The sequence below is a fragment of the Nocardioides daeguensis genome (genome assembly GCF_019192965.1).
In the GTDB taxonomy this organism is placed as follows: domain Bacteria; phylum Actinomycetota; class Actinomycetes; order Propionibacteriales; family Nocardioidaceae; genus Nocardioides; species Nocardioides daeguensis.
Genome location: NZ_JAHTKU010000010.1, coordinates 1 through 228,043, shown reverse-complemented (window position 1 = coordinate 228,043; position 228,043 = coordinate 1). Strand labels below are relative to the sequence as shown.

209 protein-coding genes, 6 tRNA genes and 1 pseudogene (1 of these 216 cut by a window edge) are annotated in these 228,043 nt (G+C 72.3%); 75 read left to right on the top strand and 141 right to left on the bottom strand.

Going from position 1 to position 228,043, the window contains the following annotated elements; translation table 11 throughout:
* The 7 genes from KU893_RS08805 to KU893_RS08775 form a co-directional block, all read right to left on the bottom strand.
* Positions 1-305, bottom strand: partial view of an amino acid ABC transporter ATP-binding protein gene (locus tag KU893_RS08805; RefSeq protein WP_218233966.1) — the beginning only. Its footprint begins 454 nt before the window's first position; 305 of the gene's 759 nt are visible here — the first part of the coding sequence; it begins with the start codon at positions 303-305; its stop codon lies beyond the left edge, outside the window.
* 47 nt (positions 306-352) lie between these two features.
* Positions 353-1,228, bottom strand: coding sequence for an amino acid ABC transporter permease (locus tag KU893_RS08800; RefSeq protein WP_218233965.1), 876 nt, complete (start codon positions 1,226-1,228; stop codon positions 353-355).
* Positions 1,229-1,239: 11 nt separating this feature from the next.
* Positions 1,240-2,169 carry a transporter substrate-binding domain-containing protein gene (locus KU893_RS08795; protein WP_218233964.1) on the bottom strand — a complete coding sequence of 310 codons (930 nt, stop codon included), beginning with the start codon at positions 2,167-2,169 and terminating at the stop codon, positions 1,240-1,242.
* A gap of 140 nt (positions 2,170-2,309) precedes the next feature.
* Positions 2,310-2,642: a hypothetical protein gene (locus tag KU893_RS08790; protein ID WP_218233963.1), complete on the bottom strand. Its 333-nt coding sequence runs from the start codon at positions 2,640-2,642 to the stop codon at positions 2,310-2,312.
* Between the two features lie 5 nt (positions 2,643-2,647).
* Positions 2,648-3,157, bottom strand: a complete 510-nt coding sequence (locus KU893_RS08785) for a flavin reductase family protein (RefSeq protein WP_218233962.1) — start codon at positions 3,155-3,157, stop codon at positions 2,648-2,650.
* On the bottom strand, positions 3,154-4,035 hold the full coding sequence (locus tag KU893_RS08780) for a PaaX family transcriptional regulator (protein ID WP_218233961.1): 882 nt from the start codon (positions 4,033-4,035) through the stop codon (positions 3,154-3,156). The genes KU893_RS08785 and KU893_RS08780 overlap by 4 nt, the downstream gene beginning before the upstream one ends.
* A gap of 353 nt (positions 4,036-4,388) precedes the next feature.
* Positions 4,389-6,038 (bottom strand): AMP-binding protein, encoded by a 1,650-nt coding sequence (locus tag KU893_RS08775; protein ID WP_218233960.1) that lies wholly within the window; start codon positions 6,036-6,038, stop codon positions 4,389-4,391.
* A gap of 385 nt (positions 6,039-6,423) precedes the next feature.
* Here KU893_RS08775 and KU893_RS08770 point away from each other — a divergent pair, with 385 nt between their 5' ends.
* The 6 genes and pseudogenes from KU893_RS08770 to KU893_RS08745 all read left to right on the top strand — a co-directional run bounded on the left by KU893_RS08770 (position 6,424) and on the right by KU893_RS08745 (position 11,712).
* Positions 6,424-7,278, top strand: a complete 855-nt coding sequence (locus KU893_RS08770) for a tryptophan 2,3-dioxygenase (RefSeq protein ID WP_218233959.1) — start codon at positions 6,424-6,426, stop codon at positions 7,276-7,278.
* Complete coding sequence (locus KU893_RS08765) at positions 7,271-8,275, top strand: amidohydrolase family protein (protein ID WP_218233958.1); 1,005 nt, start codon at positions 7,271-7,273, stop codon at positions 8,273-8,275. Before KU893_RS08770 ends, KU893_RS08765 begins: the two co-directional genes overlap by 8 nt.
* Positions 8,256-9,503, top strand: coding sequence for a kynureninase (gene kynU / locus KU893_RS08760; protein WP_218233957.1), 1,248 nt, complete (start codon positions 8,256-8,258; stop codon positions 9,501-9,503). Before KU893_RS08765 ends, kynU begins: the two co-directional genes overlap by 20 nt.
* Positions 9,504-9,648: 145 nt before the next feature.
* Positions 9,649-10,500: a PaaX family transcriptional regulator gene (locus tag KU893_RS08755; RefSeq protein ID WP_218233956.1), complete on the top strand. Its 852-nt coding sequence runs from the start codon at positions 9,649-9,651 to the stop codon at positions 10,498-10,500.
* 194 nt (positions 10,501-10,694) lie between these two features.
* Positions 10,695-11,039 (top strand): annotated as a pseudogene (locus tag KU893_RS23770) (alcohol dehydrogenase catalytic domain-containing protein); the annotation flags it as partial.
* A 106-nt stretch (positions 11,040-11,145) separates the two neighbouring features.
* The gene (locus tag KU893_RS08745; protein ID WP_218233955.1) at positions 11,146-11,712 is read left to right on the top strand and encodes a zinc-binding dehydrogenase; all 567 of its coding nucleotides are present in this window, start codon (positions 11,146-11,148) and stop codon (positions 11,710-11,712) included.
* A 412-nt stretch (positions 11,713-12,124) separates the two neighbouring features.
* Here KU893_RS08745 and KU893_RS08740 read toward each other — a convergent pair.
* From KU893_RS08740 to KU893_RS08705, 8 genes are all read right to left on the bottom strand, one after another.
* A tRNA-Ala gene (locus tag KU893_RS08740) sits at positions 12,125-12,200 on the bottom strand.
* 52 nt (positions 12,201-12,252) lie between these two features.
* Complete coding sequence (locus KU893_RS08735; RefSeq protein ID WP_218233954.1) at positions 12,253-12,540, bottom strand: hypothetical protein; 288 nt, start codon at positions 12,538-12,540, stop codon at positions 12,253-12,255.
* Between the two features lie 41 nt (positions 12,541-12,581).
* Positions 12,582-13,508 carry a divisome protein SepX/GlpR gene (gene sepX / locus KU893_RS08730; RefSeq protein WP_218233953.1) on the bottom strand — a complete coding sequence of 309 codons (927 nt, stop codon included), beginning with the start codon at positions 13,506-13,508 and terminating at the stop codon, positions 12,582-12,584.
* Between the two features lie 122 nt (positions 13,509-13,630).
* Entirely contained in the window at positions 13,631-14,260 is a 630-nt protein-coding gene (locus KU893_RS08725) for a GNAT family N-acetyltransferase (RefSeq protein ID WP_218234087.1), read from the bottom strand.
* Positions 14,261-14,280: 20 nt separating this feature from the next.
* Positions 14,281-14,769, bottom strand: coding sequence for a MogA/MoaB family molybdenum cofactor biosynthesis protein (locus KU893_RS08720; RefSeq protein ID WP_257440662.1), 489 nt, complete (start codon positions 14,767-14,769; stop codon positions 14,281-14,283).
* Entirely contained in the window at positions 14,766-15,245 is a 480-nt protein-coding gene (gene moaC / locus KU893_RS08715; protein ID WP_218233952.1) for a cyclic pyranopterin monophosphate synthase MoaC, read from the bottom strand. Before moaC ends, KU893_RS08720 begins: the two co-directional genes overlap by 4 nt.
* Positions 15,238-16,437 carry a molybdopterin molybdotransferase MoeA gene (locus KU893_RS08710; protein WP_218233951.1) on the bottom strand — a complete coding sequence of 400 codons (1,200 nt, stop codon included), beginning with the start codon at positions 16,435-16,437 and terminating at the stop codon, positions 15,238-15,240. The genes moaC and KU893_RS08710 overlap by 8 nt, the downstream gene beginning before the upstream one ends.
* Entirely contained in the window at positions 16,430-17,827 is a 1,398-nt protein-coding gene (locus KU893_RS08705; RefSeq protein WP_218233950.1) for a UTP--glucose-1-phosphate uridylyltransferase, read from the bottom strand. The genes KU893_RS08710 and KU893_RS08705 overlap by 8 nt, the downstream gene beginning before the upstream one ends.
* Before the next feature lie 23 nt (positions 17,828-17,850).
* Here KU893_RS08705 and KU893_RS08700 point away from each other — a divergent pair, with 23 nt between their 5' ends.
* Positions 17,851-18,444 carry a 5-formyltetrahydrofolate cyclo-ligase gene (locus KU893_RS08700; protein WP_218233949.1) on the top strand — a complete coding sequence of 198 codons (594 nt, stop codon included), beginning with the start codon at positions 17,851-17,853 and terminating at the stop codon, positions 18,442-18,444.
* A gap of 160 nt (positions 18,445-18,604) precedes the next feature.
* On the opposite strand, the gene KU893_RS08695 is transcribed toward KU893_RS08700, so the two are convergent.
* The gene (locus KU893_RS08695) at positions 18,605-21,262 is read right to left on the bottom strand and encodes a penicillin acylase family protein (RefSeq protein WP_218233948.1); all 2,658 of its coding nucleotides are present in this window, start codon (positions 21,260-21,262) and stop codon (positions 18,605-18,607) included.
* Positions 21,263-21,358: 96 nt separating this feature from the next.
* Here KU893_RS08695 and KU893_RS08690 point away from each other — a divergent pair, with 96 nt between their 5' ends.
* From KU893_RS08690 to KU893_RS08680, 3 genes are read left to right on the top strand one after another with little or no spacing between them, the layout of a single operon-like run.
* On the top strand, positions 21,359-21,685 hold the full coding sequence (locus KU893_RS08690) for an FmdB family zinc ribbon protein (protein ID WP_218233947.1): 327 nt from the start codon (positions 21,359-21,361) through the stop codon (positions 21,683-21,685).
* Between the two features lie 53 nt (positions 21,686-21,738).
* Entirely contained in the window at positions 21,739-22,404 is a 666-nt protein-coding gene (locus KU893_RS08685) for an SAF domain-containing protein (protein WP_218233946.1), read from the top strand.
* A 57-nt stretch (positions 22,405-22,461) separates the two neighbouring features.
* Positions 22,462-22,815: an MscL family protein gene (locus KU893_RS08680; protein ID WP_218233945.1), complete on the top strand. Its 354-nt coding sequence runs from the start codon at positions 22,462-22,464 to the stop codon at positions 22,813-22,815.
* A gap of 105 nt (positions 22,816-22,920) precedes the next feature.
* Here KU893_RS08680 and KU893_RS08675 read toward each other — a convergent pair whose 3' ends face one another.
* Entirely contained in the window at positions 22,921-23,091 is a 171-nt protein-coding gene (locus KU893_RS08675; protein ID WP_246592386.1) for a hypothetical protein, read from the bottom strand.
* An 11-nt stretch (positions 23,092-23,102) separates the two neighbouring features.
* Complete coding sequence (locus tag KU893_RS08670) at positions 23,103-24,482, bottom strand: LCP family protein (RefSeq protein WP_218233943.1); 1,380 nt, start codon at positions 24,480-24,482, stop codon at positions 23,103-23,105.
* A gap of 209 nt (positions 24,483-24,691) precedes the next feature.
* Here KU893_RS08670 and KU893_RS08665 point away from each other — a divergent pair.
* Positions 24,692-24,764, top strand: a tRNA-Arg gene (locus KU893_RS08665).
* A 7-nt stretch (positions 24,765-24,771) separates the two neighbouring features.
* Here KU893_RS08665 and KU893_RS08660 read toward each other — a convergent pair.
* The 13 genes from KU893_RS08660 to KU893_RS08600 all read right to left on the bottom strand — a co-directional run bounded on the left by KU893_RS08660 (position 24,772) and on the right by KU893_RS08600 (position 35,409).
* Positions 24,772-25,059 (bottom strand): hypothetical protein, encoded by a 288-nt coding sequence (locus KU893_RS08660; RefSeq protein WP_218233942.1) that lies wholly within the window; start codon positions 25,057-25,059, stop codon positions 24,772-24,774.
* A gap of 69 nt (positions 25,060-25,128) precedes the next feature.
* A complete protein-coding gene (locus tag KU893_RS08655; RefSeq protein ID WP_218233941.1) occupies positions 25,129-25,818 on the bottom strand; it encodes a LuxR C-terminal-related transcriptional regulator in 690 nt (229 codons plus the stop codon).
* 196 nt (positions 25,819-26,014) lie between these two features.
* Positions 26,015-26,758, bottom strand: a complete 744-nt coding sequence (locus KU893_RS08650) for a 4'-phosphopantetheinyl transferase family protein (protein WP_218233940.1) — start codon at positions 26,756-26,758, stop codon at positions 26,015-26,017.
* A 65-nt stretch (positions 26,759-26,823) separates the two neighbouring features.
* Entirely contained in the window at positions 26,824-27,216 is a 393-nt protein-coding gene (locus KU893_RS08645; RefSeq protein ID WP_257440650.1) for a carboxymuconolactone decarboxylase family protein, read from the bottom strand.
* Entirely contained in the window at positions 27,213-28,034 is an 822-nt protein-coding gene (locus KU893_RS08640) for an NAD(P)-dependent oxidoreductase (protein WP_218233939.1), read from the bottom strand. Before KU893_RS08640 ends, KU893_RS08645 begins: the two co-directional genes overlap by 4 nt.
* A gap of 17 nt (positions 28,035-28,051) precedes the next feature.
* The gene (locus tag KU893_RS08635; protein ID WP_218233938.1) at positions 28,052-28,801 is read right to left on the bottom strand and encodes an SDR family oxidoreductase; all 750 of its coding nucleotides are present in this window, start codon (positions 28,799-28,801) and stop codon (positions 28,052-28,054) included.
* A gap of 133 nt (positions 28,802-28,934) precedes the next feature.
* The gene (locus tag KU893_RS08630) at positions 28,935-30,395 is read right to left on the bottom strand and encodes an aldehyde dehydrogenase (RefSeq protein ID WP_218233937.1); all 1,461 of its coding nucleotides are present in this window, start codon (positions 30,393-30,395) and stop codon (positions 28,935-28,937) included.
* Positions 30,392-31,036, bottom strand: a complete 645-nt coding sequence (locus KU893_RS08625; protein WP_218233936.1) for a hypothetical protein — start codon at positions 31,034-31,036, stop codon at positions 30,392-30,394. Before KU893_RS08625 ends, KU893_RS08630 begins: the two co-directional genes overlap by 4 nt.
* Positions 31,033-31,233, bottom strand: coding sequence for a ferredoxin (locus KU893_RS08620; protein WP_218233935.1), 201 nt, complete (start codon positions 31,231-31,233; stop codon positions 31,033-31,035). Before KU893_RS08620 ends, KU893_RS08625 begins: the two co-directional genes overlap by 4 nt.
* Entirely contained in the window at positions 31,233-32,666 is a 1,434-nt protein-coding gene (locus tag KU893_RS08615; protein ID WP_308167205.1) for a cytochrome P450, read from the bottom strand. Before KU893_RS08615 ends, KU893_RS08620 begins: the two co-directional genes overlap by 1 nt.
* Positions 32,663-33,457, bottom strand: coding sequence for an SDR family oxidoreductase (locus KU893_RS08610; RefSeq protein WP_218233934.1), 795 nt, complete (start codon positions 33,455-33,457; stop codon positions 32,663-32,665). The genes KU893_RS08615 and KU893_RS08610 overlap by 4 nt, the downstream gene beginning before the upstream one ends.
* Positions 33,458-33,607: 150 nt before the next feature.
* A complete protein-coding gene (locus KU893_RS08605) occupies positions 33,608-34,825 on the bottom strand; it encodes a cytochrome P450 (protein ID WP_218233933.1) in 1,218 nt (405 codons plus the stop codon).
* Positions 34,822-35,409, bottom strand: coding sequence for a TetR/AcrR family transcriptional regulator (locus KU893_RS08600; protein WP_257440647.1), 588 nt, complete (start codon positions 35,407-35,409; stop codon positions 34,822-34,824). The genes KU893_RS08605 and KU893_RS08600 overlap by 4 nt, the downstream gene beginning before the upstream one ends.
* Positions 35,410-35,477: 68 nt before the next feature.
* Between KU893_RS08600 and KU893_RS08595 the strand changes: the two genes are divergently transcribed.
* The gene (locus KU893_RS08595; protein WP_218233932.1) at positions 35,478-36,323 is read left to right on the top strand and encodes an LLM class F420-dependent oxidoreductase; all 846 of its coding nucleotides are present in this window, start codon (positions 35,478-35,480) and stop codon (positions 36,321-36,323) included.
* 53 nt (positions 36,324-36,376) lie between these two features.
* The gene (locus KU893_RS08590; RefSeq protein WP_218233931.1) at positions 36,377-37,618 is read left to right on the top strand and encodes a hypothetical protein; all 1,242 of its coding nucleotides are present in this window, start codon (positions 36,377-36,379) and stop codon (positions 37,616-37,618) included.
* A gap of 6 nt (positions 37,619-37,624) precedes the next feature.
* On the opposite strand, the gene KU893_RS08585 is transcribed toward KU893_RS08590, so the two are convergent.
* Positions 37,625-38,206, bottom strand: a complete 582-nt coding sequence (locus KU893_RS08585) for a dienelactone hydrolase family protein (RefSeq protein WP_218233930.1) — start codon at positions 38,204-38,206, stop codon at positions 37,625-37,627.
* A 129-nt stretch (positions 38,207-38,335) separates the two neighbouring features.
* Between KU893_RS08585 and KU893_RS08580 the strand changes: the two genes are divergently transcribed.
* Entirely contained in the window at positions 38,336-40,051 is a 1,716-nt protein-coding gene (locus KU893_RS08580) for a sigma-70 family RNA polymerase sigma factor (protein ID WP_218233929.1), read from the top strand.
* A gap of 15 nt (positions 40,052-40,066) precedes the next feature.
* Here the strand turns inward: KU893_RS08580 and KU893_RS08575 are convergent, their stop codons facing one another.
* Positions 40,067-41,836, bottom strand: a complete 1,770-nt coding sequence (locus tag KU893_RS08575; protein WP_218233928.1) for a Tad domain-containing protein — start codon at positions 41,834-41,836, stop codon at positions 40,067-40,069.
* Between the two features lie 175 nt (positions 41,837-42,011).
* Positions 42,012-43,202 (bottom strand): saccharopine dehydrogenase family protein, encoded by a 1,191-nt coding sequence (locus tag KU893_RS08570; RefSeq protein ID WP_218233927.1) that lies wholly within the window; start codon positions 43,200-43,202, stop codon positions 42,012-42,014.
* 122 nt (positions 43,203-43,324) lie between these two features.
* On the opposite strand from KU893_RS08570, the gene KU893_RS08565 reads away from it, so the two are divergent.
* The 5 genes from KU893_RS08565 (at position 43,325) to KU893_RS08545 (ending at position 47,572) form a co-directional block, all read left to right on the top strand.
* Positions 43,325-43,843: a SigE family RNA polymerase sigma factor gene (locus tag KU893_RS08565; protein WP_218233926.1), complete on the top strand. Its 519-nt coding sequence runs from the start codon at positions 43,325-43,327 to the stop codon at positions 43,841-43,843.
* Positions 43,840-45,873, top strand: coding sequence for a beta-propeller domain-containing protein (locus tag KU893_RS08560; RefSeq protein ID WP_218233925.1), 2,034 nt, complete (start codon positions 43,840-43,842; stop codon positions 45,871-45,873). Before KU893_RS08565 ends, KU893_RS08560 begins: the two co-directional genes overlap by 4 nt.
* Positions 45,874-45,934: 61 nt before the next feature.
* On the top strand, positions 45,935-46,201 hold the full coding sequence (locus tag KU893_RS08555) for a DUF2277 domain-containing protein (RefSeq protein WP_218233924.1): 267 nt from the start codon (positions 45,935-45,937) through the stop codon (positions 46,199-46,201).
* Complete coding sequence (locus KU893_RS08550; RefSeq protein WP_218233923.1) at positions 46,179-46,739, top strand: protein-L-isoaspartate O-methyltransferase family protein; 561 nt, start codon at positions 46,179-46,181, stop codon at positions 46,737-46,739. Before KU893_RS08555 ends, KU893_RS08550 begins: the two co-directional genes overlap by 23 nt.
* Positions 46,736-47,572, top strand: a complete 837-nt coding sequence (locus KU893_RS08545) for a Sir2 family NAD-dependent protein deacetylase (protein ID WP_218233922.1) — start codon at positions 46,736-46,738, stop codon at positions 47,570-47,572. Before KU893_RS08550 ends, KU893_RS08545 begins: the two co-directional genes overlap by 4 nt.
* 102 nt (positions 47,573-47,674) lie before the next feature.
* Here the strand turns inward: KU893_RS08545 and KU893_RS08540 are convergent, their stop codons facing one another.
* A complete protein-coding gene (locus KU893_RS08540) occupies positions 47,675-48,361 on the bottom strand; it encodes an iron-dependent transcriptional repressor DtxR (RefSeq protein WP_218233921.1) in 687 nt (228 codons plus the stop codon).
* 60 nt (positions 48,362-48,421) lie between these two features.
* Between KU893_RS08540 and KU893_RS08535 the strand changes: the two genes are divergently transcribed.
* Both KU893_RS08535 and KU893_RS08530 read left to right on the top strand, forming a co-directional pair.
* Entirely contained in the window at positions 48,422-49,141 is a 720-nt protein-coding gene (locus tag KU893_RS08535; protein ID WP_257440742.1) for a hotdog fold domain-containing protein, read from the top strand.
* Entirely contained in the window at positions 49,138-50,769 is a 1,632-nt protein-coding gene (locus tag KU893_RS08530) for a glycoside hydrolase family 13 protein (RefSeq protein WP_218233920.1), read from the top strand. The genes KU893_RS08535 and KU893_RS08530 overlap by 4 nt, the downstream gene beginning before the upstream one ends.
* Here KU893_RS08530 and KU893_RS08525 read toward each other — a convergent pair.
* A complete protein-coding gene (locus tag KU893_RS08525) occupies positions 50,736-51,194 on the bottom strand; it encodes a MarR family winged helix-turn-helix transcriptional regulator (RefSeq protein ID WP_218233919.1) in 459 nt (152 codons plus the stop codon). The two genes, KU893_RS08530 and KU893_RS08525, sit on opposite strands and share 34 nt — an antisense overlap.
* Entirely contained in the window at positions 51,191-52,810 is a 1,620-nt protein-coding gene (locus tag KU893_RS08520; RefSeq protein WP_246592250.1) for an MDR family MFS transporter, read from the bottom strand. Before KU893_RS08520 ends, KU893_RS08525 begins: the two co-directional genes overlap by 4 nt.
* Positions 52,811-53,266: 456 nt before the next feature.
* Here KU893_RS08520 and KU893_RS08515 point away from each other — a divergent pair, with 456 nt between their 5' ends.
* Positions 53,267-53,893 (top strand): hypothetical protein, encoded by a 627-nt coding sequence (locus KU893_RS08515; protein WP_218233917.1) that lies wholly within the window; start codon positions 53,267-53,269, stop codon positions 53,891-53,893.
* Between the two features lie 69 nt (positions 53,894-53,962).
* Here KU893_RS08515 and KU893_RS08510 read toward each other — a convergent pair whose 3' ends face one another.
* The 3 genes from KU893_RS08510 to KU893_RS08500 are packed head-to-tail and all read right to left on the bottom strand — an operon-like array spanning position 53,963 to position 58,271.
* On the bottom strand, positions 53,963-55,951 hold the full coding sequence (locus KU893_RS08510; RefSeq protein ID WP_218233916.1) for an ABC transporter ATP-binding protein: 1,989 nt from the start codon (positions 55,949-55,951) through the stop codon (positions 53,963-53,965).
* Positions 55,948-57,687 (bottom strand): ABC transporter ATP-binding protein, encoded by a 1,740-nt coding sequence (locus tag KU893_RS08505; protein ID WP_218233915.1) that lies wholly within the window; start codon positions 57,685-57,687, stop codon positions 55,948-55,950. Before KU893_RS08505 ends, KU893_RS08510 begins: the two co-directional genes overlap by 4 nt.
* Positions 57,687-58,271 (bottom strand): TetR/AcrR family transcriptional regulator, encoded by a 585-nt coding sequence (locus KU893_RS08500; RefSeq protein ID WP_218233914.1) that lies wholly within the window; start codon positions 58,269-58,271, stop codon positions 57,687-57,689. The genes KU893_RS08505 and KU893_RS08500 overlap by 1 nt, the downstream gene beginning before the upstream one ends.
* A 304-nt stretch (positions 58,272-58,575) precedes the next feature.
* Between KU893_RS08500 and KU893_RS08495 the strand changes: the two genes are divergently transcribed.
* From KU893_RS08495 to KU893_RS08455, 9 genes are all read left to right on the top strand, one after another.
* Positions 58,576-59,490 (top strand): patatin-like phospholipase family protein, encoded by a 915-nt coding sequence (locus KU893_RS08495; RefSeq protein WP_218233913.1) that lies wholly within the window; start codon positions 58,576-58,578, stop codon positions 59,488-59,490.
* A gap of 72 nt (positions 59,491-59,562) precedes the next feature.
* The gene (locus KU893_RS22670) at positions 59,563-60,561 is read left to right on the top strand and encodes a 3-oxoacyl-[acyl-carrier-protein] synthase III C-terminal domain-containing protein (RefSeq protein WP_218233912.1); all 999 of its coding nucleotides are present in this window, start codon (positions 59,563-59,565) and stop codon (positions 60,559-60,561) included.
* Positions 60,552-61,391 carry an MBL fold metallo-hydrolase gene (locus KU893_RS08485; RefSeq protein WP_218233911.1) on the top strand — a complete coding sequence of 280 codons (840 nt, stop codon included), beginning with the start codon at positions 60,552-60,554 and terminating at the stop codon, positions 61,389-61,391. Before KU893_RS22670 ends, KU893_RS08485 begins: the two co-directional genes overlap by 10 nt.
* A gap of 1 nt (position 61,392) precedes the next feature.
* Positions 61,393-62,646: a F390 synthetase-related protein gene (locus KU893_RS08480; protein WP_218233910.1), complete on the top strand. Its 1,254-nt coding sequence runs from the start codon at positions 61,393-61,395 to the stop codon at positions 62,644-62,646.
* Positions 62,643-63,617, top strand: coding sequence for an NAD-dependent epimerase/dehydratase family protein (locus KU893_RS08475; protein ID WP_218233909.1), 975 nt, complete (start codon positions 62,643-62,645; stop codon positions 63,615-63,617). Before KU893_RS08480 ends, KU893_RS08475 begins: the two co-directional genes overlap by 4 nt.
* Positions 63,614-64,813 (top strand): glycosyltransferase, encoded by a 1,200-nt coding sequence (locus KU893_RS08470; protein ID WP_218233908.1) that lies wholly within the window; start codon positions 63,614-63,616, stop codon positions 64,811-64,813. Before KU893_RS08475 ends, KU893_RS08470 begins: the two co-directional genes overlap by 4 nt.
* Positions 64,810-65,373: a hypothetical protein gene (locus tag KU893_RS08465; protein ID WP_218233907.1), complete on the top strand. Its 564-nt coding sequence runs from the start codon at positions 64,810-64,812 to the stop codon at positions 65,371-65,373. The genes KU893_RS08470 and KU893_RS08465 overlap by 4 nt, the downstream gene beginning before the upstream one ends.
* Positions 65,373-66,665, top strand: coding sequence for a glycosyltransferase (locus tag KU893_RS08460; RefSeq protein ID WP_218233906.1), 1,293 nt, complete (start codon positions 65,373-65,375; stop codon positions 66,663-66,665). The genes KU893_RS08465 and KU893_RS08460 overlap by 1 nt, the downstream gene beginning before the upstream one ends.
* 61 nt (positions 66,666-66,726) lie before the next feature.
* On the top strand, positions 66,727-67,413 hold the full coding sequence (locus tag KU893_RS08455; RefSeq protein WP_218233905.1) for a hypothetical protein: 687 nt from the start codon (positions 66,727-66,729) through the stop codon (positions 67,411-67,413).
* Here KU893_RS08455 and pdxH read toward each other — a convergent pair.
* Positions 67,365-68,036 (bottom strand): pyridoxamine 5'-phosphate oxidase, encoded by a 672-nt coding sequence (pdxH, locus tag KU893_RS08450; protein WP_218233904.1) that lies wholly within the window; start codon positions 68,034-68,036, stop codon positions 67,365-67,367. The genes KU893_RS08455 and pdxH overlap by 49 nt on opposite strands.
* A gap of 106 nt (positions 68,037-68,142) precedes the next feature.
* Here pdxH and KU893_RS08445 point away from each other — a divergent pair, with 106 nt between their 5' ends.
* Complete coding sequence (locus tag KU893_RS08445) at positions 68,143-69,246, top strand: citrate synthase 2 (RefSeq protein ID WP_218233903.1); 1,104 nt, start codon at positions 68,143-68,145, stop codon at positions 69,244-69,246.
* An 81-nt stretch (positions 69,247-69,327) separates the two neighbouring features.
* On the opposite strand, the gene KU893_RS08440 is transcribed toward KU893_RS08445, so the two are convergent.
* Positions 69,328-69,903 (bottom strand): VldE C-terminal domain-containing protein, encoded by a 576-nt coding sequence (locus KU893_RS08440; protein WP_218233902.1) that lies wholly within the window; start codon positions 69,901-69,903, stop codon positions 69,328-69,330.
* Positions 69,904-69,939: 36 nt separating this feature from the next.
* Positions 69,940-70,812, bottom strand: a complete 873-nt coding sequence (locus KU893_RS08435; protein ID WP_257440751.1) for a LysR family transcriptional regulator — start codon at positions 70,810-70,812, stop codon at positions 69,940-69,942.
* A 78-nt stretch (positions 70,813-70,890) separates the two neighbouring features.
* On the opposite strand from KU893_RS08435, the gene KU893_RS08430 reads away from it, so the two are divergent.
* On the top strand, positions 70,891-71,796 hold the full coding sequence (locus KU893_RS08430) for an EamA family transporter (protein WP_218233900.1): 906 nt from the start codon (positions 70,891-70,893) through the stop codon (positions 71,794-71,796).
* A gap of 10 nt (positions 71,797-71,806) precedes the next feature.
* On the opposite strand, the gene KU893_RS08425 is transcribed toward KU893_RS08430, so the two are convergent.
* Positions 71,807-72,463, bottom strand: a complete 657-nt coding sequence (locus tag KU893_RS08425; RefSeq protein WP_218233899.1) for a FadR/GntR family transcriptional regulator — start codon at positions 72,461-72,463, stop codon at positions 71,807-71,809.
* Between the two features lie 56 nt (positions 72,464-72,519).
* Between KU893_RS08425 and KU893_RS08420 the strand changes: the two genes are divergently transcribed.
* Positions 72,520-73,767, top strand: a complete 1,248-nt coding sequence (locus KU893_RS08420) for a CynX/NimT family MFS transporter (protein ID WP_218233898.1) — start codon at positions 72,520-72,522, stop codon at positions 73,765-73,767.
* 69 nt (positions 73,768-73,836) lie between these two features.
* Here KU893_RS08420 and pdxR read toward each other — a convergent pair whose 3' ends face one another.
* Complete coding sequence (pdxR, locus tag KU893_RS08415; protein WP_218233897.1) at positions 73,837-75,168, bottom strand: MocR-like pyridoxine biosynthesis transcription factor PdxR; 1,332 nt, start codon at positions 75,166-75,168, stop codon at positions 73,837-73,839.
* A 73-nt stretch (positions 75,169-75,241) separates the two neighbouring features.
* Here pdxR and KU893_RS08410 point away from each other — a divergent pair, with 73 nt between their 5' ends.
* Positions 75,242-75,910: a pyridoxamine 5'-phosphate oxidase family protein gene (locus tag KU893_RS08410; RefSeq protein ID WP_218233896.1), complete on the top strand. Its 669-nt coding sequence runs from the start codon at positions 75,242-75,244 to the stop codon at positions 75,908-75,910.
* Between the two features lie 27 nt (positions 75,911-75,937).
* Here KU893_RS08410 and KU893_RS08405 read toward each other — a convergent pair whose 3' ends face one another.
* Complete coding sequence (locus tag KU893_RS08405) at positions 75,938-76,420, bottom strand: GNAT family N-acetyltransferase (protein ID WP_218233895.1); 483 nt, start codon at positions 76,418-76,420, stop codon at positions 75,938-75,940.
* Positions 76,421-76,528: 108 nt separating this feature from the next.
* On the opposite strand from KU893_RS08405, the gene serC reads away from it, so the two are divergent.
* Entirely contained in the window at positions 76,529-77,644 is a 1,116-nt protein-coding gene (serC, locus tag KU893_RS08400) for a phosphoserine transaminase (RefSeq protein WP_218233894.1), read from the top strand.
* Between the two features lie 13 nt (positions 77,645-77,657).
* Here the strand turns inward: serC and KU893_RS08395 are convergent, their stop codons facing one another.
* From KU893_RS08395 to KU893_RS08360, 8 genes are all read right to left on the bottom strand, one after another.
* Entirely contained in the window at positions 77,658-77,933 is a 276-nt protein-coding gene (locus tag KU893_RS08395; RefSeq protein WP_218233893.1) for a hypothetical protein, read from the bottom strand.
* 405 nt (positions 77,934-78,338) lie between these two features.
* Positions 78,339-78,692 (bottom strand): hypothetical protein, encoded by a 354-nt coding sequence (locus tag KU893_RS08390; protein ID WP_218233892.1) that lies wholly within the window; start codon positions 78,690-78,692, stop codon positions 78,339-78,341.
* A gap of 256 nt (positions 78,693-78,948) precedes the next feature.
* Positions 78,949-79,443 (bottom strand): O-acetyl-ADP-ribose deacetylase, encoded by a 495-nt coding sequence (locus tag KU893_RS08385; RefSeq protein WP_218234081.1) that lies wholly within the window; start codon positions 79,441-79,443, stop codon positions 78,949-78,951.
* Positions 79,440-79,745, bottom strand: a complete 306-nt coding sequence (locus KU893_RS08380; protein WP_218233891.1) for a DUF1905 domain-containing protein — start codon at positions 79,743-79,745, stop codon at positions 79,440-79,442. Before KU893_RS08380 ends, KU893_RS08385 begins: the two co-directional genes overlap by 4 nt.
* A gap of 12 nt (positions 79,746-79,757) precedes the next feature.
* Positions 79,758-80,714, bottom strand: a complete 957-nt coding sequence (locus tag KU893_RS08375; RefSeq protein WP_218233890.1) for a DNA topoisomerase IB — start codon at positions 80,712-80,714, stop codon at positions 79,758-79,760.
* Positions 80,715-80,742: 28 nt separating this feature from the next.
* Positions 80,743-81,714 carry a hypothetical protein gene (locus KU893_RS08370; RefSeq protein ID WP_218233889.1) on the bottom strand — a complete coding sequence of 324 codons (972 nt, stop codon included), beginning with the start codon at positions 81,712-81,714 and terminating at the stop codon, positions 80,743-80,745.
* The gene (locus KU893_RS08365; protein WP_218233888.1) at positions 81,711-82,904 is read right to left on the bottom strand and encodes a class I SAM-dependent methyltransferase; all 1,194 of its coding nucleotides are present in this window, start codon (positions 82,902-82,904) and stop codon (positions 81,711-81,713) included. The genes KU893_RS08370 and KU893_RS08365 overlap by 4 nt, the downstream gene beginning before the upstream one ends.
* A 104-nt stretch (positions 82,905-83,008) precedes the next feature.
* A complete protein-coding gene (locus tag KU893_RS08360) occupies positions 83,009-84,274 on the bottom strand; it encodes a hypothetical protein (protein WP_218233887.1) in 1,266 nt (421 codons plus the stop codon).
* Between the two features lie 187 nt (positions 84,275-84,461).
* Here KU893_RS08360 and KU893_RS08355 point away from each other — a divergent pair, with 187 nt between their 5' ends.
* Entirely contained in the window at positions 84,462-85,985 is a 1,524-nt protein-coding gene (locus tag KU893_RS08355; protein WP_218233886.1) for a hypothetical protein, read from the top strand.
* Positions 85,986-86,052: 67 nt separating this feature from the next.
* Here KU893_RS08355 and KU893_RS08350 read toward each other — a convergent pair whose 3' ends face one another.
* From KU893_RS08350 to KU893_RS08330, 5 genes are all read right to left on the bottom strand, one after another.
* Positions 86,053-86,712: a response regulator gene (locus KU893_RS08350; RefSeq protein WP_257440756.1), complete on the bottom strand. Its 660-nt coding sequence runs from the start codon at positions 86,710-86,712 to the stop codon at positions 86,053-86,055.
* Positions 86,709-88,730 carry an ATP-binding protein gene (locus tag KU893_RS08345; protein WP_218233885.1) on the bottom strand — a complete coding sequence of 674 codons (2,022 nt, stop codon included), beginning with the start codon at positions 88,728-88,730 and terminating at the stop codon, positions 86,709-86,711. Before KU893_RS08345 ends, KU893_RS08350 begins: the two co-directional genes overlap by 4 nt.
* Positions 88,731-88,814: 84 nt before the next feature.
* The gene (locus tag KU893_RS08340) at positions 88,815-90,107 is read right to left on the bottom strand and encodes a hydroxyacid-oxoacid transhydrogenase (protein ID WP_257440760.1); all 1,293 of its coding nucleotides are present in this window, start codon (positions 90,105-90,107) and stop codon (positions 88,815-88,817) included.
* Entirely contained in the window at positions 90,104-90,988 is an 885-nt protein-coding gene (locus KU893_RS08335; RefSeq protein WP_218233884.1) for an NUDIX domain-containing protein, read from the bottom strand. The genes KU893_RS08340 and KU893_RS08335 overlap by 4 nt, the downstream gene beginning before the upstream one ends.
* A gap of 23 nt (positions 90,989-91,011) precedes the next feature.
* On the bottom strand, positions 91,012-92,283 hold the full coding sequence (locus KU893_RS08330; RefSeq protein WP_218233883.1) for a geranylgeranyl reductase family protein: 1,272 nt from the start codon (positions 92,281-92,283) through the stop codon (positions 91,012-91,014).
* A 136-nt stretch (positions 92,284-92,419) separates the two neighbouring features.
* On the opposite strand from KU893_RS08330, the gene KU893_RS23555 reads away from it, so the two are divergent.
* The 3 genes from KU893_RS23555 to KU893_RS08315 all read left to right on the top strand — a co-directional run bounded on the left by KU893_RS23555 (position 92,420) and on the right by KU893_RS08315 (position 95,848).
* Positions 92,420-94,390 (top strand): sensor histidine kinase, encoded by a 1,971-nt coding sequence (locus tag KU893_RS23555; protein WP_218233882.1) that lies wholly within the window; start codon positions 92,420-92,422, stop codon positions 94,388-94,390.
* Entirely contained in the window at positions 94,387-95,076 is a 690-nt protein-coding gene (locus KU893_RS08320; RefSeq protein WP_218233881.1) for a response regulator transcription factor, read from the top strand. Before KU893_RS23555 ends, KU893_RS08320 begins: the two co-directional genes overlap by 4 nt.
* 61 nt (positions 95,077-95,137) lie before the next feature.
* Complete coding sequence (locus KU893_RS08315; protein WP_218233880.1) at positions 95,138-95,848, top strand: hypothetical protein; 711 nt, start codon at positions 95,138-95,140, stop codon at positions 95,846-95,848.
* A 107-nt stretch (positions 95,849-95,955) separates the two neighbouring features.
* On the opposite strand, the gene KU893_RS08310 is transcribed toward KU893_RS08315, so the two are convergent.
* The 15 genes from KU893_RS08310 to rplJ form a co-directional block, all read right to left on the bottom strand.
* Entirely contained in the window at positions 95,956-99,834 is a 3,879-nt protein-coding gene (locus tag KU893_RS08310; RefSeq protein ID WP_218233879.1) for a DNA-directed RNA polymerase subunit beta', read from the bottom strand.
* A 127-nt stretch (positions 99,835-99,961) separates the two neighbouring features.
* Positions 99,962-103,471: a DNA-directed RNA polymerase subunit beta gene (gene rpoB, locus KU893_RS08305; protein WP_218233878.1), complete on the bottom strand. Its 3,510-nt coding sequence runs from the start codon at positions 103,469-103,471 to the stop codon at positions 99,962-99,964.
* Positions 103,472-103,886: 415 nt separating this feature from the next.
* Positions 103,887-104,732 (bottom strand): J domain-containing protein, encoded by an 846-nt coding sequence (locus KU893_RS08300; protein ID WP_218233877.1) that lies wholly within the window; start codon positions 104,730-104,732, stop codon positions 103,887-103,889.
* Entirely contained in the window at positions 104,729-105,433 is a 705-nt protein-coding gene (locus tag KU893_RS08295; RefSeq protein ID WP_218233876.1) for a hypothetical protein, read from the bottom strand. Before KU893_RS08295 ends, KU893_RS08300 begins: the two co-directional genes overlap by 4 nt.
* Positions 105,434-105,443: 10 nt before the next feature.
* The gene (locus KU893_RS08290; protein WP_218233875.1) at positions 105,444-106,736 is read right to left on the bottom strand and encodes an MCE family protein; all 1,293 of its coding nucleotides are present in this window, start codon (positions 106,734-106,736) and stop codon (positions 105,444-105,446) included.
* Positions 106,733-108,199 (bottom strand): MCE family protein, encoded by a 1,467-nt coding sequence (locus KU893_RS08285; RefSeq protein WP_218233874.1) that lies wholly within the window; start codon positions 108,197-108,199, stop codon positions 106,733-106,735. Before KU893_RS08285 ends, KU893_RS08290 begins: the two co-directional genes overlap by 4 nt.
* On the bottom strand, positions 108,196-109,332 hold the full coding sequence (locus KU893_RS08280) for an MCE family protein (RefSeq protein ID WP_257440765.1): 1,137 nt from the start codon (positions 109,330-109,332) through the stop codon (positions 108,196-108,198). The genes KU893_RS08285 and KU893_RS08280 overlap by 4 nt, the downstream gene beginning before the upstream one ends.
* Complete coding sequence (locus tag KU893_RS08275; protein ID WP_218233873.1) at positions 109,329-110,297, bottom strand: MCE family protein; 969 nt, start codon at positions 110,295-110,297, stop codon at positions 109,329-109,331. The genes KU893_RS08280 and KU893_RS08275 overlap by 4 nt, the downstream gene beginning before the upstream one ends.
* 15 nt (positions 110,298-110,312) lie before the next feature.
* Complete coding sequence (locus KU893_RS08270) at positions 110,313-111,356, bottom strand: MCE family protein (protein WP_246592248.1); 1,044 nt, start codon at positions 111,354-111,356, stop codon at positions 110,313-110,315.
* Positions 111,353-112,606, bottom strand: a complete 1,254-nt coding sequence (locus tag KU893_RS08265; RefSeq protein WP_218233872.1) for an MCE family protein — start codon at positions 112,604-112,606, stop codon at positions 111,353-111,355. The genes KU893_RS08270 and KU893_RS08265 overlap by 4 nt, the downstream gene beginning before the upstream one ends.
* Positions 112,607-112,613: 7 nt before the next feature.
* The gene (locus tag KU893_RS08260) at positions 112,614-113,441 is read right to left on the bottom strand and encodes an MlaE family ABC transporter permease (RefSeq protein ID WP_218233871.1); all 828 of its coding nucleotides are present in this window, start codon (positions 113,439-113,441) and stop codon (positions 112,614-112,616) included.
* 10 nt (positions 113,442-113,451) lie between these two features.
* Positions 113,452-114,234: an MlaE family ABC transporter permease gene (locus KU893_RS08255; protein ID WP_257440767.1), complete on the bottom strand. Its 783-nt coding sequence runs from the start codon at positions 114,232-114,234 to the stop codon at positions 113,452-113,454.
* 53 nt (positions 114,235-114,287) lie between these two features.
* A complete protein-coding gene (locus KU893_RS08250; protein ID WP_141800434.1) occupies positions 114,288-115,250 on the bottom strand; it encodes an ABC transporter ATP-binding protein in 963 nt (320 codons plus the stop codon).
* A 258-nt stretch (positions 115,251-115,508) separates the two neighbouring features.
* Entirely contained in the window at positions 115,509-115,901 is a 393-nt protein-coding gene (gene rplL / locus KU893_RS08245; protein WP_218233870.1) for a 50S ribosomal protein L7/L12, read from the bottom strand.
* 86 nt (positions 115,902-115,987) lie between these two features.
* Positions 115,988-116,656 (bottom strand): 50S ribosomal protein L10, encoded by a 669-nt coding sequence (gene rplJ / locus KU893_RS08240; RefSeq protein ID WP_218233869.1) that lies wholly within the window; start codon positions 116,654-116,656, stop codon positions 115,988-115,990.
* A 358-nt stretch (positions 116,657-117,014) separates the two neighbouring features.
* Between rplJ and KU893_RS08235 the strand changes: the two genes are divergently transcribed.
* Entirely contained in the window at positions 117,015-118,295 is a 1,281-nt protein-coding gene (locus KU893_RS08235) for an aspartate aminotransferase type Ic (RefSeq protein ID WP_257440768.1), read from the top strand.
* A 390-nt stretch (positions 118,296-118,685) separates the two neighbouring features.
* On the opposite strand, the gene rplA is transcribed toward KU893_RS08235, so the two are convergent.
* The 5 genes from rplA to KU893_RS08210 all read right to left on the bottom strand — a co-directional run bounded on the left by rplA (position 118,686) and on the right by KU893_RS08210 (position 121,340).
* Positions 118,686-119,399 (bottom strand): 50S ribosomal protein L1, encoded by a 714-nt coding sequence (gene rplA, locus KU893_RS08230; protein ID WP_179729218.1) that lies wholly within the window; start codon positions 119,397-119,399, stop codon positions 118,686-118,688.
* Between the two features lie 63 nt (positions 119,400-119,462).
* Positions 119,463-119,891: a 50S ribosomal protein L11 gene (rplK, locus tag KU893_RS08225; protein ID WP_218233867.1), complete on the bottom strand. Its 429-nt coding sequence runs from the start codon at positions 119,889-119,891 to the stop codon at positions 119,463-119,465.
* A 119-nt stretch (positions 119,892-120,010) separates the two neighbouring features.
* On the bottom strand, positions 120,011-120,898 hold the full coding sequence (nusG, locus tag KU893_RS08220; RefSeq protein WP_218233866.1) for a transcription termination/antitermination protein NusG: 888 nt from the start codon (positions 120,896-120,898) through the stop codon (positions 120,011-120,013).
* Positions 120,899-120,944: 46 nt separating this feature from the next.
* Entirely contained in the window at positions 120,945-121,217 is a 273-nt protein-coding gene (secE, locus tag KU893_RS23550) for a preprotein translocase subunit SecE (protein WP_218233865.1), read from the bottom strand.
* A 50-nt stretch (positions 121,218-121,267) separates the two neighbouring features.
* Positions 121,268-121,340 (bottom strand) — tRNA-Trp (locus KU893_RS08210).
* 193 nt (positions 121,341-121,533) lie between these two features.
* Here KU893_RS08210 and KU893_RS08205 point away from each other — a divergent pair.
* Complete coding sequence (locus KU893_RS08205; RefSeq protein WP_218233864.1) at positions 121,534-122,547, top strand: adenosine deaminase; 1,014 nt, start codon at positions 121,534-121,536, stop codon at positions 122,545-122,547.
* 68 nt (positions 122,548-122,615) lie between these two features.
* On the opposite strand, the gene KU893_RS08200 is transcribed toward KU893_RS08205, so the two are convergent.
* The 12 genes from KU893_RS08200 to KU893_RS08145 form a co-directional block, all read right to left on the bottom strand.
* Positions 122,616-123,626, bottom strand: a complete 1,011-nt coding sequence (locus KU893_RS08200; protein WP_218233863.1) for a hypothetical protein — start codon at positions 123,624-123,626, stop codon at positions 122,616-122,618.
* Between the two features lie 179 nt (positions 123,627-123,805).
* On the bottom strand, positions 123,806-124,816 hold the full coding sequence (locus KU893_RS08195; RefSeq protein WP_218233862.1) for a hypothetical protein: 1,011 nt from the start codon (positions 124,814-124,816) through the stop codon (positions 123,806-123,808).
* Positions 124,817-124,896: 80 nt separating this feature from the next.
* Complete coding sequence (locus tag KU893_RS08190) at positions 124,897-125,937, bottom strand: UDP-N-acetylmuramate dehydrogenase (protein WP_218233861.1); 1,041 nt, start codon at positions 125,935-125,937, stop codon at positions 124,897-124,899.
* Positions 125,937-126,338 (bottom strand): MaoC/PaaZ C-terminal domain-containing protein, encoded by a 402-nt coding sequence (locus tag KU893_RS08185; protein WP_218233860.1) that lies wholly within the window; start codon positions 126,336-126,338, stop codon positions 125,937-125,939. The genes KU893_RS08190 and KU893_RS08185 overlap by 1 nt, the downstream gene beginning before the upstream one ends.
* A complete protein-coding gene (locus tag KU893_RS08180) occupies positions 126,338-126,733 on the bottom strand; it encodes an FAS1-like dehydratase domain-containing protein (RefSeq protein WP_218233859.1) in 396 nt (131 codons plus the stop codon). The genes KU893_RS08185 and KU893_RS08180 overlap by 1 nt, the downstream gene beginning before the upstream one ends.
* A gap of 126 nt (positions 126,734-126,859) precedes the next feature.
* Entirely contained in the window at positions 126,860-127,030 is a 171-nt protein-coding gene (gene rpmG, locus KU893_RS08175) for a 50S ribosomal protein L33 (RefSeq protein ID WP_028654832.1), read from the bottom strand.
* Between the two features lie 43 nt (positions 127,031-127,073).
* Positions 127,074-127,147: transfer RNA gene (locus KU893_RS08170), tRNA-Met, on the bottom strand.
* Positions 127,148-127,222: 75 nt separating this feature from the next.
* Positions 127,223-127,295 (bottom strand) — tRNA-Thr (locus KU893_RS08165).
* 62 nt (positions 127,296-127,357) lie between these two features.
* Complete coding sequence (locus KU893_RS08160; RefSeq protein ID WP_218233858.1) at positions 127,358-128,755, bottom strand: amidase; 1,398 nt, start codon at positions 128,753-128,755, stop codon at positions 127,358-127,360.
* A gap of 138 nt (positions 128,756-128,893) precedes the next feature.
* Positions 128,894-129,601 carry an LrgB family protein gene (locus KU893_RS08155; RefSeq protein ID WP_218233857.1) on the bottom strand — a complete coding sequence of 236 codons (708 nt, stop codon included), beginning with the start codon at positions 129,599-129,601 and terminating at the stop codon, positions 128,894-128,896.
* Entirely contained in the window at positions 129,598-129,993 is a 396-nt protein-coding gene (locus tag KU893_RS08150) for a CidA/LrgA family protein (protein ID WP_218233856.1), read from the bottom strand. Before KU893_RS08150 ends, KU893_RS08155 begins: the two co-directional genes overlap by 4 nt.
* Positions 129,990-130,997, bottom strand: coding sequence for a pirin family protein (locus KU893_RS08145; protein WP_218233855.1), 1,008 nt, complete (start codon positions 130,995-130,997; stop codon positions 129,990-129,992). Before KU893_RS08145 ends, KU893_RS08150 begins: the two co-directional genes overlap by 4 nt.
* Positions 130,998-131,079: 82 nt before the next feature.
* Between KU893_RS08145 and KU893_RS08140 the strand changes: the two genes are divergently transcribed.
* Positions 131,080-132,207 (top strand): glycosyltransferase, encoded by a 1,128-nt coding sequence (locus KU893_RS08140; RefSeq protein WP_218233854.1) that lies wholly within the window; start codon positions 131,080-131,082, stop codon positions 132,205-132,207.
* 80 nt (positions 132,208-132,287) lie between these two features.
* Here KU893_RS08140 and KU893_RS08135 read toward each other — a convergent pair whose 3' ends face one another.
* Positions 132,288-133,337, bottom strand: coding sequence for a hypothetical protein (locus KU893_RS08135; RefSeq protein WP_218233853.1), 1,050 nt, complete (start codon positions 133,335-133,337; stop codon positions 132,288-132,290).
* Between the two features lie 121 nt (positions 133,338-133,458).
* Entirely contained in the window at positions 133,459-134,997 is a 1,539-nt protein-coding gene (gene mptB, locus KU893_RS08130) for a polyprenol phosphomannose-dependent alpha 1,6 mannosyltransferase MptB (RefSeq protein ID WP_218233852.1), read from the bottom strand.
* A gap of 155 nt (positions 134,998-135,152) precedes the next feature.
* On the opposite strand from mptB, the gene KU893_RS08125 reads away from it, so the two are divergent.
* The 6 genes from KU893_RS08125 to KU893_RS08100 all read left to right on the top strand — a co-directional run bounded on the left by KU893_RS08125 (position 135,153) and on the right by KU893_RS08100 (position 142,554).
* Positions 135,153-135,761 (top strand): RDD family protein, encoded by a 609-nt coding sequence (locus tag KU893_RS08125; protein ID WP_218233851.1) that lies wholly within the window; start codon positions 135,153-135,155, stop codon positions 135,759-135,761.
* 112 nt (positions 135,762-135,873) lie between these two features.
* Positions 135,874-136,344 carry a nitroreductase family deazaflavin-dependent oxidoreductase gene (locus KU893_RS08120; protein ID WP_218233850.1) on the top strand — a complete coding sequence of 157 codons (471 nt, stop codon included), beginning with the start codon at positions 135,874-135,876 and terminating at the stop codon, positions 136,342-136,344.
* Positions 136,345-136,390: 46 nt separating this feature from the next.
* A complete protein-coding gene (locus tag KU893_RS08115) occupies positions 136,391-138,964 on the top strand; it encodes an AMP-binding protein (protein WP_218233849.1) in 2,574 nt (857 codons plus the stop codon).
* On the top strand, positions 138,961-139,977 hold the full coding sequence (locus tag KU893_RS08110; RefSeq protein ID WP_218233848.1) for an iron ABC transporter substrate-binding protein: 1,017 nt from the start codon (positions 138,961-138,963) through the stop codon (positions 139,975-139,977). The genes KU893_RS08115 and KU893_RS08110 overlap by 4 nt, the downstream gene beginning before the upstream one ends.
* 83 nt (positions 139,978-140,060) lie before the next feature.
* Positions 140,061-141,515 (top strand): ABC transporter permease, encoded by a 1,455-nt coding sequence (locus tag KU893_RS08105; protein WP_257440772.1) that lies wholly within the window; start codon positions 140,061-140,063, stop codon positions 141,513-141,515.
* A 1-nt stretch (position 141,516) separates the two neighbouring features.
* Positions 141,517-142,554: an ABC transporter ATP-binding protein gene (locus KU893_RS08100; protein ID WP_218233847.1), complete on the top strand. Its 1,038-nt coding sequence runs from the start codon at positions 141,517-141,519 to the stop codon at positions 142,552-142,554.
* A 4-nt stretch (positions 142,555-142,558) separates the two neighbouring features.
* Here the strand turns inward: KU893_RS08100 and KU893_RS08095 are convergent, their stop codons facing one another.
* Together KU893_RS08095 and KU893_RS08090 are read right to left on the bottom strand one after the other, a co-directional pair.
* On the bottom strand, positions 142,559-143,740 hold the full coding sequence (locus KU893_RS08095; RefSeq protein ID WP_218233846.1) for a response regulator transcription factor: 1,182 nt from the start codon (positions 143,738-143,740) through the stop codon (positions 142,559-142,561).
* Positions 143,740-144,867, bottom strand: a complete 1,128-nt coding sequence (locus KU893_RS08090) for a response regulator transcription factor (protein ID WP_218233845.1) — start codon at positions 144,865-144,867, stop codon at positions 143,740-143,742. Before KU893_RS08090 ends, KU893_RS08095 begins: the two co-directional genes overlap by 1 nt.
* A 137-nt stretch (positions 144,868-145,004) precedes the next feature.
* On the opposite strand from KU893_RS08090, the gene KU893_RS08085 reads away from it, so the two are divergent.
* Both KU893_RS08085 and KU893_RS08080 read left to right on the top strand, forming a co-directional pair.
* Positions 145,005-146,375 (top strand): FAD-binding oxidoreductase, encoded by a 1,371-nt coding sequence (locus tag KU893_RS08085; RefSeq protein WP_218233844.1) that lies wholly within the window; start codon positions 145,005-145,007, stop codon positions 146,373-146,375.
* A gap of 143 nt (positions 146,376-146,518) precedes the next feature.
* On the top strand, positions 146,519-147,970 hold the full coding sequence (locus tag KU893_RS08080; RefSeq protein ID WP_218233843.1) for a sensor histidine kinase: 1,452 nt from the start codon (positions 146,519-146,521) through the stop codon (positions 147,968-147,970).
* Positions 147,971-147,980: 10 nt separating this feature from the next.
* On the opposite strand, the gene KU893_RS23545 is transcribed toward KU893_RS08080, so the two are convergent.
* The 3 genes from KU893_RS23545 to KU893_RS08065 all read right to left on the bottom strand — a co-directional run bounded on the left by KU893_RS23545 (position 147,981) and on the right by KU893_RS08065 (position 151,395).
* The gene (locus KU893_RS23545; RefSeq protein WP_218233842.1) at positions 147,981-148,679 is read right to left on the bottom strand and encodes a LuxR C-terminal-related transcriptional regulator; all 699 of its coding nucleotides are present in this window, start codon (positions 148,677-148,679) and stop codon (positions 147,981-147,983) included.
* Entirely contained in the window at positions 148,657-149,409 is a 753-nt protein-coding gene (locus KU893_RS08070; protein WP_218233841.1) for a hypothetical protein, read from the bottom strand. The genes KU893_RS23545 and KU893_RS08070 overlap by 23 nt, the downstream gene beginning before the upstream one ends.
* Positions 149,410-149,472: 63 nt before the next feature.
* Complete coding sequence (locus KU893_RS08065) at positions 149,473-151,395, bottom strand: hypothetical protein (RefSeq protein ID WP_218233840.1); 1,923 nt, start codon at positions 151,393-151,395, stop codon at positions 149,473-149,475.
* 140 nt (positions 151,396-151,535) lie between these two features.
* Here KU893_RS08065 and KU893_RS08060 point away from each other — a divergent pair, with 140 nt between their 5' ends.
* From KU893_RS08060 to KU893_RS08050, 3 genes are read left to right on the top strand one after another with little or no spacing between them, the layout of a single operon-like run.
* Complete coding sequence (locus KU893_RS08060; RefSeq protein WP_218233839.1) at positions 151,536-153,593, top strand: hypothetical protein; 2,058 nt, start codon at positions 151,536-151,538, stop codon at positions 153,591-153,593.
* Positions 153,590-154,348 carry a CDP-alcohol phosphatidyltransferase family protein gene (locus KU893_RS08055; RefSeq protein ID WP_218233838.1) on the top strand — a complete coding sequence of 253 codons (759 nt, stop codon included), beginning with the start codon at positions 153,590-153,592 and terminating at the stop codon, positions 154,346-154,348. Before KU893_RS08060 ends, KU893_RS08055 begins: the two co-directional genes overlap by 4 nt.
* Positions 154,345-155,268, top strand: coding sequence for a glycosyltransferase family 2 protein (locus KU893_RS08050; RefSeq protein WP_218233837.1), 924 nt, complete (start codon positions 154,345-154,347; stop codon positions 155,266-155,268). Before KU893_RS08055 ends, KU893_RS08050 begins: the two co-directional genes overlap by 4 nt.
* Positions 155,269-155,271: 3 nt before the next feature.
* Here the strand turns inward: KU893_RS08050 and KU893_RS08045 are convergent, their stop codons facing one another.
* A complete protein-coding gene (locus KU893_RS08045) occupies positions 155,272-156,678 on the bottom strand; it encodes a hypothetical protein (RefSeq protein WP_218233836.1) in 1,407 nt (468 codons plus the stop codon).
* A 510-nt stretch (positions 156,679-157,188) separates the two neighbouring features.
* Here KU893_RS08045 and KU893_RS23540 point away from each other — a divergent pair.
* Positions 157,189-158,637 carry a cellulase family glycosylhydrolase gene (locus tag KU893_RS23540; RefSeq protein ID WP_218233835.1) on the top strand — a complete coding sequence of 483 codons (1,449 nt, stop codon included), beginning with the start codon at positions 157,189-157,191 and terminating at the stop codon, positions 158,635-158,637.
* A 44-nt stretch (positions 158,638-158,681) separates the two neighbouring features.
* On the opposite strand, the gene KU893_RS08035 is transcribed toward KU893_RS23540, so the two are convergent.
* From KU893_RS08035 to KU893_RS08015, 5 genes are read right to left on the bottom strand one after another with little or no spacing between them, the layout of a single operon-like run.
* Positions 158,682-159,851 (bottom strand): hypothetical protein, encoded by a 1,170-nt coding sequence (locus tag KU893_RS08035; protein ID WP_218233834.1) that lies wholly within the window; start codon positions 159,849-159,851, stop codon positions 158,682-158,684.
* A complete protein-coding gene (locus tag KU893_RS08030) occupies positions 159,848-161,095 on the bottom strand; it encodes a ParB N-terminal domain-containing protein (protein WP_218233833.1) in 1,248 nt (415 codons plus the stop codon). The genes KU893_RS08035 and KU893_RS08030 overlap by 4 nt, the downstream gene beginning before the upstream one ends.
* A complete protein-coding gene (locus KU893_RS08025) occupies positions 161,092-161,967 on the bottom strand; it encodes a sulfotransferase domain-containing protein (RefSeq protein ID WP_218233832.1) in 876 nt (291 codons plus the stop codon). Before KU893_RS08025 ends, KU893_RS08030 begins: the two co-directional genes overlap by 4 nt.
* Entirely contained in the window at positions 161,964-163,463 is a 1,500-nt protein-coding gene (locus KU893_RS08020; protein WP_218233831.1) for a lipopolysaccharide biosynthesis protein, read from the bottom strand. Before KU893_RS08020 ends, KU893_RS08025 begins: the two co-directional genes overlap by 4 nt.
* The gene (locus KU893_RS08015) at positions 163,460-164,854 is read right to left on the bottom strand and encodes a YveK family protein (RefSeq protein ID WP_218233830.1); all 1,395 of its coding nucleotides are present in this window, start codon (positions 164,852-164,854) and stop codon (positions 163,460-163,462) included. The genes KU893_RS08020 and KU893_RS08015 overlap by 4 nt, the downstream gene beginning before the upstream one ends.
* Positions 164,855-165,095: 241 nt before the next feature.
* Between KU893_RS08015 and KU893_RS23195 the strand changes: the two genes are divergently transcribed.
* From KU893_RS23195 to KU893_RS07980, 7 genes are all read left to right on the top strand, one after another.
* Entirely contained in the window at positions 165,096-170,603 is a 5,508-nt protein-coding gene (locus KU893_RS23195; RefSeq protein ID WP_218233829.1) for a PKD domain-containing protein, read from the top strand.
* 249 nt (positions 170,604-170,852) lie between these two features.
* The gene (locus KU893_RS23535; protein ID WP_218233828.1) at positions 170,853-172,322 is read left to right on the top strand and encodes a sensor histidine kinase; all 1,470 of its coding nucleotides are present in this window, start codon (positions 170,853-170,855) and stop codon (positions 172,320-172,322) included.
* 4 nt (positions 172,323-172,326) lie between these two features.
* Positions 172,327-173,013, top strand: a complete 687-nt coding sequence (locus KU893_RS08000; protein WP_246592245.1) for a response regulator — start codon at positions 172,327-172,329, stop codon at positions 173,011-173,013.
* A 118-nt stretch (positions 173,014-173,131) separates the two neighbouring features.
* On the top strand, positions 173,132-173,581 hold the full coding sequence (locus KU893_RS07995) for a UDP-N-acetylglucosamine--LPS N-acetylglucosamine transferase (protein WP_218233827.1): 450 nt from the start codon (positions 173,132-173,134) through the stop codon (positions 173,579-173,581).
* Entirely contained in the window at positions 173,578-174,072 is a 495-nt protein-coding gene (locus KU893_RS23530; RefSeq protein ID WP_218233826.1) for a glycosyltransferase, read from the top strand. The genes KU893_RS07995 and KU893_RS23530 overlap by 4 nt, the downstream gene beginning before the upstream one ends.
* The gene (locus tag KU893_RS07985) at positions 174,069-175,505 is read left to right on the top strand and encodes a sugar transferase (protein ID WP_218233825.1); all 1,437 of its coding nucleotides are present in this window, start codon (positions 174,069-174,071) and stop codon (positions 175,503-175,505) included. The genes KU893_RS23530 and KU893_RS07985 overlap by 4 nt, the downstream gene beginning before the upstream one ends.
* Before the next feature lie 93 nt (positions 175,506-175,598).
* Positions 175,599-177,572: a hypothetical protein gene (locus KU893_RS07980; protein WP_218233824.1), complete on the top strand. Its 1,974-nt coding sequence runs from the start codon at positions 175,599-175,601 to the stop codon at positions 177,570-177,572.
* A gap of 250 nt (positions 177,573-177,822) precedes the next feature.
* On the opposite strand, the gene KU893_RS07975 is transcribed toward KU893_RS07980, so the two are convergent.
* Positions 177,823-177,904 (bottom strand) — tRNA-Tyr (locus KU893_RS07975).
* Positions 177,905-177,995: 91 nt separating this feature from the next.
* On the opposite strand from KU893_RS07975, the gene KU893_RS07970 reads away from it, so the two are divergent.
* Together KU893_RS07970 and KU893_RS07965 are read left to right on the top strand one after the other, a co-directional pair.
* The gene (locus KU893_RS07970; RefSeq protein WP_218233823.1) at positions 177,996-178,487 is read left to right on the top strand and encodes a YajQ family cyclic di-GMP-binding protein; all 492 of its coding nucleotides are present in this window, start codon (positions 177,996-177,998) and stop codon (positions 178,485-178,487) included.
* Between the two features lie 10 nt (positions 178,488-178,497).
* Positions 178,498-179,265 carry a lytic transglycosylase domain-containing protein gene (locus tag KU893_RS07965; RefSeq protein WP_218233822.1) on the top strand — a complete coding sequence of 256 codons (768 nt, stop codon included), beginning with the start codon at positions 178,498-178,500 and terminating at the stop codon, positions 179,263-179,265.
* On the opposite strand, the gene lhgD is transcribed toward KU893_RS07965, so the two are convergent.
* Positions 179,244-180,452, bottom strand: a complete 1,209-nt coding sequence (lhgD, locus tag KU893_RS07960) for an L-2-hydroxyglutarate dehydrogenase (protein WP_257440778.1) — start codon at positions 180,450-180,452, stop codon at positions 179,244-179,246. The two genes, KU893_RS07965 and lhgD, sit on opposite strands and share 22 nt — an antisense overlap.
* A 43-nt stretch (positions 180,453-180,495) precedes the next feature.
* Between lhgD and KU893_RS07955 the strand changes: the two genes are divergently transcribed.
* On the top strand, positions 180,496-180,981 hold the full coding sequence (locus tag KU893_RS07955) for an SRPBCC domain-containing protein (protein WP_218233820.1): 486 nt from the start codon (positions 180,496-180,498) through the stop codon (positions 180,979-180,981).
* Here the strand turns inward: KU893_RS07955 and KU893_RS07950 are convergent.
* From KU893_RS07950 to KU893_RS07930, 5 genes are read right to left on the bottom strand one after another with little or no spacing between them, the layout of a single operon-like run.
* The gene (locus tag KU893_RS07950) at positions 180,935-181,387 is read right to left on the bottom strand and encodes a hypothetical protein (RefSeq protein WP_218233819.1); all 453 of its coding nucleotides are present in this window, start codon (positions 181,385-181,387) and stop codon (positions 180,935-180,937) included. The two genes, KU893_RS07955 and KU893_RS07950, sit on opposite strands and share 47 nt — an antisense overlap.
* A 10-nt stretch (positions 181,388-181,397) precedes the next feature.
* Positions 181,398-182,396 (bottom strand): sulfate/molybdate ABC transporter ATP-binding protein, encoded by a 999-nt coding sequence (locus KU893_RS07945; RefSeq protein WP_218233818.1) that lies wholly within the window; start codon positions 182,394-182,396, stop codon positions 181,398-181,400.
* A complete protein-coding gene (locus KU893_RS07940; RefSeq protein WP_257440781.1) occupies positions 182,393-183,241 on the bottom strand; it encodes a sulfate ABC transporter permease in 849 nt (282 codons plus the stop codon). Before KU893_RS07940 ends, KU893_RS07945 begins: the two co-directional genes overlap by 4 nt.
* Complete coding sequence (gene cysT / locus KU893_RS07935; protein ID WP_218233817.1) at positions 183,234-184,082, bottom strand: sulfate ABC transporter permease subunit CysT; 849 nt, start codon at positions 184,080-184,082, stop codon at positions 183,234-183,236. The genes KU893_RS07940 and cysT overlap by 8 nt, the downstream gene beginning before the upstream one ends.
* Complete coding sequence (locus tag KU893_RS07930; RefSeq protein ID WP_218233816.1) at positions 184,079-185,116, bottom strand: extracellular solute-binding protein; 1,038 nt, start codon at positions 185,114-185,116, stop codon at positions 184,079-184,081. Before KU893_RS07930 ends, cysT begins: the two co-directional genes overlap by 4 nt.
* Positions 185,117-185,485: 369 nt before the next feature.
* Between KU893_RS07930 and KU893_RS07925 the strand changes: the two genes are divergently transcribed.
* Both KU893_RS07925 and KU893_RS07920 read left to right on the top strand, forming a co-directional pair.
* On the top strand, positions 185,486-187,465 hold the full coding sequence (locus KU893_RS07925; RefSeq protein WP_218233815.1) for a 2-oxoacid:acceptor oxidoreductase subunit alpha: 1,980 nt from the start codon (positions 185,486-185,488) through the stop codon (positions 187,463-187,465).
* Between the two features lie 17 nt (positions 187,466-187,482).
* The gene (locus KU893_RS07920) at positions 187,483-188,565 is read left to right on the top strand and encodes a 2-oxoacid:ferredoxin oxidoreductase subunit beta (RefSeq protein WP_246592286.1); all 1,083 of its coding nucleotides are present in this window, start codon (positions 187,483-187,485) and stop codon (positions 188,563-188,565) included.
* Between the two features lie 67 nt (positions 188,566-188,632).
* On the opposite strand, the gene KU893_RS07915 is transcribed toward KU893_RS07920, so the two are convergent.
* The gene (locus KU893_RS07915) at positions 188,633-189,040 is read right to left on the bottom strand and encodes a hypothetical protein (protein ID WP_218233813.1); all 408 of its coding nucleotides are present in this window, start codon (positions 189,038-189,040) and stop codon (positions 188,633-188,635) included.
* A 117-nt stretch (positions 189,041-189,157) separates the two neighbouring features.
* On the opposite strand from KU893_RS07915, the gene rarD reads away from it, so the two are divergent.
* Positions 189,158-190,066: an EamA family transporter RarD gene (rarD, locus tag KU893_RS07910; RefSeq protein ID WP_218233812.1), complete on the top strand. Its 909-nt coding sequence runs from the start codon at positions 189,158-189,160 to the stop codon at positions 190,064-190,066.
* Positions 190,067-190,078: 12 nt separating this feature from the next.
* Here rarD and KU893_RS07905 read toward each other — a convergent pair whose 3' ends face one another.
* The 19 genes from KU893_RS07905 to KU893_RS07815 form a co-directional block, all read right to left on the bottom strand.
* On the bottom strand, positions 190,079-191,095 hold the full coding sequence (locus tag KU893_RS07905) for a polyprenyl synthetase family protein (protein ID WP_372449674.1): 1,017 nt from the start codon (positions 191,093-191,095) through the stop codon (positions 190,079-190,081).
* The gene (gene nuoN, locus KU893_RS07900; RefSeq protein ID WP_218233811.1) at positions 191,092-192,693 is read right to left on the bottom strand and encodes an NADH-quinone oxidoreductase subunit NuoN; all 1,602 of its coding nucleotides are present in this window, start codon (positions 192,691-192,693) and stop codon (positions 191,092-191,094) included. The genes KU893_RS07905 and nuoN overlap by 4 nt, the downstream gene beginning before the upstream one ends.
* Positions 192,693-194,204 carry an NADH-quinone oxidoreductase subunit M gene (locus KU893_RS07895; RefSeq protein WP_218233810.1) on the bottom strand — a complete coding sequence of 504 codons (1,512 nt, stop codon included), beginning with the start codon at positions 194,202-194,204 and terminating at the stop codon, positions 192,693-192,695. Before KU893_RS07895 ends, nuoN begins: the two co-directional genes overlap by 1 nt.
* Positions 194,204-196,162, bottom strand: coding sequence for an NADH-quinone oxidoreductase subunit L (nuoL, locus tag KU893_RS07890; protein ID WP_218233809.1), 1,959 nt, complete (start codon positions 196,160-196,162; stop codon positions 194,204-194,206). The genes KU893_RS07895 and nuoL overlap by 1 nt, the downstream gene beginning before the upstream one ends.
* Before the next feature lie 10 nt (positions 196,163-196,172).
* Positions 196,173-196,466 carry an NADH-quinone oxidoreductase subunit NuoK gene (nuoK, locus tag KU893_RS07885; RefSeq protein WP_028657221.1) on the bottom strand — a complete coding sequence of 98 codons (294 nt, stop codon included), beginning with the start codon at positions 196,464-196,466 and terminating at the stop codon, positions 196,173-196,175.
* Positions 196,463-197,308 carry an NADH-quinone oxidoreductase subunit J gene (locus tag KU893_RS07880; protein WP_218233808.1) on the bottom strand — a complete coding sequence of 282 codons (846 nt, stop codon included), beginning with the start codon at positions 197,306-197,308 and terminating at the stop codon, positions 196,463-196,465. Before KU893_RS07880 ends, nuoK begins: the two co-directional genes overlap by 4 nt.
* Positions 197,305-197,868 carry an NADH-quinone oxidoreductase subunit NuoI gene (nuoI, locus tag KU893_RS07875; RefSeq protein ID WP_218233807.1) on the bottom strand — a complete coding sequence of 188 codons (564 nt, stop codon included), beginning with the start codon at positions 197,866-197,868 and terminating at the stop codon, positions 197,305-197,307. Before nuoI ends, KU893_RS07880 begins: the two co-directional genes overlap by 4 nt.
* Positions 197,861-199,171, bottom strand: coding sequence for an NADH-quinone oxidoreductase subunit NuoH (gene nuoH, locus KU893_RS07870; RefSeq protein WP_218233806.1), 1,311 nt, complete (start codon positions 199,169-199,171; stop codon positions 197,861-197,863). Before nuoH ends, nuoI begins: the two co-directional genes overlap by 8 nt.
* Positions 199,168-201,648 (bottom strand): NADH-quinone oxidoreductase subunit G, encoded by a 2,481-nt coding sequence (locus KU893_RS07865; RefSeq protein WP_218233805.1) that lies wholly within the window; start codon positions 201,646-201,648, stop codon positions 199,168-199,170. Before KU893_RS07865 ends, nuoH begins: the two co-directional genes overlap by 4 nt.
* Complete coding sequence (gene nuoF, locus KU893_RS07860; RefSeq protein ID WP_218233804.1) at positions 201,645-202,955, bottom strand: NADH-quinone oxidoreductase subunit NuoF; 1,311 nt, start codon at positions 202,953-202,955, stop codon at positions 201,645-201,647. The genes KU893_RS07865 and nuoF overlap by 4 nt, the downstream gene beginning before the upstream one ends.
* Positions 202,948-203,658 carry an NADH-quinone oxidoreductase subunit NuoE gene (gene nuoE, locus KU893_RS07855; RefSeq protein ID WP_218233803.1) on the bottom strand — a complete coding sequence of 237 codons (711 nt, stop codon included), beginning with the start codon at positions 203,656-203,658 and terminating at the stop codon, positions 202,948-202,950. The genes nuoF and nuoE overlap by 8 nt, the downstream gene beginning before the upstream one ends.
* Positions 203,655-205,001 (bottom strand): NADH-quinone oxidoreductase subunit D, encoded by a 1,347-nt coding sequence (locus KU893_RS07850; protein WP_218233802.1) that lies wholly within the window; start codon positions 204,999-205,001, stop codon positions 203,655-203,657. The genes nuoE and KU893_RS07850 overlap by 4 nt, the downstream gene beginning before the upstream one ends.
* Positions 205,001-205,714 carry an NADH-quinone oxidoreductase subunit C gene (locus KU893_RS07845; protein WP_218233801.1) on the bottom strand — a complete coding sequence of 238 codons (714 nt, stop codon included), beginning with the start codon at positions 205,712-205,714 and terminating at the stop codon, positions 205,001-205,003. The genes KU893_RS07850 and KU893_RS07845 overlap by 1 nt, the downstream gene beginning before the upstream one ends.
* A gap of 67 nt (positions 205,715-205,781) precedes the next feature.
* The gene (locus KU893_RS07840) at positions 205,782-206,336 is read right to left on the bottom strand and encodes a NuoB/complex I 20 kDa subunit family protein (RefSeq protein WP_141800511.1); all 555 of its coding nucleotides are present in this window, start codon (positions 206,334-206,336) and stop codon (positions 205,782-205,784) included.
* A 15-nt stretch (positions 206,337-206,351) separates the two neighbouring features.
* A complete protein-coding gene (locus KU893_RS07835) occupies positions 206,352-206,708 on the bottom strand; it encodes an NADH-quinone oxidoreductase subunit A (protein ID WP_218233800.1) in 357 nt (118 codons plus the stop codon).
* A 200-nt stretch (positions 206,709-206,908) separates the two neighbouring features.
* Positions 206,909-207,598, bottom strand: a complete 690-nt coding sequence (locus KU893_RS07830) for a demethylmenaquinone methyltransferase (RefSeq protein ID WP_218233799.1) — start codon at positions 207,596-207,598, stop codon at positions 206,909-206,911.
* Between the two features lie 5 nt (positions 207,599-207,603).
* The gene (locus KU893_RS07825) at positions 207,604-208,260 is read right to left on the bottom strand and encodes a hypothetical protein (protein WP_218233798.1); all 657 of its coding nucleotides are present in this window, start codon (positions 208,258-208,260) and stop codon (positions 207,604-207,606) included.
* Positions 208,261-208,320: 60 nt separating this feature from the next.
* Entirely contained in the window at positions 208,321-208,959 is a 639-nt protein-coding gene (locus KU893_RS07820) for an MBL fold metallo-hydrolase (protein ID WP_218233797.1), read from the bottom strand.
* Between the two features lie 36 nt (positions 208,960-208,995).
* A complete protein-coding gene (locus KU893_RS07815; protein ID WP_218233796.1) occupies positions 208,996-210,861 on the bottom strand; it encodes a cation:proton antiporter domain-containing protein in 1,866 nt (621 codons plus the stop codon).
* A gap of 142 nt (positions 210,862-211,003) precedes the next feature.
* Here KU893_RS07815 and KU893_RS07810 point away from each other — a divergent pair, with 142 nt between their 5' ends.
* The 3 genes from KU893_RS07810 to KU893_RS07800 all read left to right on the top strand — a co-directional run bounded on the left by KU893_RS07810 (position 211,004) and on the right by KU893_RS07800 (position 214,582).
* Positions 211,004-211,657: a hypothetical protein gene (locus tag KU893_RS07810; protein ID WP_218233795.1), complete on the top strand. Its 654-nt coding sequence runs from the start codon at positions 211,004-211,006 to the stop codon at positions 211,655-211,657.
* 107 nt (positions 211,658-211,764) lie between these two features.
* Complete coding sequence (locus KU893_RS07805) at positions 211,765-213,435, top strand: ELWxxDGT repeat protein (protein WP_218233794.1); 1,671 nt, start codon at positions 211,765-211,767, stop codon at positions 213,433-213,435.
* Between the two features lie 22 nt (positions 213,436-213,457).
* Complete coding sequence (locus KU893_RS07800; RefSeq protein WP_218233793.1) at positions 213,458-214,582, top strand: TIGR03032 family protein; 1,125 nt, start codon at positions 213,458-213,460, stop codon at positions 214,580-214,582.
* Here KU893_RS07800 and menD read toward each other — a convergent pair whose 3' ends face one another.
* From menD to KU893_RS23525, 3 genes are read right to left on the bottom strand one after another with little or no spacing between them, the layout of a single operon-like run.
* Positions 214,583-216,181 carry a 2-succinyl-5-enolpyruvyl-6-hydroxy-3-cyclohexene-1-carboxylic-acid synthase gene (gene menD, locus KU893_RS07795; protein ID WP_218233792.1) on the bottom strand — a complete coding sequence of 533 codons (1,599 nt, stop codon included), beginning with the start codon at positions 216,179-216,181 and terminating at the stop codon, positions 214,583-214,585. It abuts the gene before it with no gap.
* Positions 216,178-217,137 carry an o-succinylbenzoate synthase gene (locus KU893_RS07790; protein ID WP_218233791.1) on the bottom strand — a complete coding sequence of 320 codons (960 nt, stop codon included), beginning with the start codon at positions 217,135-217,137 and terminating at the stop codon, positions 216,178-216,180. Before KU893_RS07790 ends, menD begins: the two co-directional genes overlap by 4 nt.
* The gene (locus KU893_RS23525) at positions 217,134-218,213 is read right to left on the bottom strand and encodes an AMP-binding protein (RefSeq protein ID WP_257440785.1); all 1,080 of its coding nucleotides are present in this window, start codon (positions 218,211-218,213) and stop codon (positions 217,134-217,136) included. The genes KU893_RS07790 and KU893_RS23525 overlap by 4 nt, the downstream gene beginning before the upstream one ends.
* 38 nt (positions 218,214-218,251) lie before the next feature.
* On the opposite strand from KU893_RS23525, the gene KU893_RS07780 reads away from it, so the two are divergent.
* On the top strand, positions 218,252-219,550 hold the full coding sequence (locus KU893_RS07780; protein WP_218233790.1) for an MFS transporter: 1,299 nt from the start codon (positions 218,252-218,254) through the stop codon (positions 219,548-219,550).
* A 45-nt stretch (positions 219,551-219,595) separates the two neighbouring features.
* Positions 219,596-220,477, top strand: coding sequence for a 1,4-dihydroxy-2-naphthoate polyprenyltransferase (locus KU893_RS07775; protein WP_218233789.1), 882 nt, complete (start codon positions 219,596-219,598; stop codon positions 220,475-220,477).
* Between the two features lie 9 nt (positions 220,478-220,486).
* Here KU893_RS07775 and KU893_RS07770 read toward each other — a convergent pair whose 3' ends face one another.
* Positions 220,487-220,747, bottom strand: coding sequence for a DUF4229 domain-containing protein (locus KU893_RS07770; protein ID WP_218233788.1), 261 nt, complete (start codon positions 220,745-220,747; stop codon positions 220,487-220,489).
* 82 nt (positions 220,748-220,829) lie between these two features.
* Between KU893_RS07770 and KU893_RS07765 the strand changes: the two genes are divergently transcribed.
* Entirely contained in the window at positions 220,830-221,069 is a 240-nt protein-coding gene (locus KU893_RS07765; RefSeq protein ID WP_218233787.1) for a hypothetical protein, read from the top strand.
* Between the two features lie 107 nt (positions 221,070-221,176).
* Here the strand turns inward: KU893_RS07765 and ccsB are convergent, their stop codons facing one another.
* From ccsB to hemL, 6 genes are read right to left on the bottom strand one after another with little or no spacing between them, the layout of a single operon-like run.
* On the bottom strand, positions 221,177-222,163 hold the full coding sequence (ccsB, locus tag KU893_RS07760) for a c-type cytochrome biogenesis protein CcsB (RefSeq protein WP_218233786.1): 987 nt from the start codon (positions 222,161-222,163) through the stop codon (positions 221,177-221,179).
* Positions 222,160-223,791 (bottom strand): cytochrome c biogenesis protein ResB, encoded by a 1,632-nt coding sequence (gene resB, locus KU893_RS07755; protein ID WP_218233785.1) that lies wholly within the window; start codon positions 223,789-223,791, stop codon positions 222,160-222,162. The genes ccsB and resB overlap by 4 nt, the downstream gene beginning before the upstream one ends.
* Positions 223,788-224,552, bottom strand: coding sequence for a cytochrome c biogenesis CcdA family protein (locus tag KU893_RS07750; protein ID WP_218233784.1), 765 nt, complete (start codon positions 224,550-224,552; stop codon positions 223,788-223,790). Before KU893_RS07750 ends, resB begins: the two co-directional genes overlap by 4 nt.
* Positions 224,545-225,126, bottom strand: coding sequence for a TlpA disulfide reductase family protein (locus KU893_RS07745; protein WP_218233783.1), 582 nt, complete (start codon positions 225,124-225,126; stop codon positions 224,545-224,547). Before KU893_RS07745 ends, KU893_RS07750 begins: the two co-directional genes overlap by 8 nt.
* Positions 225,123-225,812 (bottom strand): histidine phosphatase family protein, encoded by a 690-nt coding sequence (locus tag KU893_RS07740; protein WP_218234070.1) that lies wholly within the window; start codon positions 225,810-225,812, stop codon positions 225,123-225,125. The genes KU893_RS07745 and KU893_RS07740 overlap by 4 nt, the downstream gene beginning before the upstream one ends.
* 19 nt (positions 225,813-225,831) lie before the next feature.
* Positions 225,832-227,190 carry a glutamate-1-semialdehyde 2,1-aminomutase gene (gene hemL / locus KU893_RS07735; protein WP_257440786.1) on the bottom strand — a complete coding sequence of 453 codons (1,359 nt, stop codon included), beginning with the start codon at positions 227,188-227,190 and terminating at the stop codon, positions 225,832-225,834.
* A 209-nt stretch (positions 227,191-227,399) separates the two neighbouring features.
* Here hemL and KU893_RS07730 point away from each other — a divergent pair.
* On the top strand, positions 227,400-228,043 hold a 644-nt coding region (locus tag KU893_RS07730; RefSeq protein WP_504739204.1), incomplete at its 3' end, for a lysozyme family protein.

The window sequence follows — 228,043 nt, the reverse complement described above, 5'->3', positions numbered from 1 at the left end:
ATGTGTGGGAACAGGTTGAAGTGCTGGAAGACCATCCCCACCTGCAGCCGCTGCTGGCAGGCCGCGGACTCTCGCAGCTCGTGGAGCCGGCCGGCTCTCTCCTCGTAGCCGATCAGGTGACCGTCGACGCGGATGGTGCCGGCCGAGATGTCCTCGAGGTGGTTGAGCGTGCGGAGCAGGGTGCTCTTGCCCGAGCCGGAGGGACCGATGATGCACACGTTCTCGCCCCGGGCGACGTCGAGGTCGATCCCGTGCAGGACCTCGACGGAGCCGTAGGCCTTCCGCACGCCCCGGATGGTGATCATCGCGCCGTCATCCGTCGAGGGCGCAGTGGTGGGATCGGGTGCGCGCCTCACTTCTCGGCCGCCTTTCGCTCGAGGAAGTACTGGCCGACCGAGAGCACCGCGATGACGGCCAGGTACCAGAGGGTGCCGACGATGAGCATCTCGATGGTGCGGAAGGTGACACCGGAGATGCCGAGAACGGCGGTCATCAGGTCACCGCCCGCGATGACCGAGACGATCGCCGAGGCCTTGAGCATCCCGATCAGCTCGTTGCCGAGCGGCGGGATGATGACCCTCAGCGCCTGCGGCAGCACGATGAACCGGAGGGTCCCGACCTGGGGCAGGCCGAGCGCCATGGCGGCCTCGTGCTGCCCGCGACCGACGGAGAGCAGGCCCGCGCGGACCACCTCTGCCATGTACCCCGATCCGGCCAGCGCCAGCGCCGTCACCGATGCCCAGAAGGGCGTGACCACCTCACTGACGGGCGCCGACCAGAGCTCCACCCCGGTCAGGGGGATCGCGAGCGTGAGGTCGTCGAAGAAGAGGCCCAGGTTGCCCACGAAGATCAGCAGCACGACGAGGGGGATGCCACGGAAGACGAAGACCCAGACCGCGGCAGCCCCCGAGACGATCCGGCTGGCCGAGGTTCGCATCACGCCCACGACGATGGCCAGGACGAGCCCGGCCACCATGCCGATTCCCGTCATGGCCAGCGTCAGACGAAGTCCCCGCAACACGTTGGCGTCGAAGAGATAGTCCCCGACGACGCCCCACTCGAGGTTGTCGTTGGTGGCGACTCCCTTGATGGCCCCGGCGAGGGTCACCAGGACGATGCCCGCACCGATCGCTCGTCCCCAGTGCCGAACGGGCACGACCTTCAACGGCGGGCCGGAAGCGGCTGGCGGCGCAGCCACGATCCTGCCGGCGACGGCTGGTTTGCTCATGGCCGTTGCCGCTACTTCTGGCCGACCGGCGTCGAGGTGATCGGGTTCGCAACGACCTCGTCGGCGGTGATGGCGGCGGGCGCCGAGTCGTTCGCTGCGAAGATCTCGTCGTAGCGACCGCTCTCGATCAGGTTGCGCAGGGCCACCACGAGGGCCTTGGTCAGCTCGGGCTTGTCCTTGCCGACGGCGATCCCGTTGTAGACGGGGGCGATCTCTTCCTCCGGGACCTCGACCGAGGTGAGGTCCGCGTCGGCCTCGGCGGCGACGACCTGACTGGCCGTCGTGTCCAGCCAGGCATCGATCGAACCGGACTTGACCGCGCTGATCGCCAGCGTGGCCCCCTGGAACTCCTTGATCTTGATGGGCTCGGAGGCGCACTTCTGCGCGCTCAGCTGCTTGAGCTGGGCGACGGTCTCCGAACCGACGGGGGCGCCGACGGTCGTGCCGCACATGTCCCCCACCGCGCTCACGCCGTCGGCGTCGTCGGCTGGCAGGAGCAGGGCCATCGTCGTCTTGTAGAACGGGACCATGTCGACGATGCTCTGCTCGCGCTCCTCGGTCACGTTGACCTGACCGAAGAGGGCGTCGACGACGCCGGACTGGACGCCCGGCAGCTGGGCCGGCCACTGCATGTTCTGCCAGGTCGCCTTCACCCCCAGCTCCTCTCCGAGCGCGGCGGCAAGATCGGGAGCCAGACCGACCGGCTTGGTCGTGTCGGAGGCGGTGACACTGATGATCGGCGGCGTCTCCCAGAGCGCGCCGAAGCTGACCTCGGCGGAGTCCTGGTTCGCCTTCGGCAGGGTCTTGAACAGGGCCGTGCCGCCGGTGCCGGCCTTCTCCTCGCCGTCGTCGGAGGAGGCGCCGCAGGCGGTGAGCGAGGCAGTGGCGGCGAGGGCGGCGACGAGGCCGATCGCCCGGAAGCGGTTCGTGAGACGAGTCATGGCTGGTTCTTTCTCGTGGGGCGCAGACAATCCCGCGCAGGAAGTGGACGTCCCGAGAAGATCGAGGATTCGGGTGGACGGGTCGATGGACGGGTCGATGGACGGGTCGATGGAAGGGAGGGGCGGTCGATGCGGTCGGGTCAGACCAGGACCAGGGCGCAGCCGGCCCGTTCGGCGGCAGCCTTCAGTCCGGTCGTGTCGGCGCGGTCAGCGCCGCAGAGCACCACGGTGTACTCATGGCCGAACCGGTCGAGGAAGTAGACGATCTCGTCGTCGGTGGTGTGCTCGGCCCCGGGACGAGGCGCGATCGTGGCGAGGCGGCGTTCGCGCTCCTCGCCGTGCTCCGCCAGCACCTGGGCGGCGGCGGCAGCGACGTCGGGGGGCACCTCCGGCAGCAGACAGATGCCCCGCCGATGGCCGGTGGGCCGATGGAGCATGCGCAGCTGGAGGTCCCCGGCGTCCGTCCTCGTCATTCCCATCAGCCCGACTCCTTCAGGCGGCGGAAGGTCGAGCCGTGGAAGACGAGGGGTTCGCCCGGGAGGTCGTCCGCGGTGTCGCCGTCGACGTCGAGCACCTTGAGCAGGACCATCGTGTGATCGCCCGCCGGGAACTCGTCGTGGATGCGACACCACAGCCGCAGCGGGGTGTCGGGGACGATCAGCGCCCCGGAGTCCATCCGCTGCAGCGGGTCGTTGACGAGGCGAGCCTCCTTCTCGCGTGAGGCCAGCTGGCGACAGAGGTCGCCGTGCTCGGCGCCCAGCACGCTGACACCCAACGAACCGGCGCGCTTCAACAGGGGCCATGTTCCCGATCCGTTCTGCACGGCGAAGGCGACCAGGGGCGGCTCGAGCGAGACTCCGACCGTGAAGGAGGACACCACCAGCACGTGGGGCGCGCCCTCCACCACGGCGGCGAGGACCGCGACGCCCGAGGGGAAGCGGGCGAAGGCCTCCCGGAGGCGGGCTTGTCCGAGCGCTGTTCCGGTCACGCTGACTCCTGGCCTCGGTGGTGGGCGGTCCGTGCGACGACGGGGCTGGCCACGACGGTGTGGATGTACTCCGCGGCGGGGACGCTGAGCGCGTCACGCAGCTCGAGGAAGGCGGGGATGCTCCGCCTGCCGGGCCAGTCGTCGGGGAGGAGCGACAGTGGCAACCCGGGGTCGACGTAGGGGATCGGCCGCCAGGCGTCGAGTGCGAGGACCCACCTCCGGAAGGCGTTCTGCGGACCTGGATCGGCTCGGTAGGCAGCGAGTGACGCACCGTGTGCCGCGAGGAAGTCCTCGTGACGCGCCGCGATGGCCGGCAGGTCCCACCACCGGGCGATGGCGTCGGCGGGAGCGGTCGCTCCCCGGATCTCCTGGACGACGAAGAAGGTGACCTGTCCGGTCAGCCCCAGGTCGGCGACGATCTGCTCCGCCTCGTCGATCAGGAAGCCGGGACCGATCCACAGCGCGCCCGCGACCGATCCACAGCCGATCCAGCTCAGTCGACGCTTGAGCTGGTGGCGCAGCTGCCGGTCGTCCTCGGGCACGGTGAAGGAGATGACGAACCAGTCCTGGTCGTCGTCCATGAACCGCGGCTGGTAGATGCGACGATCACCGCGTTCGAGCATGAGCCGTGCGGCATCGGTCAGCGAGTAGCCCGCGCTACCCGCACGCGTCTCGAGCACCACGATCCCCTTGGCCTTGAGGCGCGTCAGCGCGGTGCGGGTGCGTCCGGCCGGAACGCCGAGCTCTTCGAGCAGCGTGACGAACGCCGAGGAGGACAGCCAGCCACCCTCGGTCCGGACACTCGTCCCGATCACGGTGCGCAGCAGCGAGGTGGTGCTGCCGACCCGCGCATCGAGGTCGTCCATCACGCCGCTCATGAGCCCTCCGTCGACTTGGATCGCCTACGGCACAGACATTTCATAAGTGTGCCGTACGTCACGAGAATGAATGTAATCCGGATTCGTGACGTTCGTCAACGAAATGAAACGTCAGTTTTGTTAAGTCTGGTGACAGCCGCGTTACATCGCCCGACGACCGCAGGACAGCGCGCATGGGGAGTCGACCCAGCCTCGGGCTTCCGGCCCCCCGGGGCCGGTGCCACGGGCGGTGGCGAGGCCCGAGAGACCTCCCCGCAGGGGCAACGAGTCCGCGCCCTCAGTCCCCTGGGCGGACCGCTGGCGCCGCCGCGGCGCGACGGATCACGCCGGGCGACACCCCGCGTCGGCGACGCTCACACCACCTCGTCGGCGGCAGCCTCCCGCTCGACCTGCTGGCGCAGCGCGAAGTGCTGCAGCTTGCCACTGGCGTTGCGCGGCAGCGCATCGACGAAGCGCACGCGACGCGGATACTTGTACGGCGCGAGGGTCTGCTTGACGAAGTTCTGGATGTCGACGACAAGGTCGTCGGTGCCCTCGATGCCGGGACGCAGCACGACAGCGGCGAAGACGACGGAGCCACGCTCGGCGTCGGGCTGGGCGACGACCATCGACTCCAGCACGCTGGGGTGCTCGTCGATCGCTGCCTCGACCTCGGGCCCACCGATGTTGTAGCCCGACGACACGATCATGTTGTCGGTGCGGGCGGCGTAGTAGAAGTAGCCGTCCTCGTCGCGGGAGAAGGTGTCGCCCGTGACGTTCCAGCCGTCGACGACGTAGCTCTCCTGGCGCTCGTCGGCCAGGTAGCGGCAGCCGACCGGCCCCCGCACCGCCAGTCGGCCCTCGACACCGGGGCCCACCTCGGTGCCGTCCTCGGCGAGGATCGTGGCGCGATATCCGGGCACCGGACGCCCCGTGGAGCCCGGCTTGATGTCGTCTCCCGCGGCAGAGATGAAGATGTGCAGGAGCTCGGTTCCACCGATGCCGTCGATGATCGCGAGCCCGAGCTCGTCGTGGATGCGTTGCCAGGTCTGGGTCGAGATGTGCTCGCCGGCGCTGACCGCGGCCCGTAGGCCGGCGAGCCGGTCGATCCTGCCCGAGCGCAGGATCTGGTTGTACGCCGTGGGCGCGGTCGCCAGCACCGTGACACCGTGCGCCGCGACCAGCTCGGCCAGCTGGACCGGCGGCGCGGCCTCGGTCAGGAAGGCACACGCTCCGGCGCGGAGCGGGAAGACGACGAGCATCCCGAGCCCGAACGTGAAGGCGAAGGGCGCGGTGCAGGAGACCACGTCGTCGGGCTCCAGGGCCAGGACGTGCCGGCCGAAGGTGTTGTCGATCGACAAGATGTCGCGGTGGAAGTGGGTGCAGATCTTCGGCTCGCCCGTGCTGCCCGAGGTCGGGCAGAAGAGCGCGACGTCGTCGGCCGCGGTCGCGACGTTGTCGAAGGCACCGGACTTCGCGCCCGCGCGCGCCACCAGGTCGTCGGCGACCGGGGCGCCGATCGACAGGACCCGCATGTCGGGCGCCACGGTCGCGACGAGCTCGTCGACGTCCGCGCCGAAGCGATGGTCGACCAGGGCGAGCGTCGGCTTGGCCTTGACGACGATGGGCGTCAGCTCGCGTGCGCGCAGCGCGGGGAAGGTGACTGCGGCAACGCATCCCGCCTTGAGGATGCCCAGCCAGGCCGCGACCGTCCACGGGTTGTTGGGCGCGCGGAGCAGGACCCGGTTGCCGGGCACCAGCCCGAAGTCGTCGCGCAGCACGGCTGCGACCTGGTTGGCCCGGGTCAACAGCTCGGCATAGGTCCAGGTCTCGCCCTCCGGCGTGGTCAGCGCACGGCGCTCGGGCCAGCGCGCGGCGGGGATGTCGATGATCTCGGTGGCGGCATTGAGGCGGTCGGGATAGGCCAGGTCGCCGGTGGTGAACTCCAGGACCGGCCAGAGCTCGGCCGGCGGGAGGTTGTCCCGGGCGAAGGTGTCGACATGGCTGGACGGCGAAAGGGGCATGAGCTTCCTCCAGAGACGCGGGTCGTTCCCGCCCCGGACGACGGTGGCCAGGTGCGTACGGTCAGGGATGACGACGGTCGCCAGCCCGACCCCACGACCGAGGGTCGGCCGTGATCGCCTGCTGGACGTCGAGCCGCCGGCCGCCGAGCAGCTGCGGAGCTGCGACCGGCAGATCGGCGGCGGTATTCCATTCTTGTCACGTTCGTTCTGTGAATGTCAATAGATCTCCCGCGGCGACAGGCGCCCCGAGCGTCCGGTCGCGGCCGGGTCACACCCCCCGGCGAGACCCGGCGAAGTTTTCGCCGTCGGGCATTGCGCCGCTTCGGCGATCGTGAAACCATCACGATCGTTACGATCGTAACGACAGTGAAAGCGAGTGTGGCGGATGACGGCGTGCCCGGGCGAGCGAGCCCTCGAGGACGGGATTCGGACGGACTTCACCTCGGCGCTCGACTACGGGAGCTACCTGGGACTGGACCAGCTGCTGTCGGCCCAGCAGCCACTGAGCCAGCCGGAGCATCCCGACGAGCTGCTCTTCATCGTGCAGCACCAGACCACCGAGCTCTGGTTCAAGCTGGTCCTGCACGAGCTCGAGTCGGTGCGCCGCTACCTCGCGGCCGACCAGCCCAGCCGCGCACGCAAGGCCCTGGCTCGGGTCAAGCACGTGTTCCGCACCCTCTCCGAGCAGTGGTCGGTGCTGGCGACGCTGACGCCGTCGGAGTACGGCGAGTTCCGCGGCTTCCTCGGCTCCTCGTCGGGATTCCAGTCGCACCAGTACCGCTCGGTGGAGTTCATCCTCGGCAACAAGAACGCAGCGATGTTGCCGGTCTTCGATGCCAAGCCCGAGGTCCGGGCCGGCCTGGCCGCACTCCTCGACAGCCCCACCCTGTACGACGAGTTCCTCCGCCACCTCGCCCGGCAGGGGCATGATGTCCCTGCCGGCGTGCTGGACCGGGACGTCCGCGCCGCGTGGGTCGAGGAACCGGACCTGGTCCCCGTGTTCGCCGCCATCTACCGCGACCCGGAGCTCCACTGGGCGGCGTACGCGATCTGCGAGGACCTCGTGGACCTCGAGGACGCCTTCCAGCTGTGGAGGTTCCGCCACCTGCGCACCGTGCAGCGCACCATCGGCTTCAAGGTCGGCACCGGCGGCAGCTCCGGGGTCGACTTCCTCAAGCGCGCCCTCGACCTGACCTTCTTCCCCGAGCTCATCACCGTGCGGACCGGGCTCGGTGCCTGAGCACGCCGTCGCGGACTACTGGGACGGGCGGCGGCACGGTCCGTCCCTGATCCGGGCCGACCAGGGCAGGGTGGTCCGGGTCGGGCCCGTGCCCGCGGGAGTCCTCCCCCGGCCGGTCACGGTCCTCCCGGGACTGGTCGACCACCACGTGCACCTCGGCCTGGTCGACCACACCGGACTCGCCGACTCGCCTCTGGTGGAGGTCCACGACCTCGGCTGGGATCCCCGCCAGGCTCTCGCCTGGCGCCGGAACCCGCCCCGCGGCCTCGAGGTCAACGTGGCCGGGCCGTTCCACACCGCCCCCGGTGGCTATCCGCTCGGCCGGCCCTGGGCCCCCGACGCCGCGGTGCGGGTCGTGGACTCCGCCGCAGCCGCGGCCCGTGCCGTCGCCGAGGCGGTGGCCGCCGGCTACGACCTGCTCAAGATCGCCCTGCACGCCGGGATGGGTCTGCTCAGCGACGAGGTCCTCGCCGAGCTCGTGACCTCCAGTCACGCGGCGGGGCTCCCGGTCGGGGTCCATGCCGGGGGCGAGGGCCAGGCCGCCCGCGCCATCGAGGCGGGCGCCGATCTGCTCGTCCACGCCCCCTGGACCGAGCGGCTCACGGATGACCTCCTGGTCAGCGCCCGGGCGATGACCTGGTGCTCGACGCTCGCCATCCACGACGCCGCGGGACGTGCGTGCGCCATCGACAACGTCCGCCGCTTCCGCGAGGCGGGCGGCCGGGTCGTCTACGGCACCGACGCGGGCAACGGCCCCGCGCCCCTGGGAGTCAACCCCGCCGAGATCCGCCTGCTGGGGGAGGCAGGCCTGCACGGGGACGACCTGCTCGCCGCGCTGACCGGCGCCACCGAGCCCGGGCCGGCATCGGACACCCGGTTGCTGGTCTCCCCGCACCCCCTGCCAGCCACGGCCGAGCAGGTCGTCGCCTGGCTCGCCGACTGCCGGCGCCTCGCCGGCACCCCTCTCGAGGAGAACGATGTCGATCAACGTCCGTGAGATCCCTGCCCACCTCGTCGACGAGGCCCACGCGCTCGACCGGAGCGACCCGCTCGCCGCCCACCGCGACGCCTTCCACCTGCCGGACACGGTCACGGCGTACCTCGACGGGAACTCGCTGGGCCGGCCCCTGAAGCGCACCCGCGACCGGATCGGCGACTTCGTCGGCGAGGAGTGGGGCGAACGACTCATCCGATCGTGGGACGAGCGGTGGATGGAGCGTCCGTTGGTCCTCGGCGACCAGCTCGGCCGCGTCGCGCTCGGAGCGGGCGCCGGACAGACCGTCGTCGCGGACTCGACCACCGTGATGCTCTACAAGCTCCTCCGTGCTGCCGTCGACGCCTCACCGGGCCGCACGGAGATCGTGGCGGACACCGAGAACTTCCCCACGGATCGGTTCATCGTGGACGCGGTGGCCCGCGAGCGCGGCCTGACGGTGCAGTGGATCTCTCCCGACCCGTCCGGTGGCGTCACGCTCGAGGAGGTGCGCAGGACCGTCTCGGAGCAGACCGCCGTACTTCTGCTGAGCCATGTCGCCTACAAGTCGGCGTACATCGCGGACCTGCCGGCCATCACCGCGCAGGCCCATCGGGTCGGCGCCCTCGTCCTGTGGGACCTGTGCCACTCGGCCGGGGTGCTGGAGCTCGCCCTCGACGCCGACGACGTGGACCTCGCCGTCGGCTGCTCCTACAAGTACCTCAACGGCGGTCCCGGCGCCCCGGCGTTCGGCTACGTCGCCGCGCGCCTGCAGGACCGGCTGACCCAGCCGATCGCCGGATGGATGGGGCATGCCGACCCGTTCGCGATGGGCGGGAGCTACCGCCCCGCGCAGGGAATGCGCCGGTTCATCAGCGGCACTCCGCCGATCCTGGCGATGGTGCCGCTGCAGGACATGCTCGATCTCATCGAGGTGGCGGGCCTGCCCGCCATCCGCGCCAAGTCCGTCCTGCTCGCCGACTTCACCGTCGCGGTCGCCCAGGAGCTGCTGGCGCCGCTCGGTGTCGTGGTCGCCTCGCCCGCCGACCGCGAGCGCCGCGGCAGCCACGTCATGCTCGAGCACGCGGACATGCGCGACGTGGTCGCCGGGCTCTGGCAGCGTGGTGTCATCCCCGACTTCCGCCCTCCCCGGGGACTGCGGGTCGGGCTCTCCCCCCTGAGCACCAGCTTCACCGAGGTCCTCACCGCCCTCGCCCACGTCCGGGAGCTGTTGGCGCACTCCCCCGCCTGAGCTTCCCGCACCACCTCGCCGACCGGCCGGGCGGCGGTCACGGCACTCGCTCGGGTCGGCCTAGGATCCGAAGCGGACAGCAGCGAGCAGGGCCGGACGGCAACCCTCCGTGGCACGGGCAAGGAGAGGACGGTTGGATCGAGGCGTGCATGAGTTTGTCGACGAGTTCGACGCGCGACCGGGCAGCGCGACCTCACTCCTCCGTACCGTCCTCGGCGTCTCGACCGCCATCGGGGAGACGTGGTTGACCTCGGGTTCCCTGGTCTCCTTGATGGAGGCGGTGGACGTGAGCGGCGCCCGCACCCGCACCGCGCTGACCCGCCTCAAGGCGAAGGGGGTCGTCGCGACCGACGTCCGCGACGGAGCATCGGGCTACGTGCTCACCCCGCGGGCCGAACAGCTGATCGAGCGCGACAGCCAGCGGATCGTGGCACCACGCTTCATGACCGCCGACTCGCCCTGGTGCGTCGTCTCCTTCTCCATCCCCGAGGAACAGCGGGACCTGCGCCACCAGCTGCGGCGCCGACTCACCTGGGTGGGGTGCGGCTCCGTGGCTGCCGCGCTCCTCATCGCGCCGGGCTTCATGGTCGACGAGATCGAGCAGATCGTCGCCGACCTCGACGTCGCCGATCGGGTGACCCTGTTCATGGTCGACTCGATCCGGGGCGCGACCGAGCCCGCGGTCGCCGTACAGCGTTGGTGGGACCTGGAGTCGGTATGGGCGCTCCACGACGAGTTCCGGCAGCGGGTGGCCCCCGACGTCGAGGCCTTCCGGGCCAGCGGTGAACCCCGCGCGGCGTTCCGGACCTGGGTCCGAGCACTGGATGCCTGGCGCCCGATCACCTACGTGGACCCGGCACTTCCCGCCGAGTTCCTGCCGACGGACTGGCCGGGCAACGAGACGATCCCCCTGTTCCTCGAGCTGCAGGACCTGGTGCGCGAGCCCGCGGCGGCGTACGTCGCCGCTGTCGTGGGCGACCGCGGGCCGATCCGCTAGGTCCCGCCGCCCGGAGTGCCGGCGGCCCCGTGAACCTGCCAGAGAGACCCCCGTCCCGGGACCTAAGCCCCTCCCGGCGCCTCCGTCCGGACGGTGGAGTGGGAAGCCGTACGGCCCGGCCGCGCGAGGGTGCACTTCCTCAGCCGCGTCGGCGCCTGCCACCCACCCGCCGAGCGCACCCCAGGAGAACAGCCATGAAAGCAGCAGTCGTGACCAGCTTCGACGCCCCGCTCGTCATCGAGGAGCGCCCCCTGCCCGAGCCGGGCACCGGGCAGGTCGTCGTACGGATGCAGGCGTGCGGCTTGTGCCACACCGACATCCACGCCGCCCACGGCGACTGGCCCGTCAAGCCGACTCCGCCCTTCGTCCCCGGCCACGAGGGCGTCGGCGTCGTCACCGCCATCGGTCCCGGCGTCACCGAGCGTTCCGTCGGGGACCGGGTCGCGATCGCGTGGCTGGGCCGCGCCTGCGGGCACTGCGACCACTGCATCAGCGGCTGGGAGACGCTCTGCGAGGAGCAGCAGAACAGCGGCTACTCCGTCGACGGCGCGTTCGCCGAGTACGCCGTCGCCGACGCGGCCTACGTCGTACCGGTCCCCGCCGAGGTCAGCTCCTTCGACGCCGCTCCCCCTGACCTGCGCCGGCGTGACGACCTACAAGGCGATCAAGGTCGCCGACGTCGTCCCGGGCGAGCGCGTCGCGGTCTTCGGCATCGGCGGTCTCGGCCACCTCGCGGTGCAGTACGCCCGGCTCGTCGGCGCGGAGGTGATCGCCGTCGACCTCACCGAGGAGAAGCTGGAGCTGGCCCGCGAGCTGGGCGCCGACCACACCGTCAACGCCGCCACCACCGACCCGGTCCAGGCGATCGCCGACCTCGGCGGCGCCGACGTCGCCGTCGCCCTGGCGGTCACCCCGAAGGCGTTCGAGCAGGCCTTCGCCGCCCTGCGCCGCGGCGGCCGGCTGGTGTGCGTGGCGCTGCCCCCCGAGGGTGACGGACCGATGCACCTGCCGATCTTCGAGACCGTCCTCAAGGGCATCTCGGTGATCGGGTCGATCGTCGGCACCCGCCAGGACCTCGCGGAGGTGTTCCGGCTGCACGCGCTGGGCCGCACCCGGGTCATCGCGGAGTCCCGCAGGCTGGACCAGGTCAACGAGGCCATCGACGACGTCCTGAACGCCCGTACCGCAGCGCGGCTGGTCTTCGACTTCTGAGTGTGGTCGAGCGCAGCGCGGATGATCTGCTCACGGTCGACGCCTCGCACCGTCAACGGCACCGCGGCAGCGCCCGCTGACACGGTCCGCGCGTCACAGAACGAACTCGGACCCCGGGGACGCCAGTGACCAGCTCGCCAGCAGCGCGAGGCCCCGGCTGGACGGGGAGCTCGGCTCCGTGGTTCGCTGCCCGGGTCCGCGAGCGGCTGTTTCGCGAGCTCGAGGGCAAGAACGTCGTGGGCGCGGGCGCGCACTTCCCGCAGCTGCGGTTCGGACCCGTCCTGGCAGACGAGCTTCGGCGCTGGGTGGGGTGAGCGAGACGGCCCGGCGGCGCTTCGTGGAGGTCCCAGAGCCGGACGCCCGAGAACGCGAGAACCGGCAGGTCAGAGGCGACCTGCCGGTTCTTGCTTGCTGGTGGAGGTGAGGGGATTCGAACCCCTGACCTTCTCATTGCGAACGAGACGCGCTACCAACTGCGCCACACCCCCAAGCGAGGAGAAACGGTAGCACCCGGGTCGCGCCGTCTCCGAATCGGGATGGTCAGTTGCGGTCCTCGTCGGCGTTGCCGGCCGGACGCGGCTGGTCGTCGCCGTGCGGACCGCGGTCGACGTTCGAGCTGCCCCGCGGCTTCGGCGGGTCCTCGAAGGTCGTCGACTGGCCGCGGGCCGATCCTCCCGAGAACGCGCTGTCGTCGATGACCTCCTCAGGGTCGGCGCCCTGGGTGTCGGGAGAGACCGCGGTCGCGGAGTCGGCGTACTTCTTCTCCTGCTCGCGGGTCTGCTGGGCCGCCTGGCGGTCGGCGGCGGTGCCCTCGTCGTCGTGGGTCATGGCCGGGCGTTACCCGCGGCCCAGCCCCGCATCCGGGACGGTCAGGAGCCGGTCGCGCGGCGCTGCTCGGCGTCGGCCGCGGCGGCGTCCGCCTGGGCTCGCTGGGCGTCGGCCTCACGGGCCAGCTGGGAATCGGCCTCGTTGCGGCCGGAGCTCCACACGCCCGTCGAGTCGAGGTCGATGGTGCGGACGGTGCGGCCGGCGGGCGCCTTGGCGACGTACGTCGGCAGCGGCACGGGGACCGGGGTCCAGCCGTCGACCACGGGAGTGGCAGGGGCGGCCTCGGCGGGCTCGTCGAGGACCTCGGCGGTGACGACAGCGATCTCGTCGGTGTCGTCGCGCACCTCGTCGGCGTCGTCGGTGTCCTTCGACGCGTCCTCGTCGGCGATGACCTCGTCGGCGAGGGTGGTGCGGCGCTTGCGGACCGGCGTGGCGCGGGCGGCACGCTCTCGCTTGACCATGAGCCGGCAGGCGACGAGCCAGGCGGCCATCAAGGTGACGGGGGCGGCGAGCCAGACCCAGTCGACGACCTTGCCGATCGCGAGCGCGGCGACGAGCACGATCGCCAGCAGCAGCAGGTTGAAGACCCGGCGGCGACGAGCGGCGGCGCGGCGGGCGGCCGCGGACTGCCGGAGCCGGCGCTGGGCGGTCGACTCCGCGGCAGGAACCTCGACAGGAACCTCGACGGGAGCGTCGGCAGAACGGGCAGCGCGCGGCGCAGGGGTGGGCGCCGCGGGCTCCTCGTCCCGCGTCTCGTCCCGCGACTCCTGGACCGGTCGACCGGCGGCGACCAGCTCGGCCTCGGTGGACGACACCGCCTCGCGCCGGGCGAGCACCCGCAGCCGGTCGGAGAATCCCTCGACCGAGCGGCTGGAGGCGTCCTCCTCGTGGCGGCGCAGCGCCATCGGCACGAGGTAGACCGCCCACGCCACGACCACGGCGACGAAGATCAGCGAGCTCAGGTCCACACCGAGAGGTTAGGAGGGCTACCTCACTGCGGGGTGCATGTCCATCGGTGTGTCACAGATTGATTCGTGTGACGCATGTGATTTGACCACTCCCCCGACGGTCATCCTGCGCGACAGGTCCCTCAGAAGCGCTCGGACTCGGGCCGGTCGAGCCGCACGAGGACGCCGCGAGGCGCCTCCTCCCGGGTGACCGCGAAGATCCGGTGGTCGCGCCACTCGCCGTCGATGTGCAGGAAGTACGGCGCGTAGCCGATCTCGCGGATGCCGAGCTTCTCCACGACCCGCAGGGAGTTGGAGTTCTCCGGGCGGATGCAGATCTCGATCCGGTGCAGGCCGCCGAGGAAGAAGCAGTGGTCGATCACCATCGCGACGGCGCGTGGGACGACGCCGCGGCCGGCGAACTCCTGGTCGATCCAGTACCCGACGGACGCGAACTGCGCCGAGCCGCGCACGATGTTGTTGACGCTGACCTGGCCAGCGAAGACGCCGTCCACCTCGATCACGAACGGGTACGTCGTCCCGCGGCGGGCCGCCCTGCGCAGCCGCTTCACCAGCGCGCGGAACGAGGTCGGCCGGGCGTCGGAGCCGGGCGGGGCGGTGGCGTCCCAGGGGCCGAGCCACGTGGCGTTGCGGCGACGCGCGGAGCGCCAGGCGCGGGCGTCGGACCGCGCGATGGGCCGCAGCCGGACGACCGGGTCGGTGCCGGAGATCAGCTCGTTGGGCCACGCGCGCCCGGGGACGCCGACGATCATCCGCTCACGAGGCGCGTCGCTCAATGGTCGCTCCCGACGATCTGCTCGACGGCGTGGGTCAGGACCTGCTCGAGGACGGCGAGCGCGTCCTTCACGCCGCCGCGCGATCCGGGCAGGTTGACGACGAGCGCCGAGCCGGCGACCCCGGCCAGGCCACGGGACAGGACCGCGGTGGGGACGCCCTTCGCCACGCCCGCGGCGCGGATCGCCTCGGCCAGGCCGGGGACCTCACGGTCGAGCAGCGGCCGGGTCACCTCGGGGGTGCGGTCGGTCGGGGTCAGTCCCGTGCCGCCGGTGGTGAGCACGACCCGAGCGCCGCCCGCCACGGCCGCCGCGATCGCCTCACCCACGGGCTCGCCGTCGGGCCGCACGACCGGGTCGCCGACGTCGAAGCCCCACGAACGCAGGGCCTCGACGAGGAGCGGACCGGTCGTGTCGTCGTACACCCCGGCGGCGGCGCGGTTGGACGCCACCACCACCACGGCAGGCAGGCCGGCGGGAGCGGTCACCGCGACCAGTCCCCCGACTTGCCGCCGGTCTTGGTCTCGACCCGGACGTCGGTGATGACCGCCGCCTTGTCGACGGCCTTGACCATGTCGACGACGGTGAGCGCGGCCACCGAGACGGCGGTCAGCGCCTCCATCTCGACGCCGGTGCGGTCGGTCGTTCGCACGGTCGCGGCGATCTCGACGGCGTCGTCGGCGACGGTGAGGTCGACCGTGACGCCGGAGATCGACAGCGGGTGGCACAGCGGGACCAGCGCGGGCGTCTGCTTGGCGCCCATGATCCCGGCGATCCGGGCCACGGCGAGCGCGTCGCCCTTCGGCACTCCCTCGCCGCGCAGCAGGCCGATCACCTCGGGCGAGACGAGCACCCGGCCGGACGCCGTCGCCACCCGGTGGGTGACGTCCTTGGCCGACACGTCGACCATCCGCGCCGCACCGGAGGCGTCGACGTGGGTCAGTCGTGCCTGCTCGTCAGCCATCGAGGCCCTCCTGGGATCGGGGATGCAGGGCAAGCACCTCGACGGGCGTGCCCTCGGGCACCAGCCTCCCCGAGGGCGGTACGACGAGCAACGCGTCGGCCGCGGCGAGCAGCCGTTGCGAGTGGCCGGCGTGACCGGGCAGGGGCCGGATCGCACCCGCCTCGTCGACGACTCCGGGGAGGAGGACGGTCCGGTCGCCGGCGGTCACCGGCGCGGCCAGCGGCGCGGTCACCGGCCGCCAGGGCGTGCCGGCGAGCGCGTGGAGCAACGGGACGACGTACAGCAGGAAGGAGGCGTAGGCGGCGATCGGGGTGCCCGGCAGGGTGACGACCGGGACCCGGCGGCCGTCGGAGGAGTCGACCACCCCACAGCCCTGGGGGCGACCGGGCTTCATCGCGATCGGGCCGAACCAGAAGCCGGGGTCGTCGCGCAGGGCGGCCTTCACGACGTCGTGGTCGCCGGCGGAGATGCCGCCGGTGGTGACGACCAGGTCGGTGGTGTCGACCGCTGCGGCGAGGAGGGCGCGGAAGCCGGCGAGGTCGTCGGGGGCGGGCCCGAAGGCAGCGGCGTCGGCACCGGCAGCGCGGCCCGCGGCCAGCAGGGTCGGCGAGTTGCTGTCGGGCACGTGGCCCGCGACCAGCTCCGCACCGGTGGACAGCACGGCGAGCCGGGGACGCGGCCGGACCGCGACCGCTGTGGCGCCCACGGAGGTGAGTAGCCCGAGCTGGGCGGGGCCGAGGCGCACCCCGGCGGCGAGGGCGGCCTCGCCGGCGCGGACGTCCTCGCCCTCGAACCGGATGTGCCGCCCGGCGTCGGCGCGCTGCACGATCTCGACCGGGTCGGTGCCGGTCGTCCACTCGAACGGGACGACCAGGTCGGCCCCGGGCGGGACGGGCGCGCCGGTCATGATCCGGACCGCCGTACCGGGGACCAGCGGGGTGACCGGGTCGCCGGCCGCGACCGCGCCGGACACGGGCAGCGCCACCGGCACCGACGCGACGTCGGCGGCACGGACCGCGAACCCGTCCATCGCGGCGTGGTCGAACGGCGGCACGGACAGCGTCGCCGCGACGTCGGCGGCCAGGACCCGGCCCAGTGCCTCGGCGAGCGGCACGACCTCCGGGTCCAGCGCCGTGACGCCCTCGAGCAGCCGCGCGCGGTGCTCGTCGACCGCGCAGGCGGGGTCAGTCATCCGACCCCGAGAGCACCTCGCCGGCGGGGACCCGCTGGGCGCCCTTGGCGTCGAGCTCGACCGAGCCGACGACCTGCACGCCGTGGCCGAAGGTCCAGTCGCCCTCCACCTTGAGCGCCGTGGCCTTGGCCAGGGAGGGCGCGCCCTCGGGGAACCGCTTGTCGAACTCGCCGACGACCTTGTAGTGGTCGGCGTCGAGGTCGACGTACGGGACGTCGGTGGCGACCTGCGTGAGCGCGAAGTCGGCGCCGATCTCGTAGACGTCGGAGCGCAGCACGAGCAGGTCGTTGGTGGTCTTGACCGGGATGAACCGGTCGCGGCCGACCTCGATCAGCCGGGCACCGTCGAAGACCTCGATCGCCGCGCCCATCGCGGTCTCGATCTGGACCACCTCGGGCGAGGCCGGGTCGGCCGGGTCGACGTGCTTGAGGTTGCGGATCAGCGGCAGGCCGAGGATCCCCTCACGCCCGTCGAGCACGGTCTTCATGGCGCGCAGGTCGAACCACAGGTTGTTGGTCGAGGTGAACCGGTGCCGGTCGAGGTCGGCCAGCGCCTCCCGGTCCTCGGGCAGCGTCTGCGCCGTCTCGCGCAGCACGATCCGGCCGTCGGCCTTGCGACGCGCGAAGTGGCCGCCCTTGCGGTCCGAGGCGGTACGACGGACCGCCTCGATCGCGAACGGCGCCCCCGTCGACGCGAACCAGCCCGCGACCCGCGGGTCCGGCACGGCACCGAGGTTGTCGGAGTTGGAGACGAAGACGTAGCGGTAGCCCAGCTCGATCATCCGGTCGAGCAGGCCGGTGCCGCGCAGCGCGGTGTAGAGGTCGCCGTGGCCGGGCGGACACCACTCGAGGTCGGGGTCCTTCGGCCAGCTGGCCGGCGTCAGGTCGGCGGTGAGGAGCTTCGGCTCCTTGTTCTGCAGGAACTCCAGGGGCAGCCCGTCGACCGCGAGGTCCTCGTAGCGGCCCAGGGCGTGCAGCGTGTCGGCGGAGGTGCGGAACGAGTTCATGAACAGCAGCGGCAACCGGACGTCGTACTGCTGGCGCAGGTGCAGCGCCTGACGGGCGATGATGTCGAGGAAGGACAGGCCGCGCCGCACGCACAGCAGCGACTTCGCGCGCTCCATGCCCATCGAGGTGCCGAGCCCGCCGTTGAGCTTGATCGCCACCGTCTTGCCGATCGCGTCGGCGGCCACGTCGTCGGGGACCTCGACGTCGGCGAGGCTCTCCATGTCGACCGGCTCGATGGTCGACTCGGGGATCATGCCGGTCTCGCCGTGCTCGAGCAGGCGGTAGTAGTGCGCGAACGTCTCGATCGCAACGGGGTCGACCCCGGCGTCGAGCATCTTCGCCCGCGCCTTCTCGAGACCGCCGCTGCGGCCGCTGATACCCATACCGCCGATCGTAGGCTGGTCCGGTGACAGGTCCACAACCGTGCCAAGGCGCGGCCAAGGTCGCGGTCCGCGACCAGCTCCTCACCGGCCGCCGGCGCCGTTCGCTGAGCGAGGTCGGGGCCGCCGCCCGGGCCATCGCCGACCACCTGCTGACCGCACCGGAGATACGCCGGGCGGCGACCGTGGCGGCGTACGTCTCCGTCGGCGCCGAGCCCGGCACCACCGCGCTGCTCGACGACCTGGTCGCCGCCGGGAAGCGGGTGCTGCTGCCGCTGCTGCTGCCCGACAACGACCTCGACTGGGCGACGTACCACGGCCCGACCTCGCTGGCGCCGGCCCGCCGCGGGCTGCTCGAGCCGGTCGGCGCCGGTCTGGGCCTCGACGCGGTCGCCACCGCCGACGTCGTCCTCCTTCCCGGCCTGGCGGTGTCGAGGGCCGGCCTGCGCCTGGGCCGCGGCGGCGGGTCCTACGACCGCGCGCTGGCGCGGGTGCCGGTCGGGACCTTCACCTGCGTCCTGCTCTACGACGACGAGGTGCTCCCCGACGTCCCCGTCGAGCCGCACGACCGACCGGTCACCGCGGCCGCAACTCCCGGCGGCGTGCTGCGCTTTCGTTGACCTGCCACAAACTCACCGTTGACCTGCCGCAAACTCACCGTTGACCTGCGCCGACGTCACCGTTGAGTTCCAGCGGAGGAGCGACCCGGGCAACTGAACCGCGAGTTTGTGGCAACTCAAGGGCGAGGTTGTGGCAGGTCAACGGTGAGGACGGGGAAGGTCAACCTCCGGGGGTCAGGACCAGCACGTCCTCGCCCGCCTTCTCCACCGCCTTCTCGGAGAACACCCAGGGCAGGGTCTCGCCGCGTGCCCACAGGTCGGTCTGGTCGGTGTAGTGCGGGTGGAAGGCGTGCCCGGAGATGCCGGTGAGGTTGATCCAGCGGGCCGCGTCGAGGTCGTCCATCGAGACCACCATCCGCATCGAGGGGGCGGTGGCGACCTGGTAGCCGTCGCGGGCGTCCCAGGCGGTCGCGTTGACCAGCGAGCCGCCGCCGCCGACCTCCCAGCCGCCGCGGTTGAACATCCGCTCGACCAGCCCGATGCCGGACTCCCCCAGCGTCGAGGAGCGCAGCTCCAGCTCGTGCAGCGCGCCCCACGACCACTCGTCGGGGTCCGGGGACTCGAGCGCCGTCATCTCGTCGCGGGCGGCGATCATCGCCTCGCGCAGGATGTCGGTACGCCGCTCGACCTTGTCGTCGGTGCGCACGTCGTCCCACCACGCGTTCTTCCCCCGCGGCAGCAGCGCGCTGACGACCGCGAACCACCGGTCCCCGCCGTCGGGCTGGATCACCGGCGGCAGCTCGTCGGAGAAGGTGCGGGCCAGCACCTCGCGCCACACGACGTTGAAGTACGCCGCGGCCGCGCTGTCGGCGTCCTGCTGGTAGTTCCACGACCTGAGCAGCCGCTGGCCGGCGGAGTAGTAGCCGTGGGGCAGCTCGATGTCGAGGAGGTACGGCGTCAGCGCCTCCCCGATCGCGCTGCGGTCGTCGAGCTGGATGGCCGCCATCTTGTCGACGCTGAGCTCGTCGTCGGCGGCGAGCAGCCGGTTGATCCGGTCCGAGCGGTAGCCCTGGTCCCAGTCCGAGGTGAGGTACGGCGCGTACCGGGTCGGGTCGATCACGGCCTGGTTGGCGGTCGCGATGATCCCGGACTCCGGGTCGAGGACGCGGGGCAGGGCGTCGTACGGCACGACCTCGCCGGTCCAGTCGGTGTCCTTGCGCCACCCGGCCGCGGGCAGCCGCCCGTCGTTGCCGGGGCCGCGGACGGGGACCACGCCGGTCGCCTGGTAGCCGATATGGCCCTGTGTGTCGGCGTACACGACGTTCTGGCCGGGGACCGCGAACGCGGAGAGCGCCTTGTGGAAGGAGGTCCAGTCGCTGGCACGGTCGAGCGCGAGCAGGGCGTCGGCGGTCGGACGCGGGGTGAGCGCGGTCCAGGCGAGCGCGATGGCGGGGTCGCCGCCCGGCCGGGCGTCCTCGGCGTCCTGGGCGTCGGCGACAGCCTCCACCTGGTCGAGCAGGCCGTCCTCGGTGGTCTCGATGCCGTCCTCGTCGGCGAACCGGGCGAGGTCGGACAGCAGCGGGCCGTGGCTCGTGGAGCGGACCGTGATCTCGACGTCCTCGCCGTCACGGACCTCGATCCGCTCGGTACGCCGGGTCAGCGGGAGCTGCTGGCCGTCGTACTCCCAGCGGTCGCCGGTGACCCGCTCGACGAACAGGTCGGTGACGTCGGGGCCGAGGTTGGTGAAGCCCCAGGCGATGTCGCGGTTGTGGCCGATCACCACGCCCGGCACGCCGGAGAAGCTGAACCCGGCGACGTCGTAGGGGCAGTCGGGCGACAGGCTGCGGCAGTGCAGGCCGACCTGGGTCCACACGCCCGGCAGGGAGATGCCGAGGTGCGGGTCGTTGGCGAGGATCGGCGAGCCGGTGTCGGTGTGGTCGCCGGCGACCACCCACGCGTTGCTGCCGATGCCGTCGCCCTGGCCGAGGAGGGCGGGTACGCCGGCCAGCACGCTGCGCACCTTCGCCAGCGCCTCGACGGTGCGGGGGTCGGCGAGAGGTGGGCGGGCGAGGGAGCCGGCACCGGCGCCGGGGGCGTCCTGGTCGAACCCGCCCGCGACGATGCCGCCCTGCTGCACGATCGGCGCGTGCTCGGCGTACGGATAGTCGGGGTGGAGGTCCTGCGCGCGCTCCTCGCCGAGGGTCGCGGTCGCGATGGCGCGGCCGATCTCCTCCTCGAGGTTGCCGCGCAGGTCCCAGGCCATCGCCTTGAGCCAGGCGACCGAGTCGACCGCGGTCCACTTCTCCGGCTGGTAGTCGAGGCCGGTGATGCCGAGCAGGCTGTACTCCAGCGACATCTGCGAGGTCGAACGGCCCTCGAGGTAGGCGTTGACGCCCTCCGCGTAGGCGTCGAGGGCGCTGCGCGTGGCCGGGCGCAGCAGCGCGACCTCCTGCTCGGCGACGTCGCGCCAGCCGAGGGTGCGCACCACCAGGTCGGTCTCCAGGCCGGAGTCGCCGAAGAGCTCCGAGAGACGCCCGGCGGTCGCGTGCCGTCGTACGTCCATCTCGAAGAAGCGGTCCTGGGCGTGCACGAAGCCCTGGGCCAGCATCAGGTCGTGGGTGGAGTCGGCGTAGATCTGCGGGATGCCGTGGTCGTCGCGGACCACGCGGACCTCGCCGTCGAGGCCGCTGATCGACAGCTCGCCGCCGGTCTGCGGCCAGGAGCGGCGTACGCCGACGACGGCCGTGGTCAGGCCCGCGATGAGGACGAGGACGAGCAGGACGCCGAGGGCGGCCGTCCAGCGCAGCCATCGCGGCCATCGGGGCGCTCGGGCCGCTCGGGCCGCCGGGACCGGGGAAGGAGTGTCGAGGTCCACCATGGTGGGCGCCATTGTGCCGTGCGGTTGCCTGCTGGCGTAGCATTGGCACTCGCCCGGCAAGAGTGCTAGGGCGAGAGTGCCAAGCGAGGAACGTCGATGCCCACCTACCAGTACCTGTGCACCGAGTGCGGCCATGCCTTCGAGCAGGTGCAGAAGTTCAGCGACGACGCCCTCACGACGTGCCCCGAGTGCACCGGCAAGCTGCGCAAGGTGTTCAACTCGGTCGGCGTCGTGTTCAAGGGCTCCGGCTTCTACAAGACCGACAGCAAGTCCTCGACAAGCGCGTCGAGCACGCCGGCCACGTCGACCTCGTCGTCGAGCTCGTCGAGCTCGTCCGGCTCGTCGGGCTCCGACGCGGCCTCGTCCTCGTCGGCGAGCTCGTCGGGCTCGTCGAGCTCGAGCTCGGCCGCCTCCCCCGCCTGAGCCCCTGTGGATGACGCCGGCAGCCGGCGTCGCGGCGGCCTACGGTCGCCGGCATGGAGTCCCGCGACCCCCGCCAGCCGCCCGCCCGTCCTCCGCTGCGCCGTGTCCGTGACGCGCTCGACGAGGTACGGCGGCGGGTGCTGCGCCGCCGACGCCTGATCGCCGCGCTCCTGCTCGGCCTCGGCGCGGCCCTCGCCGTCCGCTCGCTCGCGCCGCCACCACCCGCGACCAGCACGCTGCTCGTCGCCGCCCGCGACCTGCCCGCCGGCCGGGAGGTGGCGGCGGGTGACCTGATGAGCGTCGAGGTCCCGGCGGACGTCGTACCGCAGCGGGTGGCGCGGAACCCGGTCGGCCGCCGGCTGGCCGCTCCCCTGCGCACCGGCGAGCCCGTGACCGACGTCCGCCTGGTCGGCCCCGACCTCGGCGCCGCCCAGCCCGCCGGCACCCTCACCGTCCCGGTCCGGCTCTCGGACGCCGGGCAGGTGGCGCTGCTCAGGCCCGGCGACCAGATCAGCCTGCTCGGCACCGACCCGCAGGCCGGTACGACCCAGGTCCTGGCGCGCGACACGACCGTGCTCGCCGTACCCGACCCGGAATCGGCGAACGGCGGCGCGCTTCCTGGGCGTCTGGTCGTGCTGGCCCTAGATTCGGTCGATGTCGACCTCGTCACGGCCGCATCCGCCGTCGAGCTCGTGACCTTCACATGGAGTCGCAGCTAGTCTCCGGGGCCGAGAGTCCCCCACCGCACCACCATCGCTCGGGAAGAGGAGAGATAGATGTCCGGGTTCAAGAACTTCATCCTGAAGGGCAACCTCGTCGACCTCGCCGTCGCCGTCATCATCGGCACGTCGTTCGCCGCGGTCGTCAAGGCCTTCACCGACGTGCTGCTGGCCTACGTCGGCAAGGTGGGCGGGGCCAACACGGTCGGCGCGATGGTGGTCGCCGACGTCGACATCGCGCCCTTCGTCAACGCCGTGATCGCCTTCCTGATCCTCGCCGCAGTCGTGTACTTCTTCGTGGTCATGCCCTACACCAAGGCCAGGGAGCGCTTCTTCCCCGCCGACGCGGGCGGCCCCACCGAGGTGGAGCTGCTCACCGACATCCGCAACGCGCTGGTCAACCGCGACTGACCACACCGCACACGCGCATCGAGGGCCGGTGGGGGCATCCCCACCGGCCCTCGATGCGTCGTGGCTCCTGCGGGCCGACCGGGGGTGGGCTCAGCCGTGGTGGGCTCAGCTGCCGTGGTGCGGCGGGACCTGCGCCTTGAGCCAGCGGTCGCTGGCGCTCTCCCGGGCGGCGGGTGGGACGTCGTCGCGCTCGTCGGAGGTCACCGACGGCTCGACGTCGCCGAAGATCTCGGCCAGCCGGCGCCGCCGCTCCCAGTCCGTCTCCTGCTCGCCCACGACGACCGGCCTCAGGTGCACAGGCCGGCGGCCTCGCGGCCGGAGGCGCTGAGGCCCTCGGGCACGACCGGCGGGGTCACGCCGTTGCTCGGCGTGGTCCCGGGGGTGCCGGGGGTCCCGGTCTGGCTGGCGGTGTCCGACGGGCTGGCGGGCCCGGACGGCGACTGCGTGGCGGCGTCACTGACCGTCGGCGAGCCGTCGGGCTTGTCTCCGGCGCTGAGGGCGTCCTTGAGGAACTCCGGGGTCAGCGGCTTGTCCCGGCGGACCAGCTGCCACAGCTTGTCCACCTCGGGGGTCCACTCGATGCCGGAGCTGACCTTGTCGGAGTAGACCCACGGGGTGGTGATGAACTTGATGTTGTCGGCGCCGATGCCCTTCGCGGTGACGGCGAGGTCGGCCATCTGCGCGATGTTCTTGAAGTCGGTGTGCAGCGACGAGGACGCGGCGTTCATGAAGCCGATCAGCCGGTCGGGCCGGGCGATCATGCCGGCGGTGAGCGCCTTGTTGATCATCGAGCCGATGAACGCCTGCTGGCGGCGGGTGCGGTTGGGGTCCGTCCCGTCGCCGATCCGGTACCGGGCCCGCACGTAGGTCAACGCCTCGTTGCCCTTGATCTCGCGGGTGCCCGCCTTGAGGTGGATGTTGTGCGTCTCGTCGTCGATGTCCTCGGGGATGCAGACCTCGACGCCGTCGAGGGCGTTGACCATGTCCCGGAACTGGTTGAAGTCGACGAGCACGTACTTGTTGATCCGGATGTTAGTGGCCTGCTCGAACTGGCGGATCGTGCACGCGGGACCGCCGACCGCGAAGGCGGCGTTCCACTTGGCGTAGCCGGTGGCAGCGGCGATCTCGCTGCCGTCCTCGCGGTAGCAACTCGGCCGGATCACGGCGGTGTCGCGCGGCACCGAGATGCCGTAGGCGAACTTCCGGTCGGCGGAGAGGTGGAACAGGATCGTGGTGTCGGACAGGCCGCCGCCCGCCTCGCCGTCGATGCCGTTGCCCTTGCCCGAGCGGGTGTCGGTGCCCATCACCAGGATGTTCATCGGCTTCTTGGGGCCGGTGTCCTCCTCGGTCGGCCGGTCGGTGCCGAGCTGACCCGAGACATCCTGGGTGTCGATGTTGCCGTTCCAGTTGTTGTAGACCAGCACGACGCCGAGGCCGGTCGTGAGGCCGAGCGACATCAGGCTGGCGAGGATGACCTTGAAGACGACCTTGCCCGGCTGCGGCGCCTTGCGCCGGCCGCCGGCGACCCGCTTGCCGGCGCCACCCGTGCGCCCACGGCGTGCTCGGCGCTCGCTGCGCGGCCGGCGGCGGTCGGCCCGCGAGGTCGGCACCCGGCGCGCGCGGCTCCCGGGCGCGTCGGGGCGCCTGGTCTCAACGTCCTGCGTCATGGATCACCTGGTCGTGTGGCCGCTCGCGGCGGATGGTCGGGGTCTCGACGTCGCTGCCGAGTCAGCGGCCGGTCGGCACCGGTGGTACCACGCCCACCGTACGGACCGCACCAAGCGCGGCGGCGAGTCGCTCACCATTGTGACCGGACCCCCGTGCGTCGACCCAATCCGGGGCGGGCGGCCCGGACCTGACAAGATGGGCCCACCACGCCCCAGTAGCTCAGTGGATAGAGCAGCCGCCTCCTAAGCGAAAGGTCGCAAGTTCGACTCTTGCCTGGGGCACCCGAGCTCACCGGGCCGTCAGCGCGGCCGCCCGGGAGCCGTCCCGGGCACTGTTCCGGGCACGCAGCGCGCGAGTCGTGCGCCGGGCGAGCACGAGCCAGCAGCCGATCGCGACGCACGACAGGCTCGCGGGGACCCAGTGCTCGAGCAGCACGGAGGCAGCGGTCGCCGAGACGAACGCGGTCAGGTTGGCCACGACGTCGTAGACCGGCGCGACGAAGCGCCGGTTGAGGACGTGCGCGACGGCGATCACCACGCCGCAGGCGAACGTGACCGAGAGAAGGAAGCTCACCACCGCGCCAGTATCCGGCGCACCTGGTGAGGATCGGCCATCCGCGCTCGCCGACGGCCGCGCCGGGCCGGGTCAGCCCGCCGCGGCCGGCCAGGCGAGATCGGTGTCCGGCGGCCGCCAGCCGACCCGGTAGGCCGCACCGACCGCGGCGAGCTGCGAGGTCGTCTGCAGCTTGGCGAGGACTCGCTTCACCTGGGTGCGGACGGTGACCTCGGAGACGTACGCCGACCGCGCGATGTCGCGCACCTGGACGCCCTGCATCAACGCAGCGAGCACCTCCGCCTCGCGCCGGGTCAGCCGGTCGAGGCGGGCTCGGATCGTGCGGACCTCGTCGCGCTCGCGCAGGGCCGCGTCGATCAGCTCCCGGCGCTCCTCGGCGCTCATCAGCGGCTGCTCGTCGCGGACCGCCCGCGCCGCAGCGACGACGTCGGCGAGCTGGCAGGTCTTGGGCAGCACGGCCTTGGCGCCGCGGAGGAGCGCCTCGCCCCACTCGAGGCGGTCGCCGGTGCCGGTCAGCACCACGACCGACGTACCCGAGGCCGCCAACGGACGGACCAGCCGCAGGCCGTTGCCGACCCTGCCCAGGCTGGGCTCGAGCAGCACCATCCGGGCCGCGCTGCGCAGCGTCGAGGCGAGCACGGAGGCGAGGGTCGCGTGCACGTCGGACAGCGAGATCAGCCGGACGATGTAGCCCTCGTCCTCGAGGGCCGACGCCACGGCGTCGGCGAGCACCGCGTGGTCGTCGACCACCGCGATGCGCATCGGTCGAGCACCACTCATCCGCCACCCCCGCAACGACCTCGCCAGCCGATGACGGGCCCCGGGGGCACCTGGGCTGCGTGAGGAGGACCCCCTGGGCTCGTCGACGCTTTCGTTCTACCCGAAATGTGAGTCAGGTCACAACCATGGTTGAAGGTGAAATGACCCGACGCAGGAGGGGCCAGCGCGACCGTTGGGCCTAGGCCAGCACGGCGACCGCGGCGCCGTACCCCTCCGGCACGACGACGTCGTGGATGCTCCACGCACCGAGCCTGCGGCTCGGAGCACCATCGGTGCCGAGGTAGTCGAGGTGGGGGTCGCGGCCCAGGCCGATGCCGATGCCCTTGAGGTAGGCCTCGGTGCGGGACCAGGCGCGGGTGAAGCGGACCGAGGCGCGGCCGCCGTCGAGGGTGCCGTGGGCGGCGGCCTCGATCTCCTCGCACTCGCGCGGGTGCAGCAGCTTGGCCAGCGCCACCGGGTCGTCGGGGTGTCGCTCGACGTCGACGCCGACGGCGACGTCGGCCACGGCGACGAGCACCTGGCCGGGGGTGTGGCTCAGCGAGAACTCCACGCCGGAGCCCTCGGCCCGGGGGCGGCCGTGCGGCTCACCGCAGCCGGGACAGGCGTGCCGGCCCCACACCACCTTCTCGGGCGGGGTGTCGGAGACCGCGCCGACGACCAGGCGGGCGGCGGCGTGGGCGATCTCGTAGGCGCGGCGCAGCTCGGCACGCACGTACGACGACGCCTGCTGGCGCTCGCCCTCGTCGAGCCAGTCGCGGACGACCTCGAGCTCCTCGTCGGCGAACGCCTCCGTCGGGATCCGCCAGACCGCGACACCTCCCGGCCCCCGGCTCACCGGGGTGTTGAGCAGGGAGCCGAGGACCTCAGGGGTCACCGGCTCGGCCTGCTGGTCCGGTACGGCCAACGCCTTGTCGCGAGTCATCGGTCCCGAGGCTAACAAGTCGGTGTGAGCGGGCTCACGTCCGGGGCCCACGTCGGCGCCGGACCCTAGAAGCCGGCCTTCGCGCGCTGCGACTTGGCGATCGTCTCCTCGACGATCGAGTTCAGCCGGGCACCCTGCGGCCAGCCGGCGTAGTGGCTGAGGAAGACGACGATCTCGCGCAGCGCGTCGTCGTCGAGCTCGCCTGCGGCATGGGCCGCGGGGACCTGGATGCCGAGGACGTCGGCCGCGCCCTGACCGGCGAGCATGCCGATGAGCAGCAGTCGCCGATCCCGGTCGCTGAGGCCCGGACGCTCCCAGATGTCGGCGAAGAGGTGGTCGGCGGTGTAGCGGAAGAAGTCGCCGGTCCCGTCGGTCATGTCGAAGCCGTAGACCTGCTCCATCTTGCGCAGGCCCTTCGCCCGCAGCTCCGGCAGGTCGGCGAACTTGTCGCTCGTCACAGTCCCAGTCCCTTCCCCAGTCGTGGCAGCGCTTCCCGCGCCAGTGGTACGTCGACGCCGAGCTCGTCCGCGAGGGCGATCGCGAAGCCCAGGTCCTTCTCCCCCAGCGCGGCGACGTGCGAGAACACGCCGTGCCAGAAGTCGTCGGTCGCGATCGGCGCCGTCGTGGTGCGGTACATGATCGCGCCGGGTCCGCCGGTGATCGCGTCGGTGTGCCGGACGACCTCGCCGAGCGCGGCCAGGTCGAGGTCGGCGGCCTCGGCGAGGCGCTGGGCCTCGGTGACGGCCGTGAACGCGACGAAGTGGATCAGGTTGCGGGCCAGCTTCATCCGGGTGCCGGCTCCGACCGGACCGGCGTGGACGACCTTGCTGCCCATCAGCTCGAGCGCCGGGCGGGCGGCGGCGTACGCCTCGTCCGAGCCGCCGACCATGATCGCCAGGCTGCCGTCGGCGGCGCCCATCGGCCCGCCGCTGACGGGGGCGTCGAGCACCCGGCGTCCGTCCGCGGCCAGCGCGGCCGGGGTCTCGGGCGCGACCGTCGAGTGGACGACCAGCACGCAGTCCCGGGGTACGTCGGCAGCGACCGCCCGGACCTGGTCGTCGTCGCGCACCATCACGCACACGACGTCCACGTCGAGCTCGGCCACGGAACCGACGGCACCAGCCCCCGCGGCGACCAGCTCGGCGACCGGGTCCGGCGCGACGTCGTACACCTGGAGGTCGATGGCGTCCGCCTGCGCCAGCCGCAGCGCCATCGGCTTGCCGATGTTGCCGAGCCCGACGAACCCGACCCGCACCCGATCACCCGTCGGAGTCATCGGAGTCATCAAAGTCATCAGAGCCGGAAGGTCTGGCCGCCGTCGACCGCCAGGATCTGGCCGGTCACCCACGACGCGTCGTCGGACAGCAGGAACAGCAGCGCGCCGACCATGTCGTCGACGGAGCCCATCCGCTTGATCGCGAGGCTGTTGCGGACGATGTCCTTGGCGGCGTCGCCGGCCTGGGTACGGGTGGCCTCGGTGTCGGTGGGTCCGGGAGCGATGGCGTTGACCCGGATCCGCTGGCCGCCGAGCTCGTGGGCGAGCTGCTGGGTGAGGCTGTTGATGCCGGCCTTGGCGAGGCCGTAGAAGCCGGAGTAGAGGTAGGCCGCCGTCGAGCTCTGGTTGACGATCGCTCCCCCACCGCGCCTGGCGATCTCCGGGTAGACGGCGCGGGTCATCACGAGCGCGCCGTCGAGGTTCACGCCCATGAACCTCTTGTAGTAGTCCCAGTCGACGCTGATCAGCAGGTTGAACTCCATCGCCCCGTAGATCGCGGCGTTGTTGACCAGGTGGTCGATCCCGCCGAGCTCGTCGACGGTCCGCCGGACCAGGTTGTCCGCCGACTCGGCCGAGGAGACGTCGCAGGGCACGAAGATCGCGCGGCCGCCGTCCTCGTTGATGGACGCGGCGACCTTGGCCCCGGCCTCCTCGTCGATGTCCGCGACGACGACCGCGGCACCCTCCCTGGCCAGGGCTCGCGCGTAGGCCTCACCGATGCCCTGGGCCGCGCCCGTGACGACGACGACCTTGTTGTCGAACCTCATGGTCACTCCTGTCGCTCTGGTCACTCTGGTGGTGCATGAATCCCCGGATATCCGGGGATTCATGCGCTTGTCAGGGGTTGCAACACCTGACAAGCGTCGGAATCCCCGGATATCCGGGGATTCATGCAACGGCTCACGCGGGGAAGGCCAGCGTCTTCATCTCCAGGTACTCCTCGAACCCCGCGACGCCCATCTCCCGGCCGATGCCGGACTGCTTGTAGCCACCGAACGGCGCGTCCGGACTGAACCACACGCCGCCGTTGACGGCGAGGGTGCCGGTCCTGATCCGGGCGGCGACCGCCTTCGCCCGCTCCAGCGAGGCGGAGTCGACGGAGCCCGAGAGCCCGTACGCCGAGTCGTTGGCGATCCGCACCGCGTCATCGTCACCGTCGTGCGCGATGACCACGAGCACGGGGCCGAAGATCTCCTCCTGCGCGAGCCGCGAGGAGTTGTCGAGACCGGCGACGACGGTGGGCTGGACCCAGAAGCCGGGCTGATCGATGACCGCGCCGCCGGTGGCGAAGCTGCCGCCCTCCTGCTTCGCGATGTCGAAGTACGCCGCCACCCGGTCGCGCTGCACCGCGGAGATCACCGGGCCGCAGATCGCACCGGGGTCGGCCGGGTCCTTGACCCCGATCGACTCCATGGTCTGGGCGGCGACGGCGACCGCCTCGTCGTACCGGTCACGCGGGACGATCAGCCGGGTGGTGATGGCGCAGCCCTGGCCGGCATGGATGCAGGCGGCGAACGCCGTTCCTCCGGCGACGGCGGCGACGTCGGCGTCGTCGAGGGCGATCGCGGCGGACTTGCCGCCGAGCTCGAGGAACACCTTCTTCAAGGTGGGCGCGGCGGCCGCCATGATCGCCTTCCCGACCGCCGTGGAGCCGGTGAAGGACACCATGTCGATGCGGGGATCGGTCGACAGCACCGACGCCACCTCGTTGGAGCGCGGCGTGACCACGTTGAAGACGCCGGGCGGGATGTCGGTGTGCTCGGCGACCAGGCGCCCCAGCTCGGCGGCCAGCCACGGGGTGTCCGGCGCCGGCTTGAGCACGACCGTGCAGCCCGCCGCCAGCGCCGGTCCGACCTTCGCGAGGTTGATCTGCGTCGGCACGTTCCACGGCGTGATCGCCGCGACCACGCCGACCGGCTCGCGGCGCACCGTGCGGCGCGACGGGATTCCCATCGGCGCGGCGACGCCGAGGTCGGTCTCGAAGGCGTAGGTCTCCAGCAGGTCGGTGACCCACCGCAGGCCGTCGACGGGCACGTCGAACCCGGCGGCGCCCATCATGAAGCCGGGCATGCCGACCTCGGCGGTCGTCAGGGCCCGGAACGCGTCGGCGTTCTCGAGCAGCGCGGCGTGCAGCTGGCGCAGGCAGCGCACCCGCAGCTCGCGGTCCGTCGACCAGTCGCTCTCGTCGAAGGCCCGCCGGGCGGCGGCGATCGCCGCGCCGACGTCGGCCGCCGTACCGTCCGGCGCGACGCCGATCTCACAACCCGAAGCAGGGTTGAGGATCGGGTACGTCGACCCGTCGGACGCCGCGACCAGCTTGCCGTCGACCAGCTGCTGCGCGGGAGGGGGCAGGACGCTCATGCGGTGGCCTCCGGCGCAGCGGCCTGGGTGACGTACGCGCCCGCCTCGACCGGCGGCGGCCACACCGTGGAGGGCAGGTCCTTCAGGTGGTAGTGCCCCGGGACGTCGTGCCCGAACACGGACATCCGCTCCAGCAGGCGCGGAGTCGCCTTGTCGGCCTTGAGGATCTCCATGAAGGTGTGCGTCGTCGACGGCATGTCGAACCAGTCGCGCTGCCAGGCGATCTTGACCTGGCCGGCGTCGGCGCCGGCGGTCTGGCGCTCGACGCCGAACCACGAGCCGCCGATGCCGAGGATCTCGTACTCGTCGCCGGTCTCGTCGTTGACGATGCCCGAGCGCTGCTTCCAGAAGCCCAGCACCATGGACTTCTGCTCGTCGATCATGGTGCAGACGTAGTCGTAGTGCCAGCCGTCGAAGCCGTCCATCTCGATGCCGATCGCCCAGTCGCGGATCTGGTCGCGGCCAACCGCCATGAAGTGCTCGTCGTGGCTGTACATCCAGCCGTACGTCGCGTCCTCGGCGTACCACTCGGCCATCACCCGCCAGTCGCCGCTCTGCTCCGCGCGACGGTTGACGTCCAGCCAGGAGTCCCAGAACTCCTCGATCTCGGCCCGGCTCAGCTGGGCGGTCAGGTCACTCATCGGTCCTCCTCGATGGACAGGGCGAAGGCGGGGCAGTACTTCACGGCGGTGGTGACGTCGGCGCGCAGCGCCTCGTCGGGGTGCTCGTCGAGGAGTACGACGACGTCGGCGGCCTCGTCGAAGCCGAAGACGGTCGGCGCCTCGCTCTGGCAGAGCTGGTGCCCCTGGCACAGGCCGGTGTCCGCGACGACCTTCATCACGAAGACTCGGTGGTTGAGTTGCGAGCGCCAGCGAACCTCGAAACCCGCCGGCGGTAGCGCACCCGTGCGGGCTGGGCCAGCTGGATGACCATCTTCGTGAAGTCGTCGCGGTAGGAGTCGAGCGGCTGCACCGCCTCGAAGGAGAAGTCGCGCAGGATCACCGAGAAGATCGCCTTCATCTGCATCATCGCGAAGGCGTTGCCGACGCAGCGGTGCTTGCCGGCGCCGAACGGGATCCAGGTCCAGCGGTTCTGGAGGTCCTCCTGGCGCGGGTCGACGTAGCGCCCCGGGTCGAACTCGTCGGCGCGGGGGAAGTCCTCCTCGATCCGGTTGGACACCCGCGGCGACGCGGCGAGCACCGTGCCGGCGGGGATGGTGTGGCCGAGCAGCTCGAAGTCCTCCTGCACCAGGCGCATCAGGATGACCAGGGGCGGGTGCAGGCGCAGGGTCTCCTTGAGCACGGCCTCCAGGACCGGGATCGACCGCAGCGCCTGGAAGGACACCTCGGGAGCAGCGCCGTCGGCGTCGGGGGCGTAGAGCGCATCCAGCTCGGCGACGACGTCGGCCATCACCGCGGGGTTCCGGAGCAGCTCGATCATCGCCCAGGACGCCGTGCCCGACGAGGTGTGGTGGCCGGCGAACATCATCGAGATGAAGATGCCGGTGACCATGTCGGCGTCGTACCCGACGGCGATGAGGACGTCAAGCAGGTCCCGGTCCTGCTTGGGGATCTCGCCGCCCAGCGACTCGGCCAGTGCGACCCGCGCGGCGAAGATCGCCTGCACCTTCGCGACCAGCTCCTCACGGGCCTGGTCGCGGATCCGGAAGCTGTCGATGTCGGCGTACGGGTCGACGTACGCGATGGCGTCGGTGCCGTGCTCGAGGCGGTGGTAGACCTCCGCGAACGACCCGTCGAGCTGGTCGCGGAACGGCTTGCCGATCAGGCACGACGACGTCGTGTAGATGGTGAGCTCGGCGAAGAAGTCGAGCAGGTCGATCTCGCCCTCGTCGCCCCAGTCGGCCACCATCCGGCGGATCTCGGCCTCGATGGTCTGCGCGTGGCCACGCATCATGTCGCCGCGCAGCGCCTGGTTCTTCAGCATCTGCTGGCGCTCCTCGGGGGAGGCGTCGAAGACCACGCCCTTGCCGAAGATCGGGGTCATGAACGGGTACGCCGCCGCCTGGTCGAGCACGTCGTCGGGTGCCCGGAAGAACGCCTCGTTGGCCTCGGCACCGGTGACGAGCACGACCTGCTTGTCGGCCAGGCGGAACCGGCCGACGTCGCCGCACTCCTCGCGGACCCGGTGGAACAGCCGGATCGGGTCGACCCGCATCTCGGGGAGGTGGCCGGTGCCCTTGATGATCGCCGGTACGTCGGCGCCCTGGTCGTCGAGGACCGTCGAGACCTCGGGGATGTCGGCGAGCGTCACTGCTGGCCCTCCTTCGACAGGGGTGCTTCGGGGTTCACGTCGACCGGGCTGATGTGCACGCCACGGGGCGCGCTGACGACCGTCGTGATGGCGTCCGCGATCGCCGTCGCCTTGAGGAAGTGGGAGTGCCGTGCGTGGCCCCACTTGACCCACTCGGTCAGCACCTTCGCGCCAGCCTCGGCGTCCCAGTCGGAGCCCATCTCCGACCAGGTGGGCCCGGGGCGCACGATCGAGGCCCGGACGCCGGTGCCCTCGAGCTCCATCTGCAGCGCCTCGACCAGTCCCTCCAGACCGGACTTCGTGGCGCTGTAGCCGCGCATGAACGGGCGCGCCCGCAGCGCGGTGTCGGAGGAGACGAAGACGAGGTCGCCGCGCTGCCGTTCGACCATGCCCACGCCGAACGCGTGGACCAGCCGGTGCGCGCCGAGCACGTTGACGTCGAACTCGGTCGCGAGCTGCTCGGTCGTGGCGTCGAGGATCGCGCCGGGAGCGAGCAGGCCGGCGTTGCTGACCACGACCTCGATGTCGCCCAGTGCCGCCGCGGCAGCGGCCGCGAACTTCTCGACCGACTCGGTCGACGCGACGTCGAGGGGATGCACGAAGGCCTCACCCCCGGCCTCCCGGATCCCCGAGGCCAGCTCCTCGAGCCGGTCGACGCGGCGGGCGCCGAGCGCGACCGGGAACCCGGCGGCGGCCAGGGCCTTCGCCGTCTCGGCGCCGATCCCCGAGGACGCGCCGGCGACCACGGCCGGCCGGCGGTCGGGGTGGACGGGCTTGCGTGACGCAGCCATCAGACTCCCTCCTTCTCCGGTGGTTGAGGTGCGAGGAGCGCCAGCGACGAGCCTCGAAATCTCCGGCCACGGCGCTGGTACTCGCCCGGGCACAGTCGCTGCAGCGAAGCGGCGGGTTTCGAGGCTCGGTCGCTGCGCGACACTCGCACCTCAACCACCGGTCCGCGGGGTGAACGTCACCGGCAGCGAGGCGAACCCGCGCACGCTGGTGGAGTGCACCCGGACCGCACGCTCGGCGTGCACCTCGAAGTCGGCGACCCGGCGGACCAGCTCCTCGAGCACCACGCGGGCCTCGAGCCGCGCCAGGTTGGCGCCGAGGCAGAAGTGCCGGCCCGTGCCGAAGCTGAGGATCCGCGCGAGCTCGGCCTTGTCGCGGTGGATGTCGTAGGTCGCCGGGTCGGTGAACACGCGCTCGTCGCGGTTGGCGCTGCCCAGCAGCACCAGCGCCTTCGACCCGCCGGGGATCCGCGTCCCGCCGATCTCGACGTCGTCGGTGACGTAGCGCGCCAGCATCTGGCTCGACGTGTCGTGGCGCAGGGTCTCCTCGATCCACGCCGGCACCAGGGTGCCGTCCGCCAGCACCCGGGCCTTCTGCGCGGGGTCCGCGGAGAGGTGGAAGAGCGCGTTGCCGAGCAGCTTGGTCGTGGTCTCGTTGCCCGCCACCACCATGAGGAAGAGGAAGGCCATGATCTCGCCGTCGCTGAGCCGATCGCCGTCGAGCTCGGCCGCGACGAGCGCGGAGGTGAGGTCCGCGGTCGGCGTACGACGGCGCTGGGCGACCATCTCGCCGTAGTAGCCGAAGAGGGCGAAGGACGCCTCCACGCCGGCCTGCGGGACGTCGCGGACGCCGTCCTCGCGATGCACGACGAGGTCGGCGAGGCGGCGCACCTCGTCGCGGTCGGCCTCCGGCACGCCCATCATCTCGGAGATGACGTCCATCGGGAGCTTGCCGGCGAAGTCGGCGATCCAGTCGGCCTCGCCGTGCTCGGCGTTGGCGGCGAAGGTGCGGGCCAGGTAGCGCTGCGTGAGCGCCTCCACCTGCGGCGTGAGCTCGCGGACCCGGCGCGGGGTGAACGCGGCGGAGACCAGCTTGCGGATGCGCGACTGCTCGGCGCCGTCGAGCCCGAGGAAGCTCATCACCCGGTGCGCCTCGGGGTTCCACGCCGACGCGTCGAGCGAGACGCCCATCCGGTTGGAGAAGACCTCGTCGTTGCGCAGTACGTCGAAGACGTCCTGGTGGCGCGAGATCACCCAGATGTCGTCCGCGGGCGCGTGGAAGACGGGCGCCTCGTCACGCAGGCGCTGGTACGTCGGGTACGGGTCGTCCTGGAAGGCGTAGTCGTAGGGGTCGAACACGAGCGCGCTCATCGGTTGCCCCGCATGATCACCTCGACGGCGGCGACCAGCCGCTCGGCGATCTCGTCGTAGGTCATCAGGCCCATCCCGGCCTGGAGCAGCGCGCCGGAGAAGGTCAGCACCAGCACCTCCAGCACCCCGGGGTCGGCCGGACGGTCCGGCTCGGCGAGCGCGGACTCGAAGCGGGACAGGAACTCCGCGCCGATCCGCAGCCGCAGCCGCGCGACGTCGGGGTCGGCGCCGAGCAGCGCCGGCGTCACTGCCGCGGCCAGCTCGGGCTCCTCGACGATCCGCGCGGTGAGCGCCCGCATCGTCGCCTGGAGCCGCTGGACCGCCGTACCTGCGGTGGTCCGGGCGAGCTGTGCCGAGGTGAGGTGACGCCAGAAGAGCTCGGCGAAGAGGTGGTTCTTGGAGGCGAGATAGGTGTACGCCGTCGCCGGCGATACCCCCGCCCGCTGCGCGACCGTGCGGACCGTCAGCGCCTCGTGGCCGACCGCCCGCAGCTCCTCGAGCCCGGCGGCGAGCAGCCTCTCCACCGTCTCGGCCTGCCGGGGGTTCAACCCCTGGCGCGGCATCTCGAACACCTGACTGGACACCTGTCCAACATAGGAGACGCTCCCGGGGAGCGCAAGACATTTCCTAGAACTGGTTCTAGTTTGTGGGGATGCGCAACGGGATCGTCCTCTTCACCTCCGACCGCGGCATCACGCCGGCCCGCCTGGCCCAGGCGGCCGAGGAGCGCGGCTTCGACACCATCTACGTGCCCGAGCACACGCACATCCCGGTCCGCCGGGACGCCCTCCACCCGACGGGCGGCGAGGAGCTGCCCGACGACCGCTACCTGCGCACCCTCGACCCGTGGGTCTCGCTCGCGACCTGCGCGGCCGTCACCACCCGGATCGGTCTGTCGACGGCGGTCTCGCTGCCGGTCGAGTCGGACCCGATCACGCTGGCCAAGACCCTCGCCACCCTCGACCACCTCTCCGGCGGCCGGGTCACCATCGGCGCCGGCTTCGGCTGGAACACCGACGAGCTCACCGACCACCACGTGCCGGCCGCGAAGCGACGCACCGTGCTGGCCGAGTACCTCGGCGCGATGCGCGCGCTGTGGACGCAGGAGGAGGCGTCGTACGACGGCGAGTTCGTCTCGTTCGGCCCGAGCTGGGCCTACCCGAAGCCCCCGCAGGGCCGGATCCCGGTCATCATCGGCGCCGGCGCCGGGCCGAAGACCATGCGGTGGATCGCCACCCACGCCGACGGCTGGATGACCACGCCGACCTCGACCGACGTCGCCGCCAGCGCCGAGCTGCTGCGCAAGGAGTGGGCCGAGGCCGGCCGCGAGGGCGAGCCCGACGTACGGGTGCTGGTCGCCAAGCGGCCCGCCGAGGAGGACTTCGCCGACTGGATGGCCGCCGGCGCCTCCGAGCTGATCTGGGGCGTGCCCGACTCCGACGAGTCCGCGGTGCTGACCTACCTCGACAAGATGGCCACCCGGCTGGGGCTCGTGTGAACGGCACCCCATTCGATCTGGTCCCCGAACCGGGCAATTCGCAGCCGATTCGCATGGGGCGCAGCAGGTACGCCGAGCTGTCGCGCGCGGAGCTCGCGGTCCTGGTCCCCGAGCTGCTGCTGATGGGCCAGCTGATCGACCGCTCCGGCATGGCCTGGTGCATCGCCGCCTTCGGACGCGAGGAGATGCTTCAGGTCGCGATCGAGGAGTGGGCGGCCGCCTCGCCGATCTACACCCGGCGGATGCAGCAGGCGCTGGGCTACGCGCCCGACGTGCCGGGCACGGGCGACGTGGTCACGATCTTCAAGGGACTGCAGCTCGACATCGGCGCTCCCCCGCAGTTCATGGACTTCCGCTACACCGTGCACGACCCCTGGCACGGCGAGTTCCGGCTCGACCACTGCGGCGCGCTGGTCGACGTCGAGCCGATGGGCGAGGACTACGTCCGCGGCATGTGCCACGACATCGAGGACCCGACCTTCGACGCCACCGCGATCGCGACCAACCCGCACGCGCAGGTCCGGCCGATCCACCGGCCGCCGCGGGTGCCCGCCGACCGCCACCCGCACTGCGCGTGGACGGTGACCATCGACCCGTCGCACCCGGAGCCGGAGCCGGTCCCGGCACTCGCCGTCAACGCGCGCTCCCGGGCCGCCACGCTCACGCTGGCCCCGATCGATCCCGCGGACGAGGGGCTGGGCGACTACGCCGGTCCGTTGCTCTCGGACGTCGACTTCACCGCGTTCTCACACTCCGCGCTGGTCCGCATCGCCGACGAGGTCTGCCTGCAGATGCACCTGCTGGACCGGGCGTTCGCGCTCGCCGTCGCCGAGCGGGTGGAGACCGAGGCCGAGCTGGTCACGCTGCGCCGCAAGCAGCTGATCGGCATCGCCGGCATCGGCGCCGAGCGCCTCGCCCGGGCCCTCGACCTGCCCCGCGACCCGGCCGGCGCGCTGCGCGGGATCTGGCTGCACCCGCTGCTCAACCCGGCGGCCTACGTGTCGGCTGCCGCGTCGCGCGGCGAGATCACCGTCGTCCCCGGGCCGGCCGACGAGGACGCGGCCTGGATCTCGTTGTGCGGGCCCTCCTGGCCCGAGGCCCTCCGGGCGATCGCCGGGGCGGTCGACCCCCACCTCGACGTCCGGGTCGCCGAGGCGCCGCACGCCGGGTGGAGCGTCGAGGTCGTCGCGGGCGAGTCCCGGCCCGAGGCCGAGGAGGTCGCGGTCACCCGGTTCAGCACCGGTGCGTCGTTCGCCTTCGAGCCGCGCAGGTCGATCCCGATCACGCCGCTCTGAGCCGGCTCAGCCCAGCCGGGCGAGGAACTCCCTCGACCGCGCCAGGACCAGCGCAGCCGCCCCGGCGTCGTACGTCGGCAGCGAGCTGTCGGTGAACAGGTGCCCCTCGGCGGGGTACAGGAACAGCTCGGCCAGGTCCGGCCCGGCCGCCTCGATGAGCCCCTGCGCCGCGGGCAGGTCCTCGGCGAAGAACTCGTCGCCGTCGGCGCCGTGGACCTGCACCGGGACACCGTCGGGCCAGGGGCCGAAGGCCCACTCGCCGGTGACCGGGATGCAGGACTCGTAGAGCAGCGCGCCGCGGGCGCCGGGGCGGGTCTGCGCGAGGCGCTGGGCGAGGGACTCGCCGACGGAGAAGCCGGCGTACACGACGGCGTCCGGCAGGGCGTCGACGGCGCGGTCGGCGCGCGCGTCGAGCTCGTCGCCGAGCTCGCGGACCAGGGCGAGGCCGGCGTCGAGGCTGGCGGGGAGGATGCCGTCGAACAGGTCGGGGGTGTGCACGACGTGCCCGGCGGACCGGAGGGAGTCGGCGAACTGCCCGACACCTGGGGTGAGGCCGCGGGCGTGGTGGAACAGGACGACCTCGGCCATCACGTCACTCCTTGCTGGGCGGGACTGGACCCTCGGCACGCTAGCCGCGACCGGGGACAACGCCGATCGGGGAAACTGCAAGGTTGCGATTCGTCGGCGCTCCCACCCCTGTGTCCCTACGATCACGCCATGACTGTCTCGGGTCGGCCCGCGGACGACGCGACCCTCGTCGCGGGCGTCCTCGCGGGCGACCGGCACGCCTTCGCGGGTGTGTACGAGCGCTACGCCGACCGGCTCCACGACTTCGCCTACTCGATGCTCCGCAACCACGAGGAGGCCGCGGACTGCGTGGCGGACTCGTTCGTGGTGCTGGCGGAGAAGGCCGGGCAGCTGCGCGATCCCTCGCGGCTGCGGCCGTGGCTCTACTCCGTGGTCCGCAACGAGTGCCTGCGCACGCTGCGCGGCCGGGCCCGCGAGGCCCACGACGACGAGTGGCTCGAAGCCATGCCTGACCTCGGCAGCGGACCGGAGCAGCAGGTCACCGACGCCGCCGTGCACGACGAGCTGCGCGAGCTGGTGTGGGCGGCGATCGAGGGTCTCAACGACCGCGACCGCGCCCTGCTCGACCTGCACCTGCGCCAGGGCCTCGAGGGCGCCGAGCTCGCGGCCGCGATGGACGTGACCCCGCAGAACTCCTACGTCATGCTCAGCCGCGCCCGCGACCAGGTCGAGCGCGCCCTCGGCGCCCTGCTCATCGCCCGCCGCGGCAGCGAGCTGTGCGGCGAGCTGTCGGGCATCCTCGGCGACTGGGACGGCCGGTTCTCGCCGCTGATCCGCAAGCGGGTCGCGCGCCACATCGACGGCTGCGAGACCTGCGAGGCCCGCCGCCGGCTGATGGTCAGCCCGATCGCCCTGCTCGCGGGCGTCCCCGCCTTCGCCGCCCCCGCCGCGCTGCGCGACCGGGTGCTCGGCGACGAGCGGCTGGTGGCCTACTACGTCGACGACCCGGTCCTGGCTGCCGGTGGCGCCCTCCCGGGCACCGGTACGGCGAGGCGCGCGCTCCTCGTCGTCGGCCTGGTCGTGCTGCTGCTGGCCCTCGGCGGCGGCGCGGTCGTCGCCTGGTGGCCCGACGGCGACCAGGCGGCCGTCGCCACCGACCCCGCGACCAGTCCCGGAGGCCCCGCCATGCCCGCGAGCGAGCCGGCCGGGCGGTCCGGGACGGCCACCACGACGTCCGGCGTACCCGTCGAGCCGTCGTCCACCGCGACCACGCAGACCACGGCCGGATCGACCAGCACCACCGAGACCTCGACCGGGGCCACCGTGGCGACACCGGCCGACCTGCGCGTCTCGACCCGCACCCTCCGGCTGGGCGCACTGTCGAGGGGCTCGGTCCGGCTGAGCAACCCGGGTGGCACCGCGCTGACCTACACCGTGAGCCCGCGCGTGGCCTGGCTGTCGGTGTCGCGCACGAAGGGCTCCCTGGAGCCCGGCGCCGAGTCCGGACTGACCGTCACGGCCGACCGGTCCACCCTCGGCGAGGGCAGCAGCACCGGCACCGTCGCCGTCTCCTGGTCCGGCGGCACCGTCGTCGTGTCGGTCCAGGTCGGTGTCGACAAGCCGCCCGTCATCGGCGCGATCCAGGTCGGTGGCCCCACCGACTGCTCGGGCCGCACCGTCACCACGACCGCGGCCGACGCGACCCTCCAGTCGGTCCGGGTCGCCTGGAGCGGCCCGAGCGGCAACGGGCAGAAGGCGATGACCGCGTCCGGCGGTGGCTGGACCGCGAGCATCGGGCCGTTCCCGATCGGCGGCGCCGTCACCGCGACGGTCACCGCCGTCGACCGGGCCGGGCACACCACGACCCGCTCGTCGAGCTTCGACGTCGATCCCTGTCCGGGCTGAGCGTCCCGGGCGGGGTCAGCCGGACAGGCGCGGCGTCCCGCAGTCGACCTTCGGCACGGCGTTGACCGTGCCGCCGGCGACGTCGGCGCCCAAAGCAGTGAGCAGCGGTCCGAGCAGCCACTTGTCGAGCCCGTTCTTGAGCGGGTTGACGATGCCCTGGAGGACCAGGTCGACGACCCACTGCAGCAGGCTCGGGATGCCGAGGAAGGCCAGCAGGTCCGAGAGCGGGCCGAGGCCGCCCAGCAGCTTGAGGCTGTTGACCGACAAGAACAGGTCGGGCACGCCGAGGCCGCCCTGCTGGATCGGCACCGTGGCGTCGTAGTTCTCGCCGACGATGTCGAGGTGCGTGCTGCGCACCGGCCGGTTCGGGTTGGCCCCGCTGGACAGGGCGACGGTGCCGCTGACGACCTCGATGCCGTTCCAGCCCGGGATGCCGAGGCCGAGCAGGGAGACGCTGAGCTTGGGCGAGGTCGGGTCGTCGGCGCGCTGGCCGAGACGGACGTCGACGCCGAGCAGCCCGCTGTCGACGAGCATCTTGATCCGCTTGCCGGTCGGCAGGCACTCGACCGCGGTGACGGTGGCGCTGGCGTCGGCGAGGGTGAGCTTGACGGAGAGCGGGACCCGAACGGCGATCAGGCCCAGGTCGAGGGCGAGCGCGTCGCCCTGGAGGGTGATCTCGATCTGCGAGCTGGCGGCCTTCGTGCAGCTCCAGACCGGCTTCTGACCGACCTTCACGCTGGCCTTGAGGTCGACCAGGCTGGTGCCACCGGGTCCCAGCGGCAGCGGCAGCTTCACGGCGAGCGGCAGCTTGATCACGTTGGTGCCGTTGGCGATCGCCAGCGATCCCGCGACGAGATCGAACAGGTTGAGGTCGAGGTTGGCCGCGGCGTCGTCGGCGGTGGCGAGCTGGACGAGGTCGCTGAGCTTGATCCCGACCGCGGGCAGGTTGGCCTGGACGCCGTTGTAGACGTTGCGCAGCAGGTCGACCTCGGCCAGCCGGCCGCTCTGCCGCTCCAGCACCTTCACCGCCGCGAGCATCAGCTGGGACAGCCCCACGTCGACCCCGGCGACCTGGGTGAAGGAGGCCGCCGAGATGTCGGCGCTGACCAGCGGGTCCAGCTCCTCGATCAGGTCGAGCAGGTTGAGGTTGACCCCCGCCAGTCCGGCCTTGGGGTCGAGCACCTTGAGCGCGAGGTCGGACCCGAGCAGCTTGCCGAGCAGCGGGTTGAGCAGCCAGGACTGCTTCGTGTCGAGCTGGGCGGCGTACGAGCCGACCTGCAGGCACGCGCTGGGCCGGGCCGACGCGACCGCCGTGCGCGACGACTCGCCCTTCTCGACGCCGGTGATCCCGCCGAAGGCGAAGGCGACGTCGGAGTGGGCGCTCACCCGGACACCGCCGGGGATCTCGGTCGCCGCCGAGGGCCGCCACGCACCGTCGACGAGGGAGACGAGCTCCCAGGTGACGTCGGCCGCCGGCACCTCCCCGCCGACCAGGCGGCTGTTGCGGCGCAGGCTGGCAGCCTTGGCCGTGTCGATCGCGGCGCGGTCGGCGGCGGCGTAGTCCCCCGCCTTCTTGCCGGTCAGCTCGCGCGCGAGGTCGAGGGCCACCACGTCGACGACGGCCTGCAGGTCGCGGCGCAGCACCCGCTGCATGCCGAGGTCGACCGCGAACGCCGCGGAGACCAGGGCCACCGCCAAGAACACGGCCATCAGCACCGTGGTGGCCCCGCGCTCGGAGCCTCGCGCTGGACGCGACGGGGTACGACGCAGGCTGGCGCGCGCCATCGACGGGTCTCCTCCCACTGGGCCCGCGCGGTCGTCGTACCCCCTCCGCCGCCGCACGGACGTCTCCCCGGACGCCTCCACGCCCGAGGAGAGGGTACCTAAGCGGACGCTTGACCCACTGCAGAACGGCCGAGCCCGGTCCGCGGGCGGCTGGGGCAGCTCACCGCCGGCGCCGTCAGCGGCGCTCGAAGGAGATCCCCGCCCGCTCCAGGCGGGCCAGCAGCGCCTCGCCCATCGCGGTGGCGGTGGTGACCTGGCCGGTGACGTTCGGGTTGTCGTCGAGGGCCAGGCACAGCGCGGACTCGGCCAGCATCTTCGCGGTCTCGGTGTAGCCCGGGTCGCCGCCGGAGACCCGGGTGCGGACCTTCTTCCCGGCGGTCTCGGCGACGAAGTCGACGGTGAACCAGGACTTCTCGCGCCGGCTCGGCGAGGGCCCCTCACCCTGCGGGACCCGCTTGAGCAGTGCGTTGCGCAGCGGCGGGACCTGGGCCGCGAGGGCCAGGCCGGTCACGCCCACCGCGCCGCCGGCGGCGTACCGCAGGGTCTTGGTGCCGGCGAAGTGGGAGTAGCTGAACGCCGGACCGTACGACGGCAGGTGGGCGCCGCTGCGGGCGACGACGAACGGGTCGATGGTGGGCAGCGGGAGCAGCCAGTAGCCGAGGTCGGCGTCGCGGCGCGGGCGGCCGGCGCTCGCGCGGGAGCGGCGGCCTTCGGGGCGCGGCTCCATCCGGCGCCGCGCGGTCGACGCCTCCTTCATCTGCCGGGCGCGGGAGAAGGCCGTGAGGGCGGAGTGGAACGTGCCGCCGGAGAATCCGGCCCCGGCGCGGACGACGCCGCGCATCGTGACCGGGGTCGTGATCTCGCCGCCGACCTCCTTCGCCAGCTCCTTGATCGTGAAGTAGGCACCGAGGTCGTGCGGGATCGAGTCGAAGCCGCAGCAGTGGACCAGCCGGGCGCCCGATCCCTCGGCGGCGGCGTTGTGCTCGACGTAGGTGCGATCGACGAACTCCGGCTCACCGGTCAGGTCGACGTAGTCGGTGCCGGCGTTGGCGCATGCGGCGACCAGCGGACCGCCGTACTCGAGGTAGGGGCCGACCGTCGTCGCCACCACCTTCGTGGTCGCCACCACCTCGGCCAGCGCGTCGGCGTCCTCGGCGTCGGCGACCAGCAGCGGCAGGTCGGCGAGCGCGGGGTTCACGGCGGCGAGGCGCTCGCGCACCCCCTCGAGCTTGCGCTCGTTGCGGCCGGCGAGCGCCCAGCGCAGGTCGGCGGGGGCGTGCTGGGCCAGGTAGTCGGCGGTGAGTCCCCCGGTGAAGCCGGTGGCTCCGAACAGGACGACGTCGTAGGGGCGCGTGCTGTCAGCCATGCCCCCACTCTTCCATCCGCGCCGCACGGTGGTCGAGGAGATCGCCCCGCGAGCATCTCGAGACCGAGGGAACCTTCCCGCCCCCGGCGCCCGTCATAGGTTCGACACAGGCAGGAGAGCACGTGGAACCCGAGACCGAGGCGGCGTACGCCGACTCCGTCCAGCAGAGCTGGCCGTCGCTCGTGCGCGCCGCCGTCTTCCTCGGCGCCCGCCCGCACGAGGCGGAGGACCTGGCCCAGACCACGCTGGTGCGTTGCTACACCGGCTGGACGAAGGTCAGCAGCGCCGAGAACCGCGACGCCTACGTCTACCGGATGCTGCTCAACTGCCTGCGCGACGTGCGTCGTACTCGCTGGTGGAAGGACCGGCAATACGACGCCGGCCTCGACGCCGCGCACACCGCGGAGCCCGACGCGACCGACCGGGTCGCCCTCGCCGACGCGGTGCACCGAGCGCTCGGCGGCCTGACCAAGCCCAACCGGGAGGTCGTCGTGCTGCGGTACTTCGTTCAGCTGACCGAACGCCAGACCGCCGAGGTGCTCGGCATCGCCGCGGGGACGGTGAAGAGCCGGCTGTCCCGCGCGCTCGCCCACCTCGCCGCCGACGACCACCTGCTCGACTTCACGGGGGGAAGCCGATGACCGACCTGGAGAACCTCTGGGACGCCTACCCGACCGGACCCGCTCCGGTCGGCGCGATCCTCACTGCCGCCGACAGCACCGGCCGCGGTCGGCGCCGCCGGGTGCTGGTCCGGCCCCTGCTGACCGCCGCCGCCGTGACCGCCCTGGCCGGCGCCTACCTGGCCGGCGCCCTGACCGGCGGGCCGGGCGGGTCGGGTCCGGGCGGGTCGGGTCCGGGCGGGCCGTCGGCCGGAGCGGGCGGCGTGGACCGGTTGCCGCGGCACGTCGCCTTCCAGGCCGACCTGGAGCCGGCGACGTCGTGCGACGACCTGCGGGCGTCGTACGTCCGCCGGGGGCTGGAGCTCGTCGGGCCCTGGGGCTGGAGCGGCGGCGGACCGATCGCCTACGGCATGGAGGGCGACCTGCTGAGGCGGTCCATCTCGACGCCGGACTCCGACCAGGCGGTCGGCGCCGCGAGGACCCCGCGGACCGAGCGGCAGACCAACAGCGAGACCGGCACCAACGTGCAGGAGGCGGGCGTCGACGAACCCGACACGGTGAAGACCGACGGCTCGGTACTGGTCGCCGTCCGCCACGACCGCCTCGACGTGTACGACGTCACCGGCTCCTCGACCGCGAAGGTGTCCACCGTCGACCTCCCGGGAGTCGAGGGACCGGAGATCCTGCTGGCCGGCGACACCGTGGTCGCGCTCGGCCGCGACGCCGGCACCCCGGCGGAGGCGCCCGGGACCCGGGTGCTGACCGTGTCCATAGCCGACCCGGCCGCGCCGAAGGTCGTCGACGACGTCCGGTACGACGCCCGCGAGGTGTCGGCCCGCCAGCACGAGGACACCGTCCGCCTGGTCCTGGCCAACGGCCTGCCCGAGCTCGACTTCGTCGAGCCCACGGGCAAGCGCAGTGAGCAGGAGGCGCTCGCGCACAACCGCAAGGCCGTGACGGACAGCACCCTCGCGGACTGGCTGCCGACCGTGGCCGTCGGCGACGCCAAGCCCACCCAGCTCCTCGACTGCCGTGACGTCGCGCTCCCCTCCGACGCGCTCGCGCTCGGCACCACCGGCGTCGTCGGCTTCGACGCCACCGACGCCGGCCGCCTCGACGCGATCGGGCTGGCCGGGCTCGCCGACATCGCCTACGAGTCGGCCGACCACCTCTACCTCGCCAGCGCCGGCTCCGATTCCTGGGGCTGCATCGACTGGTGCGGCGACGTGGTGACCGGCACGTCGCGGGCGTTCCCGGGCGGCCTGAACGACGGGACGTCGTACGTCTTCGGCTTCGCGCTCGACGGCACCCGCGCCACCCACGTCGCCTCCGGCGAGGTCGAGGGGGCGATCCGCGACCGGTGGTCGCTCGACGAGGCCGGCGGCGTGCTGCGCGTCGCCGTCGGGCCCACCAGCGAGACCGGCAACTTCAGCTCCGTGGTCACCTTCGAGCAGCAGGGTCGGGAGCTCGTCGAGCGCGGCCGGCTCGACGGTCTGGGTCGCAACGAGGAGATCGAGTCGGTGCGCTGGTTCGACGACCTCGCGATCGTCGTGACCTTCCGGCGCCGGGACCCGCTCTACACCGTCGACCTCAGCGACACCTCCGCCCCACGCCTGCTCGGCGCGCTGAAGATCCCCGGCTTCTCCGCCTACCTCCACCCGTTGGGGCGCGCCCGCCTGATCGGCGTCGGCGCGGGCCCGGGCCCCGACGGCTGGGGCGCGCAGGTCGGCCTGTTCGACGTACGCGACACCGACCGGGTGTCCCGGCTCGACGTGCTCGGCTACGGCCGCGCCACCTCGGCCCTCGCGGGCACCGACCCCCGCGCGTTCACCTGGCTGCCCGACCGGCGCACCGTGCTGACCGTCGTCGAGAGGTGGGGCAGCCGCCGCGTCGGCTACCTGTCCGTGCTCAAGCTGGCCGGCGGCCGGCTGCAGGAGCGCCGGATCAAGGTCGAGTACGGCGCCGACGTCGACCTGGTCCGCGCCGTGCCGCTGCCCGACGGGCGGGTGGTGCTGGTGACCGGCGAGGAGGCGCAGTTCCTCGAGCTGTAGGCGTGGCGCGGGTGGTGCCGAACCCGAGCCCGCTGTCCCCGCCCCGGCGTACCGTGGAGCCATGTGCCGCAACATCCGCCCGCTCAACAACTTCGAGCCGCCGGCCACGCGGGACGAGGTGACCGCGGCGGCGCTGCAGTTCGTCCGCAAGGTGAGTGGGACGACGAAGCCCAGCCAGGCCAACCAGCCGGCCTTCGACCGGGCGGTCGCCGAGATCGCCCACATCACCCAGCACCTCCTCGACGACCTGGTGACGACCGCGCCGCCGAAGAACCGGGAGGTCGAGGCCGACAAGGCACGCGAGCGTGCGCGGCTCCGCTACGGCTGAGCGCCGGCTCGACGAGGCGTTCGCCGCGGTGGCGCGCGAGCGCTTCCTGCCGCCCGACCAGGTCCGGTTCGCCGGCGTCAACAACGCCCTGCCCCTCGGGTACGGCGTCACCAACTCCCAGCCCTCGACGGTGCGGGCGATGCTCGCGCTGTTGGACGTGGAGCCGGGCGACCGGGTGCTCGACGTGGGATGCGGGTCCGGGTGGACGACGGCCCTGCTCGCGCACCTGACCGGTCCGACCGGGCTCGTGGTCGGCGTCGAGCTGGTGCCGGAGGTGCTGGCGATGGCGCACCGCAACCTCCCCCCGCCGCACCCGACCATCCGGCTGCACCAGGCCGATCCGGCGGTGCTGGGCTGGCCCGCCGAGGCGCCGTACCACCGGGTGCTGGTGTCGGCCGAGGCGCCGGTCCTGCCGAACGCCCTGGTCCGCCAGCTCCGGCGCCGCGGGGTCCTGGTCGGGCCGGTGGCCGGGGAGATGCTGCGGGTCGAGCGACACGGGCGGTACGACTTCGTCCCGCTGCGTACGCTGGAGCGGTGAGTCTCGTCGGGGAGCGCGACGCGGCGCTCGAGCTGTGCGCGTCCGGCCCGCTCGTCGTGCTGACCGGCGCCGGCCTGTCGACCGACTCCGGCATCCCCGACTACCGCGGCCCCGGCGCGCCCGCGCGGATGCCGATGACCTACCAGGAGTTCGTGTCCGGGCCGGCCGCGCAGCAGCGGTACTGGGCGCGCAGCCACCTCGGCTGGGCGCGGATGCGCCGCGCCGAGCCCAATGCCGGCCACCGCGCCGTCGCCGCCCTCGGCGCCGACCTGGTCATCACCCAGAACGTCGACGGCCTCCACGAGGCAGCCGGCACCCCCGCGCTGGTCGCCCTGCACGGACGCATCGCCGAGGTCTGCTGCCTCGCCTGCCGTCGTACGACGCCCCGGGCCGCGCTGCAGCAGCGACTCGAGGCCGCCAACCCCGGCTGGGCGGCCCGGCACGCCGACGTCGCGGCCCGGCCCGACGGCGACGTCGCCCTCGAGGACACCGCCGACTTCGTGGTCCCCGGCTGCGCCGACTGCGGCGGCCCGCTGAAGCCGGACGTGGTGTTCTTCGGCGAGAACGTCCCCAAGCCGCGGGTCGAGCGCTGCTACGCCGCGGTCGACCGGCTCGCCGGCACCGGCGGCACCCTGCTCGTCGCGGGCTCGAGCCTGACCGTGATGAGCGGGCTGCGGTTCGTCCGCCGGGCGGCGCGCGCCGGCACGCCCGTGGTCGTCGTCAACCGCGGCACGACCCGCGGCGACGACCTCGCGTCGTACAAGGTCGACGCCGGGACCAGCGACTGGCTCCCCGCCCTGGCCGCCGCCCGGCCCGGCGAGCGGGTGTCATAACGACAGCCTGGACGAGAAAACTGGCGCTGGGACGAGGAAGTTTCCTCGTCCCAGCGCCAGTTTCACCGGCCGGCCGGTGAAACTGGCTTCGGCCCGGATCCGCTACAGCTTCCTGACGAAGATGTGGTCGGCCGCCTCCGGGAAGATCTCGGCGGTCTCGCCGCCGGCACCGACGAGCACCCCGTCGGACGTGGCCTGGATGGTGATCGTCTTGTCGGGCAGCGCGCCGACCCGGCGCATGGCGCTCATCAGGGAGTCGTCCTTCTGCATCTCCTCGGAGATGCGGCGCACCACGGCGCGGGCCGACTCGGGCCCGGCGGCCTTGGAGAGCGGCTCGACGTCGGCCATGAAGGTCTCGCCGACGGCGGCCTGGCCGAGCTCGCCGAGGCCCGGGATCGGGTTGCCGTAGGGCGACTCGGTCGGGTGGCCGAGGAGCTCGATGAGCCGGCGCTCGACGGTCTCGGACATGACGTGCTCCCAGCGGCACGCCTCCTCGTGGACCAGCTCCCAGTCGAGGCCGATCACGTCGGTGAGCAGGCGCTCGGCGAGGCGGTGCTTGCGCATGACGCGGGTCGCGAGGCGGTGGCCCTCCTCGGTGAGCTCGAGGTGGCGGTCGCCCTCGACGGTCAACAGGCCGTCGCGCTCCATCCGCGCCACCGTCTGCGACACCGTCGGCCCGCTCTGGTGCAGGCGCTCGGCGATGCGGGCCCGCAGCGGGACGATGCCCTCCTCGATCAGCTCGTAGATCGTGCGGAGGTACATCTCGGTGGTGTCGATGAGATCGCTCACCTCCCTATTCTGACCCATTAAGAGAAAGGCCGCACACCAGCGGCCTGCCATGCTGGGCGGGTGAGCACGCTGCCCCCGCTGATCGTCCCGCACCGCTTCAACGGACCGCCCCGCTCGGGCAACGGCGGCTGGACCTGCGGGGCCCTCGCGGCGACGCTCCCCGCCCAGGGCATCGGTACGGCGATCACCGTCACCCTGCGTCTGCCCCCGCCGCTCGACGTGCCGATGCCGGTCGTCGCGACCGCCGCCGGTGCGACGCTCACCCGGGACGGGCAGCCCGTCGCCGAGGCGGTGTACGCCGAGACGCGGCCGGTCCCCGTCGCCCCCGTCTCGCCCGCGACCGCCGCCGAGGCCGAGGCCCGCTACCTGGGCCACCGCTCGCACCCGTTCCCGACCTGCTTCGCGTGCGGCCCGGACCGCCGGGTCGGCGACGGGCTGCGGATCTTCGCCGGCCCGGTGGCCCCGGACGACGCCGACGACGCCCGGGTGGCGGCCACCTGGACGCCGTACGAGAGCGCGGTGCCGATCGCCTGGGCCGCCCTCGACTGCCCCGGCGGCTGGGCCAGCGACCTCGAGGGCCGTCCGTCGGTGCTCGGCCGGATGACCGCCGAGCTGCGCAGCCTGCCGCGGACCTCGGAGCGCTACGTCGTCGTGGGCGAGCAGCGCGGCATCGACGGGCGCAAGACGTTCACGGCCGCGACGATCTACGGCCCGCACGACGAGGTGGTCGCGACCGCGGAGCACACCTGGTTCACCGTCGACCCGGAGGCCTTCCGGTGACGAGGCACCCGTGGTGGTACGACGCGGTCGTCTACCAGGTCTACGTCCGCAGCTTCGCCGACGGCCTGCCCACCGGCGACGGGAACGGCGACGGGATCGGCGACCTGCCCGGCATCACCTCGCGCCTGCCCTACCTGCGCGACCTCGGCGTCGACGCCTTGTGGATCACGCCGTTCTACACCTCACCGCAGAAGGACCACGGCTACGACGTCGCCGACTACTCCGACGTCGACCCGCTGTTCGGCGCCCTGGCCGACCTCGACGAGCTGCTCGAGACCGCCCACCGGCTGGGGCTGCGGGTGATCGTCGACCTCGTCCCCAACCACACCTCCGACCAGCACGCCTGGTTCCGGGCCGCGCTCGCCGCCGGTCCGGGGTCGCCGGAGCGGGCGCGCTACCTGTTCCGCTCAGGTCGGGGGAAGGACGGCGTGCAGCCGCCGAACAACTGGGACTCGATCTTCGGCGGCCCCGCCTGGACCCGGGTGCCCGACGGCGAGTGGTACCTCCACCTGTTCGACGCCTCCCAGCCCGACCTCGACTGGCGCAACCCGGAGGTCGGTGACATGTTCGAGGGGGTGCTCCGGTTCTGGCTCGACCGCGGGGTCGACGGCTTCCGGGTCGACGTCGCGCACGGGCTGTACAAGGACGCCGCGCTGCGCGACCAGGTCCGCCCGAGGAAGCCGAAGAAGGCGGCCGAGTCGATGGTCGAGCGAGTCCTGCACGACGAGCCGATGTGGGACCAGCCCGAGGTCCACGAGGTCTACCGGCGCTGGCGCAAGGTGCTCGACTCCTACCCGGGCGAGCGGATGGCCGTCGCCGAGGCGTGGACCCAGACCGCCGCGTCGATGGCGATGTTCATCCGTCCCGACGAGCTGCACCAGGCGTTCAACTTCGGCTGGCTCGGCACGCCGTGGTCCGCCGAGGCCTTCGCCGACGTGATCACCGACTCGATCGCCGCCGTCGCCGCCGCCGCGTCGGCGCCGACCTGGGTGCTCTCCAACCACGACGTCGAGCGCCATCCCACGAGGTACGGCGGCGGCCCGGTCGGTCTCGCCCGGGGCCGCGCCGCGACCCTGACCATGCTGGCCCTGCCCGGCTCGGCGTACCTCTACCAGGGCGAGGAGCTCGGTCTCGAGCAGGTCGACGTGCCGCCCGAGGCGCGCCAGGACCCGTCGTGGTTCCGCACCGGCAAGCCGGGACGTGACGGGTGCCGGGTGCCGCTGCCGTGGTCGGGCACCGTGCCGCCGTACGGCTTCGGGGGTCCGGCGGGCAGCCAGCCCTGGATCCCCCAGCCCGACGACTGGGCGAACCTGACGGTCGAGTCCCAGCTCGCCGACCCCGACTCGACACTGGCGTTCTACCGCCGGGCCCTGGCCGCGCGACGCGCGGTGTTCGCCGGGGCCGACGACGAGACGGTCGCGAGCGCCGAGGACGACCTGCTCGTCGTACGCCGGGCGGGGGTGAGGATCGTCCTCAACGCCGGCACCTACCCGGCGCCGCTGCCGGAGGGCGAGGTGCTGATCAGCAGCGGGCCGCTGCCCGGCGGCGTGCTGCCGCCGGACACCGCCGTCTGGCTGGGCATCACAGCTAGCGGTCAGGAGCGGTCAGCGCCGAGCACGTCGTTGTAGCGGCGCAGGAACGCCGCGAAGTCCTCCAGCTCGTCGACCGGCCAGTCCCCCAGCCGCTCCGCGAGGAGCTCGCGCCGCTCCACGGCGACGGCCTCGAGGCGTCGGGCCCCCTCCTCGCTGACGCTGAGCAGGGTGGCCCGGCCGTCCTCCGGGTCGGGCTCCCGGTCGACCAGACCGAGGTCGATCAGGTGCTGGACCTGCCGGCTGATCGCGGCCTTGTCGATGTCGAAGACCGAGCATATCGCCGAGGCCCGCAGCGGGCCGTTGTCGCGGACGTAGCCGAGCATGAGGTACGACGCCGGCAGCAGCTCCGGGTGCACCGCGCGGGCGCGCTCCCCGACCACCCGGCGAGCCCGACGGATGAGGACACCGACCTCCACCTCGAGGTCCTTCAGGGCCTCGCTGCGGGTGAGCGTGCTGCTCATCGCGCGGCCTCGAGCCCGGTCTCCTCACCGGCCTCCTCACCGGACTCTGCCGGCGCGACGGGGCCGTGGGAGGTCCGCAGCGGGACCTCCTTGATGAACACGACGCAGACGAGGGCGACGACGGCGAACGGCACCGCGACGAGGAACAGGTGGCCGACGGCGTCGCCGAAGGAGGCCTCGTAGAGCGCCCGGATCGGGGCCGGGAGGTCGGCCAGGCGGGGGATGTCGCCGGTGGAGTGCTGCATCGCGGCGAGCTGCTCCTGGCTGATCTTGCCGGCCTTCACCAGGGCGGTGATGCCGTCCTTGACGCCGCTGGTGACCTGGTGGGCGAGCACCGCGCCGAGGGCCGCGACACCGGCCGAGCCGCCGATCGAGCGGAACATCGCGACGACCGAGCTGGCGGCGCCGAGGTCCTGGACGGCGACGTTGTTCTGCACCGACAGGACCAGGTTCTGCATGGTGGCGCCGAGGCCGATGCCGGTCAGCGCCATGTAGCCGCCGACCACCCACAGCGACGTGGTGGCGTCGATAGTGCCGAGCAGGGCGATGCCGACGATGACGAAGACCATGCCGCCGACCAGCCACCGCTTCCACAGGCCGGTGCGCGTGATGACCCGGCCACTGACGATGCTCGAGACGAGCAGGCCGCCGACCATCGCGACCGACATCAGGCCGGCCTCGGTCGGGCTCATGCCGCGTGCGAGCTGGAAGTACTGGCTGAGGTAGACGGTCGCGCCGAACATCGCGACGCCGACCATCACGGAGGCGGCGGTGGCGAGCGACGTGGTGCGGTCGCGGAACAGGCGCAGCGGGATCACGGGCTCGCTGGCGACCCGGGCCTCGACCCACAGCGCGCCGCCGATGAGGGCGAGGCTGCCAGCGACCAGCGCGGCCGACGTAGCGGAGATCCAGTCGAAGTTGGTGCCCGCGAGGCTGACCCAGACCAGGATCAGGCTGATGCCGGCCATGATCAGGGTGGCGCCGAGGTAGTCGATCCTCACCTCGCGCTTGATGGTCGGCAGGTGCAGGGTCTTCTGGAGGACGACGAAGGCGAGCGCGGCGATCGGGATGCCGACGACGAAGCAGCCGCGCCAGCCCATCGGGCTGTCCACGATCAGCCCACCGAGCAGCGGGCCGCTGACGGTCGCCGTCGCGAACACCGCCCCGATGTAGCCGCTGTAGCGGCCACGCTCGCGCGGGGGGACCATCGAGGCGATGACGACCTGGACCAGCGCGGTCAGGCCGCCGACGCCGAGCCCCTGGAAGGCCCGCGCCCCGATGAGCACGCCCATGGTGGGCGCGGCCGCGGCGACGACGGAGCCCACCGAGAAGATGACCAGGGCGGCCTGCACGAGGATCTTCTTGCTGAACAGGTCGGCGAGCTTGCCCCAGATCGGGGTGGTCGCCGTCATGGTCAGCAGCGTCGCGACCACGACCCACGTGTAGCCGGTCTGGCTGCCGTGGAGGTCGGTCACGATCGCGGGCAGGGCGTTGCTCACCACGGTGCTGGAGAGCATGGCCACGAACATCGCGAGCAGCAGCCCGGTCAGGGCCTCCATGATCTCGCGGTGCGTCATCTGGCCCGGCGCGGCGGTGGCCGACGCTGCGTTGGTCATCGAGTCGTCATCTCTTCTCGTCATCACCCGAATGGTTGTCAGGCATCAACCATATCCGGAGATAGTTGATCTCGTCAACCAGTGGAGCGGTGCTCGACCTCGCCGACCGGCCCGTGACAGCGAACGACCCGCAGGTGCGGTCCGTGCGGACCGGGCCGGGGGACGATCCCGGTTTCACCTGCGGGTCGGGTGGCTGCGTTGGATTCGCGCGCAGCCTGAACTGCGGGGCTGCTAGCGGGCAGCCACCTCACGCGTCCTGGAAGAACTCATTCTTCGGACCACCTCCTTTCCCGTGTGCGACCACGGTAGGTCGCGGATCGGCGGCGCACAACGGGATTTGGCCGCGGTCTCCGGCGCCGTGGACCGTGGGACGGCGCAACGACCGGATTCGTCGTCCGGCAGGCGGATTCACGACGAGCTCGGTTGGTACGACGCAACCGCGGGTAGGTGCACGCCATGGCCCGCCCGCTGATCCTCGCCGCCGCCCTGCTGCTCGCCCTCACCGGCTGCTCGTCCGACGACGGCGGGCCCGCGAGCGAGCCGGGTCCCCCTCGCTCGTCGACCACGTCCACGCCGACCCCCACGCCGACCCGCACCACGCGGGCACCCAGCACCGCCCTGCCGGCCCTGGTGATCCGGCCGGGCGCGATCGGCGATGCCCGGGTCGGGATGACCCGCGCCGAGTGGTCGGCCACCGGGCTGTTCGCCGACGGGGCGGCGATCTGCGAGGGCGAGCTGATCCACTGGAAGGACGACCCGGACGGCGTCGGGCTGCGGGTGCTGACCGACGAGGACGCGACGATCACCCAGCTGTGGGTGACCGCGCCGGGGCCGGTCACCGCGCACGGCGACCTCCAGGTCGGCTCGACGTACGGCGACCTGCTGGCCGCGTTCCCGACCCTCACCCGGCCGGTGGCCGACGGGTTCGACCAGTCGTCGGTCTACCCGCCCGGAGAGGAGGACGGGCTGCCCTACTTCGGGTTCCTCCTCGACGCGCCCCCGGGCGAGGTCTCCGCAGACACCCCGATCAGCGCGATCGCGGTCACCGGCGGCGAGCCGGCGTACTTCCAGTTCGACTGCTGACGCTCCCGCACCCCCTGCAGATCGGTCGTCGAATGGCCGGATCCGCAACCAGAACGCATGGGGTGCGGTTCACACCGCCGCCGCAGCGAACTGCGCCGCGTGCAGCCGGGCGAACGCCCCCTCGCGCCCGAGCAGCTCGGCGTGCGAGCCCTGCTCCACGATCCGGCCGTCCTCCATCACCAAGATCAGGTCGGCGTCGCGGATGGTGGAGAGCCGGTGCGCGATGACGAACGACGTCCGGTCGGTGCGCAGCGCCGCCATCGCCTGCTGCAGCAGGAGCTCGGTGCGGGTGTCGACCGACGACGTCGCCTCGTCGAGGATCAGCAGCGCCGGCTGGGCCAGGAAGGCGCGGGCGATGGTGATCAGCTGGCGCTCGCCGGCCGACAGGTTGGAGCCCTCGTCGTCCACCCTCGTGTCGTAGCCCTCCGGCAGGGAGTGCACGAACCGGTCGACGTACGTCGCCCGCGCAGCCTCGCGGATCTCCTCCTCCGTCGCGTCCGGGCGGCCGTAGGCGATGTTGTCGCGGATCGACCCCTCGAACAGCCAGGTGTCCTGGAGGACCATCCCGATCCGGCTGCGGAGCTCACCACGACCGAGCGAGGCAATGTCGGTGCCGTCGAGGGTGATCCGGCCGCCGTCGAGCTCGTAGAACCGCATGATCAGGTTGACCAGGGTGGTCTTGCCGGCGCCGGTGGGGCCGACGATCGCGACCATCTGGCCGGGGTGCGCGACCAGCGAGAGGTGCTCGATGAGCGGCTCGTCGGGGTCGTAGGAGAACGAGACGTCCTCGAAGGCGACCTCGCCGCGGGTCGTCGAGCGCTCGGGCACCGTCGACAGCGAGGAGGGCGCGACCTCCTCGTCGGCGTCGAGCAGCTCGAAGACCCGCTCGGCCGACGCCACGCCGGACTGCAGCAGGTTGGCCATCGACGCGATCTGCGTGATCGGCTGGGTGAACATGCGGGAGTACTGGATGAACGCCTGCACCTCGCCCAGCGAGAGCGAACCCGAGGCGACCCGCAGTCCGCCCACCACGGCGATCACGACGTAGTTGAGGTTGCCGACCAGCATCATCAGCGGCATCACGAGACCGCTGATGAACTGGGCCCGGTACGACGACTGGTAGAGCTCCTCGTTGGCGCTGTCGAACTCGTCCTCGACAGCGGCGCGCCGGCCGAAGACGGTGACCAGCGCGTGCCCCGAGATGGACTCCTCGACCTGAGCGTTGAGCCGGCCGGTCTGGCGCCACTGGTTGATGAACTGGCTCTGCGAGCGCTTCATCACCCGGCCGGTCACGAACATCGCGATCGGGACCGACACCAGCGCGATCACCGCCAGCAACGGCGAGACCCAGAACATCGCGCCGAGCACACCGACGACCATGAGCAGCGAGGTGAGCAGCTGGCTCATCGTCTGCTGCAGGTTCTGCGCGACGTTGTCGATGTCGTTGGTGACCCGGCTCAGCAGCTCGCCGCGGGGCTGCTTGTCGAAGTAGGCCAACGGGAGACGGTGGATCTTCTCCTCGACGTCGGAGCGCATCTGCTTCACGGTCGCCTGCACGACGTCGTTGACGAGGTAGCCCTGCAGCCAGCCGAGCACCTGGCCGCCCACGTACACGAGCAGCGTGATGAGCAGCAGGTGGCCGACCTTGTCGAAGTCGACGCCCTGCCCCGGGACGACGTCCTTGAGGCCGCGCAGGAAGTCGGCCATGCCGCTGTCACCGCGCGCCTCCGCCTGGGCGACGGCCTCGGCCTGGGTGTGTCCCTCGAGCCGGCGGCCGATCAGGCCGGTGAACACGGCGTCGGTGGCCTTGCCCAGCAGGTAGGGGCCGATCACGACGGAGGCGACGCTGCCGAGCCCGAGCAGCAGGACGGCGACCGCCTTGCCGCGCGCGGGGCGCAGCAGGGAGAGCAGCCGCCTGGCGGAGGCACCGAAGTCGTCGGCCTTCTGACCGACCATGCCGCCCATCGGGCCGCGGCCCGGACCGCCCTGCTGGACGATCCGCTCGGTCTGCTTCATGGTGCCGTTCCTGCCGGCACCGGCCTTGGGGGTCCCGCTCATGCCACGACCTCCTCTCCCTTGATGCCCTGCGAGGCGGCGATCTCCTGGTACGTCGGGTTGTCCCGCAACAGCTCGTCGTGGGTGCCCTGGCCGACGACCTCGCCGTCCTCGAGCACGAGGATCACGTCGGCGTCACGGATGGTGGCGATCCGCTGCGCGACGATCAGCACGGTCGCGTCCCGCGTCACCGGCTTCAGCGCTGCCCGTAGCCGGGCGTCGGTGGCGACGTCGAGCGCCGAGAAGGCGTCGTCGAAGAGGTAGATCTCAGGTCGTCGTACGAGCGCGCGGGCGATGGCCAGCCGCTGGCGCTGGCCGCCGGAGACGGTCGTCCCGCCCTGGGCGACGGCAGTGTCGAGCTGGTCGGGCATCGCGCGCACGAAGTCGGCGCCCTGCGCGATCTCGAGCGCCTCCCACAGCTCCTCGTCGGTCGCGTCCGGTCGGCCGTAGCGCAGGTTGGAGGCGACGGTGCCGGAGAACAGGAAGGCCCGCTGCGGCACCAGCCCGATCCGCGACCAGAGCAGCTCGGGCTCGAGGTCCCGGACGTCGACGCCGTCGACGCGCACCACGCCCTCGGTGGCGTCGAGCAGTCGCGGCACCAGGTTGACCAGGGTGGTCTTGCCGGCGCCGGTGGAACCGATCACCGCGATGGTCTGGCCAGGACGCGCGGAGAAGGTGACGTCGCGCAGCACCGGCGCCTCGGCACCGGGGTAGGTGAGGCCGACGCCCTCGAGGTCGAGGTGGCCGGCGACGGCGACCTCCGTGACCGGGTGGGCCGGCGGGACGACGGTGGTGCGGGTGTCGAGCACCTCACCGATCCGATCGGCGCTGACCGAGGCCCGCGGGATCATCATCAGCATGAAGGTGCCCATCATCACCGACATCAGGATCTGCATCAGGTAGGCCAGGAAGGCGGTGAGCGCGCCGACCTCCATCTGCCCGCTGTCGACGCGGTGGCCGCCGAACCAGATCACGCCGACGCTGGCGACGTTCGAGACACCCATCACGAGCGGGAACATGAGCGCCATCCAGCGGCCGGCACGCAGCGAGACAGCCGTGAGGTCCGCGTTGGACCGCTCGAAGCGCTGCACCTCCTGGGGCTCGCGGACGAAGGCCCGCACCACCCGGATGCCGGAGATCTGCTCGCGCAGCACCCGGTTGACGTCGTCGAGCCGCTCCTGGACCTGGCGGAACGCCGGCACCATCTGGGAGACGACGACGCCGATGCAGACGAAGAGCACCGGGACGACGGCGACGACCAGCCAGGACAGGCCGAAGTCCTCGCGCATCGCCATGATGACCCCGCCGATCATCATGATCGGGATGGTCACCGCCATCAGGCAGGTCATCATCGCCAGCATCTGCACCTGCTGGACGTCGTTGGTCGCGCGGGTGATCAGCGACGGGGCGCCGAAGGTGGAGACCTCGCGCGCGGAGAAGCTGCCGATCCGCCCGAACACGGCCTTGCGCAGGTCACGGCCGAACGCCATCGCCGCCTGGCCGCCGAACCACGCCGAGGTCATCGAGCAGGCGGCCTGGACGAGGGCCACGGCGAGCATGATCGCGCCGAGCTGAACCACCCTGCCGGTGTCGCCGCGGGCGACGCCCTGGTCGATGATGTCGGCGTTGAGGCTGGGCAGGTAGAGCATCGCGGCGGTGCCGGTGAACTGGAGCACGACGATCGCCGAGAGCCAGCCCTTGTAGGGGCGCAGGTAACTGCGCAACAGCTGTCCGAGCATCAGCAGTCTCTCCTCTCGACGCCGTGCAGCACGGTGTCGACGATCAGGGTCGGGGTGAGCAGGTCGTTGTCGGCGATCTCCCGGTGGGAGCCGGCGAAGGTGAGCAGCCGCCACACGTGGAGCACCTGCTCGGGCGGCAGGGTCAGCCGGTCGGCATCGGGCTCGATCAGCGCGAGCAGCCGGCGTCGTACCTCCTCCAGGCCCGCGACGAGCTCGGGCCGGTCGTGGAGGTGCTGGGGCGGGCCGACCGCGCCGAGGGCGCGCATCAGCTCGAAGATTGCCAGGAACCGCTGCTGCAGGATCGAGGTCATCGCGACCATCCTCTCGCGCAGCGGCAGGGCGGGGTCGATCCCGTCGAGGCGGTCCAGCACGTCGCCGGGCTCGAAGGCGCGGGCGACGGTGGCGTCGAGCAGGTCGTCCTTGGACTCGAAGACCCGGAAGATCGTGCCCTCCGCGACCCCCGCCGCCTCGGCGATCAGCCGCGTGGTGACCCGGCGCCCGTGCTCGTAGAGCAGCGGCCGGGTCGCCCGGATCAACATCTCCCGTCGGTCCTCGGCGGACAGCGGGGCGGCACGCGGGGGCATGCCCGCCAGCGTAAGTGAGTGAGTACTCACTCACAAGCGAATTCACGTTGACCTGCCGCAAACTCACCGTTGACCTGCCGGGAACTCGCCGGTGACCTGCCGGGAACTCCCCGTTGAGCTTCCCCTGACTTCAGGTCGACCTGCCCCGTCGTCCCTCGAGCTGCCCCCGTCCGCAGGACAGTCGGCGACTCGAGGGCGAGGATGGCGAAGCTCAACGGCGAGCTTGTGGCAACTCAACGGCGAGGATGGGGAAGCTCAACGGCGAGTTTCCGGCAACTCAACGCTGGGGACCCACAATGGGGCCATGGCCCGTGTCGCTCTCGTTCTCGGTTCCGGGGGTGCCCGCGGGTATGCCCACCTCGGCGCGGTCCAGGAGCTGCGCGAACGCGGTCACGAGATCGTCGCGGTCTCGGGTACGTCGATGGGTGCCGTCGTCGGCGGCTTGGTCGCCGCCGGGAAGGACGCCGATTTCACCGCCTGGGCCTCGACGCTGACCGGGCGTCGCGTGGTGCGCCTGGCCGACCCCACGTGGACCGGCGGCGGCGCCGCGACGGCGGAGAAGCTGATGGCCGCGCTCGACGAGATCGTCGGCGACGTTCTCATCGAGTCGCTGCCGATCCCGTTCACCGCGGTCGCGACCGACCTCGCCGCCCGCCGCGAGGTGTGGTTCCAGCGTGGGCCGCTCATTCCCGCGATGCGGGCCTCCTTCGCCATCCCCGGCCTGTTCACACCGGCCGTGGTCGACGGCCGGGTCCTCGTCGACGGCGGTCTGCTCAACCCGCTGCCCCTCGAGCCCACCGCGGCCGCGACCGCCGACTTCACCGTCGCCGTCTCCCTGCAGGGCCCGCGCGAGCCGCACGAGCCGACCTCCCCGGCGCGCGGCTTCTCGGTACGCCGCGCGGAGTGGGCGGCCGACTTGCGGCGCCGGTTCCGGCGCGGCGAGGAGGAGCTCACCGAGTCGCCCGAGGCGCCCGCGGAGGCGCCGCCGGCCGACGCGGTCGACGTACGCCCGGACGTGCGGACCGCCGAGGTGGTGTCGCTCGCCTTCGACGCGATGCAGAGCCTGATCACCCGCTACCGCCTGGCCACGCTGCCGCCCGACGTGCTCGTCACCGTCCCGCTCAGCGCCGCCCGGACCATCGACTTCCACCGCGCCGGGGAGCTGGTCGACCTCGGCCGGACGCTGACGAAGGCCGCCCTCGACGACGCCGGACGGTAGGCACCGGACCGTCGGTCCCGATGGCCACTGGCGCCCGACTATCCTCCGAGGCACACGACGAAGGAGGCCTCCGTGCCAGCTCTCGGGCCCCGTGCCCTGCGGATCCTCGGCACGGGCGCGGTGCTGCCCGACGAGGCCCTCACCAGCGCGGCGCTGGACGAGCGCCTCGGGCTCGCGCCCGGCACCGTCGAGGAGCGGACCGGCGTCCGGGTCCGGTACGTCGAGCGCGGCAGCGCCGCAGAGCTCGGGGCCCGCGCGGCCCGCAAGGCCCTCGCGGCGGCCGGCCTCGCCCTCGACGACATCGACGTGATCATCGGCGCGAGCGCCACCCCCGACCAGCCGCTGCCCTACAACGCCGCGCTGCTGCACGAGGAGCTCGCCCCCCAGCGGCCGATCGCGGCCTGGGACGTCAACGCGAGCTGCCTGAGCTTCCTGGTCGCGCTCGACCTCGCCGCCACCCTGGTCGACGCCGGCCGCCACGAGCGGATCCTCATCGTCTCCAGCGACCTGGCCTCCGTCGGCCTCGACTGGTCCGACCTCGGCGCGTCCGGGATCTTCGGCGACGGGGCCGCCGCGGCCGTCGTCGGGCCCGCCGGCCAGACCGGTTCGGCCGTGCTCGCCGCCGACTTCGCCACCTTCAGCGAGGGCGCCCACACCTGCGAGATCCGCGGGGGCGGCTCACGGTTCGCACCCGACCGGGTCGAGGGCGCGTACGCCGACTGGGGCCGGTTCCGGATGGAGGGCGGCGCGGTGTTCCGGCTGGCGATCAAGCACCTGCCGCCGTTCGTCGACCGGCTGCTGACCTCCGCCGGCACCACCATGGCGGACCTGCCGGTCGTCGTCCCCCACCAGGCCAGCCACCACGCGCTCGCGTGGGTGCAGCACCACTTCGGCATCGAGGAGGGACGCCTCGTGGACATCTACGCCGACCACGGCAACCAGGTCGGAGCCTCGCTGCCGTCGGCCCTGCACGCCGCGATCGAGTCCGGCCGGCTGCAGCGCGGCGACCACGCGCTCCTGCTCGGCACCGGAGCCGGGCTCAGCATGGGTGGGATCGTGCTGTGCTACTGACCGACCAGCCCGAGGTCACCTTCCACTGGCTGCGCGTCGGCCACTGCAAGGGCCCCGAGGCGATGGCCCGCCAGGGCGGGCGGCTGCGGATCATCGAGTTCCCCTCGTACGTCGGGGCGCTGCACCATCCCGAGCACGGCTGGACGCTGTTCGACACCGGCTACTCCCAGCACTTCCTGGACGCGACCAGCCGGCTCCCGGAGCTGCTCTACCGCAACACCCTGCCGGTGACGCTGCGCCCCGAGGAGCACCTGCCGCGCCAGCTCGCGGCGCTCGACATCGACCCAGGCGACGTACGCCGGATCGTGGTCTCGCACTTCCACGGCGACCACGTCGGTGGCCTGCTCGACCACCCGCGGGCCCGGATCATCGCGGGTGCCTCCGGAGCCGAGCACGCCCTGTCGCTGCGCGGCATCAACGCGGTGCGGCACGCGATCCTGCCTGCCCTGCTGCCCGGCGACCTGCGCGACCGCCTCGACCCGGTGGACGGCTTCGCACAGGTGAGTGTCGGCGGCCTGCGCACCTGGGACCTGCTCGGCGACCGCAGCCTCCTCGCCGTCGACCTGCCCGGCCACATGCCCGGCCACCTCGGCCTGCTGTTCACCTCCGGCGGCCGGCAGGTGCTCCTCGTCGGCGACGCCGCGTGGACCTCGCGCTCGTTCCGCGACCTCAGGCCGCCGTCCCGGCTGGCGAAGGGCGTCATGCACGACTGGGACTCGACGGTGCGCACCCTCGGCGTGCTGCACGCCCTCGACGCCGCCCACGACGACCTGCTGATCCTGCCGGCGCACTGCCCGGAGGGCCACGCGGCCTGGTCCACCGGGGCCTGAGGTGTCGGACGGTCAGGCGGCGGTGGCCGCCGCGTTCGCCCGCGAGCGCTGGCTCCTCCCCCGCCGGTACGACGCCGCGCGCGCCCGCGCGCTCGACCGGTTCCTCCGGGTGGAGCTGCCGAAGGCCCGGTTCTACGCGCCTTTCGCGGGTCGTCCGCTCTCCGAGCTGCCGGTCGTCGACAAGCAGACCGTGCTCGCCGACTTCGCCGCGTTCAACCGGCACGGCATCACGCTGGACCGGGCGCTCGCCGTCGCCGAGGCGGCCGAGCGGTCCCGCTCCTTCTCCGATCGGCTCCCCGGCGGGGTGACCGTCGGGCTGTCCTCGGGGACCTCCGGCACCCGCGGGGTCTTCCTGGTCTCGCAGTCGGAGAGCCGCCTGTGGGCAGGGATCCTGATGGGCCAGCTCATGTCCCCTCGCTCCCTTCGCGTGCTCGCGCGGCGGCCGCTGCGGATCGCCCTGTTCCTGCGCGCCAACAGCAACCTCTACGAGACCCTCGAGAGCCGCCGGGTCTCCTTCTCGTGGCACGACCTCACGCTGCCGGTGACGGCGCACCTGCCGTCGCTGCCCGGGACCGACGTGCTGGTCGCGCCGGCGAGCGTGCTCCGGCAGATCGCGGCGGCTCGCCCCGCGGGCCTGCGCCCGTTGCAGGTCGTCTCGGTCGCGGAGACCCTGGAGCCCGACGACGAGGCCGTCGTCCGGGAGGCGTTCGGGCGACCGGTCGAGCAGATCTACCAGGCCACCGAGGGCCTGCTCGCGGTCAGCTGCCCCGCCGGGCGGCTCCACCTCAACGAGGCGCACGTCCACATCGAGCCCGAGTGGATCGACCACCAGCGCTTCCACCCCGTCGTCACCGACTTCACCCGGACCACGCAGTACGTCGTGCGGCACCGGCTCGACGACGTCCTGCTCGCGGCTCCCGGCCCCTGCCCGTGCGGGCGGCCGGGTCGCTCCATCCACGCGGTGCTCGGCCGGGCCGACGATGTGCTCACCCTCGGCGACGTGCCCGTCTACCCCGACGTGCTGCGTCACACGGTCGCCCTGGCCGGGGACCTCGGCGACTACCGGATCGAGCAGCACGGCACCGAGTGGCGGCTGGCGACCACGACCGGTTCGTCAGGTGCGACGCAGCGGGTGGCCACGGAGATCGGGCGGCTGGCGCAGCGGTTGGGCACGACGGCACCGGCCGTCGTACCGATGGCGTGGCCGGTGCAGGCGCCCGACGCGAAGCGACGACGGATCAGGAAGGTGTCATGACCCACCCCGTGAAACTGCTGGTGACCGGTGCGTCCGGGTTCGTGGGCGGACGACTGTGGGAGCGGGCGACCGCGGCCGGGCACGAGGTGGTCGGGATCGGCCGGCGGAAGCTGGACCGGCCGGGCTACCTGAGCGTCGACCTCGGCGTCGTCGGGGCCGAGGACCTGCCCGAGCTGCCGTGGCGGCCGGACGCGGTGATCCACTGCGCAGCGCGGGCCACGCCGTACGCGCCCCGCAAGGCCTACGAGCGTGACAACGTGACCGCCACGCGGACGGTCGTCGACTGGTGCGCGCGCCTCGGCGCCCCGCGGCTGGTGCACGTCTCGTCGTCGTCGGTGCTCTACCGCGACGGCGACCAGCTCGACCTCACCGAGGACTCGCCGGTGCCGACGGAGTTCGCCAACGACTACGCCCGGACCAAGGCGGCCTCGGAGGGAATCGTCCGCACCTACGGCGGTTCGTGGGTGATCGCCCGTCCCCGCGCCGTCTTCGGCCCCGGCGACACGGTGCTCTTCCCCCGGATCATCGCGGCCGCGAAGGCAGGCCGGGTGCCGCGGTTGACCGGGCGGAGCACCCCGGCCGTGGGCGACCTGATCTACGTCGACAACCTCGCCGACTACCTGCTGCAGCTCGCCGGACGACCCGAGCTCGGCGGCGTCTACCACCTCACCAACGCCGAGCCGGTCGAGATCCAGGCGATGCTGCTCGACGTCATCGCCCGGCTCGGCTTCGCCCCGCCCACGCGGGAGGTCAGCCTCACGACCGCGATGCGCGCGGCCGGCGTGCTCGAGCGGGCCTGGCGGCTGCTGCGCCTCCCGGGCGAGCCGCCCATCACGCCGTACGGCGTCGGGGTGCTCTCGTGGTCCAAGACGTTCGTGCCCGACAAGATGCTGCGCGACCTCGGCCCGCCGGCGGTGCCGGTTGCGCAGGGGGTCGAGGAGTTCGTGGCCTGGCAGAAGGAGCGGCTGTGAGCCACTGGTTGCGCGGCGCCGCGGCGGGCTACCTCGCGCTGCAGGCCGGCAAGACCGTCGCTGCGCTGCGGGCCGCGTCGCGGGCACCCGCGGCGGTGGAGCCCGCTGACGAGGACGTCGCGCGGGTCGTCGTGGTCCAGCCGATCCTGTCCGGCGACCCGGGCCTCGAGGACGCGCTGCGCGACAACCTGCTCTCCCTGGCCGGAGCGCGGTTCGTGTGGCTGGTCGACGAGGACGACGCGGAGGGGCGGCGGGTGGTCGATCGAATCGTTCGATCGAACGGTTCGGGGGACATGTCGGCCGCAGACCTCCCCCTGACCGTTCGATCGAACGGTTCGGGGGACTCGGCACCCCGCATCGAGGTCCGGCTCTGCCCACCGGCGCCGGACGGCGTCAACCCCAAGCTCGCCAAGCTGCAGCCGGCGTTGGAGGACTGCGCCGACGACGAGGTGTTCCTCGTCCTCGACGACGACACCCGGCTGCCGCGCACCAGCCTGGGTGCACTGCTCGGCGGTCTCGACCGAGCCACGCTGGCGACCGGCCTGCCGGCGTACCTGCCCGGGAGGACGCCGTGGGCACGGCTCGTCGAGCAGTTCGTCGACAACAACGCGGCGTTGACCTACCTGCCGATGGCGCCGGTGACGATCAACGGGATGTGCTGGGCGATGCGGGTCGCGGACCTGCGGGCGGTCGGCGGGTTCACGCCGATCCTGCGCAACCTGACCGACGACCTCGCCGTGGCCGGCGCGGTGCAGCGCGGCGGCGGGACGATCTGCCAGACCGCGTCGCCGCAGTGGATCACCACGACCGTCGACTCTCCCGGCCACTACGTGCGGCTGCTGCACCGCTGGATGCTCTTCGCCGACCTGTTGCTGCGCCGCCAGCCGCTCGGCACCGTGGCCGCGATCAGCGTGCTGCACGGCACCCATCCCCCGCTGCTCTGGGCGGTGCTGGTCGGCTCGGCCCGGGCCCGCCGGCCCGGTCCGCTGGTGGCGCTGCTCGGCGGCCGGTGGCTGCTGCTGCAGGTCGTGCACCGCCGGGTCTACGGGCGTTCCCTGCACGCACCGCTGCCCTCGCTCGTGTCCGAGCTGGTCCAGCCGGCGCACCTCGGGCACGGCGCCGTGCAGCGCACCATCCGCTGGCGCACCCGCATCTACCGGGTGCGTGCCGACGACGACTTCTCCCCGGTGCGATGAGCCCGCGCCTGCAGGTGCTCCACCTGACCGGCCAGAGCGACCCGCGCTCGTGCGCGCTCTCGCCGGCCCAGCACGCCTTCCTCGACGGTCTCGCGCTGCCGGAGCAGGCGAAGGTCCGGCTCAACTTCCCGTACGACGCCCGGCTGGCGCCGTACCGCCCGGTGCCGCTGTGGCTGGGCAGCCTGCGCCACCTGGTGCTGTTCTGGCGGATCCGGCTGCTCGGCCGGCGGTGGGCGCGACGGCACCGGCCGACGGTCGAGGAGCAGCTGCGGGCCGCCGACCGGTCACTCGTGCTGGCCGGGTCGATCGGGCTGGACCTGCTGGGACGTCTCGACCTGCCCGGGGACGTGCTGGATCGGCTCACCGTCGTCGCCTACGGCGCCGTCGCCACCCGGCCGCCGGCCTGTCGCACGATCCGGGTCGGCAGCCGCGGCGACCACCTCGCGCGCTGGTGGCCGTACGACGTCGAGGTCGACGCCGGCCACCTCGACTACCTGGCCGCGCCGACGCTCGCCGAGCTGTGCGGCGACCTGGTGGCCGAGCTGGTGACGGAGCTGTGATGAGACGCGTCGACCTGGTCACACCACCGATGGCCGGCCACCTGCATCCGGTGCTGGGCGTCGCCGCCCGGCTCGCGGTCGAGCCGGGACTCGAGGTGCGGGTGATCAGCACGGCGGCCGCGCTGCCGGCGATCGCCGCGTCCGGCGTCACCGGCGTCGCCCTGCTCGAGGGCGCCGACGAGGTGATCGAGACCGTCGTGAACCCGCCGTACCGGATCGGGAGCAACCCGCGCCTGCTCTTCCGCCAGTTCCGCGCGGCACTCGCGCTGCAGGCGGACTTCCGCCGCGAGCTGCTCGCCGCCTGGTCTGCGCAGCGACCGGACCTGGTCATCGCGGACTTCACCATGGCCGCCGTCGGCACCGCCGCCGACGAGATCGGCGTGCCGTGGTGGACCACCCACCCCTCGCCGTGCGCGATCGAGGGTCGGGCCGGACCGCCGTCGTACCTCGGCGGGTGGCGGCCGGGTCGCTCGCGGGTCGGCCGGGCACGCGACGCCGTCGGGCGGTCGTGGGTGCGCGGGTTCAAGCGGCTCGCACCGCGGCTGGCCGGGGTCCGGCTGGCCGACGTCGGCGTCACCCGCCAGTACCGCCCGGACGGCTCGGAGACGATCTACTCCGCCGAGCGGGTGTTCGCCCTGACCCCGGCCTCGGTGGAGTACCCCCGGGCGCTGCCGTCGGCGGTGCGGTACGTCGGCCCGGTGCTGCACACCCCGCCCACGCCACTCGCCGCGCCGGTGCTCGACACCGGGCGGCGAGCAGTGCTGGTGACCGCAGGGACCCACCTGCCCTGGCACAAGAGCGACCTCGTGGCCGGCGCGGCTCGTGCGGCCGCAGCCCTGCCGGACGTCGAGGTGCACGTCAGCCTGGGCGGTTCGGGGCCGGTCGGTTCGGGGCCGGTCGGGGCGGTGCCGCCCGGCCTGGTGGTGCACGACTACGTCGACTACGCCCGCGACCTGCCGCGCTTCGCCGCGGTCGTCCACCACGGCGGTGCCGGCGTGCTCGGCCACACCCTCGCCGCCGGGCTGCCGTCGGTGGTGTGGCCGGTCGACTACGACCAGTTCGACCATGCGGTGCGCCTGGTGGACGCCGGGGTCGCGGTGCGGGTACGCCGGCCGGACGACCTCGCTGCTGCCCTGCGGCGGGTGCTCGACGAGCCGTCGTACCGCCTCCGGGCCGAGACGCTCGCCGCCGACATCGCCCGTGCGCCGGCCGTCGAGACCATCGCCGCCGAGGTACGCGTCCGGCTCCTCGGCCGCGCCGCGGGAGGTCGTGTGCCGGAAAGCCCGCAGTAGCGGGTTCTCAGGCACACGACCCCCGGAGCGAGGCAGGCGCCGGATCGGAGAGGATGGCCCCGTGGCAGCTGCGGACCCGACCGACCCTCGCGACCTCCTCCGTGCCGAGGAGCGGGCGCGTGAGCACGCCGAGTTCCGCTCGCTGCTCATCCCCTCGCGCGAGGTGCCGCGGTTCGAGTCGCTGACCGACACGGAGCCGGACGCGGAGGCGGATGCGGGCCCGGAGGCCGGGCCGGAGACCGAGGTGGACGAGCCCGTCGAGCCCGTCGAGGAGCTGCCCGACGACGAGCACGACGCCTTCCGCCGGGTCGTGGTGACCAAGCACGCGATCCCGCGCTTCGAGCCGCTCGAGGGCGCCGGCGAGTTCCCCGGCCTCGGCGACGAGGTCGTGCACCGCCGCCGCAGCCGGCGCCGCCGCTCCTCCGCGCCCGCACCGGCGGCCGTCACGCCCGAGCCCGCACCGGCTCCCGAGACCGAACCCGCACCGGCGGCCGAGACCGAGACCCCGCCCGCTGCTCGGCCCGCACCGGCCGCACCGGCGGTGCCGGCAGCACCGGCAGCACCGGCCACCGCACCCCGTCCGGGCGCGGACCGCCGGGAGACCTTCATCCTGGTCGCCGTGCTCGCGGTGCTGATCGTGCTCGCGGCGCTCTATGCCGCGGCCCAGCAGGCGGACCAGCCGTCCGACAGCGGCCTGCCTCAGGGCGCCAGTCGGGTCAGCTCCCAGCCGCTCGACGTCCGGGCGTAGCGCAGCCGGTCGTGCATCCGGCCGGCCCGGCCCTGCCAGAACTCGAAGGACGCCGGCTGGACGCGGTAGCCGCCCCAGCCCGGTGGCACCGGCACCTCACCGTCGGCGAAGCGCTCCTCGGCCTCGCGGTAGCGCCGGTCGAGCTCGGCCCGCCCGTCGACCACCTGCGACTGCGGCGAGGCCCAGGCGCCGACCTGCGCGCCGCGCGGGCGGGCGGCGAAGTAGGCCGCGACCTGCTCCTCGCCCAGCAGGTGGGCCGTGCCCTCGACCCGGACCTGCCGCTCCAGCGGGTGCCACGGGAACAGCAGCGAGCAGCGCGGCTCCGAGGCCAGCGCCGCGCCCTTGCGCGAGGCGGTGTTGGTGAAGAAGGTGAACCCGTCGTCCGGCCCGTCCGTCGTGACCCCCTTGAGCAGCACCATCCGCGCCGAGGGCGACCCGTCGGGGTCGACGGTCGCGACCACCATCGCGTTGGGCTCGTGCACGCCGGCGGCGGAGATCTCCTCGAACCAGTGCTGCCACAGCGGCCACGGCCCGGGCGGTGCGTCGGCCTCGACGAGCCCGATCTCGCCGTACTCCCGGCGGAGGGCGGCCAGATCGGGGTGGGCGGTCAGGTCGGAGGCCATGGGACCACCTTAGGGACCGCCGCTGCGGGCGGTGGGGCAGAATGCCGGGTGGCCCGCGGATCGTCCGGCACGGAGCGTCCGCACCGTCCAACGAAGGAGTTCGCCGATGCCTGAGGTACACCACGGACTGGAGGGCGTCGTCGCCTTCGAGACCCAGATCGCGGAGCCCGACAAGGAAGGCTCAGCGCTGCGCTACCGCGGTGTCGACATCGAGGACCTGGCCGGCCGGGTTCCGTTCGAGAACGTCTGGGGCCTGCTCATCGACGGCTCCTTCACCCCCGGGCTGCCGCCGGCCGAGGCGTTCAGCCTCCCGGTCCACACCGGCGACGTCCGCGTCGACGTCCAGGCCGCGATCGCGATGCTCGCGCCCGCCTTCGGCTTCGGCCAGACCTACGACATCACCGACGAGCAGGCCCGTGAGGACCTCGCCCGGGTGGCCGTGATGGTCCTGTCGTACGCCGGCCAGTCGGCGCGCGACATCCACCTGCCCGTCGTACCCCAGCGGGCGGTCGACGAGGGCAAGACCCTCGCCGAGAAGTTCCTCATCCGCTGGCGCGGCGAGGCCGACCCGAAGCACGCCCACGCGATCGACGCGTACTGGTCCTCGGCGGCCGAGCACGGCATGAACGCCTCCACCTTCACCGCCCGCGTCATCACCTCGACCGGCGCCGACGTCGCGGCCGCCTTCTCCGGCGCGATCGGCGCGATGAGCGGCCCGCTCCACGGCGGCGCCCCGTCCCGCGTGCTGCACATGATCGAGGAGGTCGAGAAGTCCGGCGACGCCGAGGCCTACGTCAAGAACCTGCTCGACTCCGGCGAGCGCCTGATGGGCTTCGGCCACCGCGTCTACCGCGCCGAGGACCCGCGCGCCCGGGTGCTGCGCCGTACCGCGCGCGAGCTCGACGCGCCCCGCTACGAGGTCGCCGAGGCCCTGGAGAAGGCCGCCCTCGCCGAGCTCCGGGCCCGCCGCCCCGACCGCGTCTTGGAGACCAACGTCGAGTTCTGGGCCGCGATCGTCCTCGACTTCGCCGAGGTCCCGGCCAACATGTTCACCTCGATGTTCACCTGCGCCCGCACCGGCGGCTGGTCGGCCCACATCCTCGAGCAGAAGCGGACCGGGCGCCTGATCCGCCCCTCGGCGGTCTACACCGGCCCCGCCACCCGCCCCGCCAGCGCCATCGAGGGCTGGAACCCCGTCTGGGCGGAGTGATCCTCCCCCCGATCTGAACCGCGCCCCATGCGCATTGGTCGAAGAAACGACGGATGCACGACCGATCCGCATGGGGTGCGATCAGCGACCGACCCGCCCGGCGTACCAGGACAGCTTGCCGCGCGAGGCGGCACGGGTGAGCGAGATGTGCACGTGGTCGCGGTGCCGCAGCGTCCGCGAGCACTCACGCCGCGTCGGGCAGCCCGTGCTCAGGTACGGCGCCGGGGCGAACCGGCGCCACGACGCCCACGAGGTGTCGTCCCAGATCACGTACATGACGCCCATCCGGCGGGCCAGCGCGGCGGGGTTGCCGGCGGCGTCGGGCGCGAACAGCGCGGCCAGGAGGCGCCGGACCCGGCGCCGGTCCGCCCGGCTCCGCACGTCGACCGCCCAGTCGAACGCCCGCCCCTCGGCGTGCTCCGAGGGGGTGGCACCACAGGCCCGGGAGATGCCGCCGAAGCCGCCGCCGAAGCGGCGCACCGTCCACCGCGCGACCAGGCGGGTCCCGGTCCGGTCGTGGGGCGCGCAGCGAGTGGGCGGCTCGTAGGGCGCGTAGTCCTCGATCGGGGCGTTGTCGGCGACGGCGCCGGAGGCGGGCAGCAGTGTCAGCGCCGTGGCCACCAGGGCCGCGGCGAGCAGGGCGCGCACGACGGACATGCCGGTCCATCGGCGCGCGACCGGGCGAGCTGAGGGTCAGGACGGGACGCCGATCTGCTCGAGGAAGGCCGCGGCCGCCGGCGAGGGGCCGAACGGGCTCCACACGACGTGCTCGGTGCGGACCGGCGCCCTCGTCACCGGTACGGCGACCAGGCCGGGCAGCTGCTCCACGAACGCCGACGCCAGCAGGGCCACCGCGAGCCCGGCCCGCAGCAGCCGAGCCATCAGCAGCATGTCGGTGGTCTCGAAGCTGACCTCGCGGCGCAGCCCGGCGTCGGCGAAGGCGCTGTCGGACTGCAGTCGGCCGGTCGTGCCGGCCGGGAAGTCGACGAAGGCCTCGCCGGCCAGCCGGGCGAGGGTCAAGCGCGACCTCCCGGCCAGCGGGTGACCGGGCGCCATCACGGCCCGGTGGCGGTCGCGGGCGAGCAAGCGCCCAGCGACACCGGTGAGCTCCCACCCGTCGGGCAGCCCGAGGAACGCCAGGTCCAACGCACCGTCGGCCACCTGCTGCACGTGGGTGTCGCTGTTGCCGCTGGTCAGCCGCACCTGCACGTCCGGGTAGCGCTCGCGGAAGGTCCGCAACGTCTCCGGTACGTCGAGCGCCGCCACCGTCGGGATGACACCGATCGACAGCGGCCCCCGCACCACGCCGGTCGCGGCGGCGACCTCGGCGCGGGCCCGGTCCGCGGCGTCGAGGCACTGCCGGGCGATCGGCAGGAACGCCTGTCCCGCGGGGCTGAGCCGGACCTGGCGGCTGGTGCGGTGGAACAGCCGGGTGCCGAGCTCCTGCTCCAGCCGGGCCACCTGGTGGCTCAGCGCGGACTGCACCACGAAGCAGGCCGCCGCGGCGCGGGTGAAGCTGCCGTGCTCGGCGATCGCCACGACGTACCTCATCTGCTGCAGTTCCACAGATCCATCTTGATTCAAGATCAATCTGATGAAAAGCATGTGTTGGACTCATTGATCGACCCGGCGGACCCTGGACGCATGTCCACCACGCTCGACCGCCCGGCGCCCCGGGCGACCACCGCCAGCACGAGCACCGGCACGGCCGGGCTCACCGCCCTCACCGCCCTCGCCCCGGCGGTCTGGGGCACGACGTACCTGGTCACGACCGAGCTGCTGCCGCCCGGCCATCCGCTGTTCGCCGGCCTGCTGCGCTCGCTGCCCGCCGGACTGCTCCTCCTGGCGGTCTTCCGCCGGCTCCCCCACGGCGCGTGGTGGTGGCGCTCGCTCGCTCTCGGCACGCTCAACATCGGCGCGTTCTTCCCCCTGCTCTTCATCGCCGCCGAGCGCCTGCCCGGCGGCGTGGCGGCGACGGTCGGCGCGGTCCAGCCGCTCCTGGTGATCGCCCTGGCGCTCCCGCTGCTGGGCGAGCACCCGACGGCCGCACGTGTCGGCTGGGCGGTGGCCGGCGTCGGTGGCGTCGCGCTCGTGGTGCTCGGCCCCGATGCCGCCCTCGACCCGGTCGGACTGCTGGCCGGGCTCGGCGGCGCGCTGTCGATGGCCACCGGCGTCGTCCTGACCCGCCGTTGGGGCCGCCCGGAGGGCGTCGGCTCCGGCGTCCTGGTGAGCTGGCTGCTGACGGCCGGCGGCCTGGCCCTGCTGCCGGCGACCTTCCTCGCCGAGGGTGCGCCGCCCGCGATCGACGCCCCCGCGGCCGCCGGCTACCTGTGGCTCGGTGCGATCGGCGGGCTGGCGGCCTACCTGCTGTGGTTCCGCGGCCTGGGCTCGCTGCCCGTCGTCGCGACCGCGCTCCTCGGCCTGCTCTCCCCCGTCGTGGCGGCCGCGCTCGGCTGGCTGGTCCTCGACGAGGCGCTGCGGCCGGTGCAGCTCGCCGGGTTCGCGCTCGCCCTGGCCGCGATCCTCGGCGGCCAGCTCACCCGACGCTGACCGGTCGGGCTCAGCGCACCACGTGGTCGAGCAGGTCGCCGGTGGCCGACGCGGCGAGGGCCGGGTCGCCGGCGCGGACCGCGGCGAGCACCGCGTCGTGCTCGGCGGCGAGCAGGTCGGCGTCGTCCGGCAGCTCGATGCTGGCGCGCAGGGTCCCGACGAGGCCGTCGTAGAGCTCGACGAGCAGGGGGTTGTGGGCCGCCGCGACGACGGCGCAGTGGAAGGCGACGTCAGCGTCGACGAACGCGGGCCCGTCACCCGCGCCGAGGGCCTCGCGCCGGCGGGTCATGATCGCGTCCAGCTCCGCCAGGTCGGCGGCGGTACGGCGCTCCGCGGCCAACGCCGCGGCCCGGACCTCGATCGCGTGCCGGACCTCCAGCAGGTGGGCGATGTCGACCCGGTCGAGCTGTTTGCGCATCAGCGCCTGCATGTCGGTCATGGCGGCGACGTAGGTGCCGTCGCCGCGCCGCACCTGGAGCAGCCCGAGGTGGGCGAGCGCCTTGACGGCCTCGCGCACGGTGTTGCGGCTGACGCCGAGGGCGGAGGCGAGGGCCGGCTCGGGCGGGATCCGGGTGCCGACCTCCCACTCGCCGCTCTCGAGCAGCGCACGCATCCCCGCGATGGCCTGGTCGACCAGCGAGGCGGGGGTGGTGGGGACGAGCGGCATGGAGCTCCTTCGAGCGATATTGGTCCAATGATCGGATGTCTGCGTATTCTAGCGGGATGTCCGCCTCGGTCCATGATGCCGCCGCCGAGCCGTCACCCGCAGCCACGACAGCAGCCACGACCGCAGCCACGACCGCAGCGAGCGGCGGCGGCCGCGCTGGCGCAGGCCTGGTGATCGCCGTCCTGCTGGTCGCGTTCAACCTCCGTCTCGCGATCACCTCGCTCGGCGCACTGCTCGACCACCTCGGCGACCTCGGCGTCTCCGCGGCCGCCCAGGGCGTGCTGACCTCGGTCCCGGTCCTGTGCTTCGCCGCCGTCGGTGCGACCGCGATGGCCCTCACCCGGCGCATCGGCGTCGACCGCGGACTGATCGTCGCCCTCGGCCTGATCGCGGCCGGCCTCGCGCTCCGGGTCCTCGACGGCACGCCCGCGCTGGTCGCCGGCACCGCGGTCGCCTGCTCCGGCATCGCGCTCGGCAACGTCCTCATCCCCGCGATCGTCAAGGAGCACTTCCCCCACCGGATCGGCACCATGACCGGCGCCTACTCCGCCGTGCTCTCCCTCGGCTCGGCCGTCGGCGCGGCCGCCACGGTCCCGATCGCCGACGCCGCCGGCTCCTGGCGGGCGGGGCTCGGCGTGTGGGCGCTGGCTGCCGTCGCCGCCGGGGTCGCCTGGGCGCCGTACTGCCGGCGGCGCGACCCGCAACGCGCGCAGGTCCGCGGCGCCTCGCTGTGGCGCAGCCCGATCGCGTGGGCGGTCACCCTGCTGTTCGCGACCCAGTCGCTCAACGCCTACGTGATGATGAGCTGGCTCCCGAGCGTGTACGCCGACGCCGGGTTCAGCGACGCGAAGGCCGGCCTGCTGCTGGCGACGAGCATCGTGATCGGCCTGCCCTTCTTCTTCGTCGCGCCGGTGGTCGCGGTGCGGTTGCGCCATCGGGGCCACCTGGTCCTCGCGCTGACCACGCTGACCGCGCTCGGCTGGGTGGGCCTGTGGGTCGCCCCGGCCGGCGGCGCCTGGCTGTGGGCCGCACTGCTGGGGGCGGGCGGCGCGGTCTTCCCGGTGGCACTGGCCCTGTTCGCGCTGCGCACGTCGTCGGCCACCGACACGGCCTCGCTCTCGATGATGGCGCAGAGCGTCGGCTACCTGCTCGCCGCGGGTGGTCCGTTCCTGGTCGGCGTCCTCCACGACGCGTCGGGCAGCTGGGCGGCCGCCTTCGCCCTGCTCCTCGCCACCGCGGCCGTCCAGGTCGTCGTCGGGTACGTCGCCGGTCGGCCGGGCAAGATCGCCACCGCCCGCTTGTAACTAAGTGTTACACCACGGATATCCACAACATGAGCCCCATGCGCCCCAAATCGGGTACGTAACACTTAGTTACAAGCGGGCGAGCGCCGCGACGAGCACCTCGAGCGCCCGGTCCAGCTCGTCGTCGCTCGGCCCACCGAAACCGACGACCAGGCCGCTGAGCCGCGCCGTGCGGCAGTAGTCGCGCAGCAGGTTGACCCGGAACCCCGCTTCCTCCGCGGCCGCCCGCACCCGCACGGCGCGGGCGTGGGGCAGCAGCCAGGTGGAGTACATGCCGGCGACCGGGCCCGCCAGCTCGGCGTACGGCGACAGCGCGGCGACCACGCGCGGCGCCCGCTCCGCGTAGACCCGGCGCGCGGAGCGGACCACGGCCTCGACGTACCCGTCGCGCAGGAGCGTCACCAGCGCCCGCTGCACCGGCCACGGCGGCGCGTCGTGGGTGAGCGCCCGGTGCGCGTCGTAGGCGTCGAGCAGCCGGTCGGGGACGACCGACCAGCCCAGCCGCAGCGACGGCAGGATCGCCTTCGACGCGGTGCCGAGGTAGGCGACCCGCTCGCGGTCGAGGGACGCGAGCGCGGGCACCGGCGCGACGTCGTAGCGGAACTCGGAGTCGTAGTCGTCCTCGACGACGATCGCGTCGTCGCGGCGGGCGGTGGCGAGCAGGCCGAGCCGGTCGGCGGCGGGCATCACCCGGCCGAGCGGGTGCTGGTGGGCGGGCGTCACGTACGCCGCGCTGCAGCCTGCGAGGTCGGTGACCGGCTCGAGCGCCGGCAGGTCACGGACCTCGCGCCCGGACTCGCGCACCGTCGCGACCGCGGCGCGGTAGCCGGGGTCCTCGACCGCCACCGCTTCCCGGGGCAGGACGGCGAGCAGGTGCCGCAGCCCCGCTCCCGTGCCGCCGGTGAGCCGCACCTGCTCGGCGTCGACGGCCAGCCCGCGAGTGCGGCCGAGTCGCTCGGCCAGCAGCGCGCGCAGCTCGGGCAGGCCGCGCGGGTCGTCGTACCCCTGCGGCGCGGTGGCGACCGACACCTCCCGCCAGGCCCGCCGCCACACCGCCCGGTGCTTCGGGTCGATCCACGGCGTCCCGGCGTCGAGCATGACCAGCGGCCGCTCCACCACCGGAGTACGCCGGCGGCGGGTCGCCGCAGGCGGCCCGGACGCGCCGCCGGCGACCCAGGTCCCGGAGCCCTGGCGGGCCTCCAGCCAGCCCTCGGCGAGGAGCTGGTCGAAGGCCTGCTCGACGACCGAGCGGGACACGCCCAGGTCGGCGGCGAGCCGGCGGGTGGCGGGCATCCGGTCGCCGCGGGCGAGGGCGCCGCCGAGTACCAGCCGGCGGACCTGGTCGGCGAGCTGGGTGCCGAGCGGACGCGGGTCGGTGCGGTCGAGGCGAACGGGCAGCATCAGGAAATGGCCTGTCGAACTGGCGGGAAACTGGCCCGTGCGAACAGGCCACTTGGCGCCTCACCCTAGACCCATGAGCGTTGTCATGGAGCCCACCGACCGCACCCGGATCCGCCGCGGCCGCCACCGCGCGGTCGCCGACCGGAGTGACCTGCTGGCGCTGCTGGACGACGCCCTCGTCGCCCACCTCGGCGTCGTCGTCGGCGACCACCCGGTGGTGCTCCCGACGGCGTTCGCGGTCGACGCCGACGGGCCCGACGAGGGCGGCACCCTCTACGTCCACGGCTCGGTCGCCGCCCGGTGGCTGCACGAGTCCGCCGGCGCCACGGTCTGCGTCACCGTCACCGAGCTCGACGGACTGGTGGCCGGGCGCTCGACCTTCCACCACTCGATGAACTACCGCTCGGCCGTCGTCATCGGCCGGGCCCGGGTGGTCGAGGAACCCGCCGAGCGCCAGCACGCGCTCGACCTGATCGTCGACCACATGATCCCGGGTCGGGCCGCGACGCTGCGCCCGAGCACCCGCAAGGAGCTGGCCGCCACCGCCGTGCTCGCCGTCCCCCTCACCGAGGCGTCGATGAAGGCGCGCGCCGGCGGCCCGGTCGACGAGCCTGCGGACGTGGCGGCCGGCGTCTGGGGCGGGCACGTCCCGGTCCGCCGGGTCATCGACGCGCCGGTGCCCGCGAACGACAACCCGGCCGGGCTCGACGTACCGCCCGACGTCAGGTCCCGCGCGAGCTGACCGGAGCCGAGGCTCGTCGACGGGACGTCAGAGCAGCTTGGCGAAGCACCGCGACAGCGGCGAGTCCCGGTAGAACCCGAAGCCGGGGATCTCCTCGTAGCCCGCAGCGCGGTAGAGCCCGATCGCCTCGGGCTGGCGCAGGCCGGTCTCGAGCACGGCCAGGTCGTGACCGGCCGTGCGGGCGGAGTCCTCGAGCGCGGCCAGCACCGCGCGGGCGAACCCCCGGCCGCGCTGCTCGCCCACCACGAACATCCGCTTGACCTCGACCGCACTGGTGCCGCCGAGCACCTGCACCGCCGAGCGGCGCCAGGCGCCGGTGGCGACGGGCGTCCCGGCTGCGTCGTACCCGACGAGGAACAGGCCCTCGGGGAGGTCGAAGAGCGCCGGGTCCACCGGGCTCTCGTCGGGCGAGCCGTAGCGCTCGACGTACTCCTGCTGGACGCGGGCGACGAGGCCCGCGGCATCCGGGTGGAGGTAGCCGACGGCGCGCAGTTCGAGGGAGGCTTGCATGACGAAACCGATTGAACAGGGCGGTGGGAGGCCTGTCACAATGGCGACATCTCTGACAGCGTCGTCAGCCTGTCCTCTCCGCCTGTGCCGATCGAGAAGGTTGACCCCGTGACCGACATCCAGATCCCCGCCGAGCTCAAGCCCGCCGACGGCCGCTTCGGCGCGGGGCCCTCGAAGATCCAGACCAGCCACCTCGACGCGCTGGCCGCCACGGGCGAGAAGCTGATGGGGACCTCGCACCGCCAGGCACCCGTGCGCAACGTGGTCGGCCGGGTGCTGCAGGGCCTCGGCGACCTGTTCTCGCTGCCCGAGGGCTACGAGGTCGTGCTCGGCAACGGCGGCGCGACGGCATTCTGGGACATCGCGGCCTTCGGCCTGATCGAGCAGAAGTCGCAGCACCTCACCTTCGGCGAGTTCTCGAGCAAGTTCGCCTCGTCGGTCAAGGCCGCCCCGTGGCTCGACGCCCCGTCGGTCATCGCCGCCGACCCGGGCTCGCGCCCCGAGGCCGTCGCCGAGGCCGGTGTCGACGTCTACGGCTGGGCCCACAACGAGACCTCGACCGCCGTGATGGCGCCGGTCGTCCGCCCGGCCGGCACCGACGGCGCCCTGGTGCTGATCGACGCCACCTCGGGCGCCGGCGGCCTTCCGGTCGACCTCGCCGAGACCGACGTCTACTACTTCGCGCCGCAGAAGTGCTTCGCCTCGGACGGCGGCCTGTGGTTCGCCGTCTTCAGCCCCGCCGCGATCGAGCGCGCCGAGCGGATCGCCGCCTCCGACCGCTACATCCCGCCCTTCTTCAACCTCAAGACGGCCATCGACAACAGCCGGCTCAACCAGACCTACAACACCCCGGCCGTCGCCACGCTCTTCTTGATGGCCGAGCAGCTGGACTGGATGAACGGCCAGGGCGGCCTCAAGGGCATGGTCGAGCGCACCACCGCCTCGTCGGACGCGCTCTACGGCTGGGCCGAGCGGACGTCGTACACGACGCCGTACGTCGCCGACCCTAGCCACCGCTCGCTGGTGATCGGCACCATCGACTTCGACGACGCCATCGACGCCGCCCAGATCGCGAAGGTGCTGCGCGCCAACGGGATCGTCGACACCGAGCCGTACCGCAAGCTCGGCCGCAACCAGCTGCGGATCGCGATGTACCCGGCCGTCGACCCGGCCGACGTCGAGGCGCTGACGAAGTCGATCGACTACGTGGTCGAGGCGCTCTGAGCGCTCCGGCTGGTCAGGCGTAGACGTCGACCCGGCTCGCACCGAGCGCGACGAACAGCTCGGTGCGGCCGGGACCACGCACGGCCCCCGGGGTGGCCAGCACCTCGGCGACGGCGCGCTCGAGGTCGCGGTGCTCCTGGAAGTGCCGCACCGCGGCGGACCGCCACTCCTCGATGTCCGGCCCCATGCCCGGCATCGAGGCGACCGCCCCCCGCGAGCGCACCAGCCAGCCCGCGCAGACCAGGGCGAACGCCATCAGCAGGGCTGCAGTGGTGAGCTCCATCGACATCGTCGTCTCCTCCTCGTCGCGCCGGGTGGTTCGGTGCCTGACCAACGAGGTCCGGTACGACGGGTGACGACCCCGCCCCGAAATCGGGACCGGGTCCCAAGCGGCTGCAGGTCACACCGCCGATCGTTGACCTGGCCCTTCCTCTCGGTTGAGGTGCCGCTTCCTCTCGGTTGAGGTGCCGCATGTTCCGAACAACGAGGAAGGGTCGTAGGTGCCGGGTTCCGCGATCGGGCTACTGTCCCGAGCGGCGGTCGAGGAGTTCGCGCAGCGATCCTCAGCGCCTTGGTGGACGACCTCGAAAACCCCTAGGAACAAGGGGAAAGTCGCCTGGCGATTCCAACCGGCTCGGCCTCTACCGCCTCGTCGCCGACGGCGACGCCGCCCGAGCACGGGCGGGCGTTCCGGTCAGATCAGATCGCCCGCCTCTGCCTGCGGGCTCCGGCCGACCGCACTGGTGCGCAGCGCGCTCGGCAGCTGGGACATGCCAGCCGCGACCAGGTTCTCCGCCTCCACCCGCCAGACAGCCTCGGCGAACCTCAACCCGGCACTGTGCCGGCGAAACTGCGCCACGTCGGCCTCGGCCGGCTCGATGCCCGCCAGGAACTGGTGCGTCATGCGGAGCGCTGCCTGGGCGGCTCGCTCCTGCGCCCGTTGGAGCGCCAGCGATGCCCGGCCGTACGCCGTCTCGCCCGTCGCCGGTCCCCCGACACCGCCGTCCTCGTGGTGGTGCGGTGCCACGCCCTCGTCCATCGGATCCATCTGACCTCCCGATTCACGTCACCACCCGTGGCGCCCGGACTCCGGGCACCGAGTGGCGACTGCTCTGACCGGACTCCCCATCCGGGGGCTCCGCACAGCCCACGCCAGCGACCGTGGGCGGCCGTGGCGGCGACAGGGCGGAGCCTCGGGCAAAGGCTCTCCGACCAGATGTCGCCGACGTGGGGACACGGACCGATCGCGCTCAACTTCGGCGCCCCGTTGTCACCCGCGTGACAACTGATGGCCGGCGCGACGCTCAGAGGCGACTCGCGATGAGCTCGTACGCCGAGCGCCCGAACGCCACCATCCGCGCCAGCTCGACCTGCGTGGCCGTCGCGCGCAGCGTCTCGAGCGCCGCGTCGACGGCGTCCTCCTGGGGCCAGCCGTAGACACCGGCGCTCACCAACGGGAACGCGACCGAGCGGGCGCCGAGCTCGTCGGCGACCTCGAGCGCGCGGCGGTAGCAGGACGTCAGCAGGTTCCGGTCGGTCTCCCCGGCATGGCGGTTGGGCCCGACCACGTGGATGACCCACCGGGCCGGCATCAGGCCCGCCGTGGTCCAGCCGGCGTCGCCGGTCGCCAGCCCGTCGGGGAAGCGGCGGACGCAGTCGGCGAGGATATCCGGCCCACCGGCCGCGTGGATCGCCCCGTCGACCCCGCCGCCTCCGCGCATCCGGCGGTTGGCGGCGTTGACGACCGCGTCGACCTCCTGCGTGGTGATGTCGCCCTCGACGACCTCGATGTCCATCAGTCGACCGTACGGAGCCGGACGGTGCACGGTCCACCCTCGACCAGGCCCTCGGCGGCGCGGACCGCCTTCTTCACGGGCAGCACGAAGGTCTTCTCCTCGGCACTCGGGAACACCGACGTGCGCCACGTGCTGCCCCCCACGCTCACCTCGACCCGGACGCTGCCGAAGCCCTTGCGCGGCCCGGCCTCGTCGATCAGGTCGGAGACCTCGAACGGCAGGCTGACGAAGAACCACGCGCCGCCGGTCTCCTCCTCACGCGCCTGCCAGCGCCACAGCTCGGCGGTGAACTCGTGCTCGGTCACGGTCCGATCGTGTCACCGACCACCGACAAGGCGCAGCGTCGCCCGCTCCAGCTGTTCCTGCCTGGCTCCCGGTCGGGCCCGGATCGTGCGGCCCTCCTCATAGGCGTCGACGACGCGCGGGTCGACGTACGCCGACCGGGCGAGCGCGGGCGTGTTGCCGAGGAAGTCCGCGACCTCGCGCATCGCGGCCACGACCGCGCGCTTCCGGGCGGTCCGCGACGCGTCGGGCCCGGGTGCGTCCGCGAGCGCGGCCGCCGCCAGCACGGTGCCGTGCCAGGTCCGGAAGTCCTTGGCGGTCACGTCGAGTCCGCTCACCTCGCGCAGGTAGTCGTTGACGTCGGTCCCGGTGACGTCGAGCAGCCGCGGGTCCTGCCGGCGACGGCGTCGTCTGCGGTCCAGCGCCTCCACCACGACCGGGTCGTCGATCTCGACGTGGTGCTCGATCCCCGACTTGCCGGTGAACTCGAAGACGAGCACGTCCCCGGTACGGCGCACGTGCTGGCGCTCCAGCGTGGTGAGGCCGAACGAGCCGTACTCCTCGGCGTACACGTCGTTCCCGATCCGGAAGCAGCCCAGGTCGATCAGCCGCACCGCCAGGGCGCAGGTCGCACGCGGGCCGAGGTCGTCGTCGGCGAGGTCGGCGAGCACCCGCTCGCGCACCCGGGCCAGTCGGCGCCCGAGCCCCACCACGCGCTCGTGCTTCTGCGCCGCCCGCTGCTCGACCCAGTCCGGGTGGTAGAGGTACTGCCGCCTGCCCGCCGCGTCGGTGCCCACCGCCTGCAGGTGACCGTTCGGTCGTGGGCAGATCCACACGTCGTTCCACGCCGGTGGGATCACCAGCGCCCTGCACCGGGCCGCGTCCTCGGCCCCCAGCGGGCGACCGTCGAGCCCGACGTGGACGAACCCGCGCCCCGCCCGGCGCCGGGTCCAGCCCGGCTCTTCTGGAGAGGTACGACGCAGCCGGGCCACGTCGGGGAGGTAACCCGAATCCGGCGGATCAGTCCCGCGGCCGCAGCGAGCGCAGCAGCACGCCCACCATCACCACACCGGCGATGCCGCCGAGCGCCCACGGCCACCACGACCCCTGCTCCTCGGCCTGCACGGGCGCCTGTTCGCTCCCGTCCGCATCCGACGACGGCGACGGCGACGACGACGCGGACGGCGACGAACCCAGCGGCACCGCGACCCGCAGCACCTCCGCCTCGACACCCTCCGAGCTCACCAGCACCTCGCCGGACTCGCTGATCGCGAGCCCCTCCCCCTGCGGCTGCCGCGGCAGGTCGACCTGCGCGACGCGCTGCAGCCCCGGCCAGGTGTAGACGGCCGCCTGCCCGTAGTTGCGCAGCACGAGATGCTTGCCGTCGGGCGTGAAGCTGCCGTCGGTGGCGATGCCGAGGACCTCGTCGACGGCGCTCAACTCGTTGGGGCCGTCGGGATCGAGCCGCTCGGGTGCGGCGTACAGGCGGCCGATGAACTCCTTGGCGACCACGTACAGCCGGCCGGTCGCCGGGTCGGCGAGCAGTGTCTCGGCGTCGTGGGGACCATCGGGATAGGTCAGCTCGTACGTCGGCGCGTCGACCTCGCGGTTCCCGCGGCCGAACGGCACGCGGGCGACCTCGACGTGGTCGCGCGCGCCGGTGTTGTCGCCGATGTCGCCGACCCACACCTCGCCGCTGCCCGGACCGCCCGCCGGGGCCAGCGCCTCGATGTCGGTGGCATCGCCCTGCCAGCGGGTGACGCCGACGGTGTCACCGGTGGCGGGATCGACGGTGAAGACCCGGTTGCTGTCCCCGGAGTCGTTGACGGTGACGACCAGGCCGTCCCGGGCGACCAGCCCGCTGGACTCGGTGATCTCCGGGTCGGTGAAGCCGAAGACCGGCTGCCCGGGAGGCGGCTCGACGGCGGCGCCCGGCGCGAGGAACCCGATCGCGAAGGGCACCAGCAGCACGAGCGCCAGGATCCTCCTCACCCGAGGAGCTCCCCCAGCCGCGGGTGGATCCCCCACGCGGCGACGAGCGCGTCGTACTCCCCGTCGTCGGCGGCAGCCCCGGTACGCACCGCGCGCAGCAGCGTGTTGCGCGGCGTGTGCTGGCTGTCGACGAACTCCATCACGTCGACCCGGTAGCCGGCCCGTCGCAGCAGCAGCGCCCGCAGCGTGTCGGTGAGGGTGTCGGCGAACCGCTCGCGGAGGATGCCGTCGCGCGCCAGGGAGGCGTACGGCGCCGGCGGCTCCGCGCTGCGCAGCTGGGCCGCGATGTCGTGGTGGCAGCAGGGCGCGGCCAGCACGAGCGGCGCCTCCCACTCGACCGCCCGGGCGAGCGCGTCGTCGGTGGCGGTGTCGCAGGCGTGGAGCGCGAGCACGACGTCGGGGGCCTGCTCCAGCTCGGCCGCACCGATGGTGCCGGCCACGAACGTGGCGTCGATCCCGAGCGAGCGCGCCACCGAGGCGTTGTGGTCGCGCGACTGCTCCTTCACGTCGACGCCGGTCACCCGGACCGGCAGGCCGCGGCGCTCGCTGAGGTAGCGCTGCGCGGCGAAGGTGAGGTAGCCGTTGCCGCAGCCGAGGTCGACCACCCGCAGCGGGTCCTCCGGCGTCGGCTTGCGCAGCCGGCCCTTGGCGATCGCCTCGGTGACCGAGCGGTCGAGGATCCGCAGGAAGTCCTCGACCTGGCGGTACTTCGCCATCCGGCTCGGCTTGATCCGGCCCTGCGCGTCGGCCAGCCCGAGCGCCGCGAACACCGGGTCGTCCTCCGGCAGCAGCCGCTCCTTGGCCCGGTCGTGACCCCGGTTCGCCGGCGCCTCCCCGGTGCGCGCAGCCACGTGCACGGCCGCGTCGCCCTTCTTGGTCACCCGCAGGCTCAGCTGCTGCTCGGCGGTCTCGACCGTCCAGTTGCCGAACGGCTCGGCGAGCAGCCCGTCGACCGCCTGCTCGGCCGCCTCGCCGCGCAGGTGGTTGGACGTGTGGGCCTGGGTGGCGTCGTACCGCACGACCTGGAGGTGGCGCCCCGCCTTGAGGTCCACCCAGCGCAGCTCGACCCGGCGCCACGGGGGTACGGCGGTCCGCCGGCGTCCCGACGCGACGGCCCGCACCAGGCGGTCCTCGGCCAGCAGGTCCGCCCGGACCCGCGCCAGGCCGTCGTCGAGCGCGAGCGTGCTCACTTGACCAGCGCCGCCACGAGCACGATGAGGAGCAGCGCCACCAGCGCGGCCGGGATGATCAGGCGGCGGTGGCGCGGGTTCACCCGTCGATCGTAGTCGGGCCCTCAGCGCCGCACCCGCGTGGCCTTGCTGACCGAGACACCGGTGGCCGTCGCGCTGCGCACGGTGACCCGCACCGACACCCGGCGCGCGCGGTCCGCCCGGCGCACCTTGTAGCGCTGCCCGGTCGCGCCCTTGATCGCTCGCCCGTTGCGCAGCCACTGGTAGGACACGACCGTGACGCCGGCGCTCCACCTGCCACTGGTCGCACGCAGCACCTTGCCCACCCGCGCTCTGCCCCGCACCGCCGCCCGTTCGAGGTTCACCAGTGCGGGAGCGGCCGCCGGCGGCGCCAGGGGGGCCGCGGACCAGTCCGGCTGGCTGGCGCCGGGCAGCAGCAGGCGCAGCTCTCCGCCGCACCCGGGCGTCTTGTTGTCGGCGAAGGTCCACACCCCGTCCGAGGCGGCGAAGGCCAGCGTGCTGCTGTCGGGCGACCAGGTGGGGTCGGTGATGCGGTCGGCGGCGCCGCCGTCGAGCCGGCAGGCGTCGTCGGGCGGCCCGGGCAGTGCACCGGACCGGATGTCGCCGGCGATCCGGTAGGTCAGGATGTCGCGGTCGTCCCCGGACCCGCGCACGCCCGCCAGCAGGGTCGCGTCGGGCGAGACCTCCACGTTGCCGAAGTCGTCGCTCGGCGACCAGATGTCCCCGTCGTCGAACCAGTGCTGCTGCGTCGGGGACCCGATGTCGTGCACCATCACGTGGTAGTTGAACCCGCCGCTGTGCAGGGCCCGGCGGTTGGTGACCCAGGAGGGGTCGGCGAAGAAGGAGCTCCCGTAGGTCGCCGGCGTCCCGCCGCCCGACGTGCTGACGTAGCCGGTCGCCGTACGCCACTGGCAACCGCTCCCGCACGAGTACTCGGCGAACGTGTAGGCGATCAGCGCTCCGTCGGGCGAGACGGCCGTGGCGACCGGGCTACCGTCCATCGAGGTGCCCAACGAGTCGGGCAGGCGTGGGGGGTCGATCTCGGCGATCACCCGCCCCTGCTGGTCCATGGTCACGATGTGCGAGTAGCGGACCGCCGCGACCAGGCCGGTGTCGGACTGGCTGGGTGCCCGGTAGGGCAGGCCGGCGTGTCCGTCGGTCGTCAGGGGACGAGCCTGGGTGCCGTCACCTCGTGCGATCCACACGTTGTGGTCCTTGATGAAGGTGATCGTCCCCGGGTCGGCCGCGGCGGCCGCCTCCGTCGGGACGGACGCGAGCGGCACCGAGAGGCCGGCTGCGCACAGCGCTGCAACGGCGGCTCCGGCGATCCGGCGCGAAGGGTGGGTCATGGGGGCCTCCGGAGGTCGGTCGGGATGTGACGCCACCCTCCCCGGCCCGGACGCCCCGGGGGCAAGAGCCACGGGTCCCGTCGAGAGGGAGGACGCCAGTCCCGGGCGTTGTCCCGCCGGCACGGCCCGACGACCTCGGGACAGCCGCATCTGGTTCCCGGGCTGCGGGCACAGGGAACCTTCGTCCATGTCGAGAGCCCACTTCCTGCGCCTGAGCGGCCTTGCGCTGCTCACCTCCAGCCTCCTCGCGCCGGCCGCCGCCTCGGCGGCCGGCGGGGGTGAGGACCCGCCTGAGGACGTCGTTCCTCCGGTGCTGAGCGTCTCGCCCCTGCCGGACGACGCCTGGCACAACACCGGCTTGACCTATCGGGTGCGGGCCGTCGACGAAGGCCCGCTGGCCACCGGGGTGAGCGTCGTGACCTACCGGCTCACCGGCGCCAACGTCGGGTCGGGCCAGCTCGACCGGGTCGCCGGCGGCGACATCTGGATCGGGGGCGACGGCATCACCCGGGTCGAGGTCGAGGCGGTCGACGGCAACGGCAACTCCGCCTACGCCGACTTCCAGGTCCGCATCGACCGCGCCGTCCCCGTCGTCGTCTACGAGGGCCTGAAGCCCGGCGTCACGATCCCCCTCGGCGGCGATGCGCGGTGGGACTACTCCTGCGCCGACGCGACCGGACCGGGCGTCTCCGGGCTGGCGGAGTGCACCGGCGACCTCCCGAGCGGGAGCGTGCTGCCGGCCACGACCGTCGGCGACTTCTCGCTCGCGGTCCGAGCCCGTGACAAGGCCGGCAACACGATCGTGTCGCCCTTCGTCTACCACGTCGTCGACGGCCTCCGGGCGACCGCGCCCCCGAAGATCACGGGGACGCCGAGCCTCGGGTCCGTGCTGACCGGGACCCCCGCGGAGTTCAGCCCTGCCCCGGACACCACCGGCTGCCAGTGGCTGCGGGACGGGGCACCGATCCCCGGCGCCACCGCCCACCTGCGCACGGTCGAGCAGGACGATCTCGGCCACAACCTCGCCCTGCGCTGCACCGCGCAGCGGGCCGGCTTCCCCGGAGCCAGCGCCACCTCGGAGCCGTTGCCGGTCCCGCTGGCCCCGATGCCCGACGTCGTCGCCGACGTGGCGGTCAGCGGCGAGGGCCGGGTCGGCCAGACGCTCACGGCCGGCTACCAGCGGCGCCCGTCCCTGGCGGCGAGCGCCCCGACGCTCACCGTCCGCTGGACCCGCGACGGCGTCGAGATCCCGGGTGCCACCGGCACGACGTACGCCGTCTCCGCCGCCGACCAGGGCCACCGGCTGAGCGCGTTCGTGCGTGCCGAGTGGGAGGGCTACGTGACCACCGACTTCCCGGCCGCGAACGGGATCGACGTCGCCCCGGCACCCGGCGGCGGGCCTGGCAAGCCTGGCGGCCCCACGACCGACCAGGGCGACCGGGCCTCCGCCTCGGTCACGGCGCGCGGGAAGGCGCTGTCGCACCGACGGGTCCGGCTGCGGATCCGGGTCGTCGCCGGCCCGCTGCCCGCCGACGGGGAGGTGGTCGTGCGCCGTGGGCGCGCCGTGGTCGCCACCGGCTACGTCCGTGCCGGCCGCATCGTCCTCACGCTGCGCCGCCAGCCCGTCGGCAAGGCACGCTACCGGGTCCGCTACCTCGGCTCGGCGAGCGTCGCGCCGGCCGAGACCGTGCTGCGGGTCCGGGTCCGCTGACCCGCAGCACCCCCACCCCGACCGGGGTCCGCGTCACCGGCGCGGACCCCGGTCGTGGCAGCGCAGGTCACCGCTCGTCGCCTCCGAAGCCTGCCTCGCGCGCCAGCACGACCAGCGCCGCGCGGTCCTTGACCTCGAGCTTGGTGAAGATCGCGTAGACGTAGTTGCGCACCGTCTTGGTCGTCACGAACAGCGAGCGGGCGATGGCCGCGTTGTCCAGCCCCTGGGCGAGGAGCGCGAGCACCTCTCGCTCCCGATCGGTCAGCTGGGGGAAGGGCCGGGCGTCGGCGCGAGCGGCGAGCCCCTCCATCGCGCGGCGGGCGACGCCGGCGCCGAGCACGAGCCCGCCTCCGGCCACCGACCGGATCGAACGCTCGACCTCCTGGGGCTGCGCCTCCTTGAGGACGTAGCCCCGTGCGCCGGCCCGGATGGCGTCGTAGACCGCGTGCTCGTCGTCGAGCATCGTCACCACGAGCACCGCGACCTCAGGTCTGCGAGCGAGCAGCTCGCGCGTCGCGTCGACCCCGGAGCCGTCGCCGAGGTCGAGGTCCATGATGACCACGTCCGGGTCGGCACCGAGCACGACCCCGACCGCCTCGGCGCGACTCGCCGCCTGCCCGACGACCTCCAGCCCGGGCGTGGCCGCGAGCAGCGCGGACATCCCGATCCGGAAGGTCGGGTGGTCGTCGACCACCACCACCCGGATCGCCGCGGCGCCCGCGCTCACGGCAGCACCATGCGCACTGTCGTACCCCGTTCGCCGCCCTCGAGGCTGAGGTGCCCGGCGAGCTCGTCGACCCGCTCGCGCATCGAGGCCAGGCCGATCCCGCGAGCAGCCGGCGCCGCCGCGCCCGCTGCGGGGCCGGACCCGGTCGCCGAGCCGATGCCCGAGCCGTCGTCGCTGACCTCGAGCACGACCTCCCCCGCCGGGCCGGCGGCCACCCGGATGCGGACGTGGCGGGCACCGCCGTGCCGCCAGGCGTTGACGAGCGCCTCGGACGCCACGTGGTAGGTCGCGATCTGGCGGGGGGTGTCCATCTCGGGCCGGTCCTCGACGTCCACCTCCACCTGGGTCCCCGCCGCCTCGAACCGGGCGGCCAGGGCGGCGAGCGCCCCCGGCAGGTCTCCGTCGTCGAGGGCGACCGGCAGCATCGAACGCGCGAGCAGCCGCACGTCCTGGGTCCGCCGCCCGACCTCCTCGGCCAGGTCGTCGAGCAGGGCCACGGCACCGGCCGGGTCGGTGGCGGTACGGCGCCGGGCCGCCGCGATCCCGAGACCGATCCCGGCGAGCGCGGGGCCGAGCCCGTCGTGCAGGTCCCGGCGCAGGATCCGGCGCTCCTCGTGGCGCACCTGGACCAACCGGTCGCGTGCCCGGTCGAGCTGCTCGTTGACCTCGGTGAGCTCCAAGAAGACCGCCACGACTCCGGCGAACTGCTCGACCAGGTGGTCGGTGCGCGCGTCGAGGAGCTGCCCCGGCGGGGCGGCGACGACCAGCTCGCCGCGCCGGCGGCCGTGGACGCGTAGCGGGTAGCGACGTTGGGCCGGCGTGGCCGCGCCGACCGCGACGACGACACCGGCCCGCTCGTCGTGCACCTCGACCCGCCCCAGGCGCAGCCCGGCTGCCAGTCCGTCGACCAACGCCTCCAGGCTGCCCCGGGCGCTCACCGGCGCTCCGGCGACCGAGCCGACCGATCCCAGCAGCCGGGTCGGGTCGTGCGCCGGTCCGTACACGAGGGCGTCGACGCGCGCCTGCAGCCAGGTCCGCAGGGGGTGGGAGACCACGAGCATGGCGGCGAACCCCAGCCAGGCCGCTGTGTCGGCCGACAGCGCGAGGGTGCGCTGCATCCCCCAGCCCACGACGACGTAGCCGGCCATGAGGGCGAGGGTGAGCAGGAGCCACAGGGTCGCCCGGTCGACCGCCACGTCGACCCCCCACAGCCGCTGGCCGAGCACGACGGTCAGCAGGGCGCCGACCAGGAAGGGCTGCGCCGCGATCAGGAGGATCCCGGAGAGGTCCAGTGCGACCCGGTCCACCGCCATCGGCATCGGCACGACGACCGGCACGAAGGACACCGCGAGGAAGAGCGCGCCGATGCTCAGCCAGCCCAGCCCGCGTGCCTCCTCGGCCGACACCGTCCGCCAGCGCCACACCAGCCGAGCAGCCCCGGCGAAGCCGAGGACCACGCACAGCCGGTCCGGCCACAGACCGACCGTCCGGCGCAGCGCGTGCACTCCTTCGGGTACGACGTCGAACGGGTTGTCGAGCCCGACGTAGCGTGCGGTCAGCGAGGCCAGCACCCGCCAGGTGAGGGCCGCGATCCCGAGCGCGACCACGGGGCGCAGCCGACGGGGCAGGGGCTCCGGGCCGACCAGCCAGGGCAGGACCGCGATCGAGGCGTAGGTTCCCGGCACCCACACGACGCCGGCCAGCACCGGCAGCAGCGGGGGCACGGTCGCGTGGTGGGCCGCGGCTGTCTCGAGGGCGGCGCTGAGCAGCGCGGAGACCCCGCAGCCCAGGGCGGCCAGGACCAGGATCCAGGTGACGGGGTGGCGCGAGCGCGGCAGCAGCAGGAGACAGGCGCCGCCGTAGACGACGGCGACCAGGACGTCCATCAGCCAGTAGGCCAACGCCCCGCTGTGACCGCCGTTGAGCGCGAACAGGACCAGCGCGAGCGCCGCCGTGCTCCACGACCCGGCGGCCACGGCGAGGGCGGGCAGGCGGGATCGGGGCGTCGTCCTGGGCATCGCGGTGTGATGCTCCTCGGCCCGACGGCCCGGGTTCCAGGGCCCGATGTCCCGACCGCGAGGGCCGTCGGGACGCCGGCCCACTCACCAGTGCTCGAGCGAGGCCTTCATGATCGTGGCCAGGTCGTCGGCAGTGACGTCCTTGGGAGCGGTGGCGAGCAGGCGCTGCTGCTGCAGCGCACCCTCGACGAGCGCGTCCACGTCGCCGGCGACGTACCCGACCTCGGCGAGGCCGTTGGGGATGCCGATGTCGCGCATCAGCGAGGCGATCACCTGCGGCAGCACGCCGGCGTCGTCGCCCCCCACGGTGGGGTCGAGCAGGCGGGCGGCGCGCAGGTGTCGCTCGGGCGCGGCGTCGAAGGTGAACCGGAACGCCTCGGGCGCGGTCAGCGCGACGGCCATCCCGTGCGGCACCATCGCCTCGTCCTGCGGATAGTCGGCGGGGTGGAACGCCCGGACCCTCCCGGCGATCGGGTAGGCGTTGGCGTGCGGGATGTGGACGCCCGCGTTGCCGAAGCCGAGTCCGGCGAAGGTCGCCGCGAGCGCCATCTGCTCGGCCGCCTCGGACGCCCCCTCCCCCTCACGAGCGGACCGCACGGCGCTCCGGAACGCCCCGGACAGCATTCCCAGCGCGCGCTCCGACCAGAGGTCCGCGATCGGGTTCGCGCCGCAGTAGGGCACCCGCTGCTGCGCCTGCTTGGCGGGGTACTCGCCGTACCAGCGGGCCGTGTAGCTCTCCAGCGCGTGGCAAAGGATGTCCATGCCGGCGGCCGCGATCACGCCCGGCGGCTGGGTCGCCGACAGCGCGGGGTCGACGACGGCGAGCCGCGGACGCAGCGCCGGGTGGCTGATCCCGGTCTTCACCTTGAGCGCCAGCACGTCCATCACGCAGATCGTCGTCGACTCCGCGCCCGTGCCGGTCGTCGTCGGTACGGCGGCCAGCGGCAGCACCGGCTGCTCGGGCGCGCGCGCCTTGCCGATGGGCGCGTTGACGTAGTCCATCAGCTCACCCGGGTTGGTCACGAGCAGTGCGACCGCCTTCGCGGTGTCGATCGAGGAGCCGCCGCCGACCGCGACCACCGCGTCGAACGGGCCCTCGCCTCGGGCGAACGCCACCGCCTCCTCCAGCGAGGCGTCCGTCGGCTCGACCCGCGCGCCAGCGTAGGTCACGACCTCGACGCCGTGGGTGCGCAGCGAGGCCGCGACCGTCTCGGCGTGCCCGGCCGCCAGCACGCCCGGGTCGGTGACGAGCAGCGCCCGGCGCGCACCCCAGCCGCGGACGTCGTACCCGACCTCGGCGGCGGCGCCCCGCCCGAACTTCAACGCGGGCGCGGCGTAGGTGAAGACGGTCTCGTGCTGGGTCAGGTCCTGGCTCACGCCGACACGTTATCGCCGGCCGCCTCGATGGCCGCCCGGACCGATCCGTAGACCTTGAGCTTGCGGGCGGCGACGTCGGCGAGCGGGACCCAGGCCACCGCGTCGGTCGTCCCGCCCTCCTCGACGACCCGCGGCTCACCCGGCCCGACCTCGGCGCGGTAGATGATCCCGATCGCGTGGAAGTCCTCCTCGCGACCGTTGGGGGCGGTGCCGGTGAAGTGGTGGTCGAGCACGGTCAGCAGCGCGCCGGCCTCCCCCTCGAGCCCGCACTCCTCCCACAGCTCGCGCCGGATCGTGTCGCTCGGCGACTCGCCGTGGTCGATCCCGCCGCCGGGCAGGTGCCAGGTCCCAGGGTCGGGCGCGAGGTCGGAGGTGCGGGTCAGCAGGATCGCGCCGTCCCGCACGACGTAGGCGTAGGCGGCGGTGCGCTGCCGCTGGCGCACGGCGTACGACGTCAGCGCGTCGCTCACCAGGCTCACCGTCGGCAGGCTGCCGTCGAGCACGGACGCGATCGGCTTCCACGCCGCCTCGGCGGTCGATCCGTCGACCTCGGTGACGTGCGGCTCGGGCGCGTCGGCCGGCACCCAGCCCTCGTAGACGATCCGCACCGAGTGCGCGTCGACCCGACGCCCGCGCCGCCACGAGTCGGCGACGTGCATCGAGTGGACGTGGGCGGTCTCACCGACCTCGGCGTGCAGACCGGTCTCCTCGTAGACCTCGCGGACCACCGCGTCGCGCGGGGCCTCGCCGTGGTCGACGCCGCCGCCCGGCAGGGACCACAGCTCGCGCTTGGTCACCCGCTCCGCCAGCCGGGAGAGCAGGATCTGGTCGCCGCGGACGATCACGGCGTACGCCGCCAGCCGCTGCACCCGCTGCCCCATGCTGTCCACCCTAGGGGTTCGGTTCAGGAGAACGGCGGGCGGCTGTCGCGGGCCAGCGAGTGGCGTCCGGCCCAGCGCCACACCCGGGCGGAGCGGTCGCGGTCCTCCTCGGTGACCAGGTTGCCCATCCAGCGCAGCGCCAGGGTCATCAGCAGGTCGGAGCGCATGCCGATCGGGCCGAGCGCCGGCAGCAGCCGCGGCACGGTCACCAGGCCGGCGAGCCGGCGGGCGATCGAGAACGACTCGCCGTAGTGCTCGCGCAGCAGCGCCGGCCAGAGCGTGCCCAGGTCGGCGCCGGGCGAGTCGGCCAGCAGCTCGGCGACCACCCGGCCGGTCTCCAGCCCGTAGTCGATGCCCTCGCCGTTGAGCGGGTTGACGCAGGCGGCGGCGTCGCCGATCAGCGCCCAGTTGCGGCCGGCGACATGGGAGACGGCGCCCCCCATCGGCAGCAGCGCCGAGGTCGGGGCCCGCAGCTCCTCGCCGAGCCCGAACTCCGCACGAAGCCGGTCGGCGTACAGCTTCATCAGCGGCTTGACCGCCACGTCGGCGGGCCGCTTCGCGGTCGCGAGCGTGCCGGCGCCGAGGTTGACCTCGCCGCTCTGCTTGCCGAGCGGGAAGATCCAGCCGTAGCCGGACAGGATCTCGTCCTGCTCGCCGCGCAGCTCGAGGTGCGAGCTGATCCAGGGGTCGTCGGCGCGGGTCGAGGTGACGTAGGAGCGCCCGGCGACGCCGTACACGGTGTCGCGGTGCCACTCCCGTCCGAGCACCTTGCCGAGCGGCGAGCGCACGCCGTCGGCCACGACCAGCCGCTGGCAGGCGATCTCGACCATGTCCTCGGTGGTCGAGGTGCGCGCTTGCGCGCCTCGGAACCGCACCGCCGCGACGCGGTCGCCGTCCATGCGTACGTCGACCGCGCGCGCCCCGTCGAGCCCGGTGGCGCCGGCCTTGATCGCCGTGGTCCGCAGGTGGTCGTCGAGCTCGGTCCGGGCGACGGCGCTGCCCCAGTCGGGCAGGTTGCCGCCCGGCCAGGGCAGGTGCAGCGTCTGGCCGAACCCGTGCGCCCGCAACCCCTGGTTGACCGTGTGCGAGCGGACCCAGTCGCGCAGCCCGAGCCGCTCGAGCTCACCGATCGCGCGCGGCGTCAGTCCGTCGCCGCAGGTCTTGTCGCGCGGGAAGACGGCGGCGTCGGCGAGCACGACGTCGAGCCCCGCGCGAGCAGCCCACGTGGCGGCGGCCGAGCCGGCGGGGCCGGCGCCGACGACGAGGACGTCGGTGCTCGTCGTCGTGCGATCCATGGACCCATCATTCCAGCCCGGCACCACCGGACCCGTGTCGGGCCGGTGTCGCACGGCGGTGCGGCGCGCCGACGACCTCGGCGGCCGGGCCGCTCGACCCTGGGTCCCGGGCCGTCCGGGCCCCTATCGTGGGCCCGTGCCAGCCATCACCCGAGCGGCCTACGCCGTCGGCGGGGTCCTCGCCGCGCTCTGCCTGGCCGGCGTCGCCCTGGCGCCCGCGGGTGCGGCTGTTCCCGACCAGGCGTTCATCCGTCCCCAGTTCTTCTGGCCCGACATCCTGGTCGCGCTGGTGTACGGCGGGCTCGGGCTCTACCTCGCCGTGCGCACGGGGCGCGGGGCGGGCTTGGCCCTGGCCGTCGTCGGCACCGGGTTCGCGGTCTCGGCCGTGGGCATCGAGTGGGTCCTGGTCAGCGCGGGTCACGACCTCCCCGGGCAGCCCGTCGCGGCCGTGGCGGCCGCGACCGGCTGGCTGACCGGCGTGCTGTGTGCCCTGCTCGTGCTGCCGTGGCTGGTGGCGCCGGGCCCGGTCGACCGCGCCGGCCGGGTCGGGATCGTCGTCGGGGTGAGCCTGGTCGTCGCCGGCACCGCGCTGCGGGCCTGCCGCGACTTCGGCGGCCCCGAGCACCCGTTCGCCGGCCCAGCGCTGAGCGCCTGGGCGGAGGCGGCCGAGGCATGGACCGTCCCGCTCTCCGTCGCCGCCGGCCTGGGCGGGGCGCTCCACCTGAGCGTCCGGCTGGCCCGCTCGGGCCCCGACGAGCGCCGCGCGCTGCGCTGGCTGGTCGTGGCCGTGGTCTTCCTGGTCCTCGGCTACGCCGCGTTCGAGACCGGCCTGAAGGTGGCCGGCACCTCGCTGGTGGCGGCGGCGCCGGTGCTGCTGGTCGCCCAGGTGATCTTGCTGGCGGTGGTGTTCGCCCTCGTGGCCCGGGAGGAGCCGTGGCGCGTCGACCTGGCCGTGTCGCGCACGGTGGTGGCCACGATGCTCGGCGGGGTCGTCGCGCTGGCCTACCTCGTCCTGGTCTGGCTGGGCAGCCGGCTGCTGCCGTGGGACGGCATGTCCGCGGGCCTGCTCGCGGTCGCCACGCTCGCTCTCGCGGTGGCCCCGCTGCAGCGCTGGCTGCAGCTCCAGGTGGACCGGCTCGTCTTCGGCACCGGGACCGACACCGCTCAGCTGCTCGTCGACCTGGGCCGCCACCTCGACGCGAGCGGCGGCCAGGAGGACCTGCTCGACGGGTTGGCCGACGGGCTGCGCCGGGGGATGCGGCTGCGCCGGGTCGAGATCGGGTCGGCCGACCCCGACGGTCCGCGGTCCGCCGCCGGGGAGCGTGGGGCCCTGCAGCACACCATCACGCTCCACAACGGCGGCCGGCTGGTCGGCACCCTCGCGATCGCGCCTCCGGCCGGCCAGCGACTGGACCCGCGCACGGTCGGCGTCCTCCACCAGATCGCCGGGCTGGTGGCCATCGCGCTCGAGCTGGCCACGGCCAACCGGGCGCTGGACCGCGCCCGGACCCGGTTGGTCGAGGTCCGCCAGGAGGAGCGCCGGCTGTTGCGGCGCGAGCTGCACGACGGCCTGGGGCCCTCGCTCTCGGGGGTGGCGCTGGCCCTGCGCGCGATCGGCAACTCCTCGCCGCTGCGACCTGCCGACGCCGCGCTCCTCGACCAGCTGTGCGCCGAGCTGACGCGCCGGGCCGACGAGGTGCGCCAGGTGGCCCGCACCCTGCTCCCGCCCTCGCTGGAGCACGGGGACCTCCCCGAGGCGCTCGAGGTCCTCGCCGCCCGGTTCAGCGACGACGACTTCGAGGTCTCGATCCACGTCGCCGGTTCCGACCTCCTGGCCGGCGAGCAGCAGGTCGCGATCTACCACATCGCAGCCGAGGGGGTTCTCAACGCGCACCGGCACGCGGGGGCGCGCCGATGCGTGGTGCGGGTGGTGGCGAGCGGGCAGCAGACCCGGGTCGAGGTCGAGGACGACGGCAGCGGCTTCGACCCGGCGCCGACCCCCGGCGTGGGCCTCGCCTCGATGCGCGAGCGGACCGCGGAGCTGGGCGGCAGCCTCCATCTCGAGAACTCCCCGACCGGGGCGAAAGTGACGGTGCTCCTGCCATGAACGAGATCCGTGTCGTCGTCGTCGACGACCACCCCGTGTTCCTGATCGGCATGTCGGCGCTGCTGGACTCCCTGGACGGGATCACCGTCGTCGGCCGCGCCGCGACGGTGGCCGGCGCCATCGAACTGGTCGAGGCCGAGCGGCCCCACGTCGTCCTGATGGACCTCGACCTGACCGGCGGCCCGGACGGGACCTCCGATCCCGCACTCGCCGGCTCCGGGGTCGAGGCGACCCGGCAGATCGTCGCCCGGCAGCCCGAGACGGCCGTCCTGGTGGTGACGATGCTGGGCGACGACGACTCGCTGTTCGCCGCGATCCGCGCCGGCGCGCGCGGCTACCTGCTCAAGGGCGCGACCCCGGTCGAGGTCGAGCGGGGGGTGCGGGCCGTGGCCAACGGCGAGCTCCTGCTCGGCGCCGAGGTGGCCCGCCGCGCCGTGACCTACCTGTCCGCTGCCCGGACCCGCGGGGCGAGCGTCTTCCCCGAGCTCACCGGGCGGGAGCGGGAGGTGCTGGAGATGATCGCGCTGGGCTACGACAACGCGACGGTCGCCCGGCGGCTGGTGCTGAGCACCAAGACGGTGCGCAACTACGTCTACGGGATCCTCGCCAAGCTCGACGTGCCGGACCGCGGCCAGCTGATCGTGCGGGCGCGGGAGGCCGGCCTCGGCGGCGAGGACGCCGACTGACCCGGAAGGTCGTGGCGCCTGGCCCTGATGCCCGGGCCGTGAGGCCGCCGAGGATCGGGCCATGAACGAGACCACACCCGTGTCCCCGCCCGTCCCCGCTCCCCCGGCCGCCGGCGCCCGTCGCTTCACCGCCTGGCCCCTGCTGATCAGCCTGTGCGGCGTGCTCGGCGTCGTGGCGCTGTTCCTCGAAGGAAGGCCCGACGCCAACGGCAGCGACTTCGACTACCCGGTCACCGCCGAGGACGTGCTCGGCCTCGACCACGTGCCCTACCGGCTCTCCGGTGCGCTGGGCTACGTCCTCGCGCTCGCCCTGATCGCGGCGGCCGTGACCTGGCGCCACCGGGTCGAGCGCCGCTTCCCCGGCTCCTCCGGCGCGAGCGCCGTCTCCTACGGCGTGCTGGCCACCGCCGCCCTGGTCACCCTCGCCTACGGGTGGCGTGGCGCGGTCGGCAACTACCTGCCCTCGGGGGCCGAGGGCGACACCTACGACGCCGAGGGCATCTACACCTACTTCGTGATGACCGACTTCAGCCCCTACATCGCCTTCGTCCCGCTGCTCGCCTCGGCCTACGGCCTGGCGTGGATGGCCCTGCGGGAGCGGCTGGTCTCGCGCGGCCTGGGTGCGCTCTCGGGCCTGCTCGCCACCGCGCTCCTGCTCGCCGTCTTCGTCACCGGCGTCCCGGGGCTGCCCGCGATGATCATCCTCGGCCTGGTCGTGGCCGGCGTCTGGCTCGCGTTCGGCCGCAGCCCGATCACCCTCGCCCAGCCCTGACCCGTCGTCCCGCACGGACGGGACCCCGAACAGCACGAGGCCCTCGCGAGCAAGCTCGCGAGGGCCTCGTGCAGGTCACCCTGGCTCACACCAGGACGTCGCTCCGTTCAGCTCTGGTAGGAGCCGAAGTCGAAGTCGTCCAGCGCCACGGCCTGGCCCTGGTTGCCGAACTCGTAGTCGTAGGACTCGTAGCCCGTGACGGCGTACGCCGCGGCGCGCGCCTCCTCGGTCGGCTCGACCCGGATGTTGCGGTAGCGCTCCAGGCCGGTGCCGGCCGGGATCAGCTTTCCGATGATCACGTTCTCCTTCAGGCCGCGCAGGCTGTCGGAGCGGCCGTTGATCGCGGCGTCGGTGAGGACCCGGGTGGTCTCCTGGAAGGAGGCCGCGGAGAGCCACGACTCGGTCGCGAGCGAGGCCTTGGTGATGCCCATGAGCTCGGGACGACCCGAGGCCGGCTTGCCGCCCTCGGAGACCACGCGGCGGTTCTCCTCCTCGAAGCGGACCCGGTCGACGAGGTCGGACGGGAGCAGGTTGGTCTCGCCCGACTCGAGCACCGTGATCCGGCGCAGCATCTGCCGCACGATGATCTCGATGTGCTTGTCGTGGATCGACACACCCTGCGACCGGTACACCTCCTGGACCTGGTCGACGAGGTGCTGCTGGGTCTTGCGCACACCCAGGATGCGCAGCACCTCCTTCGGGTCCTCGGTTCCGGCGGTGAACTTGTCGCCCACCTCGACCCGGCCGCCGTCCTCGACGAGGAGGCGCGAGCGCCGGGACACCGGGTACTCCTTGACCTCGCTGCCGTCGTCGGGGGTGACGACGATGATGCGCGCCTTGTCGGTCTCCTCGATCTGCACGCGGCCGGCGGCCTCGGAGATCTGGGCGTGACCCTTGGGGGTGCGGGCCTCGAAGAGCTCGACCACGCGGGGCAGACCCTGCGTGATGTCGTCGGCCGAGGCCACACCACCGGTGTGGAAGGTACGCATCGTCAGCTGCGTGCCGGGCTCACCGATCGACTGCGCCGCGATGATGCCGACGGCCTCACCGATGTCGACGAGCTTGCCGGTGGCCAGCGAGCGGCCGTAGCACTTCGCGCAGGTGCCGGTGCGAGCGTCGCAGGTCAGCACCGAGCGGACCGTGACCTGCTCGATGCCGGCCTCGATGAGCTCGGCGATCTTGACGTCGCCGAGGTCCTCGCCCGCCACGGCGAGCACCGCGCCCGTCTCCGGGTGGGTGATGTCCTTGGCGGCCGACCGGGCGTACGCCGCGGTCTCGGCGTTCTCGTCCTTGACGACGACGCCGTTCTCGTCCTTGACGCCGATGACCTTGGGCAGGCCGCGCTCGGTGCCGCAGTCCTCCTCGCGGATGATGACGTCCTGCGACACGTCGACCAGACGACGGGTCAGGTAGCCCGAGTCGGCGGTCCGCAGCGCGGTGTCGGCCAGACCCTTGCGGGCACCGTGGGTGGAGATGAAGTACTCCAGCACGGAGAGACCCTCGCGGAAGTTGGCCTTGATCGGCCGCGGGATGATCTCGCCCTTCGGGTTGGCCACCAGACCACGCATGGCGCCGACCTGGTTGATCTGGTTGAAGTTACCCGAGGCACCCGAGTGCACCTGCACGTAGATCGGGTTGGTCGGGTTGGCCTCGAAGGTGGAGCGGAGGGCCTTGCCGACCTCCTGGCTCGCCTTCGTCCAGATCTCGATGAGCTCCTGGCGACGCTCCTCGTCGGTGACCAGACCGCGCTCGTACTGCTTCTGGATCTTCGCCGCCGACTCCTCGTGCACGGCCAGGATCTCGGCCTTGTTCGGGGGCGTGATGACGTCGTCGATCGACACGGTCACACCGGAGCGGGTCGCCCAGTGGAAGCCGTTGTCCTTGAGCGCGTCCAGGGACGCCGCGACGACGACCTTGGGGTAGCGCTCGGCGAGGTCGTTGACGATGGCGCCGAGCCGCTTCTTGCCGACCTCCTCGTTGACGTACGGGTAGTCGGCCGGCAGCGCGTCGTTGAAGATGGTGCGGCCCAGGGTCGTCTCGACCAGGGTGGCCACATCCTTCTCGACGCCCTCGAGGGCGACGTTGGTCAGCCGGATGCGCACCCGGTCCTGCAGCGTGATCTCGCCACGGTCGAAGGCCATGATCGCCTCGGCCGGGGAGGTGAAGCTGCGCAGGTGGGTCTCGCCGTCGACCTCGACCGTCGCCTCGCCACGCTCGGTGGTGAGGAAGAACAGGCCGATGATCATGTCCTGGGTCGGCATGGTCACCGGACGGCCGTCCGACGGCTTGAGGATGTTGTTGGTCGACAGCATCAGGATCCGCGCCTCGGCCTGGGCCTCGGCGGACAGCGGCAGGTGCACGGCCATCTGGTCACCGTCGAAGTCCGCGTTGAACGCGGTGCAGACGAGCGGGTGGAGCTGGATGGCCTTGCCCTCGATCAGCTGCGGCTCGAAGGCCTGGATGCCGAGGCGGTGCAGGGTGGGCGCACGGTTGAGCAGCACGGGGTGCTCGGTGATGACCTCTTCGAGGACGTCCCACACGACCGGACGCGCGCGCTCGACCATCCGCTTGGCGGACTTGATGTTCTGCGCGTGCGAGAGGTCGACGAGCCGCTTCATCACGAACGGCTTGAAGAGCTCCAGCGCCATCTGCTTGGGCAGACCGCACTGGTGCAGCTTCAGCTGCGGACCCGAGACGATGACCGAACGACCCGAGTAGTCGACGCGCTTGCCGAGCAGGTTCTGGCGGAAGCGACCCTGCTTGCCCTTGAGCATGTCGGACAGCGACTTCAGCGGCCGGTTGCCCGGGCCGGTGACGGGACGGCCACGGCGGCCGTTGTCGAACAGCGAGTCGACGGCCTCCTGGAGCATCCGCTTCTCGTTGTTGACGATGATCTCCGGCGCGCCCAGGTCCAGCAGCCGCTTGAGGCGGTTGTTGCGGTTGATGACGCGGCGGTAGAGGTCGTTGAGGTCGGAGGTCGCGAACCGGCCACCGTCGAGCTGCACCATCGGGCGCAGGTCCGGCGGGATGACCGGCACGGCGTCGAGGACCATGCCGACCGGCTTGTTGCCGGTCTTGCGGAAGGCCTCGACGACCTTGAGCCGCTTGAGGGCACGGACCTTGCGCTGGCCCTTGCCGGTGGCGATGGTCTCGCGCAGGCTCTCGACCTCGGCGTCGAGGTCGAAGGACTGCAGGCGCTTCTGGATCGCCGTGGCGCCCATGTGGCCCTCGAAGTACTTGCCGAACCAGTTCTTCATCTCGCGGTAGAGGACCTCGTCACCCATGAGGTCCTGCACCTTGAGGCTCTTGAACGTGTCCCAGACCTCCTCGAGGCGGTCCAGCTCGCGCTGGGCGCGGTCGCGCAGCTGCTTGAGCTCGCGCTCGGCACCGTCACGGACCTTGCGGCGCTGGTCGGCCTTGGCACCCTCCGCCTCCAGGGCGGCGATGTCCTCCTCCAGCTTCTTGGTGCGGTCCTCGAGGCCGGCGTCGCGGCGCTTCTCGATCGACTCACGCTGGAGCTGGATCTTGCCCTCGAGCGAGGACAGGTCGCGGTGGCGAGCGTCCTCGTCGACGGCGGTGATCATGTACGCCGCGAAGTAGATGACCTTCTCGAGGTCCTTCGGGGCGAGGTCGAGCAGGTAGCCGAGGCGGCTCGGGACACCCTTGAAGTACCAGATGTGGGTGACCGGCGCGGCCAGCTCGATGTGGCCCATCCGCTCACGGCGGACCTTCGAGCGGGTCACCTCGACGCCGCAGCGCTCGCAGATGATGCCCTTGAAGCGGACCCGCTTGTACTTGCCGCAGTAGCACTCCCAGTCCCGGGTGGGACCGAAGATCTTCTCGCAGAAGAGGCCGTCACGCTCGGGCTTGAGCGTGCGGTAGTTGATGGTCTCCGGCTTCTTGACCTCGCCGTGGCTCCACGTGCGGATGTCCTCCGCGGTGGCCAGGCCGATCTGAAGCTGGTCGAAGAAGTTCACGTCGAGCACGATGGCTGCTGTCCTTCGTTAGTACTTGAAGATTTGAGGCTGGGGACTGACGGGTGGGACGCGCTTCGCGCGGCTGCTTGCCTGTTCCGGGAGGACAGGCGCTCGCTGCGCTCGCGCGTCCTCCCGGTCAGACTTCTTCGACGGAGGGGTTCTCGCGACGGGACAGGTCGATGCCCAGCTCCTCCGCAGCGCGGAAGACGTCCTCGTCGGCGTCCTTCAGCGCGATGGTGGAACCGTCCTGGGACAGCACCTCCACGTTGAGGCACAGCGACTGCATCTCCTTGACGAGGACCTTGAACGACTCCGGGATGCCCGAGTCGGGGATGTTCTCGCCCTTGACGATCGCCTCGTAGACCTTGACGCGACCGGGCACGTCGTCGGACTTGATGGTCAGCAGCTCCTGCAGGGCGTAGGCGGCGCCGTACGCCTCCATCGCCCAGACCTCCATCTCACCGAACCGCTGGCCACCGAACTGGGCCTTACCGCCCAGCGGCTGCTGCGTGATCATCGAGTAGGGGCCGGTCGAACGCGCGTGGATCTTGTCGTCGACCAGGTGGTGGAGCTTGAGGATGTACATGTAGCCGACCGAGACCGGGCTCTTGAACGGCTCGCCGGAGCGGCCGTCGAACAGGCTCGCCTTGCCGGTCTCCTTGACCATCCGGACACCGTCGCGGTTGGGCAGGGTCTGGCCGAGCAGGCCGGTGATCTCGTCCTCGCGCGCACCGTCGAAGACCGGCGTGGCCAGCTTCGTGTTGGGCTCGGCCTTGTCGGCGCCGATGGCGGTCAGGCGCTTGGCCCAGTCCTCGTCGGCGACGTCGGCACCGAGGTGCCAGCCCTGCTTGCCGAGCCAGCCGAGGTGCAGCTCGAGGATCTGGCCGATGTTCATGCGTCGCGGCACACCCAGCGGGTTGAGCACCACGTCGACCGGCGTGCCGTCCTCCATGAACGGCATGTCCTCGATGGGCAGGATCTTCGCGATGACACCCTTGTTGCCGTGACGGCCGGCGAGCTTGTCCCCCACGGAGATCTTGCGCTTCTGCGCGACGTAGACGCGGACCAGCTGGTTGACACCCGGCGGGAGCTCGTCGCCCTCCTCGCGGTCGAAGACGCGCACGCCGATGACCGTGCCGGACTCACCGTGCGGCACCTTCATCGAGGTGTCGCGGACCTCGCGCGCCTTCTCACCGAAGATCGCGCGGAGCAGGCGCTCCTCGGGGGTCAGCTCGGTCTCGCCCTTGGGCGTGACCTTGCCGACCAGGATGTCACCGGTCGACACCTCGGCACCGATCCGGATGATGCCGCGCTCGTCGAGGTCGGCGAGCATCTCCTCGCTGACGTTCGGGATGTCGCGGGTGATCTCCTCGGGGCCCAGCTTGGTGTCGCGGGCGTCGACCTCGTGCTCCTCGATGTGGATCGAGGTGAGGACGTCCTCCTGCACCAGGCGCTGGCTGAGGATGATCGCGTCCTCGTAGTTGTGGCCCTCCCACGGCATGAAGGCCACGAGCAGGTTGGTGCCCAGCGCCATCTCGGCCATGTCGGTGCACGGACCGTCGGCGATCGGCGAGCCGGCCTCGACCCGGTCGCCCGCCTCGACCAGCGGACGCTGGTTGATGCAGGTGCCCTGGTTGGAGCGCTTGAACTTCGCGAGGCGGTACGACGAGTAGGTGCCGTCGTCGTTCATGGTCTCGACGAGGTCGGCGGAGACCTCCTTGACCACGCCCGCCTTGGTCGCGACGACGACGTCGCCGGCGTCGACCGCGGCGCGGAACTCGATGCCGGTGCCGACGATCGGGCTGTCGCTCTTGATGAGCGGCACGGCCTGACGCTGCATGTTGGCGCCCATCAGCGCGCGGTTGGCGTCGTCGTGCTCGAGGAACGGGATCAGAGCGGTCGCGACCGACACCATCTGGCGCGGCGAGACGTCCATGTAGTCGACCTCGTTGCCCGGGATCTCGGAGACCTCGCCCTGGCGCAGGCGCACCAGCACCCGGTCCTCGGCGAACTTGCCGTTGGCGTCGAGCACGGCGTTGGCCTGTGCGATGACGTAGCGGTCCTCGTCGTCGGCGGTGAGGTAGTCGATCTGGTCGGTGACCCGGCCGTCCTCGACCTTGCGGTACGGCGTCTCGACGAAGCCGAACGGGTTGATCCGGCCGTAGGAGGCCAGCGACCCGATCAGACCGATGTTGGGGCCTTCCGGGGTCTCGATCGGGCACATGCGGCCGTAGTGCGACGGGTGGACGTCGCGGACCTCCATGCCGGCGCGGTCACGGGAGAGACCACCGGGGCCGAGCGCGGAGAGACGACGCTTGTGCGTCAGGCCCGCGATCGGGTTGGTCTGGTCCATGAACTGCGAGAGCTGCGAGGTGCCGAAGAACTCCTTCAGCGCCGCGACCACGGGACGGATGTTGATCAGGGACTGCGGCGTGATCGCCTCGACGTCCTGGGTCGTCATCCGCTCGCGGACCACGCGCTCCATGCGGGCCAGGCCGGTGCGGAGCTGGTTCTGGATCAGCTCGCCGACCGTGCGCATGCGGCGGTTGCCGAAGTGGTCGATGTCGTCGGCGGAGACCGGGAGGTCCTTGCCGTCGGCGTCCGTGCGGATCTCGCCGCCGATGGCGGTGACGTGCTGGTCGCCGTTGTGCAGCTGGACGATGTACTTGATGGTCGCGACCATGTCGGCGATCGTCATGGTCTGCTGGTCGAAGGCCTCGTGCGAGCCGAGCTTCTTGTTGACCTTGTAGCGACCGACCTTGGCCAGGTCGTAGCGCTTCGGGTTGAAGTAGTAGTTCTTCAGCAGCGTCAGCGCGGCCTCACGCGTCGGCGGCTCGCCCGGGCGGAGCTTGCGGTAGATGTCGAGCAGCGCGTCGTCAGGACCCTGGGTGTTGTCCTTCTCCTCGGTCAGCTGGATCGACTCGTACTGACGCAGGTCGGCCATGACGGCCTCGTAGTCGTACTCCTCGCCGGTGTCCTCGGCGACGGCCTGGAGGGCCTTGAGCAGGACCGTGACGTTCTGCTTGCGCTTGCGGTCGAGGCGGACGCCGACCATGTCGCGCTTGTCGATCTCGAACTCCAGCCACGCGCCGCGGCTCGGGATCAGCTTGGCCGTGAAGATGTCCTTGTCGGAGGTCTTGTCGGCGGTGCGCTCGAAGTAGACACCCGGCGAACGGACGAGCTGCGAGACGACGACGCGCTCGGTGCCGTTGATGACGAAGGTGCCCTTGGGGGTCATGAGCGGGAAGTCGCCCATGAAGACCGTCTGGCCCTTGATCTCACCGGTCTCGTTGTTGGTGAACTCGGCGGAGACGTAGAGCGGGGCGGAGTAGGTGAGGTCCTTCTCCTTGCACTCGTCGACGGTGTACTTCGGGTCGTAGAAGACCGGGTTCTCGAACGAGAGCGACATGGTCTCGGAGAAGTCCTCGATCGGGGAGATCTCCTCGAAGATCTCCTCGAGGCCGGACTTGAACGTGGCGTCGACGCCAGCGGCGATACGGGCCTCGATCCGGGACTTGTGCGCCTCGTTGCCGATCAGCCAGTCGAAGCTGTCGGTCTGGAGCGAGAGGAGCTGCGGGAGTTCCAGCGGCTCGGTGATCTTCGCGAACGAGATGCGGGACTTACCGGGGGTGGTGCGCGCGGCCAAGAGTTGTCCTTCGACGGGTTCGACTCTTCGAGAGCGCCCTGACCCACCACGTCATCGGCCACCGGGCAGGCCGAAGCGCATCTGAGGGCAGGCGCAAGGAGCCACGATACACGAAGCACGAGCGCTCCACAATGTCGGCTGCGTAACCCTCACACAGCCGAGGAGCGCTCCCATCGGCGGCCGGCGACGGACCGGTGCGCCGATCATGCTCGGCAAGCCCGCCGAGGTCAAGCCCGCCGCGGGCGAGCCTGCGAGCCCGCGGACGACGGGCGCAGGTCGAGGAGCGCCGGCGACCTCGCGCCGCGAAGCAAGCGAGATCGCGGCGCGTCACGAGACCAGGTGAGGTGCTGCCGGGACCGTACGGGCCGAGTCGGCGAGGAGCTCCGGCGAGCTCGCGCCCCGACCCCCGCCCGCGTCAGCCGCCGCAGGAGTCGTCGGTGCAGAGGTCGTCGAGGAGCCACTTCGACTCGCTCCCGGCGACCTTGACCAGGTTGAACGTGGCCCACATCCGTAGCACGAACGGCTCCTGGTCGGCCTTGGTGACGTACTGGTCGATGAACACCACCACCGTCGCCCGGTCGCCGTCGGCGCTGACCCGGGTCAGGGCGGTGCCGGCCGCCTTGGCCTCGACGACGACCTTCTGGGTCTCGGCCTCCTTGGTGATCTCCGGCCAGCCACGCTCGGTCTTCGCCCGAAACCCGTCAGTCATGTACTGCGCGCGTCGCTCGAGGTCGGCGGCCATCGTCTTGTGGTTGTAGGACAGCACCGGCGCGACCATCTGCTCCGCAGCTCCCTCGGCCGCCAGCGCCGCGCGCTCGGTCGCGACGTTGCGGGCCGTCAGCTCCTTGGCGGACTGCTCTCCGTCGGCGCCGGGCCTTGACAGGAGGAACACGGCCAGCGCGACCGACAAGACGGCGGCGACGGCCACCACCGCGAGGGCCACCACGCCCGGGCCGTCGCCCGCGGCCTTCGGCGGCGCGGCGGGGCTCGCCGCCACGCTCGGCGCGTCCGGCTCGCCGGGCACTGCCTTCGCCTGCTTCGCGGTGTCGGCTGCGGCGGCCGCGTCGCGCTCCGCGGTGAGCTCGGCGTCGTAGGCCGCTCGACGCTCGGCGTCGAGCAGCACGCTGGCGGCGTCGCTGTAGGCGCGGAAGCGGCGCTCGGTCGGGTCGAGGTCCGCGATCGCGGTCTTCCAGGCGGCGCGGATCTCCTCCTCGGAGGCGCTCTCGGGCACGTCGAGCAGGTCGTAGAGGTTGGTGTTCACTGGCCCTCCCCCGTGCTCGCCGACGGCGACGGCGCACCGGACGGCTGCTGCGACGGCTGGCCGGACGGCGCGCCGGCGCCGCCCTCGGGGATCGAGGCCTCGCCGAAGGAGGGCAGCTCGTCGTCGAGATCGTCGAGATCGTCGACCAGCCAGGTGCCGTGCTGCTTGACGAGGGAGACCTCGTAGCGGAACCGGAGCGGCTCGAACGGCACCCGCTTGGACGCGTCGTCGGGCGCGGACGGGTCGGGCGCGGTGAACTGGACGACGCCGGCGACCAGCAGCTCGGCCGAGTCGTCGTCGATGCTGGCCACGCCGACGGCGTACGGCGTGCCGATGCGGTCGATCTGGGTCTGCTTGACCGTCTCCTCGGCGTACCCGACGTTCTTGTCGAACACCGTGCGGAACTTGGCGGTCATCAGCTTGCCGAGCGCGGCGTAGTCGGGCATCTTGCCGGCGCTGTCGAGCAGGTCGGGTCCGTAGGTGTTGAACCGCTGCACGAAGGTCTTGCCCGCGGCGAGGACCAGCTCGCGGTCGGCCGACTCGTCGCGCGGCGGGTCGATGAGCGAGTCGAGCCGCTTGCCGGGGTTGGAGCCGGCGCCCTTGTCGACGAGCGTCCACACGCTGACGCCGAGCGCCGCGACGACGACGCCGAGCAGCAGCCCGATCACGCTCCACCGGAGCGTGGCACTGGTGTTCTTCACCCGCGACGCCTCACCGGCTGGTGGGGTCGAGCAACGGTTGGAGGTAGAGCCACTTCCACGAGTCCTTCCCCAGCGACGGCGGCGCCACGTTACCGCGCGCGTCCGACCACTCGGGGGCCTGGGCCGTCACGCCCCAGGTCAGCTCACCCGTCGCCGGGTCCTTGCGGACGCCGATGTCGTAGCCCTGCACGCCGGGCGCGACCCGCGGCAGGTTCTGCAGGCCGCGCGGGTTGCTCTTCGTGATCGGCTCAGTGCACCCCACGTTGTCGGGCATCGGAGCGTTGCCGCGGTCCGACTCCGGGTTGCGGCGGGTCTTGAGGTAGCCCGCGTAGCAGGGGGTGCTGGTCGGCGACAGGATCAGGCCGAAGTGGGCGTCCCACAGGCCGCTGGGGCTCTTGCCGACGACGACCTGGCCCGCGCTGACGGCGTACGGGTAGACGACGAGCATCTGCTTGAGCGCGTCGAGGTGCTTGACCACGACCTCACCGGTGGCGACCAGGTTGGCGAGCAGCTCGCTGAGCTCGACTCCGTTCTGCTCGAGGAAGGTCCGCAGCTGGGTCGCGGCGACCGAGCCGGAGTCGATCACCTTGCGCAGGGACGGGTCCGCACCGGCGAGCGCCGAGCTGAACAGCGACAGCTGCTGGGCGAAGGTTCGCAGCGACGACTCCGAGGCGACCTGCCCCTGCAGGACGGTGTTGCCGTCCTTGATGAGGGCGGTGGTGAGGTCGAAGTTCTCGTCGGCGGTCTCGATGAAGGAGTTGCCGGTGTCGATGATCCGCTGCAGGTCCGGGCCGGTGCCGGCGAACGCCTGGCCGAGCTCGTGGACCGTGGTCTGCAGGGCCTCCCGGTCGACGCTGGCCACCGTCGCCGACAGGTCGCCGAGCAGCTTCTCGGTCGCGAGCGGGGTCGCGACGTCGCTGATCTCGGAGCCCTCGCGGAGGAAGGGGCCGCCGTCGACCTGCGGCTGCAGCTCGACGTACTGCTCGCCGACCGCCGAGCGGTTGCCGACAAGCGCGCGCGAGTCGCTGGGGATCTGGTCCCACTTCTTGTCGATGTCGAGCTTCACGTCGACGCCCTCGTCGGTGAGCACCAGGTCGCCGACGGTGCCGATGCCGATGCCGCGGTAGGTGACCTCGGCGCCGGTGAAGATGCCGCCGGACTGCGGGTAGTGGGCCGTCACCGTGTAGCTGCGGTCGACGACCATCCGGTCGAGCTTGGCGTAGCGGGCGCCCACGAAGGAGACGCCGACCAGGGTGATGATCGCGAAGACGATGAGCTGGATGCGAGTGCGACGGGTGATCACTGCGCCGACCTCTCCTTCTGCGCCGTCTGCCGGTCCGGCTGCGTCGTGAGCGGCGCGGCGTACAGGCTGACCAGGTCGGCGTCGTAGGCCGCGTCGAAGTCGTTCCACATGGTGTCGGCCTGGCTGTGCCCGCCCGGCGCCGGCCGACCGAGGCCGTTGCCAGACAGCACGCTCGAGAGCAGCGAGCCGAGCGGGTTGGCGCCGGCGGTCGGGCTGCCGGCCGCCGCGGCCGGCTTGGACCCGCCGGTCAGGGCACAGAGCAGCTTCACGGCGGCGCACACGTTGTCGAGCAGGTACTGCGGCAGCTTCAGGCAGGCCTGCACGTCCACCGGCGTCTTCAGGCAGGTCTGGAGCGTCTGCGTGACGCCCGAGCACAGCGTCTTCAGGTCGACCAGCTGGTCGAGCGGCAGGTCAGGCAGGTCGTTGAGCGGGATGCAGACCAGGTCGGGCAGGCGCAGGTTGCCGAGGTCGAGCTGCAGGTCGACCGACAGGTTGACGTAGTCGCCCATGTGCAGGTTGCGGGCCACCTGCGGGTCGCGGCCGACGGCGTCGTCGACGAACGGGTAGGTCAAGAAGGTGCTGAAGCCCTTGGCGAAGTCGTCGCCGGCCTGGGCGATCTGGTACAGCACCGGGTCCAGCATCTTGAGCGTGTCGACCGTGGCGGTCTTCGTGGTCTTGATGACCCGGACGCCGACGTCGCTGAGCTGGGTCAGCCCGTCGAGCATCTTCACCAGGTCCTCGCGCTGACGGTCGAGCGAGTCGAGGGCGCTCGGAAGCTCCTCGAGCGCCCGGTCGATGCTCGCCTGGTGCTTCTTGGCCGTCACGGCGAGCCGGTTGACCGACTCGATCGCGTTGACGATGTCCTGCTTGCGCTGGTCGAGCTGGCCCATCAGCGACGAGACCTGGGTGAGCACCGACTTCGCGGAGTCCTCCCGGCCCTCGAGGGCGAGGTTGAGCTCGGTCGAGATCGTCTTCAGCTGGGCGATGCCGCCGCCGTTGAGGACCAGGCTGAGCGCGCCCAGCACCTCCTCGACCTCCGGGTTGCGGCCGCCGTCCTTGATCACGTCGCCGTCGGACAGCCGGCCCTGCGCGCCGGTGGGCGGCGCCGCGAGGGACACGAACTTCTCGCCGAGCAGGCTGGTCTGGCGGATCGAGGCGACCGGGTTGTCCGGCAGGTCGACGTCCTTGCGCAGCTCGAGGGTGACCACGGCCTGGTAGCCGTCGAGGCGGACGTCGGTCACCTGGCCGACGGCGACGTCGTTGATCTTGACCGACGACTTGGGGACCAGGTCGAGGACGTCGTCGAAGCGGACGCTGACCGTGATCGGGTCCTTGCCGGTGTCGGCGCCACCGGGCAGCGGCAGCTGGTAGACGTCGAAGTCGCAGCCGGTGAGCAGGACCGCGCCGGCGAGCAGCGCGGCCGCGGCCCGGAACCGGTTGCGGAGGCCGGTACGGCGGGTCATCGGTCCACCTCCACCAGGCCGTTGAGCGTCGGGTCGTAGGGCTGTCCGTACCAGGAGCCGGTGCCGAACGGCGCGGCGCGGGGCAGCAGCTTGTCGACCAGGCCGCACAGGTCGCCCTTCTTGTCGACCGCCGACACCAGGGCACACACGACCGCGGCGGGGTTGGACGTCAGCTCGTGCACCAGGTTGCCGATGTTGGCGTTGGTGTCGAGCGTGGCGTCCTTCGGATTGTAGGTGTGGTAGAGGTTCGTCAGCGCCAGCGGACCGGCCCGGAGCAGTTCGTCGAGGGCCCCGCGCTGGCGGACCAGCACCTTGGCCACCCGGTTCACGTCGCGGATGTTGCGGCCGAGCACGTCGCGGTTGCGCTTGACGAAGCGCGCGACCTGGTCGAGCGCCGTCCCGAGGTTCGACAAGGCGGTCGTCAGCTCCTGGCGCTCGTCGGCCAACAGCGCGGAGACGTCGCCGAGAGAGGAGTTGAAGTCACGGACCGTGGTGTCGTTGTCGGCCAGCGTCTTGAGGAAGGACTCGAGCTGCGTGGCCGACTCGAAGAGGTCGTCCTTGTTGTTGTCGAGCGTCTCGCTCAGCCGACCGAAGTCCTTGATCGTCTGGTGGAACTGGGCGCCCTGTCCGCCGAAGTTCTTCGCGGTCTGCTGGAGGAGGTCGCTGAGGGCGCCCTCCTTGTTGGCACCCTCCGGACCGATGGCGACGGTCAGCTTGTCGATGCTGCCGTAGACCTCGTCGAGCTCGAGCGGGACCGCGGTCTTGCTGGCGTCGATGACGGTGTTGTCGGCCATCACCTTGTCGCCGTCCTCGAAAGCCGGCGCAAGCTGGATGTAGCGGTCACCGACGACGGAGGGCGAGACGATGACGGCGTCGGCGTCGGCCGGCACCTTCACCTCGGAGTCGTAGTCCATGACGACCTTGACCTTGGTGCCCTGCGGCACGACCTCGCGGACCCGGCCGACCGGGATACCGAGGATCCGGACCTCGCTGCCCTCGTAGACCGACACGGCCCGCGGGAAGTAGGCGGTCACGGTCTTGTCGCTGCCGCCACTGCCGAACATCCAGACCACGCCGGTGACGACCAGGACCCCGATGACGGCCAGCGGCAGCCAGCGCCGCGCCCCGTTCACTGTCCCACCGCCACGGGCGCCGGAGGAAGGTTGAAGATGTAGGTGTCGAACCACGGCCCGTTGCCGAGCGTGCTCGCGAAGACGCGGTAGAAGGGCGCCATCAGGTGGATCGAGTCCTCAAGGTTGTCCTCGTTCTTCTTCACGACCTGCAGCACCGAGTCGAGGTGGTCCAGCGCGGGCTTGAGGTCGGCCCGGCTGTCCTTGATCAGGCCGGTCAGCTTCGTGCTCAGCGTGCTCGTCGACTCCAGCAGCCGGTGGATCTGCGCCTTGCGCTGGAGCAGCGCGGCGAACAGGGTGTCGGCGTCCTTCATCAGCGCGACGATGTCGTCGTCGCGCGAGTCGAGGACCGTCGAGACCCGGTTGAGGTTCTTGAGCAGCGAGTTGATCTCGTCGTCGCGGGAGGCCACCGTCTCCGCCAGCGAGGAGAGGCCGTCGAGCGCCGAGCGGAACTCCTCGGGCGTATTGCGGGTCAGGTCGGCCAGCGTGGTCAGCGCGCCGGCGAGCTGGTCGGTGTCGATGTCGGCGGACGTCTCGGCGAGGCCGGAGAAGGCGTCGACGATGTCGTACGGCGAGCTGGTGCGCTCGACCGGGATGACCGAGTCCTCGGCGAGCTGACCCTGACCGGCCGGGTCGAGGGACAAGAACATCGAGCCGAGGATGGTCTTCACCTTGATGTCGGCGCGGGTCTCGTCCCCGAACGGGGTGTCGGTCTTGACCTTGAACGCGACCTTGACCGAGTTGCCGTCGAGCTCCATCGAGGTGACCTGGCCGACGCGGACACCGGCGATGCGCACCTCGTCCTTCGGCTTGAGGCCGCCGGCCTCGGAGAAGGACGCGTAATAGGTGTCGCCGCCGCCGATGAGCGGCAGGTCGTTGGCGCGGAACGCCGCGACCAGGCCGAGCAGCAGCACGGCGATGCTCACCGCGCCGATCACCACGGGATTGCGTTCGCGGAAGGGCTTCATGTCCTCAGTCCTCCCTCATCCGAGCGTGCAGCGGTCGGCGGTCACGCCGACGGAGGCGCTGACCGGGTTGTTGAGGCCGGGGACCTTGATCGTGGCCTTGAAGTGGCACAGGTAGAAGTTGAACCAGGAGCCGTAGGTCGCCGTACGGCCGATCTTGGTGAGCTTGATCGGCAGCACCTGGAGGGAGCGGTCGATCTCCTGGCGGTTGTCGTCGAGGGTGCCGGCGACCCTGCGCAGCTCCTTGATGTCCTTGACGAACGGGTCCTTGATGTCGGTGACGAGCGCGGCCGTCTGCACCGACAGCTCGGAGATCGAGTCGAGGGAGCCGAGGATCGCCTCGCGGTCCTCGTTGAGCCCGCCGACCAGGCTGCGGAAGCTGTCGATCAGGTTGGTCAGCTGCTTGTCGCGGTCCGCGACGTGGTCGAGGACGTAGTCGAGGTTGGTCAGCAGCTCGCCGATCACCTGGTCGCGGTCGGCCAGGGTCTGGGTGACCGACGCCGTGCTGGACAGCAGGCCCTCGACAGTGCCGCCCTCGCCCTGGAAGACCTGGACGATCTCGTAGGACAGCTTGTTGATGTCGTCGGGCGAGAGCGCCTGGAACAGCGGCTTGAAGCCGTTGAAGAGCACGGTCAGGTCGAGCGCGGGCTTGGTCCGGTCGACCGGGATCGCGGCGTTCTCCGCGAGCCGCTGACCGCTGTCGCCCTCCTGGGTCAGCGAGATGTAGCGCTGTCCGATCAGGTTGCGGTACTTGACCGTGGCGTGGGTGGCGTCGTCGAGCCGGGTCTCGGAGTCGACCGTGAAGCTCACCCGGGCACGGTCGGCCGCGACGATCTCGACCTTCTGGACGGTGCCGACCTTGACGCCGGCGATCCGGATGTCGTCGCCCTTGTTGACGCCCGTGGCGTCGACGAAGTCGGCGGCGTACTCCTTGGTGGCGCCGAAGGACAGGTTGCCGATGGTGATGATCAGGACGCTCGTCGCGAGCGCGGTCAGCACCATGAACACGACCAGGCGGACCAGGTCGCCGCTGGTCTTCTTGTCGAGGCCGCGCAGGTTCATCGCACACCTCCCGCGAGGAGGGGACCGGCCAGCAGCACGGTCAGGTCGCTGCTCGCGCCGTACTCCTCGTCGAGCGCGCCGCGCAGGGCGGTGACGTCGTCGGGGCTGCCGGTGTAGCCGGTGGCACCGGGAGCGGGCCGCAGGTTCCCCTTGCCGGTGTCGCCGTTCATGCCGTCGTTGAGGGACGGCAGCGGCGGGATCGGGTTCTCCTGGCTGTAGGGGATGTCCGGCAGACCCAGGCAGTTGGGGCCGCGGTCCTCACCGAACTTCGGCCGGTCCTTGGGGGTGTACTTGCGGGGCTGGTCCTGCAGCGTCTCGAGCACGATGTGCAGCTCGTAGCCGCGGAACGCCTCCGCCAGCCGCCCCTGGGCCTTGACGATGCCGGCCGCCATGCACGGGATGGTCGGCGCGTAGCGGGCCACGACCGCGAGGGTCTGGGTGCTCAGCTCTCCAGCCCGCTTGAGCCGCTCGGCGTTGGCGTCGAGGAAGGACCGTGCGGTGTCGGAGAAGCTGCGGATGTCGCGCAGCGTGGCGCTCAGCGCCGCCTCGCGCTCCTCGATGGTGCCGGTGGTCTTCACGGTGTCGTCGAGGATCTGGGCCACCTGGGGGAGGATGTCGGCGTAGGTGTCGGAGACCTGGGCGGTCAGCTTGAGGTCCTCGAGCAGCGCCGGGATCTGCGGGTTGAGCCGCTTGAGGTAGCCGTCGAGCGTCTCGAGGTTCTTGCCCAGCAGCTCGCCGCGGCCCCCGAGGGCGGTGGCGACCGCGGTCAGCGTCGCGTTGAGGTCGGCGGGCTGCACCGTGCGCAGCAGCGGGTAGAGGTCGGAGAGGACCTCCTCGAGCTCGGTCGAGACCACGGTGCGGTCGATCGTCGCGCCGGCACGCATGGTGCCGCTCGGACCGGTCTCGGGCACCACGAGAGACACGTACTTCTCGCCGAACAGCGTCTTCGGCACGATCGAGCCGGTGACGTTGGCCGGGATCACGCCGATCTTGTCGGGGTAGATGCCGAGGGTCAGCTCGGCCCCGGCGGCACCCGAGCGGGCCTCGAGCACCTCCCCCACGATCACGCCGCGGACCTTGACGTCGGCACGGGTGGGGAGCTGGAGGCCGATCGAGGACGTCTCGAGCGTGACCTCGTCGTAGTCGGTGAACTTCTTGGTGAAGGTCGCGTAGGTGAGCCACACGCCGAGCAGCAGCAGCGACACGAAGATGACGCCGAGCGCCTTGTGGGCGGACAGGATCCGGTCCATCAGCCAATCACCCCGCGAGCCTGACGGTGGTCGAGGCACCCCAGATGGCCATCGACAAGAACAGGTCGATCACGTTGATCGCGACGATGCTCGTGCGCACCGCGCGACCCACGGCCACGCCCACGCCGGCGGGACCGCCGGAGGCGGTGTAGCCGTGGTAGCAGTGGATCAGGATCACGACCACGGCGAACACCAGCACCTTGCCGAACGACCACAGCACGTCGCCGGGTGGCAGGAACTGGTTGAAGTAGTGGTCGTAGGTGCCTGTCGACTGGCCGTAGAACTGGGTCACCACGAGCCGGCTGGCGACGTACGACGACAGCAGGCCGACGACGTAGAGCGGGACGATCGCGACGAGCCCGCCGATGACCCGGGTGGTCACCAGGAACTGCATCGACGGGATCGCCATCACCTCGACGGCGTCGATCTCCTCGGAGATCCGCATGGCGCCGAGCTGGGCGGTGAAGCCACAGCCCACGGTCGCCGCGAGCGCGATGCCCGCGACCAGCGGCGCGATCTCACGGGTGTTGAAGTAGGCCGACACGAAGCCCGCGAAGGCGGCCGTGCCGAGCTGGTTGAGCGCGGCGTAGCCGGACAGGCCGACCTGGGCGCCGGTGAAGAAGGTCATGCCGATGATGACGCCGACCGTGCCGCCGATGACGGCGAGCGCGCCCGAGCCGAGGGTGACCTCGGCCAGGATCCGCAGGATCTCGCGCGGGTAGCGCTTGACCGAGCGCGGCAGTGCCAGCAGCACCTTGATGTAGAAGGACAGCTCGTGACCGAGGTTGTCCAAGCTCTTCATGGGCCGGTCGTAGATCGCCTTGATGTTCGCCATGTCCTCGCCCCTAACCCGTCTTCGGGGGCACGACCTGGAGGTAGATCGTGCTCAAGGTGAAGTTGACGACGAACAGGAGCAGGAAGGTGATGACGACGGACTCGTTGACCGCGTCGCCGACGCCCTTCGGGCCGCCCCCGGCGTTCATGCCCTTGTAGGAGGCGACGATCGCGGCGATCAGACCGAACACCAGCGCCTTGATCATGCCGATCCACACGTCGGGCAGCTGGGCCAGGGCGGTGAAGCTGGCGAGGTAGGCACCCGGCGTACCGTCTTGGAGGATGACGTTGAACACGTAGCCGCCGCCCACGCCGACGACGCTCACCATGCCGTTGAGGAAGACCGCGACGAGCATGCAGGCGAGGACCCGGGGCACCACGAGGCGCTGGATCGGGTCGATGCCCAGCACCATCATGGCGTCGAGCTCCTCCCGGATCTTGCGTGCCCCGAGGTCGGCCGCGATGGCCGAGCCGCCCGCGCCGGCGATCAGCAGGGCGGTCGCGATCGGGCCGGCCTGCTGGATGACTGCGAGCACGGAGGCGGAGCCGGTGAAGGACTGGGCGCCGAACTGCTTGATCAGGCCACCGACCTGCAGTGCGATGACCGCACCGAAGGGGATCGCGACCAGCGCGGTCGGGATGATCGTGACCGACGCGATGAACCAGGCCTGCTGGATGAACTCACGGCCCTGGAACGGGCGACGGAACAGCGCACGGCCGACGTCGAGCGCGAACGCGAACAACTTGCCCGCGGTCCCGACGGGGGCGACCACGCGCGCAGCAGTGAGCGACACCTACCGCCCCTTTCCTTGTCCTTGTGTGTCGTTCCCCATGGAGTGCTGCTGGTTCAGTGCTGCTGGCTGCCCGATGCGTGCTCGGCCTCGCGGGTGAACGAACCAGGGGGCGGGGTGACTCCGTTGGCCCGGCACCACGCGCCCGGCGCGGCCTGCGCCCGCCGCGGGATGCCGTTGGAGGGCTCCATCTGCAGCGGGATCGGCGGCAGCGGCGGCAGGTCCATGTCCTTCTCGGCTGCCAGCTGGTCGGCGTCCTTCTCCTCCGACATGCCGATCGGCCCGATCGTCTGCGCGTTGAGGAACTGGCGCACAACAGGCTCGTCCGAGGACAGCAGCATCTCGCGCGGGCCGTACATGGCCAGGTGCTTGTGGTAGAGCAGGCCGATCTGGTCGGGCACCACACGGACGCTGTGGATGTCGTGCGTCACGATCAGGAAGGTCGCGTCGATCTGGGCGTTGAGGTCGACGAAGAGCTGGTTGATGAACGACGTGCGCACCGGGTCCAGACCGGAGTCGGGCTCGTCGATCAGCAGGATCTCGGGGTCGAGCACCAGCGCACGGGCCAGGCCGGCACGCTTACGCATACCGCCGGAGATCTCGCCCGGGAGCTTCATCTCCGCGCCGAGCAGACCGACCATGTCCATCTTCTCCATGACGATGTCGCGGATCTGGGACTCGGACTTCTTGGTGTGCTCGCGCAGCGGGAAGGCGACGTTGTCGTAGAGGTTCATCGAGCCGAACATCGCGCCGTCCTGGAACAGCACGCCGAACAGCTTGCGGATCTCGTAGAGCTCCTTCTCGGAGCAGGAGGCGATGTCGGTGCCCTCGATGACGATCGAGCCCTCGTCGGGCTTGATCAGGCCGATGAGCGCCTTGAGGAAGACGGACTTGCCGGTGCCCGACGGGCCCAGCATCACGGAGATCTCACCCGCGGGAAGAGTCAGCGTCACGCCCTTCCAGATCAGCTGCTTCCCGAACTGCTTGGTCAGGTTCGTGACCTGTACGTCGACGCCCATGTTCAACCCTCTCCCTACGTCCGCTCACCGGCCCCGGCTGCGAAGGAACAACGCAACCGCGTGGCGCACGTTACGCGGCATCCGTGGCACGCGTCACGCGTACCCGGACACCGAGACCCGAAAGGTACTGGCGAGTAGCACCTAGCGTCCAACTCGCGAGTAGTGATACGCGGACCTGCCCACATCCGGAAATGGCACGAGGCCGGCAGAGCAGTGCTCTGCCGGCCTCGTGACCGAGTGAGTCGTCTCAGGGACGGGTCACTTGAGGGTGACGGTGGCGCCGGCGCCCTCGAGGGCCTCCTTGGCCTTGTCAGCCGTCTCCTTGTTGACCTTCTCCAGGATCGCCTTCGGGGCGCCCTCGACGAGGTCCTTCGCCTCCTTGAGGCCGAGGGAGGTCAGCGCGCGGACCTCCTTGATGACGTTGATCTTCTTGTCACCAGCGGCCTCGAGGACGACGTCGAACTCGTCCTGGGCAGCGGCGTCGTCGCCACCGGCCGCGGCGCCGCCGGCGGCGGGGGCAGCGGCAACGGCAACGGGGGCAGCGGCGGTGACGCCGAAGGTCTCCTCGAACTGCTTCACGAACTCGGAGAGCTCGATGAGGGTCATCTCCTTGAACGCGTCGAGGAGCTCGTCGGTGGTGAGCTTCGCCATGGTGGCGGTTCCTTTCTTAAGGCCGGCCGGCGTGCGTACGTCGCGCAGCGGCCGAGGTTTCAACAGGTGGTGGTGACGCCGGGGCCTCAGGCCTCGGCGGTGTCGCCCTCGTCAGAGGCGGCCGCGTCCGCGTCGTCCGCGGCGGGAGCCTCGTCAGCGGGGGCCTCGGCAGCCTCGTCGGCAGCCGGAGCCTCCTCGGCGGCGACCGGCGTACCGGCACCACCTGCGAGGATCGAGGGGTCCTCCTGGGCCTTCGCCTCCAGGGCGCCGGCGAGCCGGGCAGCCTGGGCGAGCGGGGCGTTGAGGAGGTAGACGGCCTGGCTGAGCGAAGCGAGCATCGCGCCCGCCAGCTTGCCCAGGAGCACCTCGCGCGACTCGAGATCCGCCAGCTTGGCGATCTCCTTCGCGTCGAGGAGCGCACCGTCGAGAACGCCACCCTTGATGACAAGGGCGGGGTTCGCCTTGGCAAAGTCACGCAGACCCTTGGCCGCCTCGACGACGTCGCCCTGGATGAAGGCGATCGCGGTCGGGCCGGTGAGCAGGTCGTCGAAGCCCTCGATCCCCGCCTCCTTGGCGGCGATCTTGGCCAGCGTGTTCTTGACCACGGCGTAGCTGGCGTTCGCACCGAGGGAGCGGCGAAGGTCCTGCAGCTCCTTGACGGTGAGACCGCGGTACTCGGTCAGCACAGCGCCTGCGGACTCGCTGAAGGACTCAGCGATCTCCGCGACGGCGGCCTGCTTGTCTGCCCGCGCCATGGGTCTCCTTCCGGAATGGTTGACCACCGCGAAGTCTCCGTCGAACGACGAACGCCCCGAGCGCAGGCGCTCAGGGCGTGGACCTCGCGCACCAGGCGCTCGGTGTTGCTCTGATCCCCTGCGCAGGCCGTCCGCCTCTCGGCGGAACCTTCGGTCAGGGCTCGGAGCCCGGACGACCGGCGGTCTTAAGGTTTCAGTGGGCAACGGTACGGGGCCCGCCGGCGCGGGCCAAATCGGGACGGCCGGGCGCCGACCTCCGCGTCGCCGGGCCCGGTCTGGGGCGGTCCGTGAGCGAGCCGACGGGCGCGAGGACCGGACCGGGCGCGCGCATCCCGCGCGGACTTGGCACGATGGACCCGTGACCACCTCCGTGACGCCGCTGTCCGCCCTGTCCGCCGACGACCTCGCCGCGCGCCTGACGACGGTGCGCGCCGCCTACGACGAGCTCAAGGCCCGCGGCCTGAAGCTCGACCTGACGCGGGGCAAGCCCGGCGCCGACCAGCTCGACCTGTCGAACGCGCTGCTCGACCTGCCGTCGTCGTACCGCGACCGGTCAGGGGCGGACGTGCGCAACTACGGCGGCCTCGACGGCCTGGTCGAGATGCGCGAGATCTTCGCCGACCTGCTCGCTGTCGATGTCGCGAGCGTCGTGTGCGGCGGCAACTCCAGCCTCACGATGATGCACCAGGTGCTCACCGCGCTGCTGCTCAAGGGCGGCCCGGACTCGCCGCGGCCGTGGTCGCAGGAGCCGGTCGTGAAGTTCGTCTGCCCCGTCCCCGGCTACGACCGGCACTTCACCATGCTCGCCGAGCTCGGCATCGAGATGGTGAGCGTCCCGATGCACTCCGACGGCCCCGACGTCGCCGCCGTCCGCGCCCTCGTCGCCGACCCGAGCGTCAAGGGCATGTGGATCGTGCCGACGTACGCGAACCCGACGGGGGCGGTCTGCTCCGCCGAGGTCGCCGCCGAGCTGATGGCGATGCCGACCGCGGCCCCGGACTTCCGGATCCTGTGGGACAACGCGTACGCCGTCCACCACCTCACCGACGAGGAGACCAAGAGCGCCGACGCGCTCGGCCTGGCCGCCGCGTCGGGACACCCGAACCGGCCGATCATGTTCGCGTCGACCTCGAAGATCACCTGGGCCGGCGCCGGCGTCGCCGCGCTCGCCGCCTCCCCGGAGAACCGGGCGTGGTACCTCGAGCGCCTCGGCTTCGCCGCCATCGGCCCCGACAAGGTCAACCACCTGCGCCACGTGGAGCTCTTCGGCGACGCCGACGGCGTGCGCGCCCACATGCGCAAGCACCGCGACCTGATCGCACCGAAGTTCGCCGCGGTCGAGGATGCACTGTCCTCGCGCCTGACCGGCCTCGGCATCGCCGAGTGGACCGTCCCCACGGGCGGCTACTTCGTGAACCTCGACGTCCTCGACGGCACGGCGTCCCGCGTCGTCCAGCTCGCCAAGGAGGCCGGCATCGCGCTGACCCCTGCCGGGTCGGCGTTCCCGCACGGCAACGACCCGCGCGACCGCAACATCCGCCTGGCCCCCACCTTCCCGGTGCTCGCCGAGGTCGAGGCCGCGATGGCCGGCGTCGCCGTGTGCGTCGAGCTCGCGGCGCTGGAGCAGCTCACCGCCTGAGGAGTTCGACCGGCTGCATGGATCCCCGGACATCCGGGGATCCATGCGCTTGTCAGGGGTTGCAACCCCTGACAAGCGCATGGATCGCCTGCCCGCAGTGACGGGTGGGGCCGATGTGAACGCCACGTACGACGAGGCCCCGGTCACCGGACGGTGACCGGGGCCTCGTGCTGTGGTCGGTTCTCAGTGCGCCGCGACAGTTCGATGTTCCTGGGGACTGCCTCCTGGCGCGATGGAGCGAGGTGGACCCTTTCGAACCTGGGCGAGGTCGGGCCGCGCCGTGGGCAGAATCGGGCAACCCGGGGGCGTCCGGCATTCCTCGAAAAACGCGGACACCGGCCCGCTCCCGAAGGAGCAGACCGGTGTCTCGTGCGGTACGGGTGCCCGGGATCAGGCCTCGTCCTCGACCGCGACGTTCTTGATGCGGTTGGGGTCGACCTGGACGCCGGGGCCCATGGTCGTGGAGACGGTGACCTTCTTCAGGTAGCGGCCCTTGGAGCTGGCCGGCTTGAGCCGCAGCACCTCGTCGAGGGCGGCCGCGTAGTTCTCGGCGAGCTGCTGCTCGGAGAACGACGCCTTGCCCACGATGAAGTGGAGGTTGGCGTGGCGGTCGACGCGGAACTCGATCTTTCCGCCCTTGATGTCGGTCACGGCCTTGGCCGGGTCCGGCGTCACGGTGCCGACCTTCGGGTTCGGCATGAGGCCACGGGGGCCGAGCACGCGGCCGAGGCGGCCGACCTTGCCCATGAGGTCGGGGGTGGCGACCACGGCGTCGAAGTCGGTCCAGCCGCCGGCGACCTTGTCGATCAGGTCGTCGCTGCCGACGAAGTCGGCGCCGGCCTCGCGGGCGGCGTCGGCCTTGTCACCGTTCGCGAACACCAGGACGCGGGCGGTCTTGCCGGTGCCGTGCGGCAGGTTGACGGTGCCGCGGACCATCTGGTCGGCCTTGCGCGGGTCGACACCCAGACGCATGACGACGTCGACGGTCTCGTCGAACTTCTTCTTGCTGGCGGCCTTGGCGATCTTGATCGCGGCCAGCGGCGCGTAGAGCTCGTTCTTGTCGAACGTCTCGGCAGCCGCGCGGTAGGTCTTGCTGCGCTGCATGGTGGTTCCTTAGCTTGAAGAGGAGGTGTGGTCAGCGGGCCAGCGCGGCCCTTCCACGGTGATTCAGTCGACGGTGACGCCCATGGAGCGCGCAGTGCCCTCCACGATCTTCATCGCGGCGTCGATGTCGTTGGCGTTGAGGTCGGGGAGCTTCGTCGTCGCGATCTCGCGCACCTGGTCCTTGGTCAGCTTGCCGACCTTCTCCTTGTGCGGGACGCCCGAGCCCTTCTTGAGGCCGGCAGCCTTCTTGATCAGCTCCGCGGCCGGCGGGGTCTTCGTGATGAAGTCGAACGTCCGGTCCTCGTAGATCGTGATCTCGACGGGGATGACGTTGCCGCGCATGGACTCGGTCTGGGCGTTGTACGCCTTGCAGAAGTCCATGATGTTGACGCCGTGCGGACCGAGCGCGGTACCGACCGGCGGGGCCGGGGTGGCCGAGCCAGCCTGCAGCTGCACCTTGACCAGCGCGGCGATCTTCTTCTTGGGAGGCATTCCTCTATCTCTTTCTTCTCGTGGTCATGACGAGGCGTACGTCGTACGTCTCTGCCACGTCGCCGACCGGGGCCGGGCAACCTTGACATTCTCCGCGCCGAAGCCCGGAGAAGCGAAATTCAGACCCGCTGGATCTGGGAGAACGAGAGCTCGACCGGGGTCTCGCGGCCGAAGATCTCGACGAGCGCCTTGACCCGCTGGGACTCGGCGTTGATCTCGGTGATCGTCGCGTGGAGCGTGGCGAACGCGCCGTCGACGATGAGGACGGAGTCGTTGACGTCGAAGTCGGCGACCTCGATCGGCTTCTTGGCCGGGGTGACCGCGGCGCCGGGGGTGCTGGCGGCGGCGGCCTCGGCCTCGGCGGCGGCAGCGGTGACGACGGCCGGGGCGAGCATCTTCTCGACCTCGTCCATGCTCAGCGGCACGGGCTGGTGGCTGTGGCCGACGAAGCCGGTGACCGACGGGGTGTGCCGCACGGCGGCCCAGGACTCGTCGGTGAGGTCCATGCGGACCAGGACGTAGCCGGGGAGAACGGTGCGCTTGACCATCTTGCGCTGGCCGTTCTTGATCTCGGCGACCTCCTCGGTGGGGACCACGATCTCGTGGATGTAGTCCTCCATGTTGAGGGAGTGGATCCGGTTCTCGAGGTTCTGCTTCACCCGGTTCTCCATGCCGGAGTAGGTGTGCACCACGAACCAGTCGCCGGGCTTGGCCCACAGCTCGCGGCGGAACGCCTCGAGCGGGTCCTCGTCCGCGGCCTCGACCGGCTCCTCGTCGGCCTCGTCGGCCTCGGCGTCGTCGGCGTCGGCCTCGTCGTCAGCCTCGACCTCGTCGTCGGAGTCGTCGGAGTCGTCGTCCACGTCGAGCTCGTCGGCCTCGAAGGTCTCCTCGAGGCCGGTGTCCTCGGCGACGTCGGCGTCCGGGACGTCGACGACGTCGTGGGCCGCCTCGGCGAGCGCCTCGTCAGCCTGGGCCGGGTCGTACTGCTCGGACACGTGCTGCTCCATCAGTTGAAGAAAAACAGGATCGGCCGACGCGGGTGCGCGTCGGTGCTCAGATGTCGTCGGCGCCGGTGAAGACCTCGAACGCGAGCTTTCCGAGCGCGAGGTCGAGGACCGACACCAGGGCGATCATCACGAGGACGAAGGCGATGACGACGACGAAGTAGGTACCGAGCTGCTCCCGGGTCGGCCAGACGACCTTGCGGAGCTCGGCGACGACCTGGCGGTAGAAGGTCACCGGCCCGGTGCGGTTCTCGGGCCGCTTGCCACCCGAGGAGTCCTTGCGGCCTCCACGGACTGCCGGAGCATCCGCCACGCTGCTCACCTTCTCCTTGTCAGCAGCCGACCCTCCGGCCGGCTGGTCGTCACGTCTTGCAGGGCACGAGGGACTTGAACCCCCAACCTTCGGTTTTGGAGACCGATGCTCTGCCAGTTGAGCTAGTGCCCTCCGCGGCTTCTTCCCCCTGGCCCGGGTCCCGCCCTCGGGCGCGACTGAGCATGGGGGAAAGATCCACCGGAGAGCACTCTACAGACGCACCGGGTACCGACCAAAGTACGGACCAGTTCCAACGGTCAGCTCCCGGCCCCGGCTCGGCCCCGGGAGCCGCCGGTGTCACCCGTCGTCCTCCTAGGATGACCCCGTGCGGGATCTCACGGCGTTGCCCAAGGCGCACCTCCACCTGCACTTCACCGGGTCGATGCGCCACACCACCTTGCTGGAGCTGGCCGCCCGCGACGGGATCCACCTGCCCGACGCCCTCGTCGAGGAATGGCCGCCGCAGCTGACCGCGGCCGACGAGAAGGGCTGGTTCCGCTTCCAGCGCCTCTACGACGTCGCCCGGTCCGTGCTGCGCACCGAGGCCGACGTCCGCCGTCTCGTGCTCGAGGCCGCCGAGGACGACGTCACTGACGGCGGCCGCTGGCTGGAGATCCAGGTCGACCCGAGCGGGTACGCCGCCCGCTTCGGCGGCATCACCGCCTTCACCGACCTCGTCCTCGACGCCGTGCGCGACGCCTCCGCGCGCACCGGTCTCGGCATCGCGGTGGTCATCGCCGCGAACCGGACCCGCCACCCGCTGGACGCCCGCACCCTGGCCCGGCTCGCCAGCCAGTACGTCGACCGCGGGGTCGTCGGCTTCGGGCTGTCCAACGACGAGCGCCGCGGACGGACCTCCGACTTCGCCGGCGCCTTCGCCATCGCCGAGCGGGCCGGCCTGCTGCTCGCGCCCCACGGCGGTGAGCTGCGCGGGCCCGAGCACATCCGGGTGTGCCTCGACGCGCTGCACGCCGGACGCCTCGGGCACGGCGTACGCGCGGCCGAGGACCCGGACCTGCTGGCCCGCATCGTCGACGCCGGCGTGGCCCTCGAGGTCTGCCCGGTCTCCAACGTGGCCCTCGGCGTCTACAGCGACCTCACCTCGGTCCCGCTGCCGACCCTGCTGGAGGCCGGCGCGACCGTGGCCCTCGGAGCCGACGACCCTCTCCTGTTCGGGTCCCGGCTCGCGGGGCAGTACGCGACCATGCGGGCCGCCCACGACCTCAGCGACGAGCAGCTGGCCGAGCTGGCCCGGATGTCCTTCCGCGCCAGCCGCGCGCCCAAGGACGTCGTCGACGCCGCACTGGGCGACATCGACGCCTGGCTCGCCCCGTCCTGACGCGCCACAGACGCACTGCGGGCCCGGCCGGATCGGCCGGGCCCGCAGTCTCTCCGAGCGGTGGGTCGTCAGCAGCCCAGGTAGTCCCGGGACACCTCGGCGCGCATGCCGTTCTTGAGCTTGATCTTCGCCGTCACCGTCACATCGGCGGCCTTCGGGGCCGCGAGCGCCAGGGTCCGCTTCTTGATCTTCTTGATCTTCTTGCCCTTCAGCCCAGCGACCTTGGCGCCGTCGACCTTGAAGGTGATCTGCGACGCCGACTTCTTCGCCTTCTTGGTCACCGTGGCGGCGACACTGCCGGTCGCGCAGTCACGCGAGCCGAGGCCGACGTAGCGCTTGCCCTTGGCCTTGCTCGTCACAGCAGATCCCGTGCCGGCGGGGACCAGGTCGATGGTGACCCCGCCCGAGACCGTCGATGCGTGTGTGCCGTCCGGACGACCATGCGCCTCCGCAGCAGCGGTCAGGCTGACCTGGACCTTGCCGGCCGGCAGGTAGACGCTCAGGGTGCCCTTGCCGCGCGAACCGCCGGACAGGAAGTTCTCCGAGTCGTTGGTGGAGACGCCGCCACTGATGGTGGCGGAACCCGTGCCACTGGATGTCACGGTGATCGTGGCCCACATCGGCTGCGTCAGCGTGTACTCGCCGTCGGCGTTGGCGTAGGCCGAGACGTGGGCGTCACAGGACGACGCCGCCAGCCGCGGGATCGCGGAGGCCGAGGCGCTGCCCGTGAGCTTGATCGTGGTGGCCCCGCCGGTGAACGGGCTTGCGGTGACCGTACCCACGGCACTCGACTTCACGTCGGTGACGTCGACCGGGTTGCCGTCGTTGGTGACTGTGCCGGCCTCGGAGGTCGCGAGGCTGACCGGGAAGCCGTTGTCGCTCCACGGCGCGTCGGCCGGGTCGGGCAGGTTGGCCGACGGCGTGCACGTGCCCATTTCGTTGTGGAAGCTGGAGTTCGCCGACAGCGAGGGATTGCCCACTGCCGCGTGGGATGGCGCAGCGATGCTGGCCAGACCGGTGGCCGCCAGCGCGCCCAAGGCAAGTCCGACGGCACCGCGCCGGACGGAAGTTCGCTTCATCAAGAGCTCCTCGAGAAGGTTCGGCGGCGCCTCGGTCCAGCACCGTCCAGGGGTCGGGCTTGCGACGCTAACGAGTGCGACCGGCCCCGACGGGAGGATCGGGCTTTCTTTACCTTCCGCCCAGCCCACGATTCCGAGGGCTGGGCGACCACAGAAGGAGTCCTCACGCCTCCCCGGCGTCAGCAGGCGAGGTAGGACCGGGTCACGGTGGCCTTCTTGCCGTTCTTCAGCGCGACCTTGGCGCTCACGGTGACGGGGGCGAGGCGGTTCGCCGGCACGGCCAGCATCGTCGGCTTCAGCTTCTTGCCCTTCAGCTTGGCGACCTTGGCTCCGTTGGCGCGCACCAGGACGCTGCGGGCCTTCTTCTTCGCCTTCTTCGTGACGACGGCGGCCACGGTGCCGGTGGCGCAGTCCCGCGCGCCCAGCTGGACGTACCCGGCCCCCTTGCCGTCGACCGCACCGGCCGCGCCGACCGGCTGCAGGTCGATGCGGAAGGTGCCCGAGTAGGACGCCGCCTCCTCACGCGTGCCGCTGGCGCTGACGTAGACGTCGGCGCCGAAGGAGACGCCGACCTCTCCCGCCGGCAGCAGCACCGTCGTGCTGCCGGACGCCCGGGGACCGAGCTCGATGCCGGTCTGGCTCGTCTCGTCGTAGACGTAGACCGAGCCGCGGCCGGTGCCGTCGCCGGAGCCCGAGATCGTCGCCCACATCGGCTGGGTGAGGGTGAACCCGCCCTCGGCGCGACGGTAGGCGTCGCCGTACACGGTGCAGCCGGTCGAGGCGAGGGCCGAGGTGGCACTGGCCGTGACGCTCGCCGAGCCCGTGATGGTCGCAGGCGCCGCGCCGGTCGACACCGGGGTCGCGGTGACCGTGGCCGAGCCGGACGTCTGCACGGTGGTCTTGTCGGTGGTGGCGTTGGAGCGGGTGAAGGTGGTCGAGGTGGCGAAGGAGCGCGTCACCGGGACGCCGTTGTCGGTCCAGGTCACGTTGTTGCTGCCGTCGGCCGTGCCCGACCGGTTGCAGGTGTAGGTCTGGCCGGAGGGGATGCTCGCCGACGCGTAGGTGCGGCCGCCGACCGTGGTGTAGTCCACCGTGGCGAGCGCGGAGCTCGGGATGCTGGCCAGGCCACCGGCAGCGATCGCGGCGACAGCAACACAGGCGGCGGTACGACGCCGGGCAGGACGGTTCACGGACTTCTCCTCGAGAGCTGGACGGCGCGCTCCCATGGCGCGCCCCGCTCGGCATACCGCCGCGGGGAGGTCCCCAAACGTCACAGGGCGCAGCCGACGAGGACCGGCTCGTTGACCAGCTCGATCCCGAAGCGCTGCCTGACCCCGTCGCGCACCTCGCGCGCGAGGTCGAGCAGGGCCGCCGTGGTGGCACCGCCGCGGTTGGTGAGCGCCAGGGTGTGCTTGGTCGACAGCGAGACCCGGGCGTCGGGACGCTCGAGCCCGAAGCCCTTCGCGAAGCCGGCATGCTCGATCAGCCACGCGGCGCTGGTCTTCACGCGTCCGTCCGGCTGGGGGTACGACGGCGCGCCCTCGGGCAGCTGTGTCGGGTCGACGAACGGGTTGGTGAAGAACGAGCCCGCGCTCCAGGTGTCGTGGTCGACTGCGTCGAGGACCATGCCCTTGCCGCGGCGCAGCCCCAGCACCGCCTCCCGTACGGCGACCAGCGCAGCCCGCTCCCCCACCGCGACGCCGAGGGTGCGGGCCAGCTCGGCGTAGGCCACCGGGGCGGACAGCTCCCCGCGGTCGAGGCCGAAGGTCACGTCGAGGACGAGGTGGCGGCCGGGGTCGGCCTTGAACCGCGAGTGGCGGTAGGAGAAGCGGCACTCGTCGCCGGTGAAGGTGCGCGACCCGCGCAGCACGCGGTCCCAGACGGTGACCGCGGTGATCGTCTGGGCGACCTCCTGGCCGTAGGCGCCGACGTTCTGGATCGGGGTGGCGCCCGTCGTACCGGGGATGCCGGAGAGGGCCTCGACGCCGACCCAGCCCTCGGCGACGGCGCGGGCGACGAAGGCGTCCCACGGCTCGCCAGCGGCGACGGTCACCGCCACCCGGTCGCCGTCCTCGACGACCTGCACGCCGCCGCCGGTCAGGTGGACGACGGTGCCGGCGAAGCCCTCGTCGGCGACGACCAGGTTGCTGCCGCCGCCCACGAGGAGCACCGGCTCGCCGGCCCGGTCGGCCTCGGTCACGGCCGCGACGAGGGCGTCCGCGTCCGGCGCGGCGACGTAGTGTCGCGCGGCACCGCCGAGGCGCAGGGTCGTCAGGTCCGCCAGCGCGGGGGCGGCGGTCGTCGGGGGCATCAGGCGCGCACGGTCACCTTGGGTGCGCCCAGCACCTTGGTGCCGTCGGCGGTGACCTCGAGGGCCAGCGTCAGGAGGCCGTCGTCGGAGCGGTCGCCGACGGTGCCGGCGACGGTGACCCGCGCCGCCCCCTCGGCGGGGACGAGGACCGGCGCGACGAACTTCGCACCCAGCTCGAGCACCTCGGCCTCGTCGGTCCAGGCCGCGACGGCACGACCGACCAGCGCGAGGGTGTACATGCCGTGGGCGATCACGCCGGGGAGGCCGACCGCGCGCGCGATCTCCTCGTCCTGGTGGATCGGGTTGTGGTCGCCGCTCGCGACGGCGTACGCGACGAGGTCGGCGCGGGTGATCTCGTAGGTGAGCGGCTCGAGCGCGGCACCGGGCGTCAGGGCGGTCATCAGGCACCTCCGCGGTGGACCAGGGTGGCGGTGGCCGTGCAGACGAGGGCGCCGGTCGCGTCGGTGAGCTCGCTCGACGTGCTGATGATGTCGTTGCCGCCGATGGAGCGCACGCCGGTGACGGTGAGCGTCGCGGTGAGCACGTCGCCGACGACCACGGGGCGCTCGTAGCGGAAGCGCTGGTCGCCGTGCACGATGCGGGACAGCTCGACCTGCTCGGCGGCCAGGAAGTCCTGCAGGGCCGCGAAGGTGACCACGATGGGGAAGGTCGGCGGGACGGTGGCCGTCGCGCCGCCGCCGATGGCCGTGGCGAAGGCCGTGACGGCCTCCGTCGTGACCGGAACCGGCGAGGTGGGCGGGAAGGCACGCCCGACCAGGGACGCGTCGATCGGCATGTCTCGACCCTAGTCGGCCGGTTCGGCTACTCGCGAGTCAGCGGGAGTCGCACGGGCCCGGGTACGTCGAAGGCCCGCCTCCCGGGTGGGGAGGCGGGCCTTCGAGAAGACGGTTGAGCCGCTGGGTCAGCGGGTCTCGCGGTGCGCGGTGTGCTTGCGGCACCGCGGGCAGAACTTCGACAGCTCGATGCGGTCGGGGTCGTTCCGGCGGTTCTTCTTGGTGATGTAGTTGCGCTCCTTGCAGTCCACGCACGCGAGCGTGATCTTGGGGCGAACGTCGCTGCTCTTGCTGGCCACAGGAAGTCCTTTGAGTTGCTGGTGGTGGAACCGGGATACTCGGTAGCGGGAACGGGGATCGAACCCGTGACCTCACGATTATGAGTCGTGCGCTCTAACCGTCTGAGCTATCCCGCCACGTGAGGAGGGCGCCCTCCGCGCTTCCCGGCCCAGATCACCCCGGGTGGGTCGTGCGGCGGCGCCCCATCTCAGAGCCCCTTTACGGAATCGAACCGTAGACCTTCTCCTTACCATGGAGACGCTCTGCCGACTGAGCTAAAGGGGCAACGACGGAGAACGATACACGCGCTGCCGCACCGTCCGAAATCGGCGCCGCTTTTCGGGAGATCACCCCTGGATCCGGGCGAAGGGACGAGCCTGCTCGAGCTCGTAGGCGAGCTCGATGAGGACCGCCTCCTGGCCCCGGCCGGCACCCAGCATCATCCCCTGCGGCAGGCCGCCGGCGGTGGTGGCGAGGGGCAGCGAGATGGCCGGTGCGCCGGTGATGTTCTGCCACGGCGTGAAGGCCACCCAGTCCAGCAGGCGGTCGATGATCGTGGCGTAGTCCTGGGTCGGGTCGAGGTGCCCGACCTTGGGGGTCCCGGTCGCGAGCGTCGGCGTCAGCGCGACGTCGTACTTCTGGTGGTAGAGCTCGGCCTGGGCGCCGGCGCGCTTGAGTCGGGCGATCGCGCCGGGCACCTTGTGCAGGTTGCGGCGGGCGTGGCGGGCGAGGCCGAGGGTGAGGTTGTCGTGCTTCGAGGCGTCCCAGCTGCGGCCGTGGAACGGGCGGCCGGTGGTGAGCATGGCCTGCGCGAGCAGCGCCCAGTAGAGCAGGAAGTCGTCGACGAACGAGGGGGCCACCGGGACCTCGGTCTCGGTCACCGTGTGGCCGAGATCCTCGAGCAGGCTGGCGGTCTGCTCGGTGAGGGCGCGGGTCTCGGCGTCGGCGCTGCGGCCGACGCCGCTGGTGGTGAGCGCGATCCGCAGCCGGCGCTTGATCGGCCGGGTCAGGTCGCCGATCGGCGGCAGGTCGAGGTTGCGGTAGTGGCGCTCGGCCTCGCGGTAGAACGCGGCGGTGTCACGCACGGAGCGGGTGACGACACCGTCGGAGATGATCCGGATCGGCATGTCGCGGAAGAGCTTGTCCTGCGCCAGTCGGCCACGCGTGGGCTTGAGTCCGACCAGGCCGTTGACCGCGGCCGGGATGCGGATCGAGCCGCCGCCGTCGTTGGCGTGGGCGAGGGGGACGGCGCCGGCGGCGACGAGCGCGGCCGAGCCGGAGCTCGACGCGCCGGCGGTGCGCTCGGTGTCCCACGGCGTGCGCACCGCACCGAGACGGGGGTGCTCGGCGGAGGCGCTGAAGCCGTACTCGGAGAGCTGGCTCTTGCCGAGCGGCACCAGCCCCGTGGCCAGGTACATGTCGGCGAAGTCGCCGTTGCGCTTCGCCGGACGTGGCTCCCACGCGTCGGTGCCCGACCGGGTCGGCATGCCGGCGACGTCGACGTTGTCCTTGACCAGGGTGGGGACGCCGGCCAGGTAGCCGGGGCGCAGGTTCCGGGCGTCGCTGCGAGCCCGGTCGTAGGCGACGTACGCCATCGCGTTGAGCTCGCCGTCGACCGCCTCGATCCGGGCGATCGCGGCCTCGGCGGCCTCCGCCGCGGAGAGCTTGCCGGCGCCGAGGTGTTCGGCGAGGCCGACCGCGTCGAGGTCGTCGAGGGCGTCGTCGGTGAAGGCGTGCACGCGCATGCAGGGAACCTAGCCCCTCGTCGGGCGCCGGGCGTCCGACCACGGTCGTAAGTCGCCGGCGCGCGGTTCAACTACCGGTTTCGTCGTCGATCCGGCCGCGCAGCGACAGGCTCGGTAGGTCGACCGAGCACATCCCGCTCAGAACAGGACCAGGGCCAGGACCGGAACCAGCAGGCTGATCGCCAGGGCGGACAGGCCCATGGCGAGGCCGGCGAAGGCGCCCTCGGTCTCGTCCTCGCGCAGCATCCGGGAGGCACCGATGCCGTGCGACACGGCACCGACGGCGAGGCCGCGGGCGCGGCGGTCGCGGACCCGCAGCAGGTCGAGCGTGGCGGGACCGGTGATCGCGCTGAAGATCCCGATGCTGATCGCGAACACCGCGGCCAGCGGCGGGATCCCGCCGAGGGTGTCGGTCAGAGCGATCGCGACGGGCGTGGTGGCCGCCTTGGTGGCGAGGGTCTTCTCGAGGACCTCGTCGGCGCCGAGCACCCGGGCGATCAGCACGGCGGTGACGATCGAGGTCGCGGCACCGACGACGATCGCGACGAGCAGCGGTACGACGAACCCCTTGAGCCGGTCGGCCTGCCGGTGCAGCGGGATCGCGAGCGCCACCGTCGCCGGACCGAGCCAGAAGGCGATCAGCTCCGTGGCGCTGCGGTAGTCGGCGTAGTCGACGTCGAGCACGGTGATGGCCAGGGCGGCCGCGCCGATCGCGGGCAGCACCGGCTGGGCGAGCGCGTGCCCGCCCGTCCGGGCCTGCAGCCAACGGCCGGCCTGGTAGCCGAGGAGCGTGACCAGCAGCAGGGCCAACGGCGAGCGGGCGAGGTCGAGGAGGTCGTCCCTCACGCCGCCTCCCCGGCGCCGTGCGGACCGGGCTCGAGGTCGTCGCGGGGCTTGCCGAGCAGCCGTTCGAGACCGACCGCCGTCCAGGCGACGACGACCAACCCGATCAGCCAGGAGCCCAGCACGGCGGCCGCGATGGGCAGCGCGTGGTCGCGCAGCACCCCCAGGTAGACCACGATGCCGACGCCCGCCGGCACGAAGAACAGCTGGAGGTGCCGCAGCAGGGCGCTGCCGGCGCGGACGATGGAGCCGTCGTCGCCGTACCTCCGCAGCCGCAGGAACACGAACATCAGGAGCATCCCCGCGACCGGCCCGGGAACCGTGACGTCGAGCACCCGGACGACCACCTCGCCGAGCACCTGGAAGACGAGCAGCCAGGTGAGGCCTGCGATCACCGGCGTTCCCTGAGCCGCGCGTTGGGCAGTCCGGGCGCGGGGATCGGGCGCAACGGCTGGTCGGGTACGACGCCGAAGCGGCCCGGCGCGACCAGCCGGCTGTCCGGCAGCACGGCGCCGTCGGGGCCGGTGATCTGCTCCTGCCAGGCGGCGCGGTAGGCCACGACCTCCTCGTGGGTGCGGCCCACGAAGTTCCACCACATCACGATCGACTCGCCGAACGGCGGCCCGCCCAGCACGAGGAGGCGCGCCCCGTCGGCGCCCGCGACCAGGGCCAGCTCGTCGCCGCCGGGCGGCACGTAGGCGAGGTCGGCCACCGACGCCTCGACCCCGTCCGCGCCACCGACCGACACGGAGCCGAGGTCGACGAGGACGCCGAGCTCGAAGGCGGGGTCGACGGGCACGCGCAGCGTCGTCCCGGGGTCCAGGACCAGCTCGGCGCCGAGCAGCGGGGTGAAGGTCGTCACGGGCGAGCTGTCGCCGAGCAGCGACCCGAGGAAGACGTGCGCCCGCCAGCCCTCCCCGCCGACCTCGGCCGGCGCGTAGTGCTGGAAGCCGGGATCCGTGTCGCGGTCGGCGTCCGGGAGCGCGACCCACAGCTGCGCGCCGTGCAGCACGGTCGTCTCCGGCGTCGAGACCTCGGAGTGGCTGATGCCACGGCCGGCGGTCATCAGGTTGACCTCCTTCGGCCGCACCATCGCGACGTTCCCGGCGCTGTCGCGGTGCTCGATCTCGCCCGTGAACAGCCAGCTCACGGTCTGCAGCCCGGTGTGCGGGTGCGGCGCGACCTCCATCCCGCCGCTCTCGCTGACCAGGTCGGGGCCGTAGTGGTCGAGGAAGCACCACGCGCCGATCAGCGAGCGGTGCCGCTGCGGCAGGGTGCGGCGTACCGGCATCGCCCGGGGGCCGCCCAACGGCACCTCCCGCGGCTCCATCAGCTCGACGCCGGCGGCCCTCCGGCCCTCGCAGATCACCTCGTCGGGCTGGGCTTCCGGGTTGCTCATGGTCACCATCCTTTCGCGCCCGTCAACCGGGCCGTGGTCGGGTCGTGGCGCGCGGTTCACCCGCCGCCGCGATGGTGTGCCCGTGCGGATCGCCCAGCTGGCCAACTTCGTCGGCGCGACCTCGGGAGGCATGCGGACTGCGATCGAGCAGCTCGGCCGGGGGTACGTCGCCGCCGGAGCCGAACGCCTCCTCGTCATCCCCGGACCGGTCGACGCCGTCCGGGAGACCGCGCTCGGCGACGTCGTGCAGGTGCGGGCGCCGCGGGTCGGCGGCGGGTACCGGCTGATCGTCGAGCCGTGGCGGGTCACCGAGGTGCTCGAGCGGTTCGCGCCGACCAGCGTCGAGTGGAGCGACAAGCTGACCCTGCTGCCCGTCGCGTGGTGGGCCCGCCGCAACGGCGTGCGCTCGGTGCTGCTCTCCCACGAGCGGATGGGCGACATGTTCGCGATGCGCACCGGTCTGGAGACCACCTCGAAGGTGTCGATCGGCCTGCTCAACCGGCTGATCGTGCGCAGCTTCGACACCGTGGTCGTGACGTCGGCCTACGCCGAGGGGGAGTTCCGCTCCGTCGCGGACGCCGTCGGCTGCCCGGTCGCGCGGGTGCCGCTCGGCGTCGACCTCGCGACCTTCCGGCCCACCCTCCACCGCCCCACCGTCGACCACCCCGCCTCGTCCGAGCTGCGGCTGGTGCACGCCGGCCGGCTGTCCCGCGAGAAGTCCCCGCACCTGGCGGTCGCGACCGCCGTCGCGCTGCACCGGCGTGGGATCCCGCTGCGCCTCGACGTGTACGGCGAGGGCCCGCACCGCGACGAGCTCGAGGAGATCGCGGGCGACGCGCCCGTCCACTTCCACGGGTACGTCGACGGCCGCGCCGCGCTCCGGGACCGCCTCGCCGCCGCCGACGTCTCCCTGTCCGTGTGCCCCGGCGAGACCTTCGGGCTCGCGGTGCTGGAGGCGCTGGCGTGCGGCACCCCCGTCGTGACCGCCGACCGGGGCGGCGCCCGTGAGCTCGTCGACGCGTCGTGCGGCGCGTGGGGCGCACCCGACCCCCAGGCACTGGCCGACGCCGTGCTGCGACTCCTCGAGCGGCCGGAGTCGCGCCGTCGTACTGCTGCCCGGCGGCGGGCCGAGCAGTACGGCTGGGACCGCACGGTGGCGCGGATGTTGGCGCTGCACGCCGGGGACCAGGTGGGCGTGCTCAGCGCCTGAGCCGCTTGTAACTAAGTGTTACGACGCGAAAACCGGTGCAACAACGCCCGGGTGGTGGCCACAGCACCCGGGTGGTCGGCTCAGGCCGAGCGACGATCGCCGTACTGTCGACGGAGCTCCTCCGCCTCGCGGGCCAGGTCCGGGGAGATCTCGGGACCGAATCGCTGGACCGCCTCGGCATGCGCGCGCCTGATCCGGTCGATCGCCTCCGCTCGGCGGCGTCGCGTCCAGATGTCGTCGTTGACGACCCGCACCACCACGAGGCCACGGTCGGTGACCGCCCTCTCCCGAACCTTCTCGTCGAACCACGTCTGCCGCGGCTCGACCGACAGACCCCCGCCGGCCTCGTCGAGGTACTTGACCTCGCCGTCGGCCTCGATCATCAGGTTGCCGACCCGCAGGTCGCACCAGGCCACACCTCGTGTCGTTCGCACCGGGAACTGCGTCTCCGGCTGACCGATCCCGGCCTCGACGACCAGCTCCCGCGCCAAGGTCTCCAGCACGCTCTCGGCTCCCGGATCGGCCAGCTGGACTGCCGGACGGGCGTCCTTCACGCCGGGCCAGCTCCGCATGACGTCGAGCGCGCGCCAGAGATCCGCACGGCCCACGCCCCGCCTCATCGCCGCGTCACACGCCACCAGACCGGGCCGTACCCGTGGCCCCCGGCCGAGGCCGCCGGCGGTGCGAGCGAGGCCGAGCGCACGCACGCCGTCGACGACGACCACCTGCGTGGGGTCGAACGGTGCCAGGTGGTGCTTGACGCCGTACTCGGTCCAGGCGTTGGTCCAGCCAGGCCTCGTGAGGTGGACGAGCGGCACCTTCGGACGCAGCATCGGGAGCTCCTGGAGATGGCAGGACGAGTCGTGGCTCAGCACCCAGTCCCGCTTCGCCGCGAGGCCGGCAGCGCGCGCGAGCAACAGCGGCCGGCCGACGTACGCGTCAAGCGCGTTCCAGATGTCGGTGGCGGTGAAGATCCCGCGCCGGAGCACGCGGAGTCGAGGTTCGGCCTCGCCTCGCCGTCGCCGCAGCAACGACCGGACCTGGCCCGGACCGATGCCGAGGTCGTGAAGCTCGTGGCGCGTGATCAGACCGCCGTTCGCGGCCAGTGCCGCCAGGACCCGAGGATGCATGGCTGGACACTTGCCTCCGGCAACGCGGTCGACACGTGGGTTTCCCGGACCTGTGGATGACCGCGTACGACCGGCGCTCGTTCCGGCCCGCAAAGGGACGACCACCCGGGCGCTGTGGCCACTACCCGGGCGTTCCTGCACCGGTTTTCGTGCTGTAACCCATAGTTACAAGCGGCGGCGCGAGCGGTGTCACGATCCGGGCCAGCCGCTCGCGGGCGGGCGGGGTGAGCAGCAGGACCGGCATCAGCAGCGCGACGGTCATGCAGCCGATCACGATGGCGTAGTAGGCGCCGTGCAGCGAGGAGTCGAGGGGCGCGACCAGGCCGAGCAGCACGGACACGGCGACGAAGACACCGCTCGCTTGGCGCGGCAGCCGCTGGGCGGCGAGGAAGGGCGGCAGCAGCAGGAAGTACCACAGGTGCACGACGGGCGAGAGGACGACGAACGCGCCGCCGGCGGTCGCGACGGCCGCGATCGCGGTACGACGGGAGCCGGTGGGCCAGCGCAGGCCGACCCAGGCGCCGATCGCCAGGGCGGCGAGCAGGCCGACGGCGCGGACCAGGTCGCGGAAGAAGGCGGGGTCGGTACCGAGGCCGAGGTGGAGGGCCAGCCAGTCGAGGACGCCGCCGACCAGGGTGGTGGCCGAGAGCGGGGTGTTGATCTCGCCGGGGACGGTGAGGGCGCCCAGCCAGCCGTTGCCGATCCCGGTGACGACACCGAGGCCGACCAGGGTGCCGACCGACACCGCACCGACCGCGCCGCATCGGCGCAGCCGGGCGACCAGGTCGGCTCCTGCGGGCAGCGAGACGAGCACGATGCCCACCGCCACCAGGCCGCCGGGCACCTTGACGCCCGCGGCGACGCCCGCGAGCACCGCTCCCCACACCCAGCCTCGATCGACGGCCACGACCAGCGCGGCCGCCATCAGGCCGACCATGAGCAGGTCGTTGTGCAGGCCGGCGACACCGTTGGCCATCATCAGCGGCGACACGATGACCAGGGCGGTGGCGACGGCCGGGTTGGCGCCACCCCACGCCGCGAGCCGCGGCACCGCCCAGGCCAGCAGCACGAGCCCGACCAGCGCGAACCCACGGTGCGCGATCACCAGGATCCACGGGTTGCCGGTGACGTGGGCGACGATCGCGCCGAGGAACACCGGGACCGGCCCGTACGGCGTCGCGGTGTCCCACCACATCGGGTCGACCGCCTGCACGATCGGCGGACCGGTGATCCAGCCCGGCAGCGGGAGGAAGGTCTCCGGTGCGAGCGCACCCGGCCCGACGACGTACGGCGACAGGCCGACCTCGGCGAGCTTGCCCTGCGCGGCATACGACCAGCCGTCCCGGGAGAACAGCGGCGGGGCCAGCAGCAGCGGCGCCGACCAGACGACGGCCGCGAACCGCACGAGGGCGACCCCGTCGACCGGGTCGGTGGTCTCGCGGTCGCCGACCGCGACGGTGCGGCACAGCCGCAGCCACGCGTTCGCCAACAGGCCCAGGCCCACCAGGACCACCACCAGGCCGGCCATCCGGCCGACCTCGTGGGCACGCAGCGCGCCGAGGGTGCCCAGCCGCAGCACCGGGGTCGAGGCCGGCAGCGTTGCCGTGACGAGTCCCCCGAGCAGCACGAGCAGGCTGCCGAGCGTTCCGCGAGCGATCACGCTCGGAAGGTAGGAGGACCCGGCATCAGTGGGTTGAACGGCCGGGCAACGGGGCAAGAACGCTCGCAATGCCGACTCGGAGGCACCTTTCCGCACTACATTGCTGCCACCCCCTGGGCACGCACCCGTGTCCATGACTGACTCGAGGAGACCTGATGTCCTTCAACCAGCCGCCTCCGCCGCCCCCGCCGGGCGGTACGCCGCCGCCCCCGCCGGGTGGCTACGGCGGTCCGCCGCAGCCGCAGCAGCCGTACGGCGGCGCCCCCACCGGCGTGCCCCGTCCGGCCGAGCTGCTCAACCGCTTCCTGGCGCGGCTCATCGACCACATCCTGCTGGGGATCGTCTACGCGATCCTCTACGCGGTCTTCAGCGGGATCTTCCTGACCGGGTTCGTGCACTCGTTCGGCGAGTACTTCCTGTTCTACACGGTCACGGCCATCGTCCAGGCCGCCGCCTACCTCGGCTACTTCGCCTTCATGGAATCCAACTCGGGGCAGACCGTCGGCAAGATGGTCATGAAGCTGCGGACCTACGGCCCCGACGGCGTCAGCAAGCCGACCATGGAGCAGGCCATCAAGCGCAACGCCTACTCCGCGCTGGGCATCCTCAGCATCATCCCGTTCGTCGGGTGGTTCTTCCTCGGCTGGGCGGTCCCGCTGGCGGTCGTGATCTACATCGCGATCACGCTCAACAACGACCAGCCCAACCACCAGGGCTGGCACGACAAGTTCGCGGGCGGCACCCGCGTCATGCAGGTCGGCTGACCTGCTCGTCGTACGACGGGGCGCCCTCCACCCGGAGGGCGCCCCGTCGCCGTTCCCGCGGACGCTTCCCGAGGTTTCCCCCGAAGCCGAGAACGCGTTCTAGGGTTCGGCCATGGGTCTGTTCACCCCCGTCGCGATCAAGCTCGGCTCCCAGCCATGGATGCCGAAGCTGCTCCCCCAGATCACCTGGACCGACACCCGCCTGCAGCGACTGACGCGGGGCAGGCTCAGCATCCTCGACCTCGCCGGTCTGCCCAACCTGATGCTCACCGTGCCGGGTCGTCGGTCGGGGGTCTCGAGGTCCACCCCGCTGCTGTGCGTGCCGTGGCAGGGCGGCTGGCTGGTCGCCGGATCGCACTTCGGCGGCCCGAAGGCACCGGCGTGGACGCTCAACCTGCGCGCGACCGAGACGGCCCACCTCTCCTACCGGGGGCGCGATCACACGTGCACCTGGCGCGAGCTGACCGGGGACGAGAAGGCGAAGGCCTGGGCCCACATGGTCACGGTGTGGCCGAACTACGACAAGTACGTCGCGTGGACCGACCGGGTGATCCCGGTGTTCCTGCTCAGCCCGTCTCAGTAAGGGCAGGCTTTCCGCATTAAGGGCAGCCTTGCTTTAGCCTGGAGCCGTGGGGGGACGCGGAACGGGCACCAAGGTCGCGGCGGGCATCGCCGACGACCTCGCGCGCCACGGCGAGCGCCCCGCCCTCCGGACGACGTCCGGCACGCTGACCTACGCCGAGCTCGACCGGCGGGTCACGACCGCCCGTGACCAGCTCGCCGCGCTCGGCCCGGGCCAGCTGGTCCGGCTCCGCCCGGCGGCCACGGCCGAGTTCGTGGTGACCTGGCTGGCTGCGTTCACCGGGGGCCACGCGAGCCTGCTCACCCACGACGACGGCCTGGCCCGGGCGTACGGCGCCTCGGTCGAGCGGGTCGGCGGGCGCTGGCGGGCCGCGCGGACGACCGCGCCCGTGCTGCACCCCGACCTGCGACTGCTGCTGAGCACCTCCGGGTCGACCGGGTCGCCCAAGCTCGTCCGGCTGTCGGCGGCCAACCTCGACGCCAACGCAGCCGCCATCGCGTCGTACCTGCACCTCACCGGCGACGACGTCGCGCTGACGACACTGCCGCTGGACTACTGCTACGGCCTGTCGGTGCTGCACAGCCACCTGCTGGCCGGGGCGGCGGTGGTGCTCGACGACCGCTCGGTGACCGACCCCGCGCTGTGGGAGCGGGCCCGCACCGAGGGCGTCACGTCCTTCGCGGGCGTGCCCTACACCTTCGACCTCCTCGGCACGGCCGGCTGGCCGCAGCTGCCGACCCTGCGCCAGGTCACCCAGGCCGGCGGGCGGCTCGCCCCCGACCGGGTCCGTGCCCTCGCCGAGCAGGGGGCGCGCGAGGGCTGGGAGCTGGTCGTGATGTACGGCCAGACCGAGGCCACCGCGCGGATGGCCTACCTCCCGCCCGAGCTGGCCAGCACCCACCCCGGCACCGTCGGCGTCGCGATCCCCGGCGGCGAGCTGTGGCTCGACCCGGTCGAGGGCGCCGGGGACGGCGTCGGCGAGCTCGTGTACCGCGGCCCCAACGTGATGATGGGGTACGCCGAGAGGCCGGCCGACCTCGCCCTCCCGGCCGGTCCCGGCGAGCTGCGCACCGGCGACCTCGCGCGGTTCACGGCCGAGGGGCTGGTCGAGATCGTCGCTCGCCGCTCCCGATTCGCCAAGCTGTTCGGGCAGCGGATCGACCTGGACCGGGTGCAGACGCTGCTCGGCCTCGGGGGCCACGACGTCGGCTGCGCCGAGTCCGCCGACGGCACCCGCCTCGTGGTCGCCGTCCCCGGGGCCCCGGACGCCGCGACCCTCGCGGAGGTGGGTGCCGCGGCCACCGCCGCAACCGGGCTCCCGGCCCACGCCGCGCTGGTGGTGCCCGTGCCGGCGCTGCCACGGCTGCCCAACGGCAAGCTCGACCAGCAGGCGGTGGGCCGCCTCGGCCTGACGCCCGCCGCCACCGCCCCCGCCGAGGGCGACCCGGCCGCGTCGCTCGCCCGTCTCTACGCCCGGGTCCTGGGTCTGCCCGCAGTGGACCCCGACCAGTCCTTCGTCGGCCTCGGCGGCGACTCACTGTCCTACGTCGAGCTCTCCCTGCGCCTGGAGAGCCGCCTCGGCCGGCTGCCCGCGGACTGGCCGAACCGCACGGTCGCCGAGCTGGCCGCGCGGATCGCCCCGGGCCCGCCCGCACCACGCCGGAGCCCGGCCTGGGCGCGGGTGGACACCACCATCGTGCTGCGCGCGCTGGCGATCGTGCTCATCGTCGGCTCCCACACCAACCTGTGGGTGGTGCTCGGCGGCGCCCACGTGCTGCTCGCGGTCGCGGGGGTCAACTTCGCCCGCTTCCACCTCGCCGACGAGGGCCCACGCGACCGGGTCCGCCGGGTCGCCCGCGCCACGGCCCGGGTCGCGGTGCCGTCGGTGCTGTGGATCGGCGCGGTCGCGCTCCTCACCGGCGAACCCGGCTGGCGCACCGTGTTCCTGCTCAACGACCTCCTCGGGGCGCGCGCCTGGTCCGAGCCGGCTTGGTACTACTGGTTCGTCGAGGTGGTGCTGATCATGACCCTCGGCGCCGGCCTGCTCACCGCGCTGCCGCGAGTGCTGGCGTTCGAGCGCCGCCACCGGTTCCCCCTGGCCCTGGGGCTGGCCACGGTCGCGCTCGTCCCGCGCTACGCGGCCGACCTGACGTCGTACGACGGGGACGTCATCCACTCCTCGCAGTTCGTGGCGTGGCTGTTCCTCGCCGGGTGGGCGGCCGCCGTCGCGCGCGGGCGCCGCGACCGGGTCCTGGTGACCGCGGTGCTGCTCGCGGGGTGCGCCGGGTTCACCGGCAGCACGCCCCGCGACCTGCTCGTCGCCGCCGGCGTCACCGTCCTCGTGTGGGTGCCGACCGTCCCGTGGCCGCGGGTGCTCGTCGCTCCGACGGGCGTGGTCGCGAGCGCTTCGCTCTACGTCTACCTGACCCACTGGCAGGTCTACCCGTGGTTCGAGACCCGCTGGCCGCTCGGTGGCCTGCTGGCGTCGCTCGCGGTCGGTGTGCTCGCCTGGCAGGTCGTCAACCGCGTGTCCGCCCGGCTGTCCGGGTGGGTGGCGTCCCTCGCCCTCCCCCTGCCTCACTACGCTCCCGTCCAACGAACCGATGAGGAAGTCCGATGAACAAGCAGCTCCTCCGCACCGGCCTCGCGATCGCGGGCCTCAGCCTGGTCGCGCCCTTCCTGGCCGCCTGCGGCGGCGACGACGAGCCGAAGCTGGTGATCTACAACGCGCAGCACGAGCCGCTGCTCAAGGAGATCGCCCCGGAGTTCACCAAGGAGACCGGCATCGAGGTCGAGCTGCGCAACGGCAAGGACCTGGAGATGTCGAACCAGATCGTCGCCGAGGGCAAGGCGTCCCCGGCCGACGTCTTCTTGACCGAGAACTCCCCGGCCATGTCCCAGGTCGAGGCCGCCGGACTGTTCGACGAGCTGCCGAGCGACATCCTCGACGTCATCCCCGAGCAGTACCGCCCGCGCAGCGGCCTGTGGACCGGCTTCGTGGCCCGCTCGACCGTGCTGGTCTACAACACCGACTCGATCGAGGAGTCCGAGCTGCCCGCCTCCCTGCTCGACCTCGCGAAGCCGGAGTGGAAGGGCCGGATCTCCTTCTCCCCCACCGGCGCGGACTTCCAGGCGATCGTCGCGGCCGTCCTCGAGCTCGAGGGCGAGGAGGCCACGAAGGCCTGGCTCGAGGGCATCAAGGCCAACGGCAAGGTGTACGACGGCAACAACCTCGTGCTCGAGGCGGTCGACTCCGGTGAGGTCGAGGTCGGCATCGTCTACCACTACTACTGGGAGCGCGACCGCAAGGAGAACGGCGACGTCAGCGACCACTCCGCGCAGCACTACTTCACCGGCGGCGACCCGGGCGCCTTCGTCAGCGTGTCCGGCGCCGGCATCCTCGAGTCGAGCGACATGAAGGCCGAGGCCCGCAAGTTCGTGAAGTTCCTGGTGGACCGCAAGGGCCAGCAGATCCTCGCCGACAGCTACGCGCTGGAGTACCCGCTCAACCCGGACGTCCAGCTCGAGGGCGTCACGAAGCAGTTCAGCGAGCTCCAGCCGCCGCAGGTCAACGTGTCCGACCTGGATGCCGAGAAGGTCGTCGACCTCCTCGAGGAGGTCGGCTTCCTCTGAGCCTGCGCCACCCGGGTCCGACCTCGACCCGTTCGACCCCCGCACTCCTCCTCGTCGGGCTGGCGATCGCCGGCCTGGCGCTGGTGCCGCTCGGCTACGTCTTGTGGACCACGGCCGAGCTCGGCCGCGACGAGGCCGTCGACTTCCTGTGGCGACCCCGGATCGGGGAGCTGCTGTGGAACACCAGCCGGCTGCTGGTCGCCGGGGTGCTGACCAGCGTGGTGGTGGGCGTGGCGGGCGCCTGGGTGGTCGAGCGGACCGACGTACCGGGCCGGGGGTGGTGGCACGGCCTGCTCTGCGCACCGCTCGCCGTCCCCGCGTTCGTCAACGGCTTCGGCTGGGTCTCGACGACCCACGCCGTGCAGTCCTACCCCGGCGCGGTGATGGTGGTGACGCTCTCCTACTACCCGCTCGTCTACCTGCCGACGGTCGCGGCGCTGCGCCGTCTCGACCCGGCCGTGGAGGAGGTCGCGACCGCGCTGGGCAAGGGCCCGTGGCAGGTGTTCCTCCGGGTCACCCTGCCGGCGATCAGCCCCGCGGTGCTGGGGGGCGCGCTGCTCGTCGGGCTGCACCTGCTGGCGGAGTACGGCGCCCTGCAGCTGCTCAACTACCCGACCCTGACGACCGCGATCCTGCAGCAGTACGCCACGGTCTTCAACGGCCCCGAGGCCACCCTCCTGGCGCTGGTGCTGGTCACGTTCTGCCTGCTCCTGCTGGGCATCGAGCTCCTGCTGCGCGGCCGTCGGCCGCGGTCGCGGGTGGGCGCGGGCACCAGCCGGGAGTTCACCCCCGTCCGGCTCGGCCGCCGCCGCCCGCTGGTGCTCGCCGGCCTGGCCGGGCTCGCGCTCTGGGCGCTCGGCGTCCCCCTGGGCGCCCTGGTCCGCTGGCTGGTCCGCGGCACCTCCACCGGCCTCGACGGCGGCGAGCTGACCAGCGCCCTCGGCAACACCCTGCTGCTCGCCCTGCTCGCGGGCGCACTGACCACCGTGGCCGCGATCCCCGTGGTGTGGCTGGCGGTACGGCACCGCGGCCTCCTCACCACGGCCATCGAGCGCAGCGTCTACACCGCCAGCGCGATGCCGGGCATCGTGATCGCGCTGGCGCTGGTGACGGTGTCGATCCGCGCGGTGCCGGACCTCTACCAGACCCTGGCGCTGCTCCTCGTCGGCTACCTCATCTTGTTCCTGCCCCGGGCGGTCGTCAGCGTGCGCGGCACCTTCGAGCTGGTGCCGCCCGGCCTCGAGGAGGTGGCCCGCAGCCTGGGCTGCAGCGGCCCCGAGGTGGCCCGGCGGGTGACCCTGCCGCTCGTCGTACCGGGGCTGGCGTCGGGGGCCGCCCTCGTCGCCCTCGCCGTGTCCACCGAGCTGACCGCGACGCTGCTGCTCGCACCGATCGGCACCGAGACGCTCGCGACCAGGTTCTGGTCCGACGCCTCCTCGATCGCGTACGGCGCCGCCGCGCCGTACGCGCTCGCCCTCATCGTCCTCTCCGTCCCGTCCACGTGGCTGCTCGCCCGCTTCAGCGCCAGGGGGCACTGACATGTCTGCACTCGAGATCCGCGGCCTGGAGGCCGGGTACGGCCGCACGAGCGTGCTCCAGCGGCTCGACCTCCACGTCGAGTCCGGTGTCACCGCGATCCTCGGCTCCTCGGGCTGCGGCAAGACCACGCTGCTGCGGGCGGTCGCCGGCTTCGTCGAGCCCACCGCCGGCACCATCGAGGTGGCGGGACGCCAGGTCGTGGGCGGTCCACGCAACGTGCCGGCCCGCCACCGCGGCATCGGCTACGTCCCCCAGGAGGGCGCGCTCTTCCCCCACCTCAGCGTCGCCCGCAACGTCGCGTTCGGCCTGCCGCGAGCCCGGCGCCGCGACGCCGCGACCGTGGTCGCCGAGGCGCTGCGGCTGGTCGAGCTCGACCCGGGCCTCGCCGAGCGCTACCCCCACGAGCTGTCCGGCGGTCAGCAGCAGCGGGTCGCGCTCGCCCGCGCACTCGCGCCGCGACCCGCCCTGGTGCTGCTCGACGAGCCGTTCTCCTCCCTCGACGCGTCACTGCGCGAGGAGACCGGCCGCGCGGTGGTCCGGGCGCTGCGCGCGGCCGACGCCGCCGCCGTCCTCGTCACCCACGACCAGGGTGAGGCGCTCTCCCTCGCCGACCAGGTCGCCGTCATGGTCGAGGGCCAGTTCCTCCAGGTCGCCGACCCGGCCTCGGTCTACCTGACGCCGGCGGACCCCCGCGTCGCCGCGTTCATCGGGCACGCCTCCCTGCTGCCCGGCGAGGTCACCGCCGCGGGCCGCGGCCGGTGCGCGCTCGGCGAGGTCGCGCTGCGCGGGAGCACGACGCCCGGCCCGGCCCGGTTCGCCGTCCGCTCCGAGCAGCTGCAGGTCCGCGCCGACGACGCCGCGGACGGGGTGCCCGGCGAGGTCGTCGACGTCAGCTTCTTCGGCCACGACGCCACGATCCGGGTCCGGCTCGCCACCGGCGAGCAGGTCACCGCCCGCACTCCCGCCGACTCGGTCCCCGCGGCCGGCGACAAGGTCCAGGTCGCCGTGGTCGGCGACGTGCTCGGGTTCGCGGGCTGAGGCCTCAGGCGAACCAGCCGGACGAAGTCAGCCCGTTGTTCATCCGCGGGACGTACTGGTCGAAGTAGACCCGCGCGATCAGCTCGCGCCGCGAGCGCACGCCGGCCTTCTCGAAGACGGCCTTGAGGTGGTCCTGGACGGTGTACGCCGACAGGTGCAGCGTGCTGGCGATCGCCTTGGTGTCGGCGCCCTGGAGCACGAGCTGGGTGACGTCGCGCTCGCGGGGCGTGAGGCCGAAGGCGGCGACGACAAGGGCCACGATCTCCGGCGGGCGGGCCTCCTCGATCGTGATGACGACGTCGCCCCCGGCGTTGCCGAGACCGCTCAGCGGGCCGGCCTGGAGCACGAGCCAGCGCCCGCGCGGCGTACGGACCCGGCAGCGCGGCAGGTCGGTCGTCTCGCCGCGCGCGTAGCGGCGCGCGGCGCCGACCAGGCCGGAGACGACGGCGGGCGAGATCCCGCCCCGGCCACCCGAGGCGAGCTCGCCCAGCCAGCGTTCGGCCGGTCCGGTGATCTGGGTGACCCGGTCGTCGGCGCCGACGATCACGACCGCTGGGCCCGGCAGCTCGGGCAGGTCGAGGGGCTCGGTGCCGTCGGTGCCGCCGGTGCCGTCGGTCCCGCCCGTGCCGTCGGGGGCGGCCAACGTCGCCAGCAGCCCGAGCCGGACGCCGCGGGCGAAGGCCGGAGCGAGCGAGGCGAGGAAGTCGACCTCGGCCTCGTCGAAGGGCCGGTCGTCGGGGCCGCGCATCAGCCCCATACCGCCCCAGACCTCGCGGCCGTCGCGGAACATCAGCCGGACCTCGTCGCGGTAGCCGAAGAAGGGTTGGTGGTAGTCGCGGATCCGCAGCGAGCTGGCCGGGTCGCCGCCGGTGCTCAGGTGCACGCCGGCCGCGGGTCGCTCGGCCCGGGCCAGGACCGTGAAGGACGTCGGCTCCGGGTTACCGTACTCGATCAGCCCGAACCGGTCGTCGTGCATGTCCTCCTGCTCGTCGAGGTCGCCGAACTTGCGGTCGCTCGTGAGCAGCAGCGTGCGGGGGTCGATGGTGCCGACGCAGGCGCTGACCCACGGCACCGCCCGGCGGACCGACGCGACGGCCTCGGCGAAGAAGGACTCGAGGTCGAGGCCGGCGTGGGCGACGACGCCGACGTCCTGCCGGACCCGCTCGCGCAGGAGGGGCGCCCCCATCAGGCGAACCAACCGGACGGAGCGAGCTCGCCGCCCATCCGCGGGACGTACTGGTCGAAGTAGACGCGCGCGATCAGCTCGCGGCGCGAGCGCACACCAGCCTTGTCGAAGACCGACTTGAGGTGGTCCTGGACGGTGTAGGCCGACAGGTGCAGCGCGCGGGCGATCTCCTTGGTGTCGATGCCCTGGAGCACCATCTGGGTCACGTCGCGCTCCCGCGGGGTCAGCCCGAAGGCGGCGACGACGAGCGCCACGATCTCCGGCGGCCGGGCCTCCTCGATCGTGACCACCACGTCGCCGTCGCGGTCACGGAACCGGCTCAGCGGGCCGGCCTGCAGGACCAGCCACATGCCGCCGGCGGTGCGCAGCCGGCAGCGCGGCGGGCTGTCGATCTCACCGCGGGCGTAGCGCCGGGCGGCGCCGATGAGCGCGGCCACCGGGGAGACCGGGTCGGGATGGGTCGGGCTGCCGACCAGCTCGCCGAGCCATTGCTCGGCGGTCGGGGTCATCTGGGTGGCCCGGTCGTCGGGCCCGACGATGATCACGGCCGGCCCGAAACCGGGCTGCGGCGCGACCACGTCGGCCACCCGGGTCAGCACACCGGCGCGAACACCGCGCGCGAGCGGGCCGGCCAGCGAGGCGAGGAAGTCGACCTCGTCGGCGTCGAAGGGCCGGTCGTCGGCTCCCCGGAACAGGGCGGCCGCGCCCCACAGCTCGCGGCCGTCACGGAACGCCAGGCGGGCCTCGTCGCGCACGCCGAAGTGCGGCACCATGAACCGCTCCATCCGCCCCGAGCGCTCGACCTCGCCGTCATGGACCAGGTGCACGCTGGCGGCGTCGGTGCCGGTGCGGACCAGCTCGGAGAACGCGGTGGCCTCGACCTCGCCGTACTCGATCAGCGCGAACTCGTGGTCGTACTGGTCCTGCCCCTCGATGGCGCCGTACTTCCGGCCGCTGGTCAGCAGGTGGGTGCCGGGGTCGTGGGTCGCGACGCAGGCGCTCTCCCACGGCACGGCCCGGCGGATGGAGTCGAGCGCCTCCCCGAGGAAGGTCTCGAGGTCCAGCCCGGCGCGCGCCACCACGTCCACGTCCTGGCGCACACGCTCAGCAGTCAGTCCACGGGCCACCAGAGCAGTGTGGCGTATGCACCCGGGGGTGCGTATCCCATATTTCTGGGGAAGTCCGGATCCCAGCAACCTCGGACCGCGAAGAACCCCGGGAATCGGGATGGTGCGCTCCCCTTTCGGTGACCCAGGGTTGCGCCATGACCACGACTCCTGACCTGACTCCCCTGGCCCGGCTCGCGTCCGGGTGCGAGATCCACCTCCCGGGCGATCCCGGGTACGACGCGGCCCGCACGCCGTGGAACCTGGCCGTCGACCAGCGGCCTGCCGCCGTGGCCGTCCCGCACACGCCGGCCGAGGTCCAAGCCGTCGTCCGGGCTGCGGCCGAGGCCGGCCTGCGGGTCGCCCCGCAGAGCTCCGGCCACGGTGCCGCGCCGCTCACCGAGGGCGCGCTCGACGACGTCGTCCTGGTCCGGATGCACGCCCTGACCGGCGTCACCGTCGACCCCGACGCCCGCACCGCCCGGGTCCTCGGCGGCACGCTGTGGGCGGACGTGGTCACCGCGGCGGCGCCGCACGGCCTGACGGTGTTGCACGGCTCGGCGCCCGACGTCGCCGTCGCCGGCTACCTGCTCGGCGGCGGGTTGTCGTTCTACGGCCGCCAGCACGGCCTCGCGGTCAACGCGCTGCGTGCCGTCGAGGTCGTCACCGCGGACGGCACCCTGCGCCGGGCGAGCGCCACCGAGGAGCCGGAGCTGTTCTGGGCCGTGCGCGGCGGGGGCGGCAACTTCGGGGTCGTCGTCGCGTTCGAGCTCGACCTGCTGCCCTACGCCGACGTGTACGCCGGCATGCTGCTGTGGGACCGCGACCGGGCGCCCGAGGTGGTCCGCGCCTGGGTCGAGTGGAGCCGCACGGCGCCGGACTCGGCGACCACGTCGCTGCGGGTGATGAGCTTCCCGCCGCTGCCCGAGCTGCCGCCGTTCCTGTCCGGTCGCGACATCGTCGTCGTCGACGGCGCGATCCTGGAGTCCGACGAGGACGCTGCCGCGGTGCTCGCTCCGCTCCGCGCGCTCGAGCCCGAGATGGACACCTTCGGCCGGATCCCGGCGACCGCGCTGCTCCAGGTCCACATGGACCCGCCCGGGCCGTCGCCGGCCGTCGGCGACCACAGCGTCCTCGGCAGCCTGGACGAGGCCGCGATCGAGGTCTTCCTCGAGCAGGTCGGGCCCGGGACGCGCAGCGGCCTGATGTTCGCCGAGCTGCGCCAGCTCGGCGGCGCGTTCGCCGTACCGGCTGCGGGTGGCGGGGCGCTCTCCCACGTCCCCGGCGAGTACGCGCTGTTCTGCGTCGCGATGGCTCCGACCCCGCAGGCCGCGGTCGCCGGCAGGGCGGCCACCTTCACGGTCGTGCGCGCCCTCGGCGCGTGGTCGCGGACCAGCCTGGTGCCGACCTTCGCCGAGACCAAGGTCGACGCGAGTCGCTTCTACGACGGCGAGGACTGGGTCCGGCTGTGCCGGGCCCGCGACGCCGCCGACCCGGACCGGCTGTTCGTCGCCAACCACGGCATCTGAGCGCAGGAGCCGCCCGGACAGCGGAGCCCAATCCGACAGATCCCGCCCGCAACCCGTCCGCAGGTGCACACAATGGAGGGATGACGGTGGGCCCGGGGGGCCGTCGGGCTCGTCGTTCCGTCCGGACGCACGGCCGGCGGTGGATGAGCCGCGACGAGCAGCGGGGAACCCACTCGTCGTGGTGGTGGGGCATGGCGGTCGCCGTCATGCTGCTGCACCCCTACCTGGTGGTCGGGGTGCTGGGCGACCCGGACGGCGACCGGGTGGCGCTCGCCGGGCACGCGGTGATCCTGCTCTCCGACCTCATGCTGCTCGGCGCGGGCGTCGGGCTCGCCCTCGACGCCCGGCTGTCGTACGACGGCCTGCGCGCGGGCATGGCCATCGCGGCGACGACCGTGGCGGTGCAGGACGCCCCCCTGGTCCTGCTCGGGATGCTCGACCCGGACCTGAGCGCGCACTCCTACCGGCTCACCAACGGGCACCTGATCACCGTGCTGATCGTGCTCGTCGTGATCCACCGCGGCCGCCAGGCACGCGCACCGGGACGGCACACGGTGGTCGTCGGCGTGCTGCTCGGCCTGGCCGCTCTGACGGCCACCCTGGCCCTGCACGCACTGATGACCCGGTGGGAGCACGGCTCCGCGTTCCTCACCACCGACGACGTCCCCGACATCGTGCTGATGGTGGCGATCGGCGCCGTACTGGCCGCCATCGGCCTCGAGCTGCGCCACTCCCCCCTCCCGGCCTGGGCATCGACCCGGATCGGGGTCGGCATGCTCGCGATCCTCGCGGCGCGGCTGTACGCGACCGTGGTCGACGCGATGACCCCGCCGCCCGTCGCCGTCGTGGGCGTCGCGGTGTTCAGCGCGCTCACCGCGACCACCGCCGCCTCGCTGCTGCGGCTGTCGCTGGAGCAGGCCGACGCCCGGGTGGCCCACTACGCCCGGTTGGCGGCGGACGCGGAGGCCGAGGTCAAGCAGGACCGGGAGGTCGCCCACGAGGTGCGCTCGACGGCGGCCGGGATCGCCGCCGCGGCGCGGCTGCTGGCCAGTGGCCGGGTGCCGCCCGGCCCGCGCCGGGACGCCCTCGAGGCGATGGTGGACAGCGAAGCCGCCCGGCTCGGCCGCACGGTCGCCTCCCGGCCGGACCCGCTGACCACCATCGCGGTGGACGAGATCGTCGCACCCCTCGTCGTCGGCCAGGCCGCCCGCGGCCACGACGTCTCCTGGCAGCCGCACGGCCACCGGGTGATCGCCCGCCACGACGCGCTCGCCGAGGCGCTCGGCACGCTGGTCAACAACGCAGCCGACCACGCCGGCGGCCGCGGCACCACCATCACCTCGTCGGCTGACGGCGACCACGTCGAGATCAGGGTCACCGACAACGGACCCGGCCTCGACCCGGCCGTGCGCGAGCGGCTCTTCACGTGGGGCAGCCACGGCACGGCCTCGGACGGCCAGGGCATCGGACTGCACCGGGCGCGCCGGTTGCTGCTCGAGCAGGGCGGCACGCTCGACCTGGTCGAGGAGACCGGCCCGGAGCACGGCGCCGCGTTCGTGATCCGGCTGCCCCGGGCGGTCGACCGGACGGCCTGAGGCGCCCCCGTCACTGACGTGCGCGGGGGAACACCTCCAGGGAACGGCGGTACAGCGCGACCGCGGCGAGCTGGGAGTCGACGCCGAGCTTGCGGCGCAACGACTTCACCTGGCTGCGCACCGTGGCCTCCGCCACGCCGGACGCCTCGGCGATGCGGCGCACCGACAGGCCGTCGTACAGGGAGCCGAGGACCTCGTACTCCCGGTGGGTCAACAGCTCCATCCGGCGGACCAGCTCGCGCTGCTCCTCCGCGACGCTCTCCCACTCCCGCAGCGCCCGTTCTTTGAGGACGGCCGGGGTCGGCGAGCCGCCGGCAAGCGTGTCGCGGATCGCCTTGGCGAGACCGGCGGTGGTCGTGGTCGTGGGCAGCACGCCGGTCGCGCCCGCGCCGAGCACCGAACCCCACCGCGGCCCGAACTCGCTGTCGGTGAGGACCAGCCAACGGATCGGACCGCGGCTGACGAGCAGCTCCACGTCGTGCAGCAGGTCCGGCGTACGCAGGTCGCACAGGATCACGCCGACCGATGCGCCGCTGCGCGCCAGGCCCTGGCGGAACGAGAGCCGGCCGCCACGCTCGGGCCACTCGAAGAGCACCGGCGCCAGGCTGCGGCCGCGCAGGGCGGCCGCGATCGCCTGGCCGACGAGCCTGCGCTCGGCGACCAGCGCGATCCGCCGGACCGGCTCCTCAACGGACATCGAGGACGACACGGTCGATCGTTCCGTGGAACTGGTCGGCGGAGCCGTCGGCGATCCGGCCGCGGTCAGCGACCTTGGCGCCGATGGACAGGGGCACGTGCTCGAAACTGATCGCGCCGGGGTCGCCCGCGACCGTCCACTCCTTCGGGGCGGCGGTCCCGTCGAGGTCGACCAGCCGCAGCACCACCGACGGCCCGGACCGGGTGCAGGTCAACCGGTACCAGTGGTCGGGGGTCACCGGCCCGTCACCCTGGGCCACCACCTCGCCGAGCGAACCGGCGAGACGACAGGACGGCACGCCGTGGTCGAGCTGGATCTTGAGCTGGGAGGGCTCGCCGTAGCGACCGCGCTGGACCAGGTTGTCGCCGTCGTCACCGGGTCGGCCGGCCGTCGCCGGATCGGCCCGGAAGTCCACCCCGACCACGAAGTCCCCGGCCCCGGGGTCGAGGGGGTCGGCCTCCCCCGGGTCGCTCCGGACGACGAGCGCCGCGGCCGGCACCACCCCGTCCGCGGCGTACGCCGGGGTCCGTACGGCGGCGCCGCCGTTGCGTCCCGGCGCCCAGGTCAGCCTGCCGCCGCCCGCGGTCACGACGGTGATGTCGACGGTCGCAGTGCCGTCGTTGACGGCTCCCGGGACCAGGTCGCCCGGGACCACCACGTGGTCGAAGCCGAGTCCGAGGTCGACGCCCTTGAGCCCGTTCGGCCGCTCCGGCGCGCTGGACCGGACCGCTCCGTCGCTCACGGCGCACCCCCCTGCGACGCCCATCGCGAGCAGGACCAGGACGAGTCCCCGGCCGGACACGGCTCAGCCGCCCCGTCGCACGGTCGGGCCCGCGAAGACCACACCCGGCCCCCACCGGACCCCGTCGACCAACGGACCGCCGACATCAGTGGCCTCGCCGTCCGGCCTGGCCGCCTGCGCCGTCTGCGACCAGCCGGTCCGGCGCAACCGTCCCGACGCCGTCGTCCAGTAGAGGTGCTTGCCGGCGACGAAGATGCCACGGGCCTTGCGCGGCGCGAAGCCGCCGGCCTTCCGCGACGCCACCAGCCGCACCGCCCCGACGATGCCGCTCTCGGGGTTGAAGTAGCGGTAGTGGAGGCGGCGCGAGCCCGCGAGCGTGAAGTAGATCCGGCCCCGGTCGTAGAACATCCCGGTCGTGGCGGCGAGCTCGGCACGCCAGTCGAGGAGGGGGACGAGGCCGTCCGCCCCGTCGACCGGCTCGGGCGGGCCATAGCTGGTGCCGTCGAAGGCGCGGCGCGTGAAGGACCCGTCGCGGCCCGCGACGTACAGCTGCCCGCCCAGGACGAATGCCCCAGCGACGCCGGCCCAGTCCGGGCCGCCGCCGGGCACGGTCGTCGCAGGACCGGACCGGCTCCCGCGGTGGGTGCGCCGGACCAGGTCGCCGCCCTGGACCCGGTAGATCGTCGAGGGCCGCCGGGGCGGTCCCACCGCCGGGTACGACGCCCCGCCGGCCGGCAGCAGCGCGATCCGCGAGCGCAGCTGCCCGTTGATCCTGTCGGTGTCGGATCCGATCCACAGGCCGCGGTCGGTCGCGAGCAGGTCGCCGACGCCGACGCCCCTGCTGCGCCCCGGGTTCCAGCGGAAGGGGAGGCCGTTGACCGGACTCAGCGCGGCCAGGCCCTGCCGGGCCACGGCACCCGGACCCGTCGAGTTGACCCCGAAGGAGTTGTTGAACCAGCGCTGATGGCCGCCGACGTACACGGCGGACGGGGTCACCTCGACCGCCTGGACCGTGTCTCCCCCCGTCGACGCGATCCAGGACGGTCGGGCCGCGCGGTCGGTGCCGCGGGTCTCGAAGCGGGCGACGGTGTCGCACGGGGATCCCGGCAGTCCGGGACCTCCCGACGTGGCGACCACGAGGTACGAGCCACTCGGCGCGAAGGCCACGTCACGGACGTAGCTGTAGTAGAGGTCCGAGCAGGGCGCGGCGTAGAACCGGGTGCGGAAGGACGTCACCGCAGCGCCGCGGCGCAGGTCGAGCACGGCCAGCTGGACGCGGCGCTCGCCCTGCACCGACCGGAAGTTCCCGATGAGGGCGAGGAAGCGGCCGTTGGCGTTGAGGTCGACCTGGGCGACGGTCGTCCGTCCGAGGCCCTTGCGCGCCTGCCCGCGGACCTTCACCTCCGGGCTCCGCCGCGCGGCACCGGTGCGGGCGGAGAGCGCGGCGAGCGCCCGGTGCCGGCGACCGCCGATCCGGGTGAACTGACCGGCCACCCACAGCTTGCCGCGGCGCAACCGCAGGTCGCGGACCTCCCCGTTCACCGCTCCCGCGTCGAACCGCGGCACGACCGTGCCGCCGGCGAGCGCGACCCGGGCCAGGCGCAGCCGCGGCTGGTCGCCGATCCGGGAGAACTCGCCGCCGACGTACACCGTGCCGGCGGGGCCGGCCACGACGACGTTGACGGGTCCGTCCGGGTCGGGGTGGAAGAGAGGGTCGATCTGCCCGGTCGCCGCGTCGAAGGCGAGCAGGCCGCGGCGCGGGAGCTCGGTGGCGCTGCCGTCGTTGCGGGCGCGGGTGAAGGTGCCGCCGAGGACGATGGTGCCGCCGACCTGGGCCACGGAGAGCACCTCGCCGTCGAGGACGTGCGGCGTGCCTGCGACCGGGTCCTCCCCGACCAGGGTTCCGCCCCGGTCGGTGGTCGCGAACGCCTCGGGACCGGCCCACGCGAGGAGGCAGCAGAGGACCGCCACCAGTGTCCTTCTCATGGGCGTCCTCCCCTCGCCACCGCACGATCAAGCAGGTTCAGGCGACACTAGGACCGCCGACTAGCCCCGGCGCCGCGCGCGGCATTAGTCCCCCAAAATTGGTGAGCCGCGACCGACAGCGGCCGGGGTGCACTGGGCCCATGACGTCCACCACGTCACCGGGGGACCGGCCCGGGCGGGGACACCTTGCCGAGCGATGCTTCGTCGTCGCGATCGCCGGCCTGCCCGTGTGGTGGCTGCTGGGTCTGGCCTCGCTGGTGCCGCTCGCCCTCGCGGTGCCGCTGGCGTGGGACCTGCGCAAGCGGCGCCGGGTCACGCTGCCGCCGTACGCCGGCTGGTGGGTGCTCTTCCTGCTCTGGGTGGTGCTCGGCGTCGGCACCTTGTGGGCGGCCGCCCCGGGTGCCGTCGACGACGGGGGCGCCGGAAGGCTGCTGGTGTTCGGCTACCGGCTGGCGTGGTACGCCGCGTGCACCGTGCTGCTGGTGTGGATCGGCAACACCCCCACCGACCGGCTCCCGGACCAGCTGGTGCGCCGGGTGCTCGCCTGGGTCTTCGTGGTCACCGTCGCCGGCGGTCTCCTCGGCATCCTCGCCCCGGACCTGGCGGTCACCACGCTGGCTGAGCGAGTGCTGCCCGGAGGACTGAGGAGCAACGGCTTCGTGAGCACGCTGGTGTCGGCCGAGACCGCCGACGTCCAGAAGGTGCTCGGGGCACCGGAGCCACGCCCCAAGGCGCCCTTTGCCTACACCAACACCTGGGGCAGCGTCATCTCGCTGACCCTGGTCTTCTTCGTCGCGACGCTCGTCGCCGGCCGGGCACGGCTGCGCTGGCTCGCCGCGCCCGTGCTCGCCGCCGCGGCGGTGCCGATCGTGCTCAGCCTCAACCGCGGGCTGTGGCTGGCCCTCGGCGTCGCCGCCGTCGGACTGCTCGCCCTCCTCGCCCTGCGCCGCAACCACACGGCGCTCGGTGTCCTCGTCGCCGTCGTGGTGCTCGGCGGCGTCCTCGTGCCGGCGACCTCGCTCGGAGCTACCGTGAGCGAGCGCCTCGACCACCCGCACAGCAACGAGCGGCGCTCGCAGCTCCTCGTCGCCACCGTCGACTCGATGAGCCGCGGCTCACCGGTCGTCGGCTTCGGCAGCACCCGCGACGTCGAGGGCAGCTTCGCCTCGATCGCCGGCGGCGCGACGCCGACCTGCCCCGCGTGCGGCGTACCTCCGCTCGGGACACAGGGCCAGCTGTGGCTGGTGCTGTTCTCCCAGGGCTGGATCGGGACCCTCTTCTTCCTGGCGTTCTTCGTGCTGGCACTGCGCCGCACCTGGCGCTGTCGCACCGTCAACCAGACCGTCGCGACCTTCGTCCTCGGGATCTTCCTGCTCCAGCTCACGGTCTACGACACCCTCGGGCTGCCGATGATGATCGTGATGGCCGCCGTCGGGCTGGCCTGGCGGGAGGAGCAGACCGGGACGGCGCTGCGCCGCCCACCCGCCCGGGCGCTGGTCGCCGCGGCCACGATCGGCCTGATCGGGGCCGCCATCGGCGCCGGGGCCACCCGCAGCGAGGACCGGCACGTCGCCAGCACCGTCACCGTCGCGCTCACGCCGTCCCCGACCTACCTCGACGTCGGCGACATCGCCCGGGAGGCCGACAGCAGCACCCTGGTCAAGCCGCCCGACCCCGCGACGATCGACACCGAGGCGGCGCTGCTGCGCTCGGAGCGGGCACTGGACCGGGCCGGGACACGGGTCGGCATCGCGCCCGCCGTCCTCCGCTCGGACATCCGGGTCGCCGCACCGCCGCTGTCGACGGTCCTCGACGTGACGGTGACGACGACGCCGGCCCACGATCCGGCCGCGGCGGCGCTCGCCGTGGCGCAGGAGTACCTGACCGAACGCGGCCGGTTCCTCGAGACCCGGCGCACGGACCTGATCGCCCGTCTCGACGAGCGGCTGGCCGCCATCGACGCCGCCGACCCGGCCTGGGCCGCGACCCGGGCCTACCTGCGGGCTGCCAGCGACCACCTCACCACGCACCGGCCCGAGGTCGGCAGCGTGATCCGGGTCGGCCCGGTCCGGACCGTCGGCGCCGACCCCGGCGTCCCCGTCACCAGCGGCCTGGCGCTCGGCGGCCTGGTCGCACTGGCATCCCACCGCACCCCACCCAGGATCCGGCCCCGGACCCGGACCAGGAGACAGCGATGAACCCCCGCCCCCGCGACATCTGGACCCGCCTGGTCATCGACCCGCTCGCGGACCCGCTCGCGCGCGCCCTCGCCCCCCACCCCGCGGTGACCCCGAACCGGGTGACCGTCTTCTCCGGCGCGCTCGGCGTCACCGCGGCGGCCTGCCTGGCAACCGGCCGGCTCCGGCTCGGGGGCGTGCTGTTCCTGCTCCGCTTCTTCGCCGACTGCCTGGACGGCAAGATCGCCCGGCTGCAGGGATCGAGCTCCGCGCGGGGTGCCCTGCTCGACGTCGGCACCGACGTCGTGTGCGTGACGGCGACGTACGCCGGTCTCGGGCTCTGGGCGGTCCGTACCGACCGGGCCGGCGTCGGGGTGGCGGTGGGGCTGCTGGCCGCGGTCGCCACCTACGGCTGGGCCCTCGCCCACCGCAAGCACCTCGCCGAGCGGGCCGGCCGCGGCGACGGCGGCTCGGACCTGATCGGCCGCACCGACCTGCCGCTGCTCGACCCGTGGCTACGGGTGTGCCGCCGGCTCGGGATGAGCCCGGTCCCGTGGGCGGTCGAGGCGGAGACCCTCGTGCTCGGCCTGCTCCCCCTCGCCGGACCGCGGTTCGCGGCCGCCGGGCTGGTCGTGGGTCTGGCGTTCTACGTCGTGGCCACCGGCACCAACCTGCGGCGCAGCTGGCGGATCGCGACGGCGCTGGACGTCGTACCTCCCCGGGGGGCGAGCGAACCGAGTGCATCAAGTGCACCGAGTGAGAGGAGAGCGCCATGAACGGCCCGCCGGAGTGGCCCGACGTCGACGTCGTGATCGCGACGCACGACCGTCCGGTGCTGGTTCGTGAGGCGATCGCGGCCGTCGTCGGGCAGGAGTACGCCGGCCGGATCCGCTGCATCGTCGTCTTCGACCGCTCCACCCCCGACCGCGACCTGGTCCGCCTCGACGGCGGCGACGGGCGCGTGGTCGACGTGATCGAGAACCGTCGCAGCCCCGGCCTGGCCGGCGCCCGCAACAGCGGCGTGCTCCACGGCCGCGGGGACCTGGTCGCCTTCTGCGACGACGACGACGTGTGGCTGCCCGGCAAGCTCGACCGCCAGGTCCGCGCCCTCCTCCAGGGCGACGCCCCGACCTGCGTCACCGGCATCGAGGTCGACTACGCCGGGACGACGACGACCCGGGTCCCGACCGAGGCCGACCTCGAGCTCCGCCACCTGGTGCGGCGCCGCGTCATGGAGGCACACCCGTCCACCGTCGTCGTACGACGCCAGGACCTGCTCACCACGATCGGGCTCGTCGACGAGGAGATCCCCGGCAGCTACGGCGAGGACTTCGACTGGATGATCCGCGCCGCCGGCGCCGGCGGCTTCCAGGTGGTGGCCGAGCCGCTGGTCCGGGTGCGGTGGGGCGGCTCGCAGTTCTCCCGCCAGTGGGCGACGATCGTGGCCGCCATCGACTACGGGCTCGCGAAGCACCCGGTGTTCCGCGAGGACCGTCGTGCCCACGCCCGCCTTCTCGGCCGCAAGGCGTTCGCCCTCGCCGCCCTCGGCGACCGCTCGGCGCTGCGCCTCGCCGCCCGCACCGTCCGCACCTCCCCGCGGGAGCCGCGGGCCTATCTCGCCACGCTCGTCGCGCTCCACCTCGTCCGCGCCGAGCGGCTGCTCGACCTCGCGCACCGACGCGGGCACGGGATCTGAGGGTCAGGCGGCGTCGCCGGCGAAGACGAGGGTCTGCTGGGCGTGGAGCTGATACTCGGCTTTGGTGAGCACGGTGGTGCCGGTGGTGGTGACGAGGCGGTAGAGGCCATGGGGTGTTCCCCAGATCCACCGGTCAGGTCCGAGCTGCAGCACGGTGTAGCCGAGGTGGGTCTTGGCTCGGTGGTGATGTCTGCCGAGTGGGGTGTCGTTGTGGTCGCCGGTCTGGCCGGGTGGGCCGTGCCTGTCGTAGGCGATCGTGTGGTCGTGGTCGGGTGCCCGGCCGTGGTGGGCGAAGAGGCCGGTGGCGTGGGGGAACACGTCACCCAGGGTGCGTAGCTCGGTGCGGTGTTTCACGTCGGCGGGGTGCTCGTAGCCGTTGACCGAGCGGCCGGTGTGGAGGTCGACGACCGGGCTGATGGTCACGTTCGTAGTCCGGGCGAGGAGGGCGCGGACCTGGTCGAGGAGGCGGGGTCCGTTCACCCGGCCCTCGACGCGGGCCAGCGGACCGAGGTTGCCGGTGGTGTCGTGGGCGAGGTGAATCACCAGGTCCACGCTCGTCCGGTCGGGGGCCGCGGTGCCGGGGTCGTTTTCCTCATCCGATCCCTGGAGGAACGCGAGGACGGCGGCGGGGTCGGCGAGCATCGCGAACGCTTCGGCCCGCCAGTGGTCCATGCCCAACGGCTCCCCGCCATCGGCGGCTGCGGGAGCGTGTTCGGCCAGCGCGGTGGCGAGGTCGTCGACCATCCGGGCATGGGCGAGGGCGTCGGCCTCGTCGATACGGGCGAACACGACCCCCAGCCCGGCAGCGTTGTCGACGGACTCGATCTGCGTCCCGGGGCGGGGCTGGGGGAACCAGACCCCCTTGTCCTTCCGGTTCGCGTTGATCCGTTCCCGGTGGGCGACGGGGTCGGCTTCGATGATCTTTGCCTCGGCGATCTTGAGGATCCGCGAGGGTGCCTCGTCCAGGGCCGCGGCGACCGCGGTGTCGACGACCCGGACCTGGGGGCGGGTGAGCTTGCGGGACCAGCGGGCGACCTTGCGCACCACCCACAGCTCACAACGCCCGGCCTTCACGCCCTTCCATATGGCGGGGAGGCGGTGGCGTAGGTCGAACGCGTCGGCCAACGCGTTGCGGGTGGACAGGACACCTTCGTGGCGGGCGATGGCCATCTCCACCAGGGCCAGGTCCTGGACCTGCGGCGTTCCGTCGCCGCCGAGGGTGATCAGCTTCGGGCCACCGAGTCGTACGGGCACCGCGTCGGGTTCGGTCTGCGGGTCATTCGAGTGGAGGTCGGCCCAGGCGAGCAGCAGCTCGAGCTGTTCGACTTCGTGGATTCGGTGGACCTGGACGCCGTTCCCGGCCGCGTGGAGAAGCTGCGCCGGGGTGGCGTCCGAGAGGTCCGAGAGCATGGGCCGATTCTACTCGAACATGCGTTCGTATGCCATGGGCCGGCGAGGACTTTCCCCTTGTTTCTAGCGGGTTCTCGCGCCTTCGCATCGGGGCTGCGCCGTCTCGGCGGGGACGGTAAACCGACGGCCGAACCCGGCCCCTGCGCCCCTCTTTCGTTGCTGCCTTTCGGAACCCGGCCGGCTACGCGACCGAAGCAGTCTGGACAGTTCCGGCAGCACGGCGGGTGGTTTCGAGGCTCGTCGCTAGCGCTCCTCACACCTCAACCACCGGGAGGCTCGTCGCTAGCGCTCCTCACACCTCAACCACCGGGGGGCCACGTACCGAAAATTGACCTGCGCGGCCTCTGACGGCCCTGGCGGGCCGCTCGTTACCCGCGAGTCCGCACTTCATCCCCCATTTGGGGGACAAGATTGGTCGCAACCCCTCGGACTGGTTCCAATCGAGCCGATCGAGAAGAGATGACGAGGCCGTGATCATGCTCCCCACGGCCGGATTCGGGGAGGTGGCGTGTGAAGAACGCCAACAGACGATGGACCTGGCTGGTCGCCGTGCTGGCGATGCTGATGATCGGAGCGGTCGCGGCCGTTCCTCCGGCCCAGTCGAAGACCAAGACGGCCGGCGCCGCGCCGACGGGCAGCTTCGAGACCCACCTGGACGGCTTCGCCGGGGTGAAGGGCAGCCGCGTGGCGCTCTCGCGCCAGGGCGCCGGACGCAACAACACGCGGGCGATGGTGGTGCGGGCCAAGCTGGGCCCGGCGGACACCGTCAGCCAGCACCGGTTCGCTCGCAAGCACGCCGCCGGGGCGTCGTACGTCGTCCGGGTGTGGGTGCGGACCGTGACGGAGCGGCAGGTGGGCCTGCGGGTCCGCGAGGTCCGCGCCGGCAAGACCGTCCAGGTGCGCTCGACCAAGGTGACGACGAAGGCCGGCGCCTGGTCGCGGCTCCAGGTGCGGGTGACCACGAAGAAGCGCAACTCGGCGCTGCGACTGCGCATCCGGGCACCGCACGTGCGCTCCGGCGAGAAGGTGCTCGTCGACGACCTGAGCGTCGACCGGAAGGGGGGCGGCAGCAACACCGTCACCTCGCCCGAGGGCAACGTCGCGAACCTGACCAACGGCTGCGGTCGTACGGCGCGCGGCATCCCGTCGTGCGGAACCTACGTCGGCGCCGCCCACGGCTCCAACACCGACCCGACCACGCTCGAGCAGCAGCTCGGCGGCCACCTCGGGGTCCGGCGCACCTACTACAGCGCGACCGGTGTCGCGAGTGCGGTGCGCAACGCGCAGGCCGACCTCGCCGTCGGCCGGCTGCCGTGGATCAGCTTCAAGCTGCCGTACTCGTGGACCGACATGGCCAACGGCAAGGGCGACGCCTGGGCGAACGACCTCGCCCAGCGGCTGGCCGCGCTGGGCGGCCCGGTGTGGGTCGCCTTCCACCACGAGCCGGAGGGTGACGGCGACATCCAGGAGTGGCGCCGGATGCAGGAGCACCTCGCTCCACTGGTCCGCAAGGCCGCACCCAACGTGGCGTTCACCGTCGTCGTGACCGGCTGGAACCAGTTCTACGGCGACCCGGCGTACAGCCTGGCCAACATCTGGCCGCGCGGCGTGAAGATCGACGTGGCCGGGTTCGACATCTACCAGCAGTACGGCGTCGTGAAGAACGGCACCACCACCACGAAGTGGACCGACTTCGCGCAGTACTACCAGAAGATCTCGACCTGGGCACAGTCCGTCGGCACGGAGTGGGCGCTCGGCGAGACCGGGGTGACCGACACGGCCGCCGAGGTGCGGCCCACCGAGATTCCCAACGCCGTGGACCTGATGGAGACCTACGGCGGCATCGCCTACAGCTACTTCGACACCACGCTCAACAGCATCGCGCCGTGGAACCTCGGGACCACGACCAAGCGCAACGCCTTCGCGCAGGCCCTGTCCGGGTCGCCGACGCTGAAGTAGCCCGTTCCACCCGTTCCACCCGGAGGCGCTGGGGCGCCTGGCCGCTACACGTCGGTCAGGTGCTCCAGCGCCACCAGCGTCTGCATCGCCCGCGTCGAGATGTGCTCGCCGCCGGGGACGTCGACCAGCTGCAGGTACCGCGTGAGGATCGCGACGAGGTAGAGCATGCTCTGCACGTGCGGCTCGCCCCCCAGGCTCCGGTCCCGGTACGACGCCAGCGTGAGCGCACGCAGCACGCCCTCCGCCGACGCCGGGGCGCCGGAGTTGAGCGCGTTGACGACGTAGTGCAGGGCGTCGAGACCGCGCGGGACGCCGGTCTCGAAGCGCTCCCAGTCCCACAGCAGCACCTGCTCGCCGGCGGGTGCCATGTTCCACGGCGTCCAGTCGCCGTGCCACGCGCCCCACTGCAGGTCGCGGTGACCAGCGATGGCGCAGACCCGTTCGAGGGCGCGGCCGAACCGGCCCCGCGAGACCGGGTCGGCCAGGTTGCCGGTGACCTGCCACTGACGGTGCCACCAGGCCGAGTCGCCGAGCGGGCCGTCGGGCGCCGCGAACCGCTCGGCGAGCTCGTCCATCGCAGCCGTCGGCGGCGACCAGGAGTGGCGGTGGCGTCGCCACGGCGACGGCTCGAGCGGCCCGACGACGAGCACCGGCCGGCCCTGCCAGGAGGTGCGGGCGAGCAACGCCGGCGGCACGACGTACCGGTACGGCTGGGCGGTCACGGCCGCGAGCGCGCGACCCTCGGCCGTCACGTCCGCACAGGTGTTGCCCGACCAGCCGACCTTCACGAACGCGCGGCACCGTCCGCGGCCGTCGAACACCTGCAGCACCGGCTTCCGGTTCACCCGGGCGGTGCCGATGCTGATGCTGAAGCTGACCGGGGTGCCGAGGACACCGGACAGGTGCTCGGCGAGGCCGTCGGTGCCGCCGCGGACCTCGACCCGGTGCCGCAGCAGCCGCGGGACCGCGCGGACGGCCGCACCCGCCGCCACCCGGGTGGTGGTGTCCCACCAGGTGGAGGCGGTGCTGATCCGGCGCAGCGACGCGCCGGCGGCGACCGACGACTCGACCGGCACGAGGACGGTCGGGCTGTCGCCGCGGCTGATCACGGCGTACCGCGCCCGGACCGGACGGTCGTCGCGGACGCTGCCCTCCGGGACCAGGTCGGCGCCGGGCCACAGCTCGGCCGCGGCGTCGAGGAGGTCGGTGCTCACCTGTTCGCCTCCGTCCGGACGCAGGCGAACAGGTGCCGGCCGTAGTTGTCGGCGTAGGGGCCGACGGCGTCGCGGTCGGGGCCGAGGTCGAGGACCTGGTCGAAGGTCGTGTGCTCCAGCAGGAACGCCCGGATGTGGGCGGGGTTCCAGCCGCGGAGCGAGGAGCGGAACCAGCGTTCGTGCTCCTGGCCGGTGTCGAGGAACAGGATCCGCCCGGTCGCCCGGTCGAGCAGCCGGACCAGCTCGACCTCGTCGCAGCTGCCACGGCCGAGCACGAAGTGGTGCAGCAGGCTGAAGCAGGACACGACGTCCCAGGTCTCTCGGGTGCTGCGCAGCAGGTCGACGGCGTCGCCGATCCGGATCTGCGACGGGTCGACGCCGTAGACCAGCCGCCCGAGGGTGGCGCCGAGGGGATCGCGTTCCAGGCCCTCCGCGTCGAAGCCGAGCTCGCCCATCTGTCCGACGAACCAGCCGTAGCAGCTGGCGACGTCGAGGTAGCGCCCCCCGAGGGTGGGCCCGATCGCCCGGCGCAGGAAGGCGTCCATCGCCTCGAGGCGGTCGACGCAGCAGCGCACGGTCGGCCACTGCGACGCGAGCTCCGGCGACGCGATCGGCTGGTAGAGCTGACGGCCGCCCTCGAGCCACGACATCCTCCGCAGCAGGTCCTGCAGCGGGGTGGTCACCTCGCCGCGCCGCACCCTCACCTGCACCGTCGTCTCCCCTGCGGCGGCCGCCTGCGCGACCCGGTGGTGCCCGTCGAGGACCTGGAAGCAGTCCGAGTGGGCGACCGGTACGACGAGTACCGGCTGGCCCGGTGGCGAGTGCAGGTCACCGGCCGGCGTACCGTCCCCGGAGGGGCCGCCGGCCAGGAAGTCTCGCGCCTGGTCGACCACCCCGGCGGCATCGGCCGCGGCGAAGTAGCGGCCGGTCTGGCGGATGCAGGTCCGCGCCATCCGGGCGTAGGGCGTCGCCAGCAGCTGTTCGTCGCTCAGCCCGCCGTTGCCCGCGGCCAACGCGAGCAGTCCGGCGTGCGGTCCGTCGGCGACCCGGCGTGAGGGCCACAGGGGGTCGCCCATCGCGGTGGCGAACTCGGCCGCGGTCATGCCGTTCTGGCCGCCCAGCAGCAGCTTGGCCACCGGCACCTCACGCAGCCCGGGGTGCCAGCGGGCGACCCGCGCGATCCGGTGACGGCTCGAGGCGGTCAGCAGGTGCCGGTTACGCGGACGGTGCAGCAGGTCGGTCATGTCGTGGCTTCCTCTCGCCAGCTGGGCGTCCTGCCGAGGTGGTCGGCGAGGGCGGCATCGGGTGCGTCGAAGTAGCGGCGGAGGTGGGCCGCCAGCTCGGGGGGCAGGGGCGCGCCGGGGCGCTCGTTCCAGCGCCCGACCACGGCCGGCCGGTGCACGGGCAGGCCGAGCCGGCGCTGGAGGTCGACGTACACGTCGACCGGGTCGGCGAAGAGCGCGTCGGCGTCGACCACGTGCACGCGGTCGCGGCCGAGCGCGGCGACGTAGCGGTCGATCTGGACGGCGTACTCGCCGCGTTGGAGGTAGGCGTGGTGCCGGTGCGAGAAGCTGGTCGCGCCGGGCGCCTCGGCGAGCAGCTCGGTCTGGCCGGCGGTCCGCTCGGCCTCGCGGGCCACCGCCTCGGCGAACGGGAGCTGATCGAAGCCGCGCGCCGACTCGTGGCGGTGAGCCGAGTGGGCGCGGGTCACCGGGTCCCGGACGAGCGCGACGACCTGGCACCCGGGCAGGTCGCGAGCGATCCGCGCGGCAGCGAGCGGGTGGAAGAGGTAGTAGCCGCTGCACTCGAAGGTGCTTCGGCCGCGGGTGGTCCAGCGCAGCGGGAAGTGCGCGCGGTACCAGCGCCGGCCGTGCCGGTAGCCGTCGTCGAAGTAGCCGGTGCCCTTGTCGACCGTCGGGCGACACAGCCCGGGGTGCTCGCTGAGGAGGCGGAACAGGGTGGTGGTACCGGCCCGCTGGGCTCCGAGCACGACGATGCTCGGCTCCTGGCGCAGGTCGGCGGTGAGCCAGCCCCAGCCGAGCAGCACCGCCCGGGCGGCCCGGCGCAGCCGGGGCGGGAGCACCGGGCGCAGGCGGCTGGCGAGGGCGCGGATCATGCCGCCACCGCCAGGGTGCGGTCCCGGCGCCGGAGGCCGGAGGCGAAGACGTCGACCGCGAGCCGGGCGCGCAGCCGCCAGACCACGACGGCGTACCCGGCGCCCGCCGCCAGGCAGGTGACCAGCCAGCCGAGCGGGGAGAGCCCGACCAGCGCGACGAGGGCGACGGGTACGCCGACGCAGCCCAACGGCAGCGCGGCAGCGAGGAGGAGCTGACCGAGCTGCGGGGCCAGGCCGATGTCGGAGCGGAGCTGGAGGACGGCGAGCACGCAGCGCACGACCACGGCCGCCACCCAGGCGACGGCCGCCCCGGCGATGCCGATCCGCGGGACGAGCACCAGGCACAGGCCGACGTCGAGGCCGAGCGCGACGAGCGTGTTGGCGAGGCTGCGGCCACTGCGCCCGGTCATCAGCAGCAGGGTGTCCACGGGTCCGGAGGCGACGGCGACCAGCATGCCCGCGGCCATGACGAGGGCGACGGTGACCGCCTCGCCGGTGACGTACGACGGCCCGAACCACCCGAGATAGGCGGCCGGGGCGGCCGCGACACCGAGGTAGACGGGCCAGGCGAGCAGGATGCTCCAGCCGGTCGTGACCCCGAAGACCCGGTTGACGAGTGCCGGCGCCTCGTCGGGCGGCCCGGCCAGGATCAGGGTGAACCGCGGCTGCACCACCGTCGAGACCGCCTGGTTGGCGAGCTGCCCGAACACGACGAAGCGGGTCGCGACCGTGTAGACCGCGGCGTGCATCGGGGAGAGCAGCCACGCGACGAGCACGATGTCGAGCCGCTGCACCCCGACCTGCGCGATCCGGGCGACCGCTCGCGGCCAGGTGAAGGACCAGAACTCCCGCGGCCCCACGGCCGCCCGCTGCGCCGCCCCACCCGAGCCTCCGGCGCTCACCGCCCGCAGGGCGCGGCCCGCGAGCACCGCGCTGCCGACGTACGCCGCCGCCCAGGCGGCCCCGAGCCACCCGCCCGGGAGCCCGAGCAACAGCACCAGCGTCACGAGCACCACCTGGACGCCGGGCCGCACGATCCGGTCGACGACGACGGTGGCGCGGAACAGCGCGTGCGCACGCACGCTCGCCAGGCACAGGTCGGCGGTCGCGGCGAGCGGGAGCGCCCACACCAGCGCTCGGGTGTCGGGCACCCAGGCCGCGAGGGCGAGCGCGAGCAGGCAGGCGACGAGCACGACCGGGATCCCGGCCACCCGGACGAGGCGTCGGACGACGTCCGGCCGGTCGTCGCGCAGGACGAAGCGGGCGAGCCCGGTGTCCGTGCCGAGTCCGGCCGTCGCGAGCGCGACCAGGAACACCGCCGTGGCGGCGAAGAAGCGGCCGGCGGTGTCGGCGGGCACGCTCCGGGTGACGAGGAGGACCAGGCCGAACCCGGCGAGGGTGCTGAGCAGCGCCCCGGCGAGGGTGGCCGCACTCCCCCGCGCGACGGCGCGCAGGTGGCGGCGTTCACCGTCGGTCTCCGGGGCCAGGTCGCTCACGAGTCCACCTCGACCAGGCCGACCACGTGGGTGGACACCCGCTCTGCCTCGACCAGCACGGTGTCGATCTCGGCCCGGGTCGAGACATGGGGCCAGAACTCGACGACCACCGCGGTCGACGCGGCCAGCAGGGCCCGGCCGACCGGGGTGGCGAGCCCGGGTGAGCGGACCAGGACGAGGTCCGCTCGCTTGGCGAGCTCGGCCAGGCTGCGCCTCATCTCGGCGGAGGCGGCGAGGTCGGCGAAGTCCGCGCGGGTCGCGCTCGCCTCGGTGACCGGGTGCAGCCGGCTGTGGAAGTCCCCGTCGGCGACGAGGACGTCGTCGACCACCGCGTCCTGCAGCACCAGCTCGGACATGGCCGCGACGACGGCCGGCAGCGCGAGGTCGACGGTCACCACCTCGTACCGGGCCCGCGTCAGCGACTCGGCGAGCGCCGCGAAGGCCAGCGGGTACTCCCGGCCGGGCAGGGCGACGGTGACGACCGGGGGCCGGTCCGAGCCGACAGCGAGCACCGCGGACCGCACCTGGGCGATCACGTCGCTGTCGGCCCGGACCGGGGCCGTGACGACACCGAGGGGGACCGGCCCGTCGTCGTCGAGGTCGGCGAGGCCGCGCACCACGTCGGGTGCGGTGCGGCCGGCGCGCGACATCCCGACGAACAGCACGACCAGCAGGCCGAGCAGCGCGCCGAGCGTGCCGGCGCGCAGCGGGCTCGCCCAGGGGCCGGCGCCGACGACCTGGCCCGGGGTGACCAGCTGCCCGGGGTCGAGCCCCACCGCCTGGGCCCCGGCGAGCTGGGCGCGCAGCGAGCTGATCTGGACGACCACCTCCTGCACCTGCTGCTCCAACAGCTGACGCTCGGGCGCGGCCTGGGGCAGCTTGTCGAGCCGCGCGACGGCGGCGTCGCGCTCGTCCTCGCGCAGGCTGACCAGCTCCTCGAGGCGCGAGGTCCGCTCGTAGACCGCCGACTCGGTCCGCGACCGGCGGAACTGGAGGTAGACGTCGGCGAACGCCGACGCCCGCGCGACCGCGGTCGCGTCGTCGGGTCCGCGGGCGGTGATGTCGAGCAGCTGGGTGTTCGGTGGCACCGAGACGGAGACGGACGGCAGCAGGTCGCTCGGTTCGCCCTTCTCACCGAGCCTGTCGAGGACGGCCCGGGCCACGGCGTCCGAGCGGAGCACCTGGGCCTCGGTCTCGAGGTTCACCAGGTCGTCCCCGCGCCCGCCCGGGCTGTAGGCGTTGCCCTCCAGCGGGTGCAGCATGATCACGGCGGTCGCGACGTGCTCGGCCTGCCGGTGCCGCGCCCACGTCACGGCGGCCCCCGCCCCGAGCGCGGCCACCAGGACCGCTGCGAGCACGAGGCGCACGGTGATGAAGCGGCGCTGTCCCATCGCACCTCCCTGGATGTCATCCCCACGACGACCGACCCACTATGGGCATCTCGGCGGGCTGCCGGAGGGCAGGTGCGCGGATACCCCCAATTTGTGGGACGGGTGTGGTGACCGGTCCCGCGGACGGCTGCCACGGTGCCGAGACCTGCCCAATATCGGTCATGCCGCGAGCCGTGACGGTTGACACGATCGCAGCGCCCTCTGGACCGAGGGCCATGCGAGTGCGGGGACGGTGAGGCAGATGCGTTCAACCACCACCAGTCGGTGTCAACCGGTCCCCAGCCGACGATGGCGGCGCGTCGCCAAGGCGGTCGTCCCCATCCTCACCGCCTTCGCCATCGTCCCCGCGCTCGCGCCACTCGCCCCGCCCGCCCACGCGGCGGCCGGCGAGGTCTCCTTCGTCAACGCCGCCAGGACCGCCGGCAACCGGACCTCGCACGTGGTCCGGGTCCCGACCGAGGTGCAGGCCGGCGACCTGCTGCTGCTCTCGCTCACGACCAACTCGACGGCGAGCACCATCACCGAACCGGTCGCGGGCTGGACCGCGGTCACCGGCCGCGACGGCGACGGCATCCGCAGCCGGCTCTGGAGCCGGACCGCGACGGCCACCGACGCGAACACCAACGTCACCGTCACGACCAGCGCGTCGGCCAAGTCGGTGATGACCGTCGGGGCCTACCGCAGCACCGGTGCCACCCCGTCCATCACCGCGCTCGCCGGCGGGTCGAACACCTCCGGAACCAGCCATGTCGCACCCGCGATCCCGGTCGCCGCGGCCGGCTCGTGGCTGGTCAGCATCTGGTCGGAGAAGTCCTCCACCGACACCACCTGGACGCTGCCCGGGGGCGTCACCCAGCGCAGCACGGCGGCCACCACCGGCTCCGGCAAGATCAGCGGCGTCTGGGGCGACTCCGCGGCCCCGGTGCCGACCGGCACGGCCGCCGCCCGCACCGCCACCACCAGCACCACCTCCTCGCGCAGCGCCACCTTCTCGGTCGTGATCGCCCCCGGCGACCTGACCGACAACCCGCCGACCGCCGCGTTCACCGCGAGCTGCAGCGGCCTGGTGTGCTCGTTCGACGCCTCCGGGTCCACCGACCCCGACGGGAACACCCTCAGCTACGCCTGGAACTTCGGCGACGGCAGCAACGGCACCGGACGCACTCCGAGCCACACCTACGCCACCGCGGGTCAGCGGACCGTCACGCTCACCGTCTCCGACGGGACTCACCAGGACACCGCGACCCACCAGGTCGACCCGGACGTCGCCGTGACGGCGGGCGAGGTCAGCTACGTCGGCTCGGCGAGCACCGCCGGGAACCGGCCCGGTCACTCGGTGACGATCCCGGGCACGATCGAGCCCGGTGACCGGCTCGTCCTCTTCCTGGTCACGAACTCCACCTCGGCCGCCTTCAGCACCCTCGACGGCTGGACCCAACTCCAGACCCGCGACGGCAACGGCATCCGCGGCCGCGCCTGGACGCGCAGCGCGACCGCGGCCGACGCCGGCCGCACCGTCACCGTGACGACGGGTACCTACGTGAAGTCCGTGATGACCGTTGCTGCCTACCGCAGTACCGGACCGGCCGTGGTCGGGGCGTCCGCTCTGGGGGGTGTGGATGCCCCGGCCACCAGCCACACCGCGCCGGCCGTCACCGCGGCCCACGCGAACTCGTGGCTGGTCAACCTGTGGAGCGAGAAGTCCTCCACGGACACCGTGTGGTCGCTGCCTGCCGGGACGCCGACGCGCACCCAGGCAGCGGCCACCGGTACCGGCAAGGTGAGCGGCATCCTCGGCGACTCGGCGGGCGCCGTACCCGTCGGGCCGCTCGCCGGCCGCACCGCGACGACGAGCACCTCCACCTCCCGCGACATGCTCTTCTCGATCGTGCTCGACCCCGGCGTCGACGCGACGGGGACGAACGAGCCGCCGGTCGCGGAGTTCACGACCGGCTGCGCCGGCCTCACCTGCGAGTTCGACGCCGCCCACTCCTTCGACACCGACAAGGACACGCTGAGCTACGCCTGGGAGTACGGCGACGGGCAGACCGGCACCGGCGTGAACCCGTCGCACACCTACGCCAGCGCCGGCACCCGGACCGTGACCCTGACCGTCGACGACGGTCACGGCCACACCGCGCAGGCGACGAGCACGGCCACCGCCGTCCCACCGGACCCGGCGCCCGGCCACACCGGACTGGTGCCGGACACGCCCCGTACCAACCAGCCCACGATCACCGACGGCGAGATCTGGGACATCGAGGTCGTCGGCAACCGGGTCTACATCGCCGGCACCTTCACCTCGATCCGCCAGCCGAACAACGGCACGATCATCAACCAGGCCGGGCTGGCGGCGTACAACTGGAGCACCGGGCAGGTCGACACCGGCTTCCGGCCGACCTTCACCAACGGCGGCGTCGACGCGGTCGAGGCCTCACCCGACGGCACCAAGCTCTACATCTCCGGCAACTTCGGCACGGTCAACGGCCAGACGAAGAAGGCGATCGCGCGGCTCGATCCCACCACCGGCGCGCCCATCGCGGGCTTCACCGCGAACGCCAACGGCAAGGTCAACGAGCTCGCCGTCACCAACAGCACCGTGTACGCCGGCGGCCGGTTCACCGCCATCAACAACGTGCCGCGCGGGGCGCTGGCCGCGCTCGACGGCGTCACCGGGGCGGTCCGCGACGACTTCGTCAACAACATCACCGGCGGCATCGGCACCAACGGCGAGCTGGCCGTCCAGCGGCTCAAGCTCAGCCACGACGAGGGCCGCCTGCTGGTGGTGCACACCGGCCGCCAGGTCAACGGCCAGAACCGGTACGGCGTCGCGATCATCAACACCCGCACCAACAAGCTCACCCCGTGGCGGACCACGCTGTGGGAGGACAACCTGCAGTTCGTGGGCGGCATCCAGCGCGCCTACGGCGGCGACATCTCGCCGGACGACTCCTACTTCGTCGTCACCAGCGGGTCGGGCGGCGACCGGCCGCCGATCAACGACACCGTGATCCGGTTCGACCTCAACAACGACAGCGACGCCCAGCCGGTGTGGATCACCCGGCAGTTCGACTCGACCTACTCGGTGGCCATCACCGAGGCGGGCATCTACGTGGGCGGCCACTTCCAGTGGACGGAGTCGGCGACCGCACCCAAGCCGTGGCCGGGCCTCGACGACGTGGGCTACGGCACGGGGCAGGGCCTGTCGGCGTACGCGCTCGGCGACACGGTGGTCAAGCGCTTCCACCTCGCCGCGCTCGACCCGGTCGACGGCCACGGGCTGGAGTGGTTCGTGACGTCCAACTCCTACGAGGGCGACAAGCACATCGAGGCGACGCCGCGCGGCCTGTTCGTCGGCGGCGACGGCAACACCAAGGGCGGCTACAACGTCGGCCGGATCGGCTTCTTCGACTTCGCCAACGTGCCTGCGCAGAACGGCACCCAGACGGTGATCACGAACCCGATCGAGGGCCGGATCGAGCCGATCAACGAGCCGTACGAGATCACCGGGACGGCGAGCGCCGCCACCGGGATCCAGCGGGTCGAGCTCGAGATCATGGACCGCAACTCGAACCGTTACCTCAACGACGACCTCACCACGTGGGGCAGCACCGCCACCAACACCTTCAACGCGACGCTCGACCCCGGCACCGGTACGACGCGCACCTGGCGGCTCCCCGTCACGATGACCGCCAACCGCGAGCTGATCGTCCGGGCCCGTGCCGTCGCCGGCAACGGCACGGCCGACAACACCAAGGCGACGAAGAAGTACGAGACCTTCGGCACCGCCGACCGGACACCGACGACCAGCATCACCGGTCCGCCCAGTCCGCAGGCCCAGCTGACCTTCACCATCACCGGCTCGGCGTCCGACGACATCGGCGTCAACGGGGTCAGCTTCACCCTGCGCGACAGCCAGGGCCGCTACCTGCAGGACGACGGCACCGTGTCGGGCACCTTCAACACCTTCCAGGTCACCCCGGACGTGGTCGGCGCGACCAGCACCACCTGGTCCTACGAGATCACCGTGCCCTTCGAGGACGAGTGGTGGGCGCAGGCCCGCTCCTCCGACACCGCGGGCCAGTCCTCGCTCGACACGGCGGACCGCCGTTGGATCGTGACCGCGAACGGCCAGCCGCCGACGGTGTCGATCACGCAGCCGGCCACGATGGTCCCGCCCACCGCGGCCCAACCCGTGACGGTGACGCCCGGGCAGCCCCTGACCTTCGCGGGCACGGCCAACGACGACCAGTCGCTCAGCGAGGTCTCGATCACGCTGCGCAACACCTCGACGGGCGAGCGGCTCGCCGCCGACGGATCGTGGGGCACGAGCGTGATCGCGGGCTCCTACCGGGTCTCGCCGGTGAACCTCGACCAGGCGAGCTACAACTGGAGCTACACGACCCCGTTCAACCTGAGCCCCGGGACCTACACGTTCACGGTCAGCGCCGAGGACCAGATCGGGCTGCGCACGTCCTCGACCAACCAGGGCCGGCTCACGCTCAACGCGTCGATCCCCGGTGACGCGCCGCCCGACGGGCTGCTCGACGTCACCGGCGTGGTCACCGGGCAGCAGGTGCTCCAGCTGAACCTCACCGGGACGGCGACCGACGACCACGGGGTCACCCGGGTCGGGGTGGCGCTGCGCGACGCCGACACCAGCCGCTACCTGCAGCCGGACGGCACCATGTCCGCGGCCTTCGCGACCCTGGACGCGACGCTCGCCTCCCCGGGCGCCACCAGCACCACCTGGTCGCTGAGCCGCACGCTGCCCTCGCAGGGCGACTGGAACGTGACGGCGTACGCCTTCGACGGGTCCGGGCAGCAGGACCCGTCGACGACCGGGGCGACGGCTCGCTACCCGATCTACCCGGGCGACCAGCCGCCCGTCCTCAACGAGTCCCTGCTCAGCCCGACCGAGGGCACCGAGTTCACCGACGGCAAGATCTTCGTGAGCGGCCGGGCCGAGGACGACCAGGCCATGAAGCGGGTCGAGGTCGCCATCGTCAACGCCGCCGGGCAGTACATGAGCTCCTCGGGCACGTTCACGAGCACGGCCGCCAGCTGGCGCGCGGCGTTCCTCAACAGTCCTGGTACGCCGGGGTCGAACTTCTCGTACACGACCCCCGTGATCCCGGCGGACGCCTACACGGTGCGGGTGAGGGCGATCGACCAGCACGACTTCATCAGCGTGATCTACGAGCGGCACGCCACGGTGACGCACCCGCCGAACAACCCGCCGGTCGCGAGCTTCACGACGTCGTGCACCCGCAACGCCTGCACGTTCGATGCGCGCGGCTCCACCGACGAGAACGCCACCGCACTGACCTACTCGTGGAACTTCGGCAACGGCACCGGTACCGGTCCGCTCCCGACCCGCACCTACACCGCGGCGGGCACCTACACCGTCGTGCTGACCGCACGGGACGAGTGGGGCGACACCGGGACCGCCACCCAGACGGTCACCATCACGGTCCCCCCGGACAACGACGCCCCGATCGCGGTGCTGAACCCGCCGGCCTGTGCCGCCCTGGCCTGCAACTTCTCCGCCTCCGGATCCTCCGACCCGGACGCAGGCGACGTGATCGCCTACCGCTGGGACTGGGGCGACGCAACGCCCGTGACGACGACCTCCGCGGCCGCCCACACCTTCCCCGCAGCGGGGACCTACCTGGTGACCCTGACCGTGACCGACGGCTGGGGAGTGGCGACGACGGCCACGCGGCAGGTCACCGTGACGAGCCCGTGAGGTGGTGATGGCACCAGTGATCGGGACGGCCCCGGGACGGTCCCGGGATCGTCCCGGCCCGGGAACCAAAATTGGGTACGTTGACCGGTTCCCCGCCCGGAGACCGAACGGGCCGTAATAATCGTCGGCATGACGCGTCCGCACCAGGACCGTCAGGCCCGGCACCCGAACAGGGTGGACTCTCGGACGGTCACTCGACGGCCACCCCTCGCACTCGAACGAGCTGGCGACCGCGCGCCCCTGTGGTGGGTGGCGCTCCTCGCGGTCCTGATGCTCCACCCGTACGGCGTCCTGCTCCTCGAGGACACGTCGCACCGTTCCGTCGACGCCGCCGGGCACCTGTGCCTGATGCTGGCCGACCTGGTGCTGTTCGCCAGCGCCCTGGTGCTGGCCTTCGACGTCACCATCGGTCACAGCCTGACCCGCGCCCGGATGGCGACCGCCGCCACGCTGGTCGCGTTGCAGGACCTCCCGCTCGTCATGATCTCGTTCGGGAGCACCTCGCACGCCGGCTACAGCTACCGGCTCACCGGCGGCCACCTGGTGACGGTGGCGGTGGTGTACCTCGTCCTCTCGGTGGGCCTGCGCCACCAGCGTCCGCCGCGGTTCAACCCGCTGGTCGGCGGGCTGGTCCTGGGACTCGGCGTACTCGCCGCCCGGCTGGCCCTGATCGCCGTCGACCCCTCGCCGTTCCTGTCGTTGACCGCGTGGGAGGACCTCCCCGTCCTGGTCGCGATCACCGCGGTCACCGCCGCCATCGCGGTCCGCGTGCTGCGGTCCCCGTTGCCCCGGTGGGCGGCCATCCGCCTCGCCAGCGGGATCGTCGTCATCTTCGCCGCCCTGGGCTGGTCCACCCTGCTCCGGGCCGCGTCTCCGCCGCCGGAGGCGATCGCCGGCGTCGCGCTGTTCAGCGCCCTGGTGGCGACCACCGCGATCGGCCTGCTGCTCTCCTCGCTCCGTGAGCACAGCCTGCGCGAGGCCGCCCTCGTGCTCCGCGCTGCCGAGGCCGAGGCGACCGTCCAGCACGACCGCGAGGTGGTCCACGAGATGCGGGCCGCGACGGCCGGAATCGTCGCCGGGGCCCACCTGCTCGCGAGCGGCCAGGTGCCGCCCGGGCCGCGACGCGCCGCCCTCAGGCACATGGTCGACGCCGAGGCCGCCCGCCTGGGCCGCACCTTCACCGAGGACGGACCGGACCAGTTCACCGACCTCGCGCTCGACGACGTCGTCGAGCCGCTCGTGATCGCCCAGGAGGCGCTCGGGCATCAGGTGCACTGGCACCCCTCCGGGCACCGCGTGGTGGCCCGGTACGACGCGCTCGCGGAGGTGCTCAACGTGCTGCTCACCAACGCCCACCGGCATGCTCACGGCTGTACGACGACGCTCTCCTCCCAGCCGAGGGGCGACTGTCTCGAGATCAGGGTGTCCGACTGCGGTCCGGGCATCGAGCCGGGACTGGAGGAACGGCTCTTCCAGTGGGGCGCCCGTGGCACCACCTCGACCGGTCAGGGCATCGGTCTGCAGCGTGCCCACCGGCTGATGCTCGAGCTCGGCGGCTCGCTCCACCACGACCGCGACGCACAGCGGGGCGGGGGCGCGACCTTCGTGGTCACCCTGCCCAACGCGGACGCCGTCGCGGACGCAGCCGAACCGGCACTCTTCCCGCGGACCGCGGTCCGGGTGGGCCACCGCACCCCGTCGACCGCCGTGGCCGGGTGATCCGATGACCGCCGCACATCCGCGCCCGATGCGGATCACCATCATCGACGACCACGCACTGTTCGCCGAGTCGGTCTCCCTCACCCTCGAGGCCGAGGGATATTCCGTGCGCAGGATCGACCTCACCGACGAGCACGCCTCCCTCGCGACCGTCCTCGCCTCGGCCCTGCGCTGCGCGCCGCGCGTCGTCCTGCTCGACCTCGACCTCGGTCGGGTCGGTGACGGCACGCGGCTGATCACGCCGCTCGCGTCGGCCGGCATCGCCGTCGTCGTGGTCACCGGCAGCGGCGACGGCGCCCGCCGCGGCGAGTGCCTGCGCCGCGGCGCGAAGGCCGTACTCGTGAAGACCTGTCCCCTGCACGAGGTGGTCGCCACCGTCCGCCGTGCGCGCGACGGCCTGCCGCTGATGAGCGCCCAGGAACGGGGCACCCTGATCGAGCTCGCCCTCCACGACCGCGACGAGGTCCGCGACATCCGCACCCGCCTGGACCGGCTGACCCGCCGCGAGATGGAGGTGCTCGGCGCGTTGATGCGCGGTGCGCCCGTGCGCGAGATCGCCCGTAGCAGCGTGGTCTCCGAGGCGACCGTCCGCACCCAGGTGAAGTCGATCCTGGCCAAGATGGAGATGAGCTCGCAGCTCGCCGCCGTCGGTGCGGCGTACAAGGTCGGCTGGCACCCGCCCCAGGGCTGACGCTCCCTGGTCCTTCTGCGCACCTCTCCAGACATGCCGTATTTGGGGCATGTCACGCCAACGGCTCGTCCCTAGGGTCAGGGGACACCGACAGCCGTCGAAGCGCTGGGAGGGCGTCATGAGGGTCCTACTCGTCTCTTCCTCGGGCGGTCATCTCGCCCAGCTGATGTGCCTGCGCCCGTGGTGGGAGAAGCACGACCGGCACTGGGTCACGTTCGACACCGCCGACGCGGTGGCCAAGCTCGAGGGCGAGGAGGTCACCTGGGCGCACCACCCGACGACGCGCAACCTGGTCAACCTCGCCCGGAACTCGGTCCAGGCCCGCCATGTGCTCGAGAGCTTCGCGCCCGACGTCGTCGTCTCGACCGGCGCCGCCGTGGCGGTCCCCTACTTCTGGCTGCGCCGCCGCCGGCACACCTCCTCGATCTACCTCGAGGTCTACGACCGGGTGGAGACCCCCACCCTCACCGGCAGGCTGTGCCGGCCGGCCACCGACCTGTTCCTCGTGCAGTGGCCCGAGCAGCAGCACCTCTACCGTTCCTCGGTCCTGGTCGGAGAGCTGTGGTGACGCCGCCGCTCGTCGCGATCTTCCTGGGCACCGACCACCACCGGTTCGACCGGTTGCTGGCCTGGGCCGGCGACCTGCAGGAGCAGGGCCGGTTCACCTTCCACGTCCAGCACGGCTCGACCCCGCTGCCGTCGTACCTGTCCGGCGCGCCGTTGCTCGGCCCGGAGCCGATGGCCGAGCTGCTCGACCGCGCCGCCGCGGTCGTGACCCACGGCGGACCCGGCACGATCATGGACGCCCGTGAGCACGGCCACCTGCCGGTCGTCGTCCCCCGCGACCCCCGCCACGGTGAGCACGTCGACGACCACCAGCTGCGCTTCGCCCGCTTCCTCGGCCGCACCGGCCTGGTCGTCACCGCGTACGACGAGGAGGAGCTGGCCACCCGCCTGTCCCTCGCGGTGCTGACCGGCCACCACCTCCCGGTCGCGCACCGGGTGTCCCCCACCCTGGCCCGGTTCGAGGCACTCGTCGAGAACCTCGTGCACCGATGAGCCTCGTCTGGGCCAGGGCGGCCGCACTGCCCGAGGCCGTGCGCGCCGGGGCCGACGCCGTCGCCCCGTTGCACCGCACGGGCTGGCTCCTCGCGCTGTGCGACCTGGTCGCCGCGACCGTCGTCGTACTCGTCGCCGGCGTGGTCCCGCACGCGATCGCCAACCTGGCGCCGGCGTTCCTGTTCGTCCCGATGTGGCTGGTCGCCGTCGGCTCGACCGGCGACTACCAGCTGCCGGGCAACGTCGCGGCCCGGATCCGCCGGCTCACCGTCGCGTCGCTGGTCCTGCCGACCGGCATGCTGCTCGTGGCCGAGCTGGTCGCCTACCCGCTGGCCGCCCGCACCGTCACCGCGGTGTGCCTCCTCACCGCGGCGCTGGGCGCTGTCGGCCGCGGCTCGCTGGCCTGGGCGGCGCGACGCGGGGTCCGGCTCAGCGGCGTGACCCACCGGGTCGTGGTGGCCGGCACCGCCGACACCCTGCCCGGCCTGCTCGACCGGCTCCGCCGGTCCGGCACCCACCGGTTCGCCGTGGTCGGCGCCTGCGTCGCCGCGGGCGACCCCACCGCCTCGGGGCCGCTCGACGGCATCCCCGTCGTCCCCGGGATCGCGGCCTGCGTCCCCGCGGCACGGATGAGCGGCGCCGACGCCGTGATCCTCGCGCCGGACCCCGCGATCCCGGCGGACGACCTGCAGCGACTGTGCTGGTGCCTCGAGGAGGCCGGCGTCGCGATCTTCGTCTGGACCGGACTGCTGACCTCGCCGGCCGGCCGGATCCGCCTCGACGTGGGCGAGCAGCTCCCCCTGCTCCACGTCGGAGCGCCCCGGCGCCTCGGCCCCTCCCACCTGGTCAAGCACGCCCTGGACCGGACGATCGCGACGCTGGCCCTCCTCGTCCTCTCGCCGCTGCTGCTCGCCCTCGCCCTCGCCATCCGTCTCGACTCCCCGGGGCCGGCCTTCTTCCGGCAGACCCGGATCGGCTCCGGTGACGCGCCCTTCACGATGTGGAAGCTGCGCACGATGAGCCACGACGCCGGTGACGCCGTCGCCGACCTGGTCGAGCTCAACGAGGCGAGCGGCCCGCTGTTCAAGATCCGCCAGGACCCGCGGATCACCCGGGTGGGGCGGTGGTTGCGGCGTACCTCGCTCGACGAGCTTCCGCAGCTGATCAACGTGGCCCTCGGCCAGATGTCCTTGGTCGGCCCGCGCCCGGCCCTCCCGTGCGAGGTGGCGGCCTACCTGCCCGACGTCCGCCACCGGCTGGTCGTGCGGCCCGGGATGACCGGGCTGTGGCAGGTGTCCGGTCGGGCGGACCTGTCGTGGGACGAGGCGGTCCGTCTCGACCAGCACTACGTCGACAACTGGTCGCTGCTGCTGGACGTCCGGATCCTGCTGCGCACCGCCGGCGCGGTCCTCAGCGGCCGCGGCGCCTACTGACGACGTCTCGCCACCAGGCGAGATTCCTGCAGGTAGGGGCTTTTCACCAATACGGGTCATTCGCGGGCCACTGGGACGGAGTCCGATGGGACGGTGATCGCGCGCAGAACGACCGGCATCCTGCTCGCCGTGGGAATTCTCGTCACCACCTTCCTCGCGGGGGCCGCCTCTCCCCCGGCCCACGCCGCGGACACTGGCAACGCGGCCCCGCAGACGGGCCGCATCGTCGACGACGACCCGGTCGGCTTCACCCCGCACGTCATGGACGGCGCGGTGTACTCGATGACTCGGGTCGGCGACACGGTGATCGTGGGCGGCTCGTTCACCCGGGTCCGCAACGCCGGCAGCGCGACCGACATCCCGCGCACCAACCTGTTCGCGTTCAACGCCTTCAGCGGCCAGGTCAGCACGACCTTCGTGCCGAACCCCAACGGCCGGGTCTACACGCTCGAGCCGGCCTCCGACGGGACGTCGGTCTACATCGGTGGCGCCTTCACCAGCGCCAGGTCCGGCGGTACGTCGGTGTCGGTCAGCCGGCTCTACAAGGCCGATGTCGCCACCGGCACCCGGAACCCGACCTTCCGGCCCGGCACCATCGACGGACAGGTGCGCGACGTCTCCGTGACCGGGAACCGGCTGTGGGTCGCCGGCAAGTTCACCTACCTGCAGGGCCAGCCGAGCCGGGCGCTCGGCGCCTTGGACGCCACCACCGGCGCCCGCGACCCGTACTACACCGCCGTCGTCGCCGGGGTGCACCGCGGCAGCTACACCAACGTGCAGAAGATCGCGACCGACCCCACCAACAGCCGCCTGGTGCTGATCGGCAACTTCGACACCGTCAACGGCATCCATCGCCACCAGTTCGCCGTGCTGGACATCAGCGGCCCGAGCCTCTCGATCGCGCCGTACTACACGAGGCAGTTCGAGTCGGCGTGCAGCTCCTCGTTCGAGACCTACCTGACCGACGTCGAGTTCTCCCCCGACGGCAGCTTCTTCGTCGTCTCGACCACCGGCGCCTACGGCGGCTACACCAGCAGCGTGGCCGGCACCAGCGGCTGCGACGTCGTCGCCCGCTTCGAGACGGGCGCGACGGGCACCGACGTACGACCCAGCTGGACGGCGTACACCGGCGGCGACACGACGTGGACCGTCGAGGTCACCGACGACGTCGTCTACACCGGCGGCCACATGCGCTGGCAGAACAACCCGACCCGCGGCGACGCCGCCGGCCAGGGCGCCGTCTCCCGGCCCGGCATCGCGGCCCTCGACGTCGCCAACGGCATGCCCTACTCGTGGAACCCGACCCGCACCCTCGGCGCCGGCGTCCGCGACATGATCGCCACCCCCGAGGGGCTGTTCGTCGGCTCCGACACCGACACCTTCGCCGGCGAGACCCACCGCAAGGTCGCCTTCGTCCCGCTCGCCTCCGGCACGGCCGTCCCGGCCCGCCAGGTCGGCACACTCCCCGGTGAGGTGTACCGCGTCGCCAGCGGCGGCAGCCAGCTGCAGCACCTCGGCTTCGACGGCACCACCGCCACCGCACCCACCGATGCGCCCAACGGCACCGGCTGGGGTACGACGGTCGGGGCGTTCATGGTCAACGGCGACCTCTACACGGCCTACGCCAACCGGACGCTGACCCGCCGCACCTTCGACGGCACCGCCTACGGCCCCGAGTCGACGGTCAACACCGCCGACCGGATCGTCCTGCAGTCCGACTGGCACACCGCCGACATCCCGGCGATCACCAGCCTGTTCTACGACCGCGGCTGGATCTACTTCACCAAGTCCGGCTCCACGCAGCTCTTCCGCCGCGCCTTCGAGGCCGAGTCCGGCGTGGTCGGCCAGCAGCGGTTCGCGGTGTCGTCGGTCGCCGGCGTCAGCTACGGCTCGATGCGGGGCGCCTTCGTCGCCAACGGCAAGCTCTGGTTCGCCCTCTCCAACGGCTCCCTCAACCGGGCCGACTGGACCCCGACCGGCGCCGTCGCCGGCACCGCCACCCAGATCGCCCCCTCCGGGTCAGGCTGGTCCTCCCGGGCCCTGTTCCTCTACCAGGCCCGCCCCTAGCCGGTCCCGAGGTCGTTGACCTGCCGCTTCCTCACCGTTGAGCTGCCGCTTCCTCACCGTTGAGCTGCCGCTTCCTCACCGTTGAGCTGCCGCTTCCTCACCGTTGAGCTGCCGCTTCCTCACCGTTGAGCTGCCGCTTCCTCTCGGCGGGGAACGGCGTCCGATCCTCGAGCGCGTCCTGAGCCGTCCCGAGGCGAGGAAAGCAAACCGCCCCCGGTCCGCGGTCGCGGGCCAGGGGCGGTTCTTGCCGTGGCAGGTGAAGGATTCGAACCTTCGAAGGCAAAGCCGACGGATTTACAGTCCGCTCCCATTGGCCGCTCGGGCAACCTGCCTCGGTGTCGTCCGACCGCTTTTGGCGACCGGACCACTACGCGGAACAATAGCGCAGCACGACTGACCACTCCGAATCAGCAGGTGACACCCATGGCCGACTCCTCGTTCGACATCGTCTCCAAGATCGACCGCCAGGAGGTCGACAACGCGCTCGGTCAGACGGCGCGCGAGATCTCGACCCGCTTCGACTTCAAGGGCACCGGTGCCTCGATCGAGTGGAAGGGCGAGCAGGCGATCGAGATCAGCGCCTCCGCCGACGACCGCGCCAACGCCGTGCTCAGCGTCTTCCAGGACAAGCTGATCAAGCGCAACCAGTCCCTGAAGATCCTCGACGCCTCCGAGCCGCGCCAGTCCGGCCAGGTGTCGAAGATCGGGATCACGCTCAAGGAGGGCATCACCTCCGAGGACGCCAAGAAGATCTCCAAGCTGATCCGCGACGAGGGCCCGAAGGGCGTCAAGGCGCAGATCCAGGGCGACGAGCTGCGTGTCTCCTCCAAGAAGCGCGACGATCTCCAGGCCGTCCAGGCGCTGGTCAAGGCGCAGGACTACGACTTCGCGGTGCAGTTCACCAACTACCGCTGACCTTGCCCTGATGCCCCGGCCCGACCGCTACCTGGTCGGCGCGATCGGTCTCGCGGTCCTCACGGTCGCGCTGGTGATCGGCGTCGGCGTGGCCTTCGCGTACGACGCGAGCTCGGCCCGTCGTCGTACGCCACCGCCGGCACAGCCGGCTCCTGCGGTCACCGGCGCCGCTCCGGCAGCGCCGGCCGCGCCCGCCCTGCCCGCGACCGCGCCGGACCCGTACCGGCCCGACGCGGCGTGGCTGGCCCGGGTGGCCGGGCAGACGGGGATCCCGCCGCGGGCGCTGGCGGCGTACGCCCGGGCGCACCTTCGGGTGGCGGCCGAGCAGCCCGGCTGCCGCGTCGCCTGGAACAGCCTGGCCGCGATCGGCGGCATCGAGTCCCACCACGGCAGCGTCGACGGCTCGGCGCTCGGCGACGACGGGGTGCCGCGCCCGCGGATCCTCGGGCCGGTGCTCGACGGTGGCGCGTTCGGCGCGGTCCACGACACCGACGGCGGGGTCCTCGACGGGGAGTCCACGTGGGACCGGGCGATCGGGCCGCTGCAGTTCATCCCGTCGACCTGGCTGCGCTGGGGCGCCGACGGCAACGGCGACGGTGTCGTGGACCCCAACCAGATCGACGACGCGGCCCTGGCGGCCGCGCGCTACCTGTGCCACGCCGGCGACCTCGCCGACCCCGACACCTGGCGCAGCGCGGTGTTCAGCTTCAACCACTCCGACACCTACGTCGCCGACATCGCCGACCTGGCCAACGTCTACGCCTCCCGCGCCCGCTGACCCATCTGCCCCACGACGTGCTCGGCGATCGCCAGGCTGGAGGTCGCCGCCGGGGACGGCGCGTTGCGGACCGCGGTGATCCGGTTGCTGCGGTGGATGACGAAGTCGTCGACCAGCGAGCCGTCCACCTCGACCGCCTGCGCGCGCAGCCCGAGCCCGGCCCGGGCGACGTCGTCGGGCCCGATGGCGGGGACGTAGCGCTGCGCGCTGCGCATGTACGCGGTGCGCGACAGCACTCCCCGCAGCTCCCCCACCCCGGTCCGCCAGTGCCGGCGGGCGAACCGCCAGAACCCGCCGTACCCCAGCGTGTCCACGAGGTCACGAGGCGAGAGGGAGGCCCGCCCGTAGCCGTCGCGGCTGAACGCGAGGAAGGCGTTCGGCCCGACCTCCAGGCCCCCGCCGACGCGGCGGGTGAAGTGCACGCCGAGGAAGGGGTACGCCGGGTCGGGCACCGGGTAGACCATGCCGCGCACCAGGTCCTCCTTGGCCGGCGCGACCGCCATGTACTCGCCCCGGAAGGGCACGATCCGCGGCGTCGCCGGACCGCCCACGAGCCGGCCGAGGCGGTCGGACTGCAGCCCACCGCAGACCACCAGCTCGTCGACGCGGTGCCGGCCGCTCGTCGTCCGCACGTCGAGGCCTCCCGGGACGCCGTCGACGCCCACCACCGCGGCGCCGAGGTGCACCGCTCCCCCGGCCGTCACGATCTCGCGCGCCAGCGCCTCGGCGACGGCGACGTAGTCGGTGATGGCGGTCCGCGGTGAGTGCAGCGCGGCCAGCCCGGAGGCGTGCGCCTCGACCTCGCGCAGGGCAGGCCCGTCGAGGCGGCGCAGCCCGGGGACGCCGTTCTCCCGGGCGGTGCGGGCGAGCGCCTCGAAGCGCGGCAGCTCGGCCTCGTCGACGGCGACCACCAGCTTGCCGCACTCGTCGTAGGCGATCGCGTGCTCGGCGCAGTAGTCGCGCATCAGCGCCCGCCCGCGCGTGCACAGCTCGGCCTTGAGGCTTCCGGGCCGGTAGTAGATGCCCGCGTGCACGACGCCGGAGTTGTGGCCGGTCTGGTGCGCGGCGAGCCGTGCCTCCTTCTCCAGCACCACGACCGTCACACCCGGGCGGCGGCGGACCAGCTCACGACCCACGGCCAGGCCGACGATGCCGCCACCGACGATGCCGACCGTGCTCCCGCTCACGGAACCATCATGGCGGGCCCTCCGGCTCGGCCATGATGGCCCCGTGAAACCCTCCGCGCAGATCGACATCGACGCCCCGCTCGCCGTCGTGTGGGCCGTCATGACCGACACCGAGCGGTACGGCGAGTGGAACCCCTTCGTCGAGCGCGCCGAGACCGCGCAACCCGCCGCGGTCAGCAACCCGATCGTGCTCCACGTCGTGTGGGCCACCGGCGGCCGCACCCGCTCGCCCGAGCGGATCACCGCGCTCGACGGACCGACGACCGACCCCGCCACCGGTACGACGACCGCGCTGATGTCCTACGTCTACGAGGGCCTGCCCTCGAAGCTGGGACTGGTGAGGGGGGTGCGCCACCAGCGCCTCACGCAGCGACCGGGCGGGCCGACGACGTACGAGACGGTCGAGGAGTTCAGCGGACCGCTGGTCCGCCTCGCGGGACCGGGGCGGGTGGCCGACGGCTTCCGGCGCCATGCCGAGGGACTCAAGAAGAGGGCCGAGCAGGAGGCTGCTTCGCCCCCGGAGGGATGAGCACGCCTGCGTGCTTCGCCGCCCACAGCGCGAAGCCGAGCACCGCGGCGCCGCAGACGATGTCGGCGACGACGTGCAGCTGGCGCCACCAGACCATGTCGGTGGCGCCGGCCACGGTGTAGTGGGCGAGGCCGATCAGGCCGGACACCGAGTAGCCGGTGAGCGCGACCGCCGCCGAGGTGATGTGGCGGCGGAACCACAGCAGCAGGCCCGCCGCGCCGAACGCGGTGAACACGAACCAGCCGATCGCGACGAGCCTCGCGGACGGCGCGGGCACGGCCGCGTCGGGACCCGGCACCGGGTAGTCGTCGTAGTTGACGTAGTTGTCGACGTAGTGGACCACCGACACCAGTACCGCGATCCCGAGCAGCCAGCACAGGACCCGCGTCGCCCGCAGATAGCTCACGCGCCCCACACTAGGCGGACGCGACCGCCTCCCGCGGAACCGCGAGCGCCGGCACGGTCGTCGCGCCGGTCGTGGGGCTCAGCCAGACCTTGCTGCCGAGCTCGAGGTCGAGCGCCCGCGCGTGGGCGCGGGACAGCACGACCAGCACCTGCTCGTCCTGGCCCTCGACGTCGACGGTGAGACGCACCTCGAAGCCGACGCGCAGCGCGCGCTGGACCACTCCGGCCGACGAGCCCGGTACGCCGGGCGCGACGGCGACCTCGATGTCGTGGGGCCGCAGCACCAGCGGCCCGAGCCGGGTCACCGCGCCGAGGAAGCCCATCACGAAGTCGTTGGCCGGCTCGTCGTACAGCTGGTCGGGGCTGCCGATCTGCTCGATCCGGCCCTCGTTGATGACCACGATCTCGTCGGCGACCTCGAGAGCCTCCTCCTGGTCGTGCGTGACGAACACGGTCGTCACGTGCACCTCGTCGTGCAGCCGGCGCAGCCAGTCGCGCAGCTCCTTGCGGACCTTCGCGTCGAGCGCGCCGAACGGCTCGTCCAGCAGCAGCACCGACGGCTCGACCGCGAGGGCACGGGCGAGCGCGAGGCGCTGCCGCTGACCACCGGAGAGCTGCGAGGGCAGCCGGTGCGCGAACTGCGAGAGGTGCACGAGCTCGAGCAGCTCGGCCACCTTGGCCTTGACCTCGGCCTTGGGACGCTTGCGGATCTCGAGGCCGAACGCGACGTTCTTCGCCACCGACATGTGCTTGAAGACGGCGTAGTGCTGGAACACGAAGCCGACGTTGCGCTTCTGCGGCGGCAGCGTGGTGGCGTCCACGCCTTCGATGTCGACCGTGCCAGTGTCGGCCGACTCGAGGCCGGCGATGATCCGGAGCAGGGTGGACTTGCCGCCGCCGCTGGGCCCGAGCAGGGCGGTCAGCTGGCCGGTCGGCAGCGACACGTTGATGTCGTCGAGCGCGACGAAGTCGCCGTAGCGCTTGCCGACACCCCTCACTTCGATGCTCATGAACGATCCTCCTTGCGGATCAGGGAGACGACGACGAGGGCGAGCACGGAGGCCAGCACGAGCACGAAGGCGGCGGCGTACGCCGTGGGCTCCTCGAAGTTGGTGTAGCGGTTCTGGATGAGGATGGTGGCGGTCTCGCCACGGAGCTCGGCGCCGGGACTGACGATCTTCACCGCGCCGAACTCGCCCAGCGAACGGGCCAGGCTCAGCACGACGCCGTACACGACCGCCCACTTGATGCTGGGCAGCGTGATCCGGCGGAAGGTCTGCCAGCCGTTGGCCCCGAGGCTGCTGGCGGCGAGCTCGGCGTCGGTGCCGATCTCCTCCAGCACGGGGACGACCTCGCGGATGACCAGCGGGAGGCTGACGAAGGCGGTGGCCATGATCATGCCCGGCGTGGTGCCGATGATGAAGATGCCCGCCGACTCGAGCGCTCCGCCGAACCAGCCCTGGCCGCTGCTGTAGGCCAGCACCAGGGCGAGACCGACGACGACCGGCGACACCGACATGGGGATGTCGACCAGGACGGAGAGCAGACGCCGGCCCGGGAACCGGTAGCGGGTCAGCAGCAGCGAGATCCCCACGCCGAAGACGGTGTTGATGAGGACCGCCCAGAAGGCGCAGGTCGCGGTCAGCCCGAACGCGTAGGTGACCGTCGGGTCCTGCAGCCGCTCGAGGAACGGCCCGATGCCGGACTCGGCGCCCCGCTCCAGCGGCGCGAAGGTGCGGGAGCCGACCTCCCACAGCGGCCACACGACCAGCACGGCGAGGTAGAGGATCACGAACGTGCGCAGCGCATAGGTCACCGGCCCCTTGCCGGCGCGGATCTGTCGGGTGTCAGCCACGGTTCGCCACCCTCCGCGAGAGCAGGTCGAGACCCACGATGGTCACGATCGCCACCAGCAGCAGGAGGACGGCGACCGCCGCCGCTCCGGCCTGGTTGTCGCCCTCGATGAACTTGAGGATCTTCAGCGACGCGACCTCGGTCTGGTACGGCGTGTTGCCGGAGATGAGGACGAGCGAGCCGAACTCGCTGATCGCGCGGGCGAACCCGAGCGACGAGCCGGCGGTGATGGCGGGAACCAGGCTCGGCAGGATGATCCGCCGGAAGGTGGTGAGCCGTGAGGCGCCGAGGGACGCGGCAGCCTCCTCGACATCGGCGTCGAGCTCGATGAGGACGGGCTGGACGGTCCGCACGACGAACGGCAGCGTCACGAACAGCAGGGCCAAGAAGATGCCCTGGCGGGTGTTGACGATGTTGATGCCGACCGGGCTCTCCGGTCCGTACAGGCTGAGCAGGACCAGCCCGGCGACGATCGTCGGCAGCGCGAACGGGATGTCGATGACGACGTCGAGGATCCGCTTGCCGAAGAAGTGGTCGCGGACCAGCACCCAGGCGACGACGGTGCCGATGACGGCGTTGACCACAGTGACGCCCGCGGCCTCGAGGACCGTGAGCCGCAGCGCCGCGAAGGTCTGGGCGTCGGTCAGCGTGTTCCAGAACGCGCCCCACCCGCCGGCGGCAGCGGCCCCCACGACCGCTGCGAGCGGCAGGAGCACGAGGATGCTGAACCAGACCAGCGCGACCCCCAGCCCGATGCCCGAGGTGGGAGTGAGCCGGAACAGCCCGCTGGGCCGGCTCGTCGTGCGAGCCGGCCCAGGGGGTGCAACGAGTGTGTCCGTCACTTCTTGGTCGCTTCGGCGTACAGCTGGTCGAAGCGCAGCTGCTCGCCGTCCTTGCCGAACCACTCCGCGTTGATCGCGCTCCACCCGCCGAGGTCGGCGGCGGTGGTCAGCGACTGCGGGGCCGGGAACGGGTCGGCCGGGTCGTTGGCGCCCTCGACCTGGATACCGGAGATGTCGAGGCCGGTGACGGGACGGAAGCCCTTCCGCACGAACTCGGTCTGGCCGGCGTCGCTGAGGATGAAGTCCAGCCAGTCCTTCGCGACCGGGTCGGCCTTCTCGAGCACGGCACCCGGGTTCTCGATCAGGAAGGTGTGCGGCGGGACGATGTAGTCGAGGTCCTCACCGTTCTGCCGGGCCAGGATCGCCTCGTTCTCGTAGGTGAGCAGCACGTTGCCGACGCCCTTCTTGAAGGCCTCGGTCGCCTCGCGGCCACTGGCCGCCCAGGTGGTGACGTTCTTGAACACCTTCGCGAGGAACGCGTCCGCCTCCTCCTCGCTCGCGCCGTTCTGCTTGGCGTAGGTGTAGAGGGCGAGGATGTTCCACTTCGCCGAGCCGGAGCTGGCCGGGTCCGGGGTGACGATCTTGACGTCGGGGCGGGTCAGGTCGCCCCAGTCCTTGATGCCGAGGGGGTTGCCCTTCTGGGTGGCGATGACCGCGACGGAGCTGGACACGATGCCCTTGGTGGGGCCCGCGTTCCAGTCGTCGGCGACGAGACCGGCGTCGACCAGGCGGGTCAGGTCGGGCTCGAGCGAGAAGACGACGTAGTCGACGTCCTTGCCCTTGGTGTCCGCGACCTTGCGGCTCTGGTCGCCCGAGGGCCCGTAGGAGCCGGAGAACGTCACGCCCTTGCCGGCGTCGGTCTTCTCGAACTCCGCCGCCGCGGCCTTGTTGCCGGCCTCGGGCACAGCGAACCCGACGATGTTGATCGTCTTGCCCGTGTCGTCGCTGCCGCCCGCGCTGCTGCACGCGGCGGCGGAGAAGACGGTCACTGCTCCCACCACGCCGAGCGCGACGGCCCTGATCGATCGCTTCATTGCACCCATTCCTTGCCTGCTTCGGCCGGTCTCTCGGGGACCGGTTCCTTCAAACTAGATCGGAATAATCCACATAAGCGAGATACGTGACTCACCACAGGACGAAACCGGGGCCAGGGCATGACGGAGGTCACACCCCGAGGGCGGCGCGACAGGCGCCCATCAGTCGGCGCGAGGACGGGCTCGCGCGCGGGGCGGACTATCGTGGGGAACGGTTCTCGAGAGCCGCGCCGCGCGCTGGCCACCGGGGACCACGAAGGACATTCACCGAAAGGTGGAACGTGTTCTAGTTTGCTCCTAGACTCGACCACCTGACGCCGTCGCCGCGTTCCCACGGCGCTCGGCGATGTCGAGAGAAGTGGAGCAGGTGTGAGCCAGACCAAGCAGGTCAAGCAGCTGGACCGGGTCATCATCCGGTTCGCCGGTGACTCCGGCGACGGCATGCAGCTGACCGGTGACCGGTTCACCCAGGAGTCGGCCGTCTTCGGCAACGACCTGGTGACGCTGCCGAACTTCCCCGCCGAGATCCGGGCGCCCCAGGGCACCATCCCCGGCGTCTCGTCGTTCCAGATCCACTTCGCCGACCACGACATCCTCACCGCGGGCGACCGGCCCGACGTCCTGGTGGCGATGAACCCGGCCGCGCTGAAGGCCAACCTGGGCGACCTGCCGCGGGGAGCGACGATCATCGTCGACACCCACGACTTCTCCAAGCGCAACCTCGACAAGGCCGGCTACACGTCCAACCCGCTCGACAAGCTGGGTGAGGTCGACGACATCCTGGCCGGCTTCCAGGTCCAGCCCGTCGACCTGACCGGCATCACCGTCGAGGCGGTCAAGGAGTTCGGCCTGTCCCGCAAGGACGCCGCCCGCGCCAAGAACATGTTCGCGCTGGGCCTGCTGTCCTGGATGTACGGCCGCCCGACCGAGCCGACCATCGCGTTCCTCGAGAAGAAGTTCGCCAAGGTCCCCGACATCCTCGGCGCCAACATCGCCGCCTTCAAGGCCGGCTGGAACTACGGCGAGACCACCGAGACGTTCGTGGTCCAGTACGAGATCAAGCCGGCCCGGATGCACGCCGGCACCTACCGCAACATCACCGGCAACCTGGCCCTCTCCTACGGCCTGGTCGCCGCCGGCGTGCGCTCGCAGCTGCCGGTGTTCTTGGGCTCGTACCCGATCACCCCGGCCTCCGACATCCTCCACGAGCTGTCGAAGCACAAGTCGTTCGGCGTGACCACCCTGCAGGCCGAGGACGAGATCGCCGGCATCGGTGCCGCGATCGGTGCCTCGTTCGCCGGCCAGCTGGCGATCACCACCACCTCGGGCCCCGGCATCGCGCTCAAGTCCGAGGCGATCGGCCTGGCGGTGATGACCGAGCTTCCGCTCGTCATCGTCAACGTCCAGCGCGGCGGCCCCTCGACCGGTCTGCCGACCAAGACCGAGCAGGCCGACCTGCTGCAGGCGATGTACGGCCGCAACGGCGAGGCCCCGGTTCCGATCGTCGCGCCCCAGTCGCCCGGCGACTGCTTCGCGGCCGCGGTCGAGGCAGCCCGGATCGCGATCACCTACCGCACCCCCGTCTTCCTGCTCTCCGACGGCTACCTCGCCAACGGCTCCGAGCCGTGGGCGATCCCGTCGATCGACGAGCTGCCGAAGATCGAGGCCAACTTCGCGACCGGGCCCAACCACACCTCCACCAACGCCAAGGGCGAGCAGGTCGAGGAGTTCTGGCCCTACGCCCGCGACAAGGACACCCTGGCCCGCCCGTGGGCCATCCCCGGCACCGCCGGCCTCGAGCACCGCATCGGCGGCCTGGAGAAGGCCGGCACCCCCGAGACCGGCCACGGCAACATCTCCTACGACCCGGCCAACCACGACCAGATGGTCCGGCTCCGCCAGGAGAAGGTCCAGCGCATCGCCGACTCCCTCCCGCCGCTCGAGGTCGACGACCCGTCCGGCGAGGCCAAGGTCCTCGTGATCGGCTGGGGCTCGACCTACGGCCCGATCGGCGCCGCCTGTCGCCGGGTCCGCCGCGCCGGCTACAACGTCGCGCAGGTCCACCTGCGCCACCTCAACCCGTTCCCCAAGGACCTCGGCGAGATCCTGAAGGGCTACGACAGGGTCCTCGTTCCCGAGATGAACCTCGGCCAGCTCTCCAAGATGCTGCGCGCCGAGTACCTCGTCGACGCCCAGGGCTACAACCACGTCTACGGCCTGCCGCTCAAGGCCGCCGAGCTGGCCGAGGCCATCGGCGTCCTGGTCGGCGACGCCGAGGGTCGCGAGATCGACCTCGGCGAGCACGGCCTCAATCTTCCCGCCGACCACGAGGAGGCTCCGAACGCATGAGCACCATCGATCTCCCGATGCCCCAGCTCGGCACCGCCCTGGTCCCGACCCTCGGCGAGGGCGAGACCCAGACCGCCAAGGACTTCTCCTCCGACCAGGAGGTGCGCTGGTGCCCGGGCTGCGGCGACTACGCCGTGCTCAAGGCCGTCCAGTCCTTCCTGCCCGACCTGGGCCTGCGCCGCGAGAACATCGTCTTCGTCTCCGGCATCGGCTGCAGCTCGCGCTTCCCGTACTACCTCGACACCTACGGCATGCACTCGATCCACGGCCGCGCGCCGTCGATCGCGACCGGCATCGCCACGGCCCGCGAGGACCTGTCGGTGTGGGTGGTCACCGGTGACGGCGACGCGCTCTCGATCGGCGGCAACCACCTGATCCACGCGCTGCGCCGCAACGTGAACATGACGATCCTGCTGTTCAACAACCGGATCTACGGCCTCACCAAGGGCCAGTACTCCCCCACCTCCGAGGTCGGCAAGGTCACCAAGTCCACCCCCGTGGGCTCGCTCGACCACCCGTTCAACCCGGTCTCGCTCGCGCTGGGCGCCGAGGCGTCGTTCGTGGCCCGCACCATCGACTCCGACCGCAAGCACCTCACCGCCGTGCTCGCCGCGGCGGCCGCGCACCGCGGCACCTCGCTGGTCGAGATCTACCAGAACTGCCCGATCTTCAACGACGGCGCCTTCGACGCGATCAAGGACCGCGACAACGCACACGCCCTGATCCCGCTCACCCACGGCGAGCCGATCACCTTCGGCGTGCGCGACGAGGCGACCGGTCTCGGCGACAAGGCACTGGTCCGCGGCGTCGGTGGCGGCGTCGAGGTGGCCGACACCGCGTCCGTGGCGGCGGAGGCGATCATCGTCCACGACGCCCAGAACCCGGACCCGTCCACGGCGTTCGCGATCTCGCGCCTCACCGACGCGGGCTACCTCAACCGCAGCCCGATCGGCATCTTCCGCCAGGTCGAGCGGCCGACGTACGACGACCAGGCGCGTGCCCAGGTCGCCACCGCCAGCGCGTCCGCCGCCGCCCAGGGCAGCCCCGAGGAGCGGCTCACCGCCCTCATCAGCGCGGGCGACACCTGGACCGTCGACTGACGCCACGGACGCAGGAGAAACATGAAGGGGCCCCGCCGTTCGGCGAGGCCCCTTCATGCTCCGGAGGTCAGTAGCAGCGGATCCGACCGACCGGCAGGACCGTCTTGTCGTAACCGTTGGCGGCCTTCAGGACGAGGCGGTACTTGCTCCAGCATGGGCCGTCGAACTTGATCTGGAAGAAGCCGTCGCCGACGCGGGCGCGGTCCTTCTTGAAGTTGCGCCAGTTGCCGCCGCGCTTCTTCTGCTGCAGCTTGATCTTGCCGCCCTGGTAGGTCGCGGCGTAACCCTTGACCTTGAACCGGCCGGTGTTGCGGATCTCGTTCGCGGTGTAGTCGACCGGGTGCGGGCCGAGGGTCCGCTCGGCCGAGACACCGGCGGCAGTGGAGGCAGTGGCGCCACTCGGCGCAGTCGTCAGGCCGAGAAGCACGGCGGTGACGGCCGCCAACAGGACGGTGATGGTGCGAGTGAATCGCATCGGGGACTCCCCCTCGGGTTCGGGATCGTTCGTGGACACGGCCTTCGTGCCCACCTGGCCAGGACCTGAAACCACCTCTCTCCCCGCCAGGTGGCAACACGTCGCTAGGGTCCCAGTGTGTCGGACCAGCGCCGCGGCTTCACCCTCGGATTCCTCGCGTACCTCATGTGGGGCGCGTTCCCGCTGTACTGGCCACTGCTCAGGCCCAGCGGCGCCGCCGAGATCCTCGCCCACCGCATGGTCTGGTCCTTGGTCGTGATGGGCGTGCTGGTCGTCGTGCTGCGCCGGACGACGGCCCTGAGGGCCGTGCTGCGGGATCGTCGTACGACGCTCCTGCTGGTGCTCGCCGCCGCGACCATCACCTCGAACTGGGGCACCTACATCTACGGCGTCAACACCGACCGGGTCGTAGAGACCTCGCTCGGCTACTTCATCAACCCACTGGTCACCGTGCTGATGGGCGTCCTGGTCCTCGGCGAACGCCTCCGGCCCGCGCAGTGGACCGCGCTGGCGATCGGCTTCGCCGCGGTCGCCGTGCTGACCCTCGACTACGGGCGGCCCCCGGTGATCGCGCTGGTCCTCGCCTTCTCGTTCGGCACCTACGGCCTGGCCAAGAAGTCCGCGGGGGTCGGCGCGATCGAGAGTCTCGCCTTCGAGACGGCGGTGATCGCCCCCTTCGCCCTGGGCTACCTGCTCTGGCTCGGCAGCACCGGCGGCGCGCACTTCACTAGCGAAGGCCCCGGCCACGTCGCCCTGCTCCTCGCCAGCGGCGTGGTCACCGCCGTCCCGCTGCTGTGCTTCGGCGCCGCCGCGACCCGGGTCTCGATGACCACCCTCGGCCTGCTGCAGTACCTCGCGCCGGTCCTGCAGTTCCTCCTCGGCATCACCGTGATCGGCGAGCGGATGCCGCCCGGACGCTGGATCGGGTTCGGCCTGGTCTGGCTGGCACTGGCGATCTTCACCGTGGAGGCGCTGCGCCACCACCGGCGCCAGCTCGCGCTGGCGGCCGAGTCCTGCGCCGTGTGACCCGCGCGACGCTCAGGCGGAGCGGACCGCGACGACGTCCGCGAACGCCTCGAGGGCGGTGCGGACCGAGCCCTCGGGCAGGGCCTGGAGGAGCTGCTTGGCCTCCTGGGCGCGGGCCACGACGTACGCCTGGGCCTGGTCCATGGCGGCGTGCTTGCGGAGCAGGTCGAGGGCCTCGGCGTGCAGCTCGGCGTCGGCGGCCAGGTCGGTCCGCTCCGGGTCGAGCAGCTCGAGCAGGCGGGCATCGGCCGGGTCCGTGGACGCGCGGGCGATCAGGACCGGCAGGGTCGGCACACCCTCCTTGAGGTCGGTGCCGGGCGTCTTGCCGGACTCCTCGCTCTCCGAGGCGATGTCGAGGATGTCGTCGGAGAGCTGGAAGGCGGTGCCGACGAGCTCGCCGTACTCGGTGAGCGCGGCGACGACCTCCGGCATAGCGCCCGAGAACAGGGCGCCGTAGTGGGCCGAGGTCGCGATGAGGGAGCCGGTCTTGCCAGCCACCACCTCGAGGTAGTGGGCGAGGGCGTCCTCGTCGGGGCCGGGCTTCACGGTCTCGAGGATCTGGCCCTCGACCAGCCGGGTGAAGGTCTCGGCCTGGATCCGGACCGCCTCCGGGCCCAGCTGGGCGGTCAGCTCCGACGACTTCGCGAACAGCCAGTCGCCGGTGAGGATCGCGACCAGGTTGTCGTAGCGGGCGTTCGCCGAGTCCTCGCCGCGGCGCAGCGCGGCCTCGTCCATGACGTCGTCGTGGTAGAGCGAGCCGACGTGGGTGATCTCCACGACGCAGGCCGCGGTGAGCACCTCGTCGGCGTCGGGCCGGGGACCCGCCTCGGCCGCCAGGAGGACCAGCAACGGCCGGAACCGCTTGCCGCCGGCGGCCAGCAGGTGGCGCGCCGCCTCGGTGACGTACGGCGCCCGGCTGGACGCGTGAGCGTAGAGAGCCTCCTCCACCGTCGCCATCCGCGCCCGCAGGCGGTCGGCGAGAGCGGAATCGTCGATCGGCAGCGCAAGCTCGGCCCCAGGTGTGTTCACCTGATGAAGTCTCCCGTACGGGTGACCAGATCGAGAACCGGGCCCGGCACGACACCCAGCACGAGGGTGGCGACCAGGCACACCGTGATCGTGCCGGAGGTCAGCAGCGAGGAGCGGGTGACCACCCCGGCGCCGTCCGCGCTGGGCTCGGTGAAGAACATCAGCCGGATGTGCCGGACGTAGAACGTGATCGCCAGGATGCTGCACGCGATCGCCACGAGAACCACCGGCCACGCCCCCGCCGACAGCGCGGAGGTGAACACGGCCCACTTGCCGATGAAGCCCGCCGTGAGCGGGATCCCGGCCATGGAGAGCAGGAAGAAGGCGAACGCGCCGGCCACCAGCGGGGAGGTCCGGCCCAGGCCGGCCCAGCGCTCGTACGCCGTCGCCTCGCCGCCCGCGTCACGGACCAGCGTGACGATCGCGAAGGCGCCGATCATGGCGAAGCCGTAGGTGGTGAGGTAGAAGAGCACGCCCTCGAGCGAGGTGTACTGGCCCTTCGCGAGCTCGCCGGCGCTCTGCACGCCCAGCACGCCGACCAGGATGAAGCCGGTGTGGGCGACCGAGGAGTAGGCGAGCATCCGCTTCACGTCGTTCTGCACGATGGCGAGCACGGCACCGAGGACCATGGAGGCGATCGCGATCACCCACAGCATCGGCTGCCAGCTCCAGCGCTCGCCGCCGAAGGCGACGTAGAGCAGCCGGAGCAGGGCGCCGAAGGCGGCGACCTTGGTGCCGGCGGCCATGAACGCCGTGACCGCGGTGGGCGCGCCCTGGTAGACGTCCGGGGTCCAGGCCTGGAAGGGCGCGGCGCCGATCTTGAACAGCAGGCCGACCGCGAGCAGGCCGATGCCGGCCAGCAGCAGGCCGTGGTTGGCCGAGCCGGCACGGACCGCCTCGTTGATCCCGGCGAAGCTGACCGAGCCCGCGTAGCCGTAGACCAGCGCGGCGCCGTACAGGAAGAAGCCGGAGGCGAAGGCGCCGAGGAGGAAGTACTTCATCGCCGCCTCCTGGCTCAGCAGGCGACGCCGGCGCGCCAGGCCGCAGAGCAGGTAGAGCGGCAGGGACAGGATCTCCAGGGCGACGAACATGGTGAGCAGGTCGCCGGACGCCGGGAAGAGCAGCATGCCGCTGACGGCGAAGAGCAGCAGCGGATAGACCTCGGTGTGCTCCAGGCCGCGGGTGGAGGCCTCGCGCTCCCCCTCGCTGCCGGGCAGCGCCGCCGCCTGGCCGGTGAAGGCCGACACGCCGCCCTCGAGACGCTGCTCGGCGAAGAGGGCGATCCCGCCGAGCGCGAAGACCAGCAGCAGGCCCCACAGGTAGACGGTCGGGCCGTCGACCACGACGCTGCCCATCGCGCCGACCAGGCCACGGCCCTCGGCGCCGTCGGCACCCTGGTGCTCGTCGAGGTCCATGCCGACGACGACGGTCGACACCAGCGCCGCGACGACGGTGACCAGGGCGAGGCCGACCTGGGGCAGGCGACGGGTGCCACGCGGGAGGAAGGCCTCCAGCGCGACGCCGACGCAGGCGCCGCCGAGGACGATCAGGAGCGGCAGCAGCTCGGCGTACTCGAGCTCGGGCTTCACGAACTCCATCAGTGCGCCTCCTCCGTCTGCGCGACCGTGGGCTGGTCGTCCTGGATCCCCACCTGGTGCATCAGGTCACCCACCATCGGGTTGCTCACGTCGAGCAGCGGCGCCGGGTAGAACCCGAAGAACACCAGCGCGGCCATCAACGGCGCGACGGCGACGATCTCGCGGACGCCGAGGTCCTTGGTCGCCGCCTCCGCCTCGGGGGGCGTGGGACCGGTCATCGTGCGCTGGTACATCCACAGCACGTAGATCGCGGACAGCACGACCGCGGTGACGGCGATCGCGCCGACGTACCAGCCGTAGTCGAAGGCAGCCACGAACACCAGGAACTCACTGACGAACGGCGAGAGGCCGGGCAGTCCGAGCGTGGCCAGGCCCGCGACCAGCAGCAGGCCGGCCAGGACCGGGGCGACCTTCTCGACGCCGCGCATCTCGCGGATCGAGGAGGTGCCGCTGCGGTCGTAGAGGTAGCCCGCGACCAGGAACAGCGCGGCGGTGCCGAGGCCGTGGTTGACCATGTAGAGGATCGCGCCGGTGCCGCCCTGGCTGGTCATCGTGAAGACGCCCAGCGTGATCAGACCGAAGTGGCTCAACGAGGTGAGACCGATCAGGCGGAAGATGTCGTCCTGCCCGATCGCGATGAACGCGCCGTAGACCACGGAGATCAAGGCGAGCGTGATGACCAGCGGCGTCGCCCACTGCGAGGCCTCGGGGAAGATGCCGAGGCAGAACCGCATCATCCCGAACGTGCCGATCTTGTCGAGGATGCACACGAGCAGCACGCCGGTGCCCGGCGTCGCCTTCTCGGTCGTGTCGGCCAGCCAGGTGTGCAGCGGGAACAGCGGTGCCTTGATCGCGAAGGCGATGAAGAAGCCGAAGAACAGCCAGCGGCCGGCCTCGGTGCCGATGTCGAGCCTCTCGAGGTCCGAGAGGAGGTACGACGGCTCGCCCTGCTGGGCGGAGACGACGTACAGCCCGATCACTGCGGCGAGCAGGATCAGGCCGCCCGCGAGCTGGAACATCAAGAACTTCAGCGCCGCCGCGCCCCGGCCCTCGCGGCCGAAGCCACCGACCAGGAAGTACGCCGGGATCAGCGTCGCCTCGAAGACCACGTAGAACAAGAAGACGTCGGTCGCGCAGAACACCGCGAGCGAGAGGCCCTCGAGGGCGAGGGTCCACGCCACGAAGGAACGGGCGCCGGCCGATCCGACGGCGTCGGCCTTGAACCACTCGGCGCCGAGTACCAGGGGCACGAGCAGGACGGTCAGCAGCACCAGGAGCAGGCCGAGGCCGTCGACGCCCAGGGCGTAGTGCACCCCGAACGCCTCGATCCACTGGTGCTCCTCGGTGAGCTGACGGCCGCCGTCGACCTCGTAGGAGGCCGCGACGACCCCGCCGACGACCAGGGTCGCCAGGGCGACCCCGAGGCCGGCGGTCTTGCTGACCGTGCGGGGCAGCAGCGCGACGGCGACCGCACCGGCGATCGGCAGCCAGACGAGCAGGCTGAGCAACATCAGTTCACCACCACCAGGGTCAGGACGAGGAGCAGCGCGCCGCCGACGATGCCGAGGGCGTAGGACCGGACGTAGCCGTTCTGGAGCCGCCGGAGCAGCTCACCGGTGCCGGCGAAGACCGTGGTCGCGCCCATGAAGAGGCCGTCGACGAGGGTGCGGTCACCGTCGGTGAGCGCACGCACGGTCGCGCGGCCCGGGTTGACGACCAGGCCCTCGTTGATCGCGTCGCCGTAGAGGTCCGCGCGGGCGGCCTTGGTGGCGAGCGAGACGTCGGCGGGCGCGGCGCGCGGGACGTCGCGCTGGCCCACCAGCACCCAGGCCAGCGCCACGCCGGCGGCGACCACGGCGATCGTGATCAGGGTGAGGACGAGGACCGGGAGCGGCGGCTCCTCGTGCTCGGCGTGGCCGACGACCGGGCTGAGCCAGTCGACGATCCAGTTGCCGGCCAGCATCAGGCCGCCGAGCGCGGAGAGCGCGGCGAGGACCATGAGCGGGATGGTCATCACCAACGGGCTCTCGTGGGGGTGCACCCCCTTCTCCCAGCGCTTCTTGGTGAAGAAGGTCATCAGCATCATCCGCGTCATGTAGAAGCCGGTGATGCCCGCGCCGAGCAGGGCACAGATGCCGACCACCGGGTTCTCGGTCAGCGCGACCTCGATGATCTTGTCCTTCGACCAGAAGCCGGCGAACGGCGGGATGCCGATGATCGCGAGGAAGCCGAGCGCGAAGGTCGCGAAGGTGATGGGCAGCGCCGTGCGCAGTGCGCCGTAGTGACGCATGTCGACGTCGTCGTCCATCGCGTGCATCACCGAGCCGGCCCCGAGGAACATGTTGGCCTTGAAGAAGCCGTGGGTCAGCAGGTGGAAGATCGCGAAGGCGTAGCCCGCGACGCCGAGACCGGCGCCGAGCATCATGTAGCCGATCTGGCTCATCGTGGAGCCGGCCAGGCCCTTCTTGATGTCGTCCTTGGCGCACCCGATGATCGCGCCCCACAGCAGCGTCACCGTGGCCACGATGACCACCGCGGTCTGCGCGGTCGGCGCCAGCTCGAAGACAAAGTTGGAGCGGGTGATCAGGTAGACACCCGCCGTCACCATCGTTGCCGCGTGGATGAGGGCGGAGACCGGGGTCGGGCCCTCCATGGCGTCGAGGAGCCAGGCCTGGAGCGGGACCTGGGCCGACTTGCCGCACGCGCCGACCAGGAGCAGCACGCCGATCCAGTTGAGGGTGGTCTCGGTCGCGCCGCCGGCCAGCTCGCTGACGCCGGTGAAGCTGGTCGTGCCGAAGGTGACGATCATCAAGAAGATCGCCAGGCTCAGGCCCATGTCGCCGACGCGATTGATGACGAACGCCTTCTTGGCCGCGGCGGCCGCCGACGGCTTGTGCTGCCAGAAGCCGATGAGGAGGTACGACGCGAGGCCGACGCCCTCCCAGCCGAGGAACAGGCCCACGTAGTTCTCCGCGAGAACCAGCATGAGCATCGCCGCGACGAACAGGTTCAGGTAGGCGAAGAACCGGCGCCGACGCGGGTCATGGGCCATGTAGCCGATCGAGTAGACGTGGATCAGCGAGCCGACACCGGTGATCAGCAGCAGGAAGAGCGCTGAGAGCGGGTCGTAGAGCAGGTCCATGCCGATGTGCAGCCGGCCCGAGTCGATCCAGTCGTAGAGGTGCTGGCTGACCTGACGCTCGTCCTCGTCGCGGCCGAGCAGGTTCACGAACAGCACCAGGCTGATCACGAACGACGACGCGGCGCTCGCCGTACCGAGCAGGTGGCCGAACCTGTCGGTGTACCGGCCGCCGAGCAGCAGCACGGCAGCACCGAGCAGGGGCAGCGCGATGATCAGCCAGAGCAGGGTGAACGCCCCGTCGGCGGCGGTCGGCGCGACCACGGGGACGTGGGTGGTCTCGCTGGCCTTGAGGGTCAGTGCGGGCGTCAGCGCGGACAGTGCGTGCATCATCTCGTCCTCAGAACTTCAGCAGGCTCGCGTCGTCGACCGAGGCCGAGCGACGGGTCCGGAAGATGGTCATGATGATCGCGAGCCCGACCACGACCTCGGCAGCGGCCACCACCATCACGAAGAAGGCGGCGACCTGGCCGTCGAGGTTGCCGTGCTGGCGGGCGAACGCCACGAACGCCAGGTTGCAGGCGTTGAGCATCAGCTCGACGCACATGAACACGACGATCGCGTTGCGCCGGGTGAGCACCCCGATGGAGCCGATCGTGAAGAGGATCGCCGACAGGACGACGTACTCGGTCATTCGTCAACCTCCTGCGCAGCGGAGCCGAGGGGAGCGGCGTTCTCCTCGCTCGATCCGGTCGCGGCGCTCTTGCCGGCCGTCTCGGGAGCATGCTCGGGATCCACGCCCAGCTGGTCGGCGATCGCCTCGATGTCCTTCAGGCCCGTCCGCTGCATGGTGCCGCGCGCGGCGAGCACCCGGGAGACCGACGCCGGCGCCGGGCTGCCGTCGGGCAGCAGGGCCGGGGTGTCGACCGCGTTGTGGCGGGCGTAGACGCCCGGCGGCGGCAGCGGGCCGAGGTGGGCGCCGGTCTCGGCGTAGGCGCGGACGCGGTCGGCGGCGATGCTCGCCTGGGTGCGCCTCGGCGTGAGCCGCTCGCGGTGGGTGAGCACCATCGCACCGACGGCTGCGGTGATGAGCAGGGCGCTGGTGGCCTCGAAGATGAAGACGTAGCGGGAGAAGAGCAGGTCGGCGAGGGCCTGCACGTTGCCGCCGGAGTTGGCGTCCTCGAGGCCGACCGCGGTGCCGAAGGTGAGCTGGGTCAGGCCGACGACCATCACCACCACGAAGGCGAGGCCGACCACCCAGGCCAGCGGCCGCTGGCCCTTGATCGTCTCGACGGTGGAGTCGGAGGCGTCGACGCCGACCAGCATCAGCACGAACAAGAAGAGCATCAGGATCGCGCCGGTGTAGACGATGATCTGCACCGCGAACAGGAACGGCGCCTCGAGGACGGCGTACAGGACGGCGAGGCTGATCATCACCACGGCCAGCAGCAGCGCGGCGTGGACGGCCTTGCGCACGAACAGGATGCCGAGCGCGGCGAGCACCATGATCGGCGCGAGGACCCAGAAGGCGGTCACCGGTCGGCCCCCTTGAAGTCGCCGCGGTAGTAGTCGTCGTCGTTGCCGAGCAGCATCGGGTGGGGCGGCTGCTCCATGCCCGGCAGCAGCGGCGCCAGCAGGTCGGACTTCTCGTAGATCAGGCTGGCGCGGCTGTCGTCGGCGAGCTCGTACTCGTTGGTCATCGTGAGCGCCCGGGTCGGGCAGGCCTCGATGCACAGCCCGCACAGGATGCAACGCAGGTAGTTGATCTGGTAGACGCGGCCGTAGCGCTCGCCGGCGGAGTAGCGCCCGGACTGGCCGTCGGGGCCGACGGTGTCGTCGTTCTCGGCGCCCTCCACGTAGATCGCGTCGGCCGGGCAGGCCCAGGCGCACAGCTCGCAGCCGACGCACTTCTCGAGGCCGTCGGGCCAGCGGTTGAGCTGGTGGCGGCCGTGGAAGCGCGGTGCGGTGGGGAACTTCTCCTTGGGGTACTGCTCGGTGACGACCTTGCGGAACATGGTCCGGAAGGTGACCCCGAACCCGGCGACCGGGTCCCAGAACTGCTCCTTGAGCGACGGGCCCTTGGGCTGGTCAGCCATTGCTCACCCCTGAATCGCGGACGGTCTCACTGACGGTGGCATCGGTTCGGAACACCAGCGGTGCGGCGGCACCGCGCACGGCGCCCCCTGCCGGCATGGGCGGCACCGGGAAGCCCCCGGCGCGCGGCGTGGCGGTCGCGACCTCGGCCTCGGCGCCCTTCTCGGGGATGAGGAAGGTCAGCAGCAGGACGACCAGCACCACCCCGGCCAGGATCATCCAGAACTGCTGGTTGGCGCCGAAGCCCTCGTCGAACACGCCCTCGTTGCGCGCGGCCCGCATCGTGGCGACCGCGACGATCCACACGAGCGAGACGGGGATCAGCCGCTTCCAGCCGAACGCCATGAACTGGTCGTAGCGCAGTCGCGGCAGCGAGCCGCGCAGCCAGATGAAGACGAAGATGAAGAACAGCACCTTGCCGAAGAACCACAGCACCGGCCAGTAGCCCTCGTTGGCGCCGGCCCACACCTGGTCGATCCAGAACGGCGCGTGCCAGCCGCCGAGGAAGAGCGTCGTGGCCAGGGCCGAGACGGTCGCCATGTTGATGTACTCGGCGAGGAAGAACAGCGCGAACTTCAGGCTGGAGTACTCGGTGTGGAAGCCGCCGACCAGCTCACCCTCGGCCTCGGGGAGGTCGAACGGCGCCCGGTTGGTCTCACCGACCATCGCGATCGCGTAGATCACGAACGACGGCAGCAGGATCAGCCCGAACCACAGGTCGTCCTGGGCGGCCACGATCTCGCTGGTCGACATCGAGCCGGCGTACATGAACACCGCGACCAGCGCGAGGCCCATCGCGACCTCGTAGGAGATCATCTGGGCGCTCGAGCGCAGGCCACCGAGCAGGGAGTACGTCGACCCGCTGGACCAGCCGCCCAGGACGATGCCGTAGATGCCGATCGAGGCGATCGCCATCACGAACAGCACCGCCACCGGCATGTCGGTCAGCTGGAGCGGTGTCCGCTGCCCGAAGAAGCTCACCTCGGGACCGAACGGGATGACGCTGAACGTCACGAAGGCCGGCACCACGACGATCACGGGCGCGAGGACGAAGACCACCTTGTCGGCGGCCTTGGGGATCAGGTCCTCCTTGAAGGCCAGCTTCACGCCGTCGGCCAACGACTGCAGCAGGCCGAAGGGCCCGTTCACGTTGGGTCCGATCCGGTGCTGCATCCGGGCCACGACCCGGCGCTCCCACCAGATGTTGAACAGCGTGAGCACGACCAGGATGACGAAGATCAGCAGGGTCTTGAGACCGACGACCCACCAGGGATCGTTGCCGAACAGGCTCAGCGAGTCGTTCATCCGTGCACCCCTTCCGCTCCCGTGATGGTGACCGCGGCGCCGGGGGACGCCAGGTCGGCGAGGACTCCGTTGCCCACCGAGCCGGCCGGCACCCAGACCACGCCCTCGACGAGGTCGTCGCAGATCTCGGCCGGCAGGGTCATCGAACCGCGGTCGCCGGTGAGGGTGACGGTCGGTCCGTAGCGGTCGAAGTCGCCCGGCGTGACCAGCGCGACCGGCGTGCGCGCCGTCGCCTTGAGGTACTTGTCGCCGTCCTGCATCGAGCCGTTGTCGAGCAGCTGCTTCCACGTGGCGAGCCGGACCGTTGAGTCGTCACGTTCTCCGGTTGAGTCGTCACTTCCTCGGTCAGTTCGTGACGACTCGACCGAAGTTGGTGACGCCTCGACCCGAACCCCGTCCCACGATCCCAACTGGGCCATCTCGGCGCGGGCCTCCTCGACGGTGCGGAACCCGAGCGGACTCCCCTCACCCAGCCGGGCCATCTCCTCGGCGATGCCGGACAGGGCGCGCAGGTCGGGCAGCGAGGCCGGGTTGTGCAGGGCGGCCTCCCAGGTGCGGACCCGGCCCTCCCAGTTGACGAAGGTGCCTGCCTTGTCGGTGGTCGGCGCGACCGGGAAGACCACGTCGGCCCGGTCGGTGACCTCGGTGCGCCGCAGGTCGAGGGCGACCACGAAGCCGGCCGCGTCGATCGCGGCGCGGGTGGCGGCCGGGTCCGTGGTGTCGTCGGGGTCGACGCCCGCGATGACCAGGCCGCCGAGGGTCCCGGCGGCGAGCGCCTCGACGATCGCGTCGGCGCTGCGGCCCTCGGCCTCGGGCAGGTGCGCGACGCCCCAGGCGGTGGCGACGTCGACGCGGGCCTGCGGGTCGGCGACCGGTCGACCGCCGGGCAGCAGGGTCGGCAGGCAGCCGGCCTCGAGCGCTCCGCGGTCACCCGCGCGGCGCGGCACCCAGGCCAACCGGGCCCCGCTGGCGGCGGCGACCTCGGCGGCGGCTCCCAGGGCACCCGGTACGACGGCCATCCGCTCGCCCACCAGGAGGACCGAGGTGGCGTCCAGCTCGGCGGCGAGGGCCCGCAACGCGGCCGGCTCGTCGCCGGGAGCGGTCGGGACCACGCGGGCCGACAGCTTCGCCAGGCCGCGCGTGGTGAACGGCGCGAGGCTGACCACCTCGGTGCCTCCGGCACGGACCGACTTGCGCAGCCGCAGGAAGACCGCGGCGGCCTCGTCCTCGGGCTCCAGGCCGACGAGGACCACCTTCGCGGCGGACTCGAGGTCGTCGTACGTCACGCCGCCGTTGCCGGGACCGGTCAGCACGACCGACGCGGCGAGGAACGCCGCCTCCTCGGCGGAGTGCGGGCGGGCCCGGAAGTCGATGTCGTTGGTGTCGAGCGCGACCCGGGCGAGCTTGCTGTAGGCGTAGGCGTCCTCCGCGCTGAGCCGGCCGCCGGTCAGCACGCCGACGCCGCCCGCCGCCTTGGCCGCGGCGAGGCCGCGGGCCGCGACGGTGAAGGCCTCGGGCCACGAGGCAGGTCGCAGGCTGCCGTCGTCGTCGCGGACCTGCGGGTAGGTGATCCGGTCGTCGCCGTGGGTGTAGGCGAAGGCGAACCGGTCCTTGTCGCTGATCCACTCCTCGTTGACCGCCGGGTCGTTGCCGGCCTGGCGGCGCAGCACCGTGCCCCGTCGGTGGTCGACCCGGATCGCGGAGCCACACGCGTCGTGCTCGGCGATGCCCGGCGTCGAGACCAGGTCGAAGGGGCGGGACCGGAAGCGGTACTGCTCGGAGGTCAGCGCGCCGACCGGGCAGATCTGGATCACGTTGCCGGAGAAGTACGACAGGAAGGGGGCGTCCTCGGCGATGCCGATCTGCTGCTGGGCGCCACGCTCGACCAGGGCGATGAACGGGTCGCCCGCGATCTCGTCGGCGAAGCGCGTGCAGCGCTGGCACACGATGCAGCGCTCGCGGTCGAGCAGCACCGTCGGCGACAGGTTGATCGGCTTCGGGAAGGTGCGCTTCACGCCGCGGTTGCGCTCGTCGGAGAAGCGCGAGTCGCCGCGGCCGTTGGACATCGCCTGGTTCTGCAGCGGGCACTCGCCGCCCTTGTCGCAGACCGGGCAGTCGAGCGGGTGGTTGATGAGCAGCAGCTCCATCACGCCCTGCTGCGCCTTGTCCGCCACCGGGCTGGTCACCTGGGTGCTGACCACCATGCCCTCGGCAACGGGCAGGGTGCAGGAGGCCTGGGGCTTGGGGAAGCCACGGCCGTTGCCGGCGTCGGGTACGTCGACCAGGCACTGGCGACAGGCACCGACCGGGGCGAGCAGCGGGTGGTCGCAGAACCGCGGGATCTGCACGCCGATCTGCTCCGCGGCCCGGATGACCAGGGTGTCCTTGGGGACGCTGACCTGGACGCCGTCGATGGTGACGGTGACCAGGTCGGTCTTCTCGACACCCCCGCCGGTCGAACCTGTCGAGACCGTCATGCCGACACCTCCTGTCCGGACCAGGCCGTGGACCTCGCCGGGTCGAACGGGCAGCCGCCCTGCTCGAGGTGGGCGAGGTACTCCTCGCGGAAGTGCTGGATCGAGCTGGTGACGGGGCTCGTGGCGCCGTCGCCCAGGGCGCAGAAGGCGCGCCCGAGGATGTTGTCGCACTGGTCGAGCAGCTGGTCGAGGTCCTCCTCGCTGCCCTGGCCGCTCTCGAGGCGGGCGAGCGCCTGCACCAGCCACCAGGTGCCCTCGCGACAGGGCGTGCACTTGCCGCAGGACTCGTGCTTGTAGAACTCGCTCCAGCGCAGCACCGCCCGCACCACGCAGACCGTCTCGTCGAAGATCTGCAGCGCCCGAGTGCCGAGCATCGACCCCGCACCCGCCACGCCCTCGAAGTCGAGGGGTACGTCGAGGTGCTCGGCGGTGAACAACGGGGTGCTCGAGCCGCCGGGGGTCCAGAACTTCAGCTGGTGGCCCTCACGGACGCCGCCGGCCAGGTCGAGCAGCTCTCGCAGGGTGATGCCGAGCGGCGCCTCGTACTGGCCGGGCTTCTGCACGTGCCCAGACAGCGAGAAGATGCCGTGCCCCTTGGACTTCTCGGTGCCCATCGAGCCGAACCAGGCGGCGCCGTTCTTGACGATCGCCGGCACGGAGGCGATGGACTCGACGTTGTTGATGACCGTCGGGCTGGCGTAGAGACCGGCGACGGCGGGGAACGGCGGGCGCAGCCGCGGTTGACCGCGGCGGCCCTCGAGGCCCTCGAGGAGGGCGGTCTCCTCGCCGCAGATGTAGGCGCCGGCACCGGCGTGGACGACGACGTCGAGGTCGTAGCCGGAGCCGTGGATGTTCGAGCCGAGGTGGCCGGCGGCGTACGCCTCGGCGACGGCGGCCTGCACCCGGCGGATGACGTGGACGACCTCGCCGCGGATGTAGATGAACGCCTTGTTGGCGCGGATGGCGTACGAGCTGAGGATCACGCCCTCGACGAGGACGTGGGGGTTGCCCATCATCAGCGGGATGTCCTTGCAGGTGCCCGGCTCGGACTCGTCGGCGTTGACGACGAGGTACTTGGGCTTGGGGTTGTCCTGCGGGATGAAGGACCACTTCATGCCGGTCGGGAAGCCGGCGCCGCCGCGGCCGCGCAGGCCGCTGTCCTTGACCGCGGTGATGACGTCGTCGGGGCTCATCGCGAAGGCGACGTCGAGGGCGGCGTAACCACCTCTCTCCTCGTAGGTCGCGAGCTTCCAACCCAGCTCGGCGTCCCACAGATCGGTGAGGACCGGGGTCAGCGTGTCAACCATCGGTGGGCTCCTTCGCCGGTGCGACGGACGGATCGGGGGCGGACCAGCCGCGCTCCCGGGCGATCTCGAGGCCCGCCAGGCTCGCCGTACCTGCGGTGGGGCCCTCGTCGACGCGCCCGTCCGGGAAGCCGGCGAGCACCCGCTCGGCCTCGCGCCAGGTGCACAGCTTCGGGCCGCGGGTGGAGCTGACGTCGTGGCCGACGCGGAGCGCCTCGACCATCTGGACCGCCGACTCGGGGGTCTGGTTGTCCATGAACTCCCAGTTGACCATCACGACCGGCGCGTAGTCGCAGGCCGCGTTGCACTCGATGTGCTCGAGGCTGACCGTGCGCGAGTCGCCCTGGCGCTGGGCCGCGACCTCGTCGTTGCCGATCTCGAGGTGGTCCTTGAGCCGCTGGAAGATGGCGTCGCCGCCCATCACCGCGCACAGCGTGTTGGTGCACACGCCGACGTGGTAGTCGCCGACGCCGTGACGCTTGTACATCGTGTAGAACGTCGCGACGCCGTTGACCTCGGCGGCACTGATCTCGAGGATCGCGGCGCAGGCCTCGATCCCCTCGGGCGTGATCCGGCCCTGGGCCGACTGCACCAGGTGCAGCATCGGCAGCAGGCCCGAGCGCGGCTCGGGGTAGCGAGCCGCGATCTCGCGCAGCTCGGCGATCGTCTTGTCGTCGAGCTGATTGGCGCTGGGCTGGTTGCTCACCGGTCGACGCCTCCCATCACGGGGTCGATGCTCGCGATGGCGACGATGACATCGGCGATCTGGCCGCCCTCACTCATCACGCCCATCGCCTGGAGGTTGTTGAACGACGGGTCGCGGAAGTGCGCCCGGAACGGACGGGTGCCACCGTCGGAGACGACGTGTGCGCCGAGCTCGCCGCGCGGCGACTCGACCGGCACGTAGGCCTGGCCGGCGGGGACCCGGAAGCCCTCGGTGACGAGCTTGAAGTGATGGATCAGCGCCTCCATCGACTCGCCCATGATGTGGCGGATGTGGTCGAGGCTGTTACCCATGCCGTCGCTGCCGATCGAGAGCTGGCTGGGCCAGGCGACCTTCTTGTCGGCGACCATGACCGGCGCCCCCTCGAGCTTCGCCAGCCGGTCGGCGGCCTGCTCGATGATCCGCAGGGACTCGTGCATCTCGTTGAGGCGGACCCGGAACCGACCGTAGGAGTCGGAGGTGTCCCAGGTCTGCACGTCGAAGTCGTAGGTCTCGTAGCCGCAGTAGGGCTGGGCCTTGCGCAGGTCGAAGCCGTAGCCGGTGCTGCGCAGGACCGGTCCGGTGAGGCCGAGCGCCATGCAGCCCTCGAGGTCGAGGTGACCGACGTTCTCCAGGCGGGCCTTGAAGATCGGGTTCGCGTTGCACAGGGCGGCGTACTCGGGCAGCCGCTTCTTCATCAGGGCGACGAAGGAGCGGATCTCGTCGAGGGCGCCCGGCGGCAGGTCCTGCGCGACGCCGCCGGGGCGGATGAACGCGTGGTTCATCCGCAGGCCGGTGATCAGCTCGAACAGGTCGAGGACCAGCTCGCGCTCGCGGAAGCCGATCGTCATGACGGTCAGCGCGCCGATCTCCATGCCGCCGGTGGCGATGCACACCAGGTGGGAGGAGATCCGGTTGAGCTCCATGAGCAGGACCCGCATGATCTGGGCCTTCTCGGGGATCTGGTCCTCGATGTCGAGCAGCCGCTCCACGCCGAGCACGTAGGTCGTCTCGTTGAAGAACGGCGAGAGGTAGTCCATCCGGGTGCAGAACGTGACGCCCTGCGTCCAGGAGCGGAACTCCATGTTCTTCTCGATGCCGGTGTGGAGGTAGCCGATGCCGCAGCGGGCCTCGGTCACCGTCTCACCCTCGATCTCGAGGATCAGCCGGAGCACGCCGTGCGTCGAGGGGTGCTGCGGACCCATGTTGACGACGATCCGCTCGGCGGCGTCGCCCTCGCCCATGTCGGCCGCGATCGCGTCCCAGTCCTGCCCGGTGACGGTGAAGACCCTGCCCTCGGCGGTGTCGGTGCCGTCGGCGTAGAAGTCGGTGCCGGTGGTGTCCATCAGTTGTAGCTCCTCCGCTGGTCCGGCGGTGGCACGCTGGCGCCCTTGTACTCCACGGGGATGCCGCCGAGCGGGTAGTCCTTGCGTTGGGGGTGGCCCGGCCAGTCGTCGGGCATCAGGATCCGGGTCAGGGCCGGGTGGCCGTCGAACTGGATGCCGAACATGTCCCAGGTCTCCCGCTCGTGCCAGTCGGCTGCGGGATAGACCGGTACGACGCTCGGCAGGTGCGGGTCGCTGTCGGGGGCGGCGACCTCGACCCGGACCCGGCGGTTCCAGGTGAAGGACATCAGGTGGTAGACGGCGTGCAGCTCGCGCCCGGTGTCGCCCGGGTAGTGCACGCCGCTCACGCCGGAGAGCAACTCGAAGCGCAGGCTGGGGTCGTCGCGCAGCAGCCTCATCACCTCGACGAGGTGGTCGCGGTGCACGTGGAAGGTGATCTCGCCACGGTGGATGACGACCTGCTCGATGAGGGGGTCGAGGACGTCGGCCACCGTGTCGAACCAGCCGCCGTAGGGGCGCTGCGCGGCACCGGGCAGGACCACGGGGGCCACCAGGCCGCCGTACCCGCTGGTGTCGCCGGAGCCCTTCACTCCGAACATGCCCTGCCGCTCGCCGACGGCGCGGACCTCGCGGCCCGGCTCGCCGAGCGCCTCGGGGGCGTTCTCGGGCGACTGGTCGGTGGCCCGCTGCTCGACGGACTTCTCGTCGCTCATGCCGGGGTCCCCGATCGATTGTTCGCGGAGGAGCGAAGCGGAGGAGCGGAGAATCGAGTGGGGTGGTTCATCGCAGCATCCCCCTCATGTCGCTGGTCGGCAGGGCCACCAGGCCCTCGGCCTCGAGCTCACGGATCTGGGCCTGGCGGTTGGCGCCGAGCGGCGTGTGCTGGACCTTGTCGTGGAGCTTGAGGATCGCGTCGATGAGCATCTCCGGGCGCGGCGGACAGCCGGGCAGGTACATGTCGACGGGGACGACGTGGTCGACGCCCTGGACGATCGCGTAGTTGTTGAACATGCCGCCACTGCTGGCGCACACGCCCATCGCGAGCACCCACTTGGGCTCGGCCATCTGGTCGTAGATCTGGCGCAGCACCGGCGCCATCTTCTGGCTGACCCGCCCGGCCACGATCATCAGGTCCGCCTGGCGGGGGCTCGCGCGGAAGACCTCCATGCCGAAGCGGGCGAGGTCGTACTTCGGGCCGCCGCTGGTCATCATCTCGATCGCGCAGCAAGCCAGCCCGAAGGTCGCCGGCCAGAAGCTGGCCTTGCGCATGTAGCCGGCCAGGCCCTCGACCGTGCTCAGCAGGACTCCGCTGGGGAGCTTCTCCTCGACACCCATGGTGGATCCCTCCGGTCAGTCCCAGTCCAGGCCGCCCCGACGCCACACATAGGCGTAGGCGACGAAGACGGTGGCGATGAACAGGACCATCTCGACCAGCCCGAACCAGGACATCGCGTCGAAACGCACGGCCCACGGGTAGAGGAAGATGATCTCGATGTCGAAGACGATGAAGAGCATCGCGGTGATGTAGTACTTCACCGGGAAGCGGCCCGTCAGCGCCTGGGGCGTCGGCTCGATGCCGCACTCGTAGGAGTCGTACTTCGCGCGGTTGTAGCGCCGCGGCCCGACCAGCGTGCTCATCGCGACCGACCCGACCGCGAACAACGCGGCCAGCGCGGCCAGCACCAGTACCGGCGTGTAGAGCTCCATGAGCCTCCCTCTCGTGATCTTGTGAACAGAATCACTAGTGGCGTGACACACATAGTGCCACTGCTCCCGGACCCCGGCACAGGGGGGTCGGAAAAGGGGCCCCGGTCCCGCTCGGGGACGCCGAAAAGCCCTCTGACCTGGGGATTTAACGAAGGAGAGGGTTGCGTAATTCGCGGCGCCGACCGGGCGCCGCAGCCCGATCAGGCGGTCGCGCGGTGCAGGGCGACGATGCCGCCCGACAGGTTGCGCCACTGCGGCCGGGTCCACCCGGCCTCGGCGATCAGGTCGGCCAGGCCGCGCTGGTCGGGCCAGGCGCGGATCGACTCGGCGAGGTACACGTAGGCGTCGGGCGCCGAGGAGACGGTGCGGGCGACGGCGGGCAGGGCCTTCATCAGGTACTCGATGTAGACCGTGCGCCACGGCTTCCACGTGGGATGGCTGAACTCGCACACGACCAGGCGGCCGCCGGGCTTGGTGACCCGGCGCATCTCGGCGAGGCCGGCGAGCGGGTCGACGATGTTGCGCAGCCCGAAGGAGATGGTGACCGCGTCGAAGGTGGCGTCGCGGAACGGGAGCCGCGTGCCGTCGCCGGCCGTGAACGGCAGGTGGGGCAGCTGCTTCTTGCCGACCTGGAGCATGCCGATCGAGAAGTCGCAGGGCACGACCTCGGCGCCGGCGTCGAGGAACGGCTGGCTGGAGGTGCCGGTGCCGGCGGCCAGGTCGAGCACCCGGTCGCCGTACGACGGGTCGACCGCGGCGAGCACGTCACGGCGCCAGCGGCGGTCCTGCCCGAACGACAAGATGTCGTTGGTCAGGTCGTAGCGCTTGGCGACCGTGTCGAACATCCGCCGGACGTCGGCCGGCTGCTTGTCGAGCGCTGCGCGGGCCACGTCGTTCAGCCCTTCTCGGTGAGCGCGAGCACCTTGTCGACGTACGACGCGACCTCGTCGGGCGTGAGGCCGTTCGTGTACAGGTCGTAGGTCAGGCCGTCGACCTCCTTGCGGCACTGGACGCGGTAGTCGGCCCCGATGGGCTTCTGGCCGGTGGGCGCGCCCGTCGTCTGGTCGATCGGGTCGTTCCAGGCGACCGCGCAGTGGCTGCCGTCGATGACCTCGAGCGTGTAGTGGGTCCCGGACTCGTCGACGACGAACGGACCGCTCGGGTTCACGAGGCCCGCGTCGCCGGGGATGATCGTGACCGCGATCTGGGCGGGCGCCGTCTGGGTCGCGCCCGAGGCGGCGGGGACGTCGATGTAGGCGCGGACGACGGCGTCGTCGTACTGGTCGGCGAGGATCTTGCGCGTCTCGTCCTCGGACTTCGCGGCCCGCTCGGTGAAGGTCTTGATCTGGGCCGCCTGCTCGGCCGAGGTGGCGCCCGCCTGCTCCGGCGTGATCGCCTGGAGCGCGACGAAGCGGTCGTCGAGCTGGGTCGGCAGCGAGGGCACCGACGCGTCGTCGACGAGCTTCGGGAGGCCGACGCCGAAGCCCACGGCTCCGGCGAGGAGGAGGACGCCGGTGGTGGCGCCCACGACGGTGGATCGAGCGATCGGCATCAGGCCATCATGCCGGGTCCACCTGAACGTCTGCTGACCACCCCTCCTCCCGAGATCGGGTCACAGGTCCGTCCCGTCGGCCAGCCGCGTGTACTCCTGCCCCGCCGCCCCGAGGAACCGCCCGAACTGGGCGTCGGCCACGCCGAGCCCTTCCGGCGAGAACACCCGGTCGTGGATCGCGACGTTGCGGGGCGCGCCGACCGCGCGGGCGAAGTCGACGCCCTCGGAGACCCGCATCCAGGGCGCGCACACGGGCGCCAGCAGTACGTCGACCGCGACCCCCGGCGGGGTCAGCGCGTCGCCCGGGTGGAACACCGTGGTCTCCCCGGCGGTCAGGAGATAGCCGCTGTTGTGGAAGCGCGGCAGCTCCGGGTGGATCACCGCGTGCAGCTCGCCGACCGCGCGGACCGCGACGCCGCCGATCGTCCAGGTCTCGTCGGGCGCGACCACGGTGACCCGCTCGAGCAGGTCGGGGGCGTGCTCGCGGATCTGCGCGGCGACGGCGTCGATCGTGAAGATCGGCGCGTCCGTGGCGCGCAGGTGGTCGGGCGCGTAGTGGTCGGGGTGCTCGTGGGTGATCAGCACCGCGTCGACGCCGTCGACCGCCTCACGCTGGCACCAGATGCCGGGGTCGAGGAGGAGCGCCGTGCCGGCGTGCTCGAGCCGGACGGCGGAGTGGGCGAACTTCGTCAGGCGCATGACGTCCACGGTAGTCCGGGCCGGGTGGCCGCGAGCTCAGCCCGTCTGGTGGTGCACGTAGCACCAGCGCCAGTCCTCGTCCGGCTCCACCGAGCGGATGACGGGGTGCTGGGTGGCGCGGAAGTGCGCGGTGGCGTGGCGGCTCGGCGAGGAGTCGCAGCACCCCACCTCGCCGCAGGAGAGGCACATCCGCAGCGCGACCCACCGAGTCCCCTCGGCGAGACACCCCGCGCAGGCCAGGACCTCGGGCGGGTCGAGGAGCGGGATGCCGGCGAGGTGCTCGCAGCCGTCGTTGCGCTGCATCCGGCTGGTGGTGCGCAGGTCCACGCGGGCCGCCTCGGCGGCGTCGAGCATCGACTCCTCGACGTCCAGCATCGCCAGCACCTCGCTGACGACCTCGGAGGGGACCGAGCCGGTGGACCGGATCTCGAGCACGCGGCGACGCTCGGCCTCGATCATCTCGCCACGCCAACGGGAGTAGAGGTCGCTCGGACTCTCCTCCCCCTCGGTGGTGCCGAGCCGCTCCCAGGCGGCGAAGTTGCGCTGCTCGATCCGCTGGATGATGAGGGCGCGGACCTGGTGCGGGTCGTCGCAGTCGGCCGCGAGCGCGTCGAGCCGGTGGATGCCCGCCTTCGCGGCCTGCTGGAGCAGCGTCGCGCGGGCGAGGGCGTCGTCGTGCGGGTCGGGCGAGGGGACCCGGAGCCTGCGGGCGACGAGCGGCAGGGTCAGGCCCTGCCCCAGCAGCGTCCCGGCCACGACGGTGAACGCCACGATCAGCAGCACCTCGCGGTGCGCGGTGTCCTCGGGGACGGTGAACGCGGCGGCCAGGGTGACCACGCCGCGCATGCCGGCCCAGCCGATGAGGAACGTGTAGCGCCACGACGCCGGTTCGCCGGTCACCGGATCCGGGCCGCGCCGCAGCAGCAGCGCCTGGCCGGCGAACACCCACACCATCCGCAGCACGACCACGGCCGCGAGGGCCGCGGCGCACGCGGCGGCGACGGTCCCGGCGCCGAACTCGCTCTCGCCGACCTCGCCGAGCAGCCAGTCGGCCTGGAGCCCGATGAGGAGGAAGACGGTGTTCTCGAGGACGTAGGCGATGGTGCGCCAGTTCATCCGCTCGGCGATCCGGGACTGAGCGGTCTGCAGCACCGGCGCGACGTGGCCGAGCGCGAGGCCCGCGACGACGACCGCGACCACCCCGGAGGCGTGGATCTCCTCCGCCACGATGTACGCCGCGAACGGGATCACCAACGAGATCGCGGTGTCCATCAGCGGATCGGTGATCTTCTTGCGGAGGAAGCCGACCACCACGAACGTCAACGCGCCGACGGCGACACCGCCGCCGGCGGCGACGACGAAGTCGCGGCCCACCTGCCACGCGGTGACCGTCGTACCGATCGCAGTGACGGCGGCCCGCAGCGCGACCAGGGCGCTCGCGTCGTTGAACAGCGACTCGCCCTCGAGGATCGTGACGATCCGGCGCGGAAGCCCGATCCGGCGGCCGATCGCGGTCGCGGCGACCGCGTCGGGAGGCGCGACCACCGCGCCGATCGCCAGCGCCAACGGCCACTCGACCTCGGGGAGGACGAGACGGACCACTGCGGCGACCCCGAACGTCGTGAACGCGACCAGGCCGACCGACAACAGCAGGATCGGGCGCCGGTTGGCGTTGAAGTCGACGAGCGAGGTGTTGACCGCGGCGGAGTAGAGCAGCGGGGGGAGCAGGCCGAGCAGCACGACCTCCGGCTCCAGCCGGAGCTCCGGGACCCCGGGCACGTACGACGCCGCCACGCCGACCACTACCAGGGTCAGCGGCGCCGGGACCTCGACGCGCTCGGAGATCGCGGTGACGGTGAGCACCGTCGCGGCGACGGCGACGAGCAGGAAGGCGATCTCCACGTGTCCGTCCTTGTCTGGGTGGCTGCCGCACGGCGTGCAACCCCCAACCTAGGGGGCCTCGCGCGCATTCCGCGCACCAGCAATCCCATGAATTCCACGATTGCCGGCTCGCCCGAGACGCCCCGCACCTACCATCCCGGGCATGCCCACGCTCAGAGCGAGGCCACGCTGGCTGGCCGTCGCGATCGCCGTCCTGCTCGCCGCCGGGGCACTCGTCTGGACGCTCCACCGCGGCGGCGACCCCGCCGCGGCGGACCGGCCGGCCCCGACATCGGCGTCCGGCACCTCACCGGGTGCCGCGAGCGAACCCGCTCCGGGCGCGGGGACAGACATCTCGTCGCCCGGGCCGACGTCCGGCGCTCCGGGCGAGGCCACCGAGGACGGCACCGGTGAGCCGGACGGGGGGCGAGACGCGGAGAGCCTTCGGGGCGACCGACGCCGCAACGGCCCGGAGGGTCCCGGCGGCCCCGACCGGTCGGGAGTCGGCGTGCCGTGCTGGGGCGGGACGGGGCGGGGGCCGGCATCGCCTGTCGCTGGCGACGCCACGACGACCGAGGTCCGCGACCAGGTCGCGGCCAACCTGCAGCTGCTCCGCGAGCTCTCACCGCCCCCTGCCGTCCAGCCGGCCGTGGAGGGCCTGCGGAGCTACTACCGCCGCGTCGGCGAGGTCGTGGCCAAGGAGACAGGCGACGGTCGTCTCCGTCCCGAGGACCGAAGCCGGATCGAGAAGCTGACCGAGGACGTGTACGCGGACTTCGCTCCACCCGTCGTGGCCTTCTTGAGCCATCGCTGCTGAGAGATCCGCCTGCACCGGAGGCGGCCGGCCGACCCGGCGCGCCCCGCCAGGTAAAGGTTTCCGGGACTTTCGTCCCGGGGCCCGGTGGCACCGCTACTTTCGGCCGCATGAGCATGGGGCAGCGCCAGGCGCGAGAGAAGTCCATCCAGCGCCGGGCGGCGCTGAAGGCCCAGCGCAAGCAGCGTCGTCGCCGGCTCCGGCAGGCCGGCGCCCGATCTGGCGCCGCGGTCGCCGTCACCGCCCTCGGCCTGTCCGGGCTCGGCATGGCCCCTGCACTCGCCGTCCCGACCGATCCGCACGCCGTCGCGGACATCCAGCCCGGTACCACCAGCAGCCGCCCCGGCGACAAGGCCGCGCTGGGCAACACGGTCTACTTCGCCGCGACCACCGATGCCGGCGGAGCTGAGCTGTGGAAGTCCGACGGGACCTCCGCCGGCACCCTCCTGGTCAAGGACATCTACCCGGGCACCTCCACCGACACCTACACCGACGACGAGGGCGTCGAGCACACCTACACCTACCCGAACAGCTCGGGGCCCACGGGTTTCGTGGCGCTCGGCGGCAGCGTCTACTTCTCGGCCTACGACCCGACCCACGGGCGCGAACTGTGGAGGACCGACGGCACCCCGAACGGCACCCAGCTGGTCAAGGACATCAACCCCGGCTCCTCCGGGTCGATGTACGGCTACGGCGGCTACGACTACGCCGGCAACAGCGGCGACCTGTTCGCGGTCGTCGGCAACACCCTCTACTTCGCCGCGCGCGACGAGGACCACGGCCAGGAGCTGTGGCAGTCCGACGGGACCGCCGCCGGCACCGTCCTGGTCCAGGACATCAGCCCCGGCTCCACCACCGAGACCTACACCGACGACCAGGGTGTCGAGCACACCTACACCTACCCGAACAGCTCGAGCCTGGGCGACATCTCCGCCGCCGGCACGACGCTCTTCTTCTCCAACTGGGACGAGACGAGGGGGCGGGAGCTGTGGAAGTCCGACGGCACCGCCAACGGCACCGCGTTCGTCAAGGACATCTACCCCGGGACCAGTACCTACACCTACACCGACGGCCAGGGGGTGGAGCACACCGAGACCTCGGTCAACGACTCCTCGCCGAGTCCCCTGGCGACCACGGCCTCCGGAACGTTCTACTTCTCCGCGACGGACGGGGACCACGGTCGTGAGCTGTGGAAGTCGAACGGCACGGCCGGCGGCACCCAGCTGGTCAAGGACGTCCACCCCGGCCCGGGCAGCGGCACGTCGACGTACGGCTACTCGGACGCAGGAGCAATGGTCGGGAGCACGCTCTACTTCAGCGGGTACGGCCCGGACCAGGGCGAGGAGCTGTGGTCCTCGGACGGCACCGCCGCCGGCACCGCGCTGGTGAACGACCTCTACACCGGCACGAGCAGCTACACCTACAACGGCCACACGGAGACCTACGCGAACTCGTCGGCCCCGGGCGGATTCGCCGCGGTCGGCACTGCACTGTTCTTCTCGGCCGCCGACGCTGCGCACGGCAGGGAGCTGTGGGTGCTCGGCGTCGGCGAGCCGGCGACGGGAGGCGCGGTCCCCGTCACCCCGACGGCGAATCCCGCCTGCGCTCCCGCGACGACCGCGTCTGCCGACGCGGCGGCCAAGGTGAGCCAGGCCAAGGCCAAGCTGAAGAAGGCCAAGAAGTCGCACAACCCGGCCAAGATCAAGAAGGCCAAGGCCAGACTGAAGAAGGCGAAGAAGGCCGCCGCGGCAGCAGCGGCCACCCAGGCTGTGTCCTGCTGAGGCGAGGGCGCAGGACGCCGCCATGACCACCAGGGTCGGCTCCGACGACACCGCCTCCGGCGTGAGGCCCGCGACGAGCGGCGCGGGTACGCCGGTGTCGTGGACGCACAGCGCCTCGCTGCCCGAGATCCTGACCAGAGCCGGGTGCTCGCTGCTGGTCTCCACCTACCAGGCCGGCCAGCTCGTCGCGATCGGCACCGACGCCGCTCGGATCAACCTGTCCTTCCGTCACTTCGACCGGGCGATGGGCGTCGCGGTGGACCCGGCCGACGGACCGAGCGCGTCCGGGCGCACCGGTCCCGGGCTGACCGTGGGCTCGAAGAACCAGGTCTGGTCGCTGCGGTCCTTCCCCGACATCGCCGGCCAGCTCCCCGGAGCCCGGTACGACGCCTGCTACCTGCCGCGAACCTCGATCTTCACCGGCCCGGTCCAGGGGCACGAGGTCGTCTGGGGACGCGACCCGAACGGCGTACCCGAGCTGTGGATGGTGAACACCGCGTTCTCCTGCCTGGTCGGCCTCGCGGCGCCGGATCGCGCCGAACACAACTTCGTCCCTCGCTGGCGACCGCCCTTCATCACCTCGATGGCCGCGGAGGACCGCTGCCACCTCAACGGCCTGGCGCTGCGCGACGAGCGCCCCGCGTTCGTCAGCCTGATGGCTGCGACCGACGAGCCGGCCGGGTGGCGCCGGTTGCCGAAGGCCAGCGGCATGGTGCTCGACGTAGCATCCGGCCAGCCGGTCACGACCGGAATCGTGATGCCGCACTCCCCACGCTGGCACGACGGGCAGCTGTATGTCCTCAACTCGGGAGTCGGCCACCTCCAGCGCGTCGACGTCGACTCCGGGCGCAGGGACGTGGTCGCCGCCCTGCCGGGCTACACGCGGGGTCTGGCGATCCACGACGGCCTCGCGTTCGTCGGGCTCTCCCGGATCCGGGAGACCGCCATCTTCGGCGATGTCCCCTTGGCCGAGTACCACGACCAGCTCAAGTGCGGTCTCGGTGTCATCGACCTCGCGAGCGGGGCCACGGTCGCGACGTTCGAGTTCACCGACGCCATCGAGGAGATCTTCGACGTCCAGGTCCTCCCCGACGTGCGATGCCCCGCGTTGAGCGGCCCGGACACCGGGGAGATCTGGATCGCCTAGCTAGCTTCCTGGCTGGAGCGCCCTGATCTGCAGGTCGAGCTCGCGCCGCCCCGACCGGGAGACAGCGGCCTCGACCACCTCGATGCCCCCGTTGGGACTGGCGAGTGCCTGCTCCAGCTCGGGCCGCGAGGTGACCCGCAGGTGCGGGATCCGGGCGGCCGCGCACAGGCTGGCCAGGTCGTGGCCGTGCGGTGTGCCGAAGAGCCGCTCGAAGGACGCGGCGTGGGCCGGCGCGCCCTGCTCGAGCATCGAGAAGATGGCGCCACCGTCGTCGTTGGGTACGACGATCGTCAGGTCCGGGCGCGGCTCGTCGGGACCGAGGACGAGGGCGGTCTGGTCGTGCAGGAAGGTCAGGTCGCCCATGAGGGCGAGGTTGCGGGTGCCGTCGGGACGTCCCAGCGCGGCGCCGATCGCGGTGCTGACGGTGCCGTCGATGCCGGCGAGCCCACGGTTCGCGATCACCTTGCGATGGGTGCCCACCGCGGGCGGGCGGATCATGATGTCGAGGTCGCGGATCGGGCTCGAGGCACCCACGACGAGCAGCCCCCCGGCCGGCAGGGCGGCATGGGTCGCCGCTGCGACGTCGTAGGGCGTCAGGGCGGGCTGGTCCGCGAGCAGCCGGTCGATGCGCCGCCCGAGCGCACGGTCGGCGCTGCGCCAGGCGTCGAGCCAGGCGGGGTCGTCGGGCTCGGCAGCGGCCCAGGTCGGGCCCTCGATCGTGCGGGACCCGTCGGGGCGCACCGGCCACACGCCGGGGCCGGGCACCACGAGGACCTCGACGTCGTCGCGCTCGAGGAGTCGGGTCACCGGCCGGGACAGGGTCGGCCGGCCGAACACGACGACCCGCTCGACCCGCTCCCCCAGCTCGGTCCCCAGAAGCAGGCGGTAGGTGCGCAGGGCGTTCTCTCCGGTGCGCGCCCCGCTGGACGGCTCGGCGAGCAGCGGCCAGCCGGCCGCCTCGGCCAGCTGGCGGGCCGGTGGGCCGGCGTCGTCACCGGCCACGACGACGGTCCGCGGGCCCCGCTGCATCTGGCTGCCGCGCCCCATGCGTTCTGGTCGGGCTTCCGGCTCGATCGCGACCATTTCGAATGGGGCTCGCGGCACATCCGGCACGAGCGGGGTGTCGAGCTGCAGGTTGAGGTGGACGACCGAGTCCCACGGGGTCGGGACGGCTTCCAGACCCGCGACCGTGGTGACGTCGTGGGAGGTGACCAGCTCGCCGAAGATGCCCACCTGGTCGGTGGTCTGGTTGGCGCCGGTGCCGCGCAGCCGGGCGGGGCGGTCGGCGGAGACGACGACCAGGCCCACCCCGGCGTGCACCGCCTCGAGGACGGCGGGGTGCAGGTTGGCGACGGCGGTGCCGGAGGTGGTGAGGACCGCGGCCCGGGCGCCCGACTTCGTCAGGCCGAGAGCGAGGAAGCCGGCGGTGCGCTCGTCGATCCGGGTGTGCAGCCGGAAGGCGCCGGCCTGCGCGGCGGCCCAGAGCGCCATCGCCAGCGGAGCGTTGCGCGAGCCGGGCGCGATCACGACCTCGGTCACGCCGGCTCGCCGCAGCCGGGCGACGAGGGCGTCCGCGAGGGCGAACGAGCTGTCCGTCATGGACGTTGATCCTTCCGCACCGCCCGCGTGGCGGCGAGCCGGGCTTCCCAGTGCGCGATCCGCTCAGGGTCGGCGGCCAGGGCATCGAGCCGCGCCTCCTCGACCACCGGTCGTACGACGGGCAGCGCGCCGTCGACCGGCAGCAGCGGCTCACTCACGACGTCGTCGGTGAGCATCTGCACCGTGGCCAGGCCGCACGCGTACGGCAGCTCGGGCAGGGCGGCCGCCAGGGCGACCCCGGCCGCGATCCCGACCGAGGTCTCCAGCGCGCTCGACACCACCACGGGCAGGCCGATCCGTTCGGCGATCTCCAGGCACGCCCGGACCCCACCCAGCGGCTGCACCTTGAGCACCGCGATGTCGGCGGCCTCGAGCTCACGCACGCGGTAGGGGTCTTCGGCGCGTCGGATCGACTCGTCGGCCGCGATCGGTACGCCGACCCGGCGCCGCACCCGAGCGAGCTCCTCGACGGTCGCGACCGGCTGCTCGGCGTACTCCAGACCACCGGCGGCACGGTCCAGCCTCCCGATCGCGGCGACCGCGTCGTCGACGGACCAGCCGCCGTTGGCGTCCACCCGGATCCGGCCGCCGGGGCCGAGCGAGTCCAGCGCGTCGCGGACCGCCTCCAGCCGCGCCTCGTCGTCGGCGGTCGTCTGGCCGGGCTCGGCGACCTTGACCTTGGCGGTGCGACAACCCCCGGCGAGCACGATCGCGCGGGCGCGCTCGGGCCCGACCGCGGGCACGGTGACGTTGACGGGCACCCGGTCGCGCACCGGCGCGGGCCACAGCCCTGCGGCCGCCTCCTCCGCGCACCGCAGCCACGGCTCGGCGACCTGCGGCGAGTACTCCAGGAACGGGCTCCACTCCCCCCATGCCGCCTCGCCGCGCAGCAGCACGGCCTCCCGCACCGTGATGCCGCGGAAGCGGGTCCGCATCGGGATGGACACGACCCTCATCGCGCCTCCTGCGCCAACGCCAGCAGCGCCTGCCGGTCGGGCTTCCCGTTGGCCAGCAGCGGGATCGCGTCCAGCCGGACCAGCTGCCGCGGCGCCCAGGCCCGCGGGTGCGCCGCGCTCACCCAGTCCCGCAGGGCGCCCAACCTCAACTCGCTGGTTGAGGTGCGAGCGTCAGCGTGGCTCGTCCTGAGGTGGGAGCTTGCGAGCCTCGAAGGGCTCGAAACCACGACGAAGGCCACCACCCGGTTCCCCCACTCCGGATCCGGTACGCCGAGCACCTCGGCCGCCTCGACGTCCGGGTGCTGCCGCAGCCGCTCGGCCACCGCCGGGCCCGGCACGTTGAGCCCACCGGTGACGATCACGTCGTCGACCCGCCCGATCACGACCAGCCGCCCGTCCTCGTCGAACCGGCCGGCGTCGGAGGTGCGGAACCAGCCGTCGACGAACACCTCCGCGGTCAGGTCGGGCTGGTCGTCGTACCCGCGGAACAGGGTGGGTCCGGCGATCCGGATCCGGCCGCCCTCCCCCAGCGCGACGGCGACGCCGTCGAGCGGCATCCCGTCGTACACACAGCCGCCGGCGGTCTCCGCCGACCCGTACGTCGCCACCACGTGCACGCCCGCCTCGGCCGCCCGCGCGCGCAGGGACGCACCGATCGGGCCGCCCCCGAGCAGCACGGTGTGCGCCCGCCGCAACGCCTCGACGTCGGCCGGCGACGCCAGCATCCGGGTCAGCTGGGTCGGCACCAGCGAGACGAACCACCGCTCCCCGGAGGGCCAGCCGTCACGCTCCAGCAGCGTCGGGACGGAACCGGCGACCAACGAGCGCAGCACGACCTGCACCCCGGCGACGTACGACGGCGGCAGGGCCAGCACCCACGGCCCGCTCGCGCCGAGCCGGTTCGCCGAGGCCCGGACCGAGGCGAGCACCGCGGCCCGCGCGAGCCGCACCCGCTTGGGCTGCCCGGTCGACCCGGAGGTGGCGACGACCAGGTCGACGTCGTCCGGCCCGTCGAGCCAGGCACGGGCCTGCGCCGCAACGATGTCGGCCGAACCACCGGGGGACCAGAAATCCACGCGACAGAACCTAGTCCCTGGCGAGACGATGTCCTGCGATGAGCACCTCTGTCTCGGAAGACACCCGCGGTTTCTTCGCCCGTCTCGTGCCTCCCGCGGGACTGCCGCGACGGCTCGCCACCCAGGGCATGGTCTTCGCGCTCGGCGAGAGCGCCTTCATGACGGGCAGCGCCGTCTTCCTGACCAAGGTGGTCGGGATGTCCGCGGGTCGCGCCGGCCTGGCGCTGACGATCATGGGCGTCGCCCAGTTCGTCTTCTCCTACCCGGCGGGCCGGATCATCGACCGGGTGGGCCCCAAGCGCATCTGGGCGGCCCAGGCGGTGGCGCGGGCCCTGGTGTTCCTCGCGCTCCCGTTCGTCGAGGGCTTCGGCCAGTACGTCGTCGCCGCCGCCCTGATGGGCGCGTTCACGGCCTTCGGCCGGTCCAGCCACCAGGCCTACGTCTACGACGTGCTGCCGCCCGAGACCCGGGTCCGGACGCAGTCCTACATGTACTCCTGGCTCAACATCGGCCACACCCTCGGCGCCCTGGTCGGTGGCCTGGCGCTCGCGACCGGCAGCCTCGAGGTGATCCGCTGGACGCCGGTGGTCACCGCCGTGCTGATGGTGCTCAACGCCGTCGGGATCACCCGGCTGCCGGCCGCCCCGCACGACCTGCGCGCCTCCAGCGGCGCCGCCCGCACCGCGCCCACCGGCCCCGGCCCGCTGCGCAACGTCGGCTGGATCCTCACGACCTTCTTCCTCGGCGTGATGTGGACCAACCAGATCCTGCTCAACGTGGTGATCCCGCTGTGGCTGGTCGAGGCCACCGACGCACCCGAGGTGCTGCTGGCATGGCTGTTCGGCACCAACACGGTGCTGTGCATCTTCTTGCCGGCGTACACCTCGAAGGGCGTGCGGACCATCCACGACGCCCTGCGCTACGTCTGGATCTCGTCGGCCTTCTTCGTGACCTCGTGCGTCATCACGATGATCACCCACTCGACGGTCGGCCTGATCACGGTGCTGCTCGTCTGGCTGGGGCACGTGACCGTCACCGGCGCCGAGCTCGCCATCTCCGCGGCCAGCTGGTCGTTCGAGGCCGAGCTGTCCGACCCGGCGCGGCGCGGCGAGTACCAGGGCGTCCAGGAGGTCGCCGGCGCCCTGGGCTTCCAGTGGTCCCCGGCCCTCTACACCTTCCTGGCCCTGACCTGGGGCGCCGAGGGCTGGTTGGTGATCGCCGCGATCATCCTCGGCGCGACGATCGGCCTCGGACCGTCCGTCCGCGCGGCACAGCGGTTCGCCGAGCGGAACTTCCGGTCCGCCGCGACCGAGGGGAAGGCAGCCGCGGCGACCTGACCCGCCTGGCGGCCCGGTTCGCCCGGCCTGCTTGAATCGGCCGCTATGGCTACTGCAGCGCACTGGATCGCCGGCGCCCGCGTGCGCACCCTCCCCGCGGCCGTCGCCCCGGTCGTCATCGGCACCGCCGTCGCCGTGTACGACGACCGCGGGGTCTGGTGGAGGGCGCTGCTCGCCGCCGTGGTCAGCCTGGCACTCCAGGTGGGCGTCAACTACGCCAACGACTACTCCGACGGCATCCGCGGGACCGACGACGAGCGGGTCGGCCCGCTGCGCCTGGTCGGCTCCGGCCTGGCCACCCCGGCCGCGGTGAAGCGCGCCGCCCTTCTGTCCTTCGGCGTCGCGGCCGTGGCCGGCCTGGCGCTGGCCGCCGCCACCTCGTGGTGGCTGGTGCTCGTGGGCGCGGTCAGCGTCCTCGCCGCGTGGTACTACACGGGTGGCTCGAAGCCCTACGGCTACCTCGGCCTGGGCGAGGTCATGGTCTTCGTCTTCTTCGGCCTGGTCGCGGTCGTCGGCACCACCTGGGTGCAGACCGAGCGCTGGGGCACCGCGGGCTGGGCCTCGGTCGCCGCCGGCGCCGGAGTCGGCGCCCTGGCCTGCGCGATCCTGGTGGCCAACAACCTGCGCGACATCCCCACCGACGAGGTCGCGGGCAAGATGACTCTCGCCGTCCGTCTCGGCGAGGCCCGCACGCGCGGCTTCTACGCCGTCCTGGTCGGGCTCTCCGTCGCCGCGCTCGTGGTCCTCGCGGCCCTCACCTCGTGGTGGGCGCTGCTCGGCCTGGGCTTCCTGCTCCCCGCCCTCGCAGCCACGCGCATCGTCCTCGGCGGCGCCCAGGGCCCGGCACTCATCCCGGTGCTGCAGAAGACCGGCGTGGCCGAGCTCGCCTGGGCCGTGCTGGCCGGCGTCGGCCTGGTCGTGGGCTGAGGCTGCGCCTCAGTCCTCGTCCTCCTTGGACCGCATCTCCTCGTACTTCTCGCTGATCCGGCCCGCCCGCCTCTCGACCTTCACCGCGAACGCGGCCCGCTGCCGCTCGAGCAGGACGTAGGACGCGACGCCGCTGATCAGGAAGGCGATCACGATGACCCACAGCACGTTGACGGTATCGGCGGCGACCAGCCAGATGCCGCCCACGACGCAGAACGCACCGACGAACAGGCCGGCCCGCAGGGCCGTGTAGATCCAGAACTCCTTCACCCCACCAGCCTAGGCGGCGAGGTGCGGGAGAAGCCCACCGGGAGTCGGCACGATCTCACCGCCCAGGTCCTACTCTGGAGACGTGAAGCTGTTGCTCGTCGTCCTCGTCTTCGCGGCCGTGACCTATCTCGCGATCCGCTGGCTGCAGGACCACGGGAACGGCGACCAGCCCGCCCCTCGTCGTACGCCGAAGCCGCACCCGCCGACCCGTCCGGTCGCCCCGGACGACGACGAGGGCTTCCTGCGCGACCTCGAGTGGCGGCGCCGCCAGCAAGAACGCCACCGCGACCGGCCCCAGCCGCCGGACTCGCCGGACGCCTGATCCCCCGAATCGTTCGATCGAACGGTTCGGGGGACCTGTGCAGCCCCAATCCCCTCAGATCGGTCGATCGAACGATCTGAGGGACCTGACGCAGACCAGCGCCCAGGTCAGGGCACGATGCGCTCGGCCGCGTAGGCGTGCTGGCTGGTGGTCGAGAAGTAGTTGATCCCGATGAAGTTGAACCACAGCGTGGCGACGCCCACCAGTGCGAGCAGGGCGGCCTTGCGGCCCTTCCAGCCGGCGGTGGCGCGGGCGTGGAGGTAGCCGGCGTAGACGACCCAGGTGATGAACGCCCACACCTCCTTGGGGTCCCAGTTCCAGTAGCGCGACCAGGCCTCGTGCGCCCAGATCGGGCCGGTGATGAGGACGGCGAAGGTCCACACCGGGAACGCGAAGGCGTGCACCCGGTAGGCGAGGCGGTCGAGGGCGTCGAGCTGCGGGACCCGGTCCAGCCAACGGCTCAGCGGGCGCTCGGCCGCGGCGGCACGGCGCTCGGCGCGCATCCGGACGAGGTACATGACCGACGCGATGCCGCCGAGGGTGAAGGCACCGGTCGCGATCACGGCCGAGATGACGTGGATGACCAGCCACGGCGAGTTGAGGGCCTCGGTGAGTGGCGCGACGGCGTCGTAGAGCCAGATCACGGCGACCATCAGCGTGGCGACGACGAAGCCGACGACCAGCGGGCCCATCCAGCCGAGGGCGAACTTCTTGTAGAGCACGACGTAGAGCAGGGCCACGACGAAGGTGCCGGAGAGCGTGAACTCGTACATGTTGCCCCACGGCACCCGGTTCGGGTCGGCGGCCATGCCGCGCCCGACGAGCGCCACGAAGTGGGCGGCGCAGGCGAGCGCGGTGAGCAGGATGCCGAGCCGGCCGAGGAACGCCGTACGCGCGGCCGGCGCCCCGGCGGCCGGGGCGGCCGCCGACGCGGCGGGCTCCGCGCCGCCCCCGACGCCGACCAGCTCACGGTCGGCCGCCGGCTGCCGCAGCGACGCCCATTCGGCCAGGTAGACCACCAGGGCCAGGAAGTAGACGATGCCGGCCGTCGCGACGGCCTGGTTGCTCAGCGTCTCCCACGCGGTGTTGCTCACTGTGACTCCTTCTTGAGCTGGGGCAGCAGGCGGGCCAGGACCTCGTCGGTCTCGCCGTTGCCGGAACGGTCGAGGACGGCGACCTCGACCCTGGTACCGGTCCCGTCCTCGGCCGGGACCGCCCGCACCCACACCCGGCGGGGCCGGATGAAGAGCGAGCCGCACAGACCGATCAGGGCCAGGATCACGCCGAGCAACGCGATCCCCTTGCCGGGTGTCTGGCTGATCTGCACCCGGATCCACGGGTCGACCCGGTCGAAGGTGACCGTCCCGAGCCCGTCGGGCAGCTCGACGGTGTCGCCGGGCTGCAGGTCGACGCGCATCGGCTTGCCGTCGGCCTTCTTGAGCGGCGTGGCCTTCGCCTTGTCGAGGACGTAGACCGACTGCGAGCGTCCGTCGTCGAGCCCGAGGTCGCCGGTGTAGGACAGCATCGACAGGGTCGGGTTGAGGTCGTCGCCGAAGACGGTGACCGGGTTGCCGTTCTGCATCTCGAAGCTCGGGTAGAACATGCCTTCGAGCCCGATCTGGCCCGGCTTCGCGGTCGGGCACTTCACGACGCCGTACGACAAGAAGCTGGCGTCGCGCGGCAGGAACGGGGTCGGTCCGGTGCACACGACCTGGCCGGACCCGTCACGGATGGTGATGACCGGGGCGTAGCCGTGCCCGATCAGGAAGACGTCGGTGCCGTCGATCTCGAGCGGGTGGTTGACCCGCAGGTTGTACTTCCGTGGCTCCGCGTCCCCCGTCCGGTAGCTCAGCGCGGCCTCGAACTTCCGGGCCTGGCCGAAGCGCGGGCCGCTCTTGAGCCAGTCGACGGAGAAGTCGTCGACGCTGAAGCGGAAGTTCTTCATCTGGTCCTGGCGGAACAGGCCGCCGGGCTTGAAGTCGTCGTACTGCGTGAGGTTGTTGCTGAAGGTCGTGCCCTGCACGAGGATGACGCCGCCCTGGTAGCCCCACAGGCTGCCCATCGCGACGCCGGCGAGGACGACCAGCAGGGACAGGTGGAAGACCAGGTTGCCGGCCTCGCGGAGGTAGCCGCGCTCGGCCGCGACGTAGTCGTCCCCGTCACCGGTGGCCCGCAGCCGGTGGCGACGCCCGAGCACGCCCCGGGCCTGCTCGAGGACGTCGGCGGGCGCCTGCTCGGTCGTGTACGACGCCTGCACCGGCATCCGGGTCAGGTGGCGCGGTGCCGCGGGCGGCTGGGCGCGCAGCGCGCGGTAGTAGACGAGCAGGCGCGGGATGATGCAGCCGACCAGGGACAGCACGAGCAGCAGGTAGACCGCCGAGAACCACGGCGAGCTGTAGACCGAGAACAGGTCGAGCTTCTGGTAGATCGGCGTGAGCTTGGGGTGCTGGTCCTTCCAGCGGGTGACGGCGAGCGAGTCGACGTCGGCCTGCGGGATCACCGAGCCGGGGATGGCGGCGAGGGCGAGCAGCAGGAGCAGCAGCAGCGCGGTGCGCATCGAGGTGATCTGCCGCCAGGTCCAGCGGCCGAGCTCGCGCGCGGTCAGCTCGCCGGGGCGGCGCTCGGAGTCCCGCTTCGCAGCCGAGTCGCCCGAAGGACCGGGCTCCCCGCGGCGTCGTTCGGGGGAACGCAGCGGAGGAGAAGGACGTCGTGGGGTGGTCATAGCGCGGTCTCGCCGAACTCGACGGTGCGCAGCTGGGCCCACTGCACCATGTGGTCCCACCAGCCGGTGACCATCAGCACGCCGATCGCGACCAGGAACAGCCCGCCGATCCGCATCACGGTCGCCTGGTGGCGGCGCACCCACTTCAGCGCGCCCACGGTGCGGTTGTAGGCGAGCGCCACGATGACGAACGGGATGCCGAGGCCGAGGGCGTAGCACAGCGCGAGGAGCGCGCCGCGGGCCGCCGTACCGCCGTCGGCGTAGGTGAGGTTGAGGATGACGCCGAAGGTCGGTCCCACGCAGGGGGTCCAGCCGATCGCGAACAGCGCACCGATCAGCGGGGCGACGCCGAGCCCGACGCCGGGCAGCTTGTGGATCCGGAAGTCGCGTTGCAGCCACGGGACCAGGCCCGCGAAGACGAGGCCGAGCACGATCAGCACACCGCCGAGGACCAGCGTGATCGTGTCCTGCCACCGCTGCAGGTGCACGGCGAGGCCCCCGAACGCCGTGCCCGCGAAGACGAAGACGACCGCGAAGCCGAGCACGAAGAGCACCGAGCCGAGCAGCATCCGGCCGCGGCGCCTGCTCGCCTCGCCGGCGGCGAGGTCGGCGCCGGACAGGCCGGTCGCGTAGGACAGGTAGCCCGGCAGCAACGGCAGCACGCACGGGGAGAAGAAGGACACCAGCCCGGCGACCATCGCGACCGGGATGGCGATGCCGAGCCCGCCGGCGAGCGCCTGCTCGCGGAACCACTCACCCATCGGACTCCGCCAGGGTGTCCTCGACGACGCTGGTCAGCGTGGTCTTCGACGGGATCGGCCCGTTGACCAGCGCGGCGACCCGGCCCTCGCGGTCGAGGACCAGCGTCGCCGGGGGCGCGTACGGCGCGTACTTGCCCATGTCGAGCAGGGTCTCGCTGCCGGGGTCGTAGAGCGAGGGGTAGTCGACGCCGCGGTCGCGCTCGAACGCGGCGGCCGTCTCCGGCGCGAGGTCGCGGATGTTGATGCCGACGAAGGCGACCTGGTCGGGCTGGTCCTTGGCCAGCTCGTCCTCGGCCTCGACCAGCATCGGCATCTCGCTGCGACACGGCCCGCACCCGGACCACCACACGTTGAGCACGACGACCTTGCCGCGCAGGTCCGCGACGTCGAGCGGGTCGCCCTGGATCGTGGTGCCGCTGATCTCGAGCGGCTCCTGCCGGTCGGCGGGCCCGACCAGGACGAGCTGCTGGTCGCCGTTGATGTAGTTCAGGTCGCCGGTGCCGCCGATCTTCGAGCACGCCGTGGCCGTGAGGACCACGCCGGCGAGGGCGGTTGCGGCGAGCAGGCGTCTCATGCCGAAGGCGTCCCCTCGGGCCTGTTCTCCTCGGGCGCGTCCCCTGCCGAGAACGGCGCCGCGATGTCGCCGGTCGGGATCAGGTCGATCGCCGGCTCGGCGTACGAGATCTCGACCAGCTCCTCGCCGGCGAACCCGAAGGACGTCACCGAGCACAACGTGCACTGGCGCTTGCGCGGGTCGTGGAGGAAGGAGCGCTTCTCCGCGGCGAGGCGGGTGGTCCAGATCGGCAGCTGGTGGGAGACCAGGACCGCCTCGTGACCGGCCGCGTCGCGGCGCGCGTCGTGGACGGCGGCCATCATCCGTTCGACGATCGCCCGGTAGGGCTCGCCCCACGACGGCTTGAACGGGTTGTAGAGGTGGCGCCACAGCAGCGGGTTGCGCAGCGCGTTGTTGCCCTTGCCGAAGGTCAGGCCCTCGAACCGGTTGGTCGACTCGATCACCCGCGGCTCGAGGCCGATGGCGAGGCCGAGCGCGGACGCGAGCGGTGCGGCGGTCTCCTGCGCCCGCTCGAGCGGGGAGGACCGGATCAGGGTGATGTCGTTGCCCTGGAGGGCCTCGGCGACCCGGTCGGCCATCGCCCGGCCGCGGGCGGAGAGGTGGAAGCCGTCGCGGCGGCCGTAGAGCACGCCCCCGGGGTTGTGGACCTCGCCGTGGCGGACCAGGTGGACGACGGTGTCGGGCATGCTCGCCGGGGTGCTCACCTCAGACCTCCTCGGTGGTTGAGGTGCGAGGCGCCCCGCGCCGAGCCTCGAAACCCGCTGCCGCGGCGGCACGGGCCGCCGCCGGGAGGGCGTCGAGGACCTGCTGGACGGCCCGGTCGTCGTGGGAGGAGGAGACGAACCACGCCTCGAAGGCCGACGGCGGCAGGTGCACGCCCTGGTCGAGCATCGAGTGGAACAGGGCGGCGTACGCCGGCACGCTGGTGGCCTGCGCCTGCGCGAAGTTGGTCACCGGGGCCTCGGTGAGGAACACCGAGAACATCGAGCCGGTCGACTGGATGACGTGGGGCAGCCCGGCGGCGGTGAACGTCTCGGCGACCCCGGCCCGCAGCGCGTCGGCGACGACGTCGAGACGGGCGTAGACCTCGTCGGTCGCGGCGCTGAGCGTGGCGAGGCCGGCGGCGGTCGCGACGGGGTTACCGGCGAGGGTGCCCGCCTGGTAGACCGGGCCCTCGGGCGCGAGGTGGGACATCACGTCGGCGCGGCCGCCGAACGCCGCGGCCGGGAAGCCGCCGCCCATCACCTTGCCGAAGGTCATCAGGTCGGGAACCCAGCCCTCGACGGCACCGTCGGTGCCCCACTGGCCGGCCTTCGAGACCCGGAAGCCGGTCATCACCTCGTCGCTGATGAACAGCGCGCCGTGGGCCCGGCAGGTCTCGGCGAGGAACTGGTTGAACCCCGGCGCGGGCGGGACGACGCCCATGTTGCCCGGGGCGGCCTCGGTGATCAGGCAGGCGATCCGGTCGCCGTGCTCGGCGAAGGCCGCGGCGACCGCTTCGCGGTCGTTGTAGGGCAGCACCAGGGTCAGCTCGGTGGAGCTGGCCGGCACGCCGGGAGTCCCGGGGATCGAGAAGGTGGTCAGGCCCGAGCCGGCTGCGGCGAGCAGCGAGTCGACGTGACCGTGGTAGCAGCCGGCGAACTTGACGACGACGTCGCGGCCGGTGAACCCGCGGGCGAGCCGGATCGCCGACATGGTCGCCTCGGTACCGGAGGTGACCAGGCGCAGGCGCTCGACCGGGGTGCGCGCGACGATCGCCTCGACGAGCGCGACCTCCCCCTCCGTCGGCGTGCCGTACGACGTCCCGCGGCTCACGGCCGCCTGGACGGCCTCGAGCACGGCGGGGTGCCCGTGGCCCAGGAGCATCGGCCCCCAGGAGCAGATCAGGTCGACGTACTCGTTGCCGTCGACGTCGGTGAGCCGGGGCCCGGAGGCCGAGCGGATGAAGCGCGGCGTGCCGCCGACGGCGTTGAACGCACGGACCGGAGAGTTGACTCCGCCGGGGGTCACCTCACGGGCCCGGGCGAAGAGCGCCTCCGAGGTCGAGGTCAGGGGTACAGCCACCGCGCCATTGTCGCCGATAGGTCCCAATCACCCTCATCCAGGCCACCTGTTTCGTGTGCCACGTCCGTAGCACGCCGCGGGACTTGTGAGTTGGATCATGTGACACCCGTAACGCCGGTGTGTCACGATTCGTTGACTCGGTGCACAGGTGGGCACTGAGGGAGAGCCCGCGCAATGGGGCCACTCGTGGCCAGGGGAGAGAGTTACACATGTCGAGGAAGCGTCTGGGGCGGCTGCAGCGCGTCGCCACCATCATTCCGCTCGCCTTGCTGTCTGCCGCGTGGACCGCGTCGGTCGCCGGCATCGGCGGCATCGGCTCGCCCGTGCAGGCCGCTGAGACGCCCGGTCAGGTGACCGACGGCACCAGCGTTCCCGAGGAGTCCATCGAGGACCCGGCGAGCTTCTCCGACCCGGCTGCGGTCGAGGGCCTCGAGGACGGCAACGAGGCCGGCATCGTCTCCGCCGCCTCCACCAACGCCATCCCGGCCGCGGCGCTGGCCGCCTACCAGCGTGCCGAGACCGTCATCAACTCCGCCGACGAGTCCTGCAACATCACCTGGGAGCTCATCGCCGCGATCGGCCGCGTGGAGTCCAACCACGGTCGCTTCGGCGGCAACGTCCTCGACAACGACGGCGTGGCCACCCCCGGCATCTACGGTCCGGCGCTCGACGGCCAGAACAACACCAAGGCCATCTCCGACAGCGACGCGGGCGTCTACGACAACGACACCCAGTGGGACCGCGCGGTCGGCCCGATGCAGTTCATCCCGTCGACCTGGCAGGTCGTGGGGGGGGGCGCCGCCCGCCCCGCCGCCCCCCCCCCCCCCCCCCGCCACGACCCGGCCCGCCCCCC

Coding starts and splice junctions, on each gene's coding strand:
- KU893_RS08800 (WP_218233965.1), bottom strand. CDS start 1,228: ATGAGCAAACCAGCCGTCGCCGGCAGGATCGTGGCTGCGCCGCCAGCC.
- KU893_RS08795 (WP_218233964.1), bottom strand. CDS start 2,169: ATGACTCGTCTCACGAACCGCTTCCGGGCGATCGGCCTCGTCGCCGCC.
- KU893_RS08790 (WP_218233963.1), bottom strand. CDS start 2,642: ATGACGAGGACGGACGCCGGGGACCTCCAGCTGCGCATGCTCCATCGG.
- KU893_RS08780 (WP_218233961.1), bottom strand. CDS start 4,035: ATGAGCGGCGTGATGGACGACCTCGATGCGCGGGTCGGCAGCACCACC.
- KU893_RS08775 (WP_218233960.1), bottom strand. CDS start 6,038: ATGCCCCTTTCGCCGTCCAGCCATGTCGACACCTTCGCCCGGGACAAC.
- KU893_RS08770 (WP_218233959.1), top strand. CDS start 6,424: ATGACGGCGTGCCCGGGCGAGCGAGCCCTCGAGGACGGGATTCGGACG.
- kynU (WP_218233957.1), top strand. CDS start 8,256: ATGTCGATCAACGTCCGTGAGATCCCTGCCCACCTCGTCGACGAGGCC.
- KU893_RS08735 (WP_218233954.1), bottom strand. CDS start 12,540: ATGACCCACGACGACGAGGGCACCGCCGCCGACCGCCAGGCGGCCCAG.
- KU893_RS08725 (WP_218234087.1), bottom strand. CDS start 14,260: ATGATCGTCGGCGTCCCCGGGCGCGCGTGGCCCAACGAGCTGATCTCC.
- moaC (WP_218233952.1), bottom strand. CDS start 15,245: ATGGCTGACGAGCAGGCACGACTGACCCACGTCGACGCCTCCGGTGCG.
- KU893_RS08710 (WP_218233951.1), bottom strand. CDS start 16,437: ATGACTGACCCCGCCTGCGCGGTCGACGAGCACCGCGCGCGGCTGCTC.
- KU893_RS08705 (WP_218233950.1), bottom strand. CDS start 17,827: ATGGGTATCAGCGGCCGCAGCGGCGGTCTCGAGAAGGCGCGGGCGAAG.
- KU893_RS08695 (WP_218233948.1), bottom strand. CDS start 21,262: ATGGTGGACCTCGACACTCCTTCCCCGGTCCCGGCGGCCCGAGCGGCC.
- KU893_RS08690 (WP_218233947.1), top strand. CDS start 21,359: ATGCCCACCTACCAGTACCTGTGCACCGAGTGCGGCCATGCCTTCGAG.
- KU893_RS08685 (WP_218233946.1), top strand. CDS start 21,739: ATGGAGTCCCGCGACCCCCGCCAGCCGCCCGCCCGTCCTCCGCTGCGC.
- KU893_RS08680 (WP_218233945.1), top strand. CDS start 22,462: ATGTCCGGGTTCAAGAACTTCATCCTGAAGGGCAACCTCGTCGACCTC.
- KU893_RS08670 (WP_218233943.1), bottom strand. CDS start 24,482: ATGACGCAGGACGTTGAGACCAGGCGCCCCGACGCGCCCGGGAGCCGC.
- KU893_RS08655 (WP_218233941.1), bottom strand. CDS start 25,818: ATGCGCATCGCGGTGGTCGACGACCACGCGGTGCTCGCCGACGCCGTG.
- KU893_RS08650 (WP_218233940.1), bottom strand. CDS start 26,758: ATGACTCGCGACAAGGCGTTGGCCGTACCGGACCAGCAGGCCGAGCCG.
- KU893_RS08640 (WP_218233939.1), bottom strand. CDS start 28,034: ATGACTCCGACGGGTGATCGGGTGCGGGTCGGGTTCGTCGGGCTCGGC.
- KU893_RS08635 (WP_218233938.1), bottom strand. CDS start 28,801: ATGAGGTTCGACAACAAGGTCGTCGTCGTCACGGGCGCGGCCCAGGGC.
- KU893_RS08630 (WP_218233937.1), bottom strand. CDS start 30,395: ATGAGCGTCCTGCCCCCTCCCGCGCAGCAGCTGGTCGACGGCAAGCTG.
- KU893_RS08625 (WP_218233936.1), bottom strand. CDS start 31,036: ATGAGTGACCTGACCGCCCAGCTGAGCCGGGCCGAGATCGAGGAGTTC.
- KU893_RS08620 (WP_218233935.1), bottom strand. CDS start 31,233: ATGAAGGTCGTCGCGGACACCGGCCTGTGCCAGGGGCACCAGCTCTGC.
- KU893_RS08610 (WP_218233934.1), bottom strand. CDS start 33,457: ATGGCTGCGTCACGCAAGCCCGTCCACCCCGACCGCCGGCCGGCCGTG.
- KU893_RS08605 (WP_218233933.1), bottom strand. CDS start 34,825: ATGAGCGCGCTCGTGTTCGACCCCTACGACTACGCCTTCCAGGACGAC.
- KU893_RS08595 (WP_218233932.1), top strand. CDS start 35,478: ATGCGCAACGGGATCGTCCTCTTCACCTCCGACCGCGGCATCACGCCG.
- KU893_RS08590 (WP_218233931.1), top strand. CDS start 36,377: ATGGGGCGCAGCAGGTACGCCGAGCTGTCGCGCGCGGAGCTCGCGGTC.
- KU893_RS08585 (WP_218233930.1), bottom strand. CDS start 38,206: ATGGCCGAGGTCGTCCTGTTCCACCACGCCCGCGGCCTCACCCCAGGT.
- KU893_RS08580 (WP_218233929.1), top strand. CDS start 38,336: ATGACTGTCTCGGGTCGGCCCGCGGACGACGCGACCCTCGTCGCGGGC.
- KU893_RS08575 (WP_218233928.1), bottom strand. CDS start 41,836: ATGGCGCGCGCCAGCCTGCGTCGTACCCCGTCGCGTCCAGCGCGAGGC.
- KU893_RS08570 (WP_218233927.1), bottom strand. CDS start 43,202: ATGGCTGACAGCACGCGCCCCTACGACGTCGTCCTGTTCGGAGCCACC.
- KU893_RS08560 (WP_218233925.1), top strand. CDS start 43,840: ATGACCGACCTGGAGAACCTCTGGGACGCCTACCCGACCGGACCCGCT.
- KU893_RS08555 (WP_218233924.1), top strand. CDS start 45,935: ATGTGCCGCAACATCCGCCCGCTCAACAACTTCGAGCCGCCGGCCACG.
- KU893_RS08525 (WP_218233919.1), bottom strand. CDS start 51,194: ATGAGCAGCACGCTCACCCGCAGCGAGGCCCTGAAGGACCTCGAGGTG.
- KU893_RS08520 (WP_246592250.1), bottom strand. CDS start 52,810: ATGACCAACGCAGCGTCGGCCACCGCCGCGCCGGGCCAGATGACGCAC.
- KU893_RS08515 (WP_218233917.1), top strand. CDS start 53,267: ATGGCCCGCCCGCTGATCCTCGCCGCCGCCCTGCTGCTCGCCCTCACC.
- KU893_RS08510 (WP_218233916.1), bottom strand. CDS start 55,951: ATGAGCGGGACCCCCAAGGCCGGTGCCGGCAGGAACGGCACCATGAAG.
- KU893_RS08505 (WP_218233915.1), bottom strand. CDS start 57,687: ATGCTCGGACAGCTGTTGCGCAGTTACCTGCGCCCCTACAAGGGCTGG.
- KU893_RS08500 (WP_218233914.1), bottom strand. CDS start 58,271: ATGCCCCCGCGTGCCGCCCCGCTGTCCGCCGAGGACCGACGGGAGATG.
- KU893_RS08495 (WP_218233913.1), top strand. CDS start 58,576: ATGGCCCGTGTCGCTCTCGTTCTCGGTTCCGGGGGTGCCCGCGGGTAT.
- KU893_RS08475 (WP_218233909.1), top strand. CDS start 62,643: ATGACCCACCCCGTGAAACTGCTGGTGACCGGTGCGTCCGGGTTCGTG.
- KU893_RS08465 (WP_218233907.1), top strand. CDS start 64,810: ATGAGCCCGCGCCTGCAGGTGCTCCACCTGACCGGCCAGAGCGACCCG.
- KU893_RS08460 (WP_218233906.1), top strand. CDS start 65,373: ATGAGACGCGTCGACCTGGTCACACCACCGATGGCCGGCCACCTGCAT.
- pdxH (WP_218233904.1), bottom strand. CDS start 68,036: ATGGCCTCCGACCTGACCGCCCACCCCGATCTGGCCGCCCTCCGCCGG.
- KU893_RS08445 (WP_218233903.1), top strand. CDS start 68,143: ATGCCTGAGGTACACCACGGACTGGAGGGCGTCGTCGCCTTCGAGACC.
- KU893_RS08440 (WP_218233902.1), bottom strand. CDS start 69,903: ATGTCCGTCGTGCGCGCCCTGCTCGCCGCGGCCCTGGTGGCCACGGCG.
- KU893_RS08430 (WP_218233900.1), top strand. CDS start 70,891: ATGTCCACCACGCTCGACCGCCCGGCGCCCCGGGCGACCACCGCCAGC.
- KU893_RS08425 (WP_218233899.1), bottom strand. CDS start 72,463: ATGCCGCTCGTCCCCACCACCCCCGCCTCGCTGGTCGACCAGGCCATC.
- KU893_RS08420 (WP_218233898.1), top strand. CDS start 72,520: ATGTCCGCCTCGGTCCATGATGCCGCCGCCGAGCCGTCACCCGCAGCC.
- pdxR (WP_218233897.1), bottom strand. CDS start 75,168: ATGCTGCCCGTTCGCCTCGACCGCACCGACCCGCGTCCGCTCGGCACC.
- KU893_RS08410 (WP_218233896.1), top strand. CDS start 75,242: ATGAGCGTTGTCATGGAGCCCACCGACCGCACCCGGATCCGCCGCGGC.
- KU893_RS08405 (WP_218233895.1), bottom strand. CDS start 76,420: ATGCAAGCCTCCCTCGAACTGCGCGCCGTCGGCTACCTCCACCCGGAT.
- KU893_RS08395 (WP_218233893.1), bottom strand. CDS start 77,933: ATGTCGATGGAGCTCACCACTGCAGCCCTGCTGATGGCGTTCGCCCTG.
- KU893_RS08390 (WP_218233892.1), bottom strand. CDS start 78,692: ATGGATCCGATGGACGAGGGCGTGGCACCGCACCACCACGAGGACGGC.
- KU893_RS08360 (WP_218233887.1), bottom strand. CDS start 84,274: ATGACCCACCCTTCGCGCCGGATCGCCGGAGCCGCCGTTGCAGCGCTG.
- KU893_RS08355 (WP_218233886.1), top strand. CDS start 84,462: ATGTCGAGAGCCCACTTCCTGCGCCTGAGCGGCCTTGCGCTGCTCACC.
- KU893_RS08345 (WP_218233885.1), bottom strand. CDS start 88,730: ATGCCCAGGACGACGCCCCGATCCCGCCTGCCCGCCCTCGCCGTGGCC.
- KU893_RS08335 (WP_218233884.1), bottom strand. CDS start 90,988: ATGGGGCAGCGGGTGCAGCGGCTGGCGGCGTACGCCGTGATCGTCCGC.
- KU893_RS08330 (WP_218233883.1), bottom strand. CDS start 92,283: ATGGATCGCACGACGACGAGCACCGACGTCCTCGTCGTCGGCGCCGGC.
- KU893_RS08320 (WP_218233881.1), top strand. CDS start 94,387: ATGAACGAGATCCGTGTCGTCGTCGTCGACGACCACCCCGTGTTCCTG.
- KU893_RS08315 (WP_218233880.1), top strand. CDS start 95,138: ATGAACGAGACCACACCCGTGTCCCCGCCCGTCCCCGCTCCCCCGGCC.
- KU893_RS08285 (WP_218233874.1), bottom strand. CDS start 108,199: ATGACCCGCCGTACCGGCCTCCGCAACCGGTTCCGGGCCGCGGCCGCG.
- KU893_RS08275 (WP_218233873.1), bottom strand. CDS start 110,297: ATGAAGCCCTTCCGCGAACGCAATCCCGTGGTGATCGGCGCGGTGAGC.
- KU893_RS08270 (WP_246592248.1), bottom strand. CDS start 111,356: ATGAACCTGCGCGGCCTCGACAAGAAGACCAGCGGCGACCTGGTCCGC.
- KU893_RS08265 (WP_218233872.1), bottom strand. CDS start 112,606: ATGGACCGGATCCTGTCCGCCCACAAGGCGCTCGGCGTCATCTTCGTG.
- KU893_RS08260 (WP_218233871.1), bottom strand. CDS start 113,441: ATGGCGAACATCAAGGCGATCTACGACCGGCCCATGAAGAGCTTGGAC.
- KU893_RS08250 (WP_141800434.1), bottom strand. CDS start 115,250: ATGGGCGTCGACGTACAGGTCACGAACCTGACCAAGCAGTTCGGGAAG.
- rplL (WP_218233870.1), bottom strand. CDS start 115,901: ATGGCGAAGCTCACCACCGACGAGCTCCTCGACGCGTTCAAGGAGATG.
- rplJ (WP_218233869.1), bottom strand. CDS start 116,656: ATGGCGCGGGCAGACAAGCAGGCCGCCGTCGCGGAGATCGCTGAGTCC.
- rplA (WP_179729218.1), bottom strand. CDS start 119,399: ATGCAGCGCAGCAAGACCTACCGCGCGGCTGCCGAGACGTTCGACAAG.
- rplK (WP_218233867.1), bottom strand. CDS start 119,891: ATGCCTCCCAAGAAGAAGATCGCCGCGCTGGTCAAGGTGCAGCTGCAG.
- nusG (WP_218233866.1), bottom strand. CDS start 120,898: ATGGAGCAGCACGTGTCCGAGCAGTACGACCCGGCCCAGGCTGACGAG.
- KU893_RS08200 (WP_218233863.1), bottom strand. CDS start 123,626: ATGAAGCGAACTTCCGTCCGGCGCGGTGCCGTCGGACTTGCCTTGGGC.
- KU893_RS08190 (WP_218233861.1), bottom strand. CDS start 125,937: ATGCCCCCGACGACCGCCGCCCCCGCGCTGGCGGACCTGACGACCCTG.
- KU893_RS08185 (WP_218233860.1), bottom strand. CDS start 126,338: ATGACCGCCCTGACGCCCGGTGCCGCGCTCGAGCCGCTCACCTACGAG.
- KU893_RS08180 (WP_218233859.1), bottom strand. CDS start 126,733: ATGCCGATCGACGCGTCCCTGGTCGGGCGTGCCTTCCCGCCCACCTCG.
- KU893_RS08160 (WP_218233858.1), bottom strand. CDS start 128,755: ATGCGCGTGCACGCCTTCACCGACGACGCCCTCGACGACCTCGACGCG.
- KU893_RS08145 (WP_218233855.1), bottom strand. CDS start 130,997: ATGAGCAACCCGGAAGCCCAGCCCGACGAGGTGATCTGCGAGGGCCGG.
- KU893_RS08135 (WP_218233853.1), bottom strand. CDS start 133,337: ATGCATCCTCGGGTCCTGGCGGCACTGGCCGCGAACGGCGGTCTGATC.
- KU893_RS08125 (WP_218233851.1), top strand. CDS start 135,153: ATGTCCTTCAACCAGCCGCCTCCGCCGCCCCCGCCGGGCGGTACGCCG.
- KU893_RS08120 (WP_218233850.1), top strand. CDS start 135,874: ATGGGTCTGTTCACCCCCGTCGCGATCAAGCTCGGCTCCCAGCCATGG.
- KU893_RS08110 (WP_218233848.1), top strand. CDS start 138,961: ATGAACAAGCAGCTCCTCCGCACCGGCCTCGCGATCGCGGGCCTCAGC.
- KU893_RS08100 (WP_218233847.1), top strand. CDS start 141,517: ATGTCTGCACTCGAGATCCGCGGCCTGGAGGCCGGGTACGGCCGCACG.
- KU893_RS08095 (WP_218233846.1), bottom strand. CDS start 143,740: ATGGGGGCGCCCCTCCTGCGCGAGCGGGTCCGGCAGGACGTCGGCGTC.
- KU893_RS08085 (WP_218233844.1), top strand. CDS start 145,005: ATGACCACGACTCCTGACCTGACTCCCCTGGCCCGGCTCGCGTCCGGG.
- KU893_RS08080 (WP_218233843.1), top strand. CDS start 146,519: ATGAGCCGCGACGAGCAGCGGGGAACCCACTCGTCGTGGTGGTGGGGC.
- KU893_RS08065 (WP_218233840.1), bottom strand. CDS start 151,395: ATGAGAAGGACACTGGTGGCGGTCCTCTGCTGCCTCCTCGCGTGGGCC.
- KU893_RS08060 (WP_218233839.1), top strand. CDS start 151,536: ATGACGTCCACCACGTCACCGGGGGACCGGCCCGGGCGGGGACACCTT.
- KU893_RS08055 (WP_218233838.1), top strand. CDS start 153,590: ATGAACCCCCGCCCCCGCGACATCTGGACCCGCCTGGTCATCGACCCG.
- KU893_RS08050 (WP_218233837.1), top strand. CDS start 154,345: ATGAACGGCCCGCCGGAGTGGCCCGACGTCGACGTCGTGATCGCGACG.
- KU893_RS08045 (WP_218233836.1), bottom strand. CDS start 156,678: ATGCTCTCGGACCTCTCGGACGCCACCCCGGCGCAGCTTCTCCACGCG.
- KU893_RS08030 (WP_218233833.1), bottom strand. CDS start 161,095: ATGACCGACCTGCTGCACCGTCCGCGTAACCGGCACCTGCTGACCGCC.
- KU893_RS08025 (WP_218233832.1), bottom strand. CDS start 161,967: ATGATCCGCGCCCTCGCCAGCCGCCTGCGCCCGGTGCTCCCGCCCCGG.
- KU893_RS08015 (WP_218233830.1), bottom strand. CDS start 164,854: ATGGGACAGCGCCGCTTCATCACCGTGCGCCTCGTGCTCGCAGCGGTC.
- KU893_RS23195 (WP_218233829.1), top strand. CDS start 165,096: ATGCGTTCAACCACCACCAGTCGGTGTCAACCGGTCCCCAGCCGACGA.
- KU893_RS08000 (WP_246592245.1), top strand. CDS start 172,327: ATGACCGCCGCACATCCGCGCCCGATGCGGATCACCATCATCGACGAC.
- KU893_RS07995 (WP_218233827.1), top strand. CDS start 173,132: ATGAGGGTCCTACTCGTCTCTTCCTCGGGCGGTCATCTCGCCCAGCTG.
- KU893_RS07985 (WP_218233825.1), top strand. CDS start 174,069: ATGAGCCTCGTCTGGGCCAGGGCGGCCGCACTGCCCGAGGCCGTGCGC.
- KU893_RS07970 (WP_218233823.1), top strand. CDS start 177,996: ATGGCCGACTCCTCGTTCGACATCGTCTCCAAGATCGACCGCCAGGAG.
- KU893_RS07965 (WP_218233822.1), top strand. CDS start 178,498: ATGCCCCGGCCCGACCGCTACCTGGTCGGCGCGATCGGTCTCGCGGTC.
- KU893_RS07945 (WP_218233818.1), bottom strand. CDS start 182,396: ATGAGCATCGAAGTGAGGGGTGTCGGCAAGCGCTACGGCGACTTCGTC.
- KU893_RS07930 (WP_218233816.1), bottom strand. CDS start 185,116: ATGAAGCGATCGATCAGGGCCGTCGCGCTCGGCGTGGTGGGAGCAGTG.
- KU893_RS07920 (WP_246592286.1), top strand. CDS start 187,483: ATGCCCCAGCTCGGCACCGCCCTGGTCCCGACCCTCGGCGAGGGCGAG.
- KU893_RS07915 (WP_218233813.1), bottom strand. CDS start 189,040: ATGCGATTCACTCGCACCATCACCGTCCTGTTGGCGGCCGTCACCGCC.
- nuoN (WP_218233811.1), bottom strand. CDS start 192,693: ATGGAGTTCGTGAAGCCCGAGCTCGAGTACGCCGAGCTGCTGCCGCTC.
- KU893_RS07895 (WP_218233810.1), bottom strand. CDS start 194,204: ATGTTGCTCAGCCTGCTCGTCTGGCTGCCGATCGCCGGTGCGGTCGCC.
- nuoL (WP_218233809.1), bottom strand. CDS start 196,162: ATGCACGCACTGTCCGCGCTGACGCCCGCACTGACCCTCAAGGCCAGC.
- nuoK (WP_028657221.1), bottom strand. CDS start 196,466: ATGACCGAGTACGTCGTCCTGTCGGCGATCCTCTTCACGATCGGCTCC.
- nuoI (WP_218233807.1), bottom strand. CDS start 197,868: ATGGCTGACCAGCCCAAGGGCCCGTCGCTCAAGGAGCAGTTCTGGGAC.
- nuoH (WP_218233806.1), bottom strand. CDS start 199,171: ATGAACGACTCGCTGAGCCTGTTCGGCAACGATCCCTGGTGGGTCGTC.
- KU893_RS07865 (WP_218233805.1), bottom strand. CDS start 201,648: ATGACGGTCTCGACAGGTTCGACCGGCGGGGGTGTCGAGAAGACCGAC.
- nuoF (WP_218233804.1), bottom strand. CDS start 202,955: ATGGTTGACACGCTGACCCCGGTCCTCACCGATCTGTGGGACGCCGAG.
- KU893_RS07850 (WP_218233802.1), bottom strand. CDS start 205,001: ATGGACACCACCGGCACCGACTTCTACGCCGACGGCACCGACACCGCC.
- KU893_RS07845 (WP_218233801.1), bottom strand. CDS start 205,714: ATGAGCGACGAGAAGTCCGTCGAGCAGCGGGCCACCGACCAGTCGCCC.
- KU893_RS07840 (WP_141800511.1), bottom strand. CDS start 206,336: ATGGGTGTCGAGGAGAAGCTCCCCAGCGGAGTCCTGCTGAGCACGGTC.
- KU893_RS07835 (WP_218233800.1), bottom strand. CDS start 206,708: ATGGAGCTCTACACGCCGGTACTGGTGCTGGCCGCGCTGGCCGCGTTG.
- KU893_RS07825 (WP_218233798.1), bottom strand. CDS start 208,260: ATGCCGATCGCTCGATCCACCGTCGTGGGCGCCACCACCGGCGTCCTC.
- KU893_RS07820 (WP_218233797.1), bottom strand. CDS start 208,959: ATGCGCCTGACGAAGTTCGCCCACTCCGCCGTCCGGCTCGAGCACGCC.
- KU893_RS07810 (WP_218233795.1), top strand. CDS start 211,004: ATGCCCACGCTCAGAGCGAGGCCACGCTGGCTGGCCGTCGCGATCGCC.
- KU893_RS07805 (WP_218233794.1), top strand. CDS start 211,765: ATGAGCATGGGGCAGCGCCAGGCGCGAGAGAAGTCCATCCAGCGCCGG.
- KU893_RS07800 (WP_218233793.1), top strand. CDS start 213,458: ATGACCACCAGGGTCGGCTCCGACGACACCGCCTCCGGCGTGAGGCCC.
- menD (WP_218233792.1), bottom strand. CDS start 216,181: ATGACGGACAGCTCGTTCGCCCTCGCGGACGCCCTCGTCGCCCGGCTG.
- KU893_RS07790 (WP_218233791.1), bottom strand. CDS start 217,137: ATGAGGGTCGTGTCCATCCCGATGCGGACCCGCTTCCGCGGCATCACG.
- KU893_RS07780 (WP_218233790.1), top strand. CDS start 218,252: ATGAGCACCTCTGTCTCGGAAGACACCCGCGGTTTCTTCGCCCGTCTC.
- KU893_RS07775 (WP_218233789.1), top strand. CDS start 219,596: ATGGCTACTGCAGCGCACTGGATCGCCGGCGCCCGCGTGCGCACCCTC.
- resB (WP_218233785.1), bottom strand. CDS start 223,791: ATGACCACCCCACGACGTCCTTCTCCTCCGCTGCGTTCCCCCGAACGA.
- KU893_RS07750 (WP_218233784.1), bottom strand. CDS start 224,552: ATGGGTGAGTGGTTCCGCGAGCAGGCGCTCGCCGGCGGGCTCGGCATC.
- KU893_RS07745 (WP_218233783.1), bottom strand. CDS start 225,126: ATGAGACGCCTGCTCGCCGCAACCGCCCTCGCCGGCGTGGTCCTCACG.
- KU893_RS07740 (WP_218234070.1), bottom strand. CDS start 225,812: ATGCCCGACACCGTCGTCCACCTGGTCCGCCACGGCGAGGTCCACAAC.